Source organism: Mesorhizobium sp. 128a (genome assembly GCF_053848025.1).
In genome coordinates this window covers 187,744-406,642 of the sequence record NZ_JBSPKY010000002.1, presented here as the reverse complement: position 1 = coordinate 406,642, position 218,899 = coordinate 187,744, and the positions used below count along the sequence as shown (strand labels likewise).

Sequence of the window (218,899 nt, the reverse complement as noted above, 5' to 3'; positions counted from 1 at the left end):
GCGTGGGCTGCCGGTACGCGAGCCGATGCGCACTGCAACCCCCTGTGCGGTCAGCCGCTCGGCCAGGCGACGGCCGGTCTTGCCGGTGCCGCCGAGGATCAGGATTGGTTTGGATGTGGTGTCAGTCATGATGGCTTTTTCCTTTGTTCAAAAACATGAGTAATCCTCATATTTGCAAAACGTGATAAACTCTCGTATTTTGCGAGTCAAGCCAGTTTGTCGAAGAATTTTCTGGAGAGAGCCATGGAAGGCAGAGCCGAAACGCAGGATGGGCAGGTCGCATCGCCGCGCCGGGCGCCCACCCAGCAGCGCAGCCGCGAGCGCGTCGAGCGCATGCTGGCCGCAGCCTCGGCGCTGATCGCCGAACAAGGCAGCGACGCCATGCGCATGGGCGAGGTGGCTGAACGGGCAGAGGTGTCGATTGGTTCGCTCTACCAATTCTTTCCCGACAAGCGGGCGATCGTCTGGGCGCTGGCCGAGCGCTACACCGCCGAAAGCCAAGCCTGCATCTCCTCGGCGCTGAAGGATGTCGGCGACGCTGAAGGCCTGCGGCAGGCGTTTTCGGAACTGGTCGATATCTACTATCGGCTGTTCCTCGCCGAGCCGGTGATGCGCGACATCTGGTCGGGCACGCAGGCCGACAAGGCGCTGCGCCAGCTCGAACTCGCCGACAGCCGCGCCAATGCCGAATTCCTGACCGCAGTCCTCAAGCGGCTGCAACCCGACGCCGATCCGGTGGCGCTGGAGACGACGGCGTTTCTGGTCTGGCAGATGGGCGAGGCTGCCGTGCGGCTGGCGATATCGGTCGACCGACAGGAGGGCGACAGGCTGGTCGAGGCCTACAAGCGCATGGCGCTAAGGGAGCTGGTGGGCGAGTAGGCGGGTTAGCTGCCCCAATACATCTTGAGCATTTCCTCGCGCTCATCGTCGGTGACCATCACTATTCTGGCCATGCTGAGACTGCCACGATGGAAGGCGAGGACGGCCAATGCGTAAGTCGCGGTCGCCTCGTCGGTGGTGGTTGCCAGGTCTCGCAACGCCAGATGCAGCAGCGTCTGCCAAGCCGCCCTATAGTGCGGTTCGATCCAATCGGGGATCGGCGGATTGCGCTGTTCCACCAACCGAGCCTCTTCGATTACCGCAGCGAGCCCATAGGCTGCCCAATTCGTGGGGACGTGTTCAGCCGAGATGCGAACGATCTCCGGGATCGCCGCGTAGGATGCGCTCCCGACATCCCCTTGATGGTGCAATTCCTCCCAAAGTTCGTTCCAGATTGTCCTTTCGTCGTAGCGAGCAGCCAACGCGCGCAAGGCTGGTCTTGGGTCGTAGACGACCTTGTACCCACCCCGGAGGTCGGACCATCGCTCGTCATCAAGATCTATCACTTGTATCCCCATCGTGGTCGGCTCAGCCTCCTATCGGCAGGACGTCATGGCAACAAAAAACCCGCCTCGAAGGCGGGTTTTTCAAAATCTGCAGGCGTATTCAGCTTACAGGCCGAAACCTTCGAAGCGCTTCTTGAACTTCGACAGGCGGCCGCCGCGGTCGAGCAGGGTCTGCTGGCCGCCGGTCCAGGCCGGGTGCGTGGTCGGGTCGATATCGAGGTTCATCGTATCGCCTTCCTTGCCCCAGGTCGAACGGGTAGAATATTCGGTGCCATCGGTCATGACGACCTTGATGGTGTGGTAGTCGGGATGGATGTCGGCCTTCATTGTCGTGTTTCCTGGCTTGTGCGCTGCCGACGGGCCCGTGGCCTGCGTCGATGCGCCCCTTTTTAAAACTCGAAGCCGCAGCTATTGAAAAGCCACGGCTTCTAAAACGGTCGGCGAGCCTATACATCAGCCGGAATTGAATCACAAGGCCGCGGCAGGCGCTTATTGAAAGCGACGGCCTGGAAGCGGCCAGAGGAAACGGTCATGGCGGATATCAGCGGCGAGCAAGACGGGCGCAGACGCTCGCTCGGGCCGCTCAGGCGCCTTTCTCCCTACATCGCCCGCTACCGCAAGCTGGTCATCGGCGCCGTCATATCGCTGGCCATCGCGGCTGCGACGACGCTGACGCTGCCGCTTGCGGTGCGGCGCATGATCGACCACGGATTTACCCCGTCCGGCACCACCTTCATCGCCGAGTATTTCGCCGCTTTGGTGGCGATGGCCGCGCTTCTGGCTGCGGCATCGGCCGGCCGCTACTATTTCGTCATCACGCTCGGCGAGCGGGTTGTGGCCGACATCCGCAGCGATGTGTTTTCGCATGTCACGACGCTGTCGCCAGCCTTTTTCGACACCGCGCAATCGGGCGAGATCGTCTCACGGCTCGCAGCCGACACGACGCAGGTGAAATCCGCTGTCGGCGCGACGGCCTCGGTGGCGCTGCGCAACGTCATCCTCGGTCTCGGCGCGGTGGCGATGATGATCGTCACCAGCCCGAAACTGTCCGGCCTGGTCATCGCGGCCATTCCGGTGATCGTGCTGCCGCTGGTCGCCTTCGGCCGCTCGGTCCGGCGCCGGTCGCGGCAGGCGCAGGATACGCTGGCGCAAGCAACCGCCTATGCCAGCGAGCAGATCGGCGCAGTGCGTACGCTGCAGGCCTTCACCAACGAAACGCTGGTCACCGGGCGGTTTTCGGCTGCGGTGGAAGCTGCCTTCCAGGCGGCGCGTTCGTCGATCTTCGCCCGCTCGCTGCTCACCTTCTTTGCCATCTTCATGATTTTTTCCTCGGTCGTGGCGGTGCTGTGGTTCGGCTCGCGCGATGTGCTTGCCGGCACGATGTCACCCGGCACGCTCGGCCAGTTCCTGCTCTATTCGGTGTTCGCCGCCGGCGCGCTTGGCGCGCTGTCGGAAGTCTGGGGCGAGCTTGCCCAGGCGGCCGGTGCGGCCGAACGGCTGACCGAGATTCTGGATGAGACTCCGGCGATCCAATCGCCCGCAGTGCCGCGGCCGCTGCCGGCCAAGGCAAAAGGCGAGATCAGCTTCGACGACGTGTCCTTCTCCTATCCGGCGAGGCCCGACCGGGCTGCCGTTCATGGCCTCAGCTTCCAGGTCAAGCCCGGCGAAACGGTGGCGATCGTCGGCCCCTCGGGTGCCGGAAAAAGCACCGTCTTTTCGCTGATCCTGCGCTTCTACGATCCCGAGACCGGCCGCATCGCCATCGACGGCGTTGACGTGCGCGAGGCCGATCCGGCCGATGTCCGCGAGCGGATCGCCATCGTGCCGCAGGATGTCACCATCTTTGCGGCGAGTGCGCGCGATAATATCGGTTTTGGCCGGCCGGGGGCCACCAATGCCGAGATCGAGACGGCCGCCAGGGACGCGCTGGCCGACGAATTCATCCTCAAACTCGACAAAGGCTATGACAGCCAGGTCGGCGAGCGCGGCGTAACCTTGTCCGGCGGCCAGCGCCAGCGCGTGGCGATCGCCCGCGCCATCCTGCGCGATGCGCCGATCCTGCTGCTCGACGAGGCGACTTCGGCGCTCGACGCCGAAAGCGAAACGCTGGTGCAGACGGCGCTGGAACGACTGATGCGGGGCCGTACCACAATCGTCATCGCTCACCGGCTGGCAACTGTGCTGAAGGCCGACCGTATCCTGGTCATGGATGGCGGCCGCATCGTCGAGGAAGGCACGCATCAGAGCCTGGTCGCCAAGGGCGGCATCTATGCGCGGCTGGCGAAGCTGCAGTTCGAAACTGGCGCAAGCGCGTTCAGGGGTGCCGCGGAGTAATAGATTTAGCCGCGGGCAGGCTGACGCCGCCCGCGCCGGACAGCGATGAATACCGGGACGCCGACGAACAAGGTCAAGAGGAACATGCTGGCGATGATCTGTCGCTGTTCCGTGTCCGGATCGCTGACCTTCACCTCGACTGGCGGGGGGTCGACGTAAGTAAAGTCATACTCCCACTGAACGTCCTTAGAGACGTCCTCGACGGATTTCAGGTAGTCCGCAATCGCGTTGGCCGGGACTTCGCTCGCCAGCGTCTGCAAATTCCATTCCGCGCGGAATTCGGTTGCTGTGTTGCTCCACGACGTCTTCAGCGACACATAGGGTGTCACGATGTTTTTTATTTCCTCGCCGGAAAACCGCGCCTTGAGGTTTCGCACCGTCACGCTGTGTCGACGGTAATACGGAACGCCAAGGGATATGGGGCCGCGGCGGCCGACGATGGTCGGGGTCGGGAGATAGTTGCCGAGATCCGCCGCCTGGATAGGAAAATTCTTGGCAAGGTCGTTGGCGGCCAGCGCCTGCGCCGGCAATGAATAGCTCTCTTTCACGCTGACGATGTTGCCGTCGCGTCGGTCCAGAATTTCCAGCTTTGCGGTGCTTTGAATGCCCGGATACTGCTTGCTGTAATATTTCAGGTAGTTGTCCGACATCTCGGTCAGCGACTGGCCAGCCAGCCTGTTGCGCATCGAGTCGGCGTCGGCGCCTTCGTACATGGAAAAGACCGTCAGCGATAATGGATCGCCCGGCTTCTCGGGGAAGTCGAATTCCTCGGCGACCTGGATCGATGGGCTGGTCAGCTCCGGAGTCGGCATCTTCTCCAGTCCGCCGGTGCTGGACAGCGGCAGCGCAAAGCCATAATCGGCCTGCGCAAGATTGTCTACCTTACCGCCCTGAAGGTCGTTGGTGGCATCCAGCCAGTATGTCTTGGTTCCGATCTTAGCCTTGACGATGGCATGGTCGAAATCGCGCAGCGCCGGCAGGTGCTGGTCCAAGGCCCGCCCATGGTCGAGATCGGCCAGGGCGACCTCGGCAGAAATGCCAAGTCGCACAAGCGACGAGGCAAGCAGCAATGCCTTGTCCTTGCAATCGCCAAAGCCGCTTTGCAGGACTGTCGCTGGATCGCGCGGAACATAGGATCCCGCACCGATCGACAGGCTGACATAACGGATCTGGTCCTGCACCAGCCGCGTCGCCTGGATCATCCGGTCTTCGGCGACGGGATGCTTGACGGCGATGTCGTCGAGCTTGGCTGCGAAATCGGCGGGAAAATCGGTCACCGGCCCGTAGTAGGGCGCTATGGCGTCGACGACACTTTGCCAGTTTGCGGTCGAGGCCACGTCGACGGAGCCCCAGGCCGGATACTGCACCGGCAGGTTGTCCTCCACCTTGACCGGCTTCGGATTGCGGATCTCCCACACATAGACCGTGTCCGACCCCGACGACGAGACTACCGGCTTGAGTTCCGTTCCCCTTGCCTTGATCTGAAGCGGCTGACCGGCGGGCCAGGTGATGTTTGCGCGAATGAGCGCCACCGGCTCTTCCCACTCGGTCGCAAAGCTGAAGAAGAAAAGATCCTTGCCGACAAGCGGCGTGATTTCGTAGGTCGTCGCATAGTCGACAATGTCACCGACACGCACGTCTTCGACGTTGACATGGGCCGTCAGCCAGCCGTCGTACAGGCCTTTCTCGGCGTCCTTTTCCTGCCTGAAAATATCGAATTTCGTGCTTGCCAGCCTGTCGATCACGGCGCCATCGCGGATGATGCGCAGATGGTTCAAGGTGACTTTGTGCCGCGACGGATCGAACTGCAGGTTGATTCCGGCGCCCTGCTCGAGGCCGGGCCGGTCGACGATCTTGTAGACCGTGCGCGAGTATTGGTCGTAGCCGCCGGTGCGGTGCACGATCTGGTCGTCCGAGAGCAGCCACGAGATGCCGTTCCTGATCTGGTCGGATCGGGTGGCGTCAGCCGAGGGAACATCGATCAGCCTCGTCCAGGCCGGCGCTGGTCCGACAAGGACCACGTCGTCGGACAGGGCCGGAGAACTCAGGCTGATCAGAAAGAGGGCGAGGCCGATGAGCCGCCAGCAAGACTTGATCACACGAAAACCAATACAGGCCGACATCCAGCTTCGCCAACTCTAGACCGGTTCATCGTTTCACGGAAACGCTGAACCGCTCTACCCCTTTGTTTGGACGCAATTCCAAAAACAACTCTTTTTCAGAGGCTTTCCAGCAGAAGTAAAGCCCATCGGCCGACGTTTTTGGGGCCAGCAGCAGCCGGAACTAGTCGGCCCCATAGCGCTGCTTCAGATGATTGGTGAAATGCGCGGCATTCAGTTTCTCGCCCGTGGCGCGCTCAAGCAGTTCGGGCGTTGACCAGTGCGAGCCTTGCGACCAGATCTTGTCGCGACGCCAGCCGTTGATTGCCTCGAAGTTTCCTTTTGCCAGATCGTCGTCGGCGGAAGGATGCTCGCTGGTCAGCGCCGCCCATTGCTGCGCCGCCATCATCGCGCCCAGCGTATAGGACGGGAAATAGCCGAAGGCGGCACCTGGCCAATGCACGTCCTGCATCGGCCCGTCGGCCGGGTTGTCGATCGTCGACAGGCCAAGATACTCCCGCATCTTGGCGTCCCACGCCTCTGGCAGGTCGGCGGCCCGCAGCCGCCCCGAGACAAGCTCCTGCTCCAGCTCGTAGCGCAGGATGACATGCAGCGGGTAGGTGACCTCGTCGGCGTCGACGCGGATCAGGCCGCGCTCGACCCGATGCACATGCGGCAGGATGTCGTCGAGCGACCAGGCCTCGCCGAGATGCTTTCCGACCACGGGCAGCGCCCAGCGCCAGAATTGGGGGTTGCGGCCGATCTGCTTCTCCACGAACAGGCTCTGGCTTTCATGCACGGCCATGCCGCGCGCCTTGCCCAGCGGCCAGTGCGCCCAGGCCTTCGGCAGGTTCTGTTCGTAGAGCGCGTGGCCGGTCTCGTGCAGCACGCCCATCAGGGCCGACAGGAAATCCGAGGTCTTGTAGCGGGTGGTGATGCGCACGTCGCTTGGCACGCCACCGCAGAAAGGATGATGCGACACCGACAGCGAGCCATGGGTGAGGTCGAAGCCCACCGCCGCCATCATGGCGAGGCCAAGTTCGCGCTGCCGGTCGATCGCATAGCTGCCCGAAAGCGGCTTCAGCGGGCGCTTGGCCAGCCGTGCTTCCTGCACGGCCAACGCTTCCGGCACGAAGCCTCTCAGAAAGGTCTTCAGCTCAGTGAAGACCGGCGTTATGTCGGCGGCGCGGTTGCCGGGATCATATTGCTCCATCAGTGCGTCGTAAGGATCGAGGCCGAGCGCTTCGGCGCGCAGCGCTGCCTCCTCGCGCACCAGCGCGATGACACCTTCGAGCGCCGGAAGGAAGCCGGCCCAGTCATTCTTGGCGCGCAGGTCACGCCAGAGTTGCTCGGAGCGCATGCGCGCCACCGTCTGGCGCTCGACGAATTCGACCGGAAGGCAGGTCAGGTTGGTGTATTGCCGGCGCAATTCCCGGACCGCCGCCTGCTGCTCCTCGTTCAGCACTTCTTGTTCGGCGGCGGCGAGCCAGACGGCGATTTCCGGCGCCGTCGCCCGGGCATGCAGCATGCCGGCAAGCGACGACATGGCTTCGGCGCGCTTCTCGCCGCCACCGACGGCCATGTGGGTCGCCTCGTCGGCGCCGAGGATGGCGAGCGCATGTTCCAGCGCTTCGAGCTTGTGGCCGAGATCATCGAGTTTCTGAAAGGACATGGCAGGTTCCGCGTTTTGGACGGCGGGAAAAGATACCAATGCGACGGCATTGGCAACCCTGCACGAGTGCCGGTTAATGGGCCTCGGTTGATGGGCGCAGGGCGGTGCGAGCTTGCACGCCGCGGCCAGCGTGCTCAATATGACCCGACGGTGTGATGCCGTCTGGGGAGAAAGACATGATCGCCAATATACTGGTGGGGCTGGTGGCGCTGATCCACTGCTACATCGTCTATCTGGAGATGGTGGCATGGGACACGCCGCGCGGCCACAAGGCGTTCAACCTCAAGCCGGATTTCGCCAGCGCATCGAAGGTGCTGGCCGCCAATCAGGGGCTTTACAACGGCTTCCTTGCCGCCGGGCTGATCTGGGGCCTCTATCTCGGCGCGGCCGGTTTCCAGATCAAGGTGTTCTTCCTGCTTTGCGTCGCCATCGCCGGGCTCTATGGCGCGGCGACCGCCAGCAGGAAGATCCTGTATATCCAGACCGTGCCGGCGGTGCTGGCGCTCGCTGCGCTGTGGCTCGGCTGGTAACAAAAAGGACGCCCTTGGGGGCCAGGTCCCTTCGGGCGCCAGACAGTCCCTTCCTCATTCTCGGGATATCAAGAACGCACCTCAGCCGTTCGGATAGTGGCCGCCGTCGGAGCCATCGCCCATCAGGAAGCCGCTGCCGGTATCGACCATCAGCTTCTGGTTGACGTTGTCGAGGCGGCGCAGCAGGTCGTGGTACTGCGCGGCCGGGATCCTGCCATGATCCGAACCGGCGACCCGTTCGGCGGCCTGGCTGATATGCGCGGCGCGCTGATGCAGCCGGTGCGCCTCGGAGGTGGAGATGCTGTTGGCCGCGCGCGCGTAGGTGATACCCTGGTCGACGCCCCGTATCTGCTCGATCAGGCCGGTCACGCGCGGACCGGTCATGTCGGTCGGGTCGCTGGCATCGAGGGCGCCCTTGCTGTGGTGGCCGGCGGCATAGGCGCCGGTAAGCGGTATGGCGATCAGAAGTGTTGTGAAAGCTGCAGTCCTGAGAGTCTTCAAAGAGCGCATGATGTGCGTCTCCTCCTGCTGTGGAAGGGGCGAGCGCTTCGCGCCACCTTCCCGACGCGGGCCGTCGCGTTCCGTCGCGTCGCGATGTGAGGCATCGCCGGCGGTTCTCGGCCCTGCGCGGCAAATTAGGAGGCCAGAAACGCGAAGTGTAATTAAAAAAAGATAATGTTTTCAGGCCTTGCCGAGGCTGCCCTGCGCCCTAGAGTTGAGTCGACGAACAAATTCGCGTGACTAAAAATCACCGTTCGGTGAGCTTCAGTTCAATGCGGCGGTTCTTGTTGCGGGCGTCTTCGGTGTCGGCGGGGTCGAGCGGCTGGAATTCGCCGAAGCCGGCTGCGACCAGCCGGTTGGCGGGCACGCCATTCTCGATGAGGTATTTGACCACCGAGGTCGAACGCGCCGTCGACAGCTCCCAATTGTCACGGTAGCGGCCGGTGCCCGACAGCGGCTTGTTGTCGGTGTGGCCGTCGACGCGCAGCACCCAGTTGATCTCCGGGGGAATTTCCTTTTGCAGTTCGATGATGGCGTCGGCGAGCTTCTTCATCTCGACCTTGCCGGCATCGTTGATCACTTCGGAGCCGGTCGGGAACAGCACTTCCGACTGGAAGACGAAGCGGTCGCCGACGATACGGATGTTCTCGCGGTCGGCGAGGATTTCGCGCAGGCGGCCGAAGAAGTCAGAGCGGTAGCGGTTCAGCTCCTGTACGCGCTGCGCCAGCGCGACGTTCAGCCGGCGGCCGAGATCGGCGATCTTGGTGTTGGAATCGCGGTCGCGCGTTTCAGAGACGTTGAGGGCGTCCTCGAGTGCGCCGATCTGCTTGCGCAGTGCCGCTATCTGCTGGTTGAGGATCTCGACCTGGCTCAGCGCCTGCTGGCTGATCTGGCGCTGGTTGTCGAGTTCGCCGCCCAGTTGAGCCGCACGCTGGTTGGCGGCGTCGCCGGCGCCCGCACCTTGCGCCAGCAATTGCTCCAGCCGGCTCTTTTCCGCTTCCGCCGCCGACAGCGACGCCTGCAGATTGGCCAGCGAATCGTCCTTGTCCTGCGTCGTCGAACGCTCCAGCGCCAGAAGCTGGGTCAGTTCGTTGATCTGCGAATTGAGGCGTGTGAGCACGGTATCCTTGCCGGAGAGCTCGCGGCCGAGCAGGAACTGCGCCAGCACGAAGACGGTGAGCAGGAACATGATGGCGAGCAGCAGGGTCGACAGCGCGTCGACAAAGCCCGGCCAATAGTCGATGCGGCGGTCGGTGCGCCGGCCCCTGGCGAGCGCCATGCTAATGCACCCCGGGTTTCTTCAGCGCGTCGGCGATCTTTTCCAGCGTGTTGCGCATCGCCTTCTGCTCGTCCGACTGGGCTTCGACCCAGTCGCGCATGATCTGCTGCTCGGAGCGCATGTTCTTGACCAGGCCGGAAATGCCGTCGGCGAGATTGGCCATCGCGGTGGCGACGCGCGGATTGGAGCCGCCGCCGTTTTCCTGCATGCTGCGCAGCCGTTCCGACAGAAGGCGGATCTCGTCGGAAGGTTCGCTCTTGGCCGGATCGGAAACGACAATGTCGGAGGAGAGATCGGTGACCGAAGACAGCCAGTTTTCAAGCTCGGTGTAGAAGCGGGTCTGGGCGCGGCCGGCCTGCAGGTCGAGGAAGCCCAGCACCAGCGAACCGGACAAGCCGAACAGCGAGGACGAGAAGGCGGTGCCCATGCCGGCCAGCGGCGCCGACAGCCCCTGTTTGAGCGAATCGAGCACGGCGGCGGCGTCGCCGGTGCCGGGGTCGAGCGCTTCGATGGTCTCGCGGATCGAGGCGATGGTGTTGAGCAGGCCCCAAAAGGTGCCGAGCAGGCCAAGGAACACCAGCAGTCCGACGAGGTAGCGCGAGGTGTCGCGGCTTTCGTCAAGGCGGGTGGCGATCGAATCCAGCATGGTGCGCATCGAGGAGGTCGAGAAGGCCACCGTCGACGAACGGCCGATCATCGCCTTCATCGGCGCCAGCAGCACCGGCTCGGTGGTTTCGGAACCGGCGCGGAAGGAGTTGACCCAACGCACTTCGCGAAACAGCCGTCCGACCTGTGCGAAGGCAAGCAGGATGCCGACCACAAGCACGCCGATGATCAGGCCGTTGAGGCCGGGATTGCTGCCGAAGGCGGTCGAGATCTGGCGGGTGAGGATGGCGGCGATGAAGGCGACGATGACCAGGAAGATGACCATCGTCAGGAGGAAAACCTGCGGGCTCGATAGTTTGTGCGGATCGTACATCAGGACATCAGAACGCCTGCCCACGCCGAAGGATCTGAGAAAAGCCATCCGTGCCCCGTTTCCGATGCTCTTATTTGCCTTGACGCAATTCCGAACGGGAAACCGCTCACAATTTCCCTGGAATTGCTCCAGTGCCGCCGATCACGTAATTCGCGACTCTAAACGCAATTGTGACCAAATTGAATGGTGCTTGGCAATATTGCCCGACAGACCGGGCGGCACTGCGGCGTTTAGAGGCGGTTGATGACCAGGCAATCGACCATGGCGGCAAGATGCAGTCCAGCGCCGGTGATGACAAAGCCGTGCCAGACGGCATTGTGGAAGCGCAGCCCCTTCCAGGCAAAGAAGATGACGCCGCACGAATAGACGATGCCGCCGGCGACGATCAGCGCGATCGACGTCGTCGGCAACGTCGCGACCAGCGGCTTGACCAGAACGATGCCGCTCCAGCCGATGGCGAGATAGAAGACGATGGCCAGGCGGTCGAAGCGGCCGGGAAGGAACACTTTTATGGCGATGCCGGTCACGGCTGCGGTCCAGACAAGGACAATCATCGGCAGCGCCAGCGGCGAGCCGTCAAGCTGGGCCAGAAAGGGCGTGTAGGTCGCGGCGATCAGAAGATAGATCGCCGCATGGTCGAACCGCCGCAAGATCCATTTCGCCGGCGATGTCACCGGCCACAGATTGTAGGTCAGCGAAACCGACAGCACGGTCAGCAGCGACACCACAAAGAAGACGGCGGCGATGTATTCGCCGGGGCCGGCATGGAAGGCGGCCAGCGCCAGCAAGGCCGAGCCCGCAGCTATCGCCAGCACGATGCCGACCGCATGGACGATGCCGTCGGCGATCATTTCCGCACGCGAATAGTGCCAGCGCCCGACAAACGGGATCTCCATTGGGGGGATCTCAATTGGCGATTCTGGCGGGGATAGAGGCGGCATGCACGAAGTCCTGCGTCGCTCCTTATCTGGGCGGTCGCCGGGCAGTATTTCAAGCTTTGGTTGCGGTTTTACGACTGCGGCGCTTCAGCGCGGCACGCCTGTCAGCGTGCGGAAAGCGGCTTCTTCACCGCCTTGAGCAGCGCGCGCTGAATGACTTCATTGCCGGCAACGACCGAGCCGTTATCCAGCATGTCCTGGCCGCCATCCATGTCGGAGACGAAGCCGCCGGCTTCGCGGACCAGCAGCAGGCCGGCGGCAATGTCCCAGGCCGACAGGCCGGTTTCCCAGAAACCGTCCATGCGGCCGGCGGCGACAAAGGCGAGATCGAGTGCGGCGGAACCCAGGCGGCGCACGCCCGAGACCTCGGCCATCACATTGCGCAGCTCGACCAGAAAATTGCCGTGCTGGCCGCGGCCGAGATGCGGCACGCCGCAGCCGATAACGCAGTCGGTAAGCTTGCTGCGGCCGGCAACGCGAAGCCGGCGATCGTTCATGAAGGCACCACCGCCGCGCTCGGCCGTGTAGAGTTCGTCCATTGCCGGATTGTAGATGACGGCAGCGACGAGCTGGCCCTGGCGTTCCAGCGCGATCGAGATGGAAAAGATCGGGATGCCGTGCAGGAAATTGGTGGTGCCGTCGAGCGGGTCGACGATCCAGCGGTGCTGGTCGTCGTCGCCTTCGACCGCGCCGCGCTCTTCCATTAGGAAGGCATAGCCCGGCCGCGCCTTCGATAGTTCGGCAAACAGGATGTCCTCGGCCTTGCGGTCGGCCTGGCTGACATAGTCGCCCGGCCCCTTCATCGACACCTGCAGGTTCTGCACCTCGCCGAAGTCGCGCGACAGCGAGCGGCCGGCCTTCATGGCGGCCTGGACCATGACATTGAGAAGTGCTGAGCGTGCCATCGTATTTCTTCCTGCTTCGTACCTTGGTCTTGATGCATGTCGGTGACCCAGAACCGGGGCCACTTTTGGGCGACATGCTTCAGTCAGCGCGACGCATGTAGGTGAGTTCGTTGGTGTCGACGACGATGCGTTCGCCGGCGCCGATGAATGGCGGCACCAGGACGCGGATGCCGTTTTCCAGAACCGCCGGCTTGTAGGAGGACGCCGCCGTCTGGCCCTTCACCACCGGGTCGGCCTCGGTGATGGTCAGCGTCACCTGATCTGGCAGCGAAATGCCGATCGGCCTGTCCTCATAGAGCTGGACGGTCACCATCATGCCGTCCTGCAGGAAGGCGGCACGGTCGCCGACAAAATCCTTCGCCAATTCGAGCTGTTCGTAGCTCTGGGTGTCCATGAACACCAGGGCGTCGTCCTGTGCGTAGAGGAAGGAGAAATCCTTCAGATCGAGCCGGATCTGCTCGACGGTCTCGGCCGAACGGAAGCGCTCATTGAGCTTGGTGCCGTTGATCAGGTTCTTCAGCTCGACCTGGTTGTAGGCGCCGCCCTTGCCGGGCTTGACGGTGTTGGTCTTGACCGCCACCCAGAGCCCGCCATCGTGCTCGATGACATAGCCGGGACGGATTTCGTTGCCATTGATCTTGGCCATGATGATGTTGATCCGGGAATGAGATGGTCGCTGGACAAGCGATTTCGGGCTCCCAAGACCACAAATCCCCCAAAGAGGCAAGGGAGCGGGCAGGTCGGCGCCGACCGGAAGGCATCGATATCACCAAGTCGGGTACTGGATGCGGCGCCGACGCAGGCACCATCAGCCGTGCTGATTGACAATCGAACCGACCGCTTCGGCGATGGCCTCGGCGACCTTCGCCAGCTGATGGATATGCGGCGATCGCAGGACGACGCCCTGCAGGGACAGGTCGAGTGCCTCCGTTTCGACAAGCGTCACGCCCTTCGGCGGCTGTTTGCCGAAAAAGGCGTCAGGGCAGGCGGTTTGCCTTCTGCAAGGCCTGCTTGGTCTGGTCGTCGGTCAACCCTTGCAGGAAATCGTCCATCTCCGGGTCGATAAGGCCGGCGCGGCGGGCGACCACGTACCAGGCCCCGGCCAGGACCAGGTCGGGATCGGTGCCGATGCCGCCCATATAGAGCTTTGCCAGACGGTTCTGGGCGGCGACGTTGCCGCCTTCGGCCGCCTGCTTCATCCAGTTGAAGCCGGATTTCAGGTCGCGAACACCGCCGCGGCCCTCGATCATCCAGGCGGCAAGATCGATCTGCGCGGTGTCGTAGTTCTGCCTGGCGGCCTGCGCCAGCAGGCCGCGCGCCTTTGCATCGTCGCGCTGCTTGCCGCCGACGCCATTGGCATAGACCTGCGCCATCGCGTACTGGGCGTCGGCAAGGCCGGTCGCCGCGGCGCGTTCATAAAAGGGTACGGCCCTGGCGATGCCGGCATCGCCAGGATCCTGCTGCACCAGCAGTTGCGCGAAGTTGAACTGCGCCAGGCGGTTGCCGGCCTCGGCGGCGGCCTGCATCAACGCATACGCGCCCTTCTCGTCCTTCTTGACGTAGCGGCCGTCGAGCAGCATCAGCGCATACTGGAATTGTGATTCCGGGATGCCCTGCTCGGCGGCCTGCGCATACCATTTGGCTGCTTCCGCCGGGTTGAGCGGCACGCCCAGCCCGCGCGACAGGATCTCGGCGACCAGCGTTTGCGCCGCCGGGTCGCCATTCTGGGCCCGCACCAGCGCCAGATTGTAGGCGGTCTTGTAGAGGCCGCGTTGGAAAGCGCCGTAGGCGGGGTCCGCCGGCTTGGCGCCGAAGCGCTCGGGGTTGATGGCGTCGGCCGAGGGCAGCGGAGCGGTCGTCGCGGGTTGCGGCAGCGGGGTTTCGATCGGCTTGTCGACATGAACCCCGGAATCGGTGGCATCGGCCTTAGGGGCACCGGCCTTTAAGGCACCCGCATCGGGGGTGTCCGCATCCGATGCACTGATCGCCGGTGCGCCGGTATCGGGCCTCGGCTGCGGCAACGGAATGGGCTCCGCCGCGATCGCTGCCCCACTCATCAAGGCCGCCACGAGAACCGCGATAGGAAGTCCTGGTCGGCGCACGTCAGTCCTCGAAGCGCGGCGCGGTTTGGTCGAGCAGCGCATTGGCGGCAGCAATCGCCGCCGCGGGATCGGCGCCGTCAGCGAAGACAGCGCTGGACAGCGCCACGAATTCGGCGCCGGTGTCCGCCACCGCCTCGACCGAGGCCAGTTCCGATCCGGCCATGACGATGCAAGGGATCTGGATCATGTCGGCCCACCAGCGGCCGAGCGACAGATTGCGCGGATGCGGCTCCGGTTTGTTGTCGTAGCCGAAGCGGCCGAAGAAGATGTAGTCGGGCCTGGTTTCGCCGAGCTCCAGCGCGTCGTCGCGCGTCTTGGCGCCACCGGCGCCGACCATCATCTTTCCCTGGAAGTGTTCGATGGTCTCGGCGAGTGCGTCCTTGGAGACCTCGACATGGATGCCGTCGGCCTGAACGCGGCCGGCGATGCGGGTGTCGCCGGCGATGATGACGGCGATGCCGGCCGCCTGCGCCGCCGGCACGATCTGTTCCGCAAAAGCTTGGAAGGCAGCCTCGTCCATGCCGTTCTCGGGCAGGATTAGCGAAGCGACATCGCCGCCCTCGAAGGCCGCGGCAATGCGCTCGGCCGGCGCGTCCTTGGGCGCGATCAGCACGATGCGGCAGCGGTTGGGGGGTGTTGCGTCGTTCATTGGCTTTCGATCCCGGATTTCGCCTATGCCGGGCGAAGATGGTTGCATTGCGGCATAGAGCAAAGCGCCCGCCTTGAACAGGCGGGCGGGGATCGATGCTATGGCTTTGGTTTACGACCGCAGGAGGGCGGTCGCCCCGCCGCTCATTTGACGGCTTGCGGGCTTTCGGCCGGCTGTTTGGCCTTCCACAATGTCCAGCCGAGATTCATGCCTGCGGCCGCGATCAGGATGGCGGCGGCGCCGACGAGCTGGGCCGGGTGCAATCGGTGGCCGAAGGCCATGACATCGACCAGAATCGCCACGACAGGATAGATGAAGGAGAGCGACCCCTGCAGATGCGTCGGCAGTTTCTGGATGGCGCCATACATCAATATGTAGACCAGGCCGGTGTGGACAACGCCAAGCGTGACCAGCATGGCCCAGCTCCAGGTGTCGGCGGGCAAATGGGAGAGGTTGGCAAAGGGCGCCAGCATGACGACGCCGACGCAGACCTGGATCAGTGCGATCAGATGTGGCGGGGTGCCCTTGAGCTTCTTGGCGACGATTGCGGCGACAGCCCAGAAGAAGGCGGCGCCAAGCGCCATGACGATACCGATGACATAATCGGTGCCGGTGATGCCGGAGCCGAGACCCGCATTAGGCCCTGTCTGCACGATCAGCAGCATGCCGGCGAAGGCGATACCGAGCCAGGTCAGCTTGGTCAGGGTCAGCCGCTCGCCGAAGAACAGCGCACCGAAGCCGACCAGCATGAAGGGCTGGGTGTTGTAGACCGCCGTGGCGATCGAGATCGAGGCGCGGGAGAAGGCGCTGAACAGCAACAGCCAGTTGATGACGATGGCCGCGCCCCCGAGCGCGGCAATGGCAAGAATGCGCAACGTCAGCCTGCCGCGCAACAGCCCCAGTGCTGCGCAGGTGACCAGCAGCGCCACCGCGCCGAAGGCGCAACGCCAGAACACCACTTCCATGACGGGCTGACCCGACATGACGACGAACCAGCCGATCGTGCCGATGATTGTCATCGCCGCCGTCATCTCGGTCGTGCCGCGCACCGTGCTGTCCATGGGGATACCTCTGCAAGCTGTTGACGCTTGATAATCTCATGCGCCGCAGGGGGTTTATATGCGTTGCTAAAGGTGATATGCGATGATTACCTTATTTAATAAGGCTTATGTGCCGTTTGCCGGAGAATTGAAATGCTGGACGAGCTGGACAGGAAACTTCTCGACATACTGGTCAAGGATTCCCGGACCTCGCTGAAGGAGCTGGCGAGCCAGGTCGGGCTCTCGTCGCCAAGCGTCTCGGAACGGCTGCGGCGGCTTGAGGAACGCGGCGTCATCCGCGCCTTCACCGTCGAGATCGATCCTGAGGCCTTGGGCTATCCGCTGCAAGCGATCGTGCGGGTGCGGCCGCTGCCGGGCAAGCTGCATATCGTGCAGCAGCTGATCGAGGAGATTCCCGAATTCGGCGAGTGCGACAAGGTCACCGGCGACGACTGTTTCGTGGCCCGGCTCTACGTGCGGTCGATGGGCGAGCTCGACAAGCTGCTCGACCGCATCGCCGACAAGGCCGAGACCAGCACCGCCATCATCAAGGCGCAGCCGATCCGCCGCCGCCCGCCGCCGCTGGGCTAAGCGGCTTTCCTGGAATTGCTCTCTAAAGCTCCAGCTTGTAGCCGATGTGGCTGGCCTTGAAGCCGAGCCGGTCGTAAAAGCGATGCGCGTCCTGGCGGCTCTTGTTGGTGGTCAGCTGGACAATCTTGCAGCCGCGTGCGCGGCACTGTTCGATCGCCCATTCCAGCATGCGTTGCCCCAGCCTTTCGCCGCGCCGGTCGGCTGCAACGCGGACAGCCTCGATCTGGCCGCGCCAGGCGCCCTGCTGCGACAAGCCGGCAAGATAGCTGATCTGCAGCGTGCCGATGACGCGGCCGCCTTCCGCCATCACTGCAAGAAGCTGGTTCGGATCGGCGTCGATGGTGGCAAAGGCGTCGCGATAGACCTTGGCGAGTGGCTCGGTCGGGTCCTCGCGGCGGCTCCCAAGCGGATCGTCGGCGAGCATGGCGACAATGGCCGGAAGATCGGTTATCTCGGCGCGGCGGATGTGGAGTTCGCTCATTGTCAAAACCCTGGTGCGTAGGGATGGCGACCTTATGCATCGGCGGCAGCCCTGCCGCAAATCGGGAAACGGCGAATTACGCACAGTTGATCGCCGTTGCCGGAATTTTCGCTGTCGCGACGCGCGGGTTGTGGGCTATTGCAGGGATAACCGTCTTCCCTCCAGCCATCCCTCACCCATGTCAGGTCTGCTCGCCGATCCGTGGTTTTATGCCGCCGCCATTCCGGCGGTCATTCTTGTCGGCCTGTCGAAAGGCGGCTTCGGCGGCGCCGTCGGCTTCGTCGGCGTGCCGCTGATGGCATTGGCCATGCCGCCGGTGCAGGCGGCCGCCATCCTGCTGCCAATCCTGTGCCTGATGGACATCGTTTCGGTGTGGACGTGGTGGGGCGTCTATGACCGCAAGATGCTGGTCGACATGATGCCGGGCGCGCTGATCGGCATTGGGCTGGGCTGGCTGACGGCAGCCCTGGTTACCGAAGAAATGGTGCGGCTCATCGTCGGCGCTGTCGCGCTGATCTTCGTGCTGCGCTGGCTCTATCTGCAGTTCCGCCACGGTTCCGACCATGCGGCGGCGCCCAACCGCATCGCCGCCGCCTTCTGGGGCACCGTTGCCGGCTTCACCAGCTTCGTCGCCCATGTCGGCGGACCGCCATTCCAGGTCTATGCCCTGCCGATCCGGCTCGACCCGAAGGTGCTATCGGGAACATCGGCAATCTTTTTCGCCGCCACCAACGCGCTGAAGCTGATCCCCTATTTCGCGCTTGGCCAGTTCGACACCGCCAACCTGACGGCGTCTGCCGTGCTGATGCCGCTGGCGCCCCTGGCCACCATTGCCGGCGCCTGGCTGGTGCGGCGCATGCGGCCGGAAATCTTTTATCCCTTCACCTATGCGACCGTGGCCGTGGTCGCGGTCAAGCTGCTGTGGGACGGAATCGCCGGCCTGCTGTAGAGGAGAGGCGACCGTGCGGCCGCCTTCACCATCTGCCGCAATCAGGCGGCGCTCGGCGTGAGGCGGCGGCTGCCGCCAAAGGCCAGCATGGCACCTGCAAGAATAACCACTGCCATGGCGGCGATGATTCCGAAGTCATTCGCGGTTGGTTTAAGTACCATGTCGGCGATGACCGCCAGCATCACCGCATAGTCGAAGCGCGCCGCGATCGTCATGCGCTGTGCCATGGCAAGAACAGCAGGCGAGACGCCCTCCTTGGCAATCATAGCCCCCAGACGCTCGCCGATCGGTTTGAAGATGAACATGCCGATTGAGAAGGTTGTGGCGTAGCCAATGAGACCGATGACGATCCATAGATCGGCGAAGCCGACCCAGAAGCTGCACATGATAAGGCCGAAGATCAGGGTCAACATCGACATCGGCGCGAAAAACCGGCCGCCCAACTGTCCGCTGGCGCGTATCGCCTGCAACTTTTCCTCGACGCTGCCGGCACGCTCGGCAAGCACTCCCAGCAGAAACAGCACGAACCCGCCGCCGACCCACAAAATGGCTGTGACGACGTGGAGGAATTTGACGATCGAATACCAGTCCATAGGTTGCTCCTGGGCAGTTCTGGTGGGTTGCGGCGGCACGGATTTGCGCGCGACGGCGTGAGGAGCGGGCGTTTAGCGCAACGCGTGTTTCGGAACGATGTCGCGTCGGCGCTCCAGCTTGTTACCGCAGTTGATCACCATGTGGGCGCAAGCCTGTGACGGCACGCTCGAATGCCAGACGGCGGTCATTTAAAACCCGGACAGGCTCTCTCGATGGTGCTTATTTGGGAATGCTGCTCTTCGCCTTCATTTCCTTGCCGGCTATCTGGAAGCGATGGCCGTTGTGCTGATACGGCACAGAAGGGCAGCGGTGGATCAAGAAATATCCGCGCCGTTAAGGGTTCATTAAGCTTTACAGGTGTTTACTATGTCCATCCAGTTATCTGGATTCTTACCGAGTGGTTGGAGCCACTTCGTTTGACGCCTCCCTGTTAAACTCCTGAGAGCCGCCTCATCCGCGGCTCTTTTTTTGTCCGCATTTTGGGCTGTCTCGCGCCCATGCGCCGGCGTTAACCGTTTGTTAAACATGTGCTTGCCTTCACCAGCGGTGAAGCGCATTTTCAAGCCTCAGTCATCTAGGGTGCCGGCGTGACGGCGAAGAAGCCGAATCAGCCGACGGGGCAGTGCAGGGGCGTACGATGAACGAGCCTTCGAAAGGCAGCGCGAAAACCATCAAACTGGCGGAACGCCGGGTTTTCTCGCAATCCTTCAAACCGCTTTACCAGGAAGGCATGGGCCTGGTAGAGCAGGCAGCCGAATATCTCGACGGCAAGGGCCGGGCCGAGGCGAAAAAGCTGTCCAGGCTGGCAGCGACGCTCTATGCGGCCGAGTCGATGCGGCTGACCACCAGGCTGATGCAGGTTGCCTCCTGGCTGCTCTTGCAGCGGGCGGCAAACTCCGGCGAGATGACCCGCGACCAGGTTGCTTCGGAAAAATCCAAGGTGCGTCTCGACACCGCGTCGGCGCATGACGAAGCGGTCGGCTGGAACGAACTGCCGAAGGATTTCCTCGACCTCGTCACCCGTTCGCTGCGCCTGCAGGCGCTGGTGCGCCGCATGGACGAGGAGATTTATGGCGGCGCGTTCGCCGAAACGCCGCCCGCCGTCCGCCGCGTCAATCCGGTTTCCGACCAGATCACGCTGCTGAACACGGCTTTCGCCCGGGGTTAAACGCCTCCCGTTTCCGGTTTGTTCACATTTCGCTGGCATCGCTGTCCGCCGGAGGTAGACTTGGCGGATGGGGGAAGCGATTCGCATCATCGGTATCGACCCGGGGCTTAGGCGCACTGGCTGGGGCATCGTCGAAAGCCTCGGCAATTCGCTGCGCTTCGTCGACTCGGGCACTGTGCGCTCCGACGACAAGGCGGCGCTGGCGACACGGCTTTGTCAGTTGCATGACGGGCTGGCCGAGATCCTGCATGCGGCCATGCCGCACGAAGCGGCCGTCGAGCAAACCTTCGTCAACAAGGATGCGGTGGCGACACTGAAGCTCGGCCAGGCGCGCGGCATAGCCATGCTGGTGCCGGCGCGCGCCGGCCTTGTCGTCGCTGAATATGCCCCCAATGCCGTCAAAAAGGCGGTGATCGGCGTTGGCCATGGTGACAAGAAGCAGATCCATATGATGGTCAAGGTGCTGTTGCCTAAAGCCACTTTCGACACCGAACATGCCGCCGACGCGCTGGCCATCGCCATCTGCCACGCGCATCACCGGCAGAGCGTGGCCTACCGGATGGCGATTGCCGGCTAGGTATGTTCTTGACTTGTTCACGGCGTGGCGATAAGTAATACCCTGGAGGTATTACCATGCGCGTCACCACCAAGGGGCAAGTCACAATCCCAAAGCAGATACGGGACCATCTGGGCATCGGGCCGGGTTCCGAGGTGGAATTCGTGGCGACGGACGAAGGTGCTCGTCTTGTAGCGGTCAACGAAAACCTGTCGGAAGAGGAGGTTTCCCGCAGGTTCAGCGAGTTGCTTGACCGGATGGAGGGATCCCTGGATCTGGGCGGTATGAGCACCGACGAATATATGGAGTGGTTAAGGGGGCCGCGTGAAGAACTCGACGTTGATTGATACCAATGTCCTCATCGACGTCTGGGGACCGGCTGGACCCAATACAAAGTGGTCGGCGTCGGCGATCGTTTCCTGCCGTCGCGATGGGGCATTGGTGGTCAACACGATTGTCTGGTCCGAGCTTGGGCCGCTGATAGCGACGGAGACCGCGCTTCGAAAAGCAGTCGATATGCTCGAGATGGTTCGGGAGTCTCTGCCTTGGGAGGCGGCATTTCTCGCCGGTGTCACCCATTCCCGTTATCGCCGGGCCGGCGGCGTTCGCGAGCGGACCTTGCCGGATTTCTTCATTGGCGCCCATGCAACGGTTGCCGGACATCGGCTTTTGACCCGCGACGCCGCGCGCTACCGCAGCTATTTTCCCGATCTCGACATCATCTCTCCGGAAACCCATTCATGAAGTCCTCGATGAAAGATCTGGCATGATCGGCAAGCTCAAGGGCTCGCTGGACGAGGTCGACGAGGATTTCTGTCTCGTCGACGTGCATGGCGTCGGCTATGTCGCCTATTGCTCGGCGCGTACGCTGGCTTCGCTGCCTCCGCCGGGCGAGGCGGTGGTGCTGTTCATCGAGACCTATGTGCGCGAGGACATGATCCGGCTTTATGGCTTTCAGTCGGTGCTGGAGCGCGAATGGTTCCGGCTCTTGATGAACAATGTGCAAGGCGTCGGCGCCAAGGTGGCGCTGGCCATCCTGTCGACGCTGGCGCCGGCCGACCTCGCCAATGCCATCGCGCTACGCGACATCGCCATGGTCAGCCGTGCGCCGGGCGTCGGCAAGAAGGTGGCCGAGCGGATCGTCACCGAATTGAAGAACAAGGCGCCGGCCTATGCCGGAACCGCCTCCGGCACGATCGGCCTCAAGCAGGAGCTCGGCGAGGGCGTGGCGCCGGCGCCGATCACCGACGCCGTCTCGGCGCTGGTCAATCTCGGCTATTCGCGCGACACGGCAGCCAATGCGGTGGCGGCGGCGCTGAAGACCGCCGGCGAGGACGCGGATGCCTCGAAGCTCATTCGTTTCGGGCTGAAGGAACTGGCGCGTTGAGCGGTTGCTTGTCCCGTACTTTGCCCTGTGCGAGGAAGGCGGCATGAGTCTTTCACCCCGCCTCATTACGCCGGAAAAGCACGGCGAGGATGCCGAGCAGACCTTGCGGCCGCAGACGCTCGCCGATTTCGTCGGACAGGCGGCGGTGCGGGCCAATCTCAAAGTCTTCATCGAGGCCGCCAAGGGCCGCAGCGAGGCGCTCGACCATGTGCTGTTCGTCGGACCACCGGGGCTTGGCAAGACGACGCTGGCCCAGATCATGGCGCGCGAGCTGGGCGTCAATTTCCGTTCGACCTCTGGCCCGGTCATCGCCAAGGCCGGCGATCTCGCGGCACTCTTGACCAATCTCGAAGACCGCGACGTGCTGTTCATCGACGAGATCCACCGGCTCAATCCGGCTGTGGAGGAAATCCTCTATCCGGCGATGGAGGATTTCCAGCTCGACCTGATCATCGGCGAGGGGCCGGCGGCGCGCTCGGTCAAGATCGACCTTGCCCGCTTTACGCTGGTCGCCGCCACCACGCGGCTCGGTCTGTTGACCAACCCGCTGCGCGACCGTTTCGGCATTCCGGTCAGGCTCAATTTCTATTCCGTCGAGGAGCTGGAGCAGATCGTGCGCCGCGGCGCCCGCATCCTGCAAATGCCGCTCGGCGACGACGGCGCGCTGGAGATTGCGCGCCGCGCCCGTGGCACGCCGCGCATCGCCGGCCGGCTGCTGCGCCGCGTGCGCGATTTTGCGTCCGTTGCCGGCGACGGTCATGTCGACAAGCAGATTGCCGACGAAGCCCTGACGCGGCTTGAGGTCGACGGGCTCGGCCTCGATGCGCTCGACCGCCGCTACCTCTCGATGATCGCCCGCAATTTCGGCGGCGGCCCGGTCGGTATCGAGACCATCGCCGCCGGCTTGTCCGAGCCGCGCGACGCCATCGAGGACATCATCGAGCCCTATTTGATCCAGCAGGGCTTCATCCAGCGGACGCCGCGCGGCCGGGTGCTGACCGCCAACGCCTGGCGCCATCTCGGCCTCGATGCGCCGAAGGGCCTGGCGCAGCAGCAGATCAACCTGTTCCAGGAGGAGTAACGGAGATTTGTTCTTCGGAACGGTTTGTCTGCGCAGAATCTCCTAAGCTCCGCCAGCGTGAAGGCGCATTCCTGGATTTTATCGAGCGTCGCAATGTCGGCGCGGACCGCTCCGATCAAGCATCGGAGCCAGGAAAGTGATCACCAGACGCGGGTTCCTGAAATTCGTCGGGGGTTCGTTCCTCTCATTTGCTTCGCTCAGCGCCTATGCGGTTGGCATCGAGCCGGTGCTGTTGACGCATGTGAAGCACTATCAGCTGACGCCGCCGCATTGGCCGACGGGTCTGAAGCTGCGGGTCGCGGTGCTTTCCGACATCCATGCGTGCCGCCCCTGGATGACGCCGGAGCGGATCGCTTCGCTCGCCGCCGAGGCGAATGCCCTCAAGCCGGATGTGATCCTCATGCTTGGCGACTATCCGGCCGGGACACGCCTGGTGACGGGCTGGGTGGATGCGTTGGAGTGGGCGCCGGCACTTTCTGGCCTCGAGGCGCCGCTCGGCGTCTGGTCGATCCTCGGCAACCATGACTGGTGGGAAGACCGTGCCGCCCAAAGGGCCGGCGCCGGACCGACGATTTCACGCAAGGCGCTGGAGGCCGTCGGCATTCCGGTGCTGGAAAACGATGTCGTGCGCCTGGAAAAGGACGGGCACGGTTTCTGGCTTGCCGGTCTTGCGGATCAGTTGGCATTGCTCCCCGGCCAGGAGTGGGGCCGGAGCCGTGGCAAGGGCCTGGACGATCTCGACGGCACGCTGGCCAAGATCACCGACCAGGCGCCCGTCATCCTGCTCGCACACGAGCCTGACATTTTTCCGAAAGTGCCGTGGCGGGTTTCGCTGACGCTGTCGGGCCACACCCATGGCGGACAGGTCAGGCTGTTCGGCTATTCGCCGGTGGTGCCGTCCCGCTTTGGCAATCGCTTCGCTTATGGCCATGTCGTCGAGAACGACCGCAACCTGATTGTATCAGGCGGGCTCGGCTTCAGCATCGCACCGGTGCGGTTCGGCATGCGGCCGGAGATCCTGCAGATAGACCTCGGCTAACTGCTAATGGAGCGACCGGATCGCATCCATCACAGCAGGTTCTGCCTTGTCGGCGTTGAAAGCATCGACGATTCCGAAGGCGCCGCCATAGCTCCACACCGACCATGAGAAGCCGTGTGCCTCGGCACGCGCGATCATGTCCTTGACATAGGCGGCGCGGTATTGCGGCGGCATCACATAGGGGTTGCCATATTCCTGGCGGATCATGCCGAATTCGCCGAGCGTGATATTTTCCGGCTTGATGGCGTTGGCCTTCGCCCACGCCTCGACTTTTTCGAACGGCGCATCCATGACGCCGAGCAATTTTTCGTTCGTGTCCATGCTGGCCACCTCCTCGTCGAGATAGGCGAGCAGCCCGTTCCGCCTGGTCCACGGCGCCTCGGCCCTCATCTTGGCGCGGATCGCATCCAGCGTTGCATCGAGTTCGGCACGCGGTACCGCAGTCAGCGGATAGGGCAGGCCGGTGACGTAGGGAATGAAATCGCCGGCCCAGGTGGCGCCCTGATGTGTCAGCAGGAACGGGTCGTAGGAGTGGAAGGTCCAGATGATGTTGTCGTCGGGGATCGACTTCGGGTCGATCCTGACCAGCGAGGCCGCGTTGGAATAGCAGGCGCCGGTGAGGATAAGCGTCAGCCTGGTGGCCGAGGCGCGCGCAGCCGCGAACAGCTTCTGCTGACGCTCCGGCCAGAGGCTGGTGCCATCGCTGTCGCAGTCGACGATCGGTTCGTTCATCGGCTCGAAAGCGACCTGCGTCGGGTCCTCGGTACCAAGCGTGCGCGCCATTTTGCCGATGACCTCGACATAGGCGTCGAAGGTGGCTGGATCGTCCATCACCTGGCCCATGCCGATCTGGCGGCCACCACCAGCCGGGATGAGGTGCATGTCGACGATCACTTTCAGGCCCGCGCGGTTGATCATGCGGGCCGAGTCCCGCACGCTGGCGTAAAGGTCGTCGCGCAGCGCCAGCGTCTGGTCCGACATAAACGGCGAGGGATCGACCGGCATGCGCAGGAAGTCGAAGCCGGCGGCCTTCAGTGTCTTGAGGTCATCCTCGTTGAGGAACTTGCGCCATTCGGGATAGGGCAGGATGGCCTTGGGATCGTTCCATTTGTCTTCCCCGACCCAGGTCGTCCATTGGTCGAGGTTGAGGCCGCGCTTCATCGAAAAGCTTGCGGTGTGGCCGGGCAGCGCAGACGCCGCCAGCACCAGCAGCGCCGCCATCAAGGTCTTGATCATCGCCGTCAACAGTGCCATCCGGTTTGCTGCGCTGGTGATTTTGGCAAGACAGGTGCCCCGCCGGGGGCAAAAAGGAAAGCGCGATGGACGATCATGGTGAATCGGCGGCACTCACTGCCGGGCTTTCCGGCGCGCTTACGGAATTCGGCCATCGGCTGATGGCGCGGGTCTATTATGCCGACACCGACTTCTCCGGCGTCGTCTACCACGCGCGCTATCTTGAATTCTTTGAGCGTGGCCGCTCCGACTATCTCAGGCTCGCCGGCGTCCACCACACTGAACTCCATGAAGGCAAACATGGCGAACGCATCGTCTGGGTGGTGCGGCGCATGGAGATCGATTTTCGTTCGCCCGCCCGCATGGACGATATCCTGACCATCGACACGCGCACCGAAGACATTTCCGGCGCCCGCATCGTCATGGCGCAGCAATTGAAACGCGGGACAGAGGTTTTGGTCGAGGCAAAGGTCCAGGCGGCGATCGTTGGCGAGAACGGCAGGCCGAAACGCTTTCCGAAGGAATGGATCGCTGCTTTTCTACCAAAGGCAGGCTGATATCCAGCCTGCCGGCCCCGCAACGAGCGGCTGATCGACAGTGCATTCGATTTTGATGGGACAACATGCCTGCCGGCGCGTCGAGGCGCGGCAATGCGCCGCGCCATATTTCCTAACCCATCCTTAACCATAACGGTTCATGAAGAGACTGGTGAAGATTGGAAGAATCCGCGCGCCTTCCTTTCACCAATATTTGCCCTGAAAAGGCCGCTAACGGTGCATTTTGGGGTAATCCGCAAGCTAGGCGCGAACGGACCACAAGGGATGCCCATGGGCCAGCCGCCAGCGATGCCCGGAAAATCTTAAGGACTTGAACGATGGAAAATATCGCACTCGCCGACCCGGCAGCGCATTTGTCGATTTGGGCGCTGTTCATGCAGGCCGGCTGGGTGGTCAAGCTGGTCATGATCGGTCTGCTCTGCGCTTCGATCTGGACCTGGGCGATCATCGTCGACAAGCTGGTCAGCTATGCGCGCATGCGGTTGGCGCTCAATCGCTTCGAGCAGGTGTTCTGGTCGGGACAGTCGCTGGAGGAGCTTTATCGCACCCTCGCCGATCGCAAGACCACTGGCATGGGCGCGATTTTTGTTGCCGCCATGCGCGAATGGAAGAAGAGCTTTGAGAAGGGCGCCAAATCGCCGCTCGGCCTGCAGACCCGTATCGACAAGGCCATGGACCTGGCGCTGACGCGCGAGATGGAGCGGCTGGAGGGACGGCTCGGCTTCCTCGCCACAACCGGTTCGGCGGCACCCTTCATCGGCCTGTTCGGCACCGTCATCGGCATCATGACTTCTTTCCAGGCCATTGCCGCTTCCAAGAACACCAGTCTTTCGGTGGTGGCGCCGGGCATCGCCGAGGCGCTGCTGGCAACGGCCATCGGCCTGCTCGCCGCCATCCCGGCTGTTATCGCCTACAACAAGCTGTCATCGGACGCGAACAAGATCGCGGTGCGGATGGAAGGGTTCTCGGACGAGTTCTCCGCCATACTCTCGCGCCAAATCGATGAAAAAGTCGCACCGAAGGCCTGAGGAGCAGCACGATGGGTATGTCCGTAGGCATTTCGGGGCGAGGCGGGCGCGGCCACAGGCGGCGCGGCCGCCATCACGCGCTGATATCGGAGATCAACGTCACGCCGATGGTCGACGTGATGCTGGTGCTGCTGATCATCTTCATGGTCGCGGCACCCTTGCTGACGGTCGGCGTGCCAATCGACCTGCCGGACACGCAGGCCAAGGCGATGAACGTTGATACCCAGCCAATCACCGTCTCGATCGACCCGGTCGGCAAGATTTTCCTGCAGGAGACTGAAATCCCGATCGACGAGTTGGTGGCCAAGCTGCAGGCGATCTCCAAGACCGGCTATGATGAGCGGATTTTCATCCGTGGCGACAAGTCGACCGACTATGGCACCGCCATGAAGGTGATGGCCCGCATTTCGGCCGCCGGTTACAAGAATATCGGCCTCGTTTCGCTCCAGGAACAGGAACAGTAGCACCAAGATGCGGACCGGCCTCACCACATCGGTGATCTTGCACACGGTAGCGTTAGCCTTCGGGCTGTTCACGCTGTCGTCGCCGCCTGCCATGCCCGCGTCCGATGCCCAATCGGTGTCGGTCGAAATCATACCGACGGAAGCCGTTGCGCAGACGCTGAAGGGCGACAAGAAGGCGGTGATGCACGAAAAGCCTGCGCCCACACCGACCAAGCGTCCTGATATCGTGCCCGATGCGCAAAAGGTGGGTGAGAACAGCACGGACACCGACGCGTCGGTAACGGACGAGGCCAAGCCGAAGCCGGTCGAGAAGACAGCGACGGCTGCCCCGGCGCCGACGCCGACAGAAAAGCCGAAGACCGAGGACACGCCGAAACCGAAGGAAGAGCCGAAGCCGACACCGGCAACGGAAGTGGCGCCAACGCCGCAGCCGAAGGAAGAGGTCAAGCCCGAGCCGGTCAAACAGGTGGAACCGAAGCCGACCCCGGCGCCCAAACCGGCGCCGGCGCCACAGCCGGAAACAACCGCCGCCATCGAACCGAAGCCTGAGGTCAAGCCCGACGCGATCGACGAGGCCATCGATCTGCCGCCACCGCCGGAAGAAACGCATCTGCCGAATTCAGCTCCCGCGCCCGAAGCGCGGCCGAAGCCGCAACCGGCGCAGGCCGAGAGCCCCAAGGCGCCGGACCGCAAGGACGCCGACAAGCCGGTCAAGGAAGCCTCGGCGAAGCCAAAGTCGGACGACAAGCAATTCGATGAGGGCGCTATCAAGGAGTTGCTCGACAAGCAGAAGCCGTCGGGCGGCGGCGCCAAGGGCTCGACGCAGCAGTCGTCGCTTGGCGGCGCGAAGGATCAGGGTCGGAAGCTGTCGAAGTCCGAGGAAGGGGCTCTGCAAGATCAGCTCAAAGGCTGCTGGTCCATTCCGGCGGGCCTCGAAGGTGCGGAAAACTTCGTGGTCGTGATTCAGTTCAACCTGAATGTTTCCGGGAAGCTTGACGGTCGCCCGACCGTGGAGACGTCGAGTGGCAATCGCCAGTTCGACGAAAGCGCCGTACGCGCCGTCCAGAAATGCGATATGGCCGGGCTGCAGGTTCCCGCCGGAAAGCAGGACATCTGGAACGATTTCGAGGTCACTTTCGATCCAAGAGAGATGCTTGGCCTCTAGGCCGAATGCGTAACAATCGAAGAAGAGAAGCGAAGAGACATGAGATCTTTCCTCAATCCGCTCCTGGTGCTTGTAGCCGTGACACTGGGCATAACGGCAGGCTCTGCCGTTCCAGCTCTGGCCAAAGTCGAGCTGAAGGTTACCGGAGGCAACATTGAACCGCTGCCGATCGCCATCACCGATTTTCAAGGCGGGCTCGGTCCCCAGATTTCCGAGATCGTCAGCGCCGATCTGAAGCGTTCTGGTCTGTTCGCACCGATAGACAAGAACGCCTTCATCGAAAAGATCGCCAATCCGGACGCGCAGCCGCGCTTCGACGACTGGAAGGTGATTAACGCCCAGGCGCTGGTCACCGGCAGCGTCAGCAAGGAGGCCGACGGCCGCATTCGCGCCCAGTACCGGCTTTGGGATACATTCGACGGGGTGCAGATGGCAGGCGAACAGTTCTTCGCCAATGATGCCAATCAACGCCGCGTCGCTCACATCATTGCCGATGCGATCTATGAACGGATCACCGGCGAGAAGGGCTATTTCGATACGCGCGTCGTCTTCATCGACGAATCAGGCGCCAAGAATGCGCGCAAGAAGCGGCTCGCCATCATGGACCAGGACGGCGCCAACGTCCGCTATCTCTCGGACGGCCGCTCGATCGTGCTGACGCCGCGTTTCTCGCCGAACCGGCAGGAAATCACCTATATGTCGTACGAAAGCGGTCAGCCGCGGGTCTATTTGCTGCAGATCGAAACCGGGCAGCGCGAACTTGTCGGCAATTTCCCCGGCATGACCTTTGCGCCGCGCTTTTCGCCTGATGGTCAGAAGGTGATCATGAGCCTGCTGCGCGATGACGGTAATTCCAACATTTTCGCCATGGACCTGCGCAGTCGCTCCACGACCAGGCTGACCAACTCGACCGCCATCGATACCTCGCCCTCCTATTCGCCCGACGGCAGCAAGGTGGTGTTCACCTCCGACCGCGGCGGTCGCGCTCAGATTTATGTGATGGGCGCCGACGGTTCGGGCCAGACCCGCATTTCCTTCGGCGACGGCGTTTATTCGACGCCGGTGTGGTCGCCACGCGGCGACCTGGTCGCCTTCACCAAGCAGACCGGCGGCGAATTCCAGATCGGCGTCATGAAGACCGACGGCTCTGGCGAGCGCATTCTCTCTTCCGGCTTCCAGCAGGAGGGACCGACCTGGGCGCCCAATGGCCGCGTGCTGATGTTCTTCCGCGACTCAGCGGGTGGCCCGAAACTGGTTTCCGTCGATCTCACCGGCCGCAACGAGCAGCCGATTCCGACCGCAAACTTTGCGTCCGACCCGGCCTGGTCGCCGTTGCTGGAATAAACCAAATTTGCTTCGCCGCGGCCTGCCTCGTTGCAACTTGGCAACAGTGCCCTAAAAGCCCCGTTTTGGGGCTTTTTTCACGCCAAAGTCGCCTTTTGGCCGCATTTCCGCCTACGGTCCGCGACCATTGTGGCATCAGTTATTTCGGCTGCGGACGGGTGCCGAAACCAAATTTTAACCGTGTTTCTTGAATGCCGGTTAACCCAAACGTGGTTACTGGGTGATCAACGAAATCACTCGAAATGCGAAGGAGAGGCGGCATGGGCCGTATTGCAGCACTTACCAGAAACCCGGCGATGATCTGCCTGATCGCGATGCTCGCCATCACCGGTTGCGCCTCGAAGAAGACCCCGAACAGCGCCGCCGACCTCGGCCTCAATGGTGCGGGTGCCGCAACGCCCGGCTCGGCGCAGGACTTCACGGTCAACATTGGCGACCGCATCTTCTTCGATACGGATTCGTCCTCGATCCGTGCCGATGCGCAGACGACGCTGTCGCGCCAGGCGCAGTGGCTGAACCAGTACAAGCAGTATGCCATCGTCGTCGAAGGCCATGCCGATGAACGCGGCACGCGTGAATACAATCTGGCGCTCGGCGCCCGCCGCGCCGCCGCCACCCGCGACTTCCTGGTCGCCAGGGGCGTTTCGGCAAGCCGCCTGAAGACGATTTCCTACGGCAAGGAGCGCCCGGTCGCGGTTTGTGACGACATCTCCTGCTGGTCGCAGAATCGTCGCGCGGTCACCACGCTCTCTGGCGCCGGCTCCTGATACGCAAGACTGCGGCGCCTTAGTCGCAAAATTGCAACACCTCCATGCGAAAGGCGGCCATTGGCCGCCTTTTTCAGTTCTGGTCCCGGAAACAAAATTGGGAAACAAAATTTGGCCGAAGTCTCGCCTCCTGCTATGAGCCGAGGGCGCCTGGCTGGTTCCACAGTGATTGGAAGGCGCGAACAGGCTCACGAATTACACGGCGAGAGGCACATGCATTTCAGATCGGTCTTGAGCGGCACGCTTGCGCTGCTGCTCGTATCAGGCTTCGCGGCTACTGCGAGCGGCACCGGACAACCCGCGGATAGCGGCTTTTCCTTCCATCTGCCGACGCTAGGCATTTTTGGCAAGAAAGAGAAGCCGGAGCAGCAACAGATCGCGCAGCAGCAGGACGGCACCACTGCCGCCAGCCTCGAAGAACAGCTGCGGCAGATGAACGGCAAGATCGAGGAACTCAATTTCCAGGTCCTGCAGATGCAGGAGCAGATGCGCAAGCAGCAGGAAGACAACGAGTTCCGCTTCCAGCAGCTGGAAGGCGGCTCTAGCGGGCAGCCGCCGGCGCAGAAGAAATCAGAGGCGGCGCCGCAGGATGGCAATACCGACAACAGCGTTGCCGAGGCCCCGGCAACGCAGGCGCCGGCCGATTCGGGTGCACAATCGGATGGCGGCCAGAGCGTCGGTGAAGTCATCGTCGAATCGCAGACCGGCGATCCCGGCAAGGTGATCACCGGCACCCCGCCAAAGACGTTCGGTACCATCACCGTCGACAAGAACGGCAATGTGGTCGATGCGGGCGGCAGCACGCAGGCGACAGCGCCGACGGAAGGTGCGGCTCCCGCCGCCGAGGCGCCGGCGACCGGTCCCAAAGCCGGCAAATCCGACGGCACGGCGGTGGCGGCGTTGCCTGCCACCAACAATCCGGAAGAGATCTACCGCAACTCCTACCAGTTCATCCTGTCGGGCGATTACAGCACCGCCGAGCAGGGTTTTCGCGACCACATTGCCCGCTTCCCCAAGGACGCCAAGGCGGCGGACGCGCATTACTGGCTAGGCGAATCCCTGCTTGGCCAGCAGAAATATCATGACGCGGCCGAGGTCTTCCTTTCTGCCAGCAAGGACTATCCGAAGGCCAAGAAGGCGCCTGACATGCTCCTGAAGCTCGGCGTGTCGCTGGTCGGCCTCAAGCAGAAGGATGTCGCCTGCGCCACCTTCGGCGAGATCGGCAAGCGCTATCCCGATATTTCGGCCGCGCTCAAGGAACGCGTCAAACAGGAAAGAGCGCTGGCGGCGTGCTAGTCTTCCCCTCGCATGTCGGTATCCGGGGACCCCTTTTGGGCGACATGCACTGATGCTCGATACCGAGCCTGACTTTTCGGATTTTTCAACGATCGACTTTTCCAACGGCGCCGTTGCGGCCGTGTCCGGCGGCAGCGACTCCACCGCCCTCCTTCTTCTCCTCAAAGCTCATCTCGACCGCAGCGCCCCGACAGCCAGGCTGCTGGCGGTGACGATCGACCATGGTCTGCGTCCGGAATCAACGGCGGAAGCACGCGCCGTTGCAAAGCTCTGCGCCGAACGCGGTATCGTGCACCGCACACTCAGCTGGTCCGAAGCCAAGCCGTCGACCGGCCTGCCCGCCGCGGCGCGCGAGGCACGCTACCGGTTGCTGGCCGAGGCCGCGCAGGCGCATGGCATCGGTGTGGTCGTGACCGGCCACACCGCCGACGACCAGGCCGAGACCGTGCTGATGCGAGCCGCACGGAATGATGGCCACAAGCTTGGTGAAACGGTAGGCCGAGGCCTCGCCGGCATGGCCCCGGCCACCCTCTATGATTGGCGGATCTGGATCGCGCGGCCGCTGCTTGGTTTACGGCGCGCGGCATTGCGCGCCTTCCTTCGGCGCGAAAATGTCGGCTGGGCGGAGGACCCGACCAACATCGATGCGCATTTCGAACGGCCGCGCATTCGTGCCGTGCTCGGCGAAGACCGAAGCGGGCAGCGTTTTGCCGAGGCGATCGGCCTAGCCAGGCGGGCCGCCGCCGAGCGCGAGCAACTCGGCCGCCGCGCCGCCGCGCTGATCGGTGAATTTGCCAGCCGGCCGGCGAAGGGTCTCATCCGTCTCGATCCCGGTTTTGTCAGAGCCGAAGACACGCGCGCAGCGGTTTATGGGCTGCGTGTTCTGCTGGCAGCGACCGGCGGCGTCGCGTTGTTGCCGGACCAGGCGCGTAGCGAAGCGCTGCTCGAGCAAATGCAGGCCGGACCGCTTTGCGCCACATTGTCGCGGACGGTCGCCGATATCAGGCGCACCGGCATCTTCCTGTACCGTGAATCGCGCGACCTGCCGCCTGCCGCACCGTTGGCGGCGGGACTCTGGGACGGTCGCAGGCGGGTCACCGAGGCAGGGGCGATCACATTGGGCGACAGTTCTGGTGCATTGTTGATCGCGCCGCTCGGCGCGACTGCCGCCGCCAAACGGATTGCCGGGAATGGCGCGCCAGCGAGCCTTGTTCGCGCCGCCTTGGCTGCGGAACCGGCGCTGTGGCGCGGCGGCGAATGCCTTGGCTTTGCAGGGGATGCAACGGCGGTGCCGGCATTCGCGGTCAGCCCAGCCGTCGCACCTTTTGCACGCTTCCTGCCTTGCTTCGATCTGGTGCTGGCCGGGGCCGTCGCCGAACTGACCGGCGCGCCGCCCGTCCCGGCCTTGCCTTCCAGCCGCCACAGTGCCGGTTGATGGTGGCGCGAAAGCTTAACCCAGACGTGCTGTTATGCTTGGCAAGGGGAGGCGCTCTCCCTATGTTAGGCCCAAGTTTCCTCTCATACGCGTGCCCCATCGGGTGCCAACGGGACAATTGATGAATCCGAATTATCGCAACCTCGCGCTCTGGGCGATCATAGCGGTCCTGCTCATCGCTCTCTTCAATCTGTTCCAGACGCCGCAGACGCGCGGAGCATCGACCGACGTTCCCTACTCGCAGTTCCTGCAGGAGGTCGCGGCCGGCCGGGTCAAGACGGTGACCATCGCCGGCGACCGCATCATGGGCACCTACACCGACAACGCCAATGGCTTTCAGACCTATTCGCCCGGCGATCCGCAGCTGGTCTCGCGGCTTCAGGACAAGAACGTCGTCATCAATGCGCGTCCTGAATCGGACGGATCCACCTCGTTGTTCAGCTATCTCATCTCCTACTTGCCGATGATCCTGATCCTCGGCGTGTGGATATTCTTCATGCGCCAGATGCAGTCCGGTTCCGGGCGCGCCATGGGCTTCGGCAAGTCGAAGGCCAAGCTTCTGACCGAGGCGCATGGCCGTGTCACCTTCCAGGATGTCGCCGGCGTCGACGAGGCCAAGGAGGATCTGGAAGAGATCGTCGAGTTCCTGCGCGATCCGCAGAAGTTCCAGCGCCTGGGCGGCAAGATCCCGCGCGGTGTGCTGCTCGTCGGCCCCCCCGGCACCGGCAAGACGCTGCTCGCCCGCTCGGTCGCCGGCGAAGCCAACGTGCCCTTCTTCACCATTTCGGGTTCGGACTTCGTCGAGATGTTCGTCGGCGTCGGCGCGTCCCGTGTCCGCGACATGTTCGACCAGGCCAAGAAGAATGCCCCCTGCATCATCTTCATCGACGAAATCGACGCCGTCGGCCGCCATCGTGGCGCCGGCCTCGGCGGCGGCAATGATGAGCGTGAGCAGACGCTGAACCAGCTGCTGGTCGAGATGGACGGCTTCGAATCCAACGAGAGCATCATCCTGATAGCTGCCACCAACCGGCCCGACGTGCTCGATCCGGCGCTGTTGCGTCCGGGCCGCTTCGACCGCCAGGTGGTGGTGCCGAACCCCGACATCGTCGGCCGCGAGAAGATCCTCAAGGTGCATGTGCGCAACGTTCCGTTGGCGCCCAATGTCGACCTCAAGGTGGTCGCGCGTGGAACGCCGGGGTTCTCCGGCGCCGATCTGATGAACCTGGTCAACGAATCCGCCCTGATGGCCGCGCGCCGCAACAAGCGCCTCGTCACGATGGCCGAATTCGAGGACGCCAAGGACAAGATCATGATGGGCGCCGAGCGCCGTTCGTCGGCAATGACCCAGGCCGAGAAGGAGCTCACCGCTTACCACGAAGCCGGTCACGCCATCCTGGCGCTCAACGTGCCGTCCGCCGATCCGCTGCACAAGGCGACCATCATCCCGCGCGGCCGTGCGCTCGGCATGGTCATGCAGCTGCCGGAAGGCGACCGTTATTCGATGAGCTACAAGTACATGGTCTCGCGGCTTGCCATCATGATGGGCGGCCGCGTCGCCGAGGAGTTCAAGTTCGGCAAGGAGAACATCACTTCGGGCGCGTCCTCCGACATCGAGCAGGCGACCAAGCTGGCACGCGCCATGGTCACGCGCTGGGGCTTTTCCGACAAGCTCGGCCATGTCGCCTATGGCGACAACCAGGAGGAGGTCTTCCTCGGCCATTCGGTGGCGCGCACGCAGAATATCTCGGAAGAGACGGCGCAGATCATCGACGCCGAAGTGCGGCGCCTGATCGACGACGCCTATTCAACCGCCAAGGCGATCCTGACCAAGAAGAAGAAGGAATGGATCGCTTTGGCGCAGGGCCTGCTCGAATACGAGACGCTTTCGGGCGAGGAGATCAAGCAACTGATCGCCGGGCAGAAGCCGGCACGAGATCTGGGGGATGATACTCCTACGAGCCGCGGTTCAGCCGTGCCGAAGTCCGGCCGCCGCAAGAAGGGCCCGGAGCCCGAAGGCGGCATGGAGCCTCAACCTTCGAGCTGAGCTGAAATCACTCGATCCAGGAAAACGCCGCGGCTTCAATCCGCGGCGTTTTGCTGTCCACGGTTTATCAAAGAGCAAGCTGTTCGGTTACACTTGCTTTGCCGGGGCGCGCACCATCAGTACGGCCAGCATGTTGCTTGCCCCATCTGGCCAGCGGGATCAGGGCATTGTCCAGCTCGATGCCGAATTCGGTAATCGAGTATTCGACCCTCGGCGGCACCTCGGGGAATATCTCGCGGTGAACGATGCCGTCGGCCTCCATTTCGCGCAGCTGCTGGATCAGCATCTTTTCGCTGATGTCAGGCACCAGTCGTTTCAGTTCACCGAATCGTGCCGGCGCCTTGTGAATCTGCCAGAGCAGTAATGCCTTCCATTTTCCGCTGATAACTTCCAGCGCCGGCCCCAATCCGCAACTATCTGGCTGTTTCTTTCCCATGTTTCATCCAATTCTGAGCAATCGGTGGGTAGCTTACATTTTTGTCGGTACTTGAGAAAAACCAAGCCGGTCCATAGCTTCAAACCAGCTCGCCGGCATTGGCGAACACCACAACATCATATCGGTATCTCGCTTCGGTCTGCAAAGGCCGTCGGCGGCCTGATTTTGTCAAAAAGGAATGGATCATGACACGATACGCAAACAAGAAGGCCGTTGTCATCGGCGGGACGCACGGCATGGGCCTCGCCGTTGCCGAAGCCCTGATCGAAGACGGCGCCGAAGTTCTGGTCACCGGCCGCGACCAACGCAACATCGAGGCCGCCCGCAGAAAGCTGTTTTCGCGAGCTCATATCGTGCGGTCCGATATCAGCGACATGGCCGATATCGTCACGCTCGGTGCTGAAGTGGGGCAGAAGCTCGGCCAGGTCGACTTCCTTCACGTCAATGCCGGGGTAGCCAATCTCGAACCCATGGAGCGGGTCACCGAGGACAGTTACGACCGCACCTTCAACATCAATGCCAAAGGCGCTTTCTTCATCGTGCAGCGCCTGCTGCCCCTCATCAGGGATGGTGGCGCCATCGTCTTCACCTCGTCGATCGCCGACGAATCCGGCACCGGCGGCATGAGCGTATATTCAGGATCGAAGGCGGCACTTCGCGCTTTCGCCAAGGTCCTGGCCGCCGAACTTCTGCCGCGCCGGATCCGCGTGAATGTGGTCAGCCCCGGCTTCATCGACACACCGACGATGGGCGTGGCCGAGGCCTCGGCCCAGGAGCGGGCGGCCTTCATGGCGATCGGCGACGCGGTCACCCCGATGAAGCGCCACGGCACGATGGAGGAAGTGGCGCGTGCAGTCCTGTTCCTGGCTTTCGATGCAACCTTCACCACAGGCGCCCGGCTGACTGTCGATGGCGGCCTTGGGCAGGCCCTAAGCCCCTTGCCGGTGTGATCCGGCCCAATCTGAAACGACGGAGTTACAAGATGAGCGATATTGCTGTAATCGGCCTTGGCGCCATGGGCACGGCTCTCGCCGGAGCCTTCCTCGACAAGGGCCACGTGGTGACGGTGTGGAACCGCTCTTCGGCAAAAGCAGAGGCTTTGGCGGCCAGAGGCGCGGTCGTTGCCATGAGCCTTGAGGACGCCGTCAGGTCGAGCAAGCTGATCGTGGTGTGCCTGCTCGTCTACGACACGGTCCATGAAATGCTGGCTCCGGCGCAGCTAGCGCTGTCGGGTCGCACGGTGGTCAACCTCACCAACGGCACGCCCGAGCAGGCGCGGGCGATGTCCGACTGGGCGGTCGGGCACGGCGCCGACTATATCGATGGCGGCATCATGGCGGTGCCGCCGATGATCGGCGGGCAGCATGCCTTGATACTATATAGCGGCTCCAGGCAAGCCTACGACGCTCACGCGGGACAACTCGATGCGCTCGGCACCAGCAGATATCTCGGAGAGGATGCTGGCCTCGCACCACTCTACGATATCTCGCTTCTGGCCGGCATGTACGGGCTGTTCGCGGGCGTGCTGCAGGCACTGGCGATGACGGGAGCAGCCGGGATCCCCGCCGGGGAATTCATGCCGCTGCTGATGTCATGGCTGCAAGCGATGCAAGGTGGCTTGCCGAAATGGGCAGAGCAAATCGATGCGGGCGACCACACCAGCAATGTCGTCTCCGGTCTCGGCATGCAGGCTGATGCGTTTGTCAATCTGATCGACACAAGCAGGTCGGCTGATGTCAGCACCGAGTTGATCTTGCCGATGCAAGATCTGATGAGGCGTGGCGTGGCGGCAGGCAAAGCCAACGCGGATCTTTCCAGCCTGGTCGAGCTTCTTCAACTGTCAAAGAAGGTCGTCTGAAGCTGGCAACATCACGCTTCCAACAGAAGGCCCGCGAACCTTACGGTTCGCGGGCCTTCGATGTTCAGCTGATGCGATCAGCTCTTCAGCTTGGCATTGCACAGGCTGTAATAGCCGCCGCCCTTCTGGATCCAGCGAAGGCCGTTCAACGTACCTGCATCCTTGTTGCCGTGGTAACCCTGCAGGCAGGTCTTCATCCGTGCCTTCGCGGGCTTTTCGGTCTTGAACTCAGCGGCGAGGGTGGTCGGGAATGTCACGCCTGCCGGCGCTACAGTGGGAACGACCACCGCGCTGGTTTCCTCTTTCGGCGGCTCGGCTTTGACCGTATCCGCGCTGGCACTTTCCGCGGCGGACGTAGCGCATTTCTCCGTGCGAAACGCGGTCCAATCCATGCCGTTCAGCGTGCCGCCTTCCTTGGCTGTGCGATAGGCCTCGCCGCATTCCTTCATCGTCAGTGCGCTTGCAGGGGCGACGCTCCAAGCAAGCAATGCCGTCACAGCCAATGCCGCCAATTTCAATCTGGACATAAGACCCTCCTGGTTGACAAAAGTTCGATGTCTTTTTGTATACTGTTTGTTCCGCATATGTTCAATCGGAATCTTTGCCAACCGCCGATAAGGTGGGCGGTGGGCAGTGTGGGCGAATGGATGATGCCAACAGCTTCCGCGATATTAGATGCGAGCAAAGCGGGGCGTCTTCGAGCGTAACAAAAAGGCCCGCGCATGTTGCGATGCGCGGGCCTCTGTCTGAAGAATATGGCTACGCGATCAGCTCTTCAGCTTGGCGTTGCACAGGCTGTAGAAGCCGCCACCCTTCTGGATCCACTTCAGGCCCTTCAGCGCATTGGCGTCCTTCAGGGCATAGTACTGCTCAAGGCAGGTGTGCATGCGGCCCTTGCCGGGGCTTTCGCTGGCATATTTTTTGGAGATCGCCGTCGGGAACTTCACGCCCTTGGGCGCAACGACGGTCGGTGCCTCCGGATCTGCCTTGTAACTTGCCTCATCCACAGCCGGCACGGTGTCGTCATCGTCAGCGCCGGCGCCGCATTCGGCCTTGCGGAAGTCGTTCCACTTCTTGCCGCCGAGCTTGTTGGCAGCCTTGGCCGCCTGGTACTTGGTGCTGCAATCGGCCATGCTCAGGCCTTTGCCGCTCTCGGTGCTGGCAGCCTTGGTCGTTGCCTTGGCGGGTTGGACCGAGGCGGAAGCACCTGCGGCGCATTCGGTCTTGCGGAAATCGTTCCACTTCACGCCATTGAGCGTGCCGGCAGCCTTTGCCGCCTGGTATTTGGCGCTGCATTCCTTTGATGTCAGGCCCTTGGCGCCGTCGTCGGCGGTCGCTGCAGCTTTGGTCGTCGCCTTGGCGGGCTCAACTGAGGCGCTCGCGCCGGCGGCGCATTCGGTCTTGCGGAAGTCGTTCCATTTCGCGCCGTTCAGCGTGCCGGCAGTCTTGGCGGCCTGATACTTGGCGCTGCATTCCTTGGCCGTCAGACCCTTGGCGTCATCGGCCGCCGCGGCGGCCTTGGTGTCCGCCTTGGCAGCGGCCGCCTTCTTGGCCGGCTTGGCGGTCTCGGTCGTGGCGGCTGCATCGGTGCCGCATTCGGCTTTACGGAACTGGTTCCAGGTCTGTCCGTTGAGCGTGCCGGCGTCCTTGGCCGCATTATACTTGGTACTGCATTCGGCCATGGTCAGCGCGTTGGCCGGCGCCGCCATGAACAAGGTTGCGACGGCAAGACCCGTCAAGGTTGCAAGTCGATGGATGAGCATGGCGCGTTTCTCCCGTTGCTGCCGCCGATGATGTCCCTTTGGTGAATCAATAGTCCTCAACGCTAGGCTGCGCCAGATGCTAAACCGCGGTGATACTGTCGGAAAGCGCGTCCTCCCGACAAGGTGATGAAATCGTTGTGATCTGGGGCCTCCAGCACAAGGATTTCCGGATCAACCGGCGTCGTGCGGCGCAGTGTGATCGGTATATTGCGGCAAGACCGTGTCGTCGTCCTAAGCCGCTAAGGCTCCCGGACAGCCGCTACAATGAATTTCTAAGAATTGGTAATATACAATCACACAATGTGATCGTAAGGCTTGCCGAATTGTGGCATTAGAAGCCGGCTGAAAAACCGACGGGGATTCTGGCTAACATGGCAGGACGTTATTTCGGCACCGACGGCATTCGCGGGCGTGCCAACAAATTTCCGATGACGGCTGAGATCGCGATGCGGGTCGGCATGGCCGCCGGCCTGTCGTTCCAGCGCGGCAGCCACCGCCACCGCGTCGTGCTCGGCAAGGACACGCGGCTGTCCGGCTACATGATCGAGAATGCGATGGTGGCCGGCCTTTGTGCCGCCGGCATGGATGTGTTCCTGCTCGGCCCGATCCCGACGCCGGCGGTCGCCATGCTGGTGCGATCGCTGCGCGCCGATATCGGCGTCATGATCTCGGCCTCGCACAATCCCTACTTCGATAACGGCATCAAGCTGTTTGGGCCTGACGGCTACAAGCTCTCCGACGAGATCGAGGAGCGCATCGAGAGTATGCTCGACAAGGACATCGAACTGGCGCTCGCCGACTCCGACGGGCTCGGCCGCGCCAAGCGTGTCGACGGCGTGCATGACCGCTACATCGAATTCGCCAAGCGCACGCTGCCGCGCTCGATGTCGCTGTCGGGTCTCAGGATCGTCGTCGATTGCGCCAATGGCGCCGCCTACAAGGTGGCGCCCGCCGCCCTTTGGGAATTGGGCGCCGAGGTCATTGCCATCAATGTCGAACCGAACGGCTTCAACATCAACAAGGAATGCGGCTCGACCCATCCGGCCGGCCTGCAGAAGAAGGTGCATGAAGTGCGCGCCGATATCGGCATCGCGCTCGACGGCGATGCCGACCGTGTCGTCATCGTCGACGAAAACGGCACGATCGTCGATGGCGACCAGATCATGGCGCTGATTGCCGAGTCCTGGCACCAGAGCGGGCGGCTCGCCGGCGGCGGCGTCGTCTCGACGGTGATGTCCAATCTCGGCCTCGAACGCTTCCTCGGCGACATGAAGCTGCAGCTGCACCGCACCAAGGTCGGCGATCGTTATGTCGTCGAGCACATGCGTGCGCACGGGTTGAATGTCGGCGGCGAGCAATCGGGCCACATCGTGCTGTCCGATTTCTCGACCACTGGCGATGGCTTGGTCTCGGCTCTGCAGGTGCTGGCCTGCATCAAGCGACAGAACCGGCCGGTCAGCGAATTGTCGAAGAAGTTCGAGCCGGTGCCGCAGCTGTTGAAGAATGTCCGCATCGCCGGCGGCAAGCCGCTCGAGGAAGCCCCCGTCAAGGCCGCGATCGAAGATGCGCGCAACCGTCTCGGCAAGGCCGGGCGACTGGTCATCCGGCCCTCCGGCACCGAGCCGCTGATCCGCGTCATGGCCGAGGGTGACGACCCGCAACTGGTCGAAGCCGTGGTCAACGACATCGTTGACATCATTTCGGAAACGCGCAGCGCCGCCTGATCGCGCTGCCTCCACCGGCAGGCGCGAACTGCCGGCTCGAAGACCTCAAGGCCCGCCTCCAGGTGGGCCTTTTTGTTTTCGCCAGGGCGGTTCCAGCATCGTGCCGGGCGGCAGCTGTTTGCTAAAATGTCGATAATTCGTGGTTAATCGACAGGGTTAAACGCCTTTTAACTTTTCCAATTCATTATCCACAACTGAGGTCAATCATATTCGGGCGGGTTTGGACTTCCCGACGGTTCTCAGGGGTGAAGCATGTTCAATACAGCAAAAATGGCTCTCCTTGCCGCGCTGTTCGCAGGCGTGGCCGGGCCGGTATTCGCCGCCGACCTGGTGGAGCCGCCGGTGGTCGAGGAAGCACCGCCGCCGGTAGCTTATGACCCGCCCGCCGATTTCGGCGGCTGGTACATCCGCGGCGACATCGACTATCATAAGTCGGATTTGCGCGGCATCGACTATATCACCTACGGGCCCCCTCCCGGCAGCAATGTTTTCGATTCCGGCGAGCTTAAGGGCGGCTTCTCACTCGGCGCCGGCATTGGCTACAAGATCAACGATCATTTCCGTACCGACCTGACAGCCGACTATTGGTTCGCTTCGGACTTCAACGGATCAACCAACGATGGTGTTACGACATCGGTCGAAGTGTCGAAAATGAGCGCATTGCTGCTCTTGGCCAACGCCTATTACGATATTGGCACCTGGCACGGCTTCACGCCTTATGTTGGCGCTGGCATCGGCGGCGCGCACGTCAAATGGGATGCCGTCCACGACCCGAACACAACCGAGACCAACCCCGGGTCGAAGAACTGGCGCTTTGCCTACGCGCTCATGGCCGGCGCGTCCTATTGCCTTACCGACAGGGTGATCCTGGATGCCGGCTATCGCTACTCTCACATTGAGGGAGGCCGCATGTTCGACTTCGATGTGAGCAGTTCCGGGCCCGGCTTCGACCATGGCATCAACACACATGAGGTACGCGGCGGTCTGCGCTATCAGTTCGGCGGCAATAATGGTTGCACATCGCCGGAACCCTACGTTCCCCAGCCGGAGCCGATCTACACCAAGTAGTCGCTTCGAAATCCTGGAATTCGCGAACCGCCCGGTTATGCCGGGCGGTTTTCGTTTGGCGATTGCGGTGCATTTCCATCGGCTGCGTGCGCTGAAGACAGCACCTCGAAATCAATTCGGTAACCCCTCGTTATCCTTAACCCGCACTTAACCACTATGGTTAACAATGCTTCCTGAAACGGTGCGCGCGATTAACGACGGGCGACAATTTCAGGAGCCGGGGACCATGAATTTCAAACCGCTGACAGCGCTGGCGCTTGCCGCATTCGTGCTTGCTCCGCTGACGCCGGCGCAGGCCGCAGACTACGATCCGCCGATCTATGTCGATCAGGCGCCGGACTATCAACCGGTTGAGGTCGGCTCGGGCTGGTATCTGCGTGGCGACGTCTCCTATCTGGCGCAGAAGAGCTACCAGGATCAGGATTTCACCTTCGCGCCGGCAAGCTTCAGCGAAAAGCAGGATCCGGCCTTTGCCAGCATCGGCTTCGGCTATCATTTCAACGACTATCTGCGCGCCGATATCAATCTCGGCTATCTGCCGGGCAACAAGGTTGGCATCCACTACGACGATACCGCGATCGTGATACCGCCGGCCACGGCAACGGTGGCGTCGGCATCCCTGGAGAATTATTCCCTGTCGGGGATGGTCAATGGCTATGTCGATCTTGGCACTTATGTCGGGATCACGCCCTATCTGGGCGCCGGCATCGGGTTGGTCCGGAGCAAATACAAGCTGTCGGCGAGTTACTTCACCGACAATCTCGACGCTACCGATGATTTCGTCCGGAGCGACAACAAGACCCAGTATGCCTTCGCCTATACGCTGGATGCGGGCTTGGCCTATCAGATCACCAAGAATGTCTCCGTCGATCTCGGCTATCAGTATTTTTCGGCGCCGGATGCTGAATATGTCACGGCCGAGAGCCTGACCTCCTATCCGATCCGCAAGGGCATCAGCAATCATCAGGTCAAGCTCGGGCTGCGTTACGACCTCTGGTAAGCTGTTGTCGACACCAAGCCAAACGGCGGATCTCTTCGATCCGCCGTTTGCGTTTGAACTCACGACATCCTGATCGCGGATTGCTTGTATCTTGTCAGCGACAAAAACTTTCCTCTTGACGCCTGAGGGCTGAACGCATATCGCCGTCCGTGGGCCACCCCTCCCCAACGAGGGGCCACTATCTGGAAGGATAGACCACGATGACGACGCATACGAAGCCCGGACTCCGTCCGGCAAATCCCAATTTCTCCTCTGGTCCCTGCGCAAAACGTCCCGGCTGGTCGGTCGAGGCGCTGAAGAATGCTGCGCTCGGCCGTTCCCACCGCGCCAAGATCGGCAAGACCAAGCTCGAACAGGCGATTGAGCTGACGCGGGAAATTCTACAGGTTCCAGCGGATTACCGCATTGGTATCGTGCCGGCGTCGGACACCGGCGCCGTCGAGATGGCGCTGTGGTCTCTGCTCGGCGAGCGCGGCGTCGACATGGTCGCCTGGGAAAGCTTTGGCTCCGGCTGGGTTACCGATGTCGTCAAGCAGCTGAAGCTCGCCGATAGCAGAAAGATCGAAGCTGGCTATGGCGAGCTGCCGGATCTCACCCAGATCGATTTTGACCGCGACGTGGTCTTCACCTGGAACGGCACGACCTCAGGCGTGCGCGTGCCGAATGGCGATTTCATTCCAGCCGATCGCAAGGGGTTGACGATTTGCGACGCGACATCGGCCGCCTTCGCTCAAAGGCTCGATTTCCAGAAGCTGGACGTCGTCACCTTCTCCTGGCAGAAAGTGCTGGGCGGCGAGGGCGCGCACGGCATGCTGATCCTCAGCCCGCGTGCCGTCGAACGGCTTGAAACCTACAAGCCGGCCTGGCCGCTGCCCAAGATCTTTCGTCTGACCTCAGGTGGCAAGCTGATCGAAGGCATCTTCAAGGGCGAGACGATCAACACGCCGTCGATGTTGTGCGTCGAGGACTATCTCGATGCGCTCAACTGGGCGAAGTCGATCGGCGGGCTCGGTGCGCTGATCGCCAGAGCGGACGCCAATGCCGCGGTGCTCGACGGTTTTGTCGACAAGTCCTCATGGCTCGGCCATCTCGCAGTCGATGCGGCGACGCGGTCCAACACGTCCGTGTGTCTGTCCTTCACCGACCCGGATGTTGCGGCGCTCGATGCCGACGGACAGGCGGCTTTTGCGAAAGCGATCGTCTCGGTGCTCGACAAGGAAGGCGTCGCCTACGATATCGGCTCTTATCGCGACGCACCGCCCGGCCTGCGCATCTGGTGCGGCGCGACTGTCGAGACATCCGATCTCGAAGCGCTGCTGCCCTGGCTCGACTGGGCCTTCGCCACGCAGAAGGCGTCGCTGAAGGCAGCGGCCTGAGATTGCATGGCGGCCTGCGGCCGCCAGTTCCCCGACAATCCATTTCAAGGAGGCCGCAATGGCGCCCCGCGTTCTCGTCTCGGATAAACTCTCCACCACTGCCGTACAGATATTCAAGGATCGCGGCATCGAGGTCGACTATTTGCCCGATCTCGGCAAAGACAAGGAAAAGCTGCTCGAAGTGATCGACCAGTATGATGGCCTTGCCATCCGTTCGGCGACCAAGGTCACGGAAAAGCTGATCAACGCCGCGACAAAGCTCAAGGTCGTCGGCCGCGCCGGCATCGGTGTCGACAATGTCGACATCCCGGCGGCAAGCCGCAAGGGCATCATCGTGATGAACACGCCTTTCGGCAATTCGATCACCACGGCCGAGCATGCTGTCGCGATGATCTTCGCGCTTGCCCGCCAGATTCCCGAAGCCAACGCCTCGACCCATGCCGGCAAATGGGAAAAGAACCGCTTCATGGGCGTCGAGATCACCGGCAAGACGCTGGGTGTCATCGGCTGCGGCAATATCGGCTCGATCGTCGCCACGCGCGGCGTCGGCTTGAAGATGCATGTCGTTGCCTTCGACCCATTCCTGTCGGACAAGCGTGCCGAGGAGCTTGGCGTCGACAAGGTCGAACTGGACGAGCTTTTCGCCCGCGCCGACTTCATCACGCTGCACACGCCGCTGACCGACAAGACGCGCAACATCATCGATGCGGCGGCGATCGCCAAGATGAAGAACGGCGTGCGCATCATCAACTGCGCCCGTGGCGGGCTGGTCGTCGAGGCCGATCTGGTCGCGGCGCTGAAGAGCGGCAAGGTGGCCGGTGCCGGCATCGACGTGTTCGAGGTCGAACCGGCTGAGAACAATGAACTGTTCGGCATGGAGAATGTGGTGGCGACACCGCATCTCGGCGCCTCGACGGCGGAAGCGCAGGAGAATGTCGCGCTTCAGGTGGCCGAGCAGATGGCCGACTACCTGATCAAAGGCGCGGTTTCCAACGCCATCAACATGCCCTCGATCACGGCGGAAGAAGCGCCGCGGCTAAAACCCTTCGTCAAGCTCGCCGAAGTGCTCGGCGCCTTTGTCGGCCAGGTCACCGAGGACCCGATCACTGAGGTCGAGATCCTGTTCGACGGCTCGACCGCGACGATGAATACGCGGGCGCTGATCAGCGCTACGCTTGCCGGCTTGATCCGGCCGCAGGTCTCCGACGTCAACATGGTGTCGGCGCCGATCATGGTGAAGGAGCGCGGCATCATCGTCGCGGAGGTCAAGCGCGACAAGTCGGGCGTGTTCGACGGCTACATCAAGCTGACGGTCAAGACCGAGCACAAGACGCGCTCGATCGCCGGCACCTGCTTTTCCGACGGCAAGCCACGCTTCATCCAGATCAAGGGCATCAATCTCGACGCCGAGGTCGGCCAGCACATGCTCTACACCACCAATGCCGACGCGCCCGGCATCATCGGCCTGCTCGGCACGGTGTGCGGCGAAAACGGTGTCAACATCGCCAACTTCCAGCTCGGTCGCAACCGGCCGGGCGGCGACGCGATTGCGCTACTCTATCTCGACAAGCCATTCCCGGAAGATGTGCTGGAGCAGGTCAAGGCTCACAAGTCGATCGACTCGGCCAAGCGCTTGCAGTTCGACGTCAACACGATGTGATCTGGACCGTCCAATGAGGTTCGAAAGGCGCGGCCTTGCCCGCGCCTTTTTTGTTCAGGGTGTTCGCGTCGACGGAGCGCTCGCCATCTTGCGTCCGCTGTATTCGGCCAGACCGATGCCGCCCAGCACCAGGACGAGCGCCAGCGCCTGGTAGAACTGGAATGTCTCGCCGACGATCAGCACCGACAGCAGCGTGCCGAAGATCGGCACCAGGTTGATGAACAGCCCGGCACGGTTGGCGCCGATCAGTTCGTTGCCCCTGATGTAGAATATCTGCGAGATGACCGAGGCGCCGACCGCGGTGTAGGCGATGATCAACCAGCCACTGATGTCGGGGACGATGACCTCACCGGCGGCGACTTCCCACAGGACGAAAGGCAGCGACGTAATCAACGCTGCGATCGACAGCGACAGCATCAGGCTTTGCCAGCGCATCTCCGGTTTCAGCCGCAGACCGACCGAATAGCCGCTGTAGAGGATAACGGCGATCAGCATGATGGCATCGCCGAAATTGAGCTCCAGCGTCAGCAACCGGCGCGGGTCGCCATGGCAGGCGGTCAGCACCACGCCGGCTATGGTCAGCACGACGCCGGCAATCTGCGCCCAGTTCACTCGTAGGCGGAAGAAGATAAAGTTGGCAACGATGATCAGGACCGGCATCGCCGCCTGTTCGATCGAGACGTTGATCGCGGTAGTATAGTTGAGCGCCGTGTAGAAAATGGTGTTGAACAAAGTGAAGCCGCTGGCCCCCAGTGCAGCCAGGACGAACCAGTGTTTGCGCACCACGGGCCGGTCCTCCTTGATCGTGCGCCAGCCGATCGGCAGCAGGATCGCGACCGCCAGCAGCCAGCGCAAGAAGACCAGCATCATCGGCGAGACATGATCGACCGCCAGCTTGCCGGCGACTGAATTGCCGCCCCACAGCAAGGTGGTGACAGCCAGGAACAGGTAGGAGCGTCGATGCATTGCAGGATTCCGGCCGCCGGAGGTGCGATGTTTGCCGGCCTATTGCCCCCGCCGGCCCAAGTAAATGATGTCAAAGCCGAAAATTGTTGTGCCTCAGGGCATTTTCGGCGGCAAAGAAAGGTCGCACTTGCGAGGTCTTGACGCTATAGAGGCCTGTCGTTTCGAACCATATCCAGGCCGCCATGGCGGCATCTCAAGGGAAAAGAAATATGGCCAATGTGGTGGTCGTCGGCTCGCAATGGGGCGACGAGGGCAAGGGCAAGATCGTCGACTGGTTGTCGGAGCGCGCCGACGTGGTCGTGCGCTTCCAGGGCGGCCACAATGCCGGCCATACGCTGGTCGTCGACGGCAAGGTCTACAAACTGTCGCTGCTGCCGTCGGGCGTGGTGCGGCAAGGCAAGCTGTCGATCATCGGCAATGGCGTCGTCTTCGATCCGCACGCCTTTGTCGCCGAAGTGGTAAAACTCAAGGCGCAAGGCGTCGAGGTGACGCCGGACCGCCTGAAAATAGCCGAAAACACCGCGCTTATCCTGTCGCTACACCGGGAGCTGGACGGATTCCGCGAGGACGCCGCCTCCAATTCCGGGACGAAAATTGGCACGACCCGCCGTGGCATCGGCCCCGCCTATGAGGACAAGGTGGGCCGGCGCGCGGTCAGAGTGATGGATCTGGCGGATTTGGAAACGCTTCCCCTCAAGGTCGACAGGCTGCTGACGCATCACAACGCCCTGCGTCGCGGGCTTGGCCATGGCGAGGTCACCCATGAGGCGATCATGACCGAACTGACCTCGGTCGCCGATGAGATCCTGCCCTATATGGACCGCGTCTGGAAAATCCTCGACGACAAGCGCCGCGCCGGCGAGCGCATCCTGTTCGAGGGCGCGCAAGGCACGCTGCTCGACATCGACCACGGCACCTATCCGTTCGTCACCTCGTCCAACACTGTCGCCGGCCAGGCCGCTGCCGGCTCGGGCGTCGGCCCCGGCGCCATCGGCTATGTGCTGGGCATCACCAAAGCCTATACGACGCGTGTCGGCGAAGGCCCGTTCCCGACCGAGCAGAAGAACGAGATCGGCGAATTCCTCGGCACGCGCGGCCACGAATTCGGCGTCGTCACCGGGCGCAAGCGCCGCTGCGGCTGGTTCGACGCCGTGCTGGTGCGCCAGGCCGTCGCCGTCAACGGCATCAAGGGCATCGCGCTGACCAAGCTCGACGTGCTCGACGGGCTGGACGAGATCAAGGTCTGCACGGGTTACCGGCTCGACGGCGAAATGATCGACTATCTGCCGGCGAGCCAGGGCGCGCAGGCGCGTGTCGAACCGGTCTACGAGACGCTGGAAGGCTGGAAAGGCACCACTGCCGGCGCACGCAGCTGGAACGACCTTCCGGCGCAGGCCGTCAAATATGTCCGTTACATCGAGGAGCTCATCGGCGCACCCGTCGCGCTCCTTTCCACCAGCCCGGAGCGGGACGACACAATACTTGTGACCGATCCGTTTCAAGACTAGTTTTCTGAAGCCTTTCCGGGCATCGCGGCTGATTTGTGGGGGCCGGCGCGGAAACAAAAATACAGGTCGACTGAAGCATGGCAGATTTCGTTGCTGTTCTGAAAAAGGCGCTCGACAAGTATGGCGAGCCGGCTCTGGACGTGCGCACGCGGACCTATGATGGCGCCCGTGCCGCGCTGGTCAAGAAGCTCGCGGATTTTTCGCCGCCGCTGTCCGCCGATGTCATCGCCAAGCAGAAACGCTCGCTGGAAGACGCCATTACGAGCGTCGAGCGGGACTATGCCAAACCGGCGCCGGCATCCGATCCGCTGGCCGAGCTCGAACACATCTTCTCCTCCATCGACCGCAACAAGAACCAGCCCAGTCATGTAAAGCCGTCCACCACGCCTGCATCGGCACCTGCACCGGCCTGGCAGCCGGCGAAACCCGTGCAGCCGGCGCCGGTCGCCCGGGCGGAGCCGAGCTGGCAGAGGCCCGCACCGACACCACCGCCGCCTGCTGCGCGCGCCGAAACCGTCAACGAGCAGGCCGCGGAGCTGGACGCCGACGACGACAGCGCCGATGTGTTTGCCAATGACGAGCAGCCGGCAGCGGACACGTTCCAACGCCTGCGCCCGGCCGAACGCCAGCGCAGCTATGGCGGGCTGATCGCCGCTGTCGCGGCGCTGCTGGTGGTCGCCGGCGGCGGCTACGGCATCTGGCTGAACAAGGATGCGTTCAGCTCGATGTTCGGTCTTGGCGACACCAAGACGGTCTCGACCGAACCGCTGGTCAAGCCGGTGCCGGCGAAGCCCGCGGCCGAGGCGCCCGCACCGGCTGCTGCCGGCGAGGGAACCAAATTTACGCAGCGGCTGACGCCCGAAGGCGGCGAGACCGACCCTGGTCCCGCGGCCGGTCAAAGCGGTATTGGCGAGGGCGAATCCGTCGCCGCACTGACCACGCCGCCGCCTCCGGCTCCGGCCCCAGCGGCGACGCCAGCGCCTGCGACCCCACCCCCCAGCGATGCCGCAGCCACGGCTGTGCCCGCCACGCCCGCGCCCGCCACACCGGCGCCTGACGCTTCCGCCACCCCGCAGGCAATACCGCCCGCCGAAGGCGCCGCTCCGCCGGCCAATGGGGCAGCACCGGCTGATGCCGCGGCCACTCCGCCAGCGCCAGCAGCCGGCACGCCGCCCGCGGCGCCGACGACCGCCGCTCCCGAGCCGACCGTTGCGGTTGGCCAGAAGGCGATCTTCTATGAGGAACGCACCTCGACTTCGCAAGGCTCGGCCGAACCCGGCAGCATCGTCTGGTCGCTGGTGCAGGAATCGCCCGGTGGCGACGCGCCGCCCGAGCCGGCGATCCGCGCCGAGGCGACCATTCCCGGCAAGGACATCCAGCTGCGCATGACCATCCGCCGCAACACCGACCAGACGCTGCCGGCCAGCCACATCATCGAGATGATCTTCCTGACGCCGCAGGGCTTCGACGGCGGTGGCGTCGACAACATCCTGCGCGTGGCCATGAAGAGCTCGGAGCAGGATGCCGGCAGCCCGCTGATCGGCATTCCTGCCAAGATCGCCGACGGCTTCTTCCTGGTGGCTCTCAACGACACCAAGGCCGACGAGGACGCCAATCTGACCTTGCTTCGCGGCCAGGACTGGATCGACGTGCCGGTGGTCTACAAGACCGGACGCCGGGCCCTGCTGACCATGGAAAAAGGCATCCCCGGCGAGAAGGTCTTCGACGAGGCGCTGAAGGCCTGGCAGGCGAAGACGGCGGGCTGAGAAGCGACGTTCAATCCGTTCGCTGCTCTTTCGGTTGCAGAGAGAAATGGAGGCCAGGTCAAAACGGGCGATATTTGGCCAGCGGCAGGCCGTTACGCCTGACGTAGTCGTCCGAGCTGTCGATGGCATCCTTGTTTTCTTCTTGCCATCGACGTGTCTTTTCCGCAGCGATCGCTTTGACGATGTCTGCCTCTGCGGCGTGAGCGATGTTGATCCCTAAGGCTTCAGCCTCTTCGATCAATGGAAGCTCGATGGAGAGCTTGAGTGAAGACTGAGCATCAGCCATTTCAACGGCCCTACGATACCTATGGACAAGAGCATGGCAGCACGCCTGCAAAGCTGCAAGCTTAGCCCTCCATCTCCTCGCGCAGCATCTCCAGTTCCAGCCACTCTTCCTCGAGCGCTGCCAGCGTGGCGCGTTCCTTGTCTAGGGCTGCGATGGTTTTCTGGAACGAGGCAGGGTCGCGCTCGTAATAGGCGGGGTCGGCGATGTTGTTCTCCAGCCGTGAAATCGAGGCCGTCACCGCCTCGATCTTCTTGGGCAGCGATTCCAGCGCGAATTTCTGCTTGAACGACAGTTTCTTGGCGGGTCCTTTCGGCGCCGCCGCCTCGCTTCTGCCTGCTGCGGGCGTGTCGCCGGCCCCAGTCTTGGTCCGCACCTTGCGGTCGTCGAGCCGGGTGCCGCCGCGCTGCGCCAGCATGTCGGAATAGCCGCCGGCATATTCGATCCAGCGGCCGCCACCGTCCGGCGCGATGATGCTGGTCACGGTGCGGTCGAGGAAGTCGCGGTCGTGGCTGACCAGGATGACCGTGCCGGCAAAGCCGGCAACCAGTTCCTGCAGCAGCTCCAGCGTCTCCATGTCGAGATCGTTGGTCGGCTCATCAAGCACCAGAAGGTTGGCCGGCCGGGCCAGGACGCGGGCCAAAAGCAGCCGCGCCCGTTCGCCGCCGGAAAGCTCGCGCACCGGCGTGCGCGCCTGTTCCGGCTTGAACAGGAAATCCTTCATGTAGGAGACGACATGGCGTTGTTCGCCATTGATGACGAGGTTTTCGCCGCGCCCGTCGGTGAGATATTGTGCCAGCGTCTCGGCCGGGTCGACCGACTCGCGCTTCTGATCGAGCGTGGCGATTTCCAGATTGGTGCCAAGCCGCACCGAGCCGGCATCCGGCTTCAACTCACCGGTCAGCATCTTCAACAGCGTCGTCTTGCCGGCACCGTTCGGTCCGACCAGGCCGACCCGGTCGCCGCGCTGGATGCGGGTCGAAAAGCCTTTGACCACGGTGAGGTCGCCAAAACTCTTTTCGATGTTTTTGGCCTCGATCACCAGCTTGCCGGATTCGGCGGCGTCGCTCGCCACCATGGTGGCCGAGCCTTCGGCGCCGCGATGGCCGCGAAAACGCTGGCGCATGGTCTGGAGCTCGCCGAGGCGGCGCATGTTGCGCTTGCGCCGCGCCGTCACGCCGTAGCGCAGCCAATGTTCCTCGCGCACGATCTGCCGGCCGAGCTTGTGCTGCTCGCGCTCTTCCTCTTCCAGCACCTGATCACGCCATTCCTCGAAATGGCCAAAGCCCTTGTCCAGACGGCGGGTCTGGCCGCGGTCGAGCCAGATGGTGGCGCGCGAGACGCGTTCGAGGAAGCGACGGTCGTGCGAAATGACGATCAGCGCCGACGAGGTGCGGACAAGCTCCTCTTCCAGCCACTCGATGACAGACAGATCGAGATGGTTGGTCGGCTCATCAAGCAGCAGAATGTCGGGCTCCGGCGCCATGACGCGGGCAAGCGCGGCACGGCGGGCCTCGCCGCCGGAAAGATCGTTGGGGTCTTCGGTGCCGGTGAGGCCGAGATGCTCCATCAGATAGGTGGCGCGGTAGGGATCGTCGGCGGGACCGAGCCCGGCCTCGACATAGGCACGAACATTGGCAAAGCCATCCATGTCGGGCATTTGCGGGAGATAACGCACGGTCGCCGAAGGCTGGCGGAACACCTCGCCGTCCTGCGGCTCGATCAGCCCGGCGGCGATCTTCAAGAGCGTAGATTTGCCGGAGCCGTTGCGGCCGACGAGCGCGATCTTGTCGCCGGCGGACGCGGTGAGTTCGGCGCCGTCGAGCAACGGCGTGCCGCCGAAAGTCAGTTTTATCCCGTCGAGGTTGAGAAGGGGCGGGGCCATGTCAGCTTTCAGGCAAGGGATGGGGATGGGCGAGCAGCAGCGCGCGGCCATGGCCAAGTGCGATTTCGAGCTTGCCTTTGACCTCATTGGAGATGGTCAGCGACGAGCCGAAGTCGACCTCGACATGGTCGAGCGGCCATTTGGCACCGGAAACGGTGAGGCCCGAGAGATCGGAAAAGCCGAGCACGGAAAACAGCGTACCGTCGTCATAGTCGAAGCCGGCCTTGCCCGGCAAAAGGGGGACGCCTTCTTGGGCGCCGCTGGTCAACAGCACTTTTGTGCCTGCCTCGGCCAGCCGCAGGCTGAGCGCCAGGTGCAGATATGCATGGTCGGCGCGCTTGCCGCCGAAAGCGCCGGCCAGCATCAGGCTGGTGGCGCCGCGCTCCAGTGCGGCGGCGATGGCCAGTTCGCCGTCGGTCTTGTCCTTTTCGGGCGGAAATACCTGGCGTGGCACTGCGGCGAGATCGGCGGGCAGGTCCGCCGGCACGGAATCGAAGTCGCCGACCCAAAGCTCCGGCATCAGGCCGAGCAGGCGGGCATGGCCGATGCCGGCGTCCGCGGCGATGACGCGCGTGCCTTCGACCTGGCGGTCGAGCCGCGGCGTGCGGATGAGATCGCCGCCAAGCAGGATGGTGAATGTGCTCATATCCGGTGGCCCTTACCAGCCCCGCCGGCGAAACGGAAGGCCGAGCCCTTCCGCCTCTAGATCAGTATGACGTTTGGTTGAATCGTCATCCTGATCCAGATCCTTTTTTGGAGCATGATCTTTTTTGAGAAAACCGGTTCCCACTCTTTGCGTTCGCAGACCTTCGGTCCGGGATCATGCTCGAGCAAACTTCCGCTTGCGTGGCACCTTGGCCGGGCCTATGTGTCGAAACGCTCTAACGGGGTGCCGGACGCGATCTTCGCGGACCGGCTGAGAGGCAGTCTCGCCAACCCGCTGAACCTGATCCGGTTTGTACCGGCGGAGGGATTAGACGCTTCGGACAGCCCGACGCCTCAATTCCTTTCAACACGAACGAAGGAGGCGCCGATGCGCATGTTCTTGTCCCGTCTTGTCCCAGCCCTGGGCCTTGCTGTTTCGCTTCTGGCTGCGCCTGCATCCGCGCAGGAAAAACTCACCGTCTACACCTATGAGAGTTTCACCGCCGACTGGGGGCCGGGCCCTGCGGTGAAGAAGGAGTTCGAGGCCGAATGCGGCTGCACGCTCGACTTCGTCTCGGTCGCCGACGGCGTCGCGCTGCTCAACCGCGTCAAGCTGGAAGGCGCATCGACCAAGGCCGATATCGTGCTTGGCCTCGACACCAACCTGACTGCGGAAGCCAAGGCCTCCGGGCTGTTCGTCCCGCATGGCGCGGTGGCCGAAAACAACGTGCCGGGCGGCTGGAGCGACGATACTTTCGTCCCCTACGACTATGGCTATTTCGCCGTCGTCTACGACACCGAAAAGCTGAAGAGCCCGCCGAAGAGCCTGAAGGAATTGGTCGAGGGCGCCGCTGCCGACAAGATCGTCATCCAGGATCCGCGGACTTCGACGCCGGGCCTCGGCCTGCTGCTGTGGGTCAAATCGGTCTATGGCGACAAGGCGCCGGAGGCATGGGCGAAGCTCAAGCCGAAAGTGCTGACGGTGACGCCGGGCTGGAGCGAGGCCTACGGCCTGTTCACCAAGGGCGAGGCGCCGATGGTGCTGTCCTACACGACGTCGCCGGCCTACCACATGGTGGCCGAGAACACCGAGCGCTATCAGGGGGCGTCTTTCGAGGAAGGCGAGTATCTGCAGATCGAGGTCGCCGGCATCACCACCACGGGTGAGAAGAACCCGCTGGCACAAAAGTTCATGGCCTTCATGGCCGGGCCGAAATTCCAGGATGTGATCCCCGAGACCAACTGGATGTTCCCGGCGGGCAAAACCGACAAGCCGCTCAATCCGGCGTTCGACAGGCTGGTCAAGCCGACCAGGACTTTGCTGTTCAGCCCGGAAGAGGTCGCGGCCAACCGCAAGGCCTGGGTCGATGAATGGCTGGCGGTGATGAGCAAGTAGGTTTGGCTGTATGATCGAAAGATGACTGCTCTACGGCGCCCCCCTCTGTCCTGCCGGACATCTCCCCCGCAAGGGGGGAGATCAAGCGCTCAATCGCTTTCGTCAATCTCCAGCACTGCAAAGGCGGCGAGAGGAGCGAAGCTGCTAATCTCCCCCCTTGCGGGGGAGATGGCCGGGAGGCCAGAGGGGGGTGGGCGGGAACTCGGCTTTCGTGAAATGTTTCCGCCAGCCAACCGCAATGTTGGCTAGCGCGACATGCGAACGCAACACTCCGCCGATCCCCGCATCGCAGCCGGCATCATCGCGCTTGCGGCAATCGCGTTGCTGATCGGCGGCGCCTTCGCCGGGCTCATCCGCGAAGGCGCACATGACCTCGCAGGCGCTGCGTCCGCCTTCGATCTCTATCTCTTGCGGGTCGTCCGCTTCACGCTCTGGCAGGCAGTCCTCTCAACGCTGCTTTCCGTCGTGCCGGCGCTGTTCGTCGCGCGCGCTCTATCGCGGCACCCGCGCTTCCTTGGCCGCGGCTTCATGCTGCAGCTGTTCACCGTGCCGCTGGCACTGCCGGCCATCGTCGCGGCGCTGGGCATACTGGCGCTCTATGGCCGAGCCGGCTATCTCGCCGCAATCGCCGGCCGAAGCTGGCCCGATATCTATGGCCTGTCGGGCATCCTCGTCGCGCATGTCTTCTTCAACCTGCCGCTGGCAACGCGGCTGTTCCTCGAAGCGCTGGGCACGGTGCCAGCCGATCAATGGCGGCTTGCAAGCCAGCTCGGCATGGGGGCGAGGCCAGCCTTTCGGCTGATCGAATGGCCGGTGCTGCGGTCGGCTCTGCCTGCTGTCGCCGGGCTTGTCTTCATGCTTTGCATCACCTCCTTCACCATCGTCCTCATCCTCGGCGGCGGGCCGGCGGCGACGACGCTGGAGGTCGCCATCTACCAGGCGCTGCGTTTCGACTTCGATCCGGCGCGGGCTGTGACGCTGACGGTGCTGCAGATTGCGCTGACCTTTGCCGTCGTGCTGGCGCTGACGCGGCTTGGGGCCAATGTGACCGGCGACGCCAACCTGCCGGTGGCGCCACGCCGCTATCTCTTGGCCGGCCCGATCGAAACGGCGCTCAACACGGCGTTGATCGTGCTTGCCTTGCTGTTCGTCGCCGGGCCGATGGCGGCAACCGTCGCATCCGGCCTTGGCGCCGACCTCAGTCGGCTGGCCGGCGAGAGCGCAGTGCGCCAGGCGACGCTGACCAGCGCCGGTCTCGGCCTGCTGGCGGCGTTGCTTTCGGTGGCGCTGTCGCTGTCGCTGATCATGGCGCGCCGGGCGCTGTCGCTAAGCCGTCGCTCCGGCGCGCGTTCGTTGCTCGAGCACGCCGTGGACACCGGCGCCGGTTTTGTCCTCGTCGTGCCGCCCATCGTCATCGGCGCCGGCTGGTTCCTCTTGCTGCGGACGTTCAGCGACGTCTTTGCCATCGCGCCCGTCATGGTCGTCACCGTCAACGCGGTGATGGCGATGCCTTTTGCCATCCGTGCGATGCGTCCGGCCTATGATGCAGCGAGCGAACGCCACGAAAAGCTGTGCGCACAGCTCGGCATTTCCGGCTGGAACCGGCTACGCTTGGTCGATTGGCCGTCGCTACGGCGGCCGCTGGCCACCGGCTTTGCGTTCGCCATGGCGCTGTCGCTCGGGGACCTTGGCGTCATCGCGCTGTTCGGCAGCGATTCGGTGCAGACCTTGCCCTATCTCCTGCTGGCGCGGATGGGCAGCTACCGCACGGCCGACGCCGCCGGACTGGCTTTGCTGCTCGGGGCGGTCTGCCTGGCTCTCGTGGTCGCCGCGGACTGGTTGGGACGAGGAGAAAGATCGTGACTTCCGCCATGGAAAAAGGCGCGGCCGTGCGGCTGGACCAGGTCGTGTTCCGCTATGGCGAGACGCCGTTCCTGTTCGATGTCGAATTCGCAGCGTCGAAGATCACCGCCATCATGGGCGCGAGCGGTTCGGGCAAGTCGACCCTGCTCAATCTGGTCGCCGGCTTCGAGACGCCGCAATCCGGCCGCGTGCTGATCGGCGGCGCCAATGTCGGCGCTTCCGCGCCGTCGGCACGGCCGGTCTCGATGGTGTTCCAGGAAAACAACCTCTTTGCCCATCTCTCTGTCGAGAAGAATGTCGGGCTCGGCCGCTCGCCGTCGCTTAATCTGACGCAAGCCGACCGCGCCGCAATCGCCGAAGCGCTTGAGCGTGTCGGCCTTGCCGGCAAGGAAAAGCGCCTGCCGCGCGAGCTCTCCGGCGGCGAACGGCAGCGCGTGGCGCTCGCCCGCGTGCTGGTGCGTGACCGGCCGGTGCTGCTGCTCGACGAGCCGTTCGCGTCGCTCGGACCCGCACTGCGCGACGACATGCTCGACCTGGTGGCCAGCGTCCATGCCGAGCGCGCGATGACCATGCTGTTCGTCACGCATCAGCCGGAAGACGCGCGCCGCATCGGCGAGGAGATGGTTTTTCTGGACAATAGCAGGGTTGCCGCAACGGGACTTGCCGCCGATTTTTTCGATGGCACTAGCCCTGAAGCGTTTCGACGCTATATCGGCGCAAGTTCGGGCGGTTCACGCGATATTGCCCGGAAGCGGACATAATTTACGACCAAACCGGCTACAGGTGATGTGGCGCTTGCTTGCCATGGTCCGGTTGATGTGGCTAGGTCCGCCCAGTACTGGTCCGGCACGAGCCGTGATTTGCCCCCTACAGCGCCACATCCGTCTGGATGTGTAAAACGCTGTAGGTTTTTTGATTTGTGCAGGATGTGCCACTGAAAATTCGATTTTTCGCTGGCGTGGACCCTTGGGTCCAGGTCATGCGCCGAAAGCTGAAGGGACGCCGCGCTGTCGACCGGCACTGACACTTTGAGACGCAGACCGCTGGTGCGCTTCCTCGCGCTGGCCGGCCTTGCCGTGGCGCTGGCCAGTTGCCAGATGTTCACGCCGCCCGAGGTGCAGGAATCCGGTTTTCAGCCTTCCGACAAGCCGATCACGGTTGACAATGTCGCCGCCAACAGCAAGCTCGCGGAGCTTGCGAAGGCGCAGCACCCGCGCATCCTCGCCACCTATGGCGGCGAATATTCCGATCCCAAGCTCGAGCGGATGGTGGCCAAGGTCGTCGGCAGCCTGACCGTGGTGTCGGCCAATCCGACCCAGACCTATCGCATCACCATCCTCAATTCGCCCAACGTCAACGCCTTCGCGTTGCCGGGGGGCTATCTCTACGTCACCCGCGGCCTGTTGGCGCTGGCCAATGATTCGGCCGAGCTCGCCGCCGTCATCGCGCATGAGATGGGCCACGTCACCGCCAACCATGGCCTGCAGCGCCAGCAGCTCGAGGCCGAGGAAGGCCTGGCGACCAAGGTTGTTTCCGATGTGCTCGGCGACAGCCCGACCGCCAAGGCGGCATTGATCCGCGGCAAGCTCAGGCTGGCGCAGTTCTCTCGCAACCAGGAGCTGGAGGCCGACGCCATCGGCATCAAGTCGATCGGCGAGGCCGGCTACGATCCCTATGCCGCCGGCCGCTTCCTGCAGTCGATGTCGGCCTATACCGACTTCCGTTCGATCAGCGGCGCCACCGATGCCAGCCTCGACTTCCTGGCCACGCACCCCAACACGCCGCAGCGTATCGATCTGGCGCAGCGCCACGCCCGCCAGTTCGGTGCGCCGGGCGTCGGCACGCGCGACCGCGATTCCTTCCTGGCCGGCATTGACGGCCTGCTCTACGGCGACACGCCGGAAGAAGGCTATGTGCGCGGCCAGACCTTCCTGCATCCGGGCCTCGGCGTGTCGTTCACCGTGCCGGACGGTTTCATCATCGACAATACGGCGGCGGCAGTGACGGCAACGGGCCCCGGCGACATGGCGATCCGCTTCGACGGCGTATCGATCGACAAGAACCGCGCGCTGACCGACTATATCAGGAGCGGCTGGGTTGCCGGTCTCGACGAGACCAGCGTGCGCCAGGAGACGATCAACGGCAATGAGGCGGCGACCGCGCACGCCGGCGCCGATGGTTGGCAGTTCGACATTGCGGTGATCCGCGCCGGCGGCCAGGTCTACCGGCTTTTGACGGCGGCTCCCTCGGCCAGCACCACGCTCGATCCCGTGGCGCGCTCGGTCAGCGGCTCGTTCCGCATCCTGAGTGCGACTGAGAAGGCGGCACTGAAGCCGCTGCATATCCGTGTCGTCACCGTTCAGGCCGGCCAGACCATGGGCTCGCTCTCGGCGCAGATGGTCGGCGTCGACCGCAAGCTCGATCTGTTCAGGGTGCTCAACGCGATGTCGCCGGGCGCCTCGGTTTCGGCCGGGGACAAGGTCAAGATCGTAACGGACAAATAGCGCCAGGCATTTCGTTTGACGCAATTCCGGACGGAAAACCGCTCACACTTTTCCTGGAATTGCTTAGGCCGCCATGAATTCCGGGTTCTGCTTCATCAGCGCGACCTTCAGCTTTTCCATGGCGCGGGCCTCAATCTGGCGGACACGCTCCTTGGAAATGCCGAGCGTCTCGCCAAGCGCTTCCAGTGTCGCGCCGTCGTCGGTCAGCCGGCGTTCCTCGATGATCCTGAGTTCACGGGCATTGAGTGCGCCGAGCGCTGCCTTCAACCAGAGCAGGCGGCGCTCGAAATCGATGGTGTCGCTGGCGACTTCGTCCGGCAGCGGATCGTCCGAGACCAGGAAATCCATGCGCTCGGTGGTGCCGGCATCGTCGGCGAGTGGTGCGTTGAGCGAGGAGTCAGGTGCGGAAAGCCTGGAATCCATCATCGCCACATCGGCCTCGGAGACGCCGAGCGCTACCGAGACTTCGCGATAGAGCGTCGCGTTGGAGATCGGCTCGGCGCTATTGGCCAGCCGGGCGCGCAGACGCCGCAGGTTGAAGAACAGCGCCTTTTGTGCCGACGAGGTGCCGCCGCGCACGATGGACCAGTTGCGCAGGATGTAGTCCTGCATCGAGGCGCGGATCCACCAGGTCGCATAGGTCGAGAAGCGCACCTCGCGCTCCGGCTCGAAACGCGCCGCCGCTTCCAGCAGCCCGACATGCCCTTCCTGGACCAGATCGCCGAGCGGCAGGCCGTAATGACGGAATTTCGAAGCCATCGAGATGACCAGCCGCATATGGGCGACGGTGATCTGGTGCAGCGCCTGCTGGTCCTGGTCTTCCTTCCAGCGCAAGGCGAGAACATGCTCCTCGTCGCGCTCGAGGTAGGGGGCCTTCATCGCCGCGCGGACCATGGTCCGTCCTGCCGTGTCTTCGATCATGCCGCGCTCCTGCTCCCGGACATTTTCGGACGGCCTGGAGGCCGCTATCCTGGTCTGACGCAATTCCGGACGGAAAACCGGTTTCCCACTTTTCCTGGAATTGCTTTGGGTCTGGCGCAGCTGGGGTTCTTGAAATGGAAACGCAGCGCCCTACAACACGGCATGAACGTGCCACACCGGGGATTGGTTCCGCCGCCGATGGCGGTTGCATTGTGCTGTTCGGGAGAGTGAGCCGACACTGCAAAGCGGGCCGATTGGCATGGATCAGATCAGCTTTGAGAATCTGATTTCTGGATCGGCATTTTTTTGAAATCTGGTTCCTTATTCTGCGGCGCTCTATCTGTCAGTTTCCGGCTCTCACAAGACGCCGGACACCGGCCAAGGACGGGATCACAGAAAAATGAAATGGCTCAATTCGCTCATCGTCGCCGGGACACTGCAGGTTCTGGCCGTCACATCGGGCCATGCCGGCGCCAATCTCGACCAGATCAAGCAGGCCGGCACCATCAAGGTCGGCACCGAAGGCACCTACGCGCCGTTCACCTATCACGACGAATCCGGAGCATTGGTCGGCTTCGACGTCGAGATCGCCAAGGCGATCGGCGACAAGCTCGGCGTGAAGGTCGAGTTCCTCGAAGGCAAATGGGATGGGTTGATCGCCGGCCTTGACGCCAACCGCTACGACGCTGTCATCAATGAGGTCGGCATTACCGACGCGCGCAAGGCGAAGTATGACTTCTCCGAACCCTATATCGCCTCCAAGGCGGTGCTGATCGTGCGCGGCGACAACACCGACATCAAGACCTTTGCCGACCTCAAGGGCAAGAAGTCGGCACAGTCGCTGACCTCGAATTTCGGCAAGCTCGCCGAGACCAACGGTGCCGAGCTCGTCGGCACCGACGGCTTCGATCAGTCGATCCAGCTGCTGCTCACCGGTCGTGCCGACGCAACCATCAATGACAGCCTGTCGTTCCTCGACTTCAAGAAGCACAAGCCCGACGCCAATGTGAAGATCGCGGCGCAGGAAGAAAACGCCGACTATTCCGGCGTCATCGTGCGCAAGGGCGATCCGGAACTGGTGGCCGCGATCAACAAGGCGCTGGCCGACATCAAGGCCGACGGCACCTACAAGAAGATCGCCGACACCTATTTCGGCCAAGACGTTTCGCAGTAACGAAGGTCTCCCGGCGATCGCCGCCGGCAATGACACAACAGCGGCGGGCCGTCTTTGACGGCCCGCCGTTTTTCACATGATATGAGAAGCACAATCGCACTTCCGGTCATCGCCGGCAGTCTGTGAGGGAAGGAGCCGTTCGTGCCGCACTGGCTTTACCTGATGCTGGACTCGTTGCCGACGCTGCTGTGGGCGGCCTTGATCTTCACCGTTCCGCTGACACTGCTGTCGTTTGCGCTCGGCCTCTTCGTCGGGCTGGTTGTCGCCCTGGTGCGGCTGTTCGGTCCGAAGCCTCTGGTCGCCGTGGTTCGCTTCTATGTCTGGATCTTTCGCGGCACGCCGCTTCTGGTGCAGCTGTTCCTGATCTTTTACGGCCTGCCCTCGGTCGGCATATTGCTCGATGCGTTTCCGGCGGCGCTGATCGGCTTCACCCTCAATATCGGCGCCTACTCCTCCGAAATCATCCGCGCCGTGATCGGCTCGGTGCCGAAAGGGCAGTGGGAGGCGGCCTATTCGATCGGCATGACCTGGAGCCAGGCGATGCGGCGCACCATCCTGCCGCAAGCCGGTCGCGTCGCGGTGCCGCCGCTGTCCAACACCTTCATCTCGCTGGTCAAGGATACCTCGCTGGCCGCCGCCATCACCGTGCCGGAGATGTTCCAGGCGGCGCAGCGCATCGTCGCCACCACCTATGAACCGCTGATCCTCTATGTCGAAGCGGCGATCCTTTATCTGGCAATGAGCTCGGTGCTATCGGCCTTGCAGACGCGGCTGGAGGAGCGGCTGAACCGCTATGGCGGCTTTCTGGAGGCGCGCTCATGATCGGCCTCACCGACATCGAAAAGCGCTTCGGCGACAATCTGGTGCTGAAAGGCGTGACGGTCACCATTGCCGAAGGCAGCGTCACCGCGCTGGTCGGCCCGTCCGGCGGGGGAAAAAGCACGCTGCTGCGCTGTATCAACCTCCTGGAGATCCCGACCTCCGGCACGGTGCGCATCGGCGACGAGACGCTGGCATTCCGTCCCGGCATCAAGGTCCCCAGCCGGGACATCCAGCGGCTGCGGCTGCAGACCGGCATGGTGTTCCAGAATTTCCAGCTGTTCCCGCATCGCACCGCCATCGAAAACGTCATGGAGGGGCTGGTGACGGTGCTGAAATGGCCAACGGCCAAGGCGCGCGAGCGAGCGCTGGCGCTGCTCGATAAAGTTGGGATGGTGCACAAGGCCGATGCCTGGCCGGCGACGCTGTCGGGCGGCCAGCAGCAGCGTGTGGCGATTGCCCGCGCGCTGGCGCCGTCGCCAAAGGTGCTGCTGTGCGACGAGCCGACCTCGGCGCTCGATCCCGAACTGGCGCAGGAAGTGGTCGACGTGCTGGGAAAACTCGCCAGCGAAGGCACGACCATGGTGATGGCAACGCACGATCTCAGGCTGGCCTCCAAGATCGCGCAGGAGGTGGTGTTCCTCGACGCCGGCGTGGTTGTGGAGAAAGGCGCTGCGGCAAAGGTGTTCTCCACCCCCGAGCGGGAGCGGACGAAGCGTTTTATCGCCACGCTGAAGCAGGAAGCCGAGAAGGAAGCTTAGGCAGAGCTCCCTACCTCCCCCTTGTGGGGAGGTCGGACCGAAGGTCCGGGTGAGGGCAGGTGCCACGCACCTCCACCCGCTGCTTCGCAGCGACCCTCCCCACAAGCGGGAGGGTAGGGTTCAAAACAAAAAACCCGGCCGAGGCCGGGTTTTTCATGAATTCGACTGCAAAAGCGATCAGGCAGCTTCTTCCTGCTCGGCTTCCTCATTGTCGGCCTTGGCGCCGCGCTTAGGGCCCTTGTTGAGGTTGACCTCGATCAGGCGCACAGCTTCGGTTTCCGACATGCGGTTGACCGCAGCGATCTCGCGGGCCATGCGGTCGAGCGCGGCCTCATAGAGCTGACGCTCGGAATAGGACTGCTCCGGCTGGTTGTCGGCGCGGTAGAGGTCGCGAACGACTTCCGAGATCGAGATCAGGTCGCCCGAATTGATCTTGGCATCATATTCCTGGGCGCGGCGCGACCACATGGTGCGCTTGACGCGGGCACGGCCCTGCACGACCTTCAGCGCGCGCTCGACATAATCCTCTTCGGACAGCTTGCGCATGCCGATGGAGGTCGCCTTGGCGACCGGCACCTTCAGGCGCATCTTGTCCTTCTGGAAGTCGATGACGAACAGTTCCAGCTTGTGGCCCGCAACTTCCTGCTCGTCGATCGAGACGATCTGGCCGACGCCGTGCGCCGGATAGACGATGTACTCGCCGGTCTTGAAACCATGACGTGCCGCGGTGGACTTCTTCTGCGGGGTGATCGTTGCCATTACGCCCTGAACTCCTTGTTGTGGCACCGGCGGCCTGCCGGTCCGAACGCGTGCGACCGGGGAAACCGATCGTTAGCCGCACAACAGATGAACCCATCGGAAAAAGCCGGGACCGGCAAACCGCACACATAGCGACTGCCTGGCCCAGATCGCTCTGGTCCGATTGGGGATTTCACCTTTCAGTGATTTGGGGCGCTTGCGCCATAAATCGACGTTGTGTCACCGGCATGTTTCAGCTGATGTAGCACAAAAAGTAGGGAGAATCAAGGTTTTGCTGCAAACGCGAAGGCCGAGCGACATCGCCGCCTGTCAAGGCAGGTAATCTGTGATGCGCGTTACGCAGCGTTATGACGGCCAAGTCGGCCGTAGCATCAGTCGCCTTCGCCTGGCTCAGCGGAGAAATATTTCTCGAACTTGCCGGCCTCGCCGTCGAAGGTCTTGGCGTCTGCCGGAGGCTCCTTCTTGGCGGTGATGTTGGGCCATTTCTCGGCGTATTCGGTGTTGACCTGCAACCATTTGTCGAGACCCGGCTCGGTGTCGGGCTTGATCGCATCGGCCGGGCATTCCGGTTCGCAGACGCCGCAGTCGATGCACTCGTCGGGATGTATGACGAGCATGTTTTCGCCTTCATAGAAACAGTCGACCGGACAGACCTCGATGCAGTCCATGTACTTGCATTTGATGCAGTTGTCGGTCACGACATAGGTCATTGGTCGGCTCCGGGACGTCCCGATTTTATCAGGCTTTTTTGGTGAGGTAACGCCTTTGCCCGCCGCTTGCAAGGGCGGCCATTGCCGGTGGGACCGGCGCTTCCGGAATGGAATTCCAGATCACCGGCGCGGCGGAGACCGCAGATCCTCTCAGTCGTCCCCAAACAGCCGGTCGGTTTGCCTGCGCTCTTTCTTGGTCGGCCGGCCGCTGCCGGCCTCGCGCAACGCGGGAATGGCATCGGCGACAGCCTCGCCTTTGGGCGCAGGCGGCGGAGACAGATCCTCATAGAGCGTGCGCGCTTCCTCGGCGGGGCCGCGTCGCACACCGGTGCCGAGCACCTTCCAGACGGAGATGCGGCGCTCGAGCGTGATGGTCAAAACGTCGCCTGGTTTGACCAGATCCGATGCCTGCGCTGCTTTGTCGCTGTTAACGCGGACGCGTCCGGCCACCACCAGTTTGGCCGCCAGCGAACGCGATTTTACCGCGCGCGAAAAGAACAGCCATTTGTCGATGCGCTGACGACCTTCAGCAACCATCGCAGCGCGCCTGAGCCTACTTCTTCAGCTGATCGCGCAAGGCGGCGAGCTTGGCGAAGGGCGAATCCGGATCGAAGCGCACGGGACGCTCCTCGCGCGGTTTGGGCTGGAAGGCCGGCTTGCCGCCTTGCGAGCCGCCCTTGCCTTCCGACCTGCCGCCTTTCCAGTCTGGGCGGCCTTCGCGACGCTCGCCTTGCGGCTTGCCGTCGCGGCGCTGTTCGCCTTCGGCCTGCGGCTTGGGCTTGAACTTCGAACGGTCGAAGCGCGGCTTTGCAGCACCGTCGCGCTGGTCGCGCCGGCCCTGAAAGGCCGGCCGATCGCCGGTTGCGGGCTGTCCGCCGGCAGCGTCGGCAGGCGCATCGGTGCGGGTAGCTTGGCCGTTGCGCGGACGATTGTCCCGGCGGTTTTCGTGACGATGGCGTGGGCGCTGCTCAAAACGGCCCTGCCGCCATAGCAATATCGGCTTTGGTTCTTCAGCCTCTGGGGCAGGCGCAGCGTTTCCACCCTCCCCCTCGTGGGGAGGGTCGGCGCGCAGCGCCGGGGCGGGGGGAGCGCCGGCTTCGGCAGTATCTGCACCGTCGGCGTTGTCACCCCCACCCGCGTCGCTCTGCGACGCGACCTCCCCCATCGAGGGGGAGGTAGGGGCTCCGGCGCTTTCGTCGGCAGGTTCCTCAGTGAGAGCCTCTGCCGCAAGCCTAGTCTCTTCTCCAGCTTCGGCCGGAGCTTCTGGTGCCTCTCCTGCAACGGCTTCGGCTGCTGGCGCCGGCACGTCGTCCTTAACCTCAGCGGGAGTTTCCGGCTGAGCGTCTGCAACAGCCTCCGCTGCCATTTCGGCAACGGGCTCCTGAGCCGCAACCTCAGGGACGGCAGTCGCATCCGGTTCAGAACCGTCGGCCGGCGCTTCGGCGACAGCGTCAGTTGCGGCGGCTTCCGCCACCTTGGCCTGTTCGGCCTTTGCAGCTGCGTCCGCTGCCAGCTTGGCCGCCGCGGCTTCCCGCGCGGCGTTGTCCTGCGCTTCCAGCCGCGCCTTCACATCCGCTGCCGGCTTCGGCTCGGCTCGGTAGCCGAGACCTTTCAGGATCTCTTCCATGTCGTCGGCGGTGGCGCCCAGGATCGACATCATCGGCGGTGTCACCATGAAGGACTGTCCGTCATAGGCGCCGTCCGGGCGCTGTCCGAGGCCGGGCTTCCAGTTGGTCGCCGGGCGGATCAGGTCGGCGAGCCGTTCCAGAATGTCGATGCGCACGGCGCGGCGGCCGAGATTGCGGTAGCCGGCGAGCTTGTAGAAAGTCTTGTCGAAAGCCGGATCGATGACCACTGAGGTGCGGCCGGAGGCCAGCGCGTGCACCACGTCGCCGAAGCCAGGCTTGTCCTTGCCGTCGTTCTTCAGCGCCCACAAAAGCGTGATCAGTCCGGCGGGCGCGGGCTTAATCAGCGCCGGCACGAAGACGTGATAGGCACCGAAGCGCACGCCGAGCCGGCGCAAGGCGGCGCGTCCCTCCTGATCGAGCGACTTCATCTCCTCGGCGATGTCGCGGCGGTTGATGAGGCCGAAATGTTCAACGAGCTGGAAGGCGATGCCGCGGCCGATGCCGGTGATCTGCTCGGCATTCTTCAAGTCGACCAACGGCTTCAGCAAGGATTCGATCTGGAAATTGACGAAGCGCTCGGCGCGCGTGGCGACCTTGTCGCGAGCGGGGCCGGTCAGTTGCTCGTCAGCCAGCAGCACCAGACGTGGCTTCAGCGCGTCTTCGCCCGATACCAGCGTGCCGATCGGCGCGCCGATCCAGCGCAGCGTGCCGTCGGAGCCAAGCGCGAGGTCGCCATTGGCGCAGGCGCCGAAGCGGTCGGCGCGCGCCTCAAACTCGGCGGCCAGTGCTTTTTGCGCCGCCGTGCGCACGGCCTTGGCGTCTTCGCCGCCGGCTGTCTGGTCGGCGGTGAAGCGGAACCCTTGCAACTCGCCGACATGATGGCCTTCGACAAGGACGGTTCCGGTAGGACTAATTTCGGCTTCAGGCATTGTATTTTCTCTAAGGCGCCGCATGAGGACGGAAGTCCTGCGGTCTACAAAGCGTTTCGTCAACCGCTCATGCAGCGCATCCGACAATCTGTCTTCGATTTCGCGCGTCTTTTCCTGCCAGTGTGCCTGATCGGCCAGCCAGCCCGGCCGGTTGGACACGAATGTCCAGGTGCGGATCTGAGCAATGCGGTGCGACAGCGTATCGATATCGCCTTCGGTCGTGTCGGCCCTGCGCACTTGCTCGGCCATGTAGTTCTCGTCGACATGGCCGTGTTTGGCGAGGTCCGTATAGATCGAGGCGATCAGGTCGGAGTGCTGGGCAGGCGCGATCTTTCGGTAATCGGGCAGCGCACAGGCTTCCCACAGCAGCGCCACGCGCTTGGCATTGGTGGCGAGCGCGCGGATGTCCTCATCGCGGGAGAGATGTTCGAGCGCCTGCGCATCGACCGCCGGAAGCGCCCGTGTCAGGCCTTCGACCGGTGCGTTGGTCTCGATCGAGCGCTTCAGCGCATCGAGGCTGGCGAAATCGAAATGCGCGGTGCGCCATTGCAGCACCTTCACCGGATCGAATTCATGGCCTTCGATGCGCTTGACCAGGTCCTCGTCCAGCGGATCGACCTGGCCGGTGACGCCGAAGGTGCCATCGCGCAGATGCCGGCCGGCCCGGCCGGCAATCTGGCCGAGCTCGGCCGCCGTCAGATTGCGGTACTGGTAGCCGTCGAATTTGCGGTTCTGGGCAAAGGCAACATGGTCGAGATCGAGATTGAGACCCATGCCGATGGCGTCGGTGGCAACGAGATAGTCGACATCGCCCGCCTGGAACAGCGCCACCTGGGCGTTGCGGGTGCGTGGGCTGAGGGCGCCCAGCACGACGGCGGCGCCGCCTTGCTGTCGGCGGATCAGTTCGCCGATGGCATAGACCTCGTCGGCGGAGAAGGCGACGATCGCCGTGCGCCGGGGCAGCCGGGTCAGCTTCTTCGAGCCGGCATAGGCCAGGTGTGACAGCCGAGGCCGCGTCACTACAGAGACGCCCTTCAACAGCCGCTGGAGGATGCCGTGCATGGTGGCGGCGCCAAGCAATAGCGTTTCCTGGCGGCCACGCAGGTGCAGGATGCGGTCGGTGAAGATGTGGCCGCGTTCGAGGTCACCGGCAAGCTGCACCTCGTCGATGGCGACGAAGGCAGCGTCGGTCTCGCGCGGCATGGCCTCGACGGTACAGACCGAATATTTCGCGCCGGGCGGCTGGATCTTTTCCTCGCCGGTGATCAGCGCCACTTTGTGGGCGCCGACCTTTTCGCAGACGCGGGCGTAGACTTCTCGCGCCAGAAGGCGGAGCGGCAGGCCGATGATGCCGCTCTCATGCGCCACCATGCGCTCGATGGCGAGATGGGTCTTGCCGGTGTTGGTCGGCCCCAGCACGGCGGTCACGTCGCGGCCCGACAGGATCAGCGGCTCGGTGTGTTTTGGCTGGATGTTCATCGGCCCGGAAATGAGGCTTTCTGCATCGTGTTGTCGGGAGCGCGCCTCGCATGGCGCGTATGACAGGCGACACATAAGGATTTCGGGCGCGAAGCGAAAGCGGAATGTTCCGGCCGGCAGTTCTGGAGTTTCCTTCGAGGTCCGGATTCTCTTCCGATTAACAGGTGGAACGAGTCTGGAACGAATCGGCGACGAATCGGTGACTCCAGCAGATTCAGCTTTTGTTCACGGCTACATGTGGATTTTGTAACCGGGAGTCTCACCACATGCTGAATCCCTGAAACTGGCCCGATTCATGCAGGGCGAGCGTTCCCGTTAACCTTTTCCGGCGAAGCCTCGTCGGGCACCAACAGACCGCCGTCAAGGTTATGAAATTATTGACTTTTCCTAACCGAACTTAACCATTTGGATGGTGGCTTGGGTCTTCGCCGTTAACGTTCCGGTCAAAGCCGGAACGAATCGGCGACGAATTGGCGATGCGGTGATTTTCCCGTTTTGTTCACCCCAACATGTTGTGTTGTCCACAGTTTGTCCACCGAGAATTCACAGCTTGTGACGAGGGTTTCGCACAGAGGGGAGCCGGAGTTGTTAATCTTTGCGTGCCGGAACAGCACAAGTGATCAGCTTATAGCCGTCGGGCTGGCCGACCTTTCAGGCCGCCGCCACTCCGGTGACGTAGCGCTGCAAGGTCGGGCCGATGCTGGTGATGATTTCATCATGCGACAGGGCAACGACCGGTGGAAGCTGCAGCAGATAGCGGCAGGTCGCCAAGCCAAGCAACTGGCTGGCGACAAGTCCGGCGCGGCGGCCGGCGTCGGCAGGGTCGCCGAACGCCGCAACGACCGGTCTCACCTGCGTAGCGAAGATCTCCCTAACTTTGTCGGCGGCGAATTCGTTCGATGCTGCTGAACGCAGCAGGATGACCATACCGGTGGCGTTGACTGAGCCTTCCCATGTTCGAAGGAAGCGTCGGATAATTGCATCACCGATCGAGCTCTCGTCGGTCACTTGCGTTGCCGGCAGTTGCAGGTCGAACAGTGCTGCCCTGGCGAACAGTTCATCCTTGCTGTGGAAGTAGCGGATCACCATTGCCGGATCGATCGACGCGCGTGCGGCGATGTCACGGATCGAGGCGCCATCATAGCCATGCTCGGCGAAAAGCTGTCTGGCGGCACCCAGGATTTGTGCGCGGGTACGGTCGGATTTGCTGGGTTTCTTAGGCTGATTCGCAATCATGAAAATTCATATGCCAACGACTGTTGACAAATTCAAGCGCTCAAACTAAAAGTCACCAACCGTTGACAAATGGAGCCAGAAAATGCTGCCCGATACCACCGAAGTCCTTATCATTGGCGCTGGCCCGACAGGCCTGGCGCTGTCGATTGCCCTGCATCTGGGGGGCGTCGACCATGTGCTGGTCGACCGTCTTGCCGAAGGCCTCAACACCTCACGCGCCGGCGTGATCCATGCGCAGACGCTGGAAACACTGAAGCCGCTCGGCGTCGCCGGGCGCCTGGTCGAACTCGGATTGAAGCTCGATAACTTTGCCATCCGCGACCGTGACCGGACGCGGGTCAATCTCGCCTTTGCCGGTCTGCCCACAGCATACCCCTATGTGCTGATGATCCCGCAGAACCTGACCGAGAAGGTGTTGGCCGAACGCATCGCCGCACTGGGCGGCGCCATCCATCGCGGCGTCGAAGCGAAGGGGCTGACGCAGGACCAGGACAGTGTACGCGTTACCCTTGTCCAGAACGGCCGCGAAAGCACGATCACGGCACGCTACGTCGTCGGTGGAGACGGCATGCACAGCGTGGTCCGCGACGCTGCGGGCATCGGCTTCGACGGTGAGGCCTATGACGGCTCCTTTGTTCTCGCCGACGTCCGCCTCGACTGGCCGCTCGGGCCGACGGAAGTCTCGCTGCTGTTCTCGCCGGCCGGGCTGGTCGTCGTGGCGCCGCTGCCGGATGGGTCCTACCGCATCGTCGCGACCATGGATGAAGCGCCGGAGCGACCTGGCATCGCCGACATCCAGGCGCTGCTGGACAGCCGTGGCCCTTCCGCCAGCAGGGCGCGGATTCTCGATCTGAGCTGGAGCACACGCTTCCGCGTCCATCACCGCATCGCCAAATCCTATCGCCAGGGGAACCTGTTCGTGATGGGCGATGCCGCCCATGTGCACAGCCCGGCCGGCGGTCAGGGGATGAACACCGGACTGATCGATGCCGTGGTGCTGGGAGAACTGCTTGGCGATGTGATCAACGGCATCCGCCCTGAAAGCGAGCTCGACCTCTACGAGACGCTTCGCCGCCCGGCGGCGAAGGAGGTGATCGAACTGGCCGGCCGGCTTACCGGCATGGCGCTGACGCGCACCCCGTTGAGGCGCTTCCTGCGTAACCTAGTGCTTGGTTTCGTCAACATCAACCCGATCGCAAAGCGCAGGATTTCGCTGAAGCTGTCAGGTCTCAGCGGGGCCGATATGGCGAGGCTGCCGGCGCCGTCACAGCCCGGCATGGCCAAGCCGTCGGCGAAGCGCGAGTTCAAGCTGGTTGCCTGAACCGATACGCCGTGCGATTTCGGTCAGACGAAGTACTGCCCGCCATTGGCGGTGATGGTCGAGCCGGTGATGAAACCGGCGTCCTCGGAGGCGAGGAAGACGACGCAACGCGCGATCTCTTCCGGTTCGCCGAGGCGGCCGACAGGGATCTGCGGGATGATGCGTTCGTTGAGCACCTTCTCGTCGATGGCCTTGACCATCTCGGTGGCGATGTAGCCGGGGCAGATGACGTTGACGGTGATGCCCGCGCGGGCGCCTTCCTGGGCCAGCGCCTTCGAGAAGCCGATGTCGCCGGCCTTGGCGGCGGAATAGTTGACCTGGCCGGCCTGGCCCTTCTGGCCGTTGATCGAGGAGATGGTGATGACGCGGCCGAACTTGCGGTCGCGCATGCCGCCCCACAGAGGATGCGTCATGTTGAAGACGCCGGAGAGGTTGGTGTCGATAACCTCCTTCCAGTGCTCGCGCGTCAGCTTGTGGAACATGGCGTCGCGGGTGATGCCGGCATTGTTGACCAACACCGAGACCGGGCCGAGATCGGCCTCGACCTGCTTGATCCCGGCGGCGCAGGAATCGTAGTCGGCGACCGACCATTTATAGGTCTTGATGCCGGTCTCCGCGCTGAACTTCCCCGCAGCCTCGTCATTGCCGGCATAGTTGGCGGCAACGGAATAGCCGGCGTTCTTCAACGCGATCGAGATCGCCGCACCGATGCCGCGCGATCCGCCTGTGACGATTGCTGTTTTGGACATTGAGTTCCTCCTCCCTGGTGAATGGTCAATAGTGAATGGTGAATGGTCGAAGACGGGTGGCTATCCGTCATTCACCATTTGCCATTCACCATTCACTCTATTTTTCTCAAATCGCTTCCACACACAGCGCCACGCCCATGCCGCCGCCGATGCAGAGCGTGGCGAGGCCTTTCTTGGCGCCGCGGCGGCGCATCTCGAAGACCAGCGTGTTGAAGACGCGCGCGCCCGAGGCGCCGATCGGATGGCCGATGGCGATGGCGCCGCCATTGACATTGACGATGGACGTATCCCAGCCCATGCCCTTGTTGACGGCGCAGGCCTGTGCGGCGAAGGCCTCATTGGCCTCGACGAGGTCGAGATCCTTGACCGACCAGCCGGCCTTCTCCAGCGCCCGCTTCGAAGCGGGAATAGGTCCGGTGCCCATGATCGCCGGATCGACGCCGGCGGTCGCCCAGGACGCGATGCGCACCAGCGGGGTGATGCCGCGCCGCGATGCCTCGGCCTCGGTCATCAGCAGGGCGCCGGCAGCGCCGTCATTAATGCCGGAAGCGTTGGCGGCGGTCACCGTGCCGTCCTTGTCGAAGGCCGGCTTCAGCTTGGTCATGGCGTCGATAGTGGCGCCGTGACGGATGTATTCGTCCTGATCGACAATGGTGTCACCTTTCCTGCCCTTGATGGTGACGGCGACGATCTCGTCGTTGAATTTGCCGGCCTTCTGCGCGGCCTCGGCCTTGTTCTGCGAAGCGAGCGCAAACTGGTCCTGGTCGTCGCGGGTGATCTGGAACTGGCGGGCGACGTTCTCGGCGGTGTTGCCCATGTGATAACCGTTGAAAGCGTCCCACAGGCCGTCCTTGATCATGGTGTCGATCATCTTGTAGTCGCCCATCTTCACGCCGGCGCGCAGGTGCTCGGCGTGCGGCGACAGCGACATCGACTCCTGGCCGCCGGCGATGATCACCTTGGCGTCGCCGGTGGCGATCTGCTGCATGCCGAGCGCGATGGCGCGCAGGCCCGAGCCGCAAACCTGGTTGAGGCCCCAGGCGGTCGTCTCCTTGGGCAGGCCGGCGTTGATCGACGCCTGGCGGGCGGGGTTCTGGCCCTGTGCCGCGGTCAGCACCTGGCCGAGAATGACCTCATCGACTTCGCCCGGCTCGACACCGGCGCGCGACAAAAGCTCCTTGATGACGACGGCGCCAAGCTCATGCGCCGGTGTGGCGGCGAAGGCGCCGTTGAAGGAGCCGACAGCGGTGCGTGCGGCGCTGGCGACGACGATTGAATTGGAAGCGGACATTTTTCTCTCCAGACTTCGAGGTGTCGTGTTCTTGGGTGTTGTTGTCACTTTTCTTGCCGGTTCCACACCCCAAGTCAAACCGGAAATGGGCATGCCGGCCATGCACCGCAAGCGGGGCACGGGCGGCCGGCGCGATCGCCTGGCCATTGCTGCGCAGCATATTTGGCCCGCCATGCAGCAATAAATGATGCCGCACTGCACAAAGCGCTTGGAATTATGGAGCTTTTGCGCATATCCTTAAAAATGGCGCAATCGTTACCGGCGGCTTACTCAGGCGCGCCGGTGTCCCCGGGAGGATGCTGATGGCCGCGAAAGACGACCCGATCATTATCAAGAAATATGCCAACCGCCGTCTCTACAACACCGGCACCAGCACCTATGTGACGCTCGAGGATCTGGCCGAGATGGTCAAGAAGGGCGAGGAGTTCACGGTCCAGGACGCCAAGACCGGTGACGACATCACCCATCCGGTGCTGACCCAGATCATCTTCGAACTGGAGAACAAGGATGGGCAGAACATGCTGCCGATTCCGTTCCTGCGCCAGCTGATCGCCTTCTACGGTGACCAGATGCAGATGATCGTGCCGAGCTTCCTCGAGCAGTCGATGATCGCCTTCTCCAAGGAACAGGAGCGTTTCCGCGAGCAGATGAAAGGCGCGATCGGCAAGTCGCCGCTCGACGTGATGAAGATCGCCACGCCGATCAAGGCGCTGGAAGAGCAGACGCGGCGCAACATGGAAATGTTCCAGAACGCCATGCGCCTGTTCACGCCGTTCCCGTCAGCCACCTCAAATGGCGCTGCGGCGGCTGCGCCCGAACCGGCCCGCAAGGAAGCGCCGGAAAAGAGTGGCGACGACCTTCAGGAATTGAAGGACCAGATCGCCGCCATGCAGCGCAAACTCGACACGATGTCGTAGAGCGCCAGTCGCCATCCCGTTGCTCGAAGGGGCGGACGGCAAGTGCTTGGCCTCGGGATCATGCCCGCAGGGTACCCGGCTCCTTGCCTGAGGCGAATGGAAGATCCTCGTCCTCCCAGCCGGTGATGCCGCCGATCATGATCTTCACCGGACGGCCGAGGCCGGCCAGCTTGAAGGCCGCCCGATCCGCACCATTGCAATGGGGTCCCGCGCAATAGACGACGAACAGCGCCTGTTCGGGCCACTCCGCCATCCGCTCGGCCGCTATCTCGCGGTGCGGCAAATGCAGAGCGCCCGGTACATGGCGGCGCTCATAGGCTTCCGGCGAACCGACCACATGCAGAAGGGCAAAGTCCTGCTCTCCGGCGCGCAGTGCAGCGGCGACGTCGGAACAGTCGGTCTCGACGGAAAGCCGGCGCAGGAAGTGGTCGCGGGCAATTTCCGGCGATGCTGCGGGAGTCTCTGTCACGTAGCTCATCTCTAATCTCCGTTGCTGATGCGACGGAGAGATAAAGCACCGGGCAGGGCGATTGCAGCTGGCAGCTTTGCCATATATCGTCAAGATCATGCCAAATGCATCTTCCCATCCTGTCAATCCGCTTGTCGTTGCCATTGCCTATGACGGGCTGTGCACATTCGAGTTCGGCGTGGCGGTTGAGATCTTCGCCTTGCCCAGGCCGGAAATGGGTGAGGATTGGTACCGTTTTGCGGTCGCCGGGATCGATGGCGGTGAAATGCGCGCCTTGGGCGGCGTGCGCATCGTTGCCGATGGCGGAGCCGATCTGATCGGCCAAGCCGAGACAGTGATCGTGCCTGGGTGGCGCGGATCGGAGTCGCCGGTGCCGCCGTCGCTGATCGAGGCGCTTCAAAAGGCACATGAGCGCGGCGCCCGAATTCTTTCGATCTGTTCGGGCGTGTTCGTGCTTGCCGCCGCAGGTCTGCTGGCAGGCAAAAGGGCGACGACGCATTGGCGCTATAGCGAGAAGCTGACGGAGCTGTACCCTGATATCACCGTGGTTCCCGACGTCTTGTACATCGATGAGGGAAACGTCCTGACATCGGCCGGGAGTGCTGCCGGTATCGACCTTTGCCTGCATCTGGTCCGGCGCGATTTCGGCACCAAAGCGGCCAATATGGTGGCGCGTCGGCTGGTCGTGCCGCCGCATCGCGACGGCGGCCAGGCGCAGTATGTCGAGAGCTCCGTTCCCGAACCGCATGAGCGCAGCCGGCTTGGGCCGTTGATCGACAGAATGCGCGCCAATATTTCGGCCGACTATCCCGTCGCCACGTTGGCCGAACTTGCCGGGATGAGCGAGAGGACATTTCTGCGCCGGTTCGCCGCCGCAACCGGCGTCACGCCGGCCCGCTGGCTGCTCTCGGAACGACTTTCGCGGGCGCGCACGCTGCTGGAAGATACGGCAATGCCGATCGAGCGAATTGCCGAGACCGCTGGCTTTGGCGCGGCGGGCACGTTGCGTCATCACTTCCGTCAGCAGTTTTCCACGACGCCGGTCGCATACCGCGCGCGGTTCGGGGCCAAGTCAGCCTGACGGCTTGCCTGGTCAGGTCAATGATCCGACATAGCGGCCGCGAGGTCTGATGATGCTGCCGCTCATGATCTGTTCGACCATATGAGCGGCCCAGCCGACGCTGCGTCCCAACGCAAACAAATGGAACGGCGCATCGCGCGGTAGGCCGAGGCCACGTGTCAACGCAGCCAGGGCAAAGTCGATGTTCGGATGCGCGCCGGTCGCGGCAATGGCGGCTTTTTGCAACTGTTGCAGTATCTCGTCGACTGGGATGACGGCCAGAAGTGCGGTGGCACGGGGATCGCCTTCAGGATAGAGCGGGTGGCCGAACGCCGGCAATGGCCGGTCGTGGCCGAGCCAGCGCCGGACCGCCGCCTCGGCGCCGTGCCGTGCCGCATCCTCCGCCAGTTGCATCACCGCTTCGCCGGCGCCGCCGTGGCGCGGGCCGGTCAGCGTCGCCAGGCCTGCCAGCAGGCATGCGGCGGGCGAGGCCCCGGTCGAGGCCGCGACGCGGGCAGTGAAGGTCGATGCGTTGAGTTCATGATCGGCGAGCAGGACGAGGGCGCAGCGTATCGCCTCCGCGCCGGCATCATCCACCGACCAACCCTGCGCCAGACGTTGGTGAACAGGCGCCGTGCTGGCTGCAGCGCCCAGCGCCTGCGCTAGCGCCCCTATTGTGTGCGCGGCCTCGGTGCACAGCGACGCGGCGCTGCGCCCGAGCGAAGGTCGCCCCAGGCTGGCAAGCATGGCAAGCTGCGCAAAAGCCGAAGCGCGGCCGGCTGGATGAGGTGCCTCAGATGACGGTGCCTTGAAAGCCACCGGTTCGGTCGAAGCCCAGAGCACGGCGGCGGTTTCTTCCAGCGTGGCCGATTTGGCGAGCGCAACGGCATCCTGTCCGCGATAGATGAGGCGACCGTGCAGGACGGTCGAAATCGCCGTTGCGATCGACGGCTCGCCCCAGGCGATCGCGCTCTCGGCGATGGCAGACGGACTGCGTCCGCGCGCCCGCCGGTTAGCAAGCGCTATGATGTCGTCAACGCGGTACTGGCTGCGGCGCGGGTCGGTCTCATCCGGCCGCATGCCGATGCGGCCGCGGCTGACATAGGCGTAGAGCGTCTGAGGCCGGACCTTCAGCCTCTCCAGCGCCTCTTCCCGCGACAGCCATTCGGACATTTTGATCCCTGATATTGATTATATTGATCAAGATTGATGAAGATGTGGTCAACCCTTATCTCTGGTGGAGAAAAGCTGCAAGGAGATGAGACATGGCAAATGGGCTCGATGATGTGGTGGCGGCGGAGACGGTGCTCTCCGATGTCGATGGTCTCGGCGGTCATCTGACGATCCGGGGTTACGCCTTGCCGGAGCTGGCGGGACGCTGGCGCTACGCGCAAGTGGTCCGCCTGCTGCTGGACGGTTTCTTCGACGACCTGCCGGGCGATGCCGAACTGGCGGCGAGGCTGGGCGAGGCCCGCGTCGATGTGTTCCAGCGGCTGTTGCCTTCGCTGCCGATTTTGGCGCCGCTCGAGATCTACAGCGCCATGCGCGCCGGCATGGCGCTGCTGCCGGACGGCGAGAGCCTGACGGACGCGCTGCGGCTGATCGCGGCGCCGGCGGTGCTGACGCCAGCCCTGCTGCGCTTCAAGCGCGGCGATCAGCCGATCGCGCCGGATGGCAATGCCGATCATGCCGCCGACATGTTGCGGATGCTTAACGGAGCAATCCCGTCGCCGGCATTGGCAAAAGCGCTCGACACTTATCTTGTCACCGTCTGCGACCATGGCCTCAACGCCTCGACCTTCGCCACCCGCGTCGTCGCTTCGACGCTGGCCGGCCTGACATCGTCGGTGCTGGCTGGGCTCGGCGCGCTCAAGGGGCCGTTGCATGGCGGCGCGCCCGGTCCGGTGATCGAGATGCTGGATGCAATCCGGGCGCATGGCGATGCCGCCGGCTGGCTGCGCGACGAGGTCGCGCATGGCGAACGCATCATGGGCTTCGGCCATCGCATCTACCGTGTCCGCGATCCGCGCGCCGACGTACTGAAAGCGGTGGTGCGGCAGCTGGGTAGCGAAGGCGAGACCGGCCGTCGGCTGGCTTTCGCCGAGAAGGTTGAGCAGACGGCGCTGGAGGTGCTGCGGATCGCCAAGCCGCAGCGCTCGTTGCAGACCAATGTCGAGTTCTACACCGCGCTGGTGCTGGAAGCGGCGGGCTTTCCGCCACAGGCCTTCAGCAATGTCTTTGCCGCCGGGCGCGTCGCCGGCTGGATCGCGCATGCGCGTGAACAGCAGACGACAGGGCGGCTGATCAGGCCGCAATCGCGCTATGTCGGGCCGGTGCCGAAGCTCGTCGCCTGAGATCGCAACACCGTCTCGAAGGAAAACGGCCTCTCCATTTCAGGTGGAGAGGCCGTTCTTTCATGACCGAAATTTCATGTGATCACGCGACCGTGTTCGTGTTCTTGCCTCGGTCATCACTTATATGCTGCACTGCAACATAAGTCCGCTGCGGTCGAACCCCGCCCGATTCCCGGGCGGGACAAGGCTGCAGCGCCCAAACCGATACAGGATCGCCATGACGAAAAACGGCAAGGCGGAGGAAACCAAGAAGATCAACATTGCCCTGCAGGGCGGCGGCTCGCACGGGGCTTTCTCCTGGGGCGTGCTCGACCGGCTGCTGGAGGATGGCAGGCTGGAGATCGCGGCTGTGTCCGGCACCAGCGCCGGCGCCATGAACGCGGTGGCGCTGGCCGACGGTTTTGTGCGCGGCGGCGTTGATGGCGCACGCAAGAAGCTCGACGATTTCTGGCGCGCGGTGGCGGCGAAAGGCCGGTTCAGCCCGGTGCAGCGCATGCCATGGGACGTCGCCTGGGGCAACTGGTCGATCGAGAATACGCCCGGCTATTTCTTCTTCGACACCATGTCGCGGGTGTTTTCGCCCTATGTCGCCAATCCGCTTGGGCTCAACCCGCTGGGCGACGTGGTCGAGCAGGAGATCGATTTCGCCAATGTGCGCGCCTGCAAGTCGATGGAACTGTTCATCTCGGCAACCAATGTCGAGACCGGCCAACTGCGCGTCTTTTCCGATGGCGAAATCGACCTCGACACGGTGATGGCTTCGGCCTGCCTGCCGCAATTGTTCCGCGCCGTCGAGATCAAGGGCGTGCCCTACTGGGATGGTGGCTATGGCGGCAATCCGGCGCTGTTCCCGTTCTTCAAGACGGCGGCGACCGAGGACGTGCTTCTGGTGCAGATCAACCCGGTGGTGCGCGAAGGCACGCCGAAAAGCGCCAACGAAATCCAGAACCGCATTGACGAGATCACCTTCAATGCCGGGCTGCTGAACGAATTCCGCTCGATCGCCTTCGTCAAGGAACTGATCGCCGCCGGCCGCCTGCCGCATGGCGAGTACCGCGACATCCGCATGCACCGCATCGACGCCGACGAGGCGTTCAAGGACCTCTCGGCGTCGTCCAAGGTCAATGCGGAATGGGCGTTCCTGACCTATCTGCGCGACCTCGGCCGCACGGCGGCGAGCGACTGGCTGGAGGAGAACTACGACGCCGTCGGCAAGCGGCCAACGCTTGATCTCTCCGGCGAGCTTGACGATGGCTTCAAGCCGGTGCACGGCCCCGCGCCGGGCCGGCGGGTCAAGGAGTTCCTCGCGGCGCGCAAGAAGCCGGAGGCAGAGCGCCGTCAGGCCTGAAGGGCCAGGTCGATCACCTTGACCAGCGCGCCCGCGGCCTTGCGCTGTTCGTCCGCATCGCTGATGCGCGCCTTCATGCCTTCCAGCCCGTCAAGCAGCATGTCGGCGAGCAGGCGCGCCGACAGGCCCTTGGCCGCCAGGTCGGCGCCGTTGCGCCCGGCCTCTTTCTCGATCGCCGCAGCGATATGTCCGCCAAGGCCGTCGCGCCAGCAGACGACGAGATCAGCAAGGCTCGACTTCATGTCGAGCAGCTCGGCGCCGTGCGGCGATGAGATGACACCTCGCATCATCGAGATCAGCCCCTCGTCGACGGCCCGCGTCATGCGCTCCGTGAAGGTGCCATCGCCGGCCAGCGCCACCTTTGCCGCCTCGACCGAGCGCGACAGGAGCATCATGGCTATGGCGCGAAAAATGTCGGTCTTGTTCTTGAAGAGCAGATAGAGCGCCGGCCGCGACATGTCGGCGGCGCGCGCAATATCGTCCATGGTGGTGCGCGAAAAACCATAGGCCAGAAACACCTTCATGGCGCCGTCCAGAATGCGGACGCGCCTCGGGTCTGTGGTGGTGATGTCTTCGATCTGATTCACGGCTGCGACACTATCTGCGTAACCTCTATTGACAAAATTACGAATTTTGTCAACTTGTATGAAGCAGATGGCGTACCATTCCGCTTCGGACTGTGAACGACCACAACGAAGGGTTATCCCCCATGCGCCTCACCGTAGACGGTCACGCGTTCGACATCGATGCCGATCCCGAAATGCCGCTGCTATGGGCGCTGCGTGATCTCATCGGCAAGACCGGGCCGAAATTCGGTTGCGGCATCGCCGCCTGCGGCGCGTGCACGGTGCATGTCGATGGCCAGCCCGTCCGCTCCTGCTCGTTGCCGGTCGGCCAGGCCACCGGCGCCATTACTACGATCGAGGGCATCGGTGCGCCCGGCAAACTGCATCCGGTGCAGCAGGCCTGGCTGGAAGAACAGGTCGCGCAATGCGGCTACTGCCAGGCTGGCCAGATCATGAGCGCCGTAGCGTTGCTCGACGAGGTCGCCGATCCGACCGATGCCGACATCGACAACGCCATGGGTGGCAATCTCTGCCGTTGCGGCACCTATCCGAAGATACGCGCGGCTATCAAAAAAGCTGCGGCACTCAAGACGGCGGGGCTTTGATCATGGCCAGTGTCGCAAAGATCGCACGGCGCAGCTTTCTCATCGGCGCGGCTGCCATCGCCGGTGGCGTCGCCGTCGGCTATTACTATTACCGCAAGCCCTACCCGAACCCGCTGGATGGCGATCTCGCCGCCGGTGAGGCGACGTTCAATCCCTATGTGAAAATCGGCGCCGACAACACCATCACCATCGTCGCGCCGCGCGCCGAGATGGGGCAAGGCATCTCGACGACGCTTGCCGTCATGGTCGCCGAAGAGCTCGACGTCAGCCTCGACCAGGTCAAGGTCGAACACGGCCCGGCCTCCTACGCCTATTACAATGCAGCGATCCTGGAAGAGGGCGGCCCGTTCGCCTTCTTCGATGAGAGCATGACCGCCCAGGCGGTGCGTTCAGGTCTGGGCGTCGTCGGCAAATTCCTCGCTTTGCAAGGCACCGGCGGCTCGGCCTCGACGCGCGACGGTTTCAACAAGATGCGGCAGGCGGGCGCAGCCGCGCGGCAGATGCTGATTGCTGCGGCGGCGCAGAAGCTTGGCGTAGAAGCTGCCGATCTTGAAACGGCCAACGGTTCGATCCTGCACAAGGCGTCAGGCAAGTCGCTGACCTACGGCGAAGTGGCGGCAAACGCTGCCGCGATTGCGCCGCCGGCGGAAGGTCGGCTCAAGGACAGAGCCGATTGGAAACTGCTGGGCAAGCCGCAAAAGCGGATCGACATGCTTGCCAAGGTCACTGGCGCGCCGATCTTCGGCATCGATGTCAGCTTGCCGGACATGGTCTACGGCACGGTGAAGATGAGCCCGCGCTTCTGGTCCAGGCCGGTCGGCGCGGACCTTGCCAAAGCGGAAAAGATGCCCGGCGTGATCAGGATCGTGCCGCTCGAAACCAACTATGGCCACGGCTTCGGCATCATCGCCGAAAACACTTGGGCGGCGTTCAAGGCGGCGGACGCGATCGAGACCCGATGGGCCGAGCCAGAATATCCGCCGGACAGCGCGGCAATCGCCGGGGTGCTGAAGCAGGCGCTTGGCACCGAGGGCTCGGCACTGCGCGACGATGGCGATGTCGCCAAGGCCTTCGCCGATGCGCCGCGCGAAAGAACAATCGAGGCCGACTATGCCGTGCCCTATCTGGCGCATGCCACGATGGAGCCGATGAATGCCACGGCCTGGCTGAAGGACGGCATGCTCGATATCTGGTGCGGCAACCAGGCGCCGACCCTGGTGCGCCAGCTTTGCGCCAATCTGCTCGGCATCGAACAGGACAATGTGACTGTCTACACCACCTTCATGGGTGGTGGCTTCGGCCGCCGCGTCGAGATGGACTATGCGCTGTGTGCGGCGCTGATGGCCAAGGAAGCAGGTGGCCGCCCTGTCAAGGTGACGTGGACGCGCGAGGAGGACATGCGTCACGACGCCTATCGGCCGGCGGCCGTCGGCAAATTCCGGGCGCGGCTGGGCGATGACGGCCTGCCGGTCGCCGTCGACATGACGATCGCCTCGCCATCTGTGATCGCCGGCACCTTGCGCCGGCTGTTCCCCTCGATATCGCCGCTCGGGCCTGACAAGGCCATCGTCGACGGCGCCTACGACCAGCCCTACACCGTCCCGAACTACCGGGTGAGCGGCGTCGCCGCTCCGGTCACTGTCCCGGTCGGCTTCTGGCGCTCGGTCGGCAGTTCGATCAACGGCTTCTTCCATGAAGGCTTCATGGACGAGATCGCGGTCGCCGGAAAAACCGATCCGGTCGAGATGCGCAAGACGTTGATGGCCGCCTATCCAGCGGCGGTCAAGGTGGTCGAGAAGGTCGCCGCGATGGCGAAATGGGGAGAGGCGCTGGCGGCCGGCAGGGCTAGGGGCATGGCCTTCTCGCTGTCCTTCGGCAGTTGGGTCGGCGAGATCGTCCAGGTTGCCGACACGCCCGCCGGCATCCGCATCGAGAAAGTGTGGATCGCCGCCGATGTCGGCACAGCACTCGATCCAGGCATCATCGAAGCGCAGCTCATCTCGGCCGCCATTTACGGCCTGTCGGCGGCTATGGGGCAGGAAATCACCTTCGCCGATGGCATGGTCGAGCAGTCGAATTTCCACGACTACGATGCCATGCGCATCTTCCAGTGCCCGGTCTTCGAAGTCGCGATATTGGAGAACTTCCACAAGATGGGCGGCGTCGGCGAGATCGGCACGCCGCCGGCGGCTCCCGCACTTGCCAACGCCATCTTCGCGCTCACCGGCAAGCGCATCCGGACGCTGCCGTTGTCGAAGGCGGTGGCTTTCGCATGACAAAGCTCCTCATCATGCTGACGTCTCTTGCCACTCTGTTTTCGGCGGCGCCCTTCGCAATCGCACAAGAAGGGCAGGCACCGGCGCCGATTGCAGCCGACGCTGCGAAAGGCTTGCCCGAATGGGACAAGATCTACGCCGTGTTCTCGCACCCGCGCTGCGCCGACTGTCATGTTGCCGACGACCGGCCGCGCTGGTCCGGCGCTCACTATGGCGGGACGCGCGTCCATGCCTTCAACGTCCAGCGTGGCGCCGACGGCTCCGGTTTCGGCAATCCGGGCTTGCGCTGCACGACATGTCATTTCGCGAGCAATTCCAGTGCATTGCACGGGCCGCCCGGCGCCGAGAACTGGCATCTGGCGCCGGCCGAGATGGTCTGGTTCGGCAAATCCTCGGCGGAAATCTGCGCCCAGATCAAGGATCGCAGTCGCAATGGCGACCGCAGCCTGGAGGATGTTGCGCTGCATGTGCGCGACGACAAACTGGTCGCCTGGAGCTGGGCCCCGGGTGCCGATCGTGAGCCGGCGCCCGGCTCGGCCGAAGCGACCTATCAAGCAATCGAAAACTGGATGGCGGCAGGCGCGCCGTGTCCCGTGACGCAATGATCGCGCAACTTTTCTGACTATATTGCGCTGCAACTTTGATGTAGAAGCGCGGCTTCGCCGTTCACGGCAAATTGAACACGGCCTGACGCGCACCCATATCGGCGACGCGCCCGAGTTGAAGACACGGTAGCTGTTAGAAGACGGGCCTTGTTGGAAAACGATCTGGCCGAACCCGCAGTGGAAAAACAATGATGCCGAAAATCAGGTTTCACAAGCTTGCCGCTATAGTTGTGCTCATTGGCTTCGCCGCCTGGATGGGAACAGGCGCGTTCTCGTCGGTCGGCAGCGCCGCCGTCGAAGGCGCAGCCAAGGCCGGCGATCAGGCCAAGGCGCCGGATGCAGCCAAGCCCGCGACCGGGCCAAAGGCCGCCGAGGCGGAGCCCAAGGCGCCGCTGCGCACCGTCGCGGTGGTGACGCCGCCGCGCAAGACCTATGCCCGCGCCATCCGCATTTCCGGGCTGACCGAGGCCGACAAGCGCGCCGTGCTCGCCACGCGCGTCGCCGGCGTCATCGAAAAGCTGCCGGTCAAGCAGGGCGATCACGTCAAGACAGGCGATCTGGTGCTGATGCTGGCGGCGGAAGAAAAGATCTCAATGGTCGACAGCGCCAAGCAGCTTGTGGTGCAGCGCCAGGCTGAACTCGACGCCTCGCTGCGGCTGATGAAGACCGGCAACCTGCCCACGCTTCAGCTCGACACGGCGCGCTCGAACCTGACCGCGGCGCAGTCGCAGCTGGAGACGGCGCAGGCCGAACTCGACCGCAATCTGGTCAAGGCGCCCTTCGACGGCGTTATCGACCGGGTGCCGGTGGAGCTCGGCAGTTCCGTCATGCAGGGCGGCGAGGTGGCGACCATCCTCAAGCTCGATCCGGTGATTGCGCGCGGTGAGGTCAGCGAGCGCGACCTTGGCTATCTCAAGCTCGGCGACAAGGCCGCGGTGCGGCTGGTCAGCGGCCAGACCGTCGAAGGCACCGTGCGCTACATCAGCCGCGACGCCTCGTCGGCAACCCGCACCTTCCGCGTCGAAATTGCCGTTCCGAATGCCGATGGTTCGGTGCCGGCCGGCATGACGGCCGAGATTTCGCTCAGCGCGCAGCCGACCGACGCCGTCATGTTGCCGCGCTCGGTGGTGACGCTCGGCGACAAGGGCGACCTTGGCATTCGCGCCGTCGACAAGGACAACAAGGTGGTGTTCTTCCCGATCGACCTGGTCGACGACTCGCCCAAGGGCCTCGTGCTTGGCGGCATTCCGGCGGACGCCCGCGTCATCGTCGCCGGCCAGGAACTGGTCAAGGAAGGCGACGTCGTCAAGCCGGTCGAGGCCGACCAGGCGACCATCCAGAAACTGTTGGGCGAAGCGACAACGCAGTAGCGCCGGGATGGCCCCGGTGGCCCCGGGCGGGGACAACCGGCTGCAATGCGGCTCCTGAGAATCTTTGAGAACAGGCGTTAGCCATGGATATCGTCAAACTCGCGATCAACAATGCCCGGCTGACCATCTCGGTGCTGGGATTCCTGCTGCTGGCGGGCTGGGTCGCCTATTCGTCGACGCCGAAGGAAGCGGAACCCGACGTTCCGATTCCGATGATGTATGTCAGCCTGATCTATCAGGGCATTTCGCCGGAGGATTCCGAGCGGCTTCTGCTGCGGCCGATGGAAAGCAAGCTGAAGAGCCTCAAGGGCCTCAAGGAAATGCGCTCGGCCGCCTTCCAGGGCGGCGGCTATGTGCTGGTCGAGTTCCAGCCGCAGACCAATCTGGCGACCGCGCTGCAGGACACGCGCTCCAAGGTGCAGGACGGCAAGGCCGACCTGCCGCAGGCCGCTGAAGAGCCTGTCGTCACCGAGGTCAACATTTCCGAGTTCCCGGTGCTGGTGGTGACGCTGTCGGGTGAACTGCCCGAGCGCGTGCTGACGGCTGCCGCACGCGAATTGCGCGACCGCATCGAAGAGGTGCCTGGCGTTCTCGAAGGCTCGTTGCAGGGTTCGCGCGACGATCTCGTCGAAGTCGTCATCGATCCGATGAAGCTGTCGTCATACGGCCTGCAGCTCGACCAATTGATCGGCGCGGTCGGCGCCTCCAACAGCCTGGTCGCCGCCGGCAATCTTGAGGGCTCGGAAGGCAAATACGCGGTCAAGGTGCCGTCGCTGATCGAGACGCCCGAGGATGTGGCCGCCTTGCCTGTCGTCGCCGGCCCCAATGCCGTCGTGCAGGCAAAGGACATCGCCACGGTCCGCTCGACCTTCAAGGACGCCGAAACGATCACCCGCCTCAACGGCAAGCCGGCCATCGCCATCGAGGTCAAGAAGCGCATCGGCGCCAATCTGATCGACACGCTGGCGAAGGTCAGGGAAGTGTCCGACGCCTACGTCAAGTCCATGCCGGAAGGGATGAACATCACCTACACGCAGGATAAGTCGGTCTTCGTCAACCAGCTGCTGGGCGACCTGCAGAACCACGTGATGATCGCCGTCATCCTGGTGTTCATCGTCATCCTCTATGCGCTGTCCGGCCGCGCCTCGCTGCTGATCGGGCTTGCCATTCCGTCATCCTTCCTGATCGGCATCCTGCTGCTGGCCATGATGGGCTACACGATCAACATGATCGTGCTGTTCAGCCTTATCCTGGCGGTCGGCATGCTGGTCGACGACGCCATCATCGTCACCGAGTTCGCAGAGCGGCGCATGGGCGAAGGCATGCCCAAGGCCGAAGCCTTCACCCTTGCCGCCAAGCGCATGGCCGGTCCAGTGATCGCGGCGACGATGACGCGCATCGCCGCGTTTTCGCCGTTGCTGTTCTGGCCCGGCATCATCGGCGACTTCATGAAATACATGCCGATCACACTGATCGTGACGCTGTCGGCCTCAATGCTCTATGCGCTGGTGTTCGCGCCGACGCTGGGTGCGATCTTCGCCAAACCGCCCGGGCATCACGAGGAAGGTCGCGACGGCTGGTATATGGCGCTGGTCAAGCAGGCGGTCCGCTTCCCGATCACCGTGCTGGTGCTCACCACTGTGCTTTTGACCGGCGTCGGCGTCGCCTATTCGAAATATGGCGCCGGCGTCGAGTTCTTCCCCAGCGTCGAGCCCGATTACGGCCTGCTCTATGTGCATGCCCGCGGCAATCTCTCGCTGGCCGAAATGGATACGGCAACCAGGATCGCTGAAAACCGGCTGCTCGGTTGGCCGGGCGTGAAGTCGGTCTACACCCGCGTCGGCAAGACGCAAGGCGGCGGCCAGGATGTGCCGGAAGACGTCGTCGGCGTCATCCAGTATGAGTTCATCGACTGGCGCGAACGCAAATCGGCGAACCAGATCCTGGACGAGCTGCGCACCGTCATGGCCGGCATTCCGGGCGTCGATGTCGAGGTTCGCGTGCCGGAAGCCGGTCCGCCGACAGGCAAGGCGATCCAGCTCAGGCTTTCGGCCATCGATCCCAAGGGGCTCGACGACCAGGCCCGCGCCGTTGCCGCACGCATCGCCAAGGTGCCCGGCGTCATCGATGTCTCCGACGGCCTGCCGCCGCCCGGCGTCGACTGGGCGCTCGAGGTCGACCGCGCCAAGGCGGCGCAGTACGGCATCAGCCCGACTTCGGTCGGCACGGTGGTGCAATTGGTGACCAACGGCTTGAAGCTTTCGGAATACCGACCGGCCGGCGCCGACGATGCCGTCGACATCAGGCTGCGCCTGCCCGAAGACCGGCGCACGCTGTCGACGCTCGATGAGCTCAGGGTGCAGACCTCGCAAGGCTCGGTGCCGATCTCGAACTTCGTCGTGCGCAAGCCCGAGCCGACCGTCGGCATCCTCAACCGCATCGACGGCGCCCGTACCGTGGTGGTGCAGGCCAACGTCGCCGCCGGCACGCAGGTTGCTGCGGTGCAGGCGGAGGTGACCAAGGCGGTCACCGACATGAAGCTCGACAGCGGCATACGCTGGAAGCTCGCCGGCTCCAACGAGGACAGCGCCGAAGCCAGCGCCTTCCTCGGCAAGGCCTTCGGGGCCGCGATCTTCCTGATCTTCCTGGTGCTTTTGATGCAGTTCAACAAGTTCACCAGCGTGCTTCTGGTGCTGTCCTGCGTGGTCATGGCGACGATCGGCGTGTTCCTCGGACTGCTCCTGACAGGCGAGGCGTTCGGCATCGTCATGTCGGGCATCGGCGTCATCGCGCTGGCCGGCGTGGTGGTGAACAACAACATCGTGCTGATCGACACCTATGACCGGCTGCGCGAAGAGGGCTGGGACAAGATGGAGGCTGTGCTGCAGACCTGCCGCGAGCGTGCCCGCCCGGTCGTGCTGACGGCGGTGTCGGCCATCCTCGGCGTGCTGCCGATCGCGTTCGGTCTCGGGCTGGAAATCTTCCATCACGAGACGACGATCAACGCGCCGTCGACGCAATGGTGGATTTCGCTATCCTCGGCCATCGTCTTCGGCCTGTCCTTCGCCACCTTGCTGACGCTGGTGGTGACGCCGTCCATGCTGATGATCTTCACGCGCAGCAAGAACAGCCGCTTCTATGCGTTCTTCCGCCGGATATCCGGCCGCGACAAGAAGCCTAATGCGTCCTCGGGGCCGAAGCCAGGCCCGCTCGACGAGCCGGCAATCGCCTTCCCGAAAGCCGCCGAATAGGCCAGTTTTCATCGACCAGACAAAAGGCCGCCCGGAACAACCGGGCGGCCTTTTGCATTGTCCCCTCGTATAGGAATAGAAAAGCGAGGGATTCTTCATGACCGTCAGCACCATCCTCATCGTTGTTTTGATCCTGATCCTGATCGGCGCCGTACCGGCCTGGCCGCACTCGCGTTCCTGGGGCTACGGCCCGTCAGGGATCGCCGGCGTTGTGCTTGTGGTGCTGCTGATATTGGTGCTGATGGGCAGAATTTGATTAGGGCTATCGCAGTAGCTGATGGCGCTCCCCCGCTCCGTCTCGGCGCCGCTTTAAACGATTGCCCTGCAATCGAGCGCAGATGACGGGCAGCGCGCTTGCGTATACGCTGCCCACACGACAATCATCGAGGGAGCCGCCAAAGGTGAACGCAGACAACGCCAGCCCAAGCTTGCCAAGGCCGCTTGCCGAGATCGCCAGCTATCACGCCCACATCTACTATGACGGGCAGGCCGAGCGGCAGCACGCCGAATGGCTGCGCCTGCGCATCGGCGAACGTTTCCGCGTGCGGCTGGGCAACTGGCGCGACGAGCCGGTCGGCCCGCACGAGCAGGCCATGTATCAGGTGTCTTTCGCCACCGAGATTTTCGCCTCGCTGGTTCCGTGGCTGATGCTGAACCATGGCGGTCTCAGCATCCTCATCCACCCCAACACCACCAACCCCAAGCGCGACCACCTGGTCGACCCGATCTGGATAGGCCGCCCGCTCGGGGTGCATGGCGAGGTGCTGGGTGAGGAGGATGAGGCGGAAGAGGCGCTGGAGGTGAATACGGAGCCGACGCTGGAGGCTTAGGGGTAAGCGCCCGAAGATCAAGCCGTCGGCGCCGCGCCGCGCCGTTCGAGCGCGGTCTTGCGGATGATTTCCGCGATCTCCGGGCTGCTCGAGCACAGCATCTGGAAATCCACCGCGTGCAGCGACAGCAGCGAGACCGCCGTTGCGGCGCTGACGGTCGCCATACGCGGTTCGCCGCTGATCAGCGCCATTTCGCCGAAGAAGGCGCCAGGGCCGAGCTCCACCGGGTTCGGTGTCGCGACGGTGACGCGCCCCTCCACGACGAAGAACATCCGGTCACCGGGCTCGCCAACGCGGCAGATCACGGCGCCAGCCGGCACCGTGCGAGTTCTTAACGCGGCCACGATGTCGACCAGCACGGCCGGGCCTAGCTTCTGAAACAACGGCACGGCGGCGACCAATTGCCAATTGCGGACGAATTCTCCGCGACGAACTTCCTGATAGAAGCCGGTGGCAAGAATGCCGGCCCAGAGTGCGAAGATGCCGATGCCGCTCATCATGACCGCCCCGGCAAGGACGCGGCCGGCGAAGCTTTGCGGAATTTCGTCGCCATAGCCGGTGGTGGACAGCGTGACCACCGCCCACCACATGGACTGGGGGATGCTGCCGAACTTTTCCGGCTGGATGTCGCGCTCGATGACATAGCCCGCGAGCGCGACACCGAACAGAACGACGCCGAAGAGCGTGGTGACGCCGATCAGGTTGCGCGCCTCGTTGGCCAGCACCCTGCCCAGCACCGGGAAGAAGGTCGAGTCGCGCAGCGGTTTCAGCAGCCAGACAGCACAGTAGAGGCTCCAGTCGGGCGTGCGGACGAGCAGAAATGCCGCGAGTGGAACCAGGACCGCGAGCACATCGATGGCGATTGCCGGCGTCCTGTCGTGAAGATCTCCCGCCCGGCGCCTGAGCAGCGTCGCGACCATCTGCACAAGATAGGCGCCCCAAATGACGGCGAGCAGGGCAACCAGAGCCAGCCTGCTCCGTCCGGAAATGTTGGGTGTCGTCAGCGCAGCCACCGCCAGGAGCCCGGGCGCAGCCAGCACCGCGTTGAGCGGCGCGTAAATTCTCAGGAAAGGCAGTACCGACATTCTATGCCCACAACCGCGACTACCCTGCAGAATAGGATGGCTTCAAGGCAAGCGCAAAGATGCTTGCTGTCGCCTCGATGCGCATCACCGACGCTGTGATAAAATCCACGCCGGAACCGTGCTAGGATGCCTGCCGCACGCGATCTGTCGTGCTTCAAATTGGCCAGGAACGATTGTCATGCTCAATCCGATTTCCATCATGGCCGACCGGCTCGGCGACCATCTGTCGGAACTCTATCTGCAGTATTTCTCGCATCGCAATTCGGAGTATGCGAGCTACATAGGCGGGGCGGCCCGCCTTGTCCTGGAGCGCATCGGCAATTCGAACGCGCTTTATCACAACATCGAGCACACGCTGATGGTCACGCTCGCCGGCCAGCAGATCATTCGCGGCCGGCTGCTTTCGGAATCGCTGACCCCGGATGACTGGCTGCATTATACCTGCGCGCTGCTTGTCCACGACATTGGCATGGTGCACGGCATATGCCCGGGCGACACCGACGACAGCTTCGTCATCAACGAGGCCGGCGACCGCCATACGCCACCGCGCGGCGCCTCCGACGCGGTGCTTGCGCCCTATCATATCGAGCGCGCCAAGATCTATGCGCGCCAACGTTTTGGTTCCTCGAAGTTCGTCAATGAGGAGCGCATTATCGCGGCGATCGAGATGACGCGCTTTCCTGTACCGGACGATCCGGCCTATCAGGCCACCAACACCGAGCCGGCGCTGGTCAGGGCCGCGGATCTGATCGGCCAGCTCGCCGACCCCTTCTACCACCGCAAGCTGCCGGCGCTGTTTGCCGAGTTCACCGAGACCGGGATGGTGGAAAAGCTTGGCTGCAAGACCGCCGCCGATCTCGGCGCCATCTTCACCGATTTCTTCACGCTGAAGGTCGAGCCCTATATTGGCGACGCGATCCGCTATCTGGAGCTGACGACCGAAGGCAAGCAGTGGGTCGCCAATCTCCACAGCAACCTCTTCCAGTCCGGGCATCGCCCAGCCAGGATCGGGCCGTTCCCCGGCGTGTTGCAGCCGGCGAGCCTTTCGGTGGCAACTTAAAGCCGGGGGGTGTTTCCGCCGATGGCAAGCCGGCGGAGGTTGCATGCGGCGGTTGTCGAGGAACAGGGTTGCCACCATTTGCCGGCGTCTTCGCTGAAGGGGTACACCTTTGCGCAGGTAGCTGGCGGTGGGTGTCGTTTCAAAAAGGCTGGGTGATGATGAGGCGGACGAGGCGCCGGAGGTGGAGATTGAACCGTGTTAGGGGCTTAGGGGAGTAGCGGCGCGATCGGCAATGTAGACTTGGCCGCGGACTGCGTTTGCGTGCAGTTAGCTCAGTCGTGCGTGACAGACCGCTTTGCGCCCAATCACGGCCGAAGAGATAATACTCGTAGCTTCCTGAAACCTGCCATCGGCGGCCGATCATAAAGAGCAGCCAGCAGCACGAAGACGCATCAATGCGCGGTGTTCGGATCCCCAGTCTTGCAAGAAGGTTGCGATTCTGCCCTGGATGATGAGGGAGTTCACTGCGCGCGCTCACAGAGGCCCGACAGGCCAGCCGTGTCGCGACTGGCCGGCTGGTTAGCGCTATCTGAGCGCCGCGATTACCACTTCGGCCAGAGAGGCCGAAGATTGCGGGTTCTGGCCGGTGAGCAGATTCCCGTCCTTGACGACATGGGTGCGCCAGTTCGGCCCCTGCTCGAAGACAGCGCCCGACTTGCGTAGCGTATCTGCCAGGAGCCAGGGAGCGTTCTCCGCCGTCCCGAACTCGATTTCCTCTTCGTCGCTGAGCGAGGTCATCTTTCGCCCGGCGAACGGCCAACGGCCGTTGCCATCGCGCGCTGCTAGCAGCGCCGCAGGACCGTGACAGACGGCGGCGATAAGTTTCGAGTCCCTATCGGCCTCAATCAATACCCTGCCCATGTCGGGATCCTTGTACAGGTCCTCGACCGGCCCATGGCCGCCGGGAACGACGATCGCGTCATAGGCGCCCGTATCGATCTCGCCGAGGACCAGCGGATGTTCGAGGCGCTTGGCATTCTCGGTGAGGTACTCCCGCATACGTTCCGCAACCTTCTCTCCCACCGTGGCCGGATCGAGACTGCGCTTGTCCATCGTTGGCACGACCCCGCCCGGGCTGGCGAGATCGACCCGGAAACCGGCGCGGACGAATGCCTCGTCGAGGTCGACGAATTCCTGCGCCCACACGCCGGATTCGTAGAGCGAGCCGTCGGCGCGGGTCCATTTGTCCGCGGCGGAAAGCACGATCAGTATGTTGGTCATCGGTATTCTCCTGTTTGTCGTCGAAAGTGACAGGGGGATGAAGGGGCAGCGGTCAGATGTTCTGGCCGCCGGACACTTCGATGCGCTGCGCGGTGACCCAGCCATTGTCGGGGCCGATCAGGCTGGCGACCGCCGGGCCGATGTCGTCGGGCAAGCCGACGCGGCCGAGAGCGATCATGTTGGCGAAAGCGCTATTGTATTCCGGCGTGTCGCGAACCGCGCCGCCGAGGAAGTCGGTCTCGATCGCGCCGGGCGCGATGGTGTTGACGGTGATGCGGCGGCTGCCGAGTTCCTTGGCCATGTAGAGCGTCAGGATCTCGACTGCTCCCTTCGCGGCCGAGTAGGCCGAGAAACCCGGATAGCTGACACGGGTGAGGCCCGACGAGAAATTGACGATGCGGCCGCCATCGGCGAGTAGCGGCAACAGCGCCTGCGTCAGGAAGAACACGCCCTTGACGTGAACGTTGAACAACAGGTCAAACTGCGCCTCCGTCGTCTCGGCGAAGGCGGCCATCTCGCCGTGGCCGGCATTGTTGACGAGGTGGTCGAAGCTGTCCCGGTTCCACGTCGCGGCGAGAGCCGACCTGACCTTCGCGACGAAGCCGGGAACGGCGGAGATGTCGCCGACGTCGAGCTGCAGCGCCACCGCCCTGCGGCCCATGCCTTCTATCTCGGCCGCGACGGCCTTCGCGCCTTCGGCGCCGTTTCGGTAGGTGAGGATGACATCGCCGCCGTGGCGCGCGATGCTGAGGGCGGTGTTGCGGCCGAGACCGCGGCTACCCCCCGTGACGATCGAAATGGTGGTCATGGCTGGTTCCTTTCAGGGTTGTGGTGTCGGCAGCCCGCCGACAGGGATCGGGTCGCGGTCTCAGGCTTTGTTGCCGAGGGCGACCTATGGGGTTGCGGAGCGCCGCGTCGCGCCTCCGCTTGCAAAGGGATGCAGTCGGACCACTGCCCGGCCGCACGCGCTTTCGAGGAAGAGGGCGCCGATCGCTGCGAACATGACCGCAAGCGCGGCGCTGCCGGTGCCAATTACGAACACGCCGACGAGCCAGGAGGGCACGGCGAAGGTCTTGACGAGGAAGTCGCCGACCAGTCCGCAGATGGTGGTGGCGCCGAACAGGGCAACACCTGCGTTCAGCAGTTCCAGTGCTCGGAGCTGCAGGCGGATACGCCGCTCCGCTAGCGACAGAGCGCGACGGGCATCGACGAACAGCATTGATAGTCTGCCGTCTTCGGCCGTGAGCGAGGCGTGGAACTCTCGCCACTGCGTAATTGCCAGATTGTAGCGCAGGGTCACGCCATTCTGCAGGATCGCGCAGGCGTTCGTCAGGATTGCCGGTCCAGTGATGACCGTCAGGGCTGAGAATGGGTCGTACGACATGGTCTCGTTCCTTGCGCACGCGGTCATCACCCCGCAATGCAGGGCGACCGCGCCGTCTCCGATTTCTGCAATACCCGGCCGGCATCGAGGGGCCAGTTCTTCAGGTGCGCTATAGATGCTACATTGCGCGCCGCGGCGGAAAGACTTTGTGACTCTGTCAGCCATACCTGCTAGGTATGGCGCATGGAGCTACGCCATCTCCGGTACTTCGTTGCCGTCGCTGAGGAAGGCAGCCTGACGGTGGCCGCCGAGAGGCGCCTGCACACCGCTCAGCCTTCGCTGAGCCGCCAGTTGCGCGACCTCGAACTCGAGGTGGGTGCCCCTCTATTCGTCCGCACCTCGCGCGGGGTCGCGCTCACGGCGGCAGGCCAGGCTTTCCTCGATCACGCGCGGCTCGCGCTCGCGCAGGCAGCCGAAGCAGTCGCGGCTGCGCGGCGCGCGGCCCGCCCGGCGAAGGCGAGCTTCTCCGTCGGCTTCCTGACCGGCCAAGAAGTCGAGTGGCTGTCGCATGTGACGCAAGTCCTGCGCGCGCAGCTTAAGGATATCGACTTCAGGGTAACCAGCGATTTCTCGCCTGCCATTGCCGCGGCCGTGCAGCGCGGCGAGATCGATCTCGGTTTCTCGCGACTGGAGGCGCAGCCAGATCTAACCTACAAGGTGATCGCGCACGAACCAATCGTGGTCATCCTGCCGCACGACCATCCGCTCGCTGAGCGCACGGAGATCGAGCCCCGTGAGCTCGCGCAGGGACCGTTCATCGGCTATTCGGACACACCGCACGTCCTCTCGAGAATCGTCGACCGCTACTTGCACGAGCATGGGGTGGCCGTATCACCGAGTCACTTGCTCGACGGGTTTGCGACCGGCATCTCGCTGGTCGCGTCGACCGGCGGCGTCACGCTCCTTCCGGCCTATGTGGAAAAGCTGCTGCCCCGGTCTGTCGTAAGCCGATCGCTAACAGGGAGGCCTCCGCTCATCGAGGTTGCGGTCGGCTACCGTGCGGACAATCCATCGCCGGTGCTACGGAGCTTCCTGGAGAACATTGATCGGCTCATTGCTTCTCATGCAGCGGGCGCCGGGAATGTTTCTCTGCCATAGTCGCTTGTTAGGGGCGGCCAGCCGGCCGTAACCTTGGAGATATGAGGATGTTCTGGGAGGGTCGAACGGGTCGGTTGGTGAAACGGCGGCTATCCGGTGACTCCGCCCTACTTGCGGATAGTCCGCTACCGGCTAATCCAAGAAGCTCGCGGCCCTGATGCCAGGCGATAGCAACGGCAGCTCCTCCACTACCCCCCAGCCAGCCGCGGCAGCAGAAAGATCTCCGCCCCCTGTGGCAGTTCCTTAGACCAGGTGTCGCGATAGATCGTGCCGTCGATGGCCACCGCGATGCCCTTCTCGATCCACGGCTCGATGCCGGGATACTGTTCAGCCAGTTTCCTGAACAGCTCCCTAATGTCCTTGGCCTCGACCTCGACCTTGCTCTGGCCGCCGGCGAGTTGGCCCAGCGCACCCCAGAGGGTGACTTCAACCATCAGGGATGACCCCCATACGATCGCAGCGTGAGCCGAAAGCTGCTTTGCACCTTTCGGCCCTCTAACCTTGTCGCTCCGCCTCGATCGCGGCGAGGACGCGGGGCGGCGACATCGGGATGTGGGTCATGCGCACGCCGGCTGCGTTCGACATCGCATTGCCGATTGCCGCAAGCGGCGGCACGATCGAGGTTTCGCCGACGCCGCGCACGCCATAGGGGTGGTTGGGGTTGGGGATCTCCAGGATCTGCGTGTCGATCATCGGCAGGTCCGAGCAGACCGGGATGCGGTAGTCGAGGAAGCCGGCGTTCTGCAGGCGCCCGTCCTTGCCGTAAATATACTCCTCGTTGAGCGCCCAGCCGATGCCTTGCGCGGCACCGCCCTGGTACTGGCCCTCGACATAGGTCGGGTGCACCGCCTTGCCGGCATCCTGGATCACCGTGTAGCGGATCACGCGCGCGGCGCCCGTCTCGGGGTCGACCTCGATATCGCAGATATGGGTGGCGAAGGAGACGCCGGCGCCGTCGGCGACGAGTTCGCTGTGGCCGGCGATCGGCCCGCCGGTCTTGCCGGAAGCAGCTGCAATCTCCTTCAGCGACAAGGCTGCTAGGTTGCCGTACTTCTCGCCCTTGGCGATGGCATGGCCGTTTTCCCAGACCACGTCGTCGACGGGGATGTCCCACATCTGGGCGGCGCGGTCGCGCAGGATTTTTATCGCGTTGCGGGCGGCCGAGATCGTCGCCATGGAGGACGAGAACGTGCCGCGGCTGCCGTCTGTCATGTCGTTGTAGCCGAGGCTCGAGGTGTCGGCGACCACAGCCTTGAGCTGGGCATAGTCGATGCCGAGCTCCTCCGCCGCCACCAGCGACAGCGAGGCGCGAGAACCACCGACATCGACAGTACCAACGGCGAGCGACACCGAGCCATCCATGCCGATGTTCAAGTCAACGCAGGTCTGGCCGCCAAAATTGAACCAGAAGCCACAGGCCATGCCGCGGCCCTGGTTCCTGGCCAAGGGCGCCTTCATGTGCGGATGGTGCTTGGCCGCTTCCAGCGTCGGGCCGATGCCGATCGGGCCGTAAACCGGACCGTAGGACGACCTCGTACCTTCCTGCGCGGCGTTTTTGATGCGGAACTCGACCGGATCCATGCCGAGTTCCTTGGCCAGTTCGTCGACAGCGCTTTCCACCGCGAACGCCGCCATGGGTGCGGAGGGCGCGCGATAGGCCGCGGTCTTCGGCCGGTTGACCAGCACTTCGAAGCCGACGGTCTTGACGTTATCGAGCTTGTAGCAGGCAAACGCCGTCATGGCGCCGATCTCGGCCCAGGTGCCGGCATAGGGTCCGCTGGTGTAGCGCAGCGTCGCCTCGGCGGCAGTGATGGTGCCGTCCTTGCGGGCGCCGATCTTCACGTCGATCGAGGTGGCGCTGGTCGGGCCCGAGGCGCGGAACACCTCGTCGCGGGTCATGACCAGCTTTACCGGACGGCCGGCCTTGCGCGACAGGGCCAGCGCCACCGGCTCGGCCCAGACATGGGTCTTGCCGCCAAAGCCGCCGCCGATCTCCGACGAGGTGACACGCAGTTTCGAGGCCTCCAGCCCGAGCAGTTGCGCGCAGTGCTGGCGGTAGACGAAATGGCCTTGCGTGCAGACCCAGAGGTCGGCGGTGCCGTCGAGGTTCACGTTCGCCACGCAGGCATGCGGCTCGATATAGCCCTGATGCGTCTGCTCGGTCTTGAAGGAGCGCTCGACAATGAAATCGGCATGGCCGAAACCCTGATGGACATCGCCGTGGCCGAACTGGCTGCGCTTGGTGACGTTGGAAGGCTTTACCGGCTTTTCCTCGAGGCCCTCGGTAAAGATCGTGTCGTTGATCAAGGGGGCGGTGTGCTTCATCGCCTCGTCGACATCGGTGACATGCGGCAAAAGCTCGTAGTCGACCACGATCAGCTTCAGCGCCTGCCGCGCCGTGCGGGCATCGACAGCGGCGACCGCGGCCACGGCATGGCCGTCATAGAGCGCCTTGGTGCGCGCCATGCAATTGTCGAGGACGTCGTACATGGCGGCATCGCCATCGGTGAGGTCGGGCAGGTCGGCGGCGGTGATCACCGCCTTCACGCCGGCCAGCTTTTCAGCCTTGGAGGTGTCGATCTTCAGGATCTTCGCATGGGCGTGCGGGCTGCGCAGCACGCGCCCGACCAGTTGTCCCGCCATGTTGAAGTCGGCGCCGTAGCGCGCGCGGCCCGTCACCTTGTCGACGCCGTCGGGGCGGATGGGCCGCGTGCCGACGGATGAGAATTTGCGGCCCGAAAAGCGTGGATCGAAATTCATGGCTTACGCTCCCTTCATCACGTTGGCCGCGTCCTGGACGGCGCGCACGATCTTGTCGTAGCCGGTGCAGCGGCAGAGGTTTCCGGCGAGGCCGAAGCGGATTTCTACTTCCGTCGGTTCGGGATTCTTGGCCAGAAGGTCCTTGGCCGCGATCAGGAAGCCCGGCGTGCAGATGCCGCATTGCAGCGCCGCGTGCTCAAGGAATTTCTCCTGCAACGTATGCAGCTTGTCGCCATGCGCCATGCCCTCGACGGTTTCGACAATTCGGCCCTCGGCTTCCGCGCCGAGCACCAGGCACGAGCAGACCAGCCGGTTGTCGAGGATGATGCTGCAGGCGCCGCAGTCACCAGTGCCGCAGCCTTCCTTGGCGCCGGTCAGCCCGAGCCGGTCGCGCAGGACGTCGAGCAACGTCTCGTCGGGTTGGCAAAGGTACTCGACGTGATCGCCGTTGATTGTCGTTGAAACTGCTACACCGGCCATCATTTGCCTCCTGCACGTGCGTAAGCGGTCGTGGCGGCCCGTCTGGCCAGCACGCCCGCAACTTTTCGTCTGAACTCGATGGTGCCCCGCTTGTCGTCGATGGGCCGGCAGGCCCCGGCGCAGACTTTTGCCAGCCGCTCGAGCGCTGCCTCGTCGAGCTTCCTGCCGATGAGCGCCTCGGCTGCCTCCTCGACGAGAAGCACGGTCGGGGCGGCTGCGCCCAGCGCAACGCGGGCGGCCGTGATGACGCCATGTTCATCGAGCGTCAGGTTAACGCCGGCGCTGACCACGGCGATGTCCATCTCGGTGCGCGGAATGAAGCGCAGATAGGCGTCGCCCGAACGCGGCGCCCGCTTGTCGAGCAGGATAGCCTCGATGATCTCGCCCTTGGTGAGCGATGTCTTTCCAGGCCCGGTCGGCACGGCCTCCACGGCAATGGTGCGCTTGCCCGAGGGGCCGGCAACCACTGCCTTGGCGCCGGCGGCCACCAACGCCGGAACGCTGTCGGCGGCCGGCGAGGCGTTGCAGAGATTGCCAACAATGGTGCAGCGTCCCTGGACCTGCTTCGAACCGATCAGCTTCGCCGCTTCGACGACGCCAGGCCAGGCCTTCTTCAGCCCTGAGTTTTCTCCCAGCACCGCGCAGGGGACGGCGGCGCCGATGCTGAAGCCATCGGCTGTTTCCCTGATCTCGCTCAAGCCCTCGATCGCCTTGATGTCGACGATCAGGTCGGGTTCGACAAAGCCGCCCTTCATCCTCACCAGGAGGTCGCTGCCTCCCGCCAGAATGGCGGCCGGGCCAACCGCCCTGGCGAGCTCGCCGACGGCATCTTCTATCGAAAGCGGACGTATGTAACGCATCGTCTCCCCTTGAAATCAGCAATGTCGGCAACCGTTATAAACAGTCTCCTTATAATGACCATCCGGTTGCTGATTTCCGCGATTGGGCCAGGCACGGGGTGGGTTTCATACCAAGCGTGGTTGATGCTCTACACTGTATGCCTACGCTGCGTCTTTTTCACGACCGGGGTTGATGCCGATGTCATCGAGCGCCTCGGCCACGGCCTGATCCAGCGGCGTGTGCGGGACTTCGCCGATAATGCCTTCCAGCCGGTCGGACACGAGCCGGTGCGGTTCGAAGCGCAGGTAGGACATCGAGACGATCTCGCGCCACATCGCCACGAAAGGGCTGCCGGCGCGCAGCACCCACCAGGGCATGAAGGTCAGCTTCAGGGGATGGCCGAGCGCTTTCTCGGCCGCGGCCTTGATGTCCATGTCGGTGACGGCATGGCCGGGGAAATTGAGCGCTTCGTAAGAGCCGAGCTTTTCGAGGTTCTTCGCCAGCCCGACGAAGGCCACCGCGAAGTCCGGCAGATAGGCCCATTCATGCACGAGGTTGGCCGGGCCGGGCGCGGTATAGACGCCCTTGTTCATCTTGGCGGCGACGACCAGATCGAACCATGACCCGCTGCCGGTGCCGCCGAAGAAATCGCCGGCCCGCAGGATGATGGTGCGCACCCGGCCGGCGTCCGCCTCGCGGCGAAACAGCGCTTCCATGGCGCAGCGGATGCGGCCCTTCTCGGTGGTCGGGCGGAAGGGCGTGTCTTCGCTCACCACCTGTGGCATCGGCGAACCGTAGTTGTAGACGGTGCCGGGGAACAGATGCAGCGCACCATTGGCATGGCAGGCTGCCATGACGTTTTCCGCCATCGGCAGGCACTTGCCCCAGTCGGTATAGATCGGGTTGAGGCCGTTGAAGATAATGTCGACGCCCTCCGTAGCGCGGATCAGCGCCTCGCGGTCGAGCGCGTCGCCGGCAGTGGCGGTGGCGCCCTTTAGTTCGGCCGGCACCTTGCCGGTGCGGGTGATGGCGCGGACGTCGAAGCCGGCGTCGATGAAGGCCTTGCCGACCACGCGGCCGAGCCGGCCGTTGGCACCCAGAATTGCGACCTTGGTCATCTTTCTTCTCCGTGTTTGTGTTTGCACACGGAATATGATGCCTTCATATGCGAATGAAAATTGACTACGATTGGCGTTTTGATATTCATAAATGAATGGCTGAGATCGACTGGAACCTGATCAAGAGCTTCGTCACCGTGGCGGAAACCGGCAGCCTGTCGGCTGCGGCGCGAAAGTTGTCGGCCAGCCAACCGACGCTCGGGCGTCACATCGGCGAACTCGAACAGGCGCTCGGTGTCACCTTGTTCCGGCGCGGGCGGCGCGGCTATGCGCTGACCGAAGCCGGCGCCACGCTGTTCGAACGCGGCAAGGCGGTGAGCGAGCAGGCGAGCGCCTTTTCGCTGCTGGCGCTGGGCTCGGTCGAGGCGATCGAGGGCACGGTGCGCATCGCCGCCAGCGAGGTGGTGGCGGCCTATGTGCTGCCGAAGATGACGGCGCGGCTAGGCATCGAGGAGCCTGGCATCGAGGTCGAGATCGTTGCCTCGAACCAGGTCGAGAACCTGTTGCGCCGGGATGCCGACATCGCCATCCGCATGGTCAAGCCGGCGCAGAACGAACTGATCGCGCGCAAGGTCTGCGATATTGCGCTGTGCTGCTGCGCGGCCAAATCCTATCTCGACCGGCACGGCCGTCCGCTCAAGCCCGCCGACCTGGTAGATCACCCGTTGATCGGCTTCGACCGCAGCGACGAGATGATCCGCGGCTTTACGCAAGTTGGCATCCCGGTCATCCGTGGCAGCTTCCGCTTCAGGACCGACAACCAGATCGTTCTGTGGGAGGCGCTGCGGGCGGGGAACGGCATCGGTCTCGGCCAGGAGCCGTTGGCCGACAGCGACCCATTGCTGGAAAAATTGCTGCCCGGAATGCCATTGCCCCGCCTGCCGGTGTGGCTGGCGATGCATCGCGACGTGCGCACCAGCGTGCGCATCCGCCGCGTCGCCGATTTCCTCTACGAGGAGCTCAAGCGCTATTCGGCGGGTGCGGCCGCGAACTCGGCGCGGTGAGCGAGACCGGCCATCAACAGCACGACGATCAACAGCGCCGACATGGCGACGAAGATCGGTCCGAAGCTCGAATGCTCGGCAACGAAGCCGATCGCCGACGGCGCCACCAATATGCCGGAATAGCCCATGGTGGTCACCACGCTCATCCCGGTGCCCGACGACATGCCTTCCTGATTGCCGCCGGCAGAGAAGATGATCGGCACCATGTTGGCGATGCCGAAGCCGCAAACGGCAAAAGCCGCGATGGCGATCCAGGGTGACGGCGACAGGCCCGCGATCAGCATGCCGGCGGCGGCCGCAATAGCCGAGCCGCGCAGCGTTGCCACCGCGCCGAAGCGGTTGCGCACCCCGTCGCCGAAGAAGCGCATGACCGCCATGACGCCGGAGAAGGCGGCGTAGGCGAGGCCGGCAACGGCGAGGTCGGCGCCGAGCTCCTGCCTGAGATACAGCGCCGCCCAGTCGAGCACGGCGCCTTCCGAGATCATGGTCAGCAGCGCCATCAGCCCGACCAGATAGACCAGCGGATTGGCTGGCAGGGTAAATTTGTGATGTTCGGCGGCCTGCGGCTTGTCCTCGGCGATGAGGTAGCCGACCGCCACGGCTATGACGGCAAAGGCGATGATTGTGACGACAGCCGCATGGGCGAGGTGGCCGTAAGTCTGGATGGCGTAACCGCCCAAACCGCCACCGGCGAAACCGCCGAGGCTCCAGAAACCGTGCGACGACGACATGATGGCGCGGGAGAGCCTTCTTTCCACCACCACGGCATTGGCATTCATGGCGACATCCATGCCGCCGATCGAGCCGCCGAAGATGACCATGGCAATCGCCGCCAGGGGCACGTTGGGCGCCAACGCCACGACCAGCAGGCCGAGGCTGCCGCACAGGCCGAACCAGCGCAGCACCGTGCGCGAGCCGTGCCTGGAGATCAAATGGCCGCACCAGCTCATGGCCGCTACCGCGCCGACGCCGAACAACAGAATCAGCAGGCCGAGCGTGAATTTTGTGATGTCGAGCCGGGTCAGGAACACCGGAATCTGCGGCGCCCAGCTGCCGGTCAGGAAACCGTTGGCGAGGAAGATGGCTGCTACGGCCCATCGCCCGCGAATGGCGCTCTGCATCGCGTTTTGCGCGTCCATGTCCCGAATCCGGTCAAAAAATGGCTTTGAACGGCAAATTAGATCGATTCAATTTTCAGTCAAGCGCTCGCGTGGGGAAATGCTTGGACCAAAGGCTGAAGCATGACCGGACCGTTCGTGGCGGATGATCGACGTTGGAGATTAGCTGAAACGCCTCTCCCTTGCTCCGCCCTAGAATGACGAAGTCACGGGTTGGCCGAGCGGGCCCTAATGATCCCTCGGCCGTCTCGCCTCGAATTCCGCCTTCTTGGCGTCTGAAGCCTCGGTCTGGTTCAGCGCCTGCCAGTCGGCGTAGGGCATGCCGTAGACGATCTCGCGCGACTGATCCTTGGATAGATCGACACCCTCGGCCTCAGCGGCTTCGCGATACCAGTTCGACAGGCAGTTGCGGCAGAAGCCGGCGAGGTTCATCAGGTCGATGTTCTGCACGTCGCTGCGTTCGCGCAGGTGCCCGACCAGCCGCCGGAAGGCGGCGGCCTCGAAATCGCGTCTCTGTTCGTCGCTGAGTTCGGTCATTTTATCGATCCTCACAGCGGCCCGGTGCGCGAGCCGAACATCTTCACCTGATGTATATCGGGACGGCGATCGATGGCGTCAACGATAGGCGTCAGCCGTTCGGCCCAGGCCAGCGCGCCCTTGCTGTCCGCGATCAGGTCCTGGCGGATTTCGATCAGCGCATGGGCAAAGCCGTTGACGATGGCGTGCTTGAACATGGTGTCGCCGCGCAGCGCGCCGTCATAGGGTTCGTTGTCGCCGACGACGAGGTCTTTATCCTGCGCGAGCATGTCGATCAGCGGCCGCGCAACGCGGTCGTCGAGGTCCCAAAGGATGCCGACATGCCACGGGCGCACAACGCCTTGCATGACCGGCGTGAAGGAGTGCACGGAGAAGATGAAGGGCGCCTTGCCCGAGGCCTGCGCCACCGAGGCGATCATGGCGCTGACCGCGTTATGATAGGGCCGGTAGAAACCGTCGAGCCGTCTTTCGCGTTCTGCCAGTGCCATCGGGTAGTTTCCCGGCACGAGGGTGCCGTCATAGAGCTGACGGATGAGCGTTGGGTCGTCCTCGCCGCGATTGGGGTCGATCAGCAGGCGCGAAAAATTGGCGATTACCGCCGGTACGTCGAGCGCTGCCGCCAGTTCGCGCGTTACCGCCTCGACACCGATGTCGTAGGCGATGTGGCGCTCGAGTTCCACCGCCGGCAGGCCGAGGCTGCCATACTCCTCCGGCAGGTCGCTACGGGCATGGTCGGCGACAAGCACCATGCCTCGCTTGCGGTCGCCCTCGACAATATCGACAGGCGCGAAAACTGTGGATCGGGTCATTGGCTGGAAATGGTCTGTTCGCTGGCTTCCGGGGAGGGTGCTATCGTCATTACCCACGAAGAGGACGATGGCGCAATGCCGTTGTTTGGCCACGGTTTCTGCGAAAATCCGGTCATGCGCGGCAAATCGCGCGCCTGGGGCCTTTCTAAATCGATTGGAATTGGACAGAACGGCGCGTTGACATGCGCCCGGACTTTTCCGAAAAGGGGCGTTGAGAGATGCAGATGACGTTGTTGAGGGGTTTCGGGATGGGTTCCGCCGGCAGGCCGCGTGCGCGCACCGCCTTTGCCGTGCCGCTCCTGACCTTGACCGTGGGGCTCGCCGCGCTGGTCGCGGCCTCGCCCGCCCGCGCCGATTTCCGCGTCTGCAACGCAACGCAGAACCTGGTCGGCGTCGGCATCGGCTACCGCGCCAAGGCCGGCTGGATCACCGAGGGGTGGTGGCACATCGAAGGATCGAGCTGCAAGACGCTGATCGAAGGGCCGCTGTCATCAAGGTTTTACTATCTTTATGCAGAAGACGCCGAGCGTGGCGGGCGCTGGGATGGCCCGATCAACATGTGCGTGGCCGAAAAAGAGTTCAAGATCGCCGGCGTTACCGATTGCGTCGCCCGGGGCTTCCAGCGCGCCGGATTCCAGGAATATGACACGGGCGAGCAGGCAAGCTGGATGGTCCAGCTGACCGATGAGTCCACAACGGGAGGCGCTCCAGCCGCCCCGGGAACAAACAGTCAATGAGACGTAGCCGCAAGGTCAAGATCCTCGCCACCATCGGTCCGGCCTCCTCATCCGAGGAGATGCTGCAGAAGCTGTTTGAAGCCGGCGCCGATGTCTTCCGCATCAATATGAGCCACACCGACCACGAGCTGATGCGTACGCTGGTCGCCCGTATCCGTGCGGTGGAGGAAAAGGTCGGCCGTCCGATCGGCATCCTGGCCGATTTGCAGGGGCCGAAGCTCCGCGTCGGCAAGTTCGCCAACGGCAAGGAGGTGCTGACGGCTGGCCAGACCTTCACGCTCGACAACAATCCCGAGCCCGGCAATTCGACCAGGGTCTACCTGCCGCATCCCGAAATCCTGAGTTCGGTCGAGGCCGGCCATCGTCTGTTGATCGACGACGGCAAGCTGGAGCTCAATGCGGTGAAGAGCGACGGCAAGTCGATCACCTGCACGGTCGTCGCCGGCACCACGATCTCCGACAAGAAAGGCGTCAGCCTGCCCGACACCGACCTGCCGGTCGGCGCGCTGACCGAGAAGGACCGCAAGGACCTCGATGCAGTGCTGGCGGCAAACGTCGACTGGGTGGCGCTGTCCTTCGTGCAGCGGCCGGAAGATCTCGCCGAAGCCCGCAAGATCGCGCGTGGCCGGGCGCTGATCATGGCCAAGATCGAAAAGCCGCAGGCCGTTGCCCGGCTGGCCGAGATCATCGAATTGTCCGACGCGCTGATGGTCGCGCGCGGCGATCTTGGTGTGGAAATGCCGCTGGAAGCCGTGCCGGGCATCCAGAAGCAGATCACGCGCGCGGCGCGCCGCGCCGGCAAGCCGGTGGTTGTCGCCACGCAGATGCTGGAATCGATGATCACAGCACCAGTGCCGACCCGCGCCGAAGTCTCCGACGTCTCGATCGCCGTGTTCGAAGGCGCCGACGCCATCATGCTGTCGGCGGAATCGGCCGCCGGCGCCTATCCGGTCGAGGCGGTAGCAATGATGAACCGCATCGCCACCAAGGTCGAAACCGACCCGACCTATGCCGGCATCATCAACGCACAGCGTTCGGAACCGGAAGCGACCGGCGCCGACGCCATTTCGCTCGCCGCGCGCGAGATCGCCGAAACACTGAAACTGTCGGCGATCATCACCTATACGGCGTCGGGTACCACCGGCCTGCGCGCCGCGCGCGAGCGCCCGCAAGTGCCAATCATCGCGCTGTCGCCGATCCTCAACACGGCGCGGCGGCTGTCGTTGCTGTGGGGCACGCATTGCGTCGTCTCGCCCGACGCCATCGACCTCGACGACATGGTCGACCGCGCCTGCCGCATCGCTTTCGACGAAGGCTTCGGCAAGCCGGGCGACCGCGTCATCATCACGGCAGGTGTGCCGCTGAGGACGCCGGGCTCGACCAACATGCTGCGCATCGCCTATGTCGGATCGGACGTGCAGGCCAGCCGCAACATAGGCTGAGCGAGGCTTCAACTCGCCACAGTTCGCAGCGCTCTTGCCGCGGCTTCGGTGTGATCTATGCGTCGAAGGAACCGGCGAGCGCGGCGAACGGGGTCGTGCAGGTACTGGTCCGGACCCAGTATCTTTCGCCGGTTGAGTTCGGCAGTGTCGAGCAGATCGAAATCGACTTTGCTGATTGCGCAATGCCACCCGGGGCTGAGTGAAGCCCAGCCTCTTTCGTGGTGCTTCAGCAGCCGCTCGCGGGCGGAGTAGCCATGGTAATCGAACCCGATCACGCCATTCGTCACATAGATGTGGTTTCCGGAAAAGCCGTCGCCTGGAAGGATCCGTTCGCCGTAAAATCCCTCCAGCGGGGGATGCTCGAGAAAGGTGCCGGCGAGAATGGCGCACGCGCCGTAACCGAAGAAGATGCGGTCCGGCAACGCCCATCGCTTCTCCGGGTTCTTCTTGATGCCGTGCTTCAGGACATACATGGCGATCAGGTCGGAGCGAGTTGCGCGTCGGGCACCGTGATGTCGGGGCATTGCCCCTCATTATAGGCATCGCCGGCGATCCGGGCTTCCACGGTTTTCGCCAGCGCCTGCAGGTCGACGTCCTTTCCCGCAACCTTTTCGATGGCGCCGACGACGAGGTCTGGCGCGATCCAGTCCGGCTTGTGGCCGAGATTGTGGACCCAGATCAGTTCGGCGCCGGGGATGTCCCTGACAAGGCCGACCGAATGGATCGAGGCATAGACCACCTTGTCGCGATCGCCTGAGATGACGATCGTCGGCGCGGTGATGTCGCGGTAATGCGGCGCAGCCTTGAGCGCGTAGTCGTAGAGGCCGGCGACATCGATCGCGTTGGCGCGGAAGGCGCCGGGACGCAGCACCAGCGGGATCGAGGCGTTGCCGACATAGCCGTCCGGCACCTTGTTGGGCGAAAACACGCAGGCCGTGGCGCTGTTCATCTGCAGCGTGCCGGCCGGATAGGTCAAAGTCTCCGAGAACAGCCGGCCAATGATGGGGGTAGCGGTCAGCTTGTAGTACCAGGCGGTCGCGCCGCCCGGCCAGGGATGGCTGACGGGCGACAGGAAGACCAGGCCCGATGTTTTGTCCGGGTACTGGCGGCCAAAGGCTGCCGTTATCGCGCCGCCGAAGGAATGGCCGACGATGACCGCCTTGTGGATGCCGAGACGGTCCATCAGCCTGGCAATGGTGTCGGCCTGCGCCGACGGGCTTTCATTGTTGCCGGGGCCGCGTGCCGACCAGCCGAAGCCCGGCCGGTCGAGGAAGACCATTTCGGCGCGACCTTCGAGCAAAGGCCTGATCGGCAGCATCTGATCTCTTAGGTTGGCGCTGGCGCCGTGAATGAAGACGATCGCCGGAAGCTCGGCATTCTGCGGCGCCGGCACGTGGACATAATGGATGCGGGCGCCGTCAATGTCGGCAAATTCGCCGGCAGGCGGATTGCGCCACTCGATCAGCCACGCGCCGGCGCGGGTGACACCGACGAGAGCAAAGACCAGCGCGAGGAGGAAGGCAAAGGCAGCGTAAATGAGGTTCATGCGCGGAGATACGGGGGTGGAGGGGGATAAGTTCTAGGGCAGTAGGGCAGTAGGGCAGTAGGGCAGTAGGGCAGTAGGGCAGTAGGGCAGTGTAGGAGGAGCTATCCAGGCCCTTCACATACTGCCCTACGGCCTTATTCCCTTCCTAAATTCCTTCGCCCGCCAGTTCTTCCGACAGCGTCGCGACCTGGTCCTGGGCGCTGCGCATCATCGGATAGATGGCCAGCACCTTCTGCCAGGCTTCGAGCGCCGATTGCTTGTGGCCGGTGGCGGCCATGATCTGCGCCAGGCCGGAAAGCGCGCCAAAATGGCGTGGTTCCAACTGCAGCGTCTGGTCGATGTCGGACATCGACTTCCCGAAATTCCTCATCATGTAATGCACGGTGGCGCGCCGGTTCCAGCCCTCGGCATATTTGGGCTGCAAGGTGACGACCTGGTCGAGGAAATCGAGGGCGACGTCGAACTTCTGGTCATCCATCGCCTTTTGCGACCACTGCATCATCAGGTCGATCGAGGCGCTGCCGGACTGGAACCATTCGCCCCAGATGCGTCCGGCGATGCGCTCGGCCGCCTTTTCATTGCGTTCGCGCTTCAGATCGGCAAACAGCTGGTCGAGCCGCGCTTCTTTCGTCAGGGCGACGGGAGGTGTCGCGGCGGCGGGCGGCGGCAGGTCGTCCGCGCGTGCCGCAGCAGCGCTGAACAGGAAACCGGCGGCCAAAAATGCAAAAAGAATCCGCATCGCCGGAATCTAACCCCGGAGAGCGGATCGTCAAACTGAAATTAGCGTGAAAGTGCCGGATATCCGGCAATTACCATCATATGGACGGAGGCAGCGTGCCTCCGGCCGAAAACTCAACCCTGGCGCGCCTTGTAGCGCGGAGCGGTCTTGTTGATGATGTAGATGCGGCCCTTGCGGCGAACCAGCTGGTTGTCGCGGTGACGCGCCTTCAGCGCCTTGAGCGAATTCTTGATCTTCATGGTCTTGCCCGTGATCTGGGCCCTGTCGGGGCCGAATTATTAAGGCGCGCCAGGAGACGCGCCTTTGAACTTGCGTGGCTCATAAACGAGGAGCCTTGCCCGTGTCAACCGCAAGCGTGCTGCATAAAGGCTGGGAACAACTTTGGCCATCAAATATCCGCCATCGCCGCTCGACGCCATTGCGCCGCCGAAGACGGGCTGGAATGGTGCGGCGCCTGCAAGCCGATCTGGAGACGTCCATGCGCCTGTTGTTTGTGTCCGCCTGCCTTGCCGTTCTGGCCGCTGCCGCCCCCGCACAGGCGCAGGAATGCGACCGTAACGACGACAGCCAGCAGATGATGAATATCTGTGCCGGCGAGGACTACCAGGCTGCCGATGCCAAGCTCAACCAGGCCTACAAGGACCTGGTCGGCCGCAACGACGACAAGAGCAGGAAGCTGCTGCAGGTCGCGCAGCGCGCCTGGATCGCCTTCCGCGACGCCGAATGCGCCTATAACACAACAGATAGCGAAGGCGGCTCCATCCATCCGATGGAGGTTTCGCAATGCCTGACGGAACTGACGGACCAGCGCATCAAACAGCTCACCTCGGGCACCAACTGTCAGGAAGGCGATGCGAGCTGCGCCAGCCCCGACGAGGAGGAGGACCTGAACAACGAGCTGCAATAGAGGTCCACACCCCTCGGGCAAGCGCTACCCATCCCGGAAGACGCTGCGCAGTTTCCTGGAATTGCTTAGCTACGACGGCTGATGCGGGTGAAATGGCCCATCTTGCGGCCCGGGCGCGCTTCCGCCTTGCCATAGAGATGCAGCATCAGATCGGGCTCGGCGAGCAAAGCGGGCACGCGCAGGACATCGTCGCCGATCAGGTTTTCCATGACGCAGTTGGAATGCCGGCCGGGGTTGCCAAGCGGCAGGCCGGCAATGGCGCGGATATGCTGCTCGAACTGTGAAACGGTGCAGGCGGCTTCCGTCCAGTGGCCGGAATTGTGCACGCGCGGCGCCATCTCGTTGGCCAGCAGGGAGCCATCAGCAAGAACGAAGAACTCGACACCGATCACGCCGACATAATCAAGGGCCGACAGGATCTTTGCCGCTGCCGCTTGTGCAGCCGCCGCCGTGTCCAGCCTGATCTGGGCCGGCAGGGTCGAGGTATGCAGGATGCCGTCGCGGTGGACATTCTCGCCCGGATCGTAGGCGGCGACAGCGCCGTCCAGCCCGCGCGCGGCGATCACCGAAATCTCGCGCTCGAAAGCGACGAAGGATTCGAGGATCAGCGGCACATTGCCCATCGCCTCGCAGGTGCCGGCAAAGCCGCCCGTCTCCATGTTGCGGAAGACGCGCTGGCCCTTGCCGTCATAGCCCATGCGGCGGGTCTTCAAGATGCCGCTGCCCGAGAACTCTCTTAGCGCCGCCGTCAGTTCGTCGTCATTGTCGACGGCGCGGAAATCCGCGGTCTTGATGCCGATGCCGTTGAGGAACTGCTTCTCCGCGACTCTATCCTGGGCAGCCTCCAGCGCCCTGGGCGGCGGATAGACCGGGACCTTGGCAGCAAGCGCGCTGGCAGCCGCCACCGGCACGTTCTCGAATTCGTAGGTGACAACGGCGCTGGCTGCTGCCAGTTCGGCAAGGGCGGCCGCATCGTCATAGGCAGCGGTGATCTGCCGGTTGGCGAGCTGCGCTGCCGGACAGTCAGCCTGCGGTTCGAGGATCACGGTGCGGTAGCCGAGGCGCGCCGCGGCAACAGCCAGCATGCGGCCGAGCTGGCCGCCGCCGATAATGCCGATGGTCGATCCCGCCGGCAGGCTCATGGTGCGTCCGTCGGCTCGGCGGCGACCTTGGCGGTCTGGGCGGCGCGCCAGGCATCCAGCCGGGTGGCGAGCCGCTCGTCGTGGAGCGCCAGCACCGCAGCCGCCAGAAGGGCCGCATTGGCCGCGCCCGCCTTGCCGATGGCCAGTGTGCCGACAGGAATGCCGGCTGGCATCTGGACGATGGAGAGCAGCGAATCCTGGCCGGACAGCGCCTTCGATTCGACCGGCACGCCGAACACCGGCAGCGGTGTCATCGCCGCGGTCATGCCCGGCAGGTGGGCGGCACCGCCGGCGCCGGCGATGATCACCTTGTAGCCGGCCGCCTTGGCGCCCTTGGCGAAATCATAGAGCCGATCGGGGGTGCGATGGGCGGAGACGATCAGCCGCTTGTGCGGGATGCCCAGCGCCTCAAGCGTTTCGGCGGCGTGGCGCATCGTCGCCCAGTCGGACTGGCTGCCCATGATGATGGCGACGTCGGCGCGGTGGTCGGTCAAGCGCATGCTCCCGGCGGCAAAGGCGCGCCTTAGCGGAATTCGCGCAAAGCCGCAAGGATAGGGGGCCGCCGTCGAGTTCGGCAGCCACAAGTTACTCTATACGGCCGCCTTGCGGAAGCGGGCGACGAAATCGTCGAGTTCGGGCCGCTCCATGTCGGAGATCGCCCAATAGGAGAAGGCGCCGTCGCTCCAGTGCACCATCGAGAAGCCGCCGGAGGAAACGTCCTTCGGCTCGGTGACACGGCCACCTTGCTGCGGTTCGGCGACCAGCGTGATCAGGTGCTCGCGGTGGCGGTAGACCAGTGCCGGCACGGGACGGCCGGAGACCACCTCGACCCGGCCGCCGATCAGCGCGAAGCCATCCGTGGCAAGATCGGGCGCCGGCGGCGACACGCCGATGCGGGCGTCGAGCCACGGTTTTACCGTGTGGCGGTCGGACGAGACGATGTCGATCGGGCTGGCGGCGAGCAGGCTGCGGCGATGGTCGCCGGCGATTTCCGCAGCGATGCTGTCGGAGGTGCGATTGAGCATCACCCATTGTGTCGCCCCGCTGGCCAGCACCGCTGTCATCACGATCGAAGCCGCCATGGCGCGCCAGTCGAACGAGCCGAAGCGGCGCGCCGTTGGCCGCGCCCGGGAAGGTCGCGTGTCGGCCGCTCGCCGCTGCTGTCCTGCGCCAGTCCCGGCGATCAAACCCGGCAGCGCCGATGATGTGCCCCGCTGCGGCTCCTCCTCCTGCGCGGATTGTTCCGCCGATGCAACTCCAATCGCCGCGATGCGGGCCCGAAAGGCATCACTGACATCGGGACGCGGCAAGCGGCTGACCGCGCCTTGCAAGGCAAGGATGCGGGCGTGTTCGGCGGCAAGCGCGGGATCGGCGGCGATGCGGCGTTCCACGGCGAGTGCGGCAGCCGCATCGAGTTCACCGTCAACCAAGGCGTGGATCATCAGCCTGATGCCTTCGGGATCGTTGGGCAGTCCGTCGTCATGCGCGGTCATGGCGCTCTCCCCAGTTCAGACGCAAGCAGGCCACGGGCCCGCGCCAGCCGTGACATCACCGTGCCGATCGGCACGCTCAGCATCGTCCCTATATCGCGGTAGCTGAGTCCGTTGATGTCGCGCAGCACCAGCGTCTCGCGAAAGGGCTGCGGCAGCGCTGCGATCGCGGCTTCCAGCGCCGCGGTGTCGGCCCTGGCGATCAGGCTCGCCTCTGGACCATCCTCGTCCGGCACACTCGTGCCGTGTGCGGCCGCCATTTCGTCGAGATCGCCGAGATCGCCGACGGCCATCATGCCGCGCGGCCGGTTGCGCGCCATCCAGGTGTAGGCGGTGTTGCGCACGATGGTCAGCAGCCACGCGCGCGGATTGCCACCGGCATAGCCAGCGATACCGGCATGCGCCTTGATGCAGGCTTCCTGCACGACATCTTCGGCGTCGGCGGCATTGCCGGTCAGCCAACTCGCCAGCGAAAGCGCGTCGCCGAGATGTGGCAGAACCACCTCGTTGAAGCGGTCGGCCAGAGCCTTCTCGCTCAAAGCAGCACCATGATTCGATACTCCGGAGCGGACTGCGCTCTCAGAGAGCGACGGCAATCTCGCCCTGCGGGCGAACCCCGCGGGAACAGGCAAGGCCGCCTGCTGCGGCGAAAGTGAAGTCATCTGCGTCACCAGTGTCAAGCGCCAGCCAGGAGACACTGATGATGATCATGCGGTCCAGCGCATGACGACGGCTGACGCCGCGGCCATGGTCGCTGTCCCAGTCATGGTGCGGCATATCCGTCTCCTCAACGCCAGCGATGGCGTATGCCGAGAAGACCTGTTGTGGCCGTGGTTTATTCCCGCAGTGTGCAAATCCGACTGTTCACAGTCGCGTGATCAACGCGTTGCATCACCTTCGTTCGGCCTCGTGGACGCGCTCAATCCGGCCAGCGCAGGGCGCCGGACGAATCCTTTCGCGGCTGTTTCATCGCATCCGCCGGCCGCTCGGCAAGCGCTTAGCGATAGATAACATTTTCAAGAGTGCTATCCGCATTAGCATCCGAGTTTGTAAGATGCCCATCAAAAGGGCCTACTTTATTAACGACGGCGCCATTCTTAAAAACGATTAGAAGGCCGTGCTCAGGCTCCCAATCACAATTACACTCGACCCAGACGTATATACCTTTGTCACCGTCGGGCCGGCGGCTAATCAAGGCCTCTGCGCCAAGCTGAATGAATGGCCATATCTCAGAAGGTGAACCGATGGATGGGAAATCGTCTTCTGGTTCAATGGTGTTTTTGACCTCTAGATAATACCTGAAGATATGCGGTTCTGCTGCCGTAAGGACAGTATTGGGCGCTTCCAAGAAGTTGGAAATTGCTTCGTCAAAGTCCTCAACAGGAGGATCTTCGCCGTACTCCTGAACGAGTATCTTGCATTTTTCCCCATTCAGGACCGCCAACGAGATAGGCTCGCTAACGTAGCAGCCTTCGCGTTCATCAAATTTACATTCGCCAAGCCTTGGAATTTTCATTTTTGCGATCCTCCCAGCGTGCATATAGGCGAGAGTCCTCCATCGATTAAATCCCCGATGACGTAATTGTTGGACGCCGCGAGCCTAGTCGGGCCAGCGCAAGACGCCTGACGAATCCTTGCGTGCGGCTTTCATCGCATCGGCCGGGCGGTCCTTCGCGGTCAAAATAGTCCGCAGGCGCTCGGCGACGATCTCGGCTTCACCGGGGTGCAGGTTGCAGGGGTCGAGGAAGAAATGGCCGCGCTCGACCTCGTGGTTGCGCACGATGATCGGCGGCGAGCCGGCCGCAAGTGCCGAGGCAAGGCCGGCGGCGGTGAAGCGGCTTTCGGGTGAGACGAAGATCTGCAGCCGGTCGAGCGGGTTGGCGGTGGGGTCGGGAATAATGTGGGCGGCGATGCCCGGAATGCCTTGCAACGCGTCCTTCCACAGATTGAGCGCCGCTTCCTCGCGCCGGCGGATGCCGGCATGGTCGCGCTTTTCCCAGGCTTCCAGCGCTGCCATGGTGCCGGCGATGCTTTCCTTGCCGACCTTCATGGCGCGGGCGACACCGCGGTTCTGCAGATAGGCGGCCCGCACCAGGTCCTTGCGTCCCGTCACAATGCCGCTGGTCGGCCCCGAGAGGAATTTGTGACCGCTGTAGACGACGATGTCGGCGCCGCGCGCCAGGAAGCTGCGCAGGTCATATTCGGAAGCCGCGTCGACGATCACCGGTACGCCCCTGGCGTGGCAGATGTCGCAGAATTCCTCCAGGGACAGCATGCCGTATTGCACGGTATGGTGCGCCACGACGTAGAGCGCTGCCGCTGTGCGCTCGTTGATCGCATCGCGCACGTGATAATCCTGGGTGACGCTGACGGTGCCCGCCGGAATGACCTTGGCGCCGGCCACGCGGATCGATTGGTCAATCGGCGCGCCGTAATTGACGATATGGCCAAGCTGGATGACGACTTCGGACTTCAGCCCTTCGGCGTCATCGGGCAGCCGCTCGAGCGCCAGCAAATTGGTGCCGGTCATCGCCCCCGCGATCGCCATGGTGATGCCTGAGGCGCAGCAGGCGGTGATGAAGCCGGCCTCGCCGCCGGTCAGGCGGGCGGTGATCACGCTTGCGGCGCGCTGCAGATCGTCCATCTCGACCCATTGCGAGGCGATTTCGGCCATGGCGCTGATCGCCTCGGGAACGATGATCGAGGCGCCCAGCGTCGTCATCGTGCCAGAGACGTTGATGATCGGCCTCAGTCCCAGCCGTTCGCGGATCGTGGTGTTGGAGCGGTCAGCCGAATAGATCGTCATCTCGAAGAATCCTGTTTTGAAAAAAGTCAGGCTGCGATCTCGACCACCGCCTCGATTTCGACCGTGATGTTGCCCGGCAGCGAGCCGACGCCGATCGCCGAGCGCGCATGCCCTCCGATCCTATCAAAGACATCGGCGAAAAGATCGGAGCAGCCGTTGACCACCTTGGGATGGTCGCTGAATGTCGGTACGGCGTTGACGAAGCCGAGCAGCTTGACGACGCGCACAATGCGTCCGAGGTCGCCGGCCGCGGCGTGCATGACGGCAAGCAAATTGAGCCCGGTGAGGCGGGCATGTTCATAAGCCTGCTCGACCGTCACATCCTCGCCGACTTTGCCGGTGCACAGCGTGCCGTCGGCGCGCAGCGGGCCCTGGCCGGAGAGGAAGATCAGCCTTCCGCTCTCGGCATGGGTGACGAAGTTGGCAATCGGTGCCGGCGGCTCGGGCAGCGTCAGGCCGAGTTCTGCAAGCCTGATATAAGGCGTCATCAAAATGCTCCTTGCGGCAGCTTTGCGCTGTCGGGTGTCAGAAATGCGAGGCGCGGAAGCGCGCCAGAAAGCTGCGAAGGCGCTCATTGGAGGTCTCCGCCGCCAGGATTTCGGTCGGCGGCCCGACGGCGCTGACGCCGCCATCGGCCATGAAGACGATGCGGCTCGAGGCATCGCGCGCGAAGGCCATCTCATGGGTGACCATCAGCATGGTCATGCCGTCCTCGGCAAGGCTGCGCACGACCGCCAGCACCTCGCCGACCAGTTCGGGATCGAGCGCGGAGGTGATCTCGTCGAGCAGGAGGATCTTCGGTTCCATCGCCACGGCGCGGGCGATGCCGACGCGCTGCTGCTGGCCGCCGGAAAGCTCGGCCGGCAGGCTGTCGGCCTTGTGGGCGAGGCCGACCCGGCCGAGCCAATGCTCGGCAAGCTGGCGCGCCTCGGCTTCACTTTTTCCTCGCACCTTGGTGAGGCCGAGCATGATGTTGCCGGCGGCTGTCAGATGCGGAAACAGGTTGAAGCTCTGGAATACCATGCCGGTCTCGGCGCGCATCGCCGCCAGGTCGCGCTCGCTGCGCCGCTGCCGTGTTCCGGCGTCTCGATAGCCAACCTCCTTGCCGTCGATGCGGATCGAACCGCTGTCGTAGCTCTCGAGGAAATTCACGCATCGCAGCAACGTGGTCTTGCCGCTGCCCGAAGGCCCGATGACCGTCACCACCTCGCCGCGCTGGACCTCGAGGCTGACGGCGCGCAGCACCTCGACGGGGCCGAAGGCCTTCGAGACATCGCGCACATCGAGAAGCGTATTGCCGTTTGCGGACATGGTTCTATTCCCGGATGAAGGCAAAGCGCCGCTCCAGCCGACGGCTGGCGAGCGAAAGCGTGTAATTGACGGCGAAATAGACCAGCGCGCCGAGGATGTAGAGGGGCATCGCCTCATAGGTGCGGCCGATCACCTGGTTGATCGCCTGCATCAGGTCGGTGATGCCGAGCAGCGAGACCAGCGCGCTGCCCTTGACCGCATCGGTGACGCCGTTGATCCAGGGCGGCAGAAAGCGCCTGAAGGCCTGCGGAAAGATGACGTAGGTGAGCCGCTGGCGGAAGGTCAGCCCGATCGCCATCGCGGCTTCCGACTGGCCCTTGGGAATGGAGCCGACGGCGCCCCTGAGATATTCGACGACTTGCGCGGTCTTGAACAAGGTGAGCGCCAGCACCGCTGCCCAGAAGGATTGCAGATGCAGGCCGATCGCGGGCAGGCCGTAATAGACGAAGAACATCAGCACCAGGATCGGGATGCCGCGGATGGTGTCCGAGAAGATGCGCACGGCCCAGCGCAGCGGCGCCGGGCCATAGACCAGGCCGACGCCGAGTGCGACGCCGGCAATCAGCGACAGCACCACGACCAGCAGCGAGACCCACAAGGTGACGGCGAAGCCTTGGGCGAGGAACGGCACGGCGTAGAGGATCTGGCTCAGCATGTCAGCGTGCCGCCCTAAATCGGCGCTCGACCAGCCGCAGCCCGAAAAGCAGCGCATAGCCGGTGACCAGATACATCGCCGTCGTCACCAGATAGACCTCGACGATGCGGAAGGTGTTGAAGTTGATCCACTGGGCGCCGTAGGTGAGCTCCGGCACCGAGATGACCGAGGCGATCGAGGTGTCCTTGAAGAGAGAGATGAAGGTGTTGGACAGCGCCGGCAGGGTGATGCGCAGCATCGTCGGCAGGCGCACATGGAGCAGTCGCTGCCAGGGCGTGAGGCCGATGGCTTTGCCGGCATCGAGCTGCCCGCGCGGCACGGCTTCGAGGCCGGAGCGGAACACCTCGACCAGATAGGCGCCGCTGTAGACGGACAGCGTCAGGACAAACGAGGTCGGCGCGTCGTAGGCCAGGTCGATCACGGTCGGCAGGCCGTAGAAGACGAGGTAGACGAGCAGGATCAGCGGTACGTTGCGGATGAATTCGACGTAAGCCGCAATGAATGCCCGTACCACGCGTCCGGCCGACACGTACCAGACCGCCAGCACCAGGCCGATGACAATGCCGATGGCGATCGAGATCACGGCAAGCTCGAGGCTGAGCAGCAGCCCGCCCCAGAGCTTGTCGAAATGCCGCCAGATCAGGTTGAAGTTGAGCGTATAGCCCATGCGTCTCCCGCAATGCCCGAGGGCTGCCGAGAAGAAGGAGGCGGAAGGGCGCCGGCCCTTCCGCCGGTTGTTGTCAGATGACCGGGAAGCCGGGATGACGGGCAGGCGGCTCCTGCCCGAAATAGTCCTTGAACGCGGCATCGTAGAGCGCCGTCTCGTGGCCGAACATGGCGATGGTGAAGGTCTGGTTGACGAAGGTCAGCCAGTCGAGATCGCCTTGCCGAAGGGCGGCGCCATAAAGCATCGAAAACCAGCTCTTGCCGGCATCGAAATACTTGTCAGGGTTGCGCGAGGCGAGCCAGCGCACTGTCGACAGATCGACAGCGGCAGCGTCGACGCGTTTCGATTCCAGCGCCTGCAGCACGTTGGCCTGGGTGTCGATCTGCATCACCTGCGCCTGCGGCAAGACGATGTGAACAGAGTTTTCGGCATCGACGTTTTGCAGGATCGAAATGCGCGTCGCCGCGCCACCGGCGAGCAGCTTGTCGAAGGTCTTGTTCTCGGCGGTCGGCAGCGTCAGCAGAGCGACGCCCTCGACATAGTAGGGCCTGGAGAAGTTGATCAGCTGCGAGCGCTGCGCCGTCATGGTCATGAACTGGATGGTGATGTCGACCTTGTTGGTCGTCACATTCGGAATGCGCTGCGCCGGATCCTGCATGACGAATTCGACCTTGGTCGGGTCGTCGAACAGGCCCTTGGCCAGGATGTGGCCCATGGTGATGTCCATGCCGACCAGTTCGCCGGCGTCGTTCTCGAAGTGCCACGGCGCGTTGGTGCTCCCGGTGCCGACGATCAGCTTGCCGCGGTCGAGCGCGGTGCGCAGCACGCTGTCGGATGCGGCCTGCGCGGCCGCCTTCTCGGCGCTGACCGCGGTCAGCACGCCCGCCGTTGCCAGTCCGGCCATGCCCAGTTTCAGAAAATCTCGCTTGGATGTGTCGTTCACTGCGACCTCCTGTTCATTGTGTTCCCCTTGCAGACACATGCGTCGGTGGATCAGATTGTCTCTTACAAAAGACACATGTATCCTATACAAGACAGATACTAACACCGGGAATCAACAATGCAAGACGGCAATGCCATCACCGACCGGCCTGAGCCCGGCACCGCCGGCGACAAGACCTCCCGCTCACGCGAGAAGGGCCTCAACCGGGTGCTGGAGATACTGGAGTTCCTGCATGTCACGCAGCGCGCCATCGGCATTGGTGACCTCGCTAAGGGGGTGAATGCGCCGCGCTCCACCACCTACACGCTGGTGCGTTCGCTGGTCGATGCGGGTCTCCTGGAGATGGAGGGCGACGGCAACCGGGTCTATTTCGGCAAGAAGCTCTACCTCTACGGAATGGACTATGTCCGCGGCAACGACCTGCTCCGCCGAGGCCGGCAGGAGGTCGACAATCTGTCACGCGAGACCGGCGAGACCTCCGAATTGTGCATGCTGCAAAGCGGCCGCTACACCATCGTCCATTCCAGCCCTGGCACCAGGCCGTTCCGCATCAGCTCCGCCACCGGCCTGCAGATCCCGCTGCCATGGACGGCATCGGGGCGGCTGCTTCTGGCCGGGCTTGAGAGGGCTGCTATCCAGGACATGGTATCGGACGACGACCTTTTGCTGCCGGATGGCCGCAGGCTGCGGCTCGACGATTTCATCGCCGATATCGCGACGGCCAGGACGACCGGCTATTGCATCACTTCGGGGCTGGTCGACGCCTACACCAAATGCCTGGCCGCCCCGGTGTTTTCCGTCGCAGGCAAGGTTGAGGCAACGATGTGCCTGGTGGTTCCGATCGACACCGCGAAGGAAAAGACCGACGAGCTCATTGCGCTATTGCGTGAACGCGCCGCAAGGCTTTCGATGCCGGGATAAGGGGGCAGGCTCCGAGGCTATCGCTCAGGCGATGATGTCCGGAATGATCTTGTCTTCCAGCGCCATCAGCCGGTCCTTGAGGAACAGTTTTTTCTTCTTCATGCGTTGGATCTGCAAGGGATCACAACCCATGGCGATCATCGCATTGATGGCCGCGTCGAAATCGGCATGCTCTTGCTTCAGCCGAGAAAATTCGAGGCGGATATCAGCCTGTTCCTGTTCGGACATTATCTACCGTCTGCACGTCTGCGGCGCCCAATGATGGGCCTGATTGGGCGGGACCGGCGGGGTTTTGTAGCCGGCGCGCAGCCCATACCACATTTCACATTGTCGTGGAATGCTACCACGCAGCATTCGACATCGCCGCCGGATGGTGGCAGAGTGTCATGGTGCCGTCACAGATGCGACTGACTGCGGTGGACGTGCCTTTGACGGCTGCAATCGAGGAAACCATGAAAGGGAGAACCAATCATGTCTCTTGCATCCCATCTTGATGAGTTGCAGCGGAAACACGGTGATATCGAACGCGAGATCGACGATGCGATGAATCATCCATCGGTCGACGACCTCGAAATCGTGAATCTCAAGCGACGCAAGCTGGCACTCAAGGACGAGATTGAAAAACTGAAGGCGAAACCCACGACACACTGACGCCTTTCCTGGACTACACGCGCCGCCTTGGCGCGCGATCATCGTTCCGGTGGCAGCCATGCCGCCGGAGGATTGTGATTGTTACTATTTCTGACACTGTTGGCCGGTCGACACCGTCTGTGACGGGTCGCCGCGCCACTTGGATTTGGCGAGTCTATCGGCTGCTCGCCATTGACAAGCCATCTTTGCTCCTCCACCTCATGCCCGAACCTCAGCGCAATGCGCTGATAACTGTTTGAGCGTCGGCGCCGACCTGGACGCGCGTCGCTCGGGTGATCAAGAGGCGGCCGGCCATGACCGGATATTTTTCCTCCCCCTTTCCGCGCCGCACCTCGGTCGGCGTCGATGTCGGCGGCGTGATCGTTGGCGGCGGCGCGCCGTTCGTCGTGCAGTCGATGACCAACACCGACACCGCCGATATCGACCAGACCGTGGCCCAGGTCGCGGCCCTGCACCGGGCCGGCTCCGAGATCGTGCGCATCACCGTCGACCGCGACGAAAGCGCCGCCGCCGTGCCGCGCATTCGCGAACGGCTCGAACGGCTCGGCATCAATGTGCCGCTGGTCGGCGATTTCCATTATATCGGCCACAAGCTGCTCGCCGATCATCCGGCCTGCGCCGAAGCGCTGGCCAAATACCGCATCAATCCCGGCAATGTCGGCTTCAAGGACAAGAAGGACCGTCAGTTCGCGGCGATCGTCGAAATGGCGATCAGATACGACAAGCCGGTGCGCATCGGCGTCAATTGGGGATCGCTCGACCAGGAGCTTTTGACCCGGCTGATGGACGAAAACCAGGCGAAGGGCTTTCCGCTGACGGCGCAGGAGGTTACCCGCGAGGCGATTGTGCAGTCGGCGATCCTGTCGGCCGAAATGGCCGAAGAGATAGGCCTCGCCCGCGAAAAGATCATCCTGTCGGCCAAGGTCAGCGGCGTGCAGGATTTGATCGCCGTCTACACCGAGCTTGCCACGCGCTCCAACCATGCGCTGCATCTCGGCCTGACCGAAGCCGGCATGGGCTCCAAGGGCATCGTCGCCTCGTCGGCCGCCATGGGCATTCTGTTGCAGCAAGGCATTGGCGACACCATCCGCATTTCGCTGACGCCGGAGCCGAATGGCGACCGCACTCGCGAGGTGCAGGTGTCGCAGGAGCTCTTGCAGACCATGGGCTTTCGCCAGTTCGTGCCGATCGTCGCCGCCTGTCCCGGCTGCGGCCGTACCACGTCGACCGTGTTCCAGGAGCTGGCGCAAAACATCCAGGCCGATTTACGCAAGAACATGCCGGTGTGGCGCGAAAAATATCCCGGCGTCGAGAATCTCAAGGTCGCGGTGATGGGCTGCATCGTCAACGGCCCCGGCGAATCCAAGCATGCCGATATCGGCATTTCGCTGCCCGGCACTGGCGAGACGCCGACGGCGCCCGTCTTCGTCGACGGCAAGAAGGCGGCGACGCTGCGCGGGCCGTCGATCGCCGCCGATTTCGAAAAGATGGTCGCCGACTATATCGAGCAGCGGTTTGGACAGCACGGCAAGGCGGCGGCCGAATAGGCCGATGCGCGAGTTGCTCAAAGCCGGTGTGGTCCTGCTCTGTGGGCTGGGTTGCGCCGGACAGGCACTCGCCGATCCACCACAATCGCGCTCGGCTGCGAAACGTTTGATCGGCCGCGTCTGCGATCTCATCGAGACGCATGCCGAACAAAACGGCCTGCCCAGGGATTACTTCGCCCGGCTGATCTGGAAGGAAAGCCGTTTCGACCCCAACGCGGTGAGCCCGGTGGGCGCCGAAGGCATCGCCCAGTTCATGCCGGGCACAGCCAAGATGCGCGGACTGGCCGATCCCTTCGACATCGACCAGGCGATCCCGGCCTCGGCGAAATATCTCGCCGAAATGAAGACCAGCTACGGCAATCTCGGCCTGGCCGCGGCGGCCTACAATGCCGGCGAGAACCGGGTGTCGCGCTGGCTTGGGTCCGGCGGTTTCCTGCCGATGGAGACCGAAGCTTACGTCTTCGACGTCATGGGCGAGCCCGTCGACAAATTCTCCGACAGCGCCTACGCCGGAAAGGTCGAGCCGCTCGATGCGAAAATGAGCTTTGCCGTCGCCTGCCGCAGGTTGCCGGTGATCATGTCGAGGACAGTCGCCATGGCCTCGATCAATGTGAAGCCATGGGGCGTGCAGGTGGCCGGCAATTTCCGCCGTGGTGCGGCGATCAATCAATGGCTGCGGGTGCGGAGCCGGTTTCCAGCGCTGCTATCCGGGCACGATCCGGTTGTCAGCCGGGTGCGCACGCCGATCGGCCGGCGGGGCATTTATGCGGTCAGGATCGGTGTCGACGACCGCGCTGCGGCCAATGTCATCTGCCAGAAGCTGCAGAGCGTCGGCGGCGCGTGCATTGTGGTACGCAACCGGTAGGCATGCTTGGAGACGCGGCGGGTTTGAGAGATGACAGCCAGGATTGTCCTGCTCAATGGCGTCGGCAGTGCCGGCAAGAGCTCGGTCGCCAGGGCGCTGCAGACAATAACCGCCGAACCGTTCCTGCATATCCAGATGGACACTTTCATCGAGATGCTGCCTGAAACGCTTCAGGATCATGCCGACGGGTTCTTCTATGAGACGGTGCTGGAAGACGGCAAGCCATCGGTCGTTGTCAAACGCGGGCCGGTGGGCACGCGAGCCCTCCGCGGCATGCGCCATGCCATCGCCGCCATGGCCGGACAGGGAAACAATCTCATCGTCGACGATGTGATCTTCAATGACGAGATATCGGAGTACGTCGAGCTGCTGTCGGATTTCGACCTGCGTCTGGTCGGGGTCATGGCGCCGCCGGCGGTGCTCGAGGCACGGGAAGCCGCCCGCGCCGACAGGTTGCCAGGGCCGGCGCGCTGGCAGTATGACCGCGTGCACAAGGGCATCCGCTACGATCTCGAAGTCGACAGCAGCCGACTGACGCCGCTCGAATGCGCCAAGCGTATCCAGGAAAAGTTCCAGCTATAGGTTACCATGACCGACCGCCTCTACAGTGACCCCGACCTCGTCCAGTTCTACGACATCGAGAACGAGCGGGGCGTTGATTTCGACTATTGCATCCGGTTCGCCCAAGGTGCCCGCTCGGTTCTCGATCTCGGCTGCGGCACCGGGCAACTGGCTGCGGCACTTGCGGGTGGGCGCAGCGTCGCCGGCGTCGATCCCGCATCGGCGATGCTCGATATTGCGCGCCGCAGAGCGGGTGGAGAGAGCGTCGACTGGGTCGAGGCCGATGCGCGAAATGTCCGGCTCGGGCGGCGCTTCGACCTGGTGCTTTTGACCGGGCATGCGTTCCAGGTGTTTCTCACGCCGGAGGATCGCAAGGCGGTGGTTGGCACCATCGCGGCGCATCTTGCTGCCGGCGGGCGCTTCATCTTCGACACGCGCAATCCGACGGTCGAGGAATGGCTGGAATGGACGCCGGCGCGGTCGCACCGGATGCTGAATCATCCCGGACTGGGCGCGATCAAGGCATGGAACGATGTCCGGCGTGATGACGACATCGGTGCCGTCACCTATTCGACCCACTACGAAATCCCGGGCCGCAGAGAGGTTCTGAGCGCCGAATCGAAAATCGCGTTCCCGGCAAAGGAAGAACTTGCCGGCATGCTCGACGAAGCCGGGCTGGTTGTAGACGAATGGCTCGGCAGTTGGCTCGGCGCCCCCTATTCGCCGGCATCGCCGGAGATCATCCCGATCGGCCGACCGCGCTAACAGGGCTACGCTGTCTTCACCGCCACTGTCTCGCTGAGCCAGGTGCCGATCTTGCTGCCGAGGCGGTCGGGCGAAACGGGCTTGGGCAGATAGTCGTCCATGCCGGCCTCGATGCATTTGTCGCGGTCACCCTTCAGCGCGTGCGCGGTGACGCCGATAATCGGCGTATGGTTGCCTGTCGCCGCCTCCGCCGCCCTGATGGCGCGGGTCGCCTCGTAGCCGTTCATCTCCGGCATGGAGACGTCCATCAGGATCAGCTTCGGCCGCAGCGCCCGGTACATCTCGACGGCGGTGCGGCCATTGCCGGCGATGCGGTAACTGAGGCCAAGGCCATTGAGGATCTGGCCGAAGACCAGCTGGTTCACATCATTGTCCTCGGCAATCAGGATATCGATCGGGCCGTTCGGCGTGGTCACCGATTCGGGCACCGTGGCCGCGGGCATCACCGGACCACGAATGACGGTGAAGGCCGGCAGCGCCACGGGAGCCGCCTGCGCGACAACTGGCTCGCGAACGAATTGGGCTTTGCCGATCTGGGCGCGGGCCTTCTGGATGACCGAGATGACGGTGCCGAGCAGGATGGCCGAGCGCGCCGGCTTGGTGAGATGCGCGGCAATGCCGAAATCGATGACCATCTTGCCGAAATCAATCTGGTCGACCGAAGTCAGCAGCACCATCGGGATGGCGGAGAGACGGCTGTCTGCGGCAATCGCCTTGGCGACGTCGGCGCCGTTCATGCCGGGCATCTGGTAGTCGAGGATGATGCAATCGACGGCAGCACCGAGCTGGCTGGCCCGGTCGAGGAAGGCGAGGCCGACAGCGCCGCTTTCAGCAGCCGCGCAGTCGAAGCTCCAGCTTCTGAGCTGCTCCAGCAGGATCTCGCGGTTGACCGGGTTGTCGTCGATGACCAGCACGCGGGCGCCGGTCACGTCGACCGGCACGATCTCGTCGCGGGTCTCCTGCTGATGCGCCGGCAGCGGCACGGCGAACCAGAACACCGAGCCGCGGCCGATTTCGCTTTCGACGCCGATCTTGCCGCCCATCAGGTCGACGAGGCGGGCGGCAATCGCAAGGCCGAGCCCGGTGCCTTCATGCCGGCGTGTCGACGAGCCGTCGACCTGGGCGAATTTCTCGAACACGTTCTCCAGCTTCTCGGCCGGAATGCCAATGCCGGTGTCTTCGACGCGGACCTTGAGCTGGACCAGACCGTCGACTACCTCGCCGCCGACATCGATCAGCACATGGCCCTTTTCGGTGAACTTCACCGCATTGCCGAGCAGATTGGTGACGATCTGGCGGAAGCGTCCGGCATCGCCGACGACGTGGGCCGGCAGGCGCGGGTCGACACGCACGATCAGCTCGAGGTTCTTTTCGGCGACGCGCGCCGACACCAGCGTGGCGACGTCCTCGACCGCTTCGGCAAGCCGGAAGGGCGCCGGATCGAGCGTCAGCTGGCCGGCATTGATCTTGGAGAAATCGAGGATGTCGTTGATGATGGTAAGCAGCGCATTGCCGGATTTGACGATGACGTCGGTGAAGGTTTTCTGGCGCGCGGTGAGGTCGGTCTTGGCGAGCAGCTCGGCCATGCCCAGCACGCCGTTCATCGGCGTGCGGATCTCGTGGCTCATATTGGCCAGGAATTCCGATTTGGCGCGATCGGCGGCTTCGGCCTTGAACAAGGATGCTGCGGATTCGGTGAAGGCGCGGCGGATCGCCTTTTCCATCGGCCGGAAGATCCACAAGGCGACAATGGCAAGAACCGCAAACAACAGGCCGCTTGCCCACAAAAGCAGCCGGTCGCTGGAGGCGTCGGCCAGATGGCGTTCACTGTCCAGGGCCGTGCGCACCCGCACCAGCATCGGCTGGACGAACAGATCGTTCTGGTTGAGGATTTCGCGCGAACTCCATTCGTCGGTCTTTTGCGCCGCCGACATCAGGTTGAAGTTGCGCACCATATCGCGCGACGACCAGAACAGGTCGCCGTTGACGGAAGCGGAGGAGAGTTCGTTGAGGGTCCTGGCCGACAGGCTCGGCTTGATCGCGGCAAGCTGGGCCGAGAGCGTTTCGATCTCACCGGTCAGGCGTTGCGAATGGCCGCGCGCGGCGGCGGCAAGGCCGTCGCGGGTTTCCGTGCGCCAGGCGGTGCTGGCGGTTTCGGCAAAACTGGACGCATTGCGCAGATCGCGGGTGAAGACGACGAGATTGCTGCTCAGCGCGTCGACGTCGTGACGAAAGGAGTTGACGCGATTGAGCGCAAACATCACGGCGGCGGAGGCCAGCGCGAAGATCAACAATCCCGAGATATAGCGGATCCGGATCGAACGGATGAAGGAAGAGTATTCCGGCACGCGCAACCCCAACATATACGCATCATTTTAATGGTCGGGATTACGCTTGATTTACATTAAAATTTCGTTCGCGCCGGATCCGTTGCATTCCTGGGTGCCAAGCATGGACTGGATGCGATATCCCGAACTCAGGCGTCCTTGGCCCGGTAGGCATCAGGAATGAAGAAGACTTCGTCGGCGCGGCCGTAGCCTCCGTCGGCGACTTCCTCGATCAGCACCATTGTGTAGGGGCGAACGCCTTCGCCGAAATACTCGACGAACATCTGCGTGGTCTTGTGGATGAGGTCTTCCTTCTGCGCCTTGGTGAGGGCGGCCTCAGGCGTCTTGAAGTTGGCAAAGGGCATTTTAAGGTTCCTTTTCGGGTTGGGTGTCATGGCGACGGGTGGAGAAGGTCGGCAAGGCCGATGCGCTCCAGAAGCTGCGCCCGGACGCGGTCGGCGACGCCGTTGACGATGACCGCGCCGTCGTCTGACGGATCGATATGGACGCGGAACGGCCGGCGGCCGTGCGGCATCCTTAGATCGCGCCGCCATTGGCGCGGATGATCTGGCCGTTGACCCAGTGGCTTTCCGGGCCGGCGAGGAAGGCGACGAGCCCGGCTATGTCATCGGGCTGGCCAAGGCGGCCGAGCGGGATGAGTTTCGCGATCGCCTCGATCTGCGCGGCATTCTTGCCGTCGGTGAAGAGATCGGTTTCGACCGGCCCGGGCGCGACGGCGTTGACCGTGATACGGCGCGGGCCAAGCTCCTTGGCCAGAATATGCGTCATGGCTTCGACGCCGGCCTTGGTTGCGGCATAGACGCCATAGGCGGGCTGGTAGAAGCCCACCACGCTCGACGAAAAATTGACGATGCGGCCGCCATCCTTCAGGCGCCGCGCGCCTTCGCGCATGCCGCGGAACGGCCCGCCGAGATTAATGGCGACCTGGCGTTCGAACGCCGCGTCGTCGGTCTGCGCAATCTGCGAGAGCTTCATCAAGCCGGCGTTGTTGACGAGAATGTCGGTTCCGCCGAAAGCCTTTTCGGCAGCATCGAACAAAACACCCATACCGCCGGGTTCGCCGATATCGGCCTGGACCGCCAGCGCCGTGCCGCCGGCGGCTTCGATAGCCGAGACGACCGCCTCGGCATCGTCCTTGCCGCGTGCATAGTTGACGACGACCGCAATGCCGTCCTTGGCGAGCCGTCTGGCGATCGCCGCGCCGATGCCCCTGGAAGCACCGGTCACTATCGCCGTTCTTGCCTGCAACTTGTCCATGTTGATCTCCAATCGTTGTGCTGGAGTCGATATAGATTGTCGTCCTCGCCGGATAGTCAGCCTGGCGTTGACAGCAGTATTCGGATTGGGCGAACAATACGGTATGGATCGACTCGACAGGATGGAGCTGTTCGTGCGCGTGGTGGAGCGGCGCAGTTTCACCGCTGCAGCGGCCGATCTTGGCCTGCCGCGTTCGACCGCGACCGAAGCGATCAAGCAGCTGGAAGATCATCTGGGCGCGAGGCTCTTGGACCGAACCACGCGCCACGTCGCCACGACGCTCGATGGGGGGGCCTATTACGAACGCTGCCTTTCGATCCTGGGCGAAGTCGAAGACGCCGAGGCCGGGTTCCGCAGCACCGAACCGCGCGGCCTGTTGCGCATTGACGCGCACCCGCTTCTGACGCAGAGGTTCCTGCTGCCCGAGCTGCCAGCCTTCCTTGAGCGCTACCCTGAGATCGATCTCCAGATCGGCCAGGGCGACCGGCTGGTCGACCTGGTGCGCGAAGGCGTCGACTGCGTCATTCGCGCCGGCGACCTGCAGGATAGCGGCATGATCATGCGACGATTGGCGATGATCGGCGAAATCACCTGCGCCAGCCCGACCTATCTGAAGCGCCACGGGGTGCCGGCATCGCCCGAGGCGCTGGAGGGCCATCAGGCCGTCGGCTTCATCTCCTCGCGTACCGGCGAAGTCCTGCCGCTGGAGTTCACCACCGGCGCGACGGTGCGTCGGGTTGCACTGCCGGGCCGGGTGCGGGTCAACAATTCGGACACCGCGGCCGATCTGGCGCGCCTGGGTTTTGGGCTTTTGCAAGCACCGCGCTATCGGCTGGAAAAGGATCTGGCGGATGGGACGCTGGTCGAGGTGCTGCAGGATTTTCCGCCGACGCCGACACCATTATCGGCGCTCTATCCGCAGAACCGGCAGCTTGCTCCCCGGCTACGCGCTTTCCTTGAATGGGCGTCCCGCATTTTCGCCGAGGCGAGGCTATGAAGCTCGGATCGGCGTCATCCCAGCGCCCATCAGCTGTTGGGCGAAAAATTCGTCCGCATGTCACACCAGCCGATCCCGTCTCGTCATGATGTCGTACTCCAACAGAAGGAAGCCCAATCATGACCGCCAAGATCAATCTGTTCGCCGCTGCCCCTGCGCTGATGAAGCAATGGCAGCGCAGCTCGACCGAACTCGCCGTCGCCGCCAGCCTTGAGCACAGCTTGAACGAGTTGGTGAAGCTTCGTGCGTCGCAGATCAACGGCTGCGCCAATTGCATCAATCTGCATGCCGTCGAAGCGCGCGAGAATGGCGAAACCGAGAAGCGCATCTATCTGTTGCCGGCCTGGCGCGAGGCGCCCTGCTAGCGATCGCGAGCGCGCCGCGCTCGGCTGGACCGAGGCGCTGACGAGGCTTAGCGAAGGAAAGGATCGCGAGAGCGCCTACGAAGCCTTGCAGGCGCATTTCACTGAGGAAGAACAGGTCAAGCTCACCTTGATGATCAACATCATCAATGGCTGGAACCGCATCGCCTTCGGCTTCGGCCTGTATGCCGATGCAGCGGCGATACGCTCCAGCGCCAAGGCGGCAGCGGCTTGATGACGGAGGCTGAAACCGAGGATGCGGCAGCAGGCTTCGGCCCGCTGCGTCCGAAGCTGATGCGGGTCGCCTATCGCATGCTCGGCTCGGTGGCCGACGCCGAGGATGTCGTGCAGGAGGCCTTCATCCGCTGGATGAGGACCGACCGGTCGCAGGTGCGCGAGCCCGAAGCGTTCCTGCGCCGCACGGTGACGCGGCTTTGCCTCGACCAGCTCAAATCCGCGCGGCGCCAGCGCGAGACCTATATCGGGCCATGGTTGCCCGAGCCGGTCGTCGAAGAGGACGATCTGGAGGACGTCACCTTGCCGCTGATGCTGGCGCTGGAGCGGCTTTCGCCGCTCGAGCGGGCGGCCTTTCTGCTGCACGATGTGTTCGGGCTGGAATTCGAGGAGGTCGCCACCGCTATCGAGCGCGACTCCGCAGCTTGTCGGCAGCTTGCCGCCCGCGCACGAGGCCATGTCCGCCAGGAGCGGCCCCGCTTCAAGGTGGAGAAGCAACGCGGCCTTGAAATCGCCGAAGCCTTCTTCGCGGCGTCACGCAGCGGCGACATGCAGGCGCTAGGCGCACTGCTGACGGAAGATGTCAGTTCGCACGCCGATGGCGGGGGCAAGCGTCCGGCGGCTTTGGCGCCGGTGCTTGGCTTCGACGCCGTCATGAAACAGTACACGCAGGTCGCGGCCTGGCTGCGCGACAATCGCTCGACGCTGGTGCGCGTCGGCTTCGTCAACGGATTGCCGGGGTTCGTTACGCGGGAAGCCGATGGCGAATTGCAGACGACCGCCCTTGAAATCGAGGAGGGCAAGATCGCGGCAGTCTACGTCATGCGCAATCCCGACAAGCTCAGGCATCTGCATTAGACCCGTGCTTCAAATCACGGAGCGAATAGCGGTTCGGCAAGCCTGCAAAGCAGACCCTTCCTGTGTGCGACCCGTCATGACGATGTGACGGGCTGTCGCCGTTGCCGCCGCCGACCTCTAGGATGCCTTCCCACCCTCAGGTGTCTGGATCAGCCTGCGCGCAGCATCTGCTCCGGCCGCGAGGATGCGATCCGACAATTCCGTCCCTGCCACCGCGCGAGCCAACTGAAGGGCGCCGATGAGGGTCGCAAAGACACCCATGGCGGCGCTTTCCGGATCCTCGGTCCGCGGGAGCGCGGCAGACAACTGGCGCACCAGAACCAGCAGGTGTTCGGTATAGGCATCGCGCGTTTCGGGTGGCTGACGCGCGAGTTCCGGCAACAGCGCGGCCGACGCGCAGCCCGTTCCCGGATTATCCCGGTGCTCGGCTGACAGATACGCTGCTATGCCCATCTCCGGGCCACCGGCGGCCAATGCTTCCTGCAGTTGCCGTGACTGGATCTCCATAGCCGCCGCCAGGCTTTCACGCACAAGCTCCGCCTTGGATCGAAAGTGCGGATAGAAGGCCCCGTTCGTCAGGCCGGCGTCGCCCATGATGGTTGCCAGTCCGGACGCAGCTATGCCGTCACCGCGAAAACGCTGGGCTGCGACCTCCACGATCCGATCGCGTGATGCATCCTTTCGGCCCTTTTCGTAGCGCATGGCGGCGTTCCTTTCTGCTATTGCATTATGAGCGTAATGTGATATTACGACTGTAATTCAATCAACGGCAAAGAGCCAGCCCTCATGTCTATGGAGTATCAAATGGGTGCATTTTCGGGAAGAACCGCGATCGTGACCGGAGCCTCGTCGGGCATCGGCCGCGCCAGCGCCGAGGCCTTGGCGCGGGCAGGATATACTGTCTTCGGGACAAGTCGCGGCAAGTCCGGCAACGGTCCGGGGCAGGTGTCCATGCTGACGTGCGATGTGACCGACAGCGACTCCGTCAGCGCCCTCGTTTCAACCGTGCTGGTGCAGACCGGGCGGATCGACCTCTTGGTCAACAATGCCGGTATCGGCCTGCTCGGCGGCGCCGAGGAATTCTCGGTCGCACAGGTGCAGGCCCTGTTCGACGTCAATCTGTTCGGCGTCATCCGCATGACCAATGCGGTGTTGCCGTGGATGCGGCGGCAAGGCGAAGGGCGCATCATCAACATAGGCTCGATTCTGGGATTGGTACCCGCGCCATATTCAGCACACTACTCGGCGGTCAAGCACGCGCTCGAGGGCTATTCGGAGTCGCTCGATCACGAGGTGCGTGCGTTCAATATTCGCGTCTCGGTCATCGAGCCGGCATTCGTGCGTACCGTCTTCGACCAGAACGGTATCGAGCCGGATTCTCTCTTGAAGGAATACGATCAGGCTCGAGCCGGGCTCACGGCACTGCTTGCCGATGTGATGCCCAAAGCCGATCGGCCGGAAGTGGTGGCGGATGTGGTCGTCAAGGCGGCGACCGATGCCCGTCCGCGACGGCGCTATACCGCAGGGAAAGCGGCGCGCCAGGTCAGCCTGCTGCGCCGCTTCGCCCCCGCGGCGATGTTCGACAAGACCTTGCGCAAGCAGTTCCGCCTACCGGTCTGACAACGGTGAGACGGAGAATTTCACCCACAAACGGCACGCCAACAGACACTTTCAGAAAGTCACTGCCATGAAGGCATTCGTTGTCGATAAGTATAACAAGAAAGGCATTCTGCGGCTGGCCGAGATCCCGGAGCCGAAGCCCGGCGATAACGATGTCCTGGTCGAGGTCCATGCCGCAGGAGTGAACCTGCTGGATTCCAAGGTCAGGTCCGGCGAATTCAAACTCATCCTGCCCTATCGCCGGCCCTTCATCCTCGGCCACGACGTGGCTGGGCGGGTTGTCAGGGTGGGCTCGAAAGTCCGCAAATTCAAGCCCGGCGACGCTGTCTATGCGCGGCCGCGCGACGGCCGGATCGGGACATTCGCCGAGTTCATCGCAATCGATGAAGCCGATGTGGCCCTGAAGCCCGCGAACCTCAGCATGGAAGAAGCGGCTTCAATCCCGCTAGTGGGTCTGACCGCCTGGCAGACTCTCATCGAGAGGGCTGGCCTGAAGAAAGGCCAAAAAGTCTTCATCCAGGCTGGTTCCGGCGGCGTGGGGACATTCGCCATCCAACTGGCAAAGCACCTCGGCGCGACCGTTGCGACAACGGCGAGCGCGGCGAGTGTCGATCTGGTCAAGGGTCTCGGCGCCGATGTCGTCGTCGACTACAAGAAAGACGACTTCGAGAAAGTCCTGTCGGGCTATGACGTCGTCCTGAACAGCCAGGATGCCAAGACGCTTGAAAAGTCCCTGAATATACTGAAGCCGGGCGGCAAGCTCATCTCCATCTCCGGCCCGCCGGATCCCGAATTTGCCAGGAAGCTGGGACTGAACCTGATGCTAAGGCTGCTGCTGCGCCTGCTGAGTCGCGGTATCCGGACCAAAGCCAAGCGCCGGGGCGTGGAATTTTCGTTCCTGTTCATGTGGGCGCAAGGTGAGCAACTGAGCAAAATCACGTCCCTCATCGAAGATGGGGCGATCCGCCCGGTTGTCGACAGGGTCTTCCCCTTTGAAGCAACCAAGGAGGCTCTGGCTTACGTCGAAACAGGACGTGCCAAGGGCAAGGTCGTCGTCAAGGTCAGATAGTGCACCCACTTGGTTCGGGGCGATCGCGTGACCCTGATTAAGGCAGTGAAAACGGACAAATTTCGAGAACGGTTTTCAGCTATCCAATTGGCAGCGACGTCAGTTGTTGCGGATTGCCACGAAACTTGCCGCAGCCTTCAGCAAGGTTGCCTGTTCACCGTAAGGCTCAAGCAATTCATGCGCCTGCTTGACCAGCCCATGGAGCTGGCTGCGCGCCCAATTCGTGCCATGCAGCGCCACCAGCGTCGCCTTGCCGGCGGCGGCGTCCTTGCCCGTCGCCTTGCCCATCTGGCTGACATCGGCGGTCAGGTCGAGCAGGTCGTCGGCGAGCTGGAAGGCAAGGCCGACCGCCGAGCCGAATTCGGCCAGCCTGTCGCGGTCCTGCGGTGCGGTGCCGGCAATGATCGCGCCGGCTTCGCAGGCGAAGCGGATCAGTGCGCCGGTCTTCATCGCCTGCAGCCGGATGATGCCGGCCTCGTCGGGCCTGTCGCGCTCGGCATCGAGGTCGAGCGTCTGGCCGCCGACCATGCCGCCGGCGCCGGCCGCGCGCGCCAGCGCCAGCACCAGCGCTGCCCTGCGCTCCGCCGGCAAGGCCGTCGCCTCATCGGCGACGATGTCGAAGGCCAGCGTCAACAGCGCGTCGCCGGCCAGGATGGCGGTGGCCTCGTCGAAGGCCTTGTGCACCGTCGGCTGGCCGCGGCGCAGATCGTCGTCGTCCATGGAAGGCAGATCGTCATGGATCAGCGAATAGCAATGCACGCATTCCAGCGCCGCCGCCACGCGCGATGCGGCCTCGCTATCGGCGCCGAAAAGCGCGGCACTTTCCATGACCAGGAAGGGGCGTAGCCGTTTGCCGCCGTTCAGCACGCCATGGCGCATGGCCGCCATCAGGCGCTGCGGCCGGACGATCTCGCCGGCCAGTGTGCTGCCGTCGAGCAGCAGCCTGAGCTCGGTCTCGATCGCGGCCGCCCGCACCAAAAGTGCGGCTTCGAAGACCATTTGTTCGTCTTTCGTCATGGCCGGGAGCGGTAGCCGACACTCAGACGTTGCGCAAGAAGCCTCGCGCCATTATGCCGGAGGCGGGAGACTGGCGCGGGTGGGGCGGCTTGACTGAACCGATCGTCGATCATGAAATCGAAGGGCTGGACATGGCGCGACCGAGGCGCGTGAACCGCGCCGGTCTGAAGCGCCTGGCACGACGCTGCCTGGTCGCCGTCGCCGTGCTGGCGGCGATACCCATTGTGCTGACCTTCCTTTACCTGCCGTCCTTCGTGCATCCGATATCGACCTTGATGGTCAAAGACCTGGCGACGTTTTCCGGCTACGACCGGCGCTGGGTTTCGATCGACGATGTGTCGCCGGTGCTGGCGAATTCGGTGATCATGTCGGAGGACGGGCAGTTCTGCTTCCATCGCGGCGTCGATCTCGGCGAATTGCGCGGCGTCGTCGACGATGCGCTGGCCGGCGAGGCAACGCGCGGCGCCTCGACCATCACCATGCAGACGGTGAAGAACCTTTTCCTGTGGTCACGGCCGCTGGGTTCGGTGCGCAAGGTGGTGGAACTGCCGCTGGCCGTCTATTTCGACGCGGTGATGTCGAAACGCCGGATCATGGAAATCTATCTCAACATCGCCGAGTGGGGTCCGGGCATTTACGGCATCGAAGCCGCGGCGCAGCATCATTTCGGCGTTTCGGCCAAACGGCTGTCGCGGCGGCAGGCCGCCCTTCTCGCGGTGTCGCTGCCCAATCCAATTGCCCGCAATCCGGCCAAGCCCGGTCCGGGCTTGCGGCGGCTGGCGTCGCTGATCGAGCGCCGTGCCGGCCGGTCGGGCGCTTATGTCGGGTGTCTTGATTAGGACGAACCGCCGCCGGCTCAAAAAAATTCGTGCCGGCGCTGGCCAAAACGGCGCAGGGCGTGTATAGGCACCCGACTTTCTCAGATTATGGCCCTGACGCGGCCCTTTCACGAGGGCTATCGGGGCATTTTGACCATGTAGTGGAGCATATCCATGGCCGTTCCGAAACGAAAAACCTCTCCGTCCAAGCGCGGCATGCGCCGCTCGGCCGACGCTCTCAAGGCCCCGACCTATGTCGAGGACAAGAACTCCGGCGAAATGCGCCGCCCGCACCACATCGACCTGAAGACCGGCATGTATCGCGGCCGCCAGGTTTTGACGCCGAAGGAAAGCTGAGACCAGCTTTTCGAAGTGTTTGAATACCAAAAGACCGGCCATTGGCCGGTCTTTTTGCGTTTGGTGGCCGCGCGGCAGCTTCGGGCCGATTTCTATGCCAAAGGCCGGACCGTCACTGGCGATACACGCCGCCATCGCGGTGCTGTATTGCGTTGCGTCGCCGCGATTGCGGCTGAAGCACCTGCCTGCACCAGGGTGGGGCGACAGAGGAAACCGCATGACCAAGCTCACCACAGCGCCGCGCGACGTCTTCCAGACCTTCCTGAACTTCCCGCTGGTCGAGGATCTCGATGCGCTGAAGGCCGATGTCGCCATCATTGGCATGCCCTACGGCAGCCCCTACACGATCGACGAGACGATCAACGACCAGACCAACGCGCCGACCGCGGTGCGGCGCGCCTCGCAACGCATCAGCCTCGGACTCGACCGCTATGATTTCGATATTGGCGGAACCCTGTTCGACGGACAGGACGTCAAGGTGGTCGATGTCGGCGATGTCCCCGGCGATGCCGCCGGCGGCCACTACGGGCGGGCCGAAGCGGCGATCCGCAAGATCCGCGCCGCCGGCGCCTTGCCGATCACCATCGGCGGCGATCACGGCATTCCGATCCCGATCCTCCGGGCGCTTGACGGCGAAGGGCCGATCACCCTGGTGCAGATCGATGCCCATCTCGACTGGCGCGACAACGTCAACGGGGTAAGGGAAGGCTACTCCAGCCCCATCCGCCGCGCGTCGGAGATGGCGCATATCGCCGAGATTTTCCAGCTCGGCATCCGGGGCCAGGGCAGCGCCCGGCTAGAGGAGGTGGAAGCGGCGCGTGCCTATGGTTCCAACATCGTCACCGCCAATGAATGGCAGGACATCGGCACGGCGGCGCTGCTGAGGCGCATTCCGGACGGCGGCCGCTACTATCTCACCATCGACGCCGACGGTCTCGATCCCGCCGTCATGCCGGCGGTCGAGGGACCGTCGCCTGGCGGCGTCAGCTACCGGCAGACGATCGAGCTGATCAAAGGACTGTTCGCCAAGGGGCGCGTCGTCGGCATGGACATCGTCGAGATCGCGCCCGCGCGAGACGTAAATGAAATCACTTCGATGACCGCCGGCAGCATCATCCTCAACGCCATAGGCGCTGCCGTGCGCACCGGGCAGTTCAGGCGCTGAGCCGGGTGACACGGTTGTTGCACCCGGTCTTCGACCGTGTTCACGGCTGTTAGCTAAAAATCTTGACGGCGTGCTTGCGGGGCATTCTACAGTAGGTGCCCCCATTGTTTACGCAATTCCGGACCGCTCACACTTTCCTGGAATTGCTAGAGGAGACGCCTGATGTTCGGTGCCATCCCGCTGCTGATCGTGCCCTTCGTGGCCTATAATCTCGGACTCCTCGGAATATTCGGCAGCGGCGACGATCCGTGGGCGACCGAAATCTTCTCGTTCCGCATGATGTCTGGCGGGGTGTTTTCGATGACGCTCGGCGACCTGATGGTGGTGATCGGACTGATCTTCCTGTTCCTCGAAATGGTGAAGTCGGTGCGCACCACGAATGCCTCGATCATGGACCATCTGTTGTCGACATTGGTCTTCGTGGCGTTCCTGGTCGAGTTCCTGCTGGTGAAGGGCGCGGCGCACTCCGTCTTCTTCACGCTGATGGTAATCGCGCTGTTCGACGTGCTGGCCGGCTTCTCGGTGTCGATGCGATCGGCCAGCAGGGATATCAATCTGAATTAGAGCTCAGCCTCAGCCTGGATCGGCGGTGAACCCAGCTGCTTCGATGCCGGCGATGGCGGCGGCCTCGTCATTGTCCGACGTATCGCCCGAAATGCCGACAGCGCCGATGACGGCGCCTGTTTGATCGCGGATCAGCACGCCGCCGACGACCGGCAGGACGCGACCACCCGAGACGTCGGAGATGCCGGCGACGAGATGCGGCCGTTCCTTGGCGAAAGCCTCGACACGGCGCGAGCCCATGCCGATGGCGAGCGCGCCATAGGCCTTGCCGGCCGACATTTGCGGGCGCAGGAACGAGGCGCCGTCTTGGCGCTGGAAGGCGACGAGATGGGCGCCGGCATCGAGCACGGAGACGCCGAGCGGCTTGAGCTTCAGCTCGGCACCCTTGGCGAAAGCGGCGTCGATGATGTGCTTGGCTTTTTCGAGGGTCAAAGCGGTCATAGCAGTCTCCCGTTCAAACGCGCGTCGATCATCGGCCTGACACGCGAGATGCGAAATCCCGGTTGCGGTTGAAATTGCTTCGCGCAGGAAAGCGGAATGGCGGGAGGTCATAGCGGCGTGCCGTTGACCGGCATTCCGGCCGATATGCTCAGCCGCCCCAATCTGCCATCAACTATGGGTATCGTCAGGCGATTTTTTTCTTGGCCCGCGCCGGCTTCTTGACCGGGGCGGCGGGCGCATTGGCCAGATCTTCCGCTTCCTTGGCAAGGCGCAATGCCCGGAGCTTGTTGGTCTTGGCCTGGCGGGCGTCGGCCTCGGCGACATACTCCGCCATCGCCTTTTGCCGCACCGTGGCTGCCTCTTCCTGCTTCTTGAAACGCATATCTGCCCGCGCGCGGGCGGTATCCTTTGAGTTCTCAACCAAGAGCGTTATCCAATCCCATAAATTATGTTTTTCAGCCCCTTGATAGCAGAGCCGCCCCATAAATGGGAAAATAAGTTGGTCAGCAGGCGGCGGCCTATGCGGCGCTTGACGCCTTGCGCGCCACCACCGCCTCGTATCCGGCCTGCAATGTGGCACGGACAGAAGGCCGCCCCGGCGCTGCGACTGGCATGCCCAGATGGTCGTGGCGCAACTCGTCCATGAACTGCTCCCACATTGGCGGACCGCCCTTCTCCAGCAGTTCAGCGCGGATCGACAGCTCCTCGCTGACCGGCAGCCAGACGCGGCCCCAGGCACCGAGATGGGCCATGATCGGCACCAGCGTGATCGCCATTTCGGTCAGGCTGTAGATCGCCTTCTGCTTGTGCGAGGGATCGTCAGCCTTGGTCAGCATGCCAAGTTCCATCAGCCGCTTCAGCCGATCGGCCAGGATGTTGGAAGCGATGCCCTCGATCGAGCCGTTGAGCAGCTCGCGAAAGTGGCGTTTTCCGCCAAAAATCATGTCGCGCAGGATGATAAGGCTCCAGCGGTCGCCGAACACTTCCAGCGACAGATTGATAGGGCATCCCGAGCGGTGTTCGGTTTTCATCCGACTCTCCCCGTAAAAACCAGTTGCATTATCGTATCAGTTTCATTATCGTGCAACCGATTGCAAAAGGCAATCAGTTTGAGCATAGGCGAGGAGAGTCCCATGACAAAGGCCGCAGCACCCAAAATCGTCTCCCAGACGTTTGGCGATCCCGGCGATCCAGCCATGCTGCTGATCATGGGCGCCATGGCCTCGATGCTGTGGTGGCCGGAGGCGCTTTGCAAAAAACTCGCCGGCGAAGGTCGTTTCGTGATCCGCTATGACAACCGCGACACCGGCCTGTCGACCAAATATGCGCCGGGCGAGCCGCCGTATACGTTCGACGACATGGCGGACGATGCCGCCAGTGTCCTCGGCTATGACATCGCGAAAGCGCATGTGGTGGGGATGTCGATGGGCGGCATGATCGCGCAACGACTGGCGTTGAAACATCCCTCACGTGTCATCACACTGACGGTGATCAGCAGTTCGCCGGTGGGGATCGATACATCGCATCTGCCGGGGACGACCGAAGCCTATATGGAGCACTCGACCGCTGGCACAAAGGTCGACTGGTCGGACCGCGAGCAGGTGATCGACTTCATCGTCAAGGACGCCCACGCCATCGCAAGCACCGCGCATCCGTTCGACGAGAAGGCGATGCGGGCGTTCATCGAACAAGACTATGACCGATCCGGCGGCTTTTTGAGCGCGACCAACCATTTCATGCTGAAAGGTGGCGAGGATCTTAAAGGGCGCCTGCGCGAGATCAAGGCTCCGCTGCTCGTCATCCACGGGACATCGGATCCGATCTTTCCGGTCGAACATGGCGCAGCCCTTGCCGATGCCGTCGCCGGCGGACGGCTTGTCCGCATCGAAGGCGGTGGCCACGAACTGCATCCCGTCGATTGGCCGATAATTGTTGCCGCCATCGTCGCGCATACCAAGCCCTGACGGGCGGTGGAGTTCGAACCTTGACACACTCCACCTGCGGCAATAGTTAAGTAGTTGCTTCAGTGTTTGGTGGCGAGGCAACTCCAGCAACGACGAACTCGAAACAGACGAGCAAAAAATGTCCCTGACGTTCCATTTCCATCCGCTGGCGTCGTTCTGCTGGAAACCGCTGATTGCGTTTTATGAGAACGAGACGCCCTTCACGCCGGACATCGTCGATCTCGGCGACGAGCAGTCGCGGGCGGCGTTCCTGAAGGTGTCGCCGACCGGCAAGATGCCGGCGCTGCGTGACGATGCGCGCAACCGCACGGTGCTGGAATCGACCATCGTCATCGAATATCTGGCTACCCACTATCCGGGACCGGTCGAGCTAATCCCAGCCGAGGCCGACCTCGCTCTCCAGGTCCGCCAGGCCGACCGTTTCTACGATTTCTACGTTCAGACGCCGATGCAGAAGATCGTCGGCGACAGGTTGCGGCCGCAGGACAAGACCGATCTGTTCGGCGTCGAGGAGGCGCGGGCGCAACTGCGGAACGCCTATGCGATCGTCGAGGAGGAGATGCGTTCGAAAATCTGGGCGGCCGGCCATAGCTTCACCATGGCCGATTGTGCGGCCTCGCCGGCGCTGTTCTATGCCAACAAGGTCGAGCCGTTCGGCGACAGCTATCCGGCGGTGAAACGCTACCACGACCGCCTGCTCAAGCGACCGTCCTTTGCCCGGGTGATCGAGGAGGCGCAGCCCTACTTCAAATTCTTCCCCTACAACAACGGCTGATCGCGATGCTGCACGATCCCGCCCAGCTCGACCTGATGTTCCAGGCGCTTGCCGACCCGGCCCGCCGCAGCATGGTCGAACGGCTGTCGCGCGGGCCGGCTTCGGTCAGCCAGTTGGCCGAACCGCTGGCAATGTCGCTGTCGGCCGTCGTCCAGCATCTCAACGTGCTCGAGGCGAGCGGCCTGGTGCGCTCGGTAAAGCTAGGCCGCGTACGCACCTGCCAGATCGCGCCGCAGGCGCTGCGTAGCGCCGAACACTGGATCAATGAGCGGCGGCTGACATGGGAACGCCGGCTCGACCGGCTGGGCGGTTTTCTCGCCGAGACCGAAGACTAAAGAAAACTGAAGGAGGCCATTCTGACCGAACGATCCGTCGTCCATTCCACCTTCGTGCTTGAGCGCGTCTATCCGGCGACGCCGGCGAAAGTCTATTTCGCGCTCAGCGATCCGACCGCCAAAGGGCGCTGGTTCGCCGACCCCGACAATCCGATGGCCCACAGGCACGAGATGGACTTCCGGGTTGGCGGCCAGGAGGTCAATGCCGGCGGGCCAAAGGACGGGCCGATCCACACCTACACCGCCACCTATCTGGACATCGTGCCCAACGAGCGCATCGTCTACAGTTACGACATGCTGTTCGGCGAGTCCCGCATTTCGGTATCGCTGGCGACGATCGAATTGCGGCCGGAAGGGACCGGAACGCGGCTGGTGCTGACCGAACAGGGCGCGTTTCTCGATGGCCACGACACGCCCTCGACGCGCGAGCATGGAACCGGGTTTCTGCTCGATGCGCTGGGCAAGGCATTGGCAGCGGGCACTTGAAGCTTGGAAAGCGTAGTTTCCGCCGTGCCTCAATTTCCTGGATTTTGGCCTATGCTTCCCAGAACTGGTCTAGCCAAATATTGAGCTGGAGGAAGCCGGCGGTGCTGACCGTATAGACCCGCCTCGTGCCTTCGGCCTTGGCCTGAACCAGACCGGCGTCCAGCAACACTTTCAAATGCTGGGACACGGCCGGGCGAGAGACTGGCAGGCCCGAAGCCAGCTCGTTGACGGTTTTCGGGCCGCGCCGGAGCTCTTCCAGGAGATAGCGCCGGTTGGGATCGGCAATCGCCATGAAGGCGTCAGAAAAGATCATGCCTATACTTGTGGGGCAAAGTTTTTCAAATCTCAACCGTCAGTTTCCGCTTTTCTGAGCCGCAATGCTTCGGGGGTGACCGAGCGATCGGCGGGCTGGGTCTTGAAGGCGTCGCGGTTTTCGATCGGCACCGGCGCGCGGCGGCTGATGCGCAGCAGCGTGTAGGCGGCAAGGCACAGATGCGCCAGAGCGGTGGCCAGGAACAGGCCTTCGGGGCGGAACCAGCCCATCAGGGCGGCGGCCAGCAAGGGCCCGATCATGGTGCCGAACCCGTACAGAAGCAGCAGGCCGCCCGAGACCTTGACGAAATCCTCGGCGCGCGCGTGGTCGTTGGCATGCGCCACGGCGATCGAATAAAGCGTGTAGGCGAAGGCGCCGTAGGCGGCCGTGAAGACGATGACGAAGATGGAAGAACGCGGTTCGAACAGGAAGATCAGGATGGCGAACAGCGCCGCGCCGAAAGCCGCGCCCGCCAGCACGAAACGGCGGTCGGTCTTGTCGGAGAGGCGCCCGGCCGGAAGCTGCATGGCTGCGCCGGCAACGACGACAAGGCTCATCATCAGCGCGATCTCGGCGGTGGAAATGCCGATACGGGCGCCATAGACCGCACCCAGGGTACCCCAGGCGCCATTGGCGATGCCGATCAACAGGCAGGCGATCGCCGACACCGGCGAATTGACATAAAGCCCTTTGACGTCGAGCTTGACGTCCTGCAACGGCTTGGGGGACGAAGCCGACGAGACGGCGGTCGGGATCAGCGACAGGCAAAACAATATGCCGGTGATCATGAACAGCGACGCCGATTTGACGTCGCCGCCGGCAACGATCATCTGGCCGCCCATGATCGAGGCATAGGTGACCATCATGTAGAGGCCGAAGACGGTGCCGCGGTTCTCATTGGTGGCCTTTTCGTTCAGCCAGCTTTCGATGACCATGAAGGCGCCGGCCATGGTGAAGCCGGTGAAGGCGCGCAGCAGGATCCAGACATATTCGTTGATGATCAGGCCGGTGAGCAGGGCGACGATGGCGCCCGACGCGGCAAAGGCGCCGAACGCCCTGACATGGCCGGCGCGGCGCACGAGGCGCGGTGCGAAGAAGCAGCCGGTGACGAAGCCACCGGCCCAGGCAGTTCCCATCAGGCCGAGCGATGCGGTCGAAAACCCTTCGATCTGGCCACGCAGCGGCAGCAGCAGGCCATGCAGTCCCGATGCCGCAAGCAGGAAAGCAGTGCCGCGAAGCAGCGAGAGGATCGGTCTGTAGCTTGCAAACATTGTTTGATCCGGCTGGAGGGGCTTGTCGGTTCTGAGGACGGGAGCAGTTCTGAAGGTGTGGCAGCTCTGAAAATAGGCGCATTCGGGCTTTTCGGCGGCGAATGTCTCGGCGTCGAAAGCCAGCGCAAAAGCTAGCCGCGGCGAAACAGCGCTTCGGCCGCCGATTTGGTGCTGCCCTTGGCCTGGAGCTCAGCTTCCAGCCGGGCAATCTCGTCGCGCAATATGCCTATCCGCTCGGTCAGGTCACCGACCGAAAGGAGCGACAGATCCTGTCCGATCTCATGCGGCCTGGATTTCTTTTTGGGTTCGTCGTCGAAGATCGCCATCGTCGCTCCTCCCTGATTCAGCATTTGGGCCGATCCAGTATTGGCCTGATTTGAGCATTTGCCTGATCCGGCAATCAGCATACATAGGGCAGGGGTGCTGATGCAAACAGCCGGCGACAGACCGGCCCGATCGAGACGGGAAATTTTCATGGGAAGCGGACATAAAATTCCGGCGACGATGACGGCCATTGCAATCTCGCAACCCGGCGGGCCGCGGGTGCTGAAGCCGGAAATGCGCGATGTGCCGGTGCCCGGCCCCGGCGAAATCCTGATCCGGGTGCGCGCTGCCGGCGTCAACCGGCCCGACGTGCAGCAACGCAAGGGCGCCTATCCGGCGCCGCCCGGTGCCTCCGACCTCCCGGGCCTCGAGGCATCGGGCGAAGTGGCAGCGCTTGGCGACGAGATATCGCGCTGGCGCATCGGCGACCGGGTCTGCGCGCTGACACCGGGCGGCGGCTATGCCGAATATGTCAAGGTTCATGCCGGCAGCGTGCTGCCGCTGCCTGCCGGCTTCACCCATACGGAAGCGGCCGCGGTGCCGGAAAACTATTTCACCGTCTGGCACAATGTGTTCGAGCGCGGCGGCCTGAAGAAGGGCGAGACGCTGCTCGTCCATGGCGGCTCGTCGGGCATCGGCACCACGGCGATCCAGCTGGCGTCGGCCTTTGGCGCCTATGTCGTGACCACCGCCGGCTCGAAGGAAAAGTGCGACGCCTGCCTGAAGCTTTGCGCCGACAGGGCGATCAACTACCGCGAGGAGGATTTTGTCGCCGCGGTCAAGGACGCCACCGGCGGCAAGGGCGCCGACGTCATCCTCGACATGGTCGGCGGCGACTACGTCCAGCGCAACTACGAGGCGGCGGCCGTCGAGGGTCGCATCGTCCAGATCGCCGTCCAGGCCGGGGCGGTGGCGAGTGCCGATTTTTCCAAGATCATGGTCAAGCGGCTGACCCATACCGGCTCGACACTGCGGCCACGCACGGTCGAGTTCAAGGCAGCGATCGCCGCGGCGCTGGAAGCGCAGGTGTGGCCGCTGCTCGGCACCCGCAAGGTGTCGCCGGTGATGGACATGATCTTCCCACTGGCCGATGCCTGGCGCGCGCATGAGCGCATGGAAGAGGGCGAGCATATCGGCAAGATCGTTCTCGACGTCGGCTAGGATGCGCCGATATTCAGGTGAGGCCGGCCTGCGAATGGCCGATCCCTGCGCTTCCGGCCTTCGCCGGCCGAAGCCCTTTTTTTGAACGGCAGTCACGGTTAAGGCTTCGGCCGGCGTAGGCCGGTGCTCACGTACTTTAAGTACGCTCCGCTCCGGTTCTCGGGCTCAGCCATTCTCGACTCGGCCTGACCTGAATCTCGACACATCCTCCGCGCTCGCCCCTGTTGGCAAGATGAACAGAGGCTTAATGGTGCAATGCAGCATTTGCATTGCGGCTATGCAAAGACGTCTGTTCAATTCGTGGGCAGCGCTGCCTATCTAAGCGTCATCGAAACGATTTGATCCAACAACTGGAGGACTACCATGAACCCGATCCGCGCTTTCCGTAACTGGCGTATGTACAACGAAACCGTGCGCGAGCTGAACAAGCTCAACGCCCGTCAGCTCAGCGACCTCGGCATCAACCGCGGCGACATCGAGCGGATTGCCCGCAAGGCCATCTAATCGAAGCATGGCTGGCCGTAAGGCTTGGCCATGTGCTAGAAGCAAGAGCCGCAGCAGACGTTTTCCGTCGCCGGTTCCGAGCCCGCTGGACCCTGTCCGGCGGGTTTTGTCGTTTTAGGGCCTTTTTACGCCTCGGCATCGACGATCGCCGAGGCCAAGGCCCCTTCTGGCCTCCACGCACTCTGGCGCCCAACGGCTGGCCCTGCGCCAAAAACATTGCGAAACGGCAGCGGAGCGGTTATACAGGCCGCGAATTTCCCATTTTGGTGGCTCTAAACCACCGCCCGCGCGGGAACGCGGGCGAACGAGAAGGATTTTTGAAATGGCCAATACGCTGCTGATGCCCAAGGCGACCGCCGTCTGGCTGGTCGACAACACCGCGCTCTCCTTCGAGCAGATCGCGCAGTTCTGCGGGCTGCATCCGCTTGAGGTCAAGGCGATCGCCGACGGCGAATCGGCGCAAGGCATCAAGGGCATGGACCCGATCATGACCGGCCAGCTGACCCGCGACGAGATTGCGCGCGCCGAGAAGGATCCGAACCAGCGCCTGAAACTGTCCGACCCCAAGGTGCGGGTGCCGGAATCCAAGCGCAAGGGCCCGCGCTACACGCCGCTGTCAAAGCGTCAGGACCGGCCCAATGCCATCCTGTGGCTGGTGCGTAACCACCCGGAATTGAAGGACGCGCAGATTTCGCGCCTGGTCGGCACGACCAAGTCGACGATCGAACAGATCCGTGAGCGCAAGCACTGGAACTCGGCCAATCTGCAGCCGATGGACCCGGTGACGCTGGGTCTCGCCTCGCAGATCGACCTCGACATGGAAGTCAACCGCGCCTCGCGCGGTCGCGAGCAGGCGCAGCCTGTCGGTGACACGCTGCTGCCGGCGGCGCTGACCGAGCGCCTTGTGCCGGCGCCGGAGAAGCCGAAGGATGAGGATGCCGAGCTCGACGCCAACGCCGTGTTCGCCAAGCTCTCGGCGCTGAAGTCCAAGAACGAAGATACCGACGGCGACGAGTAAGCTTCGGCTCTGCCAATAAAAAAGCCCGCTTCGTGCGGGCTTTTTTGTCTCAGCTCCGCGCCGCGCGGTCCGGCGTCATACCGTAATCCTCCGAGCGTTCGACCGCGCGGTAGAAGTCGGCGAGTTGCTTGCCGCGTTCCGGCTTGAAGATGCGGCCGGCGATGACCACCGAGGCGATGCGGTCGATGCGGAAGGCGCGGAAATCGTCGCGCATCTCGCACCAGGCGACCAGCGTCCACACCTTGCCCCAGAACCACAGGCCGAGTGGGCGGATATCGCGCCCGGTGCCGCGGCCGGCCTCGTCGCGATAGTCGATGGTCAGCACCTGCCGCTTCTCGACGGCGCGCTCGATCAGGTCGATAGCCTCGCGCGCGGCATCGCTCACCACCCACATCGGCGTGTGGATCTCGGTGCGGGCGATGCGGTCTTTCTCGGCGTCGGGCAACACGGCGCCGATCTTGACCAGCGCCTCGTCGGCGGCACGCGCCATGGCCGCACCACCAAAGGCGCGCACCATGCGCGCGCCGGCAACCAGCGCCACGATCTCGTCACGCGTGAACATCAGCGGCGGAAGGTCGAAACCCTCCCTCATCATGTAGCCAACCCCCGCCTCGCCGTCGATCGGCACCCCGGTCGACTGCAGGTCGGCAATGTCGCGGTAGATGGTTCGTTCGGAAACCTCGAGCCAGGTGCCGAGCTTCTGAGCGGTGACCAGCCGGCCACCGCGCAGATGCTGCACGATCTGGAAGAGCCTGTCGGCACGGCGCATCGTATGGTCCCTCGGCTGCGTTTCCATGAATGTCGTGGTCCCCAAACCGGTTCCGGGCGACATCCATTTCCTGTTTCATGCCTGCCGTTGCCCCAAAAACCGCTAAACACTTTTGGGCGGCAGGCATTATGGCTTCAATCCTTCGCGCTTGCGCTGCGCGGCGACGAATTCCGCGCCGAAGGACAGTTTCTTCGTCGTTGGCGCGTTGGTGTCGAGCACACGCCAGAATGGCGCAATTGCGCTCGGCTCCATGCCGCGCTCGAGATCCTCATTGGCGGCTTCCGCGATGGTGCGCAGATGATAGCCGATGGTGACCGGACATGTCACTTGCGCCCCGTGCTCGATGGCGAGCGCGGTGCGCAGGGCGCGGACGTCCATCTCGACGCCTTTGGGAATGGAACGAATAAAATCATCGACCTGGCGGGCCGTCGGCACCAGCATCGGCTGGCCCTCGACGACATCGCCCATCGTGCGCGGCGTTGGCTTGACGCCATTGATGCCTGGCGTGTTCAGCCTGTCGTTCCAGCTCTTCACCATTCATGTCTCCTGACACGTTTATGGCATGCTGCTCCTGACAGCATTCTGTCAGGAGCCTTCAGCATTGTACGTGGCGAGCGCCGAAATGTTTTGCGCCGGCCCGCAGGCATCGCTGCCCGCGCGTCATGTGATTGATCTGGGCGTGGCAGTGGCTAAATCCAAGCATTGCCATGAAAAATCGCCTCAGACCTCACGAATGCGGCCGCGGCCCTCATACATATCGGGCCAGCCAATGTCCTTGCGGATGTCCGCCGGCAAGGAGTTCAGGAAGCGCTGGGTGCGGACTTCGTTGCGCATCGTGCGGATCTTGCCGACATAGTGCTGTACGTTGTTCAAAATACCAAAGCCGTTCATGACCAGTCTCCTCTTTGCTGATGGAGACACTATCGCACACCCCTCCTGACAGCAGTCTGTCAGGAGGATGTCAGGTCGCTGAAGAAAGTCGCGCGATAATCTGCGGGCGGTTCGGAAGCGGGTTTTTGTCAGGAACTGCCGGACTGGGCGAGAGCGCTCACGAAGCGCTTTGACAGTCGGTCGCGATGCTGCTCAAAGGCGGCATGTCGAAGCTTCTCGCCCTTGTCTTCATCGGCATCATGCTCATCCAGATCATCAAGCCGCTCGGCTGGCCTGGCTTGAGGCGGCGCGGCGATTTCTGGAAGCTGGCCCTGCTCGCCATGGCTGCCATCTCGCTGGCCGGCGTGCTGGGGCACTGGACATAGCATGGCGGCTGTCGCGCCCTTGCCGGAGCAGGCAAGCTTGCTTCAGATCGGATCGACCGTTCCCATGGCGATCATGCGAATTGCGCTGAGCCGGTGCCCGCCCTGGTCAACCGGCGAGGATATGGCCGACCAGATGTTCGGCCCAGGCGCGGTAGCCGGCTTCCGAGGCATGAAAGCCGTCGGAGGCAAAACCCTCTTCGGGATTGGGGATCGGCAGGCGCGGCGCCGGCACCGCGCCGCGCTCGAAGCAAAGGCGCTCGCCCATCCGGTTCATAGCGGTGGCACGGATCTCCAGGATCTTGCCGAGCATCGGCGGCATGGCCGGCGCACGGGTGAATTCCAGCACCGGCGACCAGACGACGCGGGCTTCCGGCCACTTGGCGCGCAGCGCGTAGAGCAGGCCGCCGAACTCTTTCTTGAAGCGCGGCACCGAGTGGAAATTCTTGGTGTCGTTGGTACCGATGGCGAGCACGATATGCGTCCATGGGTCGGCCGACAGGTTGGGCAGCACATGGTCACGGATCTGGCCCGAGGTGGCCGAATTGAAGCCGGCGGCGCGCCATCGCACGGCGTTGCCGGTGCGCTTTGCGATCATGACGGCAAGCTGCGCGGCCAGCCCGTCCTCGGAATTGCCGATGCCGACCGAGGCGGCCGAGGAATCGCCCAGCACCAGCAGCGAGATTGCCGGCGCCTTGCCCTTGATATCATGCATGACCGGTCCCTGTGCCGGCAGCATGCGGGTGGTGCGCCGGCGCACGCCGAGCCCCTGCCAGACATAGACGGGGTAGGCGAGCCAGGTGAGAAGGGCGGGGAAGTGCATAGCGATACCGTTTGATGGTCGTATGCAGGCTTAGCGCATGTCCGCGTCGCCGTGAACGGCCTCAGTCGTCGCAGCAGTTCGGCTTGTCCGCCTGCCTGTCCTAATATTCGTCGTGCAGCCGCACCCAATCCATCAGGCTTTGATAAGGGCCGGTTTCGTCACGGCCCTTCGGTGTCATGTCGAGATAATCATAGGTGCCGATCTGCGCCTCGCCGCCGCGGGCGCGCGACGTGAAGGTGAGGAAGATGTCGCCATTCTGGTCCTTGTAGAAAACGCTGGTGCCGGGAAGATCCTTTGACGTGCGCGGACGCGTCTCGAAATTGTAGGTGGTGTCGCCGGCCGCGATCTGCTTGTCGGTGAACGAAACCTGCATGTCGAAGTTGAAATCCGAGGCGTAGGACGACACCCAGTCGAATTTCCAGCCCATGCGCTGCTTGTAGGGCAACAGCTCCGCCAGCGGCGCGCGCGCAACCACGACCAAAGATACGTCGTGATGCCTGAGATGCTGGTTGGCGCCGTCTATGTGGTCGGCAAGGAACGAACAGCCTTCGCAACGGTGATCCGACCCTGGCGTCATCATGAAGTGATAGACGATAAGCTGGCTGCGGTTGGCGAACAGCTCCGCCAGGTTCTTGGGCCCTTGCTCGGTCTCGAAGACGTAATCCTTCCTGATCTTCAGCCATGGCAGTTCACGCCGCTCGGCGGCGATGCGCTCGCGAAACCGCGTCAGTTCCTTCTCGCGCGCCAGATGCGCCTTGTGCGCCTGGAACCAGTCGTCGCGCGAAACCACCTTGTTGCTAGGCATGAACCTCTCCCTGTCTGTCATCCCAAGGACGTTCGGGATGGGCAGGACCCGACATCGCCGTCAGCTTTTGCCGAAGGGGAGATAAGGATGGACAGGCTCCATCCCAAGCCCGCACGCCGCAAACAAAAAACCCGGGCGCATCGGCCCGGGTTTGTATGACAACGGGAGGACTGCGCTCAGGCAGCCTGTTCGAGGCTCGCCTTCCATTTTCCAAGCGCCGCCAGATGGTTCATATAGGCGCGGTGGGTGAAGGCGGCCTGGCCGGCAGCGACGTTCGACGCCTTGCCGCTCCAGGCTTTTTGCGGGGCGGCCTGCAACGCACGGCCGTAGGAGAAGGTCAGCTTCCACGGGTGCGGGCCGATGGCGTTGATGGCATTGAGGTTTGCGGTTGCTTCCTCGTCCGACTGTCCACCCGAGAGGAAAGCGATGCCGGGCACCGCAACCGGCACGGTCTCGCGGAAAAGCCTGATCGTCTTTTCTGCGATCTCCTCGGGGCTGTTCGTCTTGCCGGATTTCTTGCCGGCAATGACCATGTTCGGCTTCAGGATGGTGCCTTCGAGCACGACGCGCGCCGCATGAAGCTCGTCATAGAGCTCGATCAGCGTCGCCTTCGAGACCGCGTAGCAGGTGTCGATGTCGTGGGCACCGTCCATCAGCACTTCCGGCTCGACGATCGGCACGATGCCGGTTTCCTGGCAAAGTGCTGCATAGCGGGCGAGCGCATGGGTATTGGAGGCAATCGAATTGGCCGAGGGCACGCCCTTGCCGGTGTCGATGTCGATCACCGCGCGCCATTTGGCGAAGCGGGCACCGAGCTTGTAATAGTCGGCAAGGCGTTCGCGCAGGCCATCGAGCCCCTCGGTAATGGTGTCGCCGGGAAAGCCGGCCAGCGGCTTGGCGCCGGCATCGACCTTGATGCCGGGAATGGCGTCCGCTGCCTTGATGATGTCGACCAGCGGCGTGCCGTCGGCGGCCTTCTGGCGGATCGTCTCGTCATAGAGGATGACGCCGGAAATGTATTTCGTCATCGCGTCCTTGGCGCGAAACATCATCTCGCGGTAGTCGCGGCGGCTGTCGGCGGTCGATTCGACGCCGATGACGTCGAAGCGCTTCTTTATGGTGCCGGAGCTTTCATCGGCGGCCAGCAGGCCCTTGCCGCCGCCCACGATCGCGGCGGCAATATCTTCGAGACGTTCGCTCATTGTTGCTTCTCCTGAAGGGGTCTGTTCCGCGCTTAACGGAAGTCTACCGCCAAAGGAATGGCATCGGAAAGCTCGAATCGATTGAAAGTTCCCGGCGCGTCATTTGGCGCCGGTGTTCCGGTCAGGCCTGCATTTTCAGTACGTCGACGCCTGGCAGCGGCTTGCCTTCCATCCATTCCAGGAAAGCGCCGCCTGCAGTCGAGACATAGGTGAAGTCGTCGGCGACGCCGGCATGATTGAGTGCGGCCACCGTATCGCCGCCACCGGCGACGGAGACCAGCTTGCCGGCGTTGGTCCGGGCTGCCGCGTGCCTGGCCGCTGCCACCGTGGCGTGGTCGAAAGGCTCGATCTCGAAGGCGCCGAGCGGGCCGTTCCAGACCAGCGTCGCGGCGCGGTCGATCCACTCGCCGATCGCCTTCACGGTCTTTTCGCCGACATCGAGGATCATGCCGTCGGCCGGCACGTCCGAGATGGCGACGGTCTCGCAGGCGGCGCCAGCTTTGAACTCTTTTGCGACGACGCCGTCGACCGGCAGGATGATGGCGCAGCCGGCCTCGGCCGCCTCGATCATGATCTGCTTGGCGGTCGGGGCAAGGTCATGCTCGCACAGCGACTTGCCGACAGCGGTGCCGCGCGCGGCGAGGAAGGTGTTGGCCATGCCACCGCCGATCACCAGCGCGTCGACCTTCTTCACCAGGTTCATCAGAAGGTCGATCTTGGTCGAGACCTTGGCGCCGCCGACAATGGCAACCACAGGACGGACCGGATTGCCGAGCCCCTTCTCCAGCGCCTCGAGCTCAGCCTGCATGGTGCGGCCGGCATAGGACGGCAACAGCCGCGCCAGGCCTTCGGTCGAGGAGTGGGCGCGGTGGGCGGCGGAAAAGGCGTCGTTGACGAAAATGTCGCCATTTGCGGCGAGCCTTTCGGTGAAGGCCGGATCGTTCTTTTCCTCGGTTTTGTAGAAGCGGGTGTTTTCGAGCAGCAGCACGTCGCCCTTGTTCATGGCGGCGACGGCGCTTCCGGCCGTGTCGCCGACGCAATCCGAGGCAAAGCCGACGGGACGGCCAAGCACCTCGGCGGTGGCTTTCGCGATCGGCTCCAGCGAGAATTCCGGCGAGGGGCCATCCTTCGGCCGGCCGAAATGGGCGAGCAGGATGACCTTGGCGCCCTTGCCGGACAGCTCGGCGATGGTCGGCGCGATGCGCTCGATGCGGGTGGCGTCGGTGACCTTGCCGTCAGCGACCGGCACGTTGAGGTCGACCCGCACCAGCACGCGCTTGCCGCTGATATTGCCGATATCGTCGAGTGTCTTGAAGGCGGCCATGCTGGTTCCTTTCCGTGAAAATCGCCGGGACCATACCTCGCATCAATGACGATGCAAGGCTTGAGCCGCGGCGCGCGTTAAATTTTGAAGTCAGGGCGAAGGTAGCGGTGATGCTGGCGACGAACTTGCTTTGGTTGGCGGCCAGACGGATCGTGGTCAGCTCTCGGTCGTTGCCTTTTCCGCGGCAGGCTCCGAGGACGGCTTCTCCTCAGCCGGAGCCTCCGCGACATGCGTCTCCGTCGGCCTGCGCCAGTTGCGGATGAAGGCAACGACACGGTCGCCGATCTCGCCGGCGCTGAGGAAGACCGGCACCCGTGCCACCGGGGCGGTCGGCTCGAAGGACAGGCCGAGGCCCGTAATCTTGCCCTTGTCGTCGACGTCGCGGACGATCAGCTCGATCGGGCCGATCAGCACACGGTCGGCATATTCGGCATGGCCGCCGAGACGCGCCGTGACCAGGGCGCCGACAGTCAGCCTGCGCTCGGCTTCGCTCAGGCCCGGCCCATAGGCGGCCTCCAGCTCCTCGGCCGAACGGGCAGGATCGACGGCGAAGGCGCCGAAGAAATCGGCATCCTCGGGGTCGACCACCGCACGGCTGGCGAACAGCTTGTCGAGCAGGCGCGGATAGCGGTCGGGGACGAAGATGTAGACCTGGTCGCCGGCGGCGAGCCGGCCCATGTCCTGGAAGCGCATCGAGCGGCCGTCGCGCAGCACCAGCGAGGGCCGTGCCCAGCGCGGAATGCGCTCGCCGCGCGCCACCGGGCTGCCGGGTGCGACACGGTAGGCGAGCAACTCGTGATGGGCCGAGCCCGGCAGTTCGAGCTCGACCTTGTCGAGCGGCCCGAGCCTCGCCGGCACGATCAGGCCGAGCCGGCGCGCCAGCGGCCCGACCGTCCAACCCTGAACGACCAGAGACACCAGCACGATGATGAAGGCGGTGTTGAAGATGACGCGGCCGTTCTCCAGTCCGCCGAGCAGCGGCGTGATCGCAAGCAGGATCGACACAGCGCCGCGCAGCCCGACCCAGGACACGAACGCGACCTCGGGGCGCGGCAGACGGAACGGGATCAGGCAGAGCCAGACGGCGACCGGCCGTGCGACAAACATCAGGAACAGGCCGAGCAGCACTGCCGGCACCAGGATCGCCGGGAATTGCGAGGGCGTCGCGAACAGCCCCAAGATCAGGAACATGATGATCTGCGCCAGCCACGACATGCCGTCCTGGAAGCGCTTCAGGATTGTGACGGCGCGGATGTCGGAGTTGCCGGCAATCAGACCGGCGAGATAGACCGCCAGAAAACCCGACCCGCCGATGGCGCCGGCGGCAGCGAACACCATCAGGGACAAGGTCAGCACGAAGATCGGCAGCAGGCCGTGGTCGAGATTGAGCCGGTCGACGAGGCGCACTATGCCGAGGCCGCCAAGCACGCCGACAATGGCGCCGAGGCCCATATTGAGCAGGAAGCCGAGGATCAGGTCGGTGACCAGCATATGGGTCTCGGGATTGGCGTGGGCCGCGATGATCTCGACCAGCGTGATGGTCAGGAAGATGGCGATCGGGTCGTTGGTGCCGGATTCGACTTCGAGTGTCGCACGCACGCGCTCGCGCAGATTGATCTCGCCGGCGCGCAGCAGGAAGAACACCGCGGCCGCGTCGGTCGAGGCGACGGCAGCACCAAGCAGAAAGGATTCCAGCCAGCTGAGGTCGAGCAGATAGTAGGCGGCAGCGCCGAACAGGCCGGTGGTCAAAAGCACGCCGAAGGTCGCCAGCGACAGCGCCGGCCCGGCCGCCTGGCGCAATGCATTGAGCGGTGTGCCGAAACCGGAATCGAACAGGATGACCGCCAGCGCCAATGAGCCGGCAAAATAAGCCAGGCGCGCATTGTCGAATTCGATGCCGAGACCGTCGGCGCCGGCGGCGAGGCCGATGCAGAGGAACAGGAGGAGCAGCGGAGCGCCGAAGCGGAAGGCGATCAGGCTCGAGAACGCTGCGGCGACAACAAGCGCTGTGCCGACCAGCGTGACGAGATAGATCGCATGCTCCATCCGTGATCTTCCCCCTCGAATTCCTCTTCTTCCGATTTACGGGAGAGTGGGGCGAAGGCATGGCCAGCGCAAGGCGCAAGGGTGGCTTTTTGCCCTATGCCGCTGATTTTCCGGCATTTGGCGGCTCGGTGGGCCTTGCCGGGCGCTCTGACGAAAAACGCCCGGACAAAGGCCGGGCGTTTGAAGCTAAGAGACTAGAGCCTGCAATCAGGCGATGGTCTTGCCGAAGGCGACCGCGGTGTCGCCCATGCGGTTCGAGAAGCCCCACTCATTGTCGTACCAGGACAGCACCGAAACGAAGTTGCCGTCCATGACCTTGGTCTGGTCGAGCGCCATGATCGAGGAGCGCGGATCGTGGTTGAAGTCGATCGAGACATTCGGGTGATGGGTGACGCCGAGAATGCCCTTGAGCTTGCCGTTGGAGGCGGCGATCACCGCTTCGTTGATCTCCTGCACGGTGGTGGCGCGCTTGGCGATGAACTTGAAGTCGACGACCGAGACATTCGGCGTCGGCACGCGGATCGAGATGCCGTCGAGCTTGCCCTTGAGATCGGGCAGGACGAGGCCGATCGCCTTGGCGGCGCCGGTCGAGGTCGGGATCTGCGAGAGTGCTGCGGCGCGGGCGCGGTAGAGATCCTTATGCATGGTGTCCAGCGTCGGCTGGTCGCCCGTGTAAGAGTGGATCGTCGTCATCATGCCCTTTTCGATGCCGACGGTCTCGTGCAGCACGGCAGCCAGCGGCGCAAGGCAGTTGGTGGTGCAGGACGCATTCGAGATGACGATGTGGTCCTTGTTCAACTTGTCGTGGTTGATGCCGTAGACGACGGTGAGGTCGGCGCCTTCGGCAGGCGCCGAGACCAGCACGCGCTTGGCGCCGGCGGTCAGGTGCGCGGCGGCCTTATCGCGGGCGGTGAAAATGCCGGTGCATTCGAGCGCGATGTCGACGCCCAGTTCCTTCCACGGCAACTGCGTCGGGTCCTTGATCGCGGTGACCTTGAAAGTCTCCTTGCCGACCGTGATCTGGTCGCCGGACACCGAGACTTCATGCGGGAAGCGGCCGTGCACGCTGTCATAGCGCAGCAGATGCGCGTTGGTCTCGACCGGGCCGAGATCGTTGACGGCGACGACGTCGATATCCTTGCGGCCGGATTCGTGGATGGCGCGCAGGATGTTGCGGCCGATGCGGCCAAATCCGTTGATGGCAACTCTGACGGTCATTTTACTCTCCCTGGGAGCTGGAAGGCGGCAGATGGGTCCGCAGCTTCATAGCGGCGGATGGCACAAGAATCCAGCCGCAGAAGGCCGAATTTAAATCGATTAGGTTGGTCCAGTCCCGCAAAATCGCCTTAAGCGGTTCGCGGGACTGACCCTGACACTACTTGCTATGCAGGCGGGCTTCCGCCGCCTTGGCCGCAGCATCGGCGGTGATGCCGAAATGCGGGTAGAGCTGTTCGATGGTGCCGGAGGCGCCGAAGCCGTGCATGCCGATGAAGATGCCGTCGGAGCCGATCAGGTGATCCCAGCCCTGGCGGATGCCGGCTTCGATCGCCATCTTGATCGGCGCGCTGCCGATGGTCTTCTTGCGATAGGCGTCGCTCTGCTGGTCGAACAGCTCGAAGCAAGGCACCGACACGACGCGGGTCGGGTGGCCGTGCTTTTCAAGCAGGTCACGGGCGCCGAGCGCGATCTCGACCTCGGAGCCGGTGGCGAAGATCGTCACCGCCGCCTCGCCGCTGGCCGCGGCCAGTTCATAGGCGCCCTGGCTGCTCAGGTTCTTGGCCGAGAATTCGGTGCGCACCGTCGGCAGGTTCTGGCGGGTCAGCGCCAGGGTCGACGGCGTCTTTTCCGTCTCAATGGCGATCTGCCAGCATTCCGCGGTTTCCACCGCGTCGGCCGGACGGAAGACATTGTGGTTCGGGATGGCGCGCAGGGCCGCCAGATGCTCGACCGGCTGGTGGGTCGGGCCGTCTTCGCCCAGACCAATGGAATCATGGGTCATGACGAAGATCGAGCGGATGCCCATCAGCGAAGCCAGGCGCATCGACGGGCGGGCATAGTCGGAGAAGCACATGAAGGTGCCGCCATAGGCGATCAGGCCGCCATGCAGCGTCAGGCCGTTGAGCGCGGCGGCCATGCCATGCTCGCGGATGCCGTAGTGGACATAACGCTGGCCGTAATCGTCGGGCGTGATGTTCTTGGTCTGGCTGGTCTTGGTGTTGTTGGAGCCGGTCAGGTCGGCCGAGCCGCCGATGGTCTCGGGCACGGCGCCGTTGATGATTTCCAGCGCCATTTCCGAGGACTTGCGGGTGGCGACCTTCGGCTTGTCGGCCGACAGCTTCTTCTTGTAGTCGGCGATGACGGCATCGAAGTTGGAGGGCAGCTTGCCGGCGAGGCGGCGCTCGAACTCTGCCTTGAGCTTGGCGTCGGCCTTGGCCAGGCGGCCTTCCCAGTCGGTGCGCGGCTTGGCGCCGGCCTTGCCCGCGGTGCGCCAGGCGTCGAGGATGTCGGCCGGAATCTCGAAAGGCGGCGAGTCCCAGTTGAAGAACTTGCGCGCGCCGGCGATCTCGTCGGCGCCGAGCGGCGAGCCGTGCGCCTTGTTGGTGCCGGCCTTGGTCGGTGCGCCGAAGCCGATGGTCGTCTTGCAGGCAATCATCGTCGGCTTGTCGGAATGGCGCGCCGCCTCGATGGCGTAGGCGATGGCTTCGGGATCGGTGCCGTCAATGTGGCTGGCGTTCCAGCCGGAGGCCTGGAAGCGGGCGACCTGGTCGGTGTTGTCGGCGAGCGAGACCGGGCCGTCGATCGAGATGTTGTTGTTGTCCCAGAAGACGATCAGCTTGTTCAGTTTGAGGTGGCCAGCCAGCGCGATGGCTTCCTGCGACACGCCTTCCATCAGGCAGCCGTCGCCGGCCAGTACATAGGTGTAGTGGTCGACGAGGTCGTTGCCGAAGGCGGCGTTCATGATGCGCTCGCCGAGCGCGAAGCCGACTGAATTGGCAAGACCCTGGCCGAGCGGGCCGGTCGTCGTCTCGATGCCGGTGGCATGGCCGTATTCTGGATGGCCCGCGGTCTTGGAACCGAGCTGGCGGAAATGCTTGATCTGGTCGATCGTCATGTCCTCGTAGCCGGTCAGGTGCAGCAGCGAGTAGAGCAGCATCGAGCCGTGGCCGGCCGACAGGATGAAACGGTCGCGGTCGGGCCAATGGGGGTTCTTCGGATCGTATTTCAGGAACTTCGTGAACAGCACGGTGGCGATGTCGGCGCAGCCCATGGGCAGGCCGGGGTGGCCGGACTGGGCCTTTTCGACAGCGTCCATGGCGAGAAAACGGATCGCATTGGCCATCCGGTCATGTTGTTCACGCGACGTCATGGTACCTCCGGGGTGGGGATTTGCGGGCTTGGCAGAGCCCTGGAAAGGGTGCGCGACACATAGCAGGCGCGGGCTTTTAGTCAACAAATCGGCTTCACATTTGCCGGTCTTGTGATGGCGGGGGGAGGCCTGCATTAGCGTTAGCGGGGGACAGTCGCGAGAGCTTTGTTGACGTTGCCTTCACCCGGTGCCTAATGTTTCCGGGATAACGCGTTCTGAACGCGAGCGATTCGGTGATGGGCAGGGCAGGACGAAGGCCATGACCGGGGAAACCACACTCAAGGAAGTCATCCACAGGCTGGGCAAGGCCATCGAGGGCCTGGAAAATGCCGTCGCGGCCAAGCTTGAGCATGAGCGCGACTACTCCGAAGCCGAGGCCGAAGTGCAGCGGATGAACGCTGACCGTTCCCGGCTGGCGCAGGAACTCGACAATTCCGAAGCCCGCGCCGAACGGCTGGAAGATGCCAACAAGGAAGTGTCGCGCCGCCTGGTGACCGCCATGGAAACCATCCGCGCGGTGCTGGACAGATAGGAGCTGCAGGCCATGGCACAGGTCACGGTTTCCATCGACGGCAAGCAGTACCGCATGGCCTGCGACGAAGGCCAGGAAGAGCATCTGATCGATCTGGCCGAACGCTTCGATCGTTATGTCTCGCATCTGAAGGATTCGTTTGGCGAGATCGGCGACCAGCGGCTGACGGTGATGGCCGGCATCATGGTGATGGACGAGCTTTCGGAGCTGCAGAAGCGCGTCAAGGGCATGGAGACCGAGGTGCAGACGCTGCGCAAGACGCGCGACGAAGCGTTGACCAAGGCAGACAAGAACGACACGGTGTTGACCAGCGCGCTCGGCGCGCTCGCCCAGCGCATGGAAGACCTGGCCACGTCGCTCGCGGTCAACAAGGCCTGAGCGCAGCCTTTCCCCGTAGAAACGAAAGATTTGTCGGGGCCGATGCCGGGTCCGTAGAACGAAAGTGCCCGTTCCGTCGCCGGCAAGAGTTTCCTATTGTCTCGCAGCCGGGATTTATGCGTTAAGATGTGGCAATGCCGGAGTGTTGGCGCCGCCTTGGTGCCGCTCCTATCAAATCTGTTGCAGGGGAAATGTGCCATGAGCCTTCGTATCAACGACATCGCGCCGGACTTCACCGCCGAGACGACGCAAGGGACGATCAATTTCCACGACTGGATCGGCGACGGTTGGGCGATCCTGTTCAGCCATCCGAAGAATTTTACCCCGGTCTGCACGACCGAGCTTGGCACGATGGCCGGGCTCGAGGGCGAGTTCAAAAAGCGCAACGTCAAGGTCATCGGCATTTCCGTCGATCCCGTTGCGAGCCACGACAAATGGCAGGCCGACATCAAGACGGCGACCGGCCAGACGGTGAACTACCCGCTGATCGGCGACAAGGACCTCAAGGTAGCCAAGCTCTATGACATGCTGCCGGCCGGCGCCGGCGAGACGTCGGAAGGCCGCACGCCGGCCGACAACGCCACCGTGCGCTCGGTCTATGTCATCGGGCCGGACAAGAAGATCAAGCTGGTGCTGACCTATCCGATGACCACCGGCCGCAACTTCGACGAGATCCTGCGCGCCGTCGATTCCATGCAGCTCACCGCCAAACACCAGGTGGCGACGCCGGCGAACTGGAAGCAGGGCGAGGACGTGATCATCACCGCCGCCGTCTCCAACGAGGATGCGATCAAGCGCTTCGGCGCTTTTGACACGATCCTGCCCTATCTCAGGAAGACCAAGCAGCCGTCCGCCTAGGTTTTCGATTTTTGTTCTGTTTCTGGCAAGGCGTGCTTGACGAGTGTGCCTTGCCAGATGACCATGCTCTTGGTTCATTCCGGCAGAGAAAATCATTCCTGCCGGAGCAAGGGGCAGGGGGGCGGAAATTGGACGCAGCTTTGGCCAAGCCGCTGGTCAGCGGCTTTTACGACAAGCCGACCGGAGCCATACAGTATGTCGTCGCCGATCCGGCGACGAAGCGCTGCGCCATCATCGACCCGATCCTCGATTTCGACGAGAGGTCCGGCGCGACGGCGACGAAAAGCGCCGATGCCTTGCTGGACTTCATCCAGGCAAACGGACTGGAACTCGAGTGGATCCTCGATACCCATCCGCATGCCGATCATTTCTCGGCGGCACATCATCTTCATGAGAAGACCGGCGTGCCGACGGCGATCGGCGACAGGGTGGTCGAGGTCCAGAAACTGTGGAAGGCGATCTACAACTGGCCGGATTTTCCCGCCGACGGCTCGCAGTGGGACCGGCTTTTTGGCGAAGGCGATACCTTTCGGATCGGCGGCCTTCCGGTCAAGGTGCTGTTTTCGCCCGGCCACACGCTGGCTTCGATCACCTATGTCATAGGTGACGCCGCTTTCATCCACGATACGCTGTTCATACCCGACAGCGGCACGGCAAGGGCAGATTTTCCCGGCGGCAGTGCTGCGCGGCTGTGGCGCTCGATCCAGGGCATCCTGGCATTACCGGACGACACGCGCGTCTTCGTTGGCCACGACTACCAGCAGGGCGGCCGCGAGCCGCGTTGGGAAAGTACGGTGGCGGAGCAGAGGGCGAAGAATATCCACCTGGTTGCGGCGCGCAGCGAGGCCGAGTTCGTCGCCTTGCGCGAAGCGCGCGACCGGACCCTGCCCATGCCGCGGCTCATCCTGCATGCGCTGCAGGTCAACATGAATGGCGGGCGACTGCCGGAGCCGGAAGCCAATGGCAGGCGCTACCTGAAGTTTCCGCTGGATGGGTTTTGAGATTAGTTTCGTTCCCTTCTCCCCGTCACTATACGGGGAGAAGGTGGCGGCAGCCGGATGAGGGGCAGCGCCAGTGTTCGCGACAATCGCGCCCGGCTGTGATGCTCTGAAAATCTCGCAACGCCAGCGCCGCCCCTCATTGTCCTGCCGGACATTTCTCCCCGTGGAGTGACGGGGAGAAACGGGCTCTGTCGCCGGCTTCGCCAAACAAAAAAGCGGCGCCAGTTTCCCGACGCCGCCTGTTGTTTCGTAACCGAACCTGGCCTTAGGCCGCGGGCTGCGCCTCGATCGTGCGCAGGGCCTGCATCTGGCGCTTGGCGGCGGCCTTGACCGCGTCCTGCACCTTCTCGAAGGCGCGCACCTCGATCTGGCGCACGCGCTCGCGGCTGATGTCGAACTCGGCCGACAGCTCTTCCAGGGTCAGCGGCTCTTCGGCGAGGCGACGCGCCTCGAAGATGCGCCGCTCGCGATCGTTGAGCACGGCAAGCGCGCCCGACAGCATGCCGCGCCGGTTTTCCAGCTCGTCCTGCTCGATCAGCATGTCTTCCTGGCTTTCGTGGTCGTCGACCAGCCAGTCCTGCCATTCGCCGGATTCACCTTCGCTGGCGCGGATCGGCGCGTTGAGCGAAGCGTCGCCCGACAGGCGGCGGTTCATCGACACGACTTCGGCTTCGGAGACGTTCAACCGGGTGGCGATCTCGGTGATCTGATCGGGCTTCAAATCGCCATCGTCGAGCGCCTGGATCTTGCCCTTCACCTTGCGCAGGTTGAAGAACAGGCGCTTCTGGTTGGCGGTCGTGCCCATCTTGACCAGGCTCCACGAGCGCAGGATGTATTCCTGGATCGAGGCCTTGATCCACCACATGGCGTAGGTCGCGAGGCGGAAGCCACGCTCGGGTTCGAATTTCTTGACGGCCTGCATCAGACCGACATTGCCTTCCGAGATCACTTCGCCGATCGGCAGGCCGTAGCCGCGATAGCCCATGGCGATCTTGGCGACGAGCCGAAGGTGGCTGGTGACGAGCTTGTGTGCGGCGGACGTGTCTTCATGCTCGGCGTAACGCTTGGCGAGCATGTACTCTTCCTGCGGCTGAAGCATGGGAAAGCGACGGATTTCTTCCAGGTAGCGGCTGAGGCCGCCTTCGCCGGAAACGATACTGGGTAGTGACTGGGCCATGATAGCGCCCCCTCTCTATTGGAGTGATGCCCCCGAAACGCGGCGGGCATGTGACGCGAGCACCAAAAGGCTCGCCCGCGACAGGTGTTTTATACAGGAACAAAACCAGAAAAGACAGGCATTTGTTCAACACGAAACAGTGTGTCACGCCAAAGTGAACAATGCCGCTCAGGTTTTAGATGACCGGTTCAGACCTTGCGAAAGCCGCCGACGAGTTCCTCCATGTCCCCCGGTATCGGCGCCTCGAACCTCATCGATAGATGGGTAGCCGGGTGACGAAATGCAAGGAGCCAGGCATGCAAAGCCTGGCGAGAAAAGGCCTTGACCTGGCTTTTCAGCGGTTCGGGCAGCCGGTTGGCCTTGGTGCGGAAGGCCTGGCCGTAATCGGGGTCGCCGATGACGGGATGGCCGATATGGGCCATGTGGACGCGGATCTGGTGGGTGCGGCCGGTCTCGAGCCGGCATTCGACCAGGCTGGCGGTGGCGAACTCCTGCTGGTCCTCGCCGAAACGCTCCTTGACGGTGAAATGGGTGACGGCGTGGCGGGCGTCGTCGCGGCCTTCCGGCACCACGGCGCGGCGCACGCGGTCGGCGGCGCGGCCGAGCGGCGCGTCTACCGTTCCCGTCGGCCGCGGCGGGATGTCCCAGACCAGCGCCAGATAGGCGCGTTCGAGATCGCCGGTGCGGCCGTGGTCAGCAAAGGCTTCCGACAGCGCCTTATGGGCGCGGTCGGTCTTGGCTACCACCATGACGCCGCTGGTCTCCTTGTCGAGGCGGTGGACGATGCCCGGGCGCCGGACGCCGCCAATGCCGGAAAGACTGTCGCCGCAATGGTGGATCAGGGCGTTGACCAGCGTGCCGGTCCAGTTGCCGGCGCCTGGATGGACGACGAGGCCGGCCGGCTTGTTGATGACGATCAGCTCATCGTCTTCATAGAGCACGTTGAGCGCGATGTTCTCGCCTTGCGGCTCCGCCGGCTCCGGCTCGGGCATGACGACCGATACGCGCTCGCCGGCTGCCATCTTGCGTTTGGTCTCATCGACCGGCTTGCCGTCGATCGTGACAGCGCCCTGCCGGATCAGCATCTGCACCCGGCTGCGCGACATATCGGGGCCAAGGGCGGTCGCCAGCCACTGGTCGAGGCGCTGGCCGGCCGCTTCCGCGCCGGCTTCGAGCACGGTTGGCTCCGCCTCTATGAATTGTCTGGTCTCTTCGTTATGAGCGCTCATCGAAACCGTTCCGGAATGTTCTGCCATGGCCCGGCCCGCCGACGACGAAGATCAGGAAAAGCCGCTCGACCCCGAGATCGAAAAGGTGCGCGGCAGGCTCATCCGCTTCATGGCCATCAATCTCGGCCTGCTATTGCTCGCCCTTATGGTGGTGATCGCGGCCATTGTCTACAAATCGCGCAAAGCGCCGCCCACGAACCCGCCGCTCCACAACGACATTCCAGTACCGCCCGGCGAGCCGCTCGCGGCCGACATCGTGCTGCCGGTGGGAGCCAAGGTGATCAGCCAGGCGCTGTCGGGCAATCGCATCTCGATCGACGCCGAACTCAGCGACGGCAGCCGCGCCATTTTCATCTACGACATCGCCGAACGCCGCATCATCGGCCGCTTCGCCATCCGCAACAAATGAGCCGGCTGATGCAGCAAACACGTTCGCCGTGCGGACAAACAAGTTTGCCGCGCGGACAAACAAGTTTGCCGCGCGGACAAACAAGTTTGCCGCTGATATGACCGGATTTGTTGAAAGCCGCCGCATTGCCACCGTCACGCTCGTCGTCGCCGACTATGACGAGGCGATTGCCTGGTATGTCGGCAAGCTTGGCTTTGCGCTCTGCGACGACATCGATCTAGGTGACGGCAAGCGCTGGGTGACGGTGACTCCGGCGGCCGGGCAGGGCCCGCGGCTGCTTCTGGCTGAAGCGTCGGACGAAATGCAGAAAAGCCGCATCGGCGACCAGACCGGCGGCCGCGTGGCTTTCTTCCTCGAAACCGATGATTTTGCCAGAGACCATGCGGCGATGCTCGAAAACGGCGTCGACTTTCGCGAGACGCCGCGCCATGAGCCTTACGGCACAGTGGCGGTTTTCGCCGATCTCTGCGGCAATCTCTGGGACCTGATCGAGCCGAAACGCCAGGCTTGAGGGGAACAATTTCGCGACACGACCGAAGTGCTCCAAGCCCAGTTGCTTTTTCCGAAGTGTCAGCCTATATCGCCGGTTCTTGAACGCGCCCATCGTCTAGCGGTCAGGACACCGCCCTCTCACGGCGGGAACAGGGGTTCGATTCCCCTTGGGCGTACCAAGGATTTCAATCATCTAGCCGCGGCTCAGCCAAAACCGTCAAATAACGGTCGAATATGAGTCCCGTGGGGGCACATTTTGGCGCTGCCGGCTGACATCATAAAGGTCTGGCCCTACCGGCCTTCCGAGCTCCGGCGTCACCGCGTGATGCGTGAATTGCAGATTTCCGGGCGGCGCGGCCGGCGTCGAGTTCATCCCCGAGAATGGCTGTGGTGCCCGTGTGAGGCTCCGAAGACATGAGTGAACGCACGGCGGCGATAGCAGCTCTCAGCGTCCACCCCGTCTATATTCGCCGGGATCGATAAAGGTCCCTGCCCACAAGTTACGTTTGGCAGCGCGGGCTTCGCGCTCTTCGGCAAGGTATCGCGGCGCTTGTTTGTCAGTGACCGCCAATCCGTGTTTCACCAAGTCTCGCCCGAGATCGATGCTCCCCGCGAAGCAGACACCGACATCGTCGTCATTGCGGTCCTTGCCTTCGATGGTGCAGGATACATCCCCTATAGCAATGAGATGGCGAATGTGGTCGCGCGCATACCTGCCGCAGGGCCAGATCTTGTCAGCGGCATCGAAACACGTCTGCGAAAGTTCGGGGGCATCGATACCGAGCAGCTGAACTCGGTTCTTGTCATGCCATAGCGTGTCGCCGTCATGAGCAAACCAATGCTCTCCTGCGGACACGGGGCTACAGGTGAGCACGAAGGCAAGAGCAAGGGTCAATCTACACATGGCCGATCAATGTGATTATTGCGTCTTCTCGTCGTATTTGAAAGTGGACCGTTTCGACAGCGTGGTGCAGCAGCTCCACCCAGTACGTGGTTCCCCGCCCCCCGCCATCCTGCACCGCCGCCGACGCGCCTCCCGCGCATTGGCGCTTCGCTGTGGCGGTGCTCGCCTATGCGCGCGCCCGCCCGACGCTCTCGCGCCATTCTTCCCGCTCGCGCGGCCATTCGGAATAGGGCGCGGACAGCGTGTGGTGTATCAGGCCGATGCGCTTGTCATCGCGGCCGGCGGCTCGGCAATTCGGGCAATAGAAGAACGGCTGGAGTGGCACGGGAAAACAAAAGAGCCCGCCACCGTCAATGGACTCGGCGCCGAGCCTATGGCTCGCTACAGGGCCAATCTTCAGGCCTCGTCAAGCCAGAAGGCAACTCGGTCCGGGCGTCTCCGCAAGCCATGTTGAGCTGCCACTGGGACAGACCCGCCGAATTGGAAAGATCGAGGCCCTCGATACGGGTCAGAAAGAAAAAAGCGCCGCCAAAGTCTATCGGCGCGGTGAACGTCGCTCCTCGGAAGTCCGCCCGCGCGAGATTGGCAAACGAAAAGCGGCTGCCGCTGATATCGGCGTCATGGAACTGCGCTCGCCCCAATTCCGCCTTTGTGAAATCAACATTGGTCAGATTGGCGTCCTGGAAATTCGAGCGCTGCACTTCTGCGCCCGTAAACACAGCGCCCTGCGCGTCCATATGGCTGAAGTCGGTCCTGTAGGCCTCGATTTTGTCGAACCGGGCGCCTTTGGCGGTCGAGTCGGCCAGGGAAGCACGCACAAGCGTTGCCTTCTCAAAATTTGCCGCAAGGAGATTGCTGTTCCTGAGGTCGGTCGAAGTGAAATCAACACCGATCAGGTTCGCCCCGCTCAGGTCCTGTCCTTTTAGGATGAGAAGCTTTTTGTCACAGTCCTGCCAATTGACGCCAGGCGTCGCGGCTGCGTCGCAATTTTGAGCGGCAGCGGCGTTCTGCCAAGCAAATACAATGCAAACCGCTAGAACCAAGCCGGATGCGCCGTAAGCTCTGGTTCGTCTCAAAGTCATTGTTGCTGGACCTCTGCTACTCGCCGACAATCAACCTTACCACATCTGCTGACACTCGAAAGCGACGGCGTTTTGCCCGCTAGTCCCCACCGCCGAATGAAAAGCCCGCCACCATGAGGCAGCGGGCCATTGTCCTTCAAAAGTTACGCGGCGTAGCCGGCGATAACTTCCTCCCGGCTCATCGTGTGGTCCTGCGCAGCGTCATAGCGGCGTAGCAGATCGGTCAGAGAAATTGAGCCTGCCGGCACATAGCTACCGCGACCCATCGGTATGAGCCCCGCCGTAAATGGTCGCCCGAAGCGCAGGTCGAACGCGGACGCCATGGCACTGGGAACAGATAAAAAACAAAGGCGGGCAATGGCGAAGAGGTGCCGCCAAGGTTATGCCCTCTCATGGCGGGAACAGGTTCGATTCCCCTTGGGCGTACCAAGCAACGGCTCGGCCGTTTCTCCCCTCGACAATTTTCAGGCAAGCAGTCGTGCGGATTGCGTTCGATCGCGAGGGTCGGCGGCATCAGCAAAACCCGGCAAGACCGTCTGCCCGATGCACCCAATTTAAGTCAGGCCGCGACGCTTGAAAGCGGAGCAATCTCTGTTACTTGCGGTGCGGGGGTAGCATCTGCGGCAACGCGGATTTGGGTCGGGTAGAGTGGATAATGACCTCGGTGAAAATGACATGCCCGCATTGCTACGGCAGCGGGAAGATTTTCGATTGCTCCAGGTGGCACGCGTCAAAAGGGCATTGCTGCCCGCAAGGGACGCATCGGGCCGGCTGCCCGGGGCAGACCATGGCATGCGCTGAATGCGCGGGCCTGGGCACATTGGCGGAAGCCGAGTTCAGAGCTGTCGCCTAGGGAATTTCCTGCAGCCTTGAAGGCTTGGCTCTTTTTCATCTTCACCACCATGCGCCGGTCGACATCGTCGCTTCTGGCGCGTCGCTGCCAATTGCACTAGCATCATTGTGCGAAGCCCTTCGCAAAGGGCTCGTTACGGCGCGCAGAACGCCGGGGAACAGATTGGGAAAAGCCGCCAGGCATGCACATCCGCCGCACGCATGGCGTTCGGCGATGGCGCTACGTGGCAGGATCTAACCTCGGCCCGGATGGCGAGGGGCCGGCGAGGAGGAGACCGATGCAGAAACTGCAATCGCAGGGCGTCCATCACATCACGCTGGTCGGCGCCGGGCGCCAGACCTCCATCGATTTCTGGGAGGGCGTGCTCGGGATGCCGTTCATCTTCGAGCAGCCCAATCTCGACAAGCCCAAGGAAAGCCACCTCTATTTCGATCCGGGCGACGGAAGGCTGATTACCATCTTCACCGACGAGAGCCGCACGGCGGTGGCGCGGCGCACGCCGACCGAGCCGGGCTGCGTCCACCACATCGCCTTTGCCGTGTCGCGCGTCACCTTCCTGCAGGCGGTCGCCCGGCTCGACGAGCGCGCCATCAAGCACAGCGGCGTCAAGGATCGCGGCTTCATGGATTCGATCTATTTCGAGGATCCGCTCGGCCTTTTGATCGAGCTGGCGTCCTACCGCTTCGAACCGCCGACCGGCTTCACCCATGCCGACGTGTTGATGCAGGCGCACAAGCTGCGCGTCGCGCGCGGCGACTACAATATCGCCGAAGTGCATCTCGCCGATGCGATCCAGACACTGGTCGAGTGGTCGCGCGCGACCTTGTCGGACGACCGGACGCCGAAGAATCCATACTGACGGCCAACAAAAGGGGAGGACCACAATGGCAAAGACAGTGAAGAGCGCGAAGAAACCGGCTGCCAAGGCGGCTGCTAAGCCAGCGGCAAAGGCATCTGCAAAGGCCGCGCCGAAAGCAACCGCAAAGGTAGCCGCGAAAGCAGCAGCAAAACCGGTCGCCAAAAAATCCGCGCCGAAGGCCAAGGCCGCGAAGAAGCCGGGGCTGAAGATCAGCATGCTGAAGCCGAGCGTCAACAACATGACGGTCCGTGTGTTTGCGCGCGCGGCCGGGTTCGACGCCGCCGAGACCGATGCCTGGGGTCATACGCGCTCGCCCGAATATATGGCGCGCAATCCGGCGCATCTGACGCCGATGATCGAGGACAAGGGTCTTCCGCGCGGCGTGCTGTGGGAAAGCTGCGCCATCATGCAGTATCTCGCCAACAAGCACGGGCTGGAGAAATTCTATCCCAAGGCGCCGGCCAAGCGGGCGATGGTCGACAGCGCCATGTTCTATCTCATCGGCACGCTCTACCCCTATGTGGCGCGCGCAACCTATCCGGCGCTCGGCTTCCCGCAATATGCCGGCGAGGTCGGCCACAGCGACGCGCATCCGGAGAAGAAATCCGAGGCGCAGAAGGCAGCCATGGCAGCGATTGCCGAACCGCTGGAGGTGTTTCACTCCTTCTTCCGGGACGGCAAGCCGTTCATCGGCGGCAAGCACCCGTCGATCGCCGACATCCGCCTGGCATCGACGCTCGAATTCCTGGCCGTCATCGACTACCCGCTGCCCAAATGGGCGAAGGAGTATGTCGCGGCGATCGAGAAGAAACTCGGCAAGGCCTATGCCGAGCCAGCAGGCGATGTCAGAGGCTATATCGCCTATGTGAAATCACAGGCCAGCGCGCAAAGCTAAGGATTCGTTAACCAAAGCCCTGTCTATTGAGGGCAATCCACCCCGCGACCACGGATGTACTGGCGCCGAAGTGGAAGGAAAGGTCGGCGCAATGCCGGCCTTTTGCTTTTCGCCGATGCGCCACAAGACGCGTCCCGGCGCTCCGCCATAAAGTCTGACATCAGGCATATTGCCATTGCCGGCGTCGACCCTACCATCATGCTTGGCGGCCGGGGTACGAGGAGCTTTGCCTTGAAAGGCGTGGCGGCATTGTTTGCGATTGCCGGTGTTGTGTTGGCCGGAGAGTACCCGTCCAATGCCGCGCCGCTCGACACCATGACGGAGGTCGGCAATGCGATCCAGGCGTGCTGGACGCCACCGACCGATGCTGGAAATGCCAGCGTCACCTTGAGCTTCAGCTTCAAGCGCGACGGTACGCTGATCGGCCCGCCGCGACCGACGGCGATCAAGGTCGACGGCGACGCCAATGCCAAGAAAGCGTTTGTCGACGCCGCAACCACTGCTTTGCAGAAATGTCTGCCGCTGAGCTTCTCGCCCAAGCTTGCACAAGGCGTAGCTGGCAATGTCTTCACCATGCAGTTCGCCTCGCCCAAGCAATAGGTGAGCGTCACTCAGTTGTGCCGGCGCCTTATGTCGACATGCCGCTGCAGGTCCGGTGTCTCGAAAACGTAGTCGGCCCAAGCGGATTCGGGAATCTGGCCCGCAAGGTAGCATTCCAGCAGCAGGCTGTGCTCGGGGTCGAGGGGTCTCGGCGCCCACTGATGGTCCAGCCCCAGCGAGTGGAACAGGTTCCTGGTCAGGCCAGAGACAGTGAAGTGAATAGACATCTTCGGTCTCCTTTTGTCCGACACAACGCGAGACAGCGGAGAAAGGTTTCAACCGCAAGGCCGATAAGGCGGGACTGATCATGACGGCGCCCCGGCCATTGTCGATGCCCGGCTTCGTCGACATGCGTCAGGCTATTCGCAGACCATCTTGTAGCGTTTGCCGGGTTGGCTGACATTCTTGCAGGTGAGCGGGTTGGCCGGTTCGGAAGCCATGCTGGGCGGGCTGGACCTGACATGCCGTCTCGGCGCAACAATTGTCGTCTTTCGGCGTGCCGCCGGCCGGTACGGCTCTTGCGGCGGCGTCGGAAACACGCCTGCTGCCGCCTGCATCTTGCTGGCCTCGGTCTGCGACGGATCGGGATCCCAGACCCGCCTGATATCCAGCGGCTTCGGGATCACCACCGTGCCGTCATAGCTGCGCGCGCAGCCGCTGCTCGTAAGCAGCGCCAAGCACAGGAAACAAGGCACGATCCAACCAGTCATCTACAACACCCCCTGCCGACTTATAGCCCGGCCGGGGTTGCGCCGACAACCGGCGGAATACCGCAGGGCAATGTGGCTCTGGCCGTAGTCTGGATACGTTATGGTTAGCGGATCATTAATGCTTCTCGGGCACATTCCGCCGGCGAACCACCGAGGGGGTTCGGCCTTGGCTTTCGGGGTGGGAACGGGATGGCTGACGGGACTGTTGGAACACGCGGCGGACGCGGTTCCCGAAAAGGGGCTGTGAACGGCGAGGATACGTCCGTCGGGGCTCCCGAAGCGCTGCGCGAACTGGCCGAGGCCGACGCCGACTGGATCTGGGAGACCGACGCCGAACTGCGCTTTTCCTGGCTTTCGGAGAATTACCAGGCCGCCACCGGCATCGACCCTGCCAGCATTCTTGGCCGCTTCCGCTTCGATTTCCTCAAGCAGATGGTGCATGGCAACAGACACGCCGCCGCGCATCTGGAGGATTTGCAGGCGCATCGGCCGTTTCGCGACTTCGTCTATGAATTGAAGGGCGGCCGTCCCGACTGCCGCTGGGTTTCGATCACCGGCTCCCCACGTTTCGACGGCGAGGGCGAGTTTACCGGCTACCGCGGCATTGGCCGCAACGTCACGGCGCTGGCCGGTGCATTGGACGACCTTCGGCAGGTGCCGCCGGCGGCGGGTGAGAGCACGCAGCATCTTGCCGACCTCGAGCGGACGATGGATGCCATGCAAATGGGCGTCGTGCTGCTCGACGCCAAGCTCGACACGCTCATCGTCAACAAGGCCTATCGCGACCTCTCGAGGATTCCCGACGGCGCCATCACCATCGGCGCGCCGTTCAGCCTCCTGATGGAGCTCAACCGCCGCAACGGCATCTATGGCGATCTCGATGAACAGCAGTGGCGGCACTACCTAGCCACCCGCATCGAGGAGATCCGCGCCGGCTCGGTTGCACCGCGCGAGTTCACCCACGCAAACGGCCGCACGATGATGTTCGCGGTGACGGCGCTGTCCGGCGGCAAGCGGCTCCTGACCTACTATGACGTCACCGAGCTCAAGCTTCGCGATGCGGCAATCGAAAGCGCCAACGCAAGGGCCGCCGAAACCTTTGCCAATCTGCGCACGATGGTCGACCAGATGCCGATCGGCGTGCTTGTCCTCGATTCGGACATGCGCGCGGAGGTGATCAACCGCGCCTTCTATGATTTCTGGAAAATCGATCCGCACCGCGCCGGTATCGGCTGCGGCTTCCGCGAGCTGATGCAGGCCAGCCGCGACATGGACCCCTACGGCACCGACGACGCGACATGGCAGCGCCACATGGCAGAGCGCGAGGCCGAAATCATGGCCGGCGTGGCAGGCTCCCGGCAATTGCCGCGCAACGACGGGCGCACGCTCATTGCATCGACGGCGCCGCTCGCCGGCGGCCAGCGGCTGATCTCCTATGTCGACGTCACCGACATGAAAGACCGCGAGGCCGAACTTGCCGAGGCGCTGGAAAAATCGCGGCTGGCTGAAGCGGTGATCAACGCCGTCGAAGACCCGATCTTCGTCAAGGACGACAATCTGCGCTTTGTCTTCGTCAACGAGGCGTTCTCCGCGCTGTTTAGACAGACGCCGCAAGCGATGCTGGGCAGGCCTGGCGGCGACTTCATGCCGGGGAAGGACGCCGCGCTGTTCGAGGACAGCGAACGTGCCGTGCTGGTCACCGGCACACCTTATGAGGTGGAGGAAAACTTCGAGGTCGAGGGCGCCAGGCGCTCGCGCATCGTGCGCAAGACCCGCGTCGGCATGCCCAGCGGCCGCAACTATGTCGCCGGTTTCCTGTTCGACATTTCCGACATGAAGCGCCGCGAGACGGAAGCGGAGGATGCGCGCAAGCAGCTTGCTACGGTGCTGGAATCGTTACCGGCTGCCGTCATTATCTACGATCGCGACGACAAGTTCGTTTTCGCCAACCGCAAGATGCAGGACACTCTGCCGGCGCTCGAACCGGTATGGAGGCCGGGCTGCAGCTTCCGCGAAGCGCTTGAGCTCGGCCATTCGGCGGGCTATTTCCGCACCAGCGGCGACAGCGAACTCGACGCACTCTACGATACCGATGCCGATCGCTGGCTCGACGGCATCCTGGCCCGCTACCATTTGCGCGCCTCGTCCTACGAACGGCGCAATCCGGACGGCCGCTGGTACCAGGTCTACGACATGCGCACCGAGGACGGCACCTTCATCGGCGTGCGCGTCGACATTTCCGACATCAAGAGCCGCGAAAAGGCGCTGCAGGATTCGATGCGCCAGATCGACCTGTTCCGCCACGTCATGGACGAATTGCCGGTCGCGGCCTTCATCAAGGCGCAGGATCTCAGCATCGAATTCGTCAACAAGGCCTGGTGCGCGATCACCGGTCTGGCCAAGGAAGATGCCATCGGCCGCACCGACCGCGAGCTGTTCGGCGCCGACGATGCCGAAAGCTATAGCCATGACGACACCGAGGTCGTTGTCACCGGCAGCGTCAAGGAGATCGAGGAGCCCATCACCCACCGCGACGGCACGGTGCGGCAATTGATGACGCGCAAGAGCCGCCTGGTGGCGCTCGACGGGTCGGTGCATCTGGTCGGCTCCAGCACCGACATCACCGAGGTCAAGGCGCGCGAGCAGGCGCTGGAAGAAAGCATGCGCGAGAACGAGGTGTTCCGCAATCTCATCGACAACGTGCCGGTGTCGATCTACGCCAAGCGCTCGGACCTGCGCCAGTTCTACGTCAACAAGGGCTGGTGCGACCTGACCGGCCTCAGCAAGGAGGAGGCGATCGGCAAGACCGACGTCGAGATCTTCGGCGCGGACGGTGAGGCCTTCGTCGCCGGCGATATGGCCGTGCTGCGCACCGGCGAGACGCAGGAGATCGAGGAGACGGTGACTCTTGCCGACGGCAATGTGCGCCACCAGTTTGCGCGCAAGGGCGCAATGATCGCCTCCGACGGTTCGCTCTATCTCATCGGATCGACCACCGACATCACCGAATTGAAGATGCGCGAGGCCGAACTGCGCGAGGCACGCCAGCGCGCCGTGCTCGCAGACCGCGCCAAGTCGGAATTCCTGGCCAATATGAGCCACGAGATCCGCACGCCGATGAACGGCGTGCTGGGCATGGCCGAGCTGCTCGCCAAATCCGACCTCGACCCCAAGCAGAAGACGTTCACCGACATCATCGTCAAGTCGGGCAACGCGCTTTTGACCATCATCAACGACATCCTCGATTTCTCCAAGATCGATGCCGGCCAGCTCGTGCTCGACCCGGCGCCGTTCAACCTGCCCGAGGCGATCGAGGATGTGGCGACATTGGTCTCGACACGCGCCAAGGAGAAGGATCTCGAACTGATCGTGCGCGTCGAGCCGGGCCTGGAAAGCCTGTTCATCGGCGATGTCGGCCGCTTCAGGCAGATCGTCACCAATCTGCTCGGCAATGCGGTGAAGTTCACCGACGAAGGCCATGTGCTGGTCGATGTCACCGGCGAGAGGGTCGTGGCCGGAACCAGGCTCACCATCTCGGTCACCGATACCGGCATCGGCATTCCGGAGGACAAGCTGAAGGCCGTCTTCGAAAAGTTCAATCAGGTCGATACCTCGTCGACCAGGCGCCATGAAGGCACCGGCCTCGGCCTTGCCATCACCTCGCGGCTGGTTGAACTGATGGGCGGCGAGATCGGCGTCGAGAGCGCCGAGGGCAAGGGCTCGACCTTCTGGTTCACCGTCACGCTGCCCAGGGCCGGCCAGCAGACGGGGCAGCGCATCATGCCGGTGGACGTCACCGGCGCGCGGGTGCTGATCGTCGACGACAATGCCGTCAACCGCTCGATCCTGACCGAGCAGATGGTGTCGTGGACGTTCGATTCCTGCGCCGCCGAAAGCGGCGCCGAAGGGCTGAAGGTGCTGGTCGCCGCGGCTGCCTATGGCGTGCCGGTCGACTGCGTGGTGCTCGACTACCAGATGCCGGGGATGAGCGGTGCCGAAATGGCGCGCATCGTGCGCAACACCGCAGGGCTGGCCGACACGCCAATCATCATGCTGACCTCGGTCGACCAGTCGCTCGCCAACACCGGCTACCGCGACCTCGGCATCGACGCGCAGCTGATCAAGCCGGCGCGGTCCTCGGTGCTGCTGGAGACGCTGGTCGCGACCATCCAGCGCCATCGCCACGACACGACAAGTCAGGCGCCGGAGGCGGCAAGCGGCGGTTCCGGCGAAACGATGGTACAGCCGGCGTCGGTGCCGCCGGCACGGGCCGCATCCGAGCGGGCGCAGCTGCATCCGCCGCCCGTGCGCGCCCGCGCCCGGGCGGGCGGCAACGAACGCGGGCTCGATATCCTCGTTGCCGAGGACAATGAGGTGAACCAGATGGTGTTCACCCAGATCCTCGGTGAAACCGGCTATAGCTTCGAGATCGTCGGCAATGGCCGCAAGGCGCTCGACGCGTTTGGCCGGCTCAATCCGCGCATGATCCTGATGGACGTCTCGATGCCGGAGATGAACGGACTCGAAGCCACCGCGGCGATTCGCCGGCTGGAGGAGGAGAGCGGCACGCATATCCCGATCGTCGGCGTCACCGCGCATGCCTTGAAGGGCGATCGCGAACGCTGCCTGGAAGCCGGTATGGATGACTATCTGCCCAAGCCGATCAGCCCGAAGGCGCTGCTCGAAAAGGTAGAACGCTGGGTCGGCATCGCGAGCGAAGCCCAACGAGACGCCGGCTAGCTGATATCGGCGCCGGGATTCGGCGGCGCCGCGGCGTTCAGTGATATGGTGCGATCGCACCATATCAAAGCTTGCGCCCAGTCGGGAAAATGGCGGCAACGAAACCGCTCATTCAGTTACGGGCGGGAGCAAGCGACCGCCGACAAAGAAACAGCGTCGAAATCTACCCCAACGGACCTGTTTTTGGCGATGGCTCGGCCAAGATACGCTCTGGCCACGGGCAACGCGCTCCCGTCCGGTTTTTCTTTCTCGGCATCGCAGCCTGCGATCTGCCGGGACAAATGCCGGCGCAAAATCCCGCAAGCTTATGATTCCAGCGGCAAACTGCGGCTCTCGCGAAGAGGCCGGCCGGCTGCGGCTTTCGGGGCGTCCACCCGACGTTACCGGGCTGACACGAAACTGTCATGCGACTGTAATAATCGAAGGCTATTGGCCTCAGCGGGCGCCGGCTGAAGAGGGCGCCGAGAGACCATATTCCGAACAGGAGCAGGCCACATGAAGAAATTCCTCGTTACGGCGTCGGCCGTGGCGCTTGCGCTCGCCGCATCGTCGGGTGTCGCCGCCGCGCGCGACCAGATCCAGGTCGCCGGTTCGTCGACCGTGCTACCCTACGCCAAGATCGTCGCCGAGCAGTTCGGCGAAACCTTCACCAACTTCAAGACCCCGGTGGTCGAGTCCGGCGGCAGCGGCGCCGGCATCAAGGAATTCTGCAAGGGCGTCGGCGAAGACACCATCGACATCGCCAACTCCTCGCGTCCGATCAAGAAGGACGAACTGAAGTCCTGTGCCGACGCGGGCGTCAAGGAAGTCCAGGAAGTCCGCATCGGCTATGACGGCATCGTCTTCGCCACCGACATCAAGGGCCCGGATTGGGCGCTGGTTCCGGCCGACATCTACAAGGCGCTCGCCGCCAAGCTGGTCGTTGACGGCAAGCTGGTCGACAATCCGAACACCAAGTGGAGCCAGGTCAACCCGAAGCTGCCCGACTGGGATATCGCCGCCTACATCCCCGGTGAAAAGCACGGCACCCGCGAAGTGTTCGAGACCAAGCTGCTCGACGCCGGCTGCGACAAGGACGCCCTGAAGGCCACCGGCATCGCCGACGACAAGGAAATCGGCAAGACCTGTATCGCCATCCGCAAGGACGGCAAGGCCGTCGACATCGACGGCGACTACACCGAGACGCTCGCCCGCATCGACTCCAACAAGACCGGCGTCGGCGTGTTCGGCCTCGCCTTCTACGAGAACAATGCCGACAAGCTGAAGGTCGCCACCGTGAAAGGCATCGTGCCTTCTACCGAGACCATCGCCGACGGCACCTACCCGGTGTCGCGCCCGCTGTTCTTCTACGTCAAGAAGGCGCATCTCGGTGTCGTCCCCGGCCTCAAGGAATATGTCGAGTTCTTCCTTGACGACCAGATGATCGGCCCGGAAAGCCCGCTCGCCCAGTACGGCCTGGTTTCGGCTCCCGACGCCGAGCGTCAGAGCCAGCGCGACGCCTTCGCCGCCGGAAAGACGATGTAATCAACTGACCGGATCAGGGCGCGGACCAAATCCGCGCCCTGATTTCGCCGCTTGCCGTAACGGCGGCGGCGATCTGAATTTTCCCAGGGGTGGGTGATGTCGTCCTTGCTCGTACTCGCCATAGTCGTTGTCATCGGCGTGGTCGCCTTCGTGATCGGCCGCCAGCGCGCCGCGGCGCACGATACCGGCAAGGTAAAGCCGCATTCGCGCGCCCACTATCACGGCTGGTGGGCCTTTCTGCTCGCCGTCCTGCCTGCCGTCCTGCTGCTCGCCGTCTGGGACATCGGCTCGTCCTTTTATCTCGACCGGCACATCCACGCCGCCCTGCCCGAGCGCACTGTCGACTCCAAGGTCGCCAGCGAAGCGCTCGACGTCAGCCTGGTGAAGAGCCTCGCCAAGGGCCTGCGCCGGCTCGATGCCGGCACGCCGCTTCCCGCCACGTTCGCTGAATTGCAGCCGCTGCTCATCGCCAAGGGCGTGGCGCTGGCCAGCGATACGCAGGATTACATGATCCCGATCGCCGCCGATGCGAACACGGTCCAGGATAGGCTCGGCCTGTTCGGCGCCGTCGTCACCTTGGCCTTGTCTGTCGCAGGCGCCTTCTATGCGCTGCGGCAGATCGCTCCACGCGCCAGGGCGCGCAACAATGTCGAGAGGCTGATGCTGTGGGGGCTGCTTGCGGCGTCGACCATCGCCATCCTGACCACGGTCGGCATCGTGCTTTCGATGCTGTTCCAGACCATCACCTTCTTCGAAAGCGTGTCGCCGATGAGCTTCTTCTTCGGCACCGTGTGGGATCCGCGTTTCGCCGCCGCCGGCTCCGGCGGCAGCCAGGGCCAGTTCGGCCTGATCCCGCTGCTCGCCGGCACGCTCTACATCGCTGCCGTCGCCCTGGTGGTGGCCGTGCCGGTCGGGCTGATGTCGGCTGTCTACATGTCCGAATATGCCTCGCGCAGCGTACGTTCGGTGGTCAAGCCGGCGCTGGAACTGCTGGCCGGCATCCCGACCATCGTCTACGGCATCTTCGCCGTGGTCACGCTCGGACCGTTCCTGCGCGACCTGTCGGCGGCACTCACCGGCGGTTCGCCCTTCATCCAGGGCCAGAGCATCTTCACCGCCGGCCTGGTGATGGGCGTGATGCTGATCCCGGTCGTGTCCTCGCTGTCCGACGACATCATCACCGCGGTGCCGCGCGCCATGCGTGACGGCTCGCTCGGCCTCGGCGCGACGCGCTCCGAGACGATCAAGCGGGTGATCCTGCCGGCCGCACTTCCGGGCATTGTCGGCGCCATCCTTTTGACGGCGTCGCGCGCCATCGGCGAGACGATGATTGTCGTGCTGGCGGCCGGCGTTGCCGCCAATCTCACCGCCAATCCATTCGAGGCGATGACGACCATCACCGTCAAGATCGTCAACCAGTTGACCGGCGACCTCGAGTTCAACTCGCCGCAGACGCTGGTCGCTTTCGCGCTCGGCCTGACGCTGTTCGCACTGACGCTGGTGATGAACATCGTCGCCCTCTACATCGTGCGCAAGTACCGGGAGCAGTACGAATGACCGACATTCCCCTGGACACGATGGCGGGCACTGTTGCGCGTCCGCGCCGCGATATCGGGCTGAAGGCGCGCTATGCCGCCGAACGCCGGTTCCGCATCTACGGTATGATTGCGATCTCGGTCGGCCTGGCTTTCCTGGCCATCATGCTGATCACCATCGTCTCGAAAGGCTATACGGCCTTCTGGCAGACGACGGTGACGCTGCCGATCACTTTCGACGAGAAGGTCATCGACCCGTCGAACAAGCGCGCCACCGATCCGAGCGTGCTGATCAAGGCGAACTATCCCAAGCTTGCCGACAACGCGCTGGTCGCCAAGCTCGGCATCGATCCGGCCAACAAGCCGATGATGCTGAAGCTCAAGGGCTTCCTGTCGGAAGGCGCCCGCGTCCAGCTGCGCGACATCGTCATGGCCGATCCGTCAGTGATCGGCACGACGCGCGACGTCAATATCCTGGCGGCCGCCAATCTCGACTCGGCATTCAAGGGCCAGATCGATCTCGGCGTCGAGGAGGCGCGCCGCAAGGTCTCCGACCAGCAGATCGAATGGATGAACAAGCTCAAGACCGACGGCGCGATGGCCGAACATTTCAACACCGGCCTGTTCACCTATGGCGCCTCCAGCCGGCCTGAGACGTCGGGCATGGGCGTGGCGATCATCGGCTCGTTCTACATGATGGTGATCGTGCTTCTCCTGGCACTGCCGATCGGCGTCGCCGCCTCGATCTATCTCGAGGAATTCGCCAAGAAGAACCGCTTCACCGACCTGATCGAAGTCAACATCAACAATCTGGCGGCGGTGCCGTCGATCGTCTTCGGCCTGCTTGGCCTCGCGGTGTTCATCAACTTCCTCGGCATGCCGCGCTCGGCCGCCTTCGTCGGCGGCCTGGTGCTGACCCTGATGACGCTGCCGACCATCATCATCGCGACGCGCGCCGCCCTTGCAGCGGTGCCCCCGTCGATCCGCTCGGCAGCGCTTGGCCTTGGCGCCTCGAAGATGCAGATGGTGTTCCAGCACATACTGCCGCTTGCCGCTCCCGGCATCCTCACCGGCACCATTATCGGGCTGGCGCGTGCGCTCGGCGAGACAGCGCCGCTGCTTCTGATCGGCATGGTCGCCTTCGTGGCCGACTATCCGAAGACGCCTTTCGATCCGGCGACCGCGCTGCCGGTGCAGATCTACATGTGGGCAAACGAGGCCGAACGCGCTTTTGTCGAGCGCATGTCCGGCGCCATCATCATCCTGCTCGTCTTCCTCATGGCCATGAACATCACCGCGATCGTGCTTCGGCGCCGGTTCGAGCGGCGCTGGTAGAAAAAAGGCAATTTGGTATGAACATCATGACCGAACAGTCCCTTGAAAACGCAGTGGGCGACAAAATGAACGCCAAGTCGAACGAAGTCATCAAGATGCGCGGCGACAAGGTCGGCGTGTTCTACGGCGAGAAGCAGGCGCTGTTCGATGTCAACCTCGACGTCCGACAGAACCAGGTGACGGCGCTGATCGGCCCGTCCGGCTGCGGCAAGTCGACCTTCCTGCGCTGCCTCAACCGCATGAACGACACCATCGATTCGGCGCGGGTGACGGGCAAGATCACGCTGGACGAAGACGACATCTACGACAAGAGCATCGACGTCGTCGAACTGCGCGCCCGTGTCGGCATGGTGTTCCAGAAGCCCAATCCGTTCCCGAAGTCGATCTACGAGAACGTTGCCTACGGCCCGCGCATCCATGGGCTGGCCAAGCGCAAGTCCGACATGGACCAGATCGTCGAATCCAGCCTGAAGAAGGCGGCGATCTGGAACGAGGTCAAGGACCGCCTGCAGGAGCCCGGCACCGGCCTGTCCGGCGGTCAGCAGCAGCGTCTGTGCATCGCGCGCGCCATCGCCGTGTCGCCGGAAGTGATCCTGATGGATGAGCCCTGCTCGGCGCTCGACCCGATCGCCACCGCCCGCGTCGAGGAGCTGATCGACGAACTGCGCCAGAACTACACGATCGTCATCGTCACCCACTCGATGCAGCAGGCGGCGCGCGTGTCGCAGCGCACGGCGATGTTCCATCTCGGCTACCTGGTCGAGGAGGGCGCCACCGACAAGATGTTCACCAACCCCGACGACAAGCGCACCCAGGACTACATTACCGGCCGCTTCGGCTGAGCCGTCCAGCGGTTGAATTTCAGGCACGAGGACCAGGATCATGGGTGAACATACCGTCGCCTCCTTCGATGAAGAGCTGGGGCAGATCAGCAAGCTGATCCGCGACATGGGCGATCTGGCCGGCTCGATGGTCAGCGGCTCGACCAAGGCGCTGCTCACTTCGGACAATGCGCTGGCGCAGCGCGTCGTTTCCGACGACGCCATCATGGACGCGCGCCAGCGCGAGCTCGACGACCGCGCCATCACGCTGATCGCTAAACGCCAGCCGGTGGCCAACGATCTGCGCGCCGTGGTCGGCTCGATCCGCATGGCCGGCGACCTCGAGCGCATCGGCGACCTTGCCAAAAACATCGCCAAGCGCGTCGGCACCGTCGGCCTCAGCGTCACGCCGCGCGACCTGTCGCACTCCATCGACGCGATGGCGCAACTGGTGCTGATCCAGGTGCAGGGCGTTGTCGAGGAATATGCTGCCGCCGATGCTGCAGCGCTGGCGAAACTCAGGAATGAGGACGAGCGCATCGACGTCAAATACACCTCGGTGTTCCGCGAGCTCTTGACCTACATGATGGAAGACCCGCGCAACATCACGGCCTGCACGCATCTCCTGTTCTGCGCCAAGAACCTGGAGCGCATCGGCGATCATGTCACCAACATCGCCGAAAATGCGTATTATGTGCTGACCGGCCAGCAATTGCCCGCCAATCGCCCGAAGCAGGACGAAACGGCGATGGCCACATCGCCCTGATAAAGGTGAACTGCTGATGATTGCGCCACGCATCATGGTCGTGGAGGATGAGGAGCCGCTGGGCGTGCTGCTCCGCTACAACCTCGAATCCGAAGGCTACCAGGTCGAGGTGGTTACACGCGGCGACGAGGCCGAAATCCGGCTGCAGGAAAACGTGCCGGATCTCTTGGTGCTCGACTGGATGGTGCCGGCGGTGTCCGGCATCGAGCTGTGCCGCCGGCTCAGGATGCGGCCCGAGACCGAGCGGCTGCCGATCATCATGCTGACCGCGCGCGGCGAAGAGAGCGACCGCGTGCGCGGCCTTTCCACCGGTGCCGACGATTATCTGGTCAAGCCGTTCTCGACGCCGGAGTTCATGGCGCGGGTGAAGGCGCTGCTGCGCCGCGCCAAGCCCGAAGTGCTGTCCAGCGTGCTCAAGGTCGGCGACATCGTGCTCGACCGCGAGTCGCACCGCGTCTACCGCAAGAAGAGCGAGATACGGCTGGGGCCGACCGAGTTCCGGCTGCTCGAATTCATGATGCGCCATCCCGGCCGTGTGTTCTCGCGCAGCCAGTTGCTCGACAATGTCTGGGGCGAGACGATCTATATCGACGAGCGCACGGTCGACGTGCATGTCGGGCGCTTGCGCAAGGCGGTCAACAATGGCCGCATGCCGGATGTGATCCGCACCATCCGTGGTGCGGGGTATGCGATCAGGGAAGACTGATCAGGCAACGCTCTTTCCAGCGCCCGCTCGCGCCTGCACGCCCGGCGCGAAAATCTCCTGGTCGACAAAGGTCAGCGCGCGCATGGCGCAGCCTTCGCGGATCAGCGGCAGCTCGTTGGGCTCGGTGTCGAAGGAGATTGACTTCGAGTGCTGGCCGCCGGCGGTCTGGGCAATCGCTTCGCGCAATGCCGGTTCGATCAGATCGAAGGCGGCGGCGCTGACGCCGACCATGGCGACCGGTGCCGGATCGATCAGCGCGAACAGGCTGCCGAGGCCGAAGCCGAGCGCCTCGCCGGCCTTGCGGTAGGCTTCCCGCTCCGGGCCATCGGTCTCGCGGGCCCGTGCGGCGAGCGCCCGCATGTCGGCGTCGCCGACATCGACCGGTTCGGCGTCCTCGCTCATCATTTTGGCGCTGCGCCAGATGGCATAGTTGCCGGCATAAGCCTCGACGCAGCCGCGCCGCCCGCAACGGCACAGCGCGCCGCCGGGCCGATGGATCATGTGGCCGAACTCGCCGCCCGACGAATGCGTGCCGGTGAACAGTTCGCCCTTCAACACCAGCCCCATGCCGATGCCGTGCGACAGCAGGATGGCGATGAAATCGTCGCGGTAGCGCTCAGGCTGGCGCCATTGCAGCGCCACTGCCATCATGTTGCAATCGTTTTCCATGGTGGCCGGAATGCCGAATTCTGCTTCCAGTATGTCAGCGAAGGCAATGTCGGTCAGCGGGGTGATCGGCGACCACAGCATGGCGCGCGCCTGCGAATCGGTGATGCCCTGGATGCCCATGGCAATGCGGGCGATGCTCTGGACATCGAGGTCGGGATCCTCGAGCCGCCGCCGCACGATTGCCGTGCATTCGCCGATCAGCTCGTCGCGCGGCATGGTCAACGTATCCAGCCGGCGCTGCTCCTCGGCGACCACCTGGCCGGCATAGTCGATGACGGTGACGGAAAGGAAATTAAGCGACAGCACCACGGTCATCACCGCCGCCGCTTCCGGATTGAGGCCCAGGCCGACTTGCGGCCGGCCGCGTTTCAGCGCTCCGGTCTCGCCTGCCTTGCTCTCGGCCAGGATGCCTTCCGCAATCAGGTCGGACGAGATTGCCGATATAGTCGAATGGCTGAGGCCGGTGGTCGCCGCGATCTCGGTGCGCGACGGCTGGCCGGCCCGGCGCACGGCCGAAATCACCATCGCGCGGTTGCGACGGCGCAGATCGTCGTGGCGGATTCCAACCGACATCTTTCTTGTTTCCTCCCGGTCCTCCTCCCGCCTCATGATAGTGAAGGCGGTCGGTGACACCAGCAAATATTGGCAGAAGCAGGCCGCCCTGTCATTGTTTATTGCGAGTCTCGAAAAAATTCACTGAGGCCATCAGATTCCATCAGAATCGATGTTGACAGCGTCTCGCCGTTGGATCAGTATTTTTTCGAGGCTCGAAAAAATAGAGCTTCTGTGTGCCGGCCTTCGGGCCAGTTTTGTCGCGCCGCGCGCGGCGCAGGGAGGATTATCATGAACAGATTTGCAGCCGCCATGCTGGCGGGTGTCGCCATGTCGCTGACGCTGGTGTCGGTCGCGCAGGCGAAGGACAAGGTCATCGGCGTGTCGTGGTCGAACTTCCAGGAAGAGCGCTGGAAGACCGACGAAGCGGCGATGAAGGCGGCGATCGAGGCGGCCGGCGACAAGTACATTTCCGCCGACGCGCAGTCCAATCCCGGCAAGCAGTTGACCGACGTCGAAAGCCTGATCTCGCAGGGCGCCAACTCGCTGATCATCCTGGCGCAGGACGCCTCGGCTATCGGCCCGGCGGTGCAGAAGGCGCTGGACGAAGGCATCCCGGTTGTCGGCTATGATCGCCTGATCGAGAACAAGGACGTCTTCTACCTGACCTTCGACAACAAGGAAGTCGGCCGCATGCAGGCCCGCGAAGTGTTCAAGGCGAAGCCTGAAGGCAACTACCTCTTCATCAAGGGCTCGGGTTCCGACCCGAATGCCGATTTCCTGTTCTCGGGCTCGATGGAAGTGCTCAAGGAAGCCATCGATTCCGGCAAGGTCAAGAATGTCGGCGAGGCCTACACGGATGGCTGGCTGCCGGCCAACGCCCAGAAGAACATGGAACAGTTCCTGACCGCCAACGACAACAAGGTCGATGCCGTGGTCGCGGCCAATGACGGTACCGCCGGCGGCGTCGTCGCCGCGCTGACGGCGCAGGGCCTGGCCGGAACCGTCCCGGTCTCGGGCCAGGACGGCGACCATGCCGCGCTGAACCGCATCGCGCTCGGTACGCAGACCGTGTCGGTGTGGAAGGATGCGCGCGAACTCGGCAAGAACGCCGCCGAGATCGCCTCGCAGCTCGCCGACGGCAAGAAGACCGGCGACATTGCCGGCGCCAAGGACTTCACCACGCCTGGCGGCAACACCGTCAAGTCGCTGTTCCTGACCCCGGTTGCGATTACCAAGGACAACCTCAACGTCGTCATCGACGCCGGCTGGATCAAGAAGGAGGAAGTCTGCGCGGGTGTCGCCGCCGGCAGCGTCGCTGCCTGCAACTGATCTGCCGACTTCAAGTAAAGTAACGCCGCGGCTGACAGGCCGCGGCGTTTTTTCAAGGCAATTTGTGTTTCCGCCGCGGGCGGCTAACTTCTAGGCTGTGGTCCGGCATCCGCGTCAGACGGCAAGCCGCTGGGAGGACATCATGACCGACACGACCTCGACTTCGCAGGCCGACACCGCGCGCGCGTCGGAACTCGGCGCGGTCGCGCGCTTCCTGAAGGCGACGGAGATCGACACCCGAATGCTCGGCATGGTCGGCGCGCTGGTGGTCATCTGGGTCGGCCTGCACATCCTGTCGGGCGGTCTTTTTCTGACACCGCGAAATCTGTGGAACCTGTCGGTGCAGACATCAGCGGTCGCCATCATGGCCTCCGGCATGGTGCTGGTCATCGTCATGCGCAACATCGATCTGTCGGTTGGATCGGCCGAAGGGGTGATCGGCATGGTCATGGGCTTCGCGCAGGTGCATTTCCTGGTGCGTTTTGTCGGGCTTGAGCTTGGCAATCCCTGGATCTGGGTGCTGGCGCTGGCGATCGGCCTGGCGGTCGGCCTTCTCATCGGCGCCTTCCAGGGTTTCATCATCGCCTATCTCGAAGTGCCGGCCTTCATCGTCACGCTCGGCGGCCTGCTGGTCTGGCGCGGTGCGGCCTGGTGGGTGACCAGCGGCCAGACCGTGGCCCCTCTCGATGCCACCTTCCAGCTGATGGGTGGCGGTCCCGCCGGATCGATCGGCGCGACCTGGAGCTGGGTCGTCGGCATCGTCGCCTGCCTTGCCGTGGTGTTCGCGCTGTTCAACGGGCGCCGACAGCGCAAGCGTTTCCGCTTTCCGCTGCGACCGATCTGGGCCGAGACGCTGATAGGCACTGTGACCTGCGCAGTCATCATGGGCGCGGTGTGGGTTGCCAATTCCTATCCATGGCCGGTCGGTATCGTGAAGCGGTATGCGGAGGCCAACAACATCGCCATTCCCGAAGGCGGGCTGTTCATCGCCCATGGCATCGCCATTCCGGTGCTGATGGCTGTGATGGTGGGCATCGTCATGACCTTCATCACCAAACGCACGCGTTTCGGCCGCTATGTCTTTGCCATTGGCGGCAACCCGGAAGCCGCCAACCTCGCCGGCATCAACACACGCTGGGTCACCATGAAGGTGTTCATGATCATGGGCGTGCTGGCTACGATCGCCGCTGCCATCTCGTCGGCCAGGCTGAATTCCGCGACCAACGCACTGGGCACGCTGGACGAGTTGCTGGTCATCGCCGCCGCCGTCATCGGCGGCACGTCCCTGGCCGGCGGTTCGGGAACCGTTATCGGCGCCATGCTGGGCGCGCTTTTGATGCAGTCGCTGCAGTCCGGCATGGTGCTTCTCGGCGTCGACTCGCCGCTGCAGAGTATCGTCGTCGGCGCAGTGCTGGTCGTCGCGGTGTTTCTCGACACCGTCTACCGCAAGCGCGTTTAGGAGGAGAACGATCATGGAAAAGACTGCTTCCGCAAACACCGGCACAGCGCTGATCGACATGCGCAACATCTCGATCGCCTTCGGCGGCATCCGCGCCGTCGACGATGCATCCATCGATCTTTTCCCGGGCGAGGTCGTGGCGCTGCTCGGCCATAACGGCGCCGGCAAGTCGACGCTGATCAAGATCCTGTCGGGCGCCTACAAGCGCGATGCCGGGCAGATCTTCGTCAACGGCCAGGAGGCGGCGATCTCCAACCCGCGCGACGCCAAGAAATACGGCATCGAGACGATCTACCAGACGCTGGCGCTGGCCGACAATGTCGACGCTGCCGCCAACCTCTTCCTCGGCCGTGAGCTGATGACCGGCTGGGGCACGCTCGACGATGTCGCCATGGAAGCCGAGGCGCGCAAGGTGATGGGCCGGCTCAATCCGCGTTTCCAGCGCTTCAAGGAGCCGGTGGTCAAGCTGTCGGGCGGCCAGCGCCAGTCGGTGGCGATCGCGCGCGCCATCCTGTTCAACGCCCGCATCCTGATCATGGATGAACCGACGGCGGCACTTGGGCCGCAGGAAACGGCGCAGGTCGGCGAGCTGGTCAAGCAGCTCAAATCCGACGGTATCGGCATCTTCCTGATCAGCCACGACATCCATGACGTGTTCGAGCTTGCCGACCGCGTCTGCGTGATGAAGAACGGCCAGGTCGTCGGCACCGCGCGCACCACCGATGTCACCCAGGACGAGGTGCTCGGCATGATCATCCTCGGCAAATGCCCGCCTGGCGCCATTCCCGGGCCGGGCGCGCTGAAGATCGCCGCCTGAGACATGCGCCATCATCGGCGGACGGTCATCTTCTCGATGCGCGATCGATAAGCCGGCTAATATCTGGACCATGATGTGCCAGCTGTCACGATGGTTTGGCCTCGCCATTGTGTTGGCGCGGTGACATGCCATAAAGGTTCCAGATACATGGGCCGCAGCATCCTTTGAAGAAGTTTTTCCCGATCGTCGCCTTCATTGCCGTCGCGCTTATCAGCCTGACGATGGCGGGCTTCGCCTACTTCGCCACCCAGGAGGCGGCGCGGATCAAATTCGAGGCGACGGCCGACGATGCGCTCAACCGTATCGAAAGCCGCATCGACCTGCATCTTTCGCTGCTGCGCTCGACCCAGGCCCTGTTCGACGCTCGCAATGGCGAGATTTCGCGAAGTGAGTTCAAGGCCTTCTTCGGCGCGCTCGACCTCGACACCAATTTCGCCGGCATGCGCGGCATCGGTTATCTCAGGCTGGCCAAAGCCGGCGATGAAGCGGCGGTCGAGCGCGACATGTTGCGCGACCGCGGCGTGCCCCACACTGTCTATCCGGACACGGCGCAGTCCTGGCGCACGCCCGTCGTGCTGTTCGAGCCGCTCGATCCTGCCAACGAGTCGACCATCGGCTACGACATGTTCACCGACCCGGTGCGGCGCGAAGCGATCGAAAAGGCGATGGCCGATGACGCACAGCATGCAAGCGGTCTGGTTCAACTCGGCCAGGGCACCGGCGCGGCGCAGACCTTTACCGGCTTCCTGGTCTTCGTCAGGCTCAATGTCGAAACCGCGCCGGATGGCATCAACGCGTCCAGGTCGTCGACATCAGGCTTTCTCTACGCCGCTTTCCGCGCTCGCGACTTGTTCCAGACGGCGCTCAGCCGCACACCGCTGCTGCCGGTCAACACCGAGGTCTATGACGGCAAGGTCGACGCCGGCAATCTTCTGTTCCAGTCGGAAACGCCGCCGGTTGCGAGCTTTGGAGACAGGCTGTTGGTGACGCGCAAGATCATCGTCGCCGGCCGGCCGTGGACGGTGCTGTTTCGGCCGACCAGCGCTTTCTCGCAGCCGTCTTCGCGCGCCATTCCGGTGATGCTCGGCCTGTTCGGGCTGCTCCTGGCCGGCGCCATCGCACTGGTGGCCCGCTACCAGGAGCGCGCCTATGACGCCAAGTCGCTGTTGCACGAGACGACGGAAAAGAGCCTGCTCGAAAAGGATCTGATGCTGCAGGAGATGAAGCATCGGATCAAGAATTCTATCACGCGGGTGCTGGCGATCGCGCGCCAGACGGCGGCGCACGCCACCGACGTAAAGGAGTTCTCGTCCTCGTTCTCGGCCCGTCTGCAGGCAATGGCGGCCTCCCAGGACATGCTGACGCGCTCGCGCTGGCAGAAGGCCGACCTTGGCGACCTCTTGCGCATCGAGCTTGGCCAGGTGTTCGGCAAGGAGCTTCCCGACGGGATATTGTCAGGGCCTCAGGTGCTGCTCGACGAGACGACGACGCAGGCGCTTGGCCTTACCTTCCATGAACTGGCGACGAATGCGCTGAAATATGGCGAGGCCGGCAATTCGGTTGGCGCGCTGAAGGTCGACTGGTCGTTCCAGGGGCGTGGGCCCGACAGAATGCTGGTCCTGAATTGGCGCGAGGCCGGACAGAAGCAACTCGAAGCGCCGGCCAAGACCGGCTTCGGCACCAAGCTGATCGATCTCAATGTCACGCGCGAATTACGCGGCACGATCAGCCGGAATTTTCGCGCCGACGGGCTTACGGTGGAAATCAGGATTCCGCCGCCTGATACGGGCAAACAAACGGAGACCGGCTGACCGGTCTCCGTCTCGATTGTTTGACGCTTTTGAAGCGGATCAGCAGCGAGCGGTGTAGAGCCGCCCGCGATTGTCGCGATACTGGCAATAGCCATTGCGCAGGTTGCGCACCAGCAGACCGGAACCGGCACCAACGGCTGCGCCGATGAGCGCACCCTTGCCACCGCCAACCAGGCCGCCGACGCCGGCGCCAACCAACGTTCCGACACCAACGTCCTGCTCGGTCGTGCTGCAGCCGCTGACGGCGACCACTGCAACCATGGCAATAATCAATTTCCGCATTGAGTCTCTCCTCACTTTCGTCCTCACTTTAGTAAGCTCCAGCCGCCATTTAGCATGAAATACCGGCTTTTGCCCGCTCGAACTTATTGTTGGTGAAGATAGTCTTTTTCGGGGCGCGTCCCATTCGACGCAACCACGATGTTTGAAATCTGCAAGGATGCGTCGAGCGAACCATCCGGGCGCACGTTCCAGACGATCTGGTCGTAGTCGTCCTCCAAGGCGGGATCGACGGCAAGACACTTGGCAACGACATGCTGGGCCTGACCCTGCACGTCACCCATGGCGAAAGGCCGCTCGGCAGTGCACGCCTCAGCGGTCTCGAACACGCTGACCGGCACCGGCAGTTCGCGGCATTCGGTCATGCTGTTCGAACAGCCAATTACCAAAAGCAAAGCGGCGATGTGTTCCACGACTAGAGATCCTCTCACCACAAGAACGGTCGACAGCCGTCAAAGTTCCTGTGATGAAAGGTGGGGACGTTGATATTGGCTGGCCAGGAGCCAGACAAGCATCTCAGCTCAGCCTGATTGGGGAATAAGCGCGAACCCGAGCGATCCCGGCTCAGCCCAGTTGCGACGCCACGATCAGCACGATGGCGACGACGAACGCGACAGCGGCGAAGCGAAGGAAGGGATGCCAGGCGTGCGGCAAAGGCGACGCGGGGGCATCAGGATCCTGAAAGCCGCTCATCGAGACGCGGGCGGCCTGCTCCAGCCTGTTCATATCGGCAACCGTCAAGGTCATTCCTCCCATAGGTGCGTTGCAGGCTGTGGCCGAAACGTCGGTTCAATCGGTCAGGATCCAGCAATCTCTGGGAACCGCAGCATCGGACTTTATGGTGAACAGCCGGTTAAGGACCCCAGCGCTTTGGTTTTCTGGTTGGACGCAAATCCCGAGGAAAGCTCTACGCGCTTTTGCCCGGAAAACCGCCCACAGTTTCCTGGAATTGCTTCAAGTCCGGCCGGTCACTCGGTTTCGAAATTGCCGTGCGGTACGACAAGTCGGTACTCGAGACGGTCGCCGGTGATCTCCAGTGTCGCCGTGCCGTTCAGCGATGCCGGCACGACACGTTCTAGGGCAACGCTGCCGAAGCGTTTCTCAGTGCGCCTGTTATCATTGGCGACAATGGCCTCGACCCAAGTCAGCGACAAAGCCGGCTTGTCAGCAGCCTCAGTAACGCCGGACAGATTTGCGGTTACCTCGACAAAGCCATCCCGCCGCGCGAGGGCGCCGTAACTGAATGAATTGACGGCGAGTTCGTGCATGGCCAGGCCGATATGAAGCGCAGCGTTGGGATTGAGATATGGATTGACGCCATTGAAGCGCAGGCTCTGTGCGGGATCGGCGCCGTAGCGCACGACCTGGCCACGGACAAGCTCGCGTAGTGCAGCACCCCGCCAATTCGACGACGTCACCAGATCCTGGGAGGAGGCCAGTGACTGCAGCCGGCCGCGAAAGCGCGTCAGGAAATCGTCCGATGTCTCGGAATATCGGCCAGTCTGGGTGGCAATGCTCTGGATGATGGCCAACAGGTTTTTCGAGCGGTGGCTCACCTCGCGCAACAGCGTCGTCAATGTCTGTTCGCGGCGTTTCTGCTCGGTTGTCTCCACCATTGTGGTGACAACGCCCTGAGCATCGCCGCCATCGCCGTGATCGGCATCGATCCACACCTGGAACCAGCGGAGGCCTTCGGCAGTGGGAACGCTGAGCTCGAGACGTTCGGGACTGCCGGACGCGATGACATGGCGTCTGGCGGCATCGATGTCCTCGGCCTGCGCCGGCGGCAGTATGCCGTTGCTGTCCGCAGTGTCGGAAGTCCATGGCTCACGCATGTTGCGCGCCCATACGGTCTTCATCTCGCGGTCCTGGTAGAGAACGGAAATGCCGGCATTGTGCAGCGCGTGGAGCAAGGCGCGACCGAGCTGCATGCCGCTTTCAGCGGGATGCAGGGCGATGACTTCGTCACTCCGCCCGCTTTCGCCTGTCTCGCCGCTTTTGGAACGCATCAGTCACCTGTCCAACCGCCCAAGCTGAACGGCTCACTCTGAAATCAGTTCCTGAAATAAGCCCCTAAAACAGGTCCGCCGGACGGCGTCCCGTTAAAGGACACCGCCCGGCGGTGGCTGGAAACCGTTTGAGGGGTGCGGCTTCCAGTGTTGGCTCGCTACGGGTCTTACGACGCCCTTCTGAACAGGCCGGCCAGAAGCGAGATGACGAGGAAGGCGAGAAAGATGAAGAACAGGATTTGCGCGATGCCGGCGGAGGTGCCGGCGATGCCGCCGAAACCAAGCGCGCCGGCGATGATCGCCACGACCAGAAATACGAGCGCCCAGTAAAGCATGATCTGTCTCCTTCCGATGCTGGGATAAGAACGTAGGTGGTTGGTGTTTGTTCCACCCTTTGCCGAAAAAGACAGCCTTTGGAAGGGGCCCCGGACGCGAATTGATTCAGGCAAGGGAGCGCGACCATGCAAGCGCGGCATGGGCAACGACAACTAGCGATCGCCGGGTGGACGATCGCTAGTGCTTGGCAACGCCGCGGGATGCGGCGAAGCGTTGGACATTATATCAGGCGGCGGCCTTGGCCTGCCGGTCGAAGAACAGCGCCTGGCTGATCAGCGCCTTGACCATGTCCGGGTTGAACGGCTTGGTGACGAGGAAAGCGGGTTCGGGCCGCTCGCCGGTAAGCAGGCGCTCGGGGAAGGCGGTGATGAAGATCACAGGCACCGAGGTTGACGACAGGATCTCATTGACCGCATCGATGCCCGAACTGCCGTCGGCAAGCTGGATGTCGGCCAGCACCATCTTAGGCCTTGTCTTGCCGAACATCGCCACCGCCTCGGCATGGGTGCGGGCGGTGCCGACGACACGGTGGCCGAGGCTCTCGACCATTTCTTCGATGTCCATGGCGATCAGTGGCTCGTCTTCGATGATGAGCACGTCGGTCGCCACCTGGCGGGAAATCTCGTTGCTCGCCTGGGCAAGCAGTTCGGAGAATTCCGAGGCGTCGACATCGAGAATTTCAGCCGCCTCGTCCTCGCTGAAGCCTTCGACCGCGACCAGCAGGAAGGCCTGGCGTGGCCGTGGCGCAATGGCGTTGAGATTGGCGGCGGCCCGCTGCTCCCATGCCGATTGCGCCTGTTCCTGCGGAACGCGGATGGCAATGGAGGTGAACAGCTTGGCGAAAACCTTGTAGATCGCGATGCGGTCGTTCGACGCTTCGGGGAAGATGTCGACGTCGGCGATGATGGCTTCGAGCATCGCGGCGACCAGCGCATCACCACTCTCCTGCGATCCCGAAACGGCGCGCGAAAAGCGGCGCAGGAACGGCAGGTGCGGAGCAATGGTTGCGGAAAGGCTCATAATAGACGTCTCCCTCAGATGACGTGATTGCATAGATTCAAGGTCAAGCTGATTGCAAGCCCCGGCAAACAAACGCGGATTTTGCAAAAAAGTTCCGAGGGTTGTGGAACGAATCTCCAGGGACCACGTTTGTAGGGCGATGGGCAACCAGACGAGGGGGGCCGCTTTGCGTTGTGTAATAGGGCGGCTTGGGGCGCTGGATTTTAAGGGGCGAAATGAAGGATATGGATAAAGCAACACTGGCTGGCGCCGCTGACAGGCGCCGGGCCAATTCCGGTGACCCGCTTGGGGCGAATTCGGAAATCGGTCGCAAACTCAAACAATATTATGACGAGCTGGTCTCCGACAATGTGCCGGATCGCTTCGCCCAGTTGCTCAGCCAACTGGAACAGGCCGAACCCGCACAGAAGAAGGACTGAGGCATGGCAGCTGTCTCACAAGGGTTCAAGACCGACTTGCTCGGCTCGATCCCGAGCCTGAGGGCCTTTGCCGTGTCGCTGACGCAGAATGCCGACAAGGCCGACGATCTGGTGCAGGAGACGCTGGTCAAGGCCTGGGACAAGCATGAGAGCTTCCAGCCCGGCACCAATCTCAAGGCATGGCTGTTCACCATCCTGCGCAATGAGTTCTATTCGCAGATGCGCAAGCGCGGCCGCGAGGTGCAGGACAGCGACGGCATCATGACTGCCAGGCTCGCCGTTCATCCGGCCCAGCATGGCCAGCTCGACCTCAAGGATTTTCGCGGTGCGCTCGAGCAATTGCCCGAGGACCAGCGCGAAGCCATCATCCTGATCGGCGCTTCCGGCTTTTCCTATGAGGAGGCCGCCGAGATCTGCGGCTGCGCGGTCGGAACGATCAAGAGCCGGGTCAGCCGGGCCCGCACGCGGTTGCAGGAGATCCTGAAAATCTCAGGCGAAGACGAATACGGGCCGGATGCCATCTCGTCCCAGGTCACAGGCTCAAACGCCGCCTGACAGTGGACCCCGTTTGCGGGGTCGGCTCGATCTCTTTGTTTTTGCGCAATTCCCAAGGGGAAAACCACACGGTTTTCCTGGAGTTGCTCTAAGTGCCGATCGAAGGCACTTCAGACTGGCGCGCGGCCGCAGGCCACCGCCAGCGCCTCGACGAGATCGTCGCCCGAATATGGCTTGGTCACCAGCCGGACGCCGGGGAAAGACGCCTTGATCTCGTCGGCATCCGAATAGCCGGAGGCAAAGACGAAGGGCATGCCCGCCTGGCGCAGTTGCGCGGCGAAGTCTAGCGTCGACGTTCCACTCAGCATCAGGTCGACGATAACGCCGTCGAACTTGTCGGCGACCGACTGCTCGTCGATCTCTGCCAGGTCGCGGGCGATCACCACGTCGCCGGCGCCATGGTCGCGGCAAAGCTGTTCGACATCCATGGCGATCAGGAATTCATCCTCCAGGACAAGAATTCGCAATCCCTCAAGCAATGGGGGCACCTGGCAATCTCTCCTCAATTCTTGCGGCATCGGGTTCAGTGACTCCAGTCAACCGCATCGCGGACCGTGGGGGATCGGCCAGGGCCTTAATCCGAAAAATTCGCTCACCGGGTCTGCTCCAACGCCAGGCGAGCTTCGAATTCGCCTCACTGGAGTGCAGAGAGTCATGATCGCTATTTGCCATCCTGTCATTTAAAAAAGACATGCCCCATCGCCGTGGCGGAACCGCGGCCCTTGCAAAGGCGTTGCAGTCAGTCTCTGGCAAAGAGGCGTTCGAAGAGGGTCGAAATGTCTGGCCAGAACGGTCGTTCCTTTTCCAGTCGCCAATATCCGTGCGAGAAGTGCCCGCTCCGGCCGTTGCAGGTGTTCCGGGACTTCGAGAAGCAGGAGCTTGCCTTCGTCAGCAGGTTCAAGAAGGGCGAACTTGCCGTCGACAAAGGTGCGACCGTCCTCGTCGAAGGCAGCCACAGCGCTCATCTCTACACGGTGCTGTCGGGCTGGGCTTTCCGTTACAAATTGCTGTCGGACGGCCGCCGCCAGATTCTGAACTATTCGATGCCCGGCGATCTCATCGGCCTGCAGGGCAGCCTGCTTGGTGAGATGCAGCACTCGATCGAGGCGCTGTCGCCAATGCTGTTATGCGTCTTCGAGCGCGAAAACCTGCACGAGCTCTACCGCAACCATCCGGGCCTTGCCTACGACATCACCTGGATGGCATCGCGCGAGGAGCGCATGCTGGACGAGAATTTGCTCAGCATCGGCAGGCGCACGGCGCTCGAGCGCACCGCCTATCTCATCGCTTTCATCGCCAGCCGCGCGGCTGTAGTTGGCCTCAACGGCAAGGCGCCGGTGCGGATCCCGATCACGCAGCAGCACATCGCCGATACGCTCGGCCTGTCTCTGGTCCACACCAACAAGACGATCCGCAAGCTGATCGACCGCAAGCTGATCGCCTGGCGCGACGGCGGTTGCGAAGTGATCGACAGGGACGCGCTGAAGGACCTCGCACGCTGGGAGGGCTTGAGCGAGGCCCGCCGGCCACTGATCTGATGCCGCAGATCCAGCAGGGAAACCAGTCCAGCCGGGGCTGGACTCGCACTGGCAAACACCCTTTCATGGATATGGTCTCCGGTTTCGGAACCTTGACGTGTGTGGGGCGTTTGAAACCAAGCAAACGCAAGGAGTTATGGGAATGGTAACTGCCGCAGGAAGAACCGCTGGCGAAAGCCAGACGAATGCCGACCTCGAAGCCGATATCAGGCAGTTGAAGGCCGATATCGAAAAGCTGACCAAGCAATTGGCCAAGACCGGCGAACATGGTTACGGGACAGCCCGGCGCGCTGCCGCCGAAGGCGTCGAACAGTTGCGCGCCCAGGGCGAAGCCGCCTTCGACAGCCTGCGCGGCAACGCCAAGGATCTCGAAGCCCAGATCACCGCCAATGTGCGCGAAAAGCCGGTGACCTCGCTGGCCATCGCAGCCGGCGTCGGCTTTCTGTTCGCGCTTCTCGCCCGGCGCTAGTTTTCGCTAGAGATGGGGACGCTGGCATCGCTGATTTCGGCTTTGGCCTCGGGTGAAGCCATTGCCGCCATGCGCCGCGCGCGCACGGCGGCAATCGTCTATGGGCTCGCCGCGGTTGCGGTTCTGTGCGGTCTCGGTTTTCTACTGGGGGCGGCCTATATCTGGGCCGCCGACCGCTTTGGACCTATGGCGGCATGCCTGGGCTTCGCTACAGGGTTCCTGGTGCTCGCCGGGCTCATCCTGCTCATCCATCAACTGGCGGCCGGCAGGCGCGCCCGCCGCCGCGCCCGGCGGCGCAACGCCGACCTCAAGGCACTCGGCATCACGGCGGCCCTTGCCGTGCTGCCGGCTTTGCTCAAGGGAAAAGGCGGCAAGGGCCTCATTCTCGGCCCGATGATCGCGCTCGCCGCCTATGCCATCTACCGCGAGAACGTCAAACCGGACCGGGACGACGATCCGAGCGACGAGGCCAGCTAGAGTCTTGCTTTTACGCGATTCCCTGAGAGCGCTACGCGCTTTTCCCGGGAAAACGTTCACACTTTTCGTGGAAATCGCTCAGGCTGGCAGGTCTTCCAGCGGCAACGATATTTCGGCGTACACACCTTCGCTGCGGAATTCGTGGACCACCTCGCTGGATAAAACCTTGGCGAGGCTGCGGCGGATCAGGATCGAGCCGAATCCCTGGCGTTCCGGGGGCTGGACCTGGGGCCCGCCGCTTTCGCGCCAGGTCAGCACGAGGCGGCGTGCACCTTTCTTGCCCTGCGCTTTCCAGTCGACGTCGACCTTTCCCGAGTCCACTGACAGCGATCCGTATTGCAGCGCGTTGCTGGCCAGTTCGTGCATGATCAGGCCGAGGCCCACCGCCTGGTCGGGCGAAAGCAGCAGATCCGGGCCGGAAATCGCGATACGCGGCTGTTCGGCCGAATCGAACGGCTTGACCTCAATCTGCATCAGTTCGCGGATGCCGATGCCGCGCCATTCGCGGTCGGACAAGAGATTGTGGGCAGCCCCAAGCGCCTGCAGCCTGGCGCCGAAGGCTTCGAGGAATTCGCTTGGGCGGCGGGCGTGGCGAACGGTCTGCGTCGCCAGCGCCTGCACCGTCGCCAACGTGTTCTTGACCCGGTGGTTCAGCTCGCGCAGCAACAACCTTTGCCGCTCCTCACCGAGCTTGCGTTCCGATATGTCGTAGTTGACGCCAAAGATCAGCGTCGGCTTGCCCTCGTCGTCGCGCTCGATGACGCGGCCGCGCGTGGCTATCCAGCGCGGCGGATCGAAGCCCTTGACCCGGTATTCGCCGAAATAGTCGTCGCTGCCGGTCAAGGCGTCGCGAAAGCGCGTCTCGGTCTGGTAGACGTCGCGCGGGTCGATGGCGCCCAATATGTCGCGCGCCCGCAACCGGTTCGAGCGCGGCAGATTGAACAGTTCCGACAGGCGCACATCGCATTCGATCATGTCGGTGCGGATATCCCAGGCCCAGCTGGCGAGCGAGGCGGCATCGAGCGCAATGGCGCGGCGCTTTTCCTCCTGTGCCAAAGCTGCGGCGGCAATGGCGCCGCTACGGGTAGCGTCTTTGAGCGTAAACAGGCTGGCGGCGAGGCCGGCCAGCGCCTTTAGCTGATCGAGTGCGGGGGTGGAGGGAAAATCGTGCGGCTTTCGGTCGAGCACGCATACGGTACCGATGCGAGCACCGGCCACCACCATGGGCGCGCCGACATAAAAGCGCAGATGATGCTCGCCGGTCACGAGCGGATTGGCGGCGAAGCGTGGATCGATGCTGGCATCGGTTACCACCATAGGCTCGTCCCCGGCGGCAACGGCGTGGGCGCAGAACGAGATGTCGGTGGCGGTCTCGGTCTCGTCCAGACCAATACAGGATTTGAACCATTGTCGTTCGGTATCGAGCAACGTGACCAGGGCGATTGGCGCCTGCATCACGGCGCCGGCAAGCCCGCTGATGCGATCGAAGTCGGGGTCGGAAGCCGTGTCGATCGCGTCAAGCCCGTGCAGCACGGCAAGCCGTTCCGGCGCCGCCACGGCGCCGCGGACCTCGACCGGCAGATCCCTCTCCACCTTCTTATCCACCAAGCCCCCTCGCTTGCAGGTCCCGTCCGCAGTGCTGCGCGTCGTGCGCAGCGGTTGGGACCCGGAACTTTTGTAGCACGCAATCGTTACCCGACCATGTTTCGGCAGCCATGGTTTTGTCCACCACGCTTGCAGTCGCCCCCCGGGAACGCCGCCAATGACCAAGATCATCCCTGAGAACAAGGCCCGTCAGGGGCTGCGCATCCTGATCGCCGCGCTGCTCCTGGCCTTCATCACTTGGGGTATCGCCGAGATTTACGGCGAAAAGATCGACAACAGCGCTCCCGCCACCCAGAGTGCGCCCGCCAGTCAGGACCAGCCGGCCGGCGGCTAGAGCGCTCGTCGTCTTCGGCGATCGCATCAGGCGGCCTTTGCCTGCGCAGCGCGCGCCGGCACCAGAACGTTCAACGCGCCGGGGTGAATCTGCACAGCTGTTTCGCGCTCCAGCTTAACCAGTTCGCCGTCGATGACGGCACCGAACTTCTTGCTTCCGGTGTGGATTTTCACGACGGCCTTGTCGGCCTGATGGATCTCGACATGATCACTGTCGCGCCATCTGCCGCGCGCTATGTCGAAGAGGGCCCTGGCCAGTTCGCCGCGCTGCCGCGCCACGGTGACATAGATGCCGAGCACGCCTCCGGCAGGGTTATCGGCATAGGGCAGGTGACCCTCGCCGAACAGATTGTTTGAGATGCCGATGCCACTGATGCGGGTCACGATCTCCGCGTCGCCGACCGCCAATGTCACCTTCAGGGCGGGCGGATTGTTGATCGTCCTCCAGGCGGCCTTTGCCGAAGCACGGATCTTTCCCAGGCGCGAGGCGAACTCCATGGTGTCGCGCAGCCTTACCATCCTGGCGTGCAGGCCGATCGAGAACTGATGCACGAAGGGTCGGCGGTTGGCGCTGGCGATGTCGACCGCGATGACCTCGCCGTCGGCAAAGGAAGTCAGGGCCCCTTCAAGGGTCTGCGGAATGCCGAGGCCGCGAGCGAACAGGTTCATGGTCCCTGCAGGCAGGACAGCCAAGGCTTTCTTGCTGTTCATCAGCCGCGCCGCGGCGGCCGAAATGGTGCCGTCGCCACCACCGGCCAGCACCACCTCGATGCCGCGCCGCGAGGCGACCTTGTCGAGCGCCGCGACAATATCCTTGCCTTCGACGATGTCGATATCGATGGTGTGGCCAGCAGCCTCAAGCGTCTGGCGCATCCTGTCCGAAAACGCGGAAACATCGGTCGTCCGCAAGGTGCCGCCGTCCCGGTTCAGCACCGCTGCAAATCGCATGCCCCGCTCCGTATTGTTTAGCCAGCCACAGGCTGAAACGGGCAAGCCTTGCAAAGGTTCCATCAGCTGGCCGGGCTTGCTCGAGCTATCCCGATGCCCCGTTTTTTCGGAACAAGCGTCTTGTCACGACGTTGTGAACACATTGGAGGCGCCGCTTTCGGTCTCCCGACGACGGATTGCCGGTCGCGGCGCGTAAGAGATCACGCAAGAGGAGACTTAATCATGATCCGCACTCTGTTCGCGACAACCGCGCTTGCAACGGTGATCGCCACCGGTGCTTTCGCACAGTCAACGACGGCCCCGGCGACAACCCCCGCCCCGGCTGAAGCCCCCGCCACCATTGCTCCGGCTCCGCAGCGGGCCGACGGCGCCCTGATGACCAATATTATCGGTGAATCCGTCTATAACGGCACCGGCGAAGATGCCCAGAAGATCGGCGATGTCAGTGACGTCGTCTTCGATGGAAACGGCAAGGCCAAATCCGCCATCATCGGTGTCGGCGGCTTCCTCGGCATAGGCAGCAAGAACGTTGCTTTCGACTACGGCAAGCTGGAATGGGTCGAGAAGAACGGCGACCGCTGGCTGGTTGCCGAAACGACGAAGGAAGCGCTGACGGCGCTGCCGGACTTCGACCGCAAACCTTACGATCCGGCCCCAGCGCCTGTATCCACCGACAGCGCGCAAAATGAGCCGCAGAAACCCGTCGACCTCAATGCTGCGCCGTCAGAGCCGGTGGTGAAACGGGCCGACGGCAATCTCGCCACGAACATCATCGGCGAGACCGTCTACAACGGCACCGCTGACGACGCCGAAAAGATCGGTGACGTCAACGACATCGTGCTGACCAAGGACGGCATGGCGCAGTCCCTGGTGATCGGTGTCGGCGGCTTCCTCGGCATGGGCGAGAAGAACGTCACCTATGATTTCGCCAAGGCGCAGTGGGCCGAGAAGAATGGCGATCGCTGGCTGGTCGCCCAGACGACCAAGGAGGAATTGCAGGCGCAGCCAGACTTCGACCGCAAGGTCTATGATCCGGTGCCGGTGACAACCATGTCCGACGCGGGCACGCCCCCAGCCACCGCCCCAGCGGCCGCTCCGGCTGAGACAGCAGCTCCGGCGCCGATGGACAAGACAGCTGAAGCTCCGGCGGCCGAGTCGCCTGACGTGAAGGCCACCGACCCGACGCAGACGGCGGCGATCGACAAATCGACGCTGACCGAGATGCCGGTCGGTGAGATCAGGGGCGACGATCTGAAAGGCACGACAGTCTACGGCGCGAACGACGCCAAGGTCGGCGAAATCGGCGACGTCGTGCTGGCGCCTGACAGCAAGCCGGATGCCGTGATCATCGATGTCGGCGGCTTCCTCGGCATCGGCGCCAAGGAGGTCGCGGTCGGCATGGACAAGCTCAAATTCATGACCGACAAGGACGGCAAGAAGTATCTCTACACCAACTTCACCAAGGAGCAGCTTCAGGCGCAGGCCGCCTACGACAAGGGCAGCTATGCCGAGAAGCGGGATGAGCAGCGGATGATCCTCCGCGATTGACAACTGGGGAGGTATAAGAGAGCCCGCGCCAGCGATGGCGCGGGCTTTTTCATGCAGAAGAGTGACGGCCTGCGAAATATCCTGCCACGCCATCATCCGTCAGTTCCGCCAGTGCCACGGACTGGTCGAGATGTTCGGCGCGCCAGGCAAGAAGCCGTTCCGCGAATTCGACCCGTACGCTGAGATACTTCGGATCGGCGGCAACATTGGTCAGTTCGCCCGGATCCTTTTTCAGATCGAACAGCAGCGGCGGCAGGCCGCCGCCGAAATGCACGTATTTGAAATATTCCGTTCGGATGACGGCCAGATTGCACTGACGCGAGGCGATGCCGAAATGTCGTTCGGCTTCCCCTTCGGCAATCGAGCGGAAATCGAACTCCCAATGCGCCGCGTCACGCCAATCCTTGGGCGGTTCACTTTCCAGAAACGGTTTCAGCGAATGGCCGTCGAGATGCGACTGGGCGTCGGCATCCAGCAGATCGAGCAAGGTCGGGAAGATGTCGACGGCCTCAGTGAAGCGGTCGACGGTCGAGCCCGCCGCTTTGCCGCGCCGCGGGTCGCGGACGATCAGCGGGATGTGATAGCTGCCGTCGAAGAAGCCGCCCTTGCCGAGCATGAAATGGTCGCCCATCATCTCGGCGTGGTCCGATGTCAGCACAATGATCGTGTCGTCCCAGGCGCCAGCGGCCTTGAGCCCCTGCCAGATGCGTCCGAGCTGCGAGTCGACTTCCGAAATCATGCCGTAATAGATCGCGCGGATGGCGCGAAGATCGTCATCGCCCCAGTCGCACACCTTGCTGTCCATGCCGGGGCGGAAACTTCTCTGCTTCTGGCGGCCGAGGTCGTAAGCCAGATAGGGATGGCTTCCTGCTTCCGCCTGCGAGCTTTCCTGGCGGCGGAAGGCCGGACCGTCGGCAGGATCGTAAAGCGTGTTGTAGGGCTCCGGCACGATGAAGGGCGGATGCGGACTGATAAAAGACACATGCGCGAACCAGGACGCATCCTGCTCGTCCAGCCAGCGGATGAATTCGTTGCTGAGAAAGGCCGTCGGCGTCTCGTCTGTGGAGTAGACCGGCGGCGCGTTGGTCACGGCGTCGCCTGGTTTCTCGCCGACGGGGCGATGGATGCCGGGAGAGCCCGCGCTGGTGTCGACGCCGCGCGCCTTCAGCCATGACAGCCACGGCTTCTGATGCTCGGGCAGGAACTGGCGTACGCTGAAGCCCGGCAGCACGCCCTCATAGCTTTTCAGCCGCGGATCGTCCGGCGCCATCGTGCGCGGATCGGACGAGACGTCGGTGTAACCGAACAGAGTCGGATCATAGCCGAGGGCGCGAGCCGACAGCGCGATGTTGCCGTGGCGAGCGTCGAGCGGTGTGCCGTTGCGGCAGACGCGATTGTTCATTTGGTAGAGGCCGGTATAGAGGCAGGCGCGGGCTGGGGAGCAGGGCGCTGCGCCGCCGTAGTGTTGCCTGAAAAGGACGCCCTCGGCAGCCAGCGCATCGGCGTTCGGTGTCTTCACCACCGGATGGCCGGCAGCCGACAGGCAGTCGCCGCGCCACTGGTCGCAAGAGATCAGAAGGATGTTCGGTCGTCTGCTTTTCGCGGCCAATGTATGTATCCTGTCACGTCGGGAAGAGGTTCAATGAACCGAATCCTGACGGCGGCGCAAGTCTGTCGGGATCGCCGAAATGGTGAACGACAATTTTTCGGTGTTCACTTTTGGTGCACAGTCCATCTTGAGATTGCTGCCTTTGCCGTTGCCCGGTGTATCCTCATATAGGCGTGGACAGCGGCAAGGGGCCGCAAACACTCAGGGAAGGAGCAAGACAATGCTCGACCAGATCAAGGGCCTGCATCACGTGACGTCGATGGCCGGCGATGCGCGCCAGAACAATGATTTCTTCACGCACAAGCTCGGCCTGCGTCGGGTCAAGAAGACCGTCAACTTCGACGCGCCCGATGTCTACCACCTCTACTATGGCGATGAGTACGGCACGCCGGGCTCGGTGATGACCTATTTTCCGTTCCCGGACATTGCCAGGGGCCGCCACGGCGTTGGCGAGGTCGGCACTACGGCTTATTCCGTGCCGGCAGGCACACTCGACTATTGGGAAAAGCGCTTCGCGGATGAGGGCGTTAGCGGTCTCTCGCGCGAAGAAACATTCGGCGAGAAGCGACTGGCCTTCGCCGGTCCCGACGGCGATGGTTTTGCGCTCGTCGAGGACAAGGCCGACAGCCGTACGCCATGGTTGAAGGGCGGCGTTCCCGCCGACGAGGCGATCCGCGGCTTTCATTCGGTGTCGCTGCGCCTCAAGGATGGCGGCGCCACCGAGGAGCTGTTGAAGTTCATGGGCTACGAGCAGGTCGACAAATCCGGCAATGTCAGCCGGCTCGCCATCAAGAACGGCAATGGCGCCGATGTCGTCGACATCGAATCGCTGCCGACGGCTGGCTTCGCCAATCTCGGCGCCGGCTCGGTTCACCATGTCGCCTTCGCGGTGGAGAACCGCGCCAAGCAGCTCGAAGTGCGCAAGGCGCTGATCGATACGGGTTATGGCGTGACGCCGGTGATCGACCGCGACTACTTCTGGGCGATCTACTTCCGCACGCCGGGCGGCGTATTGTTCGAAGTCGCCACAAACGAGCCGGGCTTCGACCGCGACGAGGACACCGCCCATCTGGGCGAAGCGCTGAAGCTGCCGACGCAGCACCAGCATCTGCGGCCCTACCTGGAAGAACATCTGCAGAAGCTGGAAGGCTGACGACGATGAGCAAGGACGCTTACATCCACAAGACGCTGCCGGGTTCGCCCGGCGGCCCGCTGCTTTTCGTCTTCCACGGCACCGGGGCGGACGAGAACCAGCTCGTTTCGCTGGGACGCGACCTCGCGCCCCAGGCGACCATCGTGTCGCCGCGTGGCGATGTCTCCGAACATGGCGCGGCGCGTTTCTTCCGCCGCACCGCCGAGGGCGTCTACGACATGGAAGACCTCGGCCGGGCGACCGGCAAGATGGCCGGCTTCATCAAGGCGCAGGTCGAGGCGGCAAAGCCGTCTTCGGTATTCGGCCTCGGCTATTCCAACGGCGCCAACATCCTGGCCTCGGTGGTGTTTGCAGCGCCCGATCTGTTCGATGCGGCGGTGCTGATGCATCCGCTGATTCCGTTCGAACCTGAGGTGAAGGGCAGTCTCGCCGGCCGCCGCATGCTGGTCACCGCGGGCAGGCGCGACCCGATTTGCCCGCCCAATCTGACGGCGCGGCTGGAAGCTTATTTGCGCGTCGATGGCGCCGATGTCACAGTCGAATGGCACGATGGCGGCCACGAGGTGCGGCCGAGCGAGATCGAAGCGGCAAGGCGGCTGTTTGCCGATCTGCCGGTTGAAGGAGCAGATAATGCCTGACCAATTGCCTGAAATCGAACTCGAGGATCGCGGCTCGAAGGGCCGCTATTTCCTGCGTGGTCCTGATGGCTCCGAGGCGGAGATGACCTTCACCAAGATCGGCGAGCACCAGATCATCATCGACCACACCGAGGTGCCGGATGCTTTTCGAGGCCAGGGCGCCGGACTTCGGCTGGTTACCCGCGCCGTCGAGGACATGCGCGCGGCGGGCAAGAAGATCATCCCGCTCTGCCCCTTCGCCAACGCCCAGTTCCGCCGCCATCCGGAATGGGCCGATGTGCTGAAGCAATAAGCCAGGCAACGCAAACACGCGTCTGGCATTTGCTTGGCTCGGCCATCTTGCCTAGATAGAGGTATCGCCCGCAGGCTGGTTTTCAGCCTGCAGCTCCTCAATCGAATGGCTTCCTGATGACCGAATCCGATCTCGTCCCCGTCTTCGACGGCCACAACGACACGCTGCTGCGCCTTTACCAGTCGAAGGACACGGACGTCGAAAAGCTGTTCATCGAGGGGACGCAGGGCGGTCACATCGATCTGCCGCGGGCCAAGAAGGGCGGCTTCGCCGGCGGCATGTTCGCGATCTTCCCGCCGCCGGTCGAGAAGGCCAAGCGCTCGGCGGTACCGCCGGCGCCGAGCGACAACGAGCCGCTGCCGCCGGAACTGCCGCGCACTGACGCCCTGAACTCCACTATCGCCATGGCGTCCATCCTGTTCCGGCTGGAACGGGCGGGAGCGCTGACCGTCTGCCGCAGCGCTGGTGACATTCGCGAAGCGATGGCGAAAGACTCCATCGCGGCGGTGTTCCACATTGAAGGCGTCGAGGCGATCGATCCCGAGCTCACCTTGCTCGACGTGCTGTACGAAGCCGGTCTGCGCTCGCTCGGCATCGTCTGGAGCCGTCCCAACGCCTTTGGCCACGGCGTGCCGTTCCGCTTCCCGTCGTCGCCCGACACCGGGCCGGGGCTGACCGATGCCGGCAAGGCGCTGGTCAAGGCCTGCAATCAGTTGAAGATCATGATCGATCTGTCGCATCTCAACGAAAAGGGTTTTCGCGATGTCGCCGCGCTCAGCGATGCGCCGCTGGTCGCCACCCATTCCAACGCGCATGCGCTGTGCACCCATTCGCGCAATTTGACCGACTGGCAGCTCGGCGCCATTCGCGAGACCGGCGGCATGGTCGGGCTGAATTTTGCCACCGGCTTCCTGCGCGAGGACGGCAGGATGAATTCAGACACCAGCCTCGACATCATGGTGCGCCATGTCGATTCGCTGTTGCAGGCGCTGGGCGAGGACGGAGTCGGCCTCGGCTCGGATTTCGACGGCGCGATGATCCCGGCCGTCATCGGCGACGTTGCCGGCCTGCCGAAGTTGACCGATGCGCTGGCCGCACGCGGTTTCGGCCGCGCGCTGATCGATAAGATCGCTTATCGCAATTGGCTCAATGTACTGGAACGAACGATCGGGTGAGCCTTAGGCCCCCATGCGCTCTAGCCAGTCCTGGCCGGTGCCGCGATCCCTGATGATCGGCAGCGGGTTTTCCGAGTCCAGCCGCGCGCAGATGCGGTAGACCTCGAGCGTCTCGGCGCTCATCTCGCCGCGCCTGTAGAAAAACATGGCGGCGGCATAGCGGGTGCGGCCCGACCATTTTTCGCCGAGCGGTGTATTGACCAACTGCCACTGTTCGCCGGCTTCCGTCTCATCATCGGCTTCATCGGCCATGATCAAAAATCCGCCGGCGGATTGGCCGTGCGGCGGTCCACCTTGATGAAGGGGCGCGCCACCACCTTGGCCCGCTTCATCAGCTTCTGGTACTGCAGTTCGCGCATGGCGTAGATCTCGACCCAGAGGTCTTCCACGACAGTATCACCGTAGGGCCGCGCCAGCGAGGCAATGGCAATGTTGCGCTTGGCCATCGGCGACCACATGGCGGCGCTGACCAGCCCAACCTCCTGATGCTTCTTGTGATAGACGATGGCGTGCTCGGCCGGGATGTTGCCTTCGATCTCCAGCCCGACCAGCACATGGCGCAGCTTGCGCTTGGCGCGGGCTTGGAGGATGGCGCGGCGGCCGTTGAAATGGCCTTTCTCCAGATCGATCATGAAGCCGAGGCCGATCTCGTCCGGCATGCGCAGACAGTCGGCGCGAATGGCATGCTCGGCGGTGGTGAAATCGGCATTGGCGACGATCAGGCCTGCCTCGAGGCGGGCGCGGTTGAGGGCGGTATAGCCGATGGCGCGAATTCCGCGCAGTTCGCCTGCCATCATCAGCCGATCCCAGAGGCGGAGCGCCTTTTCGGCTGGAATGAACAGTTCATAGCCGAGATCGCCGGTGAAGCCGGTGCGCGAGATGATCACCGTTGCGCCGTCATGCGGGAACTCGGCGAGGTCGAAGATCTTCATTTTCTCGACGCCGGCGAAACCGGCATCGCGCAGCACGGCAAACGAGGTTGGTCCCTGCAGAGCGAGCCCGGCGACGGTTTCGGTTTCTTCCTCAACGGAGACATCGAAGCCGATCGCGCTGTCGAGCAGCCATGGCAAATGCCGTTCCTGCGAGCACAGTCGGAAGCGCGTCGGTGACAGCCGGAACAGCGTGCCGTCATCGAGGACGAAACCTTCATCGTCGCACCAGGCGGTGTAGTGGACGCGGCCGGGTTTCAGCTTGGTGACATCGCGCAGCGTGACGCGATCGAGGAAGGCTTCGGCATCCGGACCCTCGACGCGGTATTTGGTCATCGGCGAGATGTCGAACAAAGCAGCCTGGCTGCGGATGGCGAAATATTCGAGCTCCTCGTCCCACAGCGAATGCGGCGCGCGATAGCCGGCCCAATTGTACCAGTCCTGGGTCTTGGCTAGGGCATCGATGCGCGACTGGAACGGCGTGCCGAGACGCAGCGTGCGGAAATGCGATTGCGCGGCAAGGCGAGCGGGGACGATGGAGTTCGTCTGCGCTGCGACAGGCTTCCTTTTGGTTGCTTGCGCCATGATCTAACCCTTCATCGCAACGATGCGCCGCGCTGCGTTCAGCCCCGGCGCGCCTGACACACCCCCGCCGGGATGCGAACCGGCGCCGGCGAGGAACAGGCTCTGGACCGGTGTGTCGTAACCCGACCAACCTGAGACAGGTCGCGACATCAGCATCTGGTCGGCCTGCAATTCGCCGTGGTGCCAGTGGCCGCCGGGCATGCGGTAGCGCGTCTCGATATCGGCAGGCGTCAAAAGCTCGGCATGCAGCACTGACTTGCCGATGCCGGGGGCATAAGCCTCGAGTTGCGCCATGATCGCCTTGAGGAATTTTGGCTTGCCGACCTCCCAGCCCTCTTTCAGCGCGTAGGGCGCATACTGCACGACCGCCGACAGCACGCAGGCGCCGCTCGGCGCAAGCGATGGATCGGAGAGCGAGGGTAGCGTGATCTCCATCACCGGTTCGGGTGAGAATTCGCCGTATTTCGACGGGTTGAAGGCGCGCTCGACATGGTCGGGCGAGGGTGCGATGACCAGCCGGCCCTTGTGGCCAGCGGCGTCGACGCCGGAAAATTGCGGCGGCCGGTCCAGCGCCAGATGGAGCTTCGCCGCATCGCCCTTCATGCGGATGTTCTTCACTTTGCGCACAAAGCCGGTGTCGATCTCGCGCGGCCCGACGAGGTCTAGCATGGTGGTGGCCGGATTGATGGCGGAGACGATCGACTTGGCGCTCAGCACCTCACCGCTGTCCAGGGCGACGCCGACGGCGCGGCCTTTCTCGACGATGATGTTCGCCACCGGTGCGGCCGTGCGGACGGTGACGCCAGCTTGTTCCGCAACTGCCCGAATAGCGCTGACGACGGCGCCCATGCCGCCTTTCGGCAGCATCTGCGCGCCGGCCGCACCAGCAGTCTCGCCGGCCAGCCGGTAGTAGAGGCCGAGCAGCGAGGTCGGCGATCGTGGACCGAGATGGCTGCCCAGCGTCGCATCGAAGGCAAGCAGGCCCTTCAGCCTGACATCCGAGAGCTGCTCGTCGAGCAGATCGGCGACGTTCATCAGGAGAACACGCAGGAAGTCGCGCATGTCTTCCTTTCCGAGTTTCTTCAGCGCCAGCGCCGTCTGGCCGAGCGCCGCTGTCTCCTTGATCGACATGCCGGCGAGATCGGGTGGACGTCGCGACAAGAACGGTTTCAATATGCCGGCATAGCGCATGAGTTGCGCGCGCAATTCCTTCCAGGCGGACTGTTCGGGCGGGGTGGAGCCGGTCAGCACTCCGCCATAGGCGCCGTGCAGGACAAGCGGCGGGCCGTCCTTCGACAAGGCAACCGACGGCATGAAATCGCCGCGCGCGAATTGCAGCCCGTGCTTTTCCAGCTCGAGCGTCTTCACCACATCGGGATGCAGGCGGTTGAGCACATGGGCGATCGAGGAGACGCGAAAGCCCGGCGCGAAATCTTCCGTGCGCGCGGCGCCGCCGACGTCGCCGGCGGCTTCCAGCACCAGCACATTGCGGCCGGCCTTGGCCAGCGTGGCGGCAGCGACAAGGCCGTTATGGCCGCCGCCGATGACGATTGCATCAAATGACGTCATGGGCAGGGCTCATATGGGAGGTCGATCTGGCGAGGTCGTGCAGGATCTCGGCTGCCGCATTGCGGCCAGGAGCCCCCATGACGCCGCCGCCGGGATGGGTCGAGGAGCCGCACATATAGAGGTTCCCCACCGGCGAGCGGTATTGCGCGTAGCCGGGCACCGGGCGGTTGAACAGCAACTGGTCGAAGGTCAGTTCGCCCTGGAAAATATTGCCTTCGGTGAGGCCGACCTCGGCCTCGATCTCGCGTGGCGTACGTACCTCCATGTGGATGATGCGGTCGCGGAAGCCTGGCGAGTACTCCGCGATCTGCGCAATCACGCTTTCGGCAAAGCCGTCTCTATCGGCATCGGTCCAGTCTTGGCCGTTCACCTTGGGCGGCGCGTATTGCACGAAGCAGCTCATGAAATGCTTGCCCGGCGGCGCCATGGTCGGGTCGAGCGTCGTCGGGATGACCATGTCGAGGAACGGGTCAGCCGACCAGCGCCCGGCCTTCCAGTCGTCATAGGCCCGCTCCATGCGCTCTATCGAATCGGTGAAATGCATGTCGCCGCGATAGACCGGCGAATCCTTCGGCAGCGCCGGGAATTCCGGCAGCGAATCCAGCGCGATGTTGACCTTGCCGGATGAGCCGCGAATTTTGAAGTTCTTCACCCGGCGCAGGAAAATATCGGGCAGTTCCTTTTCTTCGACCAGCTTCAGGAAGGTGCGCTTCACGTCGGCGTTGGAGACGACGAGCTTGCCGTAAATCTCCTCGCCGCCCGCCAGAACCACGCCTTTCGCCTTGCCGCGGCCGACCAGAACATGGTCGACCTCGGCGCCGGTGCGGATGGTGCCGCCGGAGGCCTTAAAGGAAGCGGCGAGCGCCCTGGTGACTGCGCCCATGCCGCCGCGCGCATAGCCCCAGGCGCCGACGGAGCCGTCGACCTCGCCCATATAATGGTGCAGCAGCACGTAAGCCGTGCCGGGTGACATCGGTCCGAGCGCGGTGCCGATGATGCCGGACAGAGCGAAGTTCGCCTTGATGACATCGGTCTCGAAATATTCGTCGAGGAATTCCGAGATCGACATGGTCCAGAAGCGCAACGTCAGCGCCATTTCCTCGGCCGACAGGCAGGCGAATTTTTTACCCAGATACAGCAGCTCGCCGATGTCGCGTGGCCGAAAGCTGGTCGGGTCGGGCGCAGTGCGCATCAGCAGCGGCTGGATGAAGCGGCATTGCCGCGTCACGTCGCGCGAATAGCGGTCATAGGCTTCGGCGTCGCGCTTGGAGAAGCGGGCGAATTCGCGCCGGTGCGCGTCGTGGTCGCGGTAGTTGGCGAGGTAGTCGCCGTCGCGGGTGAATACGGCACCGCCCTCATAGGAGATGACCTGGAGGCCGAAGCGCGGCAGTTCGAGGTCGCGCATGATCTCGGGGCGAAACAGCGAACAGACATAGGAGCAGTTGGAGTAGAGGAAGCCCGGCGTCAGTTCGCGGCTGGTGGCGGCGCCACCGACCCCGTCGTTCTTCTCCACCACCAGCACGTCTAGGCCGGCGCGCTGCAGGTAGCAGGCGTTGACCAGGCCGTTGTGTCCGCCGCCGATGATGATCGCGTCCCAAGCTTTCATTCGCGTCCGTTTTCCCTTGGGGATCCGCGTTCATTTTTGCGTGATCTCGTTCCCGATTGCGCGGAATTTGGCATGGCGACATGCATTTTGTCCAGCCATATTGAATGAATGTTCAACAAATAGTCTTGCGTTTTCTCTGGTATGCGCTACGTTTTGCCGGCAATCGAACGTGTTGAATTCGGCTGAACGGACCGAGGTTCGATGATCGAAGCGGCAGATGCCGAGCCAGAATATGACGACACCGCCATCCGCTTCCTCGAGGCGCTGTGGGGCGAGGGTTATCTTTCGCCGGGCGGGCCTGATGAGGTTGACCGGGTGGTCGAGGGGCTGTCGCTGGGCGGTAAGACCGTCCTCGACATAGGCTGCGGCTCGGGCGGCATCGCGCTGCATCTGGTCGAGCGCCATGGCGCCGCCCATGCCACCGGCTTCGACATTGAATGCCCAGTGATCGAGGCGGCGATAAAGCGCGCCGCCGTGTGTGGGCTTTCCGATCGCGTCAGTTTTATCCAGGCACCACCGGGGCCGCTGCCTTTTGCCGACAATTCGTTCGATGTCGTCTTCTCCAAGGATGCGTTGCTGCACGTGCCCGACAAGGACGCGCTGTTTGCCGAGATCTTTCGCGTGCTGAAACCGGGCGGCGTCTTTGCTGCTTCCGACTGGCTGATCGGCCATGACGGCGAGCCGTCACCTGACATGAAGGCTTATGTTGCGGCCGAGGGCCTGTCCTTCGCCATGGCGTCGTCGGCGCGCTATGCGCATGCGATGCGCCGCGCCGGCTTTGCCGATGTCGCCGTAAAAGACCGCAATCCCTGGTATTGCGAAGTCGCGCGCGGCGAGCTGGAAAAGCTGAAAGGACCGCTCTATCAGACGGCGGCGGCCGCGGTCGGGGCGGCCTATGTCGACAAGAACATACGAACCTGGGAAGCCATGCAGAAGGTGCTTGACAGTGGCGAGCACCGTCCCACTCATCTTCGCGGGTGGAGCCGGCTATGGTGGGATAGCCGGCAATGTGGAGCATGACGGCACCGATGAAAGCTGCAGCGCGCGAAGAGCGATCCTCCGACATTTCTGGAAAAAACGAACCGGAAAAACGCGGCCGCAAGGCGTCGAAGGAGGTCAGGCAGCAGCAGCTGATCGAAGCGACGATCGATTCGCTCGCCAAGCGCGGCTATTCGGAAACGACGATGGCCGATGTCGCCGATGGCGCCGGCCTGTCGCGCGGCATCGTCAACTTCCATTTCGAGAGCAAGGAGAAGCTGCTCGTCGCCACGCTTGCCTACATGGCCGACGAATATGCCGCGCATTGGCGCGCCGCGCTGACCAAGGCCGGCGACGATCCGGCACGGCAGTTGCGGGCGCTGGTCGCCGCCGATTTCGACCGGTCGATCTGCAACAAGCGCAAGCTCGCCGCCTGGTGCGCGTTCTGGGGCGAGGCCAAGTCGCGGCCGACCTACCAGGCGCTGTGCGGCGCCCGCGACGCGGCCTACCAGAAGATATTCATCGACCTCTGCGCCACGCTGAAACAAAGCGGCGGTTATGGCTACGAGCCGCAGGTCATGGCGCTGGCGCTGAGCGCCATGCTGGAAGGGCTGTGGCTGCGGCTGATGATGGGAACCGAGGACGTTACCCGAGAGAGCGCGTTGCAGGCGGCAAACGAATTCCTGTCGGCCGCTTTTCCGAAGCATTACCCGCAAGGCACCTGACGTTGACAACAACCGGCGGATCCAAGCCGGGCTCAAATAACCAGAACAGAGGATGGAACAGAATGAAAAACATAACCCGACGCCTGACACTGACATTGGCGCTGACCGCAACTCTGGCGGCTTCCGCCGCAGCGCTTGCAGTTGCCGCCGACAAGGACCTCATCGTGTTCGACTGGTCCGGCTATGAAGACCCGAGCTTCCACCCGAAGTATGTCGAGAAGAACGGTGACTCGCCGACCTTCGCCTTCTTCGGCGATGAGGACGAAGCGTTCGAGAAGGTGCGCTCCGGGTTCAAGGCCGATCTCGGCCATCCCTGCTCGCAGAGCGTGACCAAATGGCGTGAGGCCGGACTGCTGCAGCCGCTCGACACCTCGAAGATCACCGGCTGGACGGATCTCAATCCCGGCATCATGGCGATGAAGGATCTGGCGACCACGTCGGATGGCAAGGCCTGGTTCATGCCCTGGGACTGGGGTAACACGCAGGTCACCTTCAACACCTCCAAGATCGACGAGAAGGATGTGCAGTCGCTCAAGGCCTTCGCCGATCCCAAGTTCAAGGGGCGCGTCTCGATCGGCGACAATGTCGACGACGCCTATGCGCTGGCCAGCCTTGCCATCGGGGTGAAAGACTGGACCAAGATGACGGACGACCAGTTCAAGCAGGCGTCCGATTTCCTCCGGCAGGTGCACAAGAATGTGCGCTCCTACTGGACCGACACCACCGACGTCGTGCAGTTGCTGAGCGGCGGCGAGGTCGATCTCGCCTGGGCATGGAACGATGCGACGGTACAGTCGGTCGCTGCCGGCGTGCCGATCAAGGCCAAGAAGGACACCGACGAAGGCATTTCGACCTGGGTCTGCGGCTATGTCCTGTTCAAGGACGCACCCGACAATGTCGACAAGGCCTATGACTATCTGAACGCAATCAACGATCCCGAGACCGCCAAGGTGCTGGTCAAGGACTGGGGCTATGGCCAGGCCAACGCCAAAGGCATGGCCGGCGTCGACCAGGCGATCCTGAAGGAGAAGGGCTATGACGACGTGCAGAAATTCGTCGACAAGACCCTGTTCCAATCGCCGGTCCCGTCGGCGCTCAAGCTCAAGATGATCGCCGAATTCGAGAAGATCAAGGCTGGCTACTAAAGCGCGTTCGGCTTCATCCGTCTGCCCGTCATTGCGCCGGGCAGACGGTCTCGCCAAGGTCGCCGAAATTCCGTAACGTCGCCCGGCGCTTTTAGCGACGAGGAGTTTCGCGCCATGAATTCCATGCTTCGCCGCCTTGCCCTTGCCGCTGCCGTGACTGTGGGTGCCGGCGCAGTGTTGGCTTATGCCGAGGGCGGTGGCGACCTCGTCGTGTTCGACTGGTCGGGTTATGAGGATCCGCTGCTGCATCCCGACTACGCCGCCAAATACGGCGCCGAGCCGACCTTCGCTTTCTTCGGCGACGAGGACGAAGCCTTCGAGAAGATGCGGGCCGGCTTCAAGGCCGACATCGCCCATCCCTGCTCGCAAAGCGTCGCCAAATGGCGCGAGGCCGGTATTCTGCAGCCGCTCGACACCAGCCGTATCGCCGGCTGGAAGGATCTCAACCCCGGCATCATGGCGATGAAGGATCTTGCCGTCACCGCGGACGGCAAGGCGTGGTTCATGCCGTTCGACTGGGGTAACACCTCGCTTCTCTATCGCACCGACAAGGTGACGGCTGAAGAGGCGGAGTCGCTGAGGGTCTTTGCCGATCCGAAATTCAAGGGCCGCGTCACCATCGGCGACAATGTCGACGATGCCTATGCGCTGGCAAGCCTGGTCATCGGCCTCAAGGACTGGACCAAGATGACCGACGCGCAATTCCAGGAGGCCTCTGCCTTCCTGCGCGACGTCCACAAGAACGTCCGCTTCTACTGGACCGACGACACCGATCTCAACCAGGCCTTTACCGGCAATGAGGTCGACCTCGTCTGGGGCTGGAACGAGACCTTCGTGACGCTCAAGGGGCAAGGCATGCCGATTGCCATGAACCGCGACACCAAGGAAGGCATTTCGACCTGGGTGTGCGGCTATGTGTTGATGAAAGACGCGCCGGGCAAGCTTGACCAGGCCTATGATTTCCTCAGCGCGGTCAACGCGCATGCCGTGTCCGACTATCTGGTCAAGACCTTCGGCTACGGCCACGGCAACAGCGCCGGCATGGCGGCGATCGACCACCAGGTGCTGACCGACCGCGGCTTCGACAATCTCGACAAGTTCCTCGACAAGACGCTGTTCCAGCAACCGGTCCCGCCCGAGCTCAAGCAGCGCATGGTCACCGAATTCGAGAAGATCAAGGCCGGCTATTGAGCGACAAGACCGAAAGAACCGACGTCGTCATCGTCGGCGCCGGTTTCACCGGCCTGTCGGCTGCGCTTGTGCTGAAGCAGGCCGGCATCGATGTCTTGCTGCTTGAAGCGCGCGACCGCGTCGGCGGCAGAGTGGAAGCGGTTCGCAACGGGCTTGGCGAACGGATCGACAGCGGCGGCCAGTTTTTTTGCGAAGACATGCCGGAGGTAACGGCGCTGGCCGCGGCCCGCGGCAAGGCCTTTGTCGAGACTTATGTGAATGGCGATTTCATCACCCATCCGTCGATGACCCCGGCGCGGGCCGAGCGCACCTACCACGCCTCAATGGCGATCCGTGAGCGCATGAACAGGATCGAGCCGGACGATCCCTCGATCGCCGGGCTGACCGTCGCGACCTGGCTGGAACAACAGCATGATGCGGCTGACGCCAAGGCTGCTTTTCGCTCGCTGGTCGAAGGACTGTGGTGCCTGGCAGCGGACAAGGTGCCACTGTGGTACCTGATCGACAATGACCGTCGCATCACCAACGAAGTCTTCGAGCTGCAGTATTTTTTGCGCGAGACCATGCAATCGCTGGCCGAGGACCTCGCCGGCGACCTCGGCGACCGGATGCGGTTGGACGACGCGGTCGTGCGCATCGAGCACGGTCCACATGGAGTTCGTGTCGTCTCGACCAAAGGCGCCATTGAAGCGCGAAAAGTGCTGCTCGCGCTGCCGCCGGCAACCGCCGCGACGCTCGATTTCGCGCCCGCCTTGCCGCCAGCTCTCGGCAAGGCGCTTAGCGTCTGGGAAAGCGGCGCGGTGATCAAGATCCTGGTGCGCTATGCCAGGCCGTTCTGGCGCAAGCGCGATCTGTGCGGCATGGTGATGTGGCGCGACTTGCCGGGTCTGTTCGCCTGCGACGCCAGCAAGGATGCGCAACATGCGGCGCTGGTCGTCTTCGTCGGCGGACCGCTGGCACTGCGCTGGCGCCCACTCGACGATGCTGCGCTGCGCGCGGAAGTAGCGGCGCAGCTGGTGGCGGCTCTTGGTCCGGACGCGGCGGACATTCTCGATTTCAGCCAGCGCGACTGGACACAAGACCACTGGAGCGGGGGCGCCTATAGCGACCTGATTGTCGATGTGACGGCACGGGATGCCGAGCGCACGATCCGTGCCGGCACGGCTCCTGTTCATTTCGCATCATCGGAACTGTCGCCGTCCTTTCCGGGCTATGTCGAAGGCGCGATCGTGATGGGGCGCATCGCCGCCAAAGAAATTTTGACCGCACTTCAGACTCTTAGCGGAGCATGACCTTTTCCGAAAACCGGTTCCCACCTCTCGGGGGCATGCTCAGTCCGCCATAGCCACCAGCGCCTCAGGATCATAAGCAAGGCGGATCGAGGTACCGACGGGGATATCGTCGGCGCCGAAGTCGTTGGTCTCGGTGACTGATAGCGGCTTTTCCAATCCGGGTATCTCGACGATCAGGTGGGTGATCTCGCCGAAATAATGGCGTTCGACCACCTTGCCGGCGACCTCGAATTTCGCCGTCGCATTGTCCCACAGAACCCGCAGGCGCTCCGGCCTGATGCCCAGCGTGGCAGCGCCGCCATTGCGCACGAACGCCTTCGGCCTGTCCGTCCTGACACGGCCGAAGCCCAGCGTGTCGACGACCAGCGAGGCGGCATTCTCCTCAACGATCTCGGCCTTGACGAAATTCATGCCGCCGAGGAAGTCGGCAACCTGGCGGTTGACCGGCCGCTGGTAGATTTCCTTGGGCGAGGCGACCTGGGCGATCTTGCCGCCGAACATCACCGCGATGCGATCAGACATCGCTAGCGCCTCGTACTGGTCGTGGGTGACCAGCACGAAGGTGATGCCGACCGCCTGCTGCAGCCGGCGCAGTTCGACCTGCATCTGCTCGCGCAGCTTCTTGTCGAGTGCCGACAGCGGCTCGTCGAGCAGCAGCACCTTGGGCCGCATCACCAAAGCGCGGGCGAGCGCCACGCGCTGGCGCTGGCCGCCGGAAAGCTCGGTGGCGAGGCGTTTGCCCAGCCCGGTCAGCGACACCTGGGCCAGCGCCTCCTCGACGCGGCGCTTTTCTTCCACCGCGCCCAGCTTCAGCCGCTTCAGCCCATAGGCGACATTCTGCTCAACATTGAGATGCGGGAAGATGGCGTAGCTCTGGAACACCATGTTGGTCGGCCGGCGGTTGGCCGGTATGCCCTCCATCGACTGGCCGCCGACCGAGATCGATCCGCTGGTCGGATTGTCGAAGCCGGCGATCATGCGCAGCAGCGTGGTCTTGCCGCAGCCGGAGGGGCCGAGCAGCGAGAAGAACTCGCCTTCCCTGATGGTCAGCGTCGCGTCGTCGAGCGCCTTGAAGGTGCCGTAGCTGCGGGTGACGTCGCGGATTTCGATCATGGATCGATCGGATTGGGTCCGCTCGGACTGGGGCCGTTCGGCCTGGGTTGGCTCAGGCATAGAGGCCTCCCTCGTTCTGGGTGCGCCTGGCCACACGGCGGCGCAGGATCTCGGCAACGGTCATCAAAACGAAAGAGGCAACCAGCAGCAGCGTGCCCAGCGCCAGCACGCCCGGCAGCTTGGCGGCAAAGCGCAACTGGCCCCAGATGTAGATCGGCAGCGTCGTCTCGGTTCCGGTCAGGAAGAAGGCGATGACGAATTCGTCGAGCGAGATGGTGAAGCAGACCAGCAGGCTGGAAATGATCGCCGGCGCCACCATCGGCAGCGTCACCCGCCGGAAGGTGCCGAAGGCGCTTTCGCCGAGATCGGCCGAGGCTTCCTCAAGGCTGCGGTCGAAGCCCTCGAAGCCGGCGGTCAGCACCGTCATCGAATAGGGAATGCAGATCAGGACATGACCGAGCACGACGGTAAACAGCGACAGGCTGAGGCCAAGCTGCAGCATGACCAGCAGCATGGAGATGGCGAGGATGATTTCCGGCAGCACCAGCGGCGCCATGATCAGGCCGTTGATGGTGCGGCGGCCGGGATAGCGGTAGCGGGTGATCGAGCGGGCGGCGAGGATGCCGAGCAGCGTCGCCAGCACGGATGCCGAGACACCGACGATCAGGCTGTTCCAGGCGGCGTCCAGCAGTGCCGGCGTCTTGGGCAGGTCCTCGTACCATTTCAGCGTATAGCCGGTGAGGGGAAACTTCGGCGTCGGCGCGGTGTTGATCGAGAAGATCGGCAGGAAGATCACGGGCAGATAGAGAAAGACGATGTAGAGGAAGGCGTAGGCGGTCAGCCAGCCGCCGGCAAGGAAGCGCCGCATCGCCGTCATCGCGCCAGCCTCTGCAATGCGCGGATGATCAGCACCGTGGCGCCCGCCATCAGCGAGACGACCAGCATGGTGGTGACGGAGAGAGCCGCACCCAGCGGCCAGTTCGATGCCTTGCCGAACTGCGCCTGGATGGCGTTGGCGATCATGACACCGTCCTTGCCGCCGACAAGCTTCGGCGTGACGTAGTCGCCGACGGTTGGAATCATGACGATCAACGCGGCCGAGATGACGCCCGGCGCTGACAGCGGCAGCGTCACGCGCAGGAAGGAGCGCAGTGGACCATCACCGAGATCCGTCGCCGCCTCGACCAGGGTGCGGTCGACCTTTTCCAAGGAGACAAAGATCGGCAGGATGGCGAAGGCCGCCCAGGCATGGGTCAAGGTGATGATGACGGCGCTGGAATTGTAGAGCAGCGCTGTCGACGGCTCGTCGATGATGCCGAGCCCCATCAGTCCGGAATTGAGCACGCCGTTGTAACCGAGGATCACCTTCCATGACATCACGCGCAGGAGATAGCTGGTCCAGAACGGGATGGTGATCAGGAACAGCCACAGGCTCTTGTGGCGGCCGCCGTGGAACGAGATGAAGTAGGCGATCGGATAGGCAAGGATGACGGTGAAAAAACTCACCGTCAGCGAGATGTAGAGCGAGCGCCACAGAAGATCGCGATAGATCGGCTCGGTCAACGCGACGCGATAATTCTCCAGCGTGAATGTGTGGTCGATGGTGAGGTAGTCCTGCGTCCAGAAAGAGTGGGCGAAGACCACCAGGATCGGCAGCACCAGAAGGATGAGGGCGTAGAGGAAAGTCGGGCTGATCAGGGCAAAGCCCTGGGCGGGTTCGGACTGCAGAAGGGCGTTCCGCCTTGCTCGAGTCATGCGCCGCGCGGGCACCCCTTCGGCAGCTGCCGTCATTGCAGCGCACCGGGCATGATCTCGGTCGCTGGCTCGAACTGTCCCGCCATGATGCTCCCATTGACCGGCCGGCTGCCTGTTCCCAATTTTTTTGCGGAGCGCGATTTTCTGGTCGCGCTCCAAGCTTGCCGGCTTCCTTTCATCATGAGCGCATCCGTGGATTGAAATCAAGCGCTATTTCTGTAATATTGATTGAACGGACATTCAAAATGAAGTGAAAAGGCCCGCTTTTCAACGCATGTCGCTTCGTTTCGTGTCCAGCGAAAATTACGCTCCAGACCTGCGAGGCAATGATGGCGGCTGCAAGAGACCTAAGAGTGATGGAGATGGCTGGCGACGACGATTCGGTCGAGCTCGCCAAGCGCCATCTTGTCCAGCCCTGGCCTTATGCCGGCTCGGTCGGCGCCGAGGCACGCGCGCTGATCGGCGAAGGCGACGGGATCTACATCACCGATGTCACCGGCAAGCGGCTGATCGACGGGCCGGCCGGGATGTGGTGCATCAATGTCGGCCACCGCCGCGAGGAGCTGGCCAAGGTGATGTACGACCAGGCGATGATGTTGTCCTACAACACGCCCTGGTACACGATGAACGCGCCCTCGGCCGAACTCGCCAAGCGCATTGCCGATCATGCACCGGGCGATCTCAGCCACACCTTCTTCACCACCGGCGGTTCGTCGGCTGTCGAGACGGCGCTGCGTTTCATGCAGTTCTACAACAATGTGCGCGGACGCCCGGAAAAGAAGCTGATCCTCAGCCGCGGCGGCGCCTATCACGGCTCGACCTATCTGTCGGCGTCGCTCAACGGCCGGCCGCGCGACCGCGACTGGATGGATGGTGCCGACGATCTCGTCGTGAAGCTGTCTTCGCCCGATCCGTTCCGACGTCCGAAGGGCATGGATATTGCGGCCTTCTGCGATTTCCTCGTCGACCAATTCCGTGACACGGTCGCGCGTGTCGGTGCTGAAAAGATCGGCGCCTTCGTCGGCGAACCGGTGCAGGCGTCGGGCGGCGTCGTCGTGCCGCCGGATGGCTATCTCAAGCGCGTCCGCGAAATCTGTCGCGAGAACGACATCCTTTATGTCTCCGACGAAGTGGTGACCGGCTTCGGCCGGCTCGACCATGTCTTTGCCTCTGGCGACGTGTTCGGCATCGACCCCGACATGATCACCTTCGCCAAGGGCGTCACCTCAGGCTATTTCCCGCTCGGCGGCGTCATCATCTCGGAGCGGCTGCTCCAGGAAATGCGCCGCTCCAACCATCCCGATGCGATGTTCGGCCACGGTTTGACCTATACCAGCCATCCGATCGGCTGCGCGGTGGCGCTGAAGAACCTCGACATCCTCGAAGACGGCGTGCTTGCCCATACGCGCGATGTCGCGCCCTACTTCCAGGCGCAGCTGAAGACGCTGGAAGAGCTGCCGCTGGTCGGCGAAGTCCGCGGCATGGGTCTGATGGGCTGCGTCGAATGCGTCGCCGACCGCGAAAGCAAGGATCCGCTGCAGCTCGACAAGGATGTCGGCAAACGCATCGACGCGCATTGCCATGAACTCGGCCTGCTGGTCAGGCCGCTGATCAACATGTGCGTGATGTCGCCGCCGCTGATCATTACGCGCGAGCAGATCGACGACATGGTGGCCATCCTGCGCGAAGGCATTTCGCGGACGATGGATGATTTGAGGAAGGAAGGGGTGTGGCAGGGCTAGCTTCCCTCGCCCCGTTTACGGGGAGAGGATGCCGGCAGGCGGGTGAGGGGCGGCGCCGGCTTGTGAGATTTGCGTCAGGCGGTAGCTTCTGAGATTTGATGGCCAAGTCAATCATGAGGCGTTGGCGCTGCCCCTCATCCGCCCTTCGGGCACCTTCTCCCCGTAGAACGGGGAGAAGGAAGAGCCTTACCCGCGCGAGCGCAGCGCGTCGTTCAGTCCCCACATGTCCTTCTCCTCGGGCGCCGTCCCCAGGCCCAGAACCGGGATCTGCTTGCGCAGATGGTCGTGGTGGGTGCGCACGCCATATTCGAGGTCGGAGAGGTAAAAGCCCTCGAAGGCGTCCGAGATCATCGACTCGTTCGACCACACGGAAAGCTGCACGTCCTCACTCATGGTGTCGCGGTCGATGCGGTAGGCGAGGTAGCGGGCCGCCGCCTGTTCCCTGGTTTCGTCGGGGTAGCGGTAGATGGCGCCGCGCAACAGCGTCTCGCCGGTCGACAGCGGGAACTCCTGATAGAACTGCACCGATTCCGGCATGATCGACAGCGCGTTGTTGGGGAAGATGCCGTAATAGATCCAGGCCCGGCGCAGATGCTCAGGCAGGTGCGACGCGTCGGGCGTGAGCTTGATGTATTCGCGCACGCTCCAGCGCCGTCCGGCATGTGAATTGTAGGTGGCGAAGGAGCGCGACACGCCGTTGATGAACGGCTCGTCGAAATAGGTCGCGCCATAGAGATCCTGCAGCGCCGGATGCGCCATGGCGACGTGATAGCCTTCATTGTCGACGTCGCGCACCGACTTCCAGTTAACCGGCGTCTTCTGTGTCCAGATGCCCCAGGACGGCACCATTTCGGCCACGTTGTAGTGAGCCATCTCTGCTTCGATCGGTTTCAGCAACTCCGCCACAGAAGGTTGCGGGCCGCCCTTGCGGAAGCGGATGAAGATGAAGCCCATCCAGATTTCGAGGTCGAGCGGCATCAGGCCGAACTCGGTCTTGTCGAGTTCCGGGAAGGAGCGCGGCCGGGCTGCACCGCGCAGCGTGCCGTCGAGATTGTAGACCCAGCCGTGGAACGGGCAGACCAACGCGTTCTTGCAGGTGCCCTGGCTGTCGGCGACGACGCGGCTGCCGCGATGCCGGCACATGTTGTTGAAGGCGCGCACGACGCCGTCCTTGCCGCGCACGATCAGGGCCCGCTCGCCGACCACGTCCATGGTCAGATAGTCGCCGGCGTTCGGCACGTCGGAGACATGGCCGGCGATCTGCCAATGGTTGCGGAAGACGTATTCCTTCTCGAGTTCGAGAAGCGCGTTGGAGTGATAAGCCCAGCCCGGCAGGCCCCGCCGGTCCCAATCGTTGGGGATCGCCACGTCACGGAGGTGCGGGTTCATAAAAAGGCTCTTCTTTTGTTGAATACTCATTCAATAAAATCATATTTTGTATTGAAATGCAATGGCTTGTGGAAATCGGAACTTATCTTGATGACGGGACCGAGCCCGCTCGGAGCCGCTTCGATCGAAGAAAATCCCGGAAAATCCGGGCGTTAACCGGGGTCCTGACAAGGCAGTCCAGCATGTGAATTTAGCCCCCGGTGGGCGTGCAAAGCGGCTCTGGCCGGAGACGAAAAATGCCTGCCGCCCGTAAATTCAACCAGCAGTGTGAGCTTGTTCATAGTTCGACCGGCCGCATCAGGCTTTGCTGCGTTCACGGCCCGCCTGTCGTCAACGTTTGATTGCGCGCATGAAACAGCTCCGCAAACGAATCCTGCCGCCGGCACATGATCGGATCTGCCCGGACATGCCCGAATTTCTTGTTTCAAACCTGTTACGCGGGCAAGCCAGTCACATCATTCGCCCGTTACCGGGCGCATTTATGTTCGTTTCATAAGAATATGAAGGGGAGCAGAATGTATACGAAAGCTGAGACAGCCAGCAACGAACGGCGCGCCAAACTGGCGTTGCGCCAGCGCGCCAGTGACCATCCGGTCGTGATGTTCTCGATGCTGGGCGCCTGCGCCCTTGCCGTCCTGTTCCTGACGCCGG

The 218,899-nt window shown here is 63.3% G+C and carries 227 protein-coding genes, 1 tRNA gene, 2 pseudogenes and 1 riboswitch (2 of these 231 running past the window's edge); of the genes and pseudogenes, 118 read left to right on the top strand and 112 right to left on the bottom strand.

Annotation, left to right across the window (positions count from 1 at the left end; genetic code table 11):
* Positions 1–129 carry the 5' end (the start) of an NAD(P)H-binding protein gene (locus tag ACWTU9_RS05695; protein ID WP_455857445.1) on the bottom strand. The gene continues 705 nt to the left of window position 1, outside the view, so only the first 129 of its 834 coding nucleotides appear in the window; its start codon is at positions 127–129; its stop codon lies off the left edge, out of view.
* A gap of 114 nt (positions 130–243) precedes the next feature.
* Between ACWTU9_RS05695 and ACWTU9_RS05690 the strand changes: the two genes are divergently transcribed.
* Entirely contained in the window at positions 244–879 is a 636-nt protein-coding gene (locus ACWTU9_RS05690) for a TetR/AcrR family transcriptional regulator (RefSeq protein ID WP_454589010.1), read from the top strand.
* 5 nt (positions 880–884) lie between these two features.
* On the opposite strand, the gene ACWTU9_RS05685 is transcribed toward ACWTU9_RS05690, so the two are convergent.
* Together ACWTU9_RS05685 and rpmE are read right to left on the bottom strand one after the other, a co-directional pair.
* On the bottom strand, positions 885–1,385 hold the full coding sequence (locus tag ACWTU9_RS05685) for a hypothetical protein (RefSeq protein ID WP_455857444.1): 501 nt from the start codon (positions 1,383–1,385) through the stop codon (positions 885–887).
* A 105-nt stretch (positions 1,386–1,490) separates the two neighbouring features.
* Positions 1,491–1,712: a 50S ribosomal protein L31 gene (gene rpmE / locus ACWTU9_RS05680; protein ID WP_023668748.1), complete on the bottom strand. Its 222-nt coding sequence runs from the start codon at positions 1,710–1,712 to the stop codon at positions 1,491–1,493.
* Positions 1,713–1,916: 204 nt separating this feature from the next.
* Here rpmE and ACWTU9_RS05675 point away from each other — a divergent pair, with 204 nt between their 5' ends.
* On the top strand, positions 1,917–3,719 hold the full coding sequence (locus ACWTU9_RS05675) for an ABC transporter transmembrane domain-containing protein (protein WP_455857443.1): 1,803 nt from the start codon (positions 1,917–1,919) through the stop codon (positions 3,717–3,719).
* A 5-nt stretch (positions 3,720–3,724) separates the two neighbouring features.
* On the opposite strand, the gene ACWTU9_RS05670 is transcribed toward ACWTU9_RS05675, so the two are convergent.
* Positions 3,725–5,842, bottom strand: coding sequence for a DUF3857 domain-containing protein (locus ACWTU9_RS05670; protein ID WP_455857442.1), 2,118 nt, complete (start codon positions 5,840–5,842; stop codon positions 3,725–3,727).
* A gap of 160 nt (positions 5,843–6,002) precedes the next feature.
* The gene (locus ACWTU9_RS05665) at positions 6,003–7,490 is read right to left on the bottom strand and encodes a carboxypeptidase M32 (RefSeq protein ID WP_455857441.1); all 1,488 of its coding nucleotides are present in this window, start codon (positions 7,488–7,490) and stop codon (positions 6,003–6,005) included.
* 176 nt (positions 7,491–7,666) lie between these two features.
* On the opposite strand from ACWTU9_RS05665, the gene ACWTU9_RS05660 reads away from it, so the two are divergent.
* Positions 7,667–8,020, top strand: a complete 354-nt coding sequence (locus tag ACWTU9_RS05660; RefSeq protein WP_455857440.1) for a DUF1304 domain-containing protein — start codon at positions 7,667–7,669, stop codon at positions 8,018–8,020.
* Positions 8,021–8,101: 81 nt separating this feature from the next.
* Here ACWTU9_RS05660 and ACWTU9_RS05655 read toward each other — a convergent pair whose 3' ends face one another.
* From ACWTU9_RS05655 to ACWTU9_RS05610, 10 genes are all read right to left on the bottom strand, one after another.
* On the bottom strand, positions 8,102–8,530 hold the full coding sequence (locus tag ACWTU9_RS05655) for a hypothetical protein (protein WP_455857439.1): 429 nt from the start codon (positions 8,528–8,530) through the stop codon (positions 8,102–8,104).
* Positions 8,531–8,768: 238 nt separating this feature from the next.
* On the bottom strand, positions 8,769–9,800 hold the full coding sequence (locus ACWTU9_RS05650; protein WP_455857438.1) for a peptidoglycan -binding protein: 1,032 nt from the start codon (positions 9,798–9,800) through the stop codon (positions 8,769–8,771).
* A gap of 1 nt (position 9,801) precedes the next feature.
* Positions 9,802–10,827 (bottom strand): MotA/TolQ/ExbB proton channel family protein, encoded by a 1,026-nt coding sequence (locus ACWTU9_RS05645; protein ID WP_455857437.1) that lies wholly within the window; start codon positions 10,825–10,827, stop codon positions 9,802–9,804.
* 182 nt (positions 10,828–11,009) lie between these two features.
* The gene (trhA, locus tag ACWTU9_RS05640; RefSeq protein WP_455857436.1) at positions 11,010–11,675 is read right to left on the bottom strand and encodes a PAQR family membrane homeostasis protein TrhA; all 666 of its coding nucleotides are present in this window, start codon (positions 11,673–11,675) and stop codon (positions 11,010–11,012) included.
* A gap of 146 nt (positions 11,676–11,821) precedes the next feature.
* The gene (locus ACWTU9_RS05635; RefSeq protein WP_454572973.1) at positions 11,822–12,622 is read right to left on the bottom strand and encodes an inositol monophosphatase family protein; all 801 of its coding nucleotides are present in this window, start codon (positions 12,620–12,622) and stop codon (positions 11,822–11,824) included.
* Between the two features lie 79 nt (positions 12,623–12,701).
* Positions 12,702–13,268, bottom strand: coding sequence for an elongation factor P (gene efp, locus ACWTU9_RS05630; RefSeq protein ID WP_112559678.1), 567 nt, complete (start codon positions 13,266–13,268; stop codon positions 12,702–12,704).
* 162 nt (positions 13,269–13,430) lie between these two features.
* Positions 13,431–13,568, bottom strand: a complete 138-nt coding sequence (locus ACWTU9_RS05625) for a hypothetical protein (RefSeq protein ID WP_455857435.1) — start codon at positions 13,566–13,568, stop codon at positions 13,431–13,433.
* Positions 13,569–13,599: 31 nt separating this feature from the next.
* Positions 13,600–14,679 carry a tetratricopeptide repeat protein gene (locus ACWTU9_RS05620; protein ID WP_455857434.1) on the bottom strand — a complete coding sequence of 360 codons (1,080 nt, stop codon included), beginning with the start codon at positions 14,677–14,679 and terminating at the stop codon, positions 13,600–13,602.
* 46 nt (positions 14,680–14,725) lie between these two features.
* Positions 14,726–15,373: a thiamine phosphate synthase gene (locus ACWTU9_RS05615; RefSeq protein ID WP_455857433.1), complete on the bottom strand. Its 648-nt coding sequence runs from the start codon at positions 15,371–15,373 to the stop codon at positions 14,726–14,728.
* A gap of 143 nt (positions 15,374–15,516) precedes the next feature.
* Entirely contained in the window at positions 15,517–16,434 is a 918-nt protein-coding gene (locus ACWTU9_RS05610; RefSeq protein WP_455857432.1) for a DMT family transporter, read from the bottom strand.
* Positions 16,435–16,566: 132 nt separating this feature from the next.
* Between ACWTU9_RS05610 and ACWTU9_RS05605 the strand changes: the two genes are divergently transcribed.
* Positions 16,567–17,004: an Lrp/AsnC family transcriptional regulator gene (locus ACWTU9_RS05605; protein ID WP_454572978.1), complete on the top strand. Its 438-nt coding sequence runs from the start codon at positions 16,567–16,569 to the stop codon at positions 17,002–17,004.
* 22 nt (positions 17,005–17,026) lie between these two features.
* Here ACWTU9_RS05605 and ACWTU9_RS05600 read toward each other — a convergent pair whose 3' ends face one another.
* Positions 17,027–17,485, bottom strand: a complete 459-nt coding sequence (locus ACWTU9_RS05600; protein ID WP_455857431.1) for an N-acetyltransferase family protein — start codon at positions 17,483–17,485, stop codon at positions 17,027–17,029.
* 178 nt (positions 17,486–17,663) lie between these two features.
* Here ACWTU9_RS05600 and ACWTU9_RS05595 point away from each other — a divergent pair, with 178 nt between their 5' ends.
* Positions 17,664–18,434: a sulfite exporter TauE/SafE family protein gene (locus tag ACWTU9_RS05595; protein ID WP_455857430.1), complete on the top strand. Its 771-nt coding sequence runs from the start codon at positions 17,664–17,666 to the stop codon at positions 18,432–18,434.
* A 41-nt stretch (positions 18,435–18,475) separates the two neighbouring features.
* Here the strand turns inward: ACWTU9_RS05595 and ACWTU9_RS05590 are convergent, their stop codons facing one another.
* Entirely contained in the window at positions 18,476–19,027 is a 552-nt protein-coding gene (locus tag ACWTU9_RS05590) for a DUF2269 family protein (protein ID WP_455857429.1), read from the bottom strand.
* A gap of 638 nt (positions 19,028–19,665) precedes the next feature.
* Between ACWTU9_RS05590 and rcdA the strand changes: the two genes are divergently transcribed.
* The 7 genes from rcdA to ACWTU9_RS05555 all read left to right on the top strand — a co-directional run bounded on the left by rcdA (position 19,666) and on the right by ACWTU9_RS05555 (position 24,259).
* On the top strand, positions 19,666–20,196 hold the full coding sequence (gene rcdA, locus ACWTU9_RS05585) for a protease adaptor protein RcdA (RefSeq protein WP_454572982.1): 531 nt from the start codon (positions 19,666–19,668) through the stop codon (positions 20,194–20,196).
* A 67-nt stretch (positions 20,197–20,263) separates the two neighbouring features.
* The gene (gene ruvC / locus ACWTU9_RS05580) at positions 20,264–20,773 is read left to right on the top strand and encodes a crossover junction endodeoxyribonuclease RuvC (RefSeq protein ID WP_455857428.1); all 510 of its coding nucleotides are present in this window, start codon (positions 20,264–20,266) and stop codon (positions 20,771–20,773) included.
* Positions 20,774–20,829: 56 nt separating this feature from the next.
* On the top strand, positions 20,830–21,099 hold the full coding sequence (locus ACWTU9_RS05575; RefSeq protein ID WP_454572984.1) for an AbrB/MazE/SpoVT family DNA-binding domain-containing protein: 270 nt from the start codon (positions 20,830–20,832) through the stop codon (positions 21,097–21,099).
* Entirely contained in the window at positions 21,077–21,496 is a 420-nt protein-coding gene (locus tag ACWTU9_RS05570) for a type II toxin-antitoxin system VapC family toxin (protein WP_455857427.1), read from the top strand. The genes ACWTU9_RS05575 and ACWTU9_RS05570 overlap by 23 nt, the downstream gene beginning before the upstream one ends.
* A gap of 22 nt (positions 21,497–21,518) precedes the next feature.
* Complete coding sequence (gene ruvA / locus ACWTU9_RS05565; RefSeq protein WP_454586425.1) at positions 21,519–22,139, top strand: Holliday junction branch migration protein RuvA; 621 nt, start codon at positions 21,519–21,521, stop codon at positions 22,137–22,139.
* Between the two features lie 43 nt (positions 22,140–22,182).
* Positions 22,183–23,220 (top strand): Holliday junction branch migration DNA helicase RuvB, encoded by a 1,038-nt coding sequence (gene ruvB, locus ACWTU9_RS05560; protein ID WP_455857426.1) that lies wholly within the window; start codon positions 22,183–22,185, stop codon positions 23,218–23,220.
* Between the two features lie 136 nt (positions 23,221–23,356).
* Entirely contained in the window at positions 23,357–24,259 is a 903-nt protein-coding gene (locus ACWTU9_RS05555; RefSeq protein ID WP_455857425.1) for a metallophosphoesterase, read from the top strand.
* 3 nt (positions 24,260–24,262) lie between these two features.
* On the opposite strand, the gene ACWTU9_RS05550 is transcribed toward ACWTU9_RS05555, so the two are convergent.
* Positions 24,263–25,513, bottom strand: a complete 1,251-nt coding sequence (locus ACWTU9_RS05550) for a glycoside hydrolase family 5 protein (protein WP_455857424.1) — start codon at positions 25,511–25,513, stop codon at positions 24,263–24,265.
* A gap of 65 nt (positions 25,514–25,578) precedes the next feature.
* Between ACWTU9_RS05550 and ybgC the strand changes: the two genes are divergently transcribed.
* From ybgC to ftsH, 9 genes are all read left to right on the top strand, one after another.
* Entirely contained in the window at positions 25,579–26,049 is a 471-nt protein-coding gene (gene ybgC, locus ACWTU9_RS05545) for a tol-pal system-associated acyl-CoA thioesterase (protein ID WP_455857423.1), read from the top strand.
* Positions 26,050–26,366: 317 nt separating this feature from the next.
* Entirely contained in the window at positions 26,367–27,077 is a 711-nt protein-coding gene (tolQ, locus tag ACWTU9_RS05540) for a protein TolQ (protein WP_454572991.1), read from the top strand.
* A gap of 11 nt (positions 27,078–27,088) precedes the next feature.
* Complete coding sequence (gene tolR, locus ACWTU9_RS05535; protein ID WP_455857422.1) at positions 27,089–27,541, top strand: protein TolR; 453 nt, start codon at positions 27,089–27,091, stop codon at positions 27,539–27,541.
* A 7-nt stretch (positions 27,542–27,548) separates the two neighbouring features.
* A complete protein-coding gene (locus ACWTU9_RS05530) occupies positions 27,549–28,706 on the top strand; it encodes a cell envelope integrity protein TolA (protein ID WP_455857421.1) in 1,158 nt (385 codons plus the stop codon).
* Positions 28,707–28,745: 39 nt separating this feature from the next.
* Positions 28,746–30,050, top strand: a complete 1,305-nt coding sequence (gene tolB, locus ACWTU9_RS05525; RefSeq protein WP_455857420.1) for a Tol-Pal system beta propeller repeat protein TolB — start codon at positions 28,746–28,748, stop codon at positions 30,048–30,050.
* A gap of 260 nt (positions 30,051–30,310) precedes the next feature.
* Entirely contained in the window at positions 30,311–30,817 is a 507-nt protein-coding gene (gene pal, locus ACWTU9_RS05520; protein ID WP_455857419.1) for a peptidoglycan-associated lipoprotein Pal, read from the top strand.
* 213 nt (positions 30,818–31,030) lie between these two features.
* Positions 31,031–32,113 (top strand): tol-pal system protein YbgF, encoded by a 1,083-nt coding sequence (ybgF, locus tag ACWTU9_RS05515; protein ID WP_455857418.1) that lies wholly within the window; start codon positions 31,031–31,033, stop codon positions 32,111–32,113.
* 52 nt (positions 32,114–32,165) lie between these two features.
* The gene (gene tilS / locus ACWTU9_RS05510; protein ID WP_455857417.1) at positions 32,166–33,548 is read left to right on the top strand and encodes a tRNA lysidine(34) synthetase TilS; all 1,383 of its coding nucleotides are present in this window, start codon (positions 32,166–32,168) and stop codon (positions 33,546–33,548) included.
* Positions 33,549–33,669: 121 nt separating this feature from the next.
* A complete protein-coding gene (gene ftsH / locus ACWTU9_RS05505) occupies positions 33,670–35,595 on the top strand; it encodes an ATP-dependent zinc metalloprotease FtsH (protein WP_455857416.1) in 1,926 nt (641 codons plus the stop codon).
* A 67-nt stretch (positions 35,596–35,662) separates the two neighbouring features.
* On the opposite strand, the gene ACWTU9_RS05500 is transcribed toward ftsH, so the two are convergent.
* Positions 35,663–36,031 (bottom strand): winged helix-turn-helix transcriptional regulator, encoded by a 369-nt coding sequence (locus ACWTU9_RS05500; protein WP_455857415.1) that lies wholly within the window; start codon positions 36,029–36,031, stop codon positions 35,663–35,665.
* 185 nt (positions 36,032–36,216) lie between these two features.
* Here ACWTU9_RS05500 and ACWTU9_RS05495 point away from each other — a divergent pair, with 185 nt between their 5' ends.
* Positions 36,217–36,981, top strand: coding sequence for an SDR family oxidoreductase (locus ACWTU9_RS05495; RefSeq protein ID WP_455857414.1), 765 nt, complete (start codon positions 36,217–36,219; stop codon positions 36,979–36,981).
* Positions 36,978–37,889, top strand: coding sequence for an NAD(P)-dependent oxidoreductase (locus ACWTU9_RS05490; RefSeq protein WP_455857413.1), 912 nt, complete (start codon positions 36,978–36,980; stop codon positions 37,887–37,889). The genes ACWTU9_RS05495 and ACWTU9_RS05490 overlap by 4 nt, the downstream gene beginning before the upstream one ends.
* A gap of 77 nt (positions 37,890–37,966) precedes the next feature.
* Here ACWTU9_RS05490 and ACWTU9_RS05485 read toward each other — a convergent pair whose 3' ends face one another.
* Positions 37,967–38,416, bottom strand: coding sequence for a hypothetical protein (locus ACWTU9_RS05485; protein WP_455857412.1), 450 nt, complete (start codon positions 38,414–38,416; stop codon positions 37,967–37,969).
* A gap of 240 nt (positions 38,417–38,656) precedes the next feature.
* Positions 38,657–39,652, bottom strand: a complete 996-nt coding sequence (locus tag ACWTU9_RS05480) for a hypothetical protein (RefSeq protein WP_455857411.1) — start codon at positions 39,650–39,652, stop codon at positions 38,657–38,659.
* 371 nt (positions 39,653–40,023) lie between these two features.
* Between ACWTU9_RS05480 and glmM the strand changes: the two genes are divergently transcribed.
* From glmM to serA, 5 genes are all read left to right on the top strand, one after another.
* Positions 40,024–41,376: a phosphoglucosamine mutase gene (gene glmM, locus ACWTU9_RS05475; protein WP_454573001.1), complete on the top strand. Its 1,353-nt coding sequence runs from the start codon at positions 40,024–40,026 to the stop codon at positions 41,374–41,376.
* A gap of 252 nt (positions 41,377–41,628) precedes the next feature.
* Positions 41,629–42,444, top strand: a complete 816-nt coding sequence (locus tag ACWTU9_RS05470) for an outer membrane protein (protein ID WP_454586410.1) — start codon at positions 41,629–41,631, stop codon at positions 42,442–42,444.
* Between the two features lie 226 nt (positions 42,445–42,670).
* On the top strand, positions 42,671–43,444 hold the full coding sequence (locus ACWTU9_RS05465) for an outer membrane protein (protein WP_454586409.1): 774 nt from the start codon (positions 42,671–42,673) through the stop codon (positions 43,442–43,444).
* 200 nt (positions 43,445–43,644) lie between these two features.
* Positions 43,645–44,820, top strand: a complete 1,176-nt coding sequence (locus tag ACWTU9_RS05460) for a phosphoserine transaminase (protein ID WP_455857410.1) — start codon at positions 43,645–43,647, stop codon at positions 44,818–44,820.
* Between the two features lie 58 nt (positions 44,821–44,878).
* The gene (gene serA / locus ACWTU9_RS05455) at positions 44,879–46,480 is read left to right on the top strand and encodes a phosphoglycerate dehydrogenase (RefSeq protein WP_455857409.1); all 1,602 of its coding nucleotides are present in this window, start codon (positions 44,879–44,881) and stop codon (positions 46,478–46,480) included.
* A gap of 54 nt (positions 46,481–46,534) precedes the next feature.
* On the opposite strand, the gene ACWTU9_RS05450 is transcribed toward serA, so the two are convergent.
* Entirely contained in the window at positions 46,535–47,446 is a 912-nt protein-coding gene (locus tag ACWTU9_RS05450; protein ID WP_455857408.1) for a DMT family transporter, read from the bottom strand.
* A gap of 209 nt (positions 47,447–47,655) precedes the next feature.
* Between ACWTU9_RS05450 and ACWTU9_RS05445 the strand changes: the two genes are divergently transcribed.
* The gene (locus ACWTU9_RS05445) at positions 47,656–48,954 is read left to right on the top strand and encodes an adenylosuccinate synthase (protein WP_455857407.1); all 1,299 of its coding nucleotides are present in this window, start codon (positions 47,656–47,658) and stop codon (positions 48,952–48,954) included.
* Between the two features lie 77 nt (positions 48,955–49,031).
* Positions 49,032–50,720 carry a hypothetical protein gene (locus tag ACWTU9_RS05440; RefSeq protein WP_455857406.1) on the top strand — a complete coding sequence of 563 codons (1,689 nt, stop codon included), beginning with the start codon at positions 49,032–49,034 and terminating at the stop codon, positions 50,718–50,720.
* Between the two features lie 58 nt (positions 50,721–50,778).
* On the opposite strand, the gene ACWTU9_RS05435 is transcribed toward ACWTU9_RS05440, so the two are convergent.
* The 3 genes from ACWTU9_RS05435 to ACWTU9_RS05425 form a co-directional block, all read right to left on the bottom strand.
* Positions 50,779–51,006 carry a type II toxin-antitoxin system CcdA family antitoxin gene (locus tag ACWTU9_RS05435; protein WP_455857405.1) on the bottom strand — a complete coding sequence of 76 codons (228 nt, stop codon included), beginning with the start codon at positions 51,004–51,006 and terminating at the stop codon, positions 50,779–50,781.
* Positions 51,007–51,067: 61 nt separating this feature from the next.
* The gene (locus ACWTU9_RS05430; protein ID WP_455857404.1) at positions 51,068–52,888 is read right to left on the bottom strand and encodes an ABC-F family ATP-binding cassette domain-containing protein; all 1,821 of its coding nucleotides are present in this window, start codon (positions 52,886–52,888) and stop codon (positions 51,068–51,070) included.
* 1 nt (position 52,889) lies between these two features.
* Entirely contained in the window at positions 52,890–53,534 is a 645-nt protein-coding gene (locus ACWTU9_RS05425) for a thiamine diphosphokinase (protein WP_455857403.1), read from the bottom strand.
* A 229-nt stretch (positions 53,535–53,763) separates the two neighbouring features.
* Positions 53,764–53,878, top strand: a riboswitch (TPP riboswitch).
* A 43-nt stretch (positions 53,879–53,921) separates the two neighbouring features.
* Here ACWTU9_RS05425 and thiB point away from each other — a divergent pair.
* The 4 genes from thiB (at position 53,922) to ACWTU9_RS05405 (ending at position 59,296) form a co-directional block, all read left to right on the top strand.
* Entirely contained in the window at positions 53,922–54,929 is a 1,008-nt protein-coding gene (gene thiB / locus ACWTU9_RS05420) for a thiamine ABC transporter substrate binding subunit (protein ID WP_455857402.1), read from the top strand.
* Positions 54,930–55,184: 255 nt separating this feature from the next.
* Positions 55,185–56,792 (top strand): thiamine/thiamine pyrophosphate ABC transporter permease, encoded by a 1,608-nt coding sequence (thiP, locus tag ACWTU9_RS05415; protein ID WP_455857401.1) that lies wholly within the window; start codon positions 55,185–55,187, stop codon positions 56,790–56,792.
* Between the two features lie 8 nt (positions 56,793–56,800).
* Complete coding sequence (gene thiQ, locus ACWTU9_RS05410) at positions 56,801–57,553, top strand: thiamine ABC transporter ATP-binding protein (RefSeq protein ID WP_455857545.1); 753 nt, start codon at positions 56,801–56,803, stop codon at positions 57,551–57,553.
* Between the two features lie 336 nt (positions 57,554–57,889).
* A complete protein-coding gene (locus tag ACWTU9_RS05405; RefSeq protein ID WP_455857544.1) occupies positions 57,890–59,296 on the top strand; it encodes a M48 family metalloprotease in 1,407 nt (468 codons plus the stop codon).
* A 63-nt stretch (positions 59,297–59,359) separates the two neighbouring features.
* Here the strand turns inward: ACWTU9_RS05405 and ACWTU9_RS05400 are convergent, their stop codons facing one another.
* Positions 59,360–60,217 carry an RNA polymerase factor sigma-32 gene (locus ACWTU9_RS05400; RefSeq protein ID WP_455857400.1) on the bottom strand — a complete coding sequence of 286 codons (858 nt, stop codon included), beginning with the start codon at positions 60,215–60,217 and terminating at the stop codon, positions 59,360–59,362.
* A 400-nt stretch (positions 60,218–60,617) separates the two neighbouring features.
* Here ACWTU9_RS05400 and ACWTU9_RS05395 point away from each other — a divergent pair, with 400 nt between their 5' ends.
* From ACWTU9_RS05395 to ACWTU9_RS05385, 3 genes are all read left to right on the top strand, one after another.
* Positions 60,618–61,391, top strand: a complete 774-nt coding sequence (locus tag ACWTU9_RS05395) for an amino acid ABC transporter substrate-binding protein (protein ID WP_455857399.1) — start codon at positions 60,618–60,620, stop codon at positions 61,389–61,391.
* A gap of 141 nt (positions 61,392–61,532) precedes the next feature.
* A complete protein-coding gene (locus ACWTU9_RS05390; protein WP_112559636.1) occupies positions 61,533–62,213 on the top strand; it encodes an amino acid ABC transporter permease in 681 nt (226 codons plus the stop codon).
* Positions 62,210–62,971 carry an amino acid ABC transporter ATP-binding protein gene (locus ACWTU9_RS05385; RefSeq protein WP_455857398.1) on the top strand — a complete coding sequence of 254 codons (762 nt, stop codon included), beginning with the start codon at positions 62,210–62,212 and terminating at the stop codon, positions 62,969–62,971. The genes ACWTU9_RS05390 and ACWTU9_RS05385 overlap by 4 nt, the downstream gene beginning before the upstream one ends.
* Before the next feature lie 177 nt (positions 62,972–63,148).
* Here ACWTU9_RS05385 and ACWTU9_RS05380 read toward each other — a convergent pair whose 3' ends face one another.
* The 5 genes from ACWTU9_RS05380 to ACWTU9_RS05360 all read right to left on the bottom strand — a co-directional run bounded on the left by ACWTU9_RS05380 (position 63,149) and on the right by ACWTU9_RS05360 (position 69,712).
* Positions 63,149–63,730 (bottom strand): CarD family transcriptional regulator, encoded by a 582-nt coding sequence (locus tag ACWTU9_RS05380; RefSeq protein ID WP_006327799.1) that lies wholly within the window; start codon positions 63,728–63,730, stop codon positions 63,149–63,151.
* Positions 63,731–64,101: 371 nt separating this feature from the next.
* Positions 64,102–64,440, bottom strand: a complete 339-nt coding sequence (gene fdxA / locus ACWTU9_RS05375) for a ferredoxin FdxA (RefSeq protein WP_027031582.1) — start codon at positions 64,438–64,440, stop codon at positions 64,102–64,104.
* 150 nt (positions 64,441–64,590) lie between these two features.
* Positions 64,591–64,977 (bottom strand): RNA-binding S4 domain-containing protein, encoded by a 387-nt coding sequence (locus ACWTU9_RS05370; RefSeq protein ID WP_455857397.1) that lies wholly within the window; start codon positions 64,975–64,977, stop codon positions 64,591–64,593.
* Positions 64,978–64,993: 16 nt separating this feature from the next.
* Positions 64,994–68,476 (bottom strand): helicase-related protein, encoded by a 3,483-nt coding sequence (locus tag ACWTU9_RS05365; protein ID WP_455857396.1) that lies wholly within the window; start codon positions 68,474–68,476, stop codon positions 64,994–64,996.
* 651 nt (positions 68,477–69,127) lie between these two features.
* Complete coding sequence (locus ACWTU9_RS05360; protein WP_455857395.1) at positions 69,128–69,712, bottom strand: TetR/AcrR family transcriptional regulator; 585 nt, start codon at positions 69,710–69,712, stop codon at positions 69,128–69,130.
* Positions 69,713–69,794: 82 nt separating this feature from the next.
* Between ACWTU9_RS05360 and ACWTU9_RS05355 the strand changes: the two genes are divergently transcribed.
* Positions 69,795–71,033, top strand: coding sequence for an FAD-dependent monooxygenase (locus tag ACWTU9_RS05355; RefSeq protein WP_455857394.1), 1,239 nt, complete (start codon positions 69,795–69,797; stop codon positions 71,031–71,033).
* Positions 71,034–71,056: 23 nt separating this feature from the next.
* Here ACWTU9_RS05355 and phbB read toward each other — a convergent pair whose 3' ends face one another.
* A complete protein-coding gene (gene phbB / locus ACWTU9_RS05350; RefSeq protein WP_455857393.1) occupies positions 71,057–71,782 on the bottom strand; it encodes an acetoacetyl-CoA reductase in 726 nt (241 codons plus the stop codon).
* Between the two features lie 106 nt (positions 71,783–71,888).
* Positions 71,889–73,073 (bottom strand): acetyl-CoA C-acetyltransferase, encoded by a 1,185-nt coding sequence (locus ACWTU9_RS05345; RefSeq protein ID WP_454573023.1) that lies wholly within the window; start codon positions 73,071–73,073, stop codon positions 71,889–71,891.
* Between ACWTU9_RS05345 and ACWTU9_RS05340 the strand changes: the two genes are divergently transcribed.
* Both ACWTU9_RS05340 and phaR read left to right on the top strand, forming a co-directional pair.
* Positions 73,060–73,257: a hypothetical protein gene (locus tag ACWTU9_RS05340; RefSeq protein ID WP_455857392.1), complete on the top strand. Its 198-nt coding sequence runs from the start codon at positions 73,060–73,062 to the stop codon at positions 73,255–73,257. The two genes, ACWTU9_RS05345 and ACWTU9_RS05340, sit on opposite strands and share 14 nt — an antisense overlap.
* 118 nt (positions 73,258–73,375) lie before the next feature.
* The gene (gene phaR / locus ACWTU9_RS05335) at positions 73,376–73,990 is read left to right on the top strand and encodes a polyhydroxyalkanoate synthesis repressor PhaR (RefSeq protein WP_454573025.1); all 615 of its coding nucleotides are present in this window, start codon (positions 73,376–73,378) and stop codon (positions 73,988–73,990) included.
* 58 nt (positions 73,991–74,048) lie between these two features.
* Here phaR and ACWTU9_RS05330 read toward each other — a convergent pair whose 3' ends face one another.
* Entirely contained in the window at positions 74,049–74,468 is a 420-nt protein-coding gene (locus tag ACWTU9_RS05330; RefSeq protein WP_455857391.1) for a rhodanese-like domain-containing protein, read from the bottom strand.
* An 88-nt stretch (positions 74,469–74,556) separates the two neighbouring features.
* Here ACWTU9_RS05330 and ftrA point away from each other — a divergent pair, with 88 nt between their 5' ends.
* The gene (gene ftrA, locus ACWTU9_RS05325) at positions 74,557–75,540 is read left to right on the top strand and encodes a transcriptional regulator FtrA (RefSeq protein ID WP_455857390.1); all 984 of its coding nucleotides are present in this window, start codon (positions 74,557–74,559) and stop codon (positions 75,538–75,540) included.
* A gap of 12 nt (positions 75,541–75,552) precedes the next feature.
* Here the strand turns inward: ftrA and ACWTU9_RS05320 are convergent, their stop codons facing one another.
* Positions 75,553–76,692: a citrate/2-methylcitrate synthase gene (locus tag ACWTU9_RS05320; protein ID WP_455857389.1), complete on the bottom strand. Its 1,140-nt coding sequence runs from the start codon at positions 76,690–76,692 to the stop codon at positions 75,553–75,555.
* Positions 76,693–76,784: 92 nt separating this feature from the next.
* Between ACWTU9_RS05320 and ACWTU9_RS05315 the strand changes: the two genes are divergently transcribed.
* Complete coding sequence (locus ACWTU9_RS05315; RefSeq protein WP_455857388.1) at positions 76,785–77,873, top strand: citrate synthase/methylcitrate synthase; 1,089 nt, start codon at positions 76,785–76,787, stop codon at positions 77,871–77,873.
* 217 nt (positions 77,874–78,090) lie between these two features.
* Positions 78,091–79,221, top strand: coding sequence for a patatin-like phospholipase family protein (locus tag ACWTU9_RS05310; RefSeq protein ID WP_455857387.1), 1,131 nt, complete (start codon positions 78,091–78,093; stop codon positions 79,219–79,221).
* Here ACWTU9_RS05310 and ACWTU9_RS05305 read toward each other — a convergent pair.
* Positions 79,212–79,808 (bottom strand): TetR/AcrR family transcriptional regulator, encoded by a 597-nt coding sequence (locus ACWTU9_RS05305; protein ID WP_455857386.1) that lies wholly within the window; start codon positions 79,806–79,808, stop codon positions 79,212–79,214. The genes ACWTU9_RS05310 and ACWTU9_RS05305 overlap by 10 nt on opposite strands.
* Positions 79,809–79,930: 122 nt before the next feature.
* On the opposite strand from ACWTU9_RS05305, the gene ACWTU9_RS05300 reads away from it, so the two are divergent.
* From ACWTU9_RS05300 to ACWTU9_RS05270, 7 genes are all read left to right on the top strand, one after another.
* Positions 79,931–80,392, top strand: a complete 462-nt coding sequence (locus ACWTU9_RS05300) for a (2Fe-2S)-binding protein (RefSeq protein ID WP_455857385.1) — start codon at positions 79,931–79,933, stop codon at positions 80,390–80,392.
* Between the two features lie 2 nt (positions 80,393–80,394).
* A complete protein-coding gene (locus tag ACWTU9_RS05295) occupies positions 80,395–82,668 on the top strand; it encodes a molybdopterin cofactor-binding domain-containing protein (RefSeq protein ID WP_455857384.1) in 2,274 nt (757 codons plus the stop codon).
* On the top strand, positions 82,665–83,273 hold the full coding sequence (locus tag ACWTU9_RS05290) for a hypothetical protein (RefSeq protein WP_455857383.1): 609 nt from the start codon (positions 82,665–82,667) through the stop codon (positions 83,271–83,273). Before ACWTU9_RS05295 ends, ACWTU9_RS05290 begins: the two co-directional genes overlap by 4 nt.
* A 191-nt stretch (positions 83,274–83,464) precedes the next feature.
* The gene (locus ACWTU9_RS05285; RefSeq protein WP_455857382.1) at positions 83,465–84,643 is read left to right on the top strand and encodes an efflux RND transporter periplasmic adaptor subunit; all 1,179 of its coding nucleotides are present in this window, start codon (positions 83,465–83,467) and stop codon (positions 84,641–84,643) included.
* 83 nt (positions 84,644–84,726) lie between these two features.
* On the top strand, positions 84,727–87,894 hold the full coding sequence (locus ACWTU9_RS05280) for an efflux RND transporter permease subunit (protein WP_455857381.1): 3,168 nt from the start codon (positions 84,727–84,729) through the stop codon (positions 87,892–87,894).
* A gap of 97 nt (positions 87,895–87,991) precedes the next feature.
* On the top strand, positions 87,992–88,150 hold the full coding sequence (locus ACWTU9_RS05275; RefSeq protein WP_454586379.1) for a DUF3309 family protein: 159 nt from the start codon (positions 87,992–87,994) through the stop codon (positions 88,148–88,150).
* A gap of 145 nt (positions 88,151–88,295) precedes the next feature.
* Positions 88,296–88,724 (top strand): DOPA 4,5-dioxygenase family protein, encoded by a 429-nt coding sequence (locus ACWTU9_RS05270; protein WP_455857380.1) that lies wholly within the window; start codon positions 88,296–88,298, stop codon positions 88,722–88,724.
* 17 nt (positions 88,725–88,741) lie between these two features.
* Here ACWTU9_RS05270 and ACWTU9_RS05265 read toward each other — a convergent pair whose 3' ends face one another.
* Positions 88,742–89,809 carry a cyclic nucleotide-gated potassium channel gene (locus ACWTU9_RS05265; protein ID WP_455857379.1) on the bottom strand — a complete coding sequence of 356 codons (1,068 nt, stop codon included), beginning with the start codon at positions 89,807–89,809 and terminating at the stop codon, positions 88,742–88,744.
* A gap of 178 nt (positions 89,810–89,987) precedes the next feature.
* Between ACWTU9_RS05265 and ACWTU9_RS05260 the strand changes: the two genes are divergently transcribed.
* Entirely contained in the window at positions 89,988–90,869 is an 882-nt protein-coding gene (locus ACWTU9_RS05260; RefSeq protein WP_455857378.1) for a metal-dependent phosphohydrolase, read from the top strand.
* 525 nt (positions 90,870–91,394) lie between these two features.
* On the opposite strand, the gene ACWTU9_RS05255 is transcribed toward ACWTU9_RS05260, so the two are convergent.
* The 3 genes from ACWTU9_RS05255 to ACWTU9_RS05245 form a co-directional block, all read right to left on the bottom strand.
* Positions 91,395–92,090, bottom strand: coding sequence for a type 1 glutamine amidotransferase domain-containing protein (locus tag ACWTU9_RS05255; RefSeq protein WP_455857377.1), 696 nt, complete (start codon positions 92,088–92,090; stop codon positions 91,395–91,397).
* Positions 92,091–92,142: 52 nt separating this feature from the next.
* Entirely contained in the window at positions 92,143–92,898 is a 756-nt protein-coding gene (locus tag ACWTU9_RS05250) for an SDR family NAD(P)-dependent oxidoreductase (RefSeq protein WP_455857376.1), read from the bottom strand.
* Between the two features lie 84 nt (positions 92,899–92,982).
* Complete coding sequence (locus ACWTU9_RS05245) at positions 92,983–93,474, bottom strand: DUF2721 domain-containing protein (protein WP_455857375.1); 492 nt, start codon at positions 93,472–93,474, stop codon at positions 92,983–92,985.
* Positions 93,475–93,657: 183 nt separating this feature from the next.
* Here ACWTU9_RS05245 and ACWTU9_RS05240 point away from each other — a divergent pair, with 183 nt between their 5' ends.
* On the top strand, positions 93,658–94,572 hold the full coding sequence (locus ACWTU9_RS05240; RefSeq protein WP_455857374.1) for a LysR family transcriptional regulator: 915 nt from the start codon (positions 93,658–93,660) through the stop codon (positions 94,570–94,572).
* A gap of 188 nt (positions 94,573–94,760) precedes the next feature.
* Here ACWTU9_RS05240 and ACWTU9_RS05235 read toward each other — a convergent pair whose 3' ends face one another.
* From ACWTU9_RS05235 to ACWTU9_RS05215, 5 genes are all read right to left on the bottom strand, one after another.
* Positions 94,761–95,006, bottom strand: coding sequence for a MoaD/ThiS family protein (locus ACWTU9_RS05235; protein WP_023712829.1), 246 nt, complete (start codon positions 95,004–95,006; stop codon positions 94,761–94,763).
* Between the two features lie 61 nt (positions 95,007–95,067).
* A complete protein-coding gene (locus ACWTU9_RS05230; RefSeq protein ID WP_455857373.1) occupies positions 95,068–97,332 on the bottom strand; it encodes a xanthine dehydrogenase family protein molybdopterin-binding subunit in 2,265 nt (754 codons plus the stop codon).
* A gap of 3 nt (positions 97,333–97,335) precedes the next feature.
* Positions 97,336–97,812: a (2Fe-2S)-binding protein gene (locus tag ACWTU9_RS05225; RefSeq protein ID WP_455857372.1), complete on the bottom strand. Its 477-nt coding sequence runs from the start codon at positions 97,810–97,812 to the stop codon at positions 97,336–97,338.
* Positions 97,812–98,672, bottom strand: a complete 861-nt coding sequence (locus ACWTU9_RS05220; RefSeq protein WP_455857371.1) for an FAD binding domain-containing protein — start codon at positions 98,670–98,672, stop codon at positions 97,812–97,814. The genes ACWTU9_RS05225 and ACWTU9_RS05220 overlap by 1 nt, the downstream gene beginning before the upstream one ends.
* 141 nt (positions 98,673–98,813) lie before the next feature.
* The gene (locus ACWTU9_RS05215) at positions 98,814–99,770 is read right to left on the bottom strand and encodes an SDR family oxidoreductase (RefSeq protein ID WP_455857370.1); all 957 of its coding nucleotides are present in this window, start codon (positions 99,768–99,770) and stop codon (positions 98,814–98,816) included.
* Between the two features lie 95 nt (positions 99,771–99,865).
* On the opposite strand from ACWTU9_RS05215, the gene ACWTU9_RS05210 reads away from it, so the two are divergent.
* Positions 99,866–100,774: a LysR family transcriptional regulator gene (locus tag ACWTU9_RS05210; protein WP_455857369.1), complete on the top strand. Its 909-nt coding sequence runs from the start codon at positions 99,866–99,868 to the stop codon at positions 100,772–100,774.
* Here the strand turns inward: ACWTU9_RS05210 and ACWTU9_RS05205 are convergent.
* The 3 genes from ACWTU9_RS05205 to ACWTU9_RS05195 all read right to left on the bottom strand — a co-directional run bounded on the left by ACWTU9_RS05205 (position 100,738) and on the right by ACWTU9_RS05195 (position 103,238).
* Positions 100,738–101,913 (bottom strand): MFS transporter, encoded by a 1,176-nt coding sequence (locus tag ACWTU9_RS05205; protein WP_455857368.1) that lies wholly within the window; start codon positions 101,911–101,913, stop codon positions 100,738–100,740. The two genes, ACWTU9_RS05210 and ACWTU9_RS05205, sit on opposite strands and share 37 nt — an antisense overlap.
* Positions 101,914–102,120: 207 nt before the next feature.
* Positions 102,121–102,429: a DUF1244 domain-containing protein gene (locus tag ACWTU9_RS05200; RefSeq protein ID WP_454573051.1), complete on the bottom strand. Its 309-nt coding sequence runs from the start codon at positions 102,427–102,429 to the stop codon at positions 102,121–102,123.
* A gap of 11 nt (positions 102,430–102,440) precedes the next feature.
* Entirely contained in the window at positions 102,441–103,238 is a 798-nt protein-coding gene (locus ACWTU9_RS05195; RefSeq protein ID WP_455857367.1) for an N-formylglutamate amidohydrolase, read from the bottom strand.
* A 248-nt stretch (positions 103,239–103,486) separates the two neighbouring features.
* On the opposite strand from ACWTU9_RS05195, the gene ACWTU9_RS05190 reads away from it, so the two are divergent.
* Positions 103,487–103,975 carry a DUF1036 domain-containing protein gene (locus ACWTU9_RS05190; RefSeq protein WP_454573495.1) on the top strand — a complete coding sequence of 163 codons (489 nt, stop codon included), beginning with the start codon at positions 103,487–103,489 and terminating at the stop codon, positions 103,973–103,975.
* On the top strand, positions 103,972–105,417 hold the full coding sequence (gene pyk, locus ACWTU9_RS05185) for a pyruvate kinase (protein WP_455857366.1): 1,446 nt from the start codon (positions 103,972–103,974) through the stop codon (positions 105,415–105,417). The genes ACWTU9_RS05190 and pyk overlap by 4 nt, the downstream gene beginning before the upstream one ends.
* Positions 105,418–105,425: 8 nt before the next feature.
* Here pyk and ACWTU9_RS05180 read toward each other — a convergent pair whose 3' ends face one another.
* From ACWTU9_RS05180 to ykgO, 4 genes are all read right to left on the bottom strand, one after another.
* Positions 105,426–105,890, bottom strand: a complete 465-nt coding sequence (locus ACWTU9_RS05180; RefSeq protein WP_455857365.1) for a hypothetical protein — start codon at positions 105,888–105,890, stop codon at positions 105,426–105,428.
* 5 nt (positions 105,891–105,895) lie between these two features.
* A complete protein-coding gene (locus ACWTU9_RS05175; RefSeq protein WP_455857364.1) occupies positions 105,896–106,963 on the bottom strand; it encodes an alpha/beta fold hydrolase in 1,068 nt (355 codons plus the stop codon).
* 145 nt (positions 106,964–107,108) lie between these two features.
* The gene (locus ACWTU9_RS05170) at positions 107,109–107,702 is read right to left on the bottom strand and encodes a hypothetical protein (protein WP_455857363.1); all 594 of its coding nucleotides are present in this window, start codon (positions 107,700–107,702) and stop codon (positions 107,109–107,111) included.
* A 113-nt stretch (positions 107,703–107,815) separates the two neighbouring features.
* A complete protein-coding gene (ykgO, locus tag ACWTU9_RS05165) occupies positions 107,816–107,941 on the bottom strand; it encodes a type B 50S ribosomal protein L36 (RefSeq protein WP_006203764.1) in 126 nt (41 codons plus the stop codon).
* 101 nt (positions 107,942–108,042) lie between these two features.
* On the opposite strand from ykgO, the gene ACWTU9_RS05160 reads away from it, so the two are divergent.
* A complete protein-coding gene (locus tag ACWTU9_RS05160; RefSeq protein ID WP_455857362.1) occupies positions 108,043–108,609 on the top strand; it encodes a lysozyme inhibitor LprI family protein in 567 nt (188 codons plus the stop codon).
* Positions 108,610–108,674: 65 nt separating this feature from the next.
* On the opposite strand, the gene ACWTU9_RS05155 is transcribed toward ACWTU9_RS05160, so the two are convergent.
* The 12 genes from ACWTU9_RS05155 to ACWTU9_RS05100 form a co-directional block, all read right to left on the bottom strand.
* Complete coding sequence (locus ACWTU9_RS05155; RefSeq protein ID WP_455857361.1) at positions 108,675–109,751, bottom strand: 5-(carboxyamino)imidazole ribonucleotide synthase; 1,077 nt, start codon at positions 109,749–109,751, stop codon at positions 108,675–108,677.
* On the bottom strand, positions 109,748–110,245 hold the full coding sequence (gene purE / locus ACWTU9_RS05150; protein WP_454586357.1) for a 5-(carboxyamino)imidazole ribonucleotide mutase: 498 nt from the start codon (positions 110,243–110,245) through the stop codon (positions 109,748–109,750). Before purE ends, ACWTU9_RS05155 begins: the two co-directional genes overlap by 4 nt.
* A gap of 96 nt (positions 110,246–110,341) precedes the next feature.
* The gene (locus tag ACWTU9_RS05145) at positions 110,342–111,244 is read right to left on the bottom strand and encodes an anti-sigma factor family protein (protein ID WP_455857360.1); all 903 of its coding nucleotides are present in this window, start codon (positions 111,242–111,244) and stop codon (positions 110,342–110,344) included.
* Complete coding sequence (locus ACWTU9_RS05140; RefSeq protein ID WP_455857359.1) at positions 111,241–111,780, bottom strand: sigma-70 family RNA polymerase sigma factor; 540 nt, start codon at positions 111,778–111,780, stop codon at positions 111,241–111,243. Before ACWTU9_RS05140 ends, ACWTU9_RS05145 begins: the two co-directional genes overlap by 4 nt.
* A gap of 40 nt (positions 111,781–111,820) precedes the next feature.
* Positions 111,821–112,018 carry a hypothetical protein gene (locus tag ACWTU9_RS05135; protein ID WP_455857358.1) on the bottom strand — a complete coding sequence of 66 codons (198 nt, stop codon included), beginning with the start codon at positions 112,016–112,018 and terminating at the stop codon, positions 111,821–111,823.
* 220 nt (positions 112,019–112,238) lie between these two features.
* Positions 112,239–112,757, bottom strand: coding sequence for a DUF6985 domain-containing protein (locus ACWTU9_RS05130; protein ID WP_455857357.1), 519 nt, complete (start codon positions 112,755–112,757; stop codon positions 112,239–112,241).
* An 84-nt stretch (positions 112,758–112,841) separates the two neighbouring features.
* Entirely contained in the window at positions 112,842–114,047 is a 1,206-nt protein-coding gene (locus tag ACWTU9_RS05125) for an aminotransferase class V-fold PLP-dependent enzyme (RefSeq protein WP_455857356.1), read from the bottom strand.
* A gap of 26 nt (positions 114,048–114,073) precedes the next feature.
* The gene (locus tag ACWTU9_RS05120; RefSeq protein WP_455857355.1) at positions 114,074–114,535 is read right to left on the bottom strand and encodes a RidA family protein; all 462 of its coding nucleotides are present in this window, start codon (positions 114,533–114,535) and stop codon (positions 114,074–114,076) included.
* A 37-nt stretch (positions 114,536–114,572) separates the two neighbouring features.
* Positions 114,573–115,358, bottom strand: a complete 786-nt coding sequence (locus ACWTU9_RS05115) for an amino acid ABC transporter ATP-binding protein (protein ID WP_455857354.1) — start codon at positions 115,356–115,358, stop codon at positions 114,573–114,575.
* A 4-nt stretch (positions 115,359–115,362) separates the two neighbouring features.
* Positions 115,363–116,013, bottom strand: a complete 651-nt coding sequence (locus ACWTU9_RS05110) for an amino acid ABC transporter permease (protein WP_455857353.1) — start codon at positions 116,011–116,013, stop codon at positions 115,363–115,365.
* A 1-nt stretch (position 116,014) separates the two neighbouring features.
* A complete protein-coding gene (locus ACWTU9_RS05105; protein WP_455857352.1) occupies positions 116,015–116,680 on the bottom strand; it encodes an amino acid ABC transporter permease in 666 nt (221 codons plus the stop codon).
* Between the two features lie 73 nt (positions 116,681–116,753).
* A complete protein-coding gene (locus ACWTU9_RS05100) occupies positions 116,754–117,623 on the bottom strand; it encodes a transporter substrate-binding domain-containing protein (RefSeq protein ID WP_455857351.1) in 870 nt (289 codons plus the stop codon).
* A 117-nt stretch (positions 117,624–117,740) separates the two neighbouring features.
* On the opposite strand from ACWTU9_RS05100, the gene ACWTU9_RS05095 reads away from it, so the two are divergent.
* On the top strand, positions 117,741–118,544 hold the full coding sequence (locus ACWTU9_RS05095; RefSeq protein ID WP_455857350.1) for an IclR family transcriptional regulator: 804 nt from the start codon (positions 117,741–117,743) through the stop codon (positions 118,542–118,544).
* A gap of 24 nt (positions 118,545–118,568) precedes the next feature.
* Here the strand turns inward: ACWTU9_RS05095 and ACWTU9_RS05090 are convergent, their stop codons facing one another.
* Positions 118,569–118,772, bottom strand: a complete 204-nt coding sequence (locus tag ACWTU9_RS05090) for a YdcH family protein (RefSeq protein ID WP_112559568.1) — start codon at positions 118,770–118,772, stop codon at positions 118,569–118,571.
* Positions 118,773–119,015: 243 nt separating this feature from the next.
* Between ACWTU9_RS05090 and ACWTU9_RS05085 the strand changes: the two genes are divergently transcribed.
* From ACWTU9_RS05085 to ACWTU9_RS05065, 5 genes are all read left to right on the top strand, one after another.
* Positions 119,016–119,195, top strand: coding sequence for a YdcH family protein (locus ACWTU9_RS05085; RefSeq protein ID WP_095487303.1), 180 nt, complete (start codon positions 119,016–119,018; stop codon positions 119,193–119,195).
* 293 nt (positions 119,196–119,488) lie between these two features.
* Positions 119,489–120,742: a flavodoxin-dependent (E)-4-hydroxy-3-methylbut-2-enyl-diphosphate synthase gene (gene ispG, locus ACWTU9_RS05080; protein ID WP_455857349.1), complete on the top strand. Its 1,254-nt coding sequence runs from the start codon at positions 119,489–119,491 to the stop codon at positions 120,740–120,742.
* A gap of 4 nt (positions 120,743–120,746) precedes the next feature.
* Positions 120,747–121,607, top strand: coding sequence for a transglycosylase SLT domain-containing protein (locus tag ACWTU9_RS05075; protein ID WP_455857348.1), 861 nt, complete (start codon positions 120,747–120,749; stop codon positions 121,605–121,607).
* Positions 121,608–121,637: 30 nt separating this feature from the next.
* On the top strand, positions 121,638–122,189 hold the full coding sequence (locus ACWTU9_RS05070; protein WP_455857347.1) for a chloramphenicol phosphotransferase CPT family protein: 552 nt from the start codon (positions 121,638–121,640) through the stop codon (positions 122,187–122,189).
* Between the two features lie 6 nt (positions 122,190–122,195).
* Positions 122,196–122,933, top strand: coding sequence for a class I SAM-dependent methyltransferase (locus tag ACWTU9_RS05065; RefSeq protein WP_455857346.1), 738 nt, complete (start codon positions 122,196–122,198; stop codon positions 122,931–122,933).
* Positions 122,934–122,938: 5 nt separating this feature from the next.
* Here the strand turns inward: ACWTU9_RS05065 and ACWTU9_RS05060 are convergent, their stop codons facing one another.
* The 4 genes and pseudogenes from ACWTU9_RS05060 to ACWTU9_RS05045 form a co-directional block, all read right to left on the bottom strand.
* Positions 122,939–125,296, bottom strand: coding sequence for a response regulator (locus ACWTU9_RS05060; protein ID WP_455857345.1), 2,358 nt, complete (start codon positions 125,294–125,296; stop codon positions 122,939–122,941).
* A 113-nt stretch (positions 125,297–125,409) separates the two neighbouring features.
* Positions 125,410–125,625, bottom strand: a complete 216-nt coding sequence (locus ACWTU9_RS05055) for a tautomerase family protein (RefSeq protein ID WP_455857344.1) — start codon at positions 125,623–125,625, stop codon at positions 125,410–125,412.
* A 26-nt stretch (positions 125,626–125,651) separates the two neighbouring features.
* A pseudogene (locus ACWTU9_RS05050) lies at positions 125,652–125,792 on the bottom strand (oxidoreductase); the annotation flags it as partial.
* 5 nt (positions 125,793–125,797) lie between these two features.
* A complete protein-coding gene (locus ACWTU9_RS05045; protein WP_455857343.1) occupies positions 125,798–126,538 on the bottom strand; it encodes an SDR family oxidoreductase in 741 nt (246 codons plus the stop codon).
* A 103-nt stretch (positions 126,539–126,641) separates the two neighbouring features.
* Here ACWTU9_RS05045 and ACWTU9_RS05040 point away from each other — a divergent pair, with 103 nt between their 5' ends.
* The 3 genes and pseudogenes from ACWTU9_RS05040 (at position 126,642) to ACWTU9_RS05030 (ending at position 128,989) form a co-directional block, all read left to right on the top strand.
* Positions 126,642–127,535 (top strand): LysR family transcriptional regulator, encoded by an 894-nt coding sequence (locus tag ACWTU9_RS05040; RefSeq protein WP_455857342.1) that lies wholly within the window; start codon positions 126,642–126,644, stop codon positions 127,533–127,535.
* Positions 127,536–127,654: 119 nt separating this feature from the next.
* Positions 127,655–128,132 (top strand): annotated as a pseudogene (locus ACWTU9_RS05035) (carboxymuconolactone decarboxylase family protein).
* Positions 128,132–128,989: a sigma-70 family RNA polymerase sigma factor gene (locus ACWTU9_RS05030; RefSeq protein WP_455857341.1), complete on the top strand. Its 858-nt coding sequence runs from the start codon at positions 128,132–128,134 to the stop codon at positions 128,987–128,989. The pseudogene ACWTU9_RS05035 and the gene ACWTU9_RS05030 overlap by 1 nt, the downstream one beginning before the upstream one ends.
* Positions 128,990–129,106: 117 nt before the next feature.
* On the opposite strand, the gene ACWTU9_RS05025 is transcribed toward ACWTU9_RS05030, so the two are convergent.
* Positions 129,107–129,691, bottom strand: coding sequence for a TetR/AcrR family transcriptional regulator (locus ACWTU9_RS05025; RefSeq protein WP_455857340.1), 585 nt, complete (start codon positions 129,689–129,691; stop codon positions 129,107–129,109).
* Between the two features lie 102 nt (positions 129,692–129,793).
* Between ACWTU9_RS05025 and ACWTU9_RS05020 the strand changes: the two genes are divergently transcribed.
* Both ACWTU9_RS05020 and ACWTU9_RS05015 read left to right on the top strand, forming a co-directional pair.
* Entirely contained in the window at positions 129,794–130,609 is an 816-nt protein-coding gene (locus ACWTU9_RS05020; protein ID WP_455857339.1) for an oxidoreductase, read from the top strand.
* A gap of 67 nt (positions 130,610–130,676) precedes the next feature.
* Positions 130,677–131,678, top strand: coding sequence for an NADP-dependent oxidoreductase (locus ACWTU9_RS05015; RefSeq protein ID WP_455857338.1), 1,002 nt, complete (start codon positions 130,677–130,679; stop codon positions 131,676–131,678).
* Between the two features lie 99 nt (positions 131,679–131,777).
* Here ACWTU9_RS05015 and ACWTU9_RS05010 read toward each other — a convergent pair whose 3' ends face one another.
* A complete protein-coding gene (locus tag ACWTU9_RS05010) occupies positions 131,778–132,695 on the bottom strand; it encodes a polyprenyl synthetase family protein (RefSeq protein ID WP_455857337.1) in 918 nt (305 codons plus the stop codon).
* A 53-nt stretch (positions 132,696–132,748) separates the two neighbouring features.
* Between ACWTU9_RS05010 and ACWTU9_RS05005 the strand changes: the two genes are divergently transcribed.
* The 4 genes from ACWTU9_RS05005 (at position 132,749) to ACWTU9_RS04990 (ending at position 135,599) form a co-directional block, all read left to right on the top strand.
* Complete coding sequence (locus ACWTU9_RS05005; protein ID WP_455857543.1) at positions 132,749–133,534, top strand: biosynthetic peptidoglycan transglycosylase; 786 nt, start codon at positions 132,749–132,751, stop codon at positions 133,532–133,534.
* Between the two features lie 153 nt (positions 133,535–133,687).
* Positions 133,688–133,870: a 50S ribosomal protein L32 gene (gene rpmF, locus ACWTU9_RS05000; protein WP_008834724.1), complete on the top strand. Its 183-nt coding sequence runs from the start codon at positions 133,688–133,690 to the stop codon at positions 133,868–133,870.
* 217 nt (positions 133,871–134,087) lie between these two features.
* Positions 134,088–135,035: an agmatinase gene (locus ACWTU9_RS04995; protein ID WP_455857336.1), complete on the top strand. Its 948-nt coding sequence runs from the start codon at positions 134,088–134,090 to the stop codon at positions 135,033–135,035.
* Positions 135,036–135,197: 162 nt separating this feature from the next.
* Positions 135,198–135,599, top strand: coding sequence for a hypothetical protein (locus tag ACWTU9_RS04990; protein WP_142869343.1), 402 nt, complete (start codon positions 135,198–135,200; stop codon positions 135,597–135,599).
* A gap of 9 nt (positions 135,600–135,608) precedes the next feature.
* On the opposite strand, the gene ACWTU9_RS04985 is transcribed toward ACWTU9_RS04990, so the two are convergent.
* The 3 genes from ACWTU9_RS04985 to ACWTU9_RS04975 form a co-directional block, all read right to left on the bottom strand.
* Positions 135,609–136,040 (bottom strand): GlcG/HbpS family heme-binding protein, encoded by a 432-nt coding sequence (locus ACWTU9_RS04985; RefSeq protein ID WP_455857335.1) that lies wholly within the window; start codon positions 136,038–136,040, stop codon positions 135,609–135,611.
* A gap of 184 nt (positions 136,041–136,224) precedes the next feature.
* Positions 136,225–136,464 carry a hypothetical protein gene (locus ACWTU9_RS04980; protein ID WP_142869345.1) on the bottom strand — a complete coding sequence of 80 codons (240 nt, stop codon included), beginning with the start codon at positions 136,462–136,464 and terminating at the stop codon, positions 136,225–136,227.
* A gap of 94 nt (positions 136,465–136,558) precedes the next feature.
* A complete protein-coding gene (locus ACWTU9_RS04975) occupies positions 136,559–137,071 on the bottom strand; it encodes a winged helix-turn-helix transcriptional regulator (RefSeq protein WP_455857334.1) in 513 nt (170 codons plus the stop codon).
* A 102-nt stretch (positions 137,072–137,173) separates the two neighbouring features.
* Here ACWTU9_RS04975 and ACWTU9_RS04970 point away from each other — a divergent pair, with 102 nt between their 5' ends.
* The 4 genes from ACWTU9_RS04970 (at position 137,174) to ACWTU9_RS04955 (ending at position 139,600) form a co-directional block, all read left to right on the top strand.
* Positions 137,174–138,004: an alpha/beta fold hydrolase gene (locus tag ACWTU9_RS04970; RefSeq protein WP_455857333.1), complete on the top strand. Its 831-nt coding sequence runs from the start codon at positions 137,174–137,176 to the stop codon at positions 138,002–138,004.
* A 118-nt stretch (positions 138,005–138,122) separates the two neighbouring features.
* Entirely contained in the window at positions 138,123–138,779 is a 657-nt protein-coding gene (locus ACWTU9_RS04965; protein ID WP_455857332.1) for a glutathione S-transferase family protein, read from the top strand.
* Positions 138,780–138,784: 5 nt separating this feature from the next.
* Complete coding sequence (locus tag ACWTU9_RS04960) at positions 138,785–139,114, top strand: ArsR/SmtB family transcription factor (protein WP_455857331.1); 330 nt, start codon at positions 138,785–138,787, stop codon at positions 139,112–139,114.
* A gap of 54 nt (positions 139,115–139,168) precedes the next feature.
* Positions 139,169–139,600, top strand: a complete 432-nt coding sequence (locus tag ACWTU9_RS04955; RefSeq protein ID WP_455857330.1) for an SRPBCC family protein — start codon at positions 139,169–139,171, stop codon at positions 139,598–139,600.
* Positions 139,601–139,649: 49 nt separating this feature from the next.
* Here ACWTU9_RS04955 and ACWTU9_RS04950 read toward each other — a convergent pair whose 3' ends face one another.
* From ACWTU9_RS04950 to ACWTU9_RS04940, 3 genes are all read right to left on the bottom strand, one after another.
* Complete coding sequence (locus ACWTU9_RS04950; RefSeq protein ID WP_454573090.1) at positions 139,650–139,913, bottom strand: ArsR/SmtB family transcription factor; 264 nt, start codon at positions 139,911–139,913, stop codon at positions 139,650–139,652.
* A gap of 32 nt (positions 139,914–139,945) precedes the next feature.
* On the bottom strand, positions 139,946–141,184 hold the full coding sequence (locus tag ACWTU9_RS04945) for an MFS transporter (RefSeq protein ID WP_455857329.1): 1,239 nt from the start codon (positions 141,182–141,184) through the stop codon (positions 139,946–139,948).
* A 131-nt stretch (positions 141,185–141,315) separates the two neighbouring features.
* Complete coding sequence (locus ACWTU9_RS04940; RefSeq protein WP_454573498.1) at positions 141,316–141,510, bottom strand: DUF1192 domain-containing protein; 195 nt, start codon at positions 141,508–141,510, stop codon at positions 141,316–141,318.
* Positions 141,511–141,658: 148 nt separating this feature from the next.
* Between ACWTU9_RS04940 and ACWTU9_RS04935 the strand changes: the two genes are divergently transcribed.
* The 3 genes from ACWTU9_RS04935 (at position 141,659) to ACWTU9_RS04925 (ending at position 144,191) form a co-directional block, all read left to right on the top strand.
* On the top strand, positions 141,659–142,669 hold the full coding sequence (locus ACWTU9_RS04935) for an NAD(P)H-quinone oxidoreductase (RefSeq protein WP_455857328.1): 1,011 nt from the start codon (positions 141,659–141,661) through the stop codon (positions 142,667–142,669).
* Positions 142,670–143,032: 363 nt separating this feature from the next.
* Positions 143,033–143,173 carry a DUF1127 domain-containing protein gene (locus tag ACWTU9_RS04930; protein WP_454573093.1) on the top strand — a complete coding sequence of 47 codons (141 nt, stop codon included), beginning with the start codon at positions 143,033–143,035 and terminating at the stop codon, positions 143,171–143,173.
* A gap of 322 nt (positions 143,174–143,495) precedes the next feature.
* Positions 143,496–144,191, top strand: coding sequence for a DUF1013 domain-containing protein (locus ACWTU9_RS04925; RefSeq protein ID WP_455857327.1), 696 nt, complete (start codon positions 143,496–143,498; stop codon positions 144,189–144,191).
* A 49-nt stretch (positions 144,192–144,240) separates the two neighbouring features.
* On the opposite strand, the gene ACWTU9_RS04920 is transcribed toward ACWTU9_RS04925, so the two are convergent.
* From ACWTU9_RS04920 to ACWTU9_RS04910, 3 genes are all read right to left on the bottom strand, one after another.
* On the bottom strand, positions 144,241–144,960 hold the full coding sequence (locus ACWTU9_RS04920) for a helix-turn-helix transcriptional regulator (protein ID WP_454573499.1): 720 nt from the start codon (positions 144,958–144,960) through the stop codon (positions 144,241–144,243).
* Between the two features lie 126 nt (positions 144,961–145,086).
* Positions 145,087–145,497 (bottom strand): hypothetical protein, encoded by a 411-nt coding sequence (locus ACWTU9_RS04915; RefSeq protein WP_455857326.1) that lies wholly within the window; start codon positions 145,495–145,497, stop codon positions 145,087–145,089.
* 183 nt (positions 145,498–145,680) lie between these two features.
* A complete protein-coding gene (locus tag ACWTU9_RS04910) occupies positions 145,681–145,851 on the bottom strand; it encodes a hypothetical protein (RefSeq protein ID WP_454573096.1) in 171 nt (56 codons plus the stop codon).
* Between the two features lie 203 nt (positions 145,852–146,054).
* Between ACWTU9_RS04910 and ACWTU9_RS04905 the strand changes: the two genes are divergently transcribed.
* Positions 146,055–146,216, top strand: coding sequence for a hypothetical protein (locus tag ACWTU9_RS04905; protein WP_181057993.1), 162 nt, complete (start codon positions 146,055–146,057; stop codon positions 146,214–146,216).
* Between the two features lie 106 nt (positions 146,217–146,322).
* Here ACWTU9_RS04905 and ACWTU9_RS04900 read toward each other — a convergent pair whose 3' ends face one another.
* The 7 genes from ACWTU9_RS04900 to tkt form a co-directional block, all read right to left on the bottom strand.
* Positions 146,323–147,036 carry an SGNH/GDSL hydrolase family protein gene (locus ACWTU9_RS04900; protein WP_455857325.1) on the bottom strand — a complete coding sequence of 238 codons (714 nt, stop codon included), beginning with the start codon at positions 147,034–147,036 and terminating at the stop codon, positions 146,323–146,325.
* 100 nt (positions 147,037–147,136) lie between these two features.
* A complete protein-coding gene (locus tag ACWTU9_RS04895; protein ID WP_454573101.1) occupies positions 147,137–147,841 on the bottom strand; it encodes a DUF899 domain-containing protein in 705 nt (234 codons plus the stop codon).
* A gap of 176 nt (positions 147,842–148,017) precedes the next feature.
* Positions 148,018–149,043 (bottom strand): class I fructose-bisphosphate aldolase, encoded by a 1,026-nt coding sequence (locus ACWTU9_RS04890; RefSeq protein WP_455857324.1) that lies wholly within the window; start codon positions 149,041–149,043, stop codon positions 148,018–148,020.
* Between the two features lie 121 nt (positions 149,044–149,164).
* The gene (locus ACWTU9_RS04885) at positions 149,165–150,367 is read right to left on the bottom strand and encodes a phosphoglycerate kinase (RefSeq protein ID WP_455857323.1); all 1,203 of its coding nucleotides are present in this window, start codon (positions 150,365–150,367) and stop codon (positions 149,165–149,167) included.
* 156 nt (positions 150,368–150,523) lie between these two features.
* The gene (locus tag ACWTU9_RS04880; RefSeq protein WP_455857322.1) at positions 150,524–152,413 is read right to left on the bottom strand and encodes a potassium/proton antiporter; all 1,890 of its coding nucleotides are present in this window, start codon (positions 152,411–152,413) and stop codon (positions 150,524–150,526) included.
* A gap of 207 nt (positions 152,414–152,620) precedes the next feature.
* Complete coding sequence (gene gap / locus ACWTU9_RS04875; RefSeq protein ID WP_454573105.1) at positions 152,621–153,631, bottom strand: type I glyceraldehyde-3-phosphate dehydrogenase; 1,011 nt, start codon at positions 153,629–153,631, stop codon at positions 152,621–152,623.
* 157 nt (positions 153,632–153,788) lie between these two features.
* Positions 153,789–155,780: a transketolase gene (tkt, locus tag ACWTU9_RS04870; protein ID WP_455857321.1), complete on the bottom strand. Its 1,992-nt coding sequence runs from the start codon at positions 155,778–155,780 to the stop codon at positions 153,789–153,791.
* Between the two features lie 259 nt (positions 155,781–156,039).
* On the opposite strand from tkt, the gene ACWTU9_RS04865 reads away from it, so the two are divergent.
* The 4 genes from ACWTU9_RS04865 to ACWTU9_RS04850 all read left to right on the top strand — a co-directional run bounded on the left by ACWTU9_RS04865 (position 156,040) and on the right by ACWTU9_RS04850 (position 158,549).
* Positions 156,040–156,312 carry a DUF4164 domain-containing protein gene (locus ACWTU9_RS04865; RefSeq protein WP_023670128.1) on the top strand — a complete coding sequence of 91 codons (273 nt, stop codon included), beginning with the start codon at positions 156,040–156,042 and terminating at the stop codon, positions 156,310–156,312.
* A gap of 12 nt (positions 156,313–156,324) precedes the next feature.
* Positions 156,325–156,690: a cell division protein ZapA gene (locus ACWTU9_RS04860; RefSeq protein WP_023670127.1), complete on the top strand. Its 366-nt coding sequence runs from the start codon at positions 156,325–156,327 to the stop codon at positions 156,688–156,690.
* Between the two features lie 198 nt (positions 156,691–156,888).
* Positions 156,889–157,548, top strand: coding sequence for a peroxiredoxin (locus ACWTU9_RS04855; protein ID WP_112559528.1), 660 nt, complete (start codon positions 156,889–156,891; stop codon positions 157,546–157,548).
* Positions 157,549–157,676: 128 nt separating this feature from the next.
* Complete coding sequence (locus ACWTU9_RS04850) at positions 157,677–158,549, top strand: MBL fold metallo-hydrolase (RefSeq protein WP_455857320.1); 873 nt, start codon at positions 157,677–157,679, stop codon at positions 158,547–158,549.
* Between the two features lie 265 nt (positions 158,550–158,814).
* Here ACWTU9_RS04850 and rpoH read toward each other — a convergent pair whose 3' ends face one another.
* Both rpoH and ACWTU9_RS04840 read right to left on the bottom strand, forming a co-directional pair.
* A complete protein-coding gene (rpoH, locus tag ACWTU9_RS04845) occupies positions 158,815–159,726 on the bottom strand; it encodes an RNA polymerase sigma factor RpoH (protein WP_142869964.1) in 912 nt (303 codons plus the stop codon).
* A gap of 188 nt (positions 159,727–159,914) precedes the next feature.
* Positions 159,915–160,955 (bottom strand): RluA family pseudouridine synthase, encoded by a 1,041-nt coding sequence (locus tag ACWTU9_RS04840; protein WP_454586312.1) that lies wholly within the window; start codon positions 160,953–160,955, stop codon positions 159,915–159,917.
* 25 nt (positions 160,956–160,980) lie between these two features.
* On the opposite strand from ACWTU9_RS04840, the gene ACWTU9_RS04835 reads away from it, so the two are divergent.
* The 3 genes from ACWTU9_RS04835 (at position 160,981) to ACWTU9_RS04825 (ending at position 162,035) form a co-directional block, all read left to right on the top strand.
* The gene (locus ACWTU9_RS04835) at positions 160,981–161,364 is read left to right on the top strand and encodes a fimbrial protein (RefSeq protein ID WP_455857319.1); all 384 of its coding nucleotides are present in this window, start codon (positions 160,981–160,983) and stop codon (positions 161,362–161,364) included.
* 97 nt (positions 161,365–161,461) lie between these two features.
* Positions 161,462–161,875: a VOC family protein gene (locus ACWTU9_RS04830; protein WP_455857318.1), complete on the top strand. Its 414-nt coding sequence runs from the start codon at positions 161,462–161,464 to the stop codon at positions 161,873–161,875.
* A gap of 85 nt (positions 161,876–161,960) precedes the next feature.
* Positions 161,961–162,035 (top strand) — tRNA-Glu (locus tag ACWTU9_RS04825).
* 266 nt (positions 162,036–162,301) lie between these two features.
* Here ACWTU9_RS04825 and ACWTU9_RS04820 read toward each other — a convergent pair.
* Both ACWTU9_RS04820 and ACWTU9_RS04815 read right to left on the bottom strand, forming a co-directional pair.
* Positions 162,302–162,751 carry a thermonuclease family protein gene (locus tag ACWTU9_RS04820; RefSeq protein WP_455857317.1) on the bottom strand — a complete coding sequence of 150 codons (450 nt, stop codon included), beginning with the start codon at positions 162,749–162,751 and terminating at the stop codon, positions 162,302–162,304.
* A 380-nt stretch (positions 162,752–163,131) separates the two neighbouring features.
* Complete coding sequence (locus tag ACWTU9_RS04815; protein ID WP_455857316.1) at positions 163,132–163,842, bottom strand: pentapeptide repeat-containing protein; 711 nt, start codon at positions 163,840–163,842, stop codon at positions 163,132–163,134.
* 1,130 nt (positions 163,843–164,972) lie between these two features.
* Between ACWTU9_RS04815 and ACWTU9_RS04810 the strand changes: the two genes are divergently transcribed.
* The 3 genes from ACWTU9_RS04810 (at position 164,973) to ACWTU9_RS04800 (ending at position 167,049) form a co-directional block, all read left to right on the top strand.
* The gene (locus tag ACWTU9_RS04810) at positions 164,973–165,554 is read left to right on the top strand and encodes a VOC family protein (RefSeq protein ID WP_454573114.1); all 582 of its coding nucleotides are present in this window, start codon (positions 164,973–164,975) and stop codon (positions 165,552–165,554) included.
* 25 nt (positions 165,555–165,579) lie between these two features.
* Complete coding sequence (locus tag ACWTU9_RS04805) at positions 165,580–166,449, top strand: glutathione S-transferase family protein (RefSeq protein ID WP_455857315.1); 870 nt, start codon at positions 165,580–165,582, stop codon at positions 166,447–166,449.
* A gap of 231 nt (positions 166,450–166,680) precedes the next feature.
* Positions 166,681–167,049 (top strand): hypothetical protein, encoded by a 369-nt coding sequence (locus ACWTU9_RS04800; protein WP_455857314.1) that lies wholly within the window; start codon positions 166,681–166,683, stop codon positions 167,047–167,049.
* A gap of 11 nt (positions 167,050–167,060) precedes the next feature.
* On the opposite strand, the gene ACWTU9_RS04795 is transcribed toward ACWTU9_RS04800, so the two are convergent.
* Positions 167,061–167,276, bottom strand: coding sequence for a hypothetical protein (locus tag ACWTU9_RS04795; protein ID WP_454573117.1), 216 nt, complete (start codon positions 167,274–167,276; stop codon positions 167,061–167,063).
* Positions 167,277–167,408: 132 nt separating this feature from the next.
* Complete coding sequence (locus ACWTU9_RS04790) at positions 167,409–167,759, bottom strand: hypothetical protein (protein WP_455857313.1); 351 nt, start codon at positions 167,757–167,759, stop codon at positions 167,409–167,411.
* 189 nt (positions 167,760–167,948) lie between these two features.
* On the opposite strand from ACWTU9_RS04790, the gene ACWTU9_RS04785 reads away from it, so the two are divergent.
* The 7 genes from ACWTU9_RS04785 to phoB all read left to right on the top strand — a co-directional run bounded on the left by ACWTU9_RS04785 (position 167,949) and on the right by phoB (position 179,186).
* Entirely contained in the window at positions 167,949–172,499 is a 4,551-nt protein-coding gene (locus ACWTU9_RS04785) for a PAS domain-containing protein (RefSeq protein ID WP_455857312.1), read from the top strand.
* Between the two features lie 495 nt (positions 172,500–172,994).
* A complete protein-coding gene (locus ACWTU9_RS04780) occupies positions 172,995–174,023 on the top strand; it encodes a substrate-binding domain-containing protein (protein ID WP_454586303.1) in 1,029 nt (342 codons plus the stop codon).
* A gap of 96 nt (positions 174,024–174,119) precedes the next feature.
* Positions 174,120–175,580 carry a phosphate ABC transporter permease subunit PstC gene (pstC, locus tag ACWTU9_RS04775; protein WP_455857311.1) on the top strand — a complete coding sequence of 487 codons (1,461 nt, stop codon included), beginning with the start codon at positions 174,120–174,122 and terminating at the stop codon, positions 175,578–175,580.
* Complete coding sequence (pstA, locus tag ACWTU9_RS04770; protein WP_455857310.1) at positions 175,577–176,893, top strand: phosphate ABC transporter permease PstA; 1,317 nt, start codon at positions 175,577–175,579, stop codon at positions 176,891–176,893. Before pstC ends, pstA begins: the two co-directional genes overlap by 4 nt.
* 17 nt (positions 176,894–176,910) lie before the next feature.
* Complete coding sequence (gene pstB, locus ACWTU9_RS04765; RefSeq protein ID WP_454586301.1) at positions 176,911–177,735, top strand: phosphate ABC transporter ATP-binding protein PstB; 825 nt, start codon at positions 176,911–176,913, stop codon at positions 177,733–177,735.
* A gap of 40 nt (positions 177,736–177,775) precedes the next feature.
* Positions 177,776–178,480, top strand: a complete 705-nt coding sequence (gene phoU, locus ACWTU9_RS04760) for a phosphate signaling complex protein PhoU (protein WP_455857309.1) — start codon at positions 177,776–177,778, stop codon at positions 178,478–178,480.
* Between the two features lie 16 nt (positions 178,481–178,496).
* The gene (phoB, locus tag ACWTU9_RS04755; protein ID WP_010911896.1) at positions 178,497–179,186 is read left to right on the top strand and encodes a phosphate regulon transcriptional regulator PhoB; all 690 of its coding nucleotides are present in this window, start codon (positions 178,497–178,499) and stop codon (positions 179,184–179,186) included.
* Here the strand turns inward: phoB and ACWTU9_RS04750 are convergent, their stop codons facing one another.
* Positions 179,187–180,428 (bottom strand): ROK family protein, encoded by a 1,242-nt coding sequence (locus tag ACWTU9_RS04750; RefSeq protein WP_455857308.1) that lies wholly within the window; start codon positions 180,426–180,428, stop codon positions 179,187–179,189.
* Positions 180,429–180,698: 270 nt separating this feature from the next.
* Here ACWTU9_RS04750 and xylF point away from each other — a divergent pair, with 270 nt between their 5' ends.
* The 4 genes from xylF (at position 180,699) to ACWTU9_RS04730 (ending at position 185,826) form a co-directional block, all read left to right on the top strand.
* Entirely contained in the window at positions 180,699–181,739 is a 1,041-nt protein-coding gene (gene xylF / locus ACWTU9_RS04745; protein WP_455857307.1) for a D-xylose ABC transporter substrate-binding protein, read from the top strand.
* A gap of 142 nt (positions 181,740–181,881) precedes the next feature.
* On the top strand, positions 181,882–183,198 hold the full coding sequence (locus ACWTU9_RS04740) for a sugar ABC transporter permease (RefSeq protein WP_455857306.1): 1,317 nt from the start codon (positions 181,882–181,884) through the stop codon (positions 183,196–183,198).
* Positions 183,199–183,211: 13 nt separating this feature from the next.
* On the top strand, positions 183,212–184,015 hold the full coding sequence (locus tag ACWTU9_RS04735) for an ATP-binding cassette domain-containing protein (RefSeq protein ID WP_455857305.1): 804 nt from the start codon (positions 183,212–183,214) through the stop codon (positions 184,013–184,015).
* A 164-nt stretch (positions 184,016–184,179) separates the two neighbouring features.
* Positions 184,180–185,826: a CHASE domain-containing protein gene (locus ACWTU9_RS04730; RefSeq protein WP_455857304.1), complete on the top strand. Its 1,647-nt coding sequence runs from the start codon at positions 184,180–184,182 to the stop codon at positions 185,824–185,826.
* A gap of 39 nt (positions 185,827–185,865) precedes the next feature.
* On the opposite strand, the gene ACWTU9_RS04725 is transcribed toward ACWTU9_RS04730, so the two are convergent.
* The 6 genes from ACWTU9_RS04725 to ACWTU9_RS04700 form a co-directional block, all read right to left on the bottom strand.
* Positions 185,866–186,108, bottom strand: coding sequence for a YMGG-like glycine zipper-containing protein (locus ACWTU9_RS04725; RefSeq protein ID WP_112559509.1), 243 nt, complete (start codon positions 186,106–186,108; stop codon positions 185,866–185,868).
* Between the two features lie 83 nt (positions 186,109–186,191).
* Positions 186,192–186,518 carry a hypothetical protein gene (locus ACWTU9_RS04720; protein ID WP_454573130.1) on the bottom strand — a complete coding sequence of 109 codons (327 nt, stop codon included), beginning with the start codon at positions 186,516–186,518 and terminating at the stop codon, positions 186,192–186,194.
* A 151-nt stretch (positions 186,519–186,669) separates the two neighbouring features.
* Positions 186,670–186,852 (bottom strand): hypothetical protein, encoded by a 183-nt coding sequence (locus ACWTU9_RS04715; protein WP_455857303.1) that lies wholly within the window; start codon positions 186,850–186,852, stop codon positions 186,670–186,672.
* A 221-nt stretch (positions 186,853–187,073) separates the two neighbouring features.
* Positions 187,074–188,114, bottom strand: a complete 1,041-nt coding sequence (locus ACWTU9_RS04710; protein ID WP_455857302.1) for a sensor histidine kinase — start codon at positions 188,112–188,114, stop codon at positions 187,074–187,076.
* A 167-nt stretch (positions 188,115–188,281) separates the two neighbouring features.
* On the bottom strand, positions 188,282–188,449 hold the full coding sequence (locus ACWTU9_RS04705) for a DUF1328 domain-containing protein (protein ID WP_023670098.1): 168 nt from the start codon (positions 188,447–188,449) through the stop codon (positions 188,282–188,284).
* 226 nt (positions 188,450–188,675) lie between these two features.
* Entirely contained in the window at positions 188,676–189,470 is a 795-nt protein-coding gene (locus tag ACWTU9_RS04700) for a response regulator (protein ID WP_455857301.1), read from the bottom strand.
* Between the two features lie 215 nt (positions 189,471–189,685).
* Here ACWTU9_RS04700 and ACWTU9_RS04695 point away from each other — a divergent pair, with 215 nt between their 5' ends.
* Positions 189,686–189,889 (top strand): NepR family anti-sigma factor, encoded by a 204-nt coding sequence (locus ACWTU9_RS04695; RefSeq protein WP_454573133.1) that lies wholly within the window; start codon positions 189,686–189,688, stop codon positions 189,887–189,889.
* 3 nt (positions 189,890–189,892) lie between these two features.
* The gene (locus ACWTU9_RS04690; protein ID WP_023670095.1) at positions 189,893–190,444 is read left to right on the top strand and encodes a sigma-70 family RNA polymerase sigma factor; all 552 of its coding nucleotides are present in this window, start codon (positions 189,893–189,895) and stop codon (positions 190,442–190,444) included.
* A 110-nt stretch (positions 190,445–190,554) separates the two neighbouring features.
* Here ACWTU9_RS04690 and ACWTU9_RS04685 read toward each other — a convergent pair whose 3' ends face one another.
* Positions 190,555–190,872 carry a response regulator gene (locus ACWTU9_RS04685; protein ID WP_454573502.1) on the bottom strand — a complete coding sequence of 106 codons (318 nt, stop codon included), beginning with the start codon at positions 190,870–190,872 and terminating at the stop codon, positions 190,555–190,557.
* A gap of 348 nt (positions 190,873–191,220) precedes the next feature.
* Here ACWTU9_RS04685 and ACWTU9_RS04680 point away from each other — a divergent pair, with 348 nt between their 5' ends.
* The 3 genes from ACWTU9_RS04680 (at position 191,221) to ACWTU9_RS04670 (ending at position 192,928) form a co-directional block, all read left to right on the top strand.
* On the top strand, positions 191,221–191,982 hold the full coding sequence (locus ACWTU9_RS04680; protein ID WP_454586291.1) for a Crp/Fnr family transcriptional regulator: 762 nt from the start codon (positions 191,221–191,223) through the stop codon (positions 191,980–191,982).
* Between the two features lie 142 nt (positions 191,983–192,124).
* The gene (locus ACWTU9_RS04675; RefSeq protein ID WP_454586290.1) at positions 192,125–192,451 is read left to right on the top strand and encodes a DUF883 family protein; all 327 of its coding nucleotides are present in this window, start codon (positions 192,125–192,127) and stop codon (positions 192,449–192,451) included.
* Between the two features lie 12 nt (positions 192,452–192,463).
* Entirely contained in the window at positions 192,464–192,928 is a 465-nt protein-coding gene (locus ACWTU9_RS04670; RefSeq protein WP_455857300.1) for a hypothetical protein, read from the top strand.
* A gap of 78 nt (positions 192,929–193,006) precedes the next feature.
* On the opposite strand, the gene ACWTU9_RS04665 is transcribed toward ACWTU9_RS04670, so the two are convergent.
* The gene (locus ACWTU9_RS04665; RefSeq protein WP_455857299.1) at positions 193,007–194,533 is read right to left on the bottom strand and encodes a sensor histidine kinase; all 1,527 of its coding nucleotides are present in this window, start codon (positions 194,531–194,533) and stop codon (positions 193,007–193,009) included.
* Positions 194,534–194,690: 157 nt separating this feature from the next.
* On the opposite strand from ACWTU9_RS04665, the gene ACWTU9_RS04660 reads away from it, so the two are divergent.
* Positions 194,691–194,867, top strand: a complete 177-nt coding sequence (locus ACWTU9_RS04660; RefSeq protein WP_455857298.1) for a hypothetical protein — start codon at positions 194,691–194,693, stop codon at positions 194,865–194,867.
* Between the two features lie 26 nt (positions 194,868–194,893).
* Here ACWTU9_RS04660 and ACWTU9_RS04655 read toward each other — a convergent pair whose 3' ends face one another.
* Positions 194,894–195,814 (bottom strand): diacylglycerol/lipid kinase family protein, encoded by a 921-nt coding sequence (locus tag ACWTU9_RS04655; RefSeq protein WP_455857297.1) that lies wholly within the window; start codon positions 195,812–195,814, stop codon positions 194,894–194,896.
* 222 nt (positions 195,815–196,036) lie between these two features.
* Between ACWTU9_RS04655 and ACWTU9_RS04650 the strand changes: the two genes are divergently transcribed.
* Positions 196,037–197,362 carry a PRC-barrel domain-containing protein gene (locus ACWTU9_RS04650; protein ID WP_455857296.1) on the top strand — a complete coding sequence of 442 codons (1,326 nt, stop codon included), beginning with the start codon at positions 196,037–196,039 and terminating at the stop codon, positions 197,360–197,362.
* A gap of 49 nt (positions 197,363–197,411) precedes the next feature.
* On the opposite strand, the gene ACWTU9_RS04645 is transcribed toward ACWTU9_RS04650, so the two are convergent.
* Positions 197,412–198,971 (bottom strand): alkaline phosphatase family protein, encoded by a 1,560-nt coding sequence (locus ACWTU9_RS04645; protein ID WP_455857295.1) that lies wholly within the window; start codon positions 198,969–198,971, stop codon positions 197,412–197,414.
* A gap of 220 nt (positions 198,972–199,191) precedes the next feature.
* Here ACWTU9_RS04645 and ACWTU9_RS04640 point away from each other — a divergent pair, with 220 nt between their 5' ends.
* From ACWTU9_RS04640 to ACWTU9_RS04625, 4 genes are all read left to right on the top strand, one after another.
* On the top strand, positions 199,192–200,124 hold the full coding sequence (locus ACWTU9_RS04640; protein WP_455857294.1) for a ring-cleaving dioxygenase: 933 nt from the start codon (positions 199,192–199,194) through the stop codon (positions 200,122–200,124).
* Between the two features lie 5 nt (positions 200,125–200,129).
* A complete protein-coding gene (locus ACWTU9_RS04635; protein ID WP_455857293.1) occupies positions 200,130–200,762 on the top strand; it encodes an alpha/beta hydrolase in 633 nt (210 codons plus the stop codon).
* The gene (locus ACWTU9_RS04630; protein WP_455857292.1) at positions 200,755–201,054 is read left to right on the top strand and encodes a GNAT family N-acetyltransferase; all 300 of its coding nucleotides are present in this window, start codon (positions 200,755–200,757) and stop codon (positions 201,052–201,054) included. Before ACWTU9_RS04635 ends, ACWTU9_RS04630 begins: the two co-directional genes overlap by 8 nt.
* A gap of 116 nt (positions 201,055–201,170) precedes the next feature.
* Entirely contained in the window at positions 201,171–202,229 is a 1,059-nt protein-coding gene (locus ACWTU9_RS04625) for a dipeptidase (RefSeq protein ID WP_455857291.1), read from the top strand.
* 3 nt (positions 202,230–202,232) lie between these two features.
* On the opposite strand, the gene ACWTU9_RS04620 is transcribed toward ACWTU9_RS04625, so the two are convergent.
* The 4 genes from ACWTU9_RS04620 to ACWTU9_RS04605 are packed head-to-tail and all read right to left on the bottom strand — an operon-like array spanning position 202,233 to position 206,918.
* Positions 202,233–202,481 (bottom strand): hypothetical protein, encoded by a 249-nt coding sequence (locus ACWTU9_RS04620; RefSeq protein WP_455857290.1) that lies wholly within the window; start codon positions 202,479–202,481, stop codon positions 202,233–202,235.
* Positions 202,482–202,483: 2 nt separating this feature from the next.
* On the bottom strand, positions 202,484–203,743 hold the full coding sequence (locus ACWTU9_RS04615; protein WP_455857289.1) for an aminomethyltransferase family protein: 1,260 nt from the start codon (positions 203,741–203,743) through the stop codon (positions 202,484–202,486).
* 3 nt (positions 203,744–203,746) lie between these two features.
* Positions 203,747–205,312, bottom strand: a complete 1,566-nt coding sequence (locus ACWTU9_RS04610) for a phytoene desaturase family protein (RefSeq protein ID WP_455857288.1) — start codon at positions 205,310–205,312, stop codon at positions 203,747–203,749.
* On the bottom strand, positions 205,299–206,918 hold the full coding sequence (locus ACWTU9_RS04605) for a phytoene desaturase family protein (protein WP_455857287.1): 1,620 nt from the start codon (positions 206,916–206,918) through the stop codon (positions 205,299–205,301). The genes ACWTU9_RS04610 and ACWTU9_RS04605 overlap by 14 nt, the downstream gene beginning before the upstream one ends.
* Positions 206,919–207,119: 201 nt before the next feature.
* On the opposite strand from ACWTU9_RS04605, the gene ACWTU9_RS04600 reads away from it, so the two are divergent.
* The 5 genes from ACWTU9_RS04600 to ACWTU9_RS04580 all read left to right on the top strand — a co-directional run bounded on the left by ACWTU9_RS04600 (position 207,120) and on the right by ACWTU9_RS04580 (position 212,249).
* Entirely contained in the window at positions 207,120–207,938 is an 819-nt protein-coding gene (locus tag ACWTU9_RS04600) for a methyltransferase domain-containing protein (RefSeq protein ID WP_455857286.1), read from the top strand.
* A gap of 8 nt (positions 207,939–207,946) precedes the next feature.
* Entirely contained in the window at positions 207,947–208,621 is a 675-nt protein-coding gene (betI, locus tag ACWTU9_RS04595) for a transcriptional regulator BetI (protein ID WP_454586275.1), read from the top strand.
* A gap of 62 nt (positions 208,622–208,683) precedes the next feature.
* Complete coding sequence (locus ACWTU9_RS04590; RefSeq protein WP_455857285.1) at positions 208,684–209,766, top strand: ABC transporter substrate-binding protein; 1,083 nt, start codon at positions 208,684–208,686, stop codon at positions 209,764–209,766.
* A gap of 114 nt (positions 209,767–209,880) precedes the next feature.
* The gene (locus tag ACWTU9_RS04585) at positions 209,881–210,957 is read left to right on the top strand and encodes an extracellular solute-binding protein (RefSeq protein WP_455857284.1); all 1,077 of its coding nucleotides are present in this window, start codon (positions 209,881–209,883) and stop codon (positions 210,955–210,957) included.
* Positions 210,954–212,249 carry a flavin monoamine oxidase family protein gene (locus ACWTU9_RS04580; RefSeq protein ID WP_455857283.1) on the top strand — a complete coding sequence of 432 codons (1,296 nt, stop codon included), beginning with the start codon at positions 210,954–210,956 and terminating at the stop codon, positions 212,247–212,249. Before ACWTU9_RS04585 ends, ACWTU9_RS04580 begins: the two co-directional genes overlap by 4 nt.
* A 39-nt stretch (positions 212,250–212,288) precedes the next feature.
* Here the strand turns inward: ACWTU9_RS04580 and ACWTU9_RS04575 are convergent, their stop codons facing one another.
* From ACWTU9_RS04575 to ACWTU9_RS04565, 3 genes are read right to left on the bottom strand one after another with little or no spacing between them, the layout of a single operon-like run.
* Positions 212,289–213,362, bottom strand: a complete 1,074-nt coding sequence (locus ACWTU9_RS04575) for an ABC transporter ATP-binding protein (RefSeq protein WP_455857542.1) — start codon at positions 213,360–213,362, stop codon at positions 212,289–212,291.
* Positions 213,363–213,414: 52 nt separating this feature from the next.
* On the bottom strand, positions 213,415–214,239 hold the full coding sequence (locus ACWTU9_RS04570) for an ABC transporter permease (protein ID WP_455857282.1): 825 nt from the start codon (positions 214,237–214,239) through the stop codon (positions 213,415–213,417).
* Positions 214,236–215,153, bottom strand: a complete 918-nt coding sequence (locus tag ACWTU9_RS04565; RefSeq protein WP_455857281.1) for an ABC transporter permease — start codon at positions 215,151–215,153, stop codon at positions 214,236–214,238. The genes ACWTU9_RS04570 and ACWTU9_RS04565 overlap by 4 nt, the downstream gene beginning before the upstream one ends.
* Positions 215,154–215,446: 293 nt before the next feature.
* Here ACWTU9_RS04565 and ACWTU9_RS04560 point away from each other — a divergent pair, with 293 nt between their 5' ends.
* On the top strand, positions 215,447–216,859 hold the full coding sequence (locus tag ACWTU9_RS04560) for an aminotransferase (protein WP_455857280.1): 1,413 nt from the start codon (positions 215,447–215,449) through the stop codon (positions 216,857–216,859).
* 186 nt (positions 216,860–217,045) lie between these two features.
* Here ACWTU9_RS04560 and ACWTU9_RS04555 read toward each other — a convergent pair whose 3' ends face one another.
* The gene (locus tag ACWTU9_RS04555) at positions 217,046–218,248 is read right to left on the bottom strand and encodes an aromatic ring-hydroxylating oxygenase subunit alpha (protein ID WP_455857279.1); all 1,203 of its coding nucleotides are present in this window, start codon (positions 218,246–218,248) and stop codon (positions 217,046–217,048) included.
* A gap of 515 nt (positions 218,249–218,763) precedes the next feature.
* Here ACWTU9_RS04555 and ACWTU9_RS04550 point away from each other — a divergent pair.
* Positions 218,764–218,899: the start of a hypothetical protein gene (locus ACWTU9_RS04550; protein WP_455857278.1), read on the top strand. The gene runs 245 nt beyond the window's last position; 136 of the gene's 381 nt are visible here — the first part of the coding sequence; it begins with the start codon at positions 218,764–218,766; its stop codon lies beyond the right edge, outside the window.

What these genes read in the sequence shown, in the direction of transcription:
- ACWTU9_RS05690 (WP_454589010.1), top strand. Translation starts at nt 244, where the DNA reads ATGGAAGGCAGAGCCGAAACGCAGGATGGGCAGGTCGCATCGCCGCGC.
- rpmE (WP_023668748.1), bottom strand. Translation starts at nt 1,712, where the DNA reads ATGAAGGCCGACATCCATCCCGACTACCACACCATCAAGGTCGTCATG.
- ACWTU9_RS05675 (WP_455857443.1), top strand. Translation starts at nt 1,917, where the DNA reads ATGGCGGATATCAGCGGCGAGCAAGACGGGCGCAGACGCTCGCTCGGG.
- ACWTU9_RS05670 (WP_455857442.1), bottom strand. Translation starts at nt 5,842, where the DNA reads ATGTCGGCCTGTATTGGTTTTCGTGTGATCAAGTCTTGCTGGCGGCTC.
- ACWTU9_RS05665 (WP_455857441.1), bottom strand. Translation starts at nt 7,490, where the DNA reads ATGTCCTTTCAGAAACTCGATGATCTCGGCCACAAGCTCGAAGCGCTG.
- ACWTU9_RS05660 (WP_455857440.1), top strand. Translation starts at nt 7,667, where the DNA reads ATGATCGCCAATATACTGGTGGGGCTGGTGGCGCTGATCCACTGCTAC.
- ACWTU9_RS05655 (WP_455857439.1), bottom strand. Translation starts at nt 8,530, where the DNA reads ATGCGCTCTTTGAAGACTCTCAGGACTGCAGCTTTCACAACACTTCTG.
- ACWTU9_RS05650 (WP_455857438.1), bottom strand. Translation starts at nt 9,800, where the DNA reads ATGGCGCTCGCCAGGGGCCGGCGCACCGACCGCCGCATCGACTATTGG.
- ACWTU9_RS05645 (WP_455857437.1), bottom strand. Translation starts at nt 10,827, where the DNA reads ATGGCTTTTCTCAGATCCTTCGGCGTGGGCAGGCGTTCTGATGTCCTG.
- trhA (WP_455857436.1), bottom strand. Translation starts at nt 11,675, where the DNA reads ATGGAGATCCCGTTTGTCGGGCGCTGGCACTATTCGCGTGCGGAAATG.
- ACWTU9_RS05635 (WP_454572973.1), bottom strand. Translation starts at nt 12,622, where the DNA reads ATGGCACGCTCAGCACTTCTCAATGTCATGGTCCAGGCCGCCATGAAG.
- efp (WP_112559678.1), bottom strand. Translation starts at nt 13,268, where the DNA reads ATGGCCAAGATCAATGGCAACGAAATCCGTCCCGGCTATGTCATCGAG.
- ACWTU9_RS05620 (WP_455857434.1), bottom strand. Translation starts at nt 14,679, where the DNA reads ATGAGTGGGGCAGCGATCGCGGCGGAGCCCATTCCGTTGCCGCAGCCG.
- ACWTU9_RS05615 (WP_455857433.1), bottom strand. Translation starts at nt 15,373, where the DNA reads ATGAACGACGCAACACCCCCCAACCGCTGCCGCATCGTGCTGATCGCG.
- ACWTU9_RS05610 (WP_455857432.1), bottom strand. Translation starts at nt 16,434, where the DNA reads ATGGACAGCACGGTGCGCGGCACGACCGAGATGACGGCGGCGATGACA.
- ACWTU9_RS05605 (WP_454572978.1), top strand. Translation starts at nt 16,567, where the DNA reads ATGCTGGACGAGCTGGACAGGAAACTTCTCGACATACTGGTCAAGGAT.
- ACWTU9_RS05600 (WP_455857431.1), bottom strand. Translation starts at nt 17,485, where the DNA reads ATGAGCGAACTCCACATCCGCCGCGCCGAGATAACCGATCTTCCGGCC.
- ACWTU9_RS05595 (WP_455857430.1), top strand. Translation starts at nt 17,664, where the DNA reads ATGTCAGGTCTGCTCGCCGATCCGTGGTTTTATGCCGCCGCCATTCCG.
- ACWTU9_RS05590 (WP_455857429.1), bottom strand. Translation starts at nt 19,027, where the DNA reads ATGGACTGGTATTCGATCGTCAAATTCCTCCACGTCGTCACAGCCATT.
- rcdA (WP_454572982.1), top strand. Translation starts at nt 19,666, where the DNA reads ATGAACGAGCCTTCGAAAGGCAGCGCGAAAACCATCAAACTGGCGGAA.
- ruvC (WP_455857428.1), top strand. Translation starts at nt 20,264, where the DNA reads ATGGGGGAAGCGATTCGCATCATCGGTATCGACCCGGGGCTTAGGCGC.
- ACWTU9_RS05575 (WP_454572984.1), top strand. Translation starts at nt 20,830, where the DNA reads ATGCGCGTCACCACCAAGGGGCAAGTCACAATCCCAAAGCAGATACGG.
- ruvA (WP_454586425.1), top strand. Translation starts at nt 21,519, where the DNA reads ATGATCGGCAAGCTCAAGGGCTCGCTGGACGAGGTCGACGAGGATTTC.
- ruvB (WP_455857426.1), top strand. Translation starts at nt 22,183, where the DNA reads ATGAGTCTTTCACCCCGCCTCATTACGCCGGAAAAGCACGGCGAGGAT.
- ACWTU9_RS05550 (WP_455857424.1), bottom strand. Translation starts at nt 25,513, where the DNA reads ATGGCACTGTTGACGGCGATGATCAAGACCTTGATGGCGGCGCTGCTG.
- ybgC (WP_455857423.1), top strand. Translation starts at nt 25,579, where the DNA reads ATGGACGATCATGGTGAATCGGCGGCACTCACTGCCGGGCTTTCCGGC.
- tolQ (WP_454572991.1), top strand. Translation starts at nt 26,367, where the DNA reads ATGGAAAATATCGCACTCGCCGACCCGGCAGCGCATTTGTCGATTTGG.
- tolR (WP_455857422.1), top strand. Translation starts at nt 27,089, where the DNA reads ATGGGTATGTCCGTAGGCATTTCGGGGCGAGGCGGGCGCGGCCACAGG.
- ACWTU9_RS05530 (WP_455857421.1), top strand. Translation starts at nt 27,549, where the DNA reads ATGCGGACCGGCCTCACCACATCGGTGATCTTGCACACGGTAGCGTTA.
- tolB (WP_455857420.1), top strand. Translation starts at nt 28,746, where the DNA reads ATGAGATCTTTCCTCAATCCGCTCCTGGTGCTTGTAGCCGTGACACTG.
- pal (WP_455857419.1), top strand. Translation starts at nt 30,311, where the DNA reads ATGGGCCGTATTGCAGCACTTACCAGAAACCCGGCGATGATCTGCCTG.
- ybgF (WP_455857418.1), top strand. Translation starts at nt 31,031, where the DNA reads ATGCATTTCAGATCGGTCTTGAGCGGCACGCTTGCGCTGCTGCTCGTA.
- tilS (WP_455857417.1), top strand. Translation starts at nt 32,166, where the DNA reads ATGCTCGATACCGAGCCTGACTTTTCGGATTTTTCAACGATCGACTTT.
- ftsH (WP_455857416.1), top strand. Translation starts at nt 33,670, where the DNA reads ATGAATCCGAATTATCGCAACCTCGCGCTCTGGGCGATCATAGCGGTC.
- ACWTU9_RS05500 (WP_455857415.1), bottom strand. Translation starts at nt 36,031, where the DNA reads ATGGGAAAGAAACAGCCAGATAGTTGCGGATTGGGGCCGGCGCTGGAA.
- ACWTU9_RS05495 (WP_455857414.1), top strand. Translation starts at nt 36,217, where the DNA reads ATGACACGATACGCAAACAAGAAGGCCGTTGTCATCGGCGGGACGCAC.
- ACWTU9_RS05485 (WP_455857412.1), bottom strand. Translation starts at nt 38,416, where the DNA reads ATGTCCAGATTGAAATTGGCGGCATTGGCTGTGACGGCATTGCTTGCT.
- ACWTU9_RS05480 (WP_455857411.1), bottom strand. Translation starts at nt 39,652, where the DNA reads ATGCTCATCCATCGACTTGCAACCTTGACGGGTCTTGCCGTCGCAACC.
- glmM (WP_454573001.1), top strand. Translation starts at nt 40,024, where the DNA reads ATGGCAGGACGTTATTTCGGCACCGACGGCATTCGCGGGCGTGCCAAC.
- ACWTU9_RS05470 (WP_454586410.1), top strand. Translation starts at nt 41,629, where the DNA reads ATGTTCAATACAGCAAAAATGGCTCTCCTTGCCGCGCTGTTCGCAGGC.
- ACWTU9_RS05465 (WP_454586409.1), top strand. Translation starts at nt 42,671, where the DNA reads ATGAATTTCAAACCGCTGACAGCGCTGGCGCTTGCCGCATTCGTGCTT.
- ACWTU9_RS05460 (WP_455857410.1), top strand. Translation starts at nt 43,645, where the DNA reads ATGACGACGCATACGAAGCCCGGACTCCGTCCGGCAAATCCCAATTTC.
- serA (WP_455857409.1), top strand. Translation starts at nt 44,879, where the DNA reads ATGGCGCCCCGCGTTCTCGTCTCGGATAAACTCTCCACCACTGCCGTA.
- ACWTU9_RS05450 (WP_455857408.1), bottom strand. Translation starts at nt 47,446, where the DNA reads ATGCATCGACGCTCCTACCTGTTCCTGGCTGTCACCACCTTGCTGTGG.
- ACWTU9_RS05445 (WP_455857407.1), top strand. Translation starts at nt 47,656, where the DNA reads ATGGCCAATGTGGTGGTCGTCGGCTCGCAATGGGGCGACGAGGGCAAG.
- ACWTU9_RS05440 (WP_455857406.1), top strand. Translation starts at nt 49,032, where the DNA reads ATGGCAGATTTCGTTGCTGTTCTGAAAAAGGCGCTCGACAAGTATGGC.
- ACWTU9_RS05435 (WP_455857405.1), bottom strand. Translation starts at nt 51,006, where the DNA reads ATGGCTGATGCTCAGTCTTCACTCAAGCTCTCCATCGAGCTTCCATTG.
- ACWTU9_RS05430 (WP_455857404.1), bottom strand. Translation starts at nt 52,888, where the DNA reads ATGGCCCCGCCCCTTCTCAACCTCGACGGGATAAAACTGACTTTCGGC.
- ACWTU9_RS05425 (WP_455857403.1), bottom strand. Translation starts at nt 53,534, where the DNA reads ATGAGCACATTCACCATCCTGCTTGGCGGCGATCTCATCCGCACGCCG.
- thiB (WP_455857402.1), top strand. Translation starts at nt 53,922, where the DNA reads ATGCGCATGTTCTTGTCCCGTCTTGTCCCAGCCCTGGGCCTTGCTGTT.
- thiP (WP_455857401.1), top strand. Translation starts at nt 55,185, where the DNA reads ATGCGAACGCAACACTCCGCCGATCCCCGCATCGCAGCCGGCATCATC.
- thiQ (WP_455857545.1), top strand. Translation starts at nt 56,801, where the DNA reads ATGGAAAAAGGCGCGGCCGTGCGGCTGGACCAGGTCGTGTTCCGCTAT.
- ACWTU9_RS05405 (WP_455857544.1), top strand. Translation starts at nt 57,890, where the DNA reads ATGTTCACGCCGCCCGAGGTGCAGGAATCCGGTTTTCAGCCTTCCGAC.
- ACWTU9_RS05400 (WP_455857400.1), bottom strand. Translation starts at nt 60,217, where the DNA reads ATGATCGAAGACACGGCAGGACGGACCATGGTCCGCGCGGCGATGAAG.
- ACWTU9_RS05395 (WP_455857399.1), top strand. Translation starts at nt 60,618, where the DNA reads ATGAAATGGCTCAATTCGCTCATCGTCGCCGGGACACTGCAGGTTCTG.
- ACWTU9_RS05385 (WP_455857398.1), top strand. Translation starts at nt 62,210, where the DNA reads ATGATCGGCCTCACCGACATCGAAAAGCGCTTCGGCGACAATCTGGTG.
- ACWTU9_RS05380 (WP_006327799.1), bottom strand. Translation starts at nt 63,730, where the DNA reads ATGGCAACGATCACCCCGCAGAAGAAGTCCACCGCGGCACGTCATGGT.
- fdxA (WP_027031582.1), bottom strand. Translation starts at nt 64,440, where the DNA reads ATGACCTATGTCGTGACCGACAACTGCATCAAATGCAAGTACATGGAC.
- ACWTU9_RS05370 (WP_455857397.1), bottom strand. Translation starts at nt 64,977, where the DNA reads ATGGTTGCTGAAGGTCGTCAGCGCATCGACAAATGGCTGTTCTTTTCG.
- ACWTU9_RS05365 (WP_455857396.1), bottom strand. Translation starts at nt 68,476, where the DNA reads ATGAACATCCAGCCAAAACACACCGAGCCGCTGATCCTGTCGGGCCGC.
- ACWTU9_RS05360 (WP_455857395.1), bottom strand. Translation starts at nt 69,712, where the DNA reads ATGATTGCGAATCAGCCTAAGAAACCCAGCAAATCCGACCGTACCCGC.
- ACWTU9_RS05355 (WP_455857394.1), top strand. Translation starts at nt 69,795, where the DNA reads ATGCTGCCCGATACCACCGAAGTCCTTATCATTGGCGCTGGCCCGACA.
- phbB (WP_455857393.1), bottom strand. Translation starts at nt 71,782, where the DNA reads ATGTCCAAAACAGCAATCGTCACAGGCGGATCGCGCGGCATCGGTGCG.
- ACWTU9_RS05345 (WP_454573023.1), bottom strand. Translation starts at nt 73,073, where the DNA reads ATGTCCGCTTCCAATTCAATCGTCGTCGCCAGCGCCGCACGCACCGCT.
- phaR (WP_454573025.1), top strand. Translation starts at nt 73,376, where the DNA reads ATGGCCGCGAAAGACGACCCGATCATTATCAAGAAATATGCCAACCGC.
- ACWTU9_RS05330 (WP_455857391.1), bottom strand. Translation starts at nt 74,468, where the DNA reads ATGAGCTACGTGACAGAGACTCCCGCAGCATCGCCGGAAATTGCCCGC.
- ftrA (WP_455857390.1), top strand. Translation starts at nt 74,557, where the DNA reads ATGCCAAATGCATCTTCCCATCCTGTCAATCCGCTTGTCGTTGCCATT.
- ACWTU9_RS05320 (WP_455857389.1), bottom strand. Translation starts at nt 76,692, where the DNA reads ATGTCCGAATGGCTGTCGCGGGAAGAGGCGCTGGAGAGGCTGAAGGTC.
- ACWTU9_RS05315 (WP_455857388.1), top strand. Translation starts at nt 76,785, where the DNA reads ATGGCAAATGGGCTCGATGATGTGGTGGCGGCGGAGACGGTGCTCTCC.
- ACWTU9_RS05310 (WP_455857387.1), top strand. Translation starts at nt 78,091, where the DNA reads ATGACGAAAAACGGCAAGGCGGAGGAAACCAAGAAGATCAACATTGCC.
- ACWTU9_RS05300 (WP_455857385.1), top strand. Translation starts at nt 79,931, where the DNA reads ATGCGCCTCACCGTAGACGGTCACGCGTTCGACATCGATGCCGATCCC.
- ACWTU9_RS05295 (WP_455857384.1), top strand. Translation starts at nt 80,395, where the DNA reads ATGGCCAGTGTCGCAAAGATCGCACGGCGCAGCTTTCTCATCGGCGCG.
- ACWTU9_RS05290 (WP_455857383.1), top strand. Translation starts at nt 82,665, where the DNA reads ATGACAAAGCTCCTCATCATGCTGACGTCTCTTGCCACTCTGTTTTCG.
- ACWTU9_RS05285 (WP_455857382.1), top strand. Translation starts at nt 83,465, where the DNA reads ATGCCGAAAATCAGGTTTCACAAGCTTGCCGCTATAGTTGTGCTCATT.
- ACWTU9_RS05280 (WP_455857381.1), top strand. Translation starts at nt 84,727, where the DNA reads ATGGATATCGTCAAACTCGCGATCAACAATGCCCGGCTGACCATCTCG.
- ACWTU9_RS05275 (WP_454586379.1), top strand. Translation starts at nt 87,992, where the DNA reads ATGACCGTCAGCACCATCCTCATCGTTGTTTTGATCCTGATCCTGATC.
- ACWTU9_RS05265 (WP_455857379.1), bottom strand. Translation starts at nt 89,809, where the DNA reads ATGTCGGTACTGCCTTTCCTGAGAATTTACGCGCCGCTCAACGCGGTG.
- ACWTU9_RS05260 (WP_455857378.1), top strand. Translation starts at nt 89,988, where the DNA reads ATGCTCAATCCGATTTCCATCATGGCCGACCGGCTCGGCGACCATCTG.
- ACWTU9_RS05255 (WP_455857377.1), bottom strand. Translation starts at nt 92,090, where the DNA reads ATGACCAACATACTGATCGTGCTTTCCGCCGCGGACAAATGGACCCGC.
- ACWTU9_RS05250 (WP_455857376.1), bottom strand. Translation starts at nt 92,898, where the DNA reads ATGACCACCATTTCGATCGTCACGGGGGGTAGCCGCGGTCTCGGCCGC.
- ACWTU9_RS05245 (WP_455857375.1), bottom strand. Translation starts at nt 93,474, where the DNA reads ATGTCGTACGACCCATTCTCAGCCCTGACGGTCATCACTGGACCGGCA.
- ACWTU9_RS05240 (WP_455857374.1), top strand. Translation starts at nt 93,658, where the DNA reads ATGGAGCTACGCCATCTCCGGTACTTCGTTGCCGTCGCTGAGGAAGGC.
- ACWTU9_RS05235 (WP_023712829.1), bottom strand. Translation starts at nt 95,006, where the DNA reads ATGGTTGAAGTCACCCTCTGGGGTGCGCTGGGCCAACTCGCCGGCGGC.
- ACWTU9_RS05230 (WP_455857373.1), bottom strand. Translation starts at nt 97,332, where the DNA reads ATGAATTTCGATCCACGCTTTTCGGGCCGCAAATTCTCATCCGTCGGC.
- ACWTU9_RS05225 (WP_455857372.1), bottom strand. Translation starts at nt 97,812, where the DNA reads ATGGCCGGTGTAGCAGTTTCAACGACAATCAACGGCGATCACGTCGAG.
- ACWTU9_RS05220 (WP_455857371.1), bottom strand. Translation starts at nt 98,672, where the DNA reads ATGCGTTACATACGTCCGCTTTCGATAGAAGATGCCGTCGGCGAGCTC.
- ACWTU9_RS05215 (WP_455857370.1), bottom strand. Translation starts at nt 99,770, where the DNA reads ATGACCAAGGTCGCAATTCTGGGTGCCAACGGCCGGCTCGGCCGCGTG.
- ACWTU9_RS05210 (WP_455857369.1), top strand. Translation starts at nt 99,866, where the DNA reads ATGGCTGAGATCGACTGGAACCTGATCAAGAGCTTCGTCACCGTGGCG.
- ACWTU9_RS05205 (WP_455857368.1), bottom strand. Translation starts at nt 101,913, where the DNA reads ATGGACGCGCAAAACGCGATGCAGAGCGCCATTCGCGGGCGATGGGCC.
- ACWTU9_RS05200 (WP_454573051.1), bottom strand. Translation starts at nt 102,429, where the DNA reads ATGACCGAACTCAGCGACGAACAGAGACGCGATTTCGAGGCCGCCGCC.
- ACWTU9_RS05195 (WP_455857367.1), bottom strand. Translation starts at nt 103,238, where the DNA reads ATGACCCGATCCACAGTTTTCGCGCCTGTCGATATTGTCGAGGGCGAC.
- ACWTU9_RS05190 (WP_454573495.1), top strand. Translation starts at nt 103,487, where the DNA reads ATGGGTTCCGCCGGCAGGCCGCGTGCGCGCACCGCCTTTGCCGTGCCG.
- pyk (WP_455857366.1), top strand. Translation starts at nt 103,972, where the DNA reads ATGAGACGTAGCCGCAAGGTCAAGATCCTCGCCACCATCGGTCCGGCC.
- ACWTU9_RS05180 (WP_455857365.1), bottom strand. Translation starts at nt 105,890, where the DNA reads ATGTATGTCCTGAAGCACGGCATCAAGAAGAACCCGGAGAAGCGATGG.
- ACWTU9_RS05175 (WP_455857364.1), bottom strand. Translation starts at nt 106,963, where the DNA reads ATGAACCTCATTTACGCTGCCTTTGCCTTCCTCCTCGCGCTGGTCTTT.
- ACWTU9_RS05170 (WP_455857363.1), bottom strand. Translation starts at nt 107,702, where the DNA reads ATGCGGATTCTTTTTGCATTTTTGGCCGCCGGTTTCCTGTTCAGCGCT.
- ykgO (WP_006203764.1), bottom strand. Translation starts at nt 107,941, where the DNA reads ATGAAGATCAAGAATTCGCTCAAGGCGCTGAAGGCGCGTCACCGCGAC.
- ACWTU9_RS05155 (WP_455857361.1), bottom strand. Translation starts at nt 109,751, where the DNA reads ATGAGCCTGCCGGCGGGATCGACCATCGGCATTATCGGCGGCGGCCAG.
- ACWTU9_RS05145 (WP_455857360.1), bottom strand. Translation starts at nt 111,244, where the DNA reads ATGACCGCGCATGACGACGGACTGCCCAACGATCCCGAAGGCATCAGG.
- ACWTU9_RS05135 (WP_455857358.1), bottom strand. Translation starts at nt 112,018, where the DNA reads ATGCCGCACCATGACTGGGACAGCGACCATGGCCGCGGCGTCAGCCGT.
- ACWTU9_RS05130 (WP_455857357.1), bottom strand. Translation starts at nt 112,757, where the DNA reads ATGAAAATTCCAAGGCTTGGCGAATGTAAATTTGATGAACGCGAAGGC.
- ACWTU9_RS05125 (WP_455857356.1), bottom strand. Translation starts at nt 114,047, where the DNA reads ATGACGATCTATTCGGCTGACCGCTCCAACACCACGATCCGCGAACGG.
- ACWTU9_RS05120 (WP_455857355.1), bottom strand. Translation starts at nt 114,535, where the DNA reads ATGACGCCTTATATCAGGCTTGCAGAACTCGGCCTGACGCTGCCCGAG.
- ACWTU9_RS05115 (WP_455857354.1), bottom strand. Translation starts at nt 115,358, where the DNA reads ATGTCCGCAAACGGCAATACGCTTCTCGATGTGCGCGATGTCTCGAAG.
- ACWTU9_RS05110 (WP_455857353.1), bottom strand. Translation starts at nt 116,013, where the DNA reads ATGCTGAGCCAGATCCTCTACGCCGTGCCGTTCCTCGCCCAAGGCTTC.
- ACWTU9_RS05105 (WP_455857352.1), bottom strand. Translation starts at nt 116,680, where the DNA reads ATGGGCTATACGCTCAACTTCAACCTGATCTGGCGGCATTTCGACAAG.
- ACWTU9_RS05095 (WP_455857350.1), top strand. Translation starts at nt 117,741, where the DNA reads ATGCAAGACGGCAATGCCATCACCGACCGGCCTGAGCCCGGCACCGCC.
- ACWTU9_RS05090 (WP_112559568.1), bottom strand. Translation starts at nt 118,772, where the DNA reads ATGTCCGAACAGGAACAGGCTGATATCCGCCTCGAATTTTCTCGGCTG.
- ACWTU9_RS05085 (WP_095487303.1), top strand. Translation starts at nt 119,016, where the DNA reads ATGTCTCTTGCATCCCATCTTGATGAGTTGCAGCGGAAACACGGTGAT.
- ispG (WP_455857349.1), top strand. Translation starts at nt 119,489, where the DNA reads ATGACCGGATATTTTTCCTCCCCCTTTCCGCGCCGCACCTCGGTCGGC.
- ACWTU9_RS05075 (WP_455857348.1), top strand. Translation starts at nt 120,747, where the DNA reads ATGCGCGAGTTGCTCAAAGCCGGTGTGGTCCTGCTCTGTGGGCTGGGT.
- ACWTU9_RS05070 (WP_455857347.1), top strand. Translation starts at nt 121,638, where the DNA reads ATGACAGCCAGGATTGTCCTGCTCAATGGCGTCGGCAGTGCCGGCAAG.
- ACWTU9_RS05065 (WP_455857346.1), top strand. Translation starts at nt 122,196, where the DNA reads ATGACCGACCGCCTCTACAGTGACCCCGACCTCGTCCAGTTCTACGAC.
- ACWTU9_RS05060 (WP_455857345.1), bottom strand. Translation starts at nt 125,296, where the DNA reads ATGTTGGGGTTGCGCGTGCCGGAATACTCTTCCTTCATCCGTTCGATC.
- ACWTU9_RS05055 (WP_455857344.1), bottom strand. Translation starts at nt 125,625, where the DNA reads ATGCCCTTTGCCAACTTCAAGACGCCTGAGGCCGCCCTCACCAAGGCG.
- ACWTU9_RS05045 (WP_455857343.1), bottom strand. Translation starts at nt 126,538, where the DNA reads ATGGACAAGTTGCAGGCAAGAACGGCGATAGTGACCGGTGCTTCCAGG.
- ACWTU9_RS05040 (WP_455857342.1), top strand. Translation starts at nt 126,642, where the DNA reads ATGGATCGACTCGACAGGATGGAGCTGTTCGTGCGCGTGGTGGAGCGG.
- ACWTU9_RS05030 (WP_455857341.1), top strand. Translation starts at nt 128,132, where the DNA reads ATGACGGAGGCTGAAACCGAGGATGCGGCAGCAGGCTTCGGCCCGCTG.
- ACWTU9_RS05025 (WP_455857340.1), bottom strand. Translation starts at nt 129,691, where the DNA reads ATGCGCTACGAAAAGGGCCGAAAGGATGCATCACGCGATCGGATCGTG.
- ACWTU9_RS05020 (WP_455857339.1), top strand. Translation starts at nt 129,794, where the DNA reads ATGGGTGCATTTTCGGGAAGAACCGCGATCGTGACCGGAGCCTCGTCG.
- ACWTU9_RS05015 (WP_455857338.1), top strand. Translation starts at nt 130,677, where the DNA reads ATGAAGGCATTCGTTGTCGATAAGTATAACAAGAAAGGCATTCTGCGG.
- ACWTU9_RS05010 (WP_455857337.1), bottom strand. Translation starts at nt 132,695, where the DNA reads ATGACGAAAGACGAACAAATGGTCTTCGAAGCCGCACTTTTGGTGCGG.
- ACWTU9_RS05005 (WP_455857543.1), top strand. Translation starts at nt 132,749, where the DNA reads ATGCCGGAGGCGGGAGACTGGCGCGGGTGGGGCGGCTTGACTGAACCG.
- rpmF (WP_008834724.1), top strand. Translation starts at nt 133,688, where the DNA reads ATGGCCGTTCCGAAACGAAAAACCTCTCCGTCCAAGCGCGGCATGCGC.
- ACWTU9_RS04995 (WP_455857336.1), top strand. Translation starts at nt 134,088, where the DNA reads ATGACCAAGCTCACCACAGCGCCGCGCGACGTCTTCCAGACCTTCCTG.
- ACWTU9_RS04990 (WP_142869343.1), top strand. Translation starts at nt 135,198, where the DNA reads ATGTTCGGTGCCATCCCGCTGCTGATCGTGCCCTTCGTGGCCTATAAT.
- ACWTU9_RS04985 (WP_455857335.1), bottom strand. Translation starts at nt 136,040, where the DNA reads ATGACCGCTTTGACCCTCGAAAAAGCCAAGCACATCATCGACGCCGCT.
- ACWTU9_RS04975 (WP_455857334.1), bottom strand. Translation starts at nt 137,071, where the DNA reads ATGAAAACCGAACACCGCTCGGGATGCCCTATCAATCTGTCGCTGGAA.
- ACWTU9_RS04970 (WP_455857333.1), top strand. Translation starts at nt 137,174, where the DNA reads ATGACAAAGGCCGCAGCACCCAAAATCGTCTCCCAGACGTTTGGCGAT.
- ACWTU9_RS04965 (WP_455857332.1), top strand. Translation starts at nt 138,123, where the DNA reads ATGTCCCTGACGTTCCATTTCCATCCGCTGGCGTCGTTCTGCTGGAAA.
- ACWTU9_RS04960 (WP_455857331.1), top strand. Translation starts at nt 138,785, where the DNA reads ATGCTGCACGATCCCGCCCAGCTCGACCTGATGTTCCAGGCGCTTGCC.
- ACWTU9_RS04950 (WP_454573090.1), bottom strand. Translation starts at nt 139,913, where the DNA reads ATGATCTTTTCTGACGCCTTCATGGCGATTGCCGATCCCAACCGGCGC.
- ACWTU9_RS04945 (WP_455857329.1), bottom strand. Translation starts at nt 141,184, where the DNA reads ATGTTTGCAAGCTACAGACCGATCCTCTCGCTGCTTCGCGGCACTGCT.
- ACWTU9_RS04940 (WP_454573498.1), bottom strand. Translation starts at nt 141,510, where the DNA reads ATGGCGATCTTCGACGACGAACCCAAAAAGAAATCCAGGCCGCATGAG.
- ACWTU9_RS04935 (WP_455857328.1), top strand. Translation starts at nt 141,659, where the DNA reads ATGGGAAGCGGACATAAAATTCCGGCGACGATGACGGCCATTGCAATC.
- ACWTU9_RS04930 (WP_454573093.1), top strand. Translation starts at nt 143,033, where the DNA reads ATGAACCCGATCCGCGCTTTCCGTAACTGGCGTATGTACAACGAAACC.
- ACWTU9_RS04925 (WP_455857327.1), top strand. Translation starts at nt 143,496, where the DNA reads ATGGCCAATACGCTGCTGATGCCCAAGGCGACCGCCGTCTGGCTGGTC.
- ACWTU9_RS04920 (WP_454573499.1), bottom strand. Translation starts at nt 144,960, where the DNA reads ATGCGCCGTGCCGACAGGCTCTTCCAGATCGTGCAGCATCTGCGCGGT.
- ACWTU9_RS04915 (WP_455857326.1), bottom strand. Translation starts at nt 145,497, where the DNA reads ATGGTGAAGAGCTGGAACGACAGGCTGAACACGCCAGGCATCAATGGC.
- ACWTU9_RS04910 (WP_454573096.1), bottom strand. Translation starts at nt 145,851, where the DNA reads ATGAACGGCTTTGGTATTTTGAACAACGTACAGCACTATGTCGGCAAG.
- ACWTU9_RS04905 (WP_181057993.1), top strand. Translation starts at nt 146,055, where the DNA reads ATGTCGAAGCTTCTCGCCCTTGTCTTCATCGGCATCATGCTCATCCAG.
- ACWTU9_RS04900 (WP_455857325.1), bottom strand. Translation starts at nt 147,036, where the DNA reads ATGCACTTCCCCGCCCTTCTCACCTGGCTCGCCTACCCCGTCTATGTC.
- ACWTU9_RS04895 (WP_454573101.1), bottom strand. Translation starts at nt 147,841, where the DNA reads ATGCCTAGCAACAAGGTGGTTTCGCGCGACGACTGGTTCCAGGCGCAC.
- ACWTU9_RS04890 (WP_455857324.1), bottom strand. Translation starts at nt 149,043, where the DNA reads ATGAGCGAACGTCTCGAAGATATTGCCGCCGCGATCGTGGGCGGCGGC.
- ACWTU9_RS04885 (WP_455857323.1), bottom strand. Translation starts at nt 150,367, where the DNA reads ATGGCCGCCTTCAAGACACTCGACGATATCGGCAATATCAGCGGCAAG.
- ACWTU9_RS04880 (WP_455857322.1), bottom strand. Translation starts at nt 152,413, where the DNA reads ATGGAGCATGCGATCTATCTCGTCACGCTGGTCGGCACAGCGCTTGTT.
- gap (WP_454573105.1), bottom strand. Translation starts at nt 153,631, where the DNA reads ATGACCGTCAGAGTTGCCATCAACGGATTTGGCCGCATCGGCCGCAAC.
- tkt (WP_455857321.1), bottom strand. Translation starts at nt 155,780, where the DNA reads ATGACGTCGCGTGAACAACATGACCGGATGGCCAATGCGATCCGTTTT.
- ACWTU9_RS04865 (WP_023670128.1), top strand. Translation starts at nt 156,040, where the DNA reads ATGACCGGGGAAACCACACTCAAGGAAGTCATCCACAGGCTGGGCAAG.
- ACWTU9_RS04860 (WP_023670127.1), top strand. Translation starts at nt 156,325, where the DNA reads ATGGCACAGGTCACGGTTTCCATCGACGGCAAGCAGTACCGCATGGCC.
- ACWTU9_RS04855 (WP_112559528.1), top strand. Translation starts at nt 156,889, where the DNA reads ATGAGCCTTCGTATCAACGACATCGCGCCGGACTTCACCGCCGAGACG.
- rpoH (WP_142869964.1), bottom strand. Translation starts at nt 159,726, where the DNA reads ATGGCCCAGTCACTACCCAGTATCGTTTCCGGCGAAGGCGGCCTCAGC.
- ACWTU9_RS04840 (WP_454586312.1), bottom strand. Translation starts at nt 160,955, where the DNA reads ATGAGCGCTCATAACGAAGAGACCAGACAATTCATAGAGGCGGAGCCA.
- ACWTU9_RS04835 (WP_455857319.1), top strand. Translation starts at nt 160,981, where the DNA reads ATGGCCCGGCCCGCCGACGACGAAGATCAGGAAAAGCCGCTCGACCCC.
- ACWTU9_RS04830 (WP_455857318.1), top strand. Translation starts at nt 161,462, where the DNA reads ATGACCGGATTTGTTGAAAGCCGCCGCATTGCCACCGTCACGCTCGTC.
- ACWTU9_RS04815 (WP_455857316.1), bottom strand. Translation starts at nt 163,842, where the DNA reads ATGACTTTGAGACGAACCAGAGCTTACGGCGCATCCGGCTTGGTTCTA.
- ACWTU9_RS04810 (WP_454573114.1), top strand. Translation starts at nt 164,973, where the DNA reads ATGCAGAAACTGCAATCGCAGGGCGTCCATCACATCACGCTGGTCGGC.
- ACWTU9_RS04805 (WP_455857315.1), top strand. Translation starts at nt 165,580, where the DNA reads ATGGCAAAGACAGTGAAGAGCGCGAAGAAACCGGCTGCCAAGGCGGCT.
- ACWTU9_RS04795 (WP_454573117.1), bottom strand. Translation starts at nt 167,276, where the DNA reads ATGTCTATTCACTTCACTGTCTCTGGCCTGACCAGGAACCTGTTCCAC.
- ACWTU9_RS04790 (WP_455857313.1), bottom strand. Translation starts at nt 167,759, where the DNA reads ATGACTGGTTGGATCGTGCCTTGTTTCCTGTGCTTGGCGCTGCTTACG.
- ACWTU9_RS04785 (WP_455857312.1), top strand. Translation starts at nt 167,949, where the DNA reads ATGGCTGACGGGACTGTTGGAACACGCGGCGGACGCGGTTCCCGAAAA.
- ACWTU9_RS04780 (WP_454586303.1), top strand. Translation starts at nt 172,995, where the DNA reads ATGAAGAAATTCCTCGTTACGGCGTCGGCCGTGGCGCTTGCGCTCGCC.
- pstC (WP_455857311.1), top strand. Translation starts at nt 174,120, where the DNA reads ATGTCGTCCTTGCTCGTACTCGCCATAGTCGTTGTCATCGGCGTGGTC.
- pstA (WP_455857310.1), top strand. Translation starts at nt 175,577, where the DNA reads ATGACCGACATTCCCCTGGACACGATGGCGGGCACTGTTGCGCGTCCG.
- pstB (WP_454586301.1), top strand. Translation starts at nt 176,911, where the DNA reads ATGAACATCATGACCGAACAGTCCCTTGAAAACGCAGTGGGCGACAAA.
- phoU (WP_455857309.1), top strand. Translation starts at nt 177,776, where the DNA reads ATGGGTGAACATACCGTCGCCTCCTTCGATGAAGAGCTGGGGCAGATC.
- phoB (WP_010911896.1), top strand. Translation starts at nt 178,497, where the DNA reads ATGATTGCGCCACGCATCATGGTCGTGGAGGATGAGGAGCCGCTGGGC.
- ACWTU9_RS04750 (WP_455857308.1), bottom strand. Translation starts at nt 180,428, where the DNA reads ATGTCGGTTGGAATCCGCCACGACGATCTGCGCCGTCGCAACCGCGCG.
- xylF (WP_455857307.1), top strand. Translation starts at nt 180,699, where the DNA reads ATGAACAGATTTGCAGCCGCCATGCTGGCGGGTGTCGCCATGTCGCTG.
- ACWTU9_RS04740 (WP_455857306.1), top strand. Translation starts at nt 181,882, where the DNA reads ATGACCGACACGACCTCGACTTCGCAGGCCGACACCGCGCGCGCGTCG.
- ACWTU9_RS04735 (WP_455857305.1), top strand. Translation starts at nt 183,212, where the DNA reads ATGGAAAAGACTGCTTCCGCAAACACCGGCACAGCGCTGATCGACATG.
- ACWTU9_RS04725 (WP_112559509.1), bottom strand. Translation starts at nt 186,108, where the DNA reads ATGCGGAAATTGATTATTGCCATGGTTGCAGTGGTCGCCGTCAGCGGC.
- ACWTU9_RS04715 (WP_455857303.1), bottom strand. Translation starts at nt 186,852, where the DNA reads ATGACCTTGACGGTTGCCGATATGAACAGGCTGGAGCAGGCCGCCCGC.
- ACWTU9_RS04710 (WP_455857302.1), bottom strand. Translation starts at nt 188,114, where the DNA reads ATGCGTTCCAAAAGCGGCGAGACAGGCGAAAGCGGGCGGAGTGACGAA.
- ACWTU9_RS04705 (WP_023670098.1), bottom strand. Translation starts at nt 188,449, where the DNA reads ATGCTTTACTGGGCGCTCGTATTTCTGGTCGTGGCGATCATCGCCGGC.
- ACWTU9_RS04700 (WP_455857301.1), bottom strand. Translation starts at nt 189,470, where the DNA reads ATGAGCCTTTCCGCAACCATTGCTCCGCACCTGCCGTTCCTGCGCCGC.
- ACWTU9_RS04695 (WP_454573133.1), top strand. Translation starts at nt 189,686, where the DNA reads ATGAAGGATATGGATAAAGCAACACTGGCTGGCGCCGCTGACAGGCGC.
- ACWTU9_RS04690 (WP_023670095.1), top strand. Translation starts at nt 189,893, where the DNA reads ATGGCAGCTGTCTCACAAGGGTTCAAGACCGACTTGCTCGGCTCGATC.
- ACWTU9_RS04685 (WP_454573502.1), bottom strand. Translation starts at nt 190,872, where the DNA reads ATGGATGTCGAACAGCTTTGCCGCGACCATGGCGCCGGCGACGTGGTG.
- ACWTU9_RS04680 (WP_454586291.1), top strand. Translation starts at nt 191,221, where the DNA reads ATGTCTGGCCAGAACGGTCGTTCCTTTTCCAGTCGCCAATATCCGTGC.
- ACWTU9_RS04675 (WP_454586290.1), top strand. Translation starts at nt 192,125, where the DNA reads ATGGTAACTGCCGCAGGAAGAACCGCTGGCGAAAGCCAGACGAATGCC.
- ACWTU9_RS04670 (WP_455857300.1), top strand. Translation starts at nt 192,464, where the DNA reads ATGGGGACGCTGGCATCGCTGATTTCGGCTTTGGCCTCGGGTGAAGCC.
- ACWTU9_RS04660 (WP_455857298.1), top strand. Translation starts at nt 194,691, where the DNA reads ATGACCAAGATCATCCCTGAGAACAAGGCCCGTCAGGGGCTGCGCATC.
- ACWTU9_RS04655 (WP_455857297.1), bottom strand. Translation starts at nt 195,814, where the DNA reads ATGCGATTTGCAGCGGTGCTGAACCGGGACGGCGGCACCTTGCGGACG.
- ACWTU9_RS04650 (WP_455857296.1), top strand. Translation starts at nt 196,037, where the DNA reads ATGATCCGCACTCTGTTCGCGACAACCGCGCTTGCAACGGTGATCGCC.
- ACWTU9_RS04640 (WP_455857294.1), top strand. Translation starts at nt 199,192, where the DNA reads ATGCTCGACCAGATCAAGGGCCTGCATCACGTGACGTCGATGGCCGGC.
- ACWTU9_RS04635 (WP_455857293.1), top strand. Translation starts at nt 200,130, where the DNA reads ATGAGCAAGGACGCTTACATCCACAAGACGCTGCCGGGTTCGCCCGGC.
- ACWTU9_RS04630 (WP_455857292.1), top strand. Translation starts at nt 200,755, where the DNA reads ATGCCTGACCAATTGCCTGAAATCGAACTCGAGGATCGCGGCTCGAAG.
- ACWTU9_RS04625 (WP_455857291.1), top strand. Translation starts at nt 201,171, where the DNA reads ATGACCGAATCCGATCTCGTCCCCGTCTTCGACGGCCACAACGACACG.
- ACWTU9_RS04620 (WP_455857290.1), bottom strand. Translation starts at nt 202,481, where the DNA reads ATGGCCGATGAAGCCGATGATGAGACGGAAGCCGGCGAACAGTGGCAG.
- ACWTU9_RS04615 (WP_455857289.1), bottom strand. Translation starts at nt 203,743, where the DNA reads ATGGCGCAAGCAACCAAAAGGAAGCCTGTCGCAGCGCAGACGAACTCC.
- ACWTU9_RS04610 (WP_455857288.1), bottom strand. Translation starts at nt 205,312, where the DNA reads ATGACGTCATTTGATGCAATCGTCATCGGCGGCGGCCATAACGGCCTT.
- ACWTU9_RS04605 (WP_455857287.1), bottom strand. Translation starts at nt 206,918, where the DNA reads ATGAAAGCTTGGGACGCGATCATCATCGGCGGCGGACACAACGGCCTG.
- ACWTU9_RS04600 (WP_455857286.1), top strand. Translation starts at nt 207,120, where the DNA reads ATGATCGAAGCGGCAGATGCCGAGCCAGAATATGACGACACCGCCATC.
- betI (WP_454586275.1), top strand. Translation starts at nt 207,947, where the DNA reads ATGAAAGCTGCAGCGCGCGAAGAGCGATCCTCCGACATTTCTGGAAAA.
- ACWTU9_RS04590 (WP_455857285.1), top strand. Translation starts at nt 208,684, where the DNA reads ATGAAAAACATAACCCGACGCCTGACACTGACATTGGCGCTGACCGCA.
- ACWTU9_RS04585 (WP_455857284.1), top strand. Translation starts at nt 209,881, where the DNA reads ATGAATTCCATGCTTCGCCGCCTTGCCCTTGCCGCTGCCGTGACTGTG.
- ACWTU9_RS04575 (WP_455857542.1), bottom strand. Translation starts at nt 213,362, where the DNA reads ATGATCGAAATCCGCGACGTCACCCGCAGCTACGGCACCTTCAAGGCG.
- ACWTU9_RS04570 (WP_455857282.1), bottom strand. Translation starts at nt 214,239, where the DNA reads ATGACGGCGATGCGGCGCTTCCTTGCCGGCGGCTGGCTGACCGCCTAC.
- ACWTU9_RS04565 (WP_455857281.1), bottom strand. Translation starts at nt 215,153, where the DNA reads ATGACGGCAGCTGCCGAAGGGGTGCCCGCGCGGCGCATGACTCGAGCA.
- ACWTU9_RS04560 (WP_455857280.1), top strand. Translation starts at nt 215,447, where the DNA reads ATGGCGGCTGCAAGAGACCTAAGAGTGATGGAGATGGCTGGCGACGAC.
- ACWTU9_RS04555 (WP_455857279.1), bottom strand. Translation starts at nt 218,248, where the DNA reads ATGAACCCGCACCTCCGTGACGTGGCGATCCCCAACGATTGGGACCGG.